We start from the raw sequence: 230,686 nt of genomic DNA on the forward strand, positions 1-230,686 counted from the left end.
AAGAAGGTACTAAAGCAGGCTGTCAGAGATAAAGTATTTATCAAAAGTCCGGCCATGGACGTGATGAACAAACGAACAAACGATAGTCTATTGAAAGACGTACTGACTATTGATGAACTGCAATTGCTAGCTAATACCTATTGTGGCAACGAAGAAGTAAAACGGGCTTTTCTATTCAGTTGCCAAACGGGTCTACGGTTTGTAGACATCAAAGCATTAAAATGGAAAAACGTTAGAAATGGAGCCTTATTCGTTGTTCAGGAAAAGACTGATCGAGATGTAACAATCAATCTCAACAAAACTGCTGTCAAGTTACTTGGAGAATCAGGTAATAGTGATGAGTTGGTGTTTACCCTGCCATCCCATAATGGTACGATTAAGGCTATTCGGTATTGGACGAAAAGGGCTAAAATAGATAAGCATATTACATTCCATTGTGCCCGACACTCATTTGGGACTAACTTAGCTATGTTCAATACTGATTTACTTACTATCAGTAGCTTGTTAGGACATTCCAATTTACGACATACGACTAAATACGTAAGGGTCGCAAAGGCTGTTAAAGAACAAGCTGTTAACTCCTTACCAGAAATTCAATTCTAAGCCATGGCAAAGATTGAGTTTTTGACGGATGATGACATTGAGCAGTTAGCTTGGTTGCGTGATGAACTTTACCCCCTTGCTCCATCTCCCTCGACAGATGAGGAGCGTATAGATCAATTCAAGGAGGCAATTGATATACACAGAAGATACTTGTTTACTTATACTCCTCCTGAACAAGCTAAACCCAGTGAACAAGAACTACTGACGTATTTACCTTTTGAGCAACTACAAACCAATTATAAGAACGAGGTAAATAACAAGAAGGCTACAGACAGCCATCTAATTCTTGAGTTTACAGCAGACCAATTAAAAAAGGTTGAACACGAATTGGCCTTGCTAGATACCCCCCTTGCAGAAATGCTTTACAGCATATTTTTGTCAGGCGCATATAAGGAACATCGTATTTTAGTTGATGATGGCTTATTGGGCAGATTTGGCGTTCAAAATACAGCATTAGGGGCAGATGATGGATTACTACCGGCTCGTATCGCTACGATTTGGGACAGAGTACTTTTTAAATTGTACCTACAAGGGGAACAGAACCGCAAAAACGGCCTCCCTACTAATCGAGTTAATAATAACCGTTCATACCACTTTGAAAACCTAATGAGTGATGGGCGACTTGATAAACTATTTGAAGAGTTAATGAGTGCTAGTAAACTGCTTGACCTCTCAACTGACAAACAGGAGTTTATAGCAAACCTCACTGGCGACAATACCGAACCTATTATCTGGGTTGGCGGTAATGGCCAACTAGCTTACCTCATTCAAAAACTTGTTACCAATGGATTACTTGGAGCTAAGAATGACAGTCTATGGGCCGCAACGGAACAGCATTTTATTGGCACCAATGATAAACGCTTCAACAACTTAGTGAGGGATAGACAGATGTACGAACAAAACAGGAGCAAAAAACCTAAACGCGGTAACGAAATAGATGCAATAATTGAAGTGGTTAAGCTAATCGAATAGATAAACCGGCAATTAGTGCATTGGGTAGTTCATAAAAAGTTAAACATGCAACTAACGCTCTTTTTTAGCGCCCACGGAGCTGTTGTACTACTTCATTTTACAGTCTTCAAAGTGTTTAATGGTCATGCCCCTCGCGCACGCGCACGCGTGTATCCTGCAATATGGTCAATTTGACTGTATCCCCATTTTTATGGCAGTTAAAAAGAATCTCAACCCTCATGCTCACGTACGCCTTCACTATATACAAGCTGATTAATTTCCATAGAACAGCAGGTGGTTCTATAAATATTTTATTGACATTTTTTGTCAAAAAAGGTCCCTTTCTATCGCGTGGGGTTCAGCGATGTATTTAATGAATTACTATTTTCTTGTCAAGCTCCGTTATCAACTCACTTGGGATGGCTAGGCTTGAGCTTTGCATTAGCGTCTCTAAGCGATGTTTAATTCTACTTGAGTGTTCAGGTTGAGCAAACCCTCCATTCTTTCGAATCTGGTCTACCAAGTCATTAACTGCCATATAGCCACCCATACTTTCGATTCCAGCTAAAGTTAGTTGATCAGAAAAAATCTTTGGCGTTTTAGGTGTGGTACTAAAGATCATTTTCTGAATCTTAGTGATGCATTTATACTCCGCAACCCACTGACAGCAGATGTTATGACAGAAATCTTGATTACAAAGAGTTTTTGGTGTTACTTCGACTGTGTTAAAGTGTTTTGGTAAATCACTAACGTAACGTAGCTCATAACGCAGTAGATGTTTATTTTGGTAACAAACAGGGATAGAAGATTTGTGGCGTTTACATTCATCGCCTTTGTCGTAGACCATCTTTTCGCGCTTACCATTTTTCCAAAGTATTGATTTAGGTTGCTCAAACCGGTTGTAGAAGCGGCTATTACCTAAATACTCCAAATAATCCTTTACAGGGCGTTCCATAACAAATGTGTCAGCAAAATCAAACCGTTTTACAATAGACTGCTTTAAAGGCAAGTGCAGTTGGTCGCTCAACGATTCTAAAGCCAAGGCAGTCTCGTTATAGTCTAACGGTTTCACGTTACTACCAAGATAGCTTTTGGGAAGAGATCCGTTTAAGCTGATCCCGCTCTCATACACAGCGACTCGATAATTGTTAATGTGCCCTACATATGATTCTCTACCATCGGCACGTTGTTGGTAAATTAGCGTGTTGGAGTCGAGAAAGCGGGAAGTAACATTCAGCAAGTCAACACCCCCCGCTTTCTCAACACTCAACCACATATTAAGCGTATCAAGCCCGACCATGCGAAGTTTTGCCTTTTTGGCGATGCTGGTCGTATTGTTTAACCTCCTCGGCAATCTGAGTTGCCGTTTTAACGGGATTCTGCATTAGCCACTCGTCGATCTCCGCTCTATTGAAATATAATTGCTTACCGCGTGGATTATAATGCGGTACTTGTTTTTGCGATGTTAACCGATAGCCGTAGGATTCACCAATGCCGACATAATTGCAGAATTCGACAAAGGTTAGAACGTCTTTCTTCGATAATATAGACGTTTCGATGCGGTCGAGCTGTTCTTTCAAACCTGAATCAATTAGAGTACTCATTTCTTACCTGCGTTAAATGGTTGCCAATCAGCCCCGGTAGCCGTTTAGTGCAATTGCAGGTCAAAAATGAGCAGATAGGTCAGCCAAGAAAATAGAGAACCATATAGCGGTATATGTTTTTAAACCACTCATTAGAAGAGAATTTAACACTACATCTAAAAACAAAAACCCACTCGAATTGAGTAGGCTCTCTTAAAATATTCCGATTAAAGTTAATGAGTATTCTTACTCAGAAGGTTGGCTCTGCTGCCGCCGTTGGGCCATATCCACAAAATTTAGTGGCTGAACCAAAACGGTTGGTATTCCGGCACGTGCCGTCAAAGAAGCAATAATCTCACGTACAAAAGGAAAGAGGATGGCAGGACCGTTTATATCGGCGAAGTTGTCCAAAATAGATTGGTCTGTTCCATCGATCACAAGAAATTGACCACCCATTTTAACCGTAATTTCTAGCGGTCGCTTTTCGTCCTGCTCCTACCAAACCTCTGCTTCTAGCGTAACGTATAGATGTGGGAGTTCCGTTCGACGGGCAGAGTGAATCTGTAACCTATTTTGAACGGTACCCGTGTTAGTTAACTCCTCATCGCGCCTGAAGTTGACGGTTAGTAAGTCTATTTTTTGTAAAGTAAAGGCTGGCTTCGGAGCGGTTTCCATGAGTAGGTAGCAACAAACAACTAATGAAGTAGCCATGGCGTAGTTCAGCGAATCCGACACCGATGCGTTAAGAGCATTTGCAACCGGAAGAAGCTTTTGGTGAGCCCATACGACTAGCAATTGGCAAGGCCCTAGTGGGCTCCGAAATTGAAATTAAGCTTACTCTATTTGGAAAAAATCTGCCAACACCGATTAAAGACACGCTCATACTCAAGATCATTTAATGTCTACTTGATCTAGGGTTACTTCAAAGGCAACACTTGCGATAAATATCCCCTTCTGCGTATAGTCTTCATAAAATGTCATAAAAGCATTATTTAATTTATCACTGTGTTCACTCTTCTCAATAGGTACAATTTTATTTTGCATGGATATATCTAAGTAGTCCAGTACGGTTGTCCCTTCGCCTGGAATGGCTCTAATGAGATAAAGTCCTACTTTGATAGCTAAACCTTTTTCAGTTGTCCTCAAGGTGATTCTGTGCCCTATGGTTATTAGAAATTCTGCAAAAAATCGCAATCTTGCATCTGGGGATTCATAAGTTAAGCTTGGATAGAATTCTCCAATAGCCCAGTCGAAAAGGAAGATCTGACCTAAGACTAATAACATTCGGAGCGGAATAAATACTTTGCGGTTTTTCTTTACCCGAGTTATCAGAAATACTTCATTGAATTTTGTACTTGTAATGATCTTTTTAAGGGCAGGGTCGAACAGATATTTATAAAGCTCCTTATCGTCAGTATAGGAGAAGGGCTCTTCCATGTCAGCTACAATCAAATTCACGTGATCTAACCCCTTACAATATTCGACGATCTTATCATTCTTCCGTTTCACGATAGAGGCTAGTAACTCAGAGTAGACACTTGGAGAAGGTCGTCGATGGGCAACTGCCATAATATCAGATGCTTTCGTTGTTCCATCAGCATCAATAATTGAAATTTTATCTACTTGAATATTCTTCTCATCTTTCCGATGAATGTAGCTACCCCATTGAGTAAGTGATCGGTGTACCAAGAAACATTTTTTAATCGGGCATGCGACTCAGAGTGATACAGTTCAGTTATTTCCACCCCGAAACCCGTATCAAGATTATGATGCTGTAATACGAAATCAGGGCTTTCTTGGTTGCTTACCGACTTAAAATGAGCCGTATCATACACCATTTTCAAAATAGCCATTTCCTTATCCTTATTCATTTGACAATAGCTTATTGATTCTTTGACAATTCTGTAAATTTAAAGACGGACATTGAGTTGTCACAGCAAGTTAGTCCATGATCTAGGAAAAGCCACTTTACATATTATTGATGCGTGAATAAGCCTGTAAAGCTTATGAGAGATGGTAACGGCTTTAGGCTGCGTTGGGCAGCTTCAATAAGTAAACTACTTTACGGACTAATTCACGCATCAATAATACCGCTTAATTCATTTATAATCTGTTTATTTGTAAATAAAAAGCATTTTGTTTTACTTGGCTATTCTATAAATATACAAAAAAGAAGGCAAATCGCTTATGTATCTTGATGCAATTCTTTTTGTATAGTTTAATTAAACATAATTTTTGAAGTATATGCATTCTATAGATCAAGCTAGAGAGAAATTTGAAGATTTTAAAAGAAATCTTGAAGCCTATAAAGATATTGATTTAACGGAATCTGATACTAGGTCTAAAATTTTAGACGAAATCTTGAAGAATGTATTAGGATGGACAGAAAATGATATTCAGCGAGAAGGGCATACTCACGAAGGTTATTATGACTATTTGATTTCAATACCAAATTTTAAATTTATAGTTGAAGCAAAAAAAACTCATAATGATTTTAAGCTTCCTTTGAAAAACAAATCGACAAGTATCGGTAGTATCCGAAAAGAAAATTTAGAAGTAATTAATCAAATTAGATATTACTTGTTAGAAGCTGGGTTGCAGCATGGGATTATATCAAATGGACATCAGTTCATAATTGGGAAATTCCTAAATTCAGATGCAAGTGATTGGACAAAAAATAAATGTCTTCTGTTTCACAATATAGATGATATAAGCAATAGATTTGTTGATTTCTACAATTGCTTATCTAAAGGTTCTATAGTTGAAAATGTTGGATTTGAATTCTTAAATGAAGATGAGCAGAAAGCACAAATTATTTCTACAAGCTTGCCAAATAAGGAAGTTGAATTAATTCGAAACTCATTTAGCTCTAATATAACTCCAATTATAAATGAAATATTTAATGAAATTTACAAATATGATGTGCTAGATGACAAAGAATTGATTGAGAAATGCTTTGTTTCTAATGAAGAAATAAATAAAAATAGATCAGAGATAGAAAGATTATTCGGTGATAGACCACGTCGTTTGAGCGAAATTAGCTCAGCCAGGAATACTAATAGTATAGTAAAACAGATTAAAGATGAAATCGAATCTGTTCCGATAACTTTAAAAACTATTGAACCTCCTAAACCTATTATAATTGTCGGATCTAAAGGTGCAGGTAAAACGACCTTTATAAATTTCTTATTTAAAGTTTCTTTTGATGATTTATTCTTGAAAAAACGCCCATATGTATATCTTGATTTTAGGAAATATACAGAAGAGGATTTAGGGAGAATTAATTCATTAATTATAAAAGATTCAATTTTATCTCTTTATGAGTTTTATCCAGATTATGAGTTACACAGTCTTAAGGTTTTAAAAAGAATATATCTTACAGAAATAAAACGAAAAGAAGAGGCCGGGTGGGGGCATTATAAAGAACATAATCCAGAAAAGTATTACGAATATTTGATTTCATTTTTAGAAGAGTGCCAGAAAGATGATGAATCTCATTTTATTAAACTTTCTGAATACATGATAAGAGAGAGGTCATTAAGGCTCTGTCTTATCATTGATAATGCAGATCAATTTAATACAGAAGTACAGAAAAAGGCTTTTTTGTTTGCACAGAGTATAAACAGAAAAGCTAAATGTGCTGTAATTATTTCTTTGAGAGAGGGGTACTACTACTCTTGGCGTAATAAGCCACCATTTGATGCTTTCAATAGTAATGTCTATCATGTTACAGCACCACCTTATGAAGATGTTTTACAAAAAAGAATTGACTATGCTCTTGAAAATTTTAATTTAGAAGGAAAAACTTTTGGAGATCTACAAAGTAACTATAGATTAGAGCTTAAAAATAACTCTGTTAAAGAGTATTTTTTAAGTGTAAGGCAAACTTTATTTGGGCGTGAAAATTCTAAAATGCTTAATTTCTTAAAAGAAACTACCTATCCGAATATAAGAGAGGGTTTAGAAGTATTTAACAATTTTCTTTTGTCGGGACATTCAAATGTAGAAGAGTATATATTAAGACAAAGATTTGATAAATTATCTGATTCAAGCACCCATAATTTAATACCTATTTGGGAGTTTATAACTGCGGTTGCGCTGGAAAATAAAAAATATTACAATCATCTTATTAGTAAAATAAATAATGTTTTTTATCCTGTAGAAGGTAGTAGTAGCCAGTTTTTAAAGATTCAAATATTATATTATTTAAAATCAAAAATTGATAAAGTGGGTTATCTAGAAAAATATATACCAGTCATTAATATTAGTGAAGATTTTTCAAAATTGTCTTACAAACCGAGTATAATAATTGCTGAGATTAATGAATTGTTGAAATTCAATTTGATTGAAACTGAAGATAGTTTATTAGATAAAGATTCAGAATTAGATCTTCCTGATAATAGCAATATTAGTATATCTATGAAAGGAAATTACTACGTTAAGTCATTGATCCCTACATTTGCATATATGGACTTGATAGTACAAGATACTCCTATTTTCGATGATGATTTTTATACAAGAATACGAAAGAGCTTTCCACTTGCTGATGATACTGGTAAGCGTAGCTTATACTTAAGAAAATTAGTAGTTGAGCGTTTTGTTGAATACTTGAAATATCAAGAAAAGAAGGAAACATTTGATAATGAAATAGTTTCCAATCGCATTGTAGAAAACTTACTAAATAATGGTTTGGAAAATGATCTAAATAAATTGTTAAATAAAACGTTGTGATAAAATAAATTTTTTAGAATTTAAAGTAACCATTATTTTCTATGAATCGTGTTTTGCAATTATCTCCTCCCATTCTGGAGGAGATAATTCTGAGGCACAACTATTAAACGCTCAATTTGTGATTCATCAGGCTTGAGCATAGAATTTGGATATCTTAATTGCTCCTATATGGTTTTAGTACTTATAGACCCGTGAATTAGTCCGTGAAGAAGGCAACCTCTTTTTTGCGGAAAAAGCAACGGATTCGTTGGTGATCCGCCTGTAAGTAATCAACCTCTTCCAGCACGGCGGCTTGGGGCGATTCCAGGCTTGTAAAGACCCGATTTTTCAGCGATCGCTTAAGTTGGCTCCAGACTAACTCGACCGGATTGAGCATGGGACTGTGAGCCGGCAAACGCTTCAAATGCACTCGACCAGGTCGATGGTGAAGCCAGTCTCTAACGGTTTGCGAACGGTGGATGGCCGCCCCATCCCAAATCACCAACAGGTTTTGACGTCGGTAATGCCAACAGAGCTTGCCCAGAAACCAGCAAATCGCTTCGTTGTCAAATGGCTGATCTTGACCCGCTAGATGCAAGCGACCAATTGGGAGCAATTGCGGCAATCAGATTGAGGTGCGCCCGTCCAGCCTGCTCTACCAACAAGGGCGTTTGACCACGCGGAGCCCAGCTATGAGCCACAAAAGGTAATAAATAACAAGCCGCTTCGTCCACGTACAGAATCGTTCGCCCTTCAGTTTGAGCCTTTTTTGAGAGCGGGTAAACGTTCTTCCTGCCAGTTGAGAACAGCCTGAGTATCCTGTTGTCGGGCTAGCCGGGCGGGTTTTTGTCGACTCCAACCTACTTTCTTGAGTAGTCGCCCGATTTGAGACGGATCGTAGCTGACGCCAAAGAGCTGATTGATAACCTGGTTGATGCGCGGTCGGGTCCAGACCTGGTCTGAAAAGCCGTGGTGCTCAGCGCCTTTAGCCAGTTCCATGGTTAGCTGGTCGAGTTGCTCCATCGTCAGCCGGGGTGGTGCTCCGGTGCGTTTGCTGGTTATTAGGCCGGCCTCCCCTGTTGGCGGAAGGTTTTAAGCGTCTGACTAACCCAGGCGGGTGTCAGACCGAAGGCCCGGGCAATATCGGCCTGCTTCCAGCCTGCCTGGTTGAGTTCGACGCAGCGATGCCGCAGCGCTTCGTAATCTGCCTGTTTGTAGGTAGCCATAAAAAGCCAAGGCACAAACGTTAATAAACTTACTCACGGATCAATAATTTGCAAATCCAGAAGTGTTTGTAGAACTATGTGAGAATAGGTTGATTTCAATTTTAAGAAAAACCGCAGATTTACAGTACTATATTTAGAAGAACTGCACTCTTGAATTGTGGGTATCTCCGTATAAAACTTTCCCTTGCTCGAAAGTACTCAGCTTGTTCTTCGTATGATTGTCTAGGCCACATCACTTTATACATGTATGAGGCCACTTTAATTACAGCATTTGTATTAGCCTCTATATCATGGGCATCCCTTATAGGTTTTATTATGACTTTGCCATCTACTTGATGTAGGGAATCCGAAATTAATGAGTTAGAATGAACAGTCTTAGAAAACTCTGAATAAATTAATTCCTGCATGGCCTCCCGATTTAATGAAGCTCTTAAATCTGTTACAGTATTTATAGAATCAGAGATAGTGAACCAAAATACAGAAAATTGTTTTCTTGTCCCAATATTTGGTCCACCCTTAATCATTGTAGCTGTATCGTACTTAGTTCTAATAGGATCGAAAATTACGTTATCAATTTTATTTTGATATATATTTATTTGGTTCTGTATATCAGTAATTGGTTGAAGTTTTTCAATATTTGGAATTGCAATCCGCTTATTTGCCTGCCTTAATTCATCATACAATTCTGCAATAAATATACACAATGCTTTTTCCTTAATTCTTGTCGGATCATTTAGAAGAAATTCAAATTGAAAACCTAATTCTAGCATAATTCTCATTATTGGATGCATTGGCAAAATGCTCCCTTCCTGTATTAGAATAGCGCAAGCATCCATTAACTCAATAAGCCTCCTAAATATTCCAATTACTGCAAGCGATATTTCAGGATGTGAATCAAGCTTATCTTTTTCCATATCTATTAAGTAAGTACCTAAATTCCTATAGTCATAAATTAATTTTGCGTGATAAGATAATTTATTTTTATTTTTTTGATATGCTAACTCATCAATAGTTGACTGTGTAGCTAAATCGATGTCTATCATCAGTAATAGAAAGTTATTGATTACAATGTTATTTAATCGTTATACCACTTAATGCAGATGTGTATAATGCTTATTTCAAAAAGCTTGGATTAAGTAGTAATCTACTGTTTAGTTTTTCTTAGAGTGTGTTTGGAAATTGAGAAGAACTAAACGTCGTGTCATTTTTGTATCGATCAAAATATTCAACGATGCATAAACATTGAAAGCTACTAACCGACGCGAAGTGGGCCGCAATTTCGCCTTTTTTAGCACTCCAAAGCAAGCACAGGCATGACTTAAGACGCATTGTCAATGTCATTTATGACTATCGCGTACGGGCGGACAATGGCGCAATATACTTTTTGAAGATTTATACTATAAGCTGTTCACCACTAATTTGATCAATGGGAACATAAAGGAACCTTTTAGCGGGTGAACGCAGCATTTAATTTCGTGTATCGTCAACGGATCAGTAGAAAAGCATCATTCTCAGCACTGTATATTCATTCACAATCGATCAAGTTAGCTCCCATGATTTGGGGAAACGAGGCTAGGTGCCAGCAAGTCAATGGTCGCACACGCCATTTGATTGTTGATATATAGGGCCGGTTGTGGGTGGCTGGAGTCATATGCATTCACAAGTATTTAAACAAAAAAAAGTTTAATATAAATTATCTATTTAAGAAGATTCATTAGGTATTCGTTGTTAAATAGGAATCTTTTTACATTCTTCGGCGTATTAGCCATTAAATGGTTGTTTTTTAATTTTGTCAATAGCCTTTCTTTAAATTTATCCGAATCTATATAACTAGTTACCAATTCATTTATCTTGTTAATTCCCAAACTTTTTATACCTGGATCTTGAATCATCACATTCATAAATTTTCCTATATCGTAACTTTTTAACGCATTTACGTATGCATTATATAAGAGAATTCACACGTAATCATACTAATTTTACTATACTGACTTGCAATATTTTCGTTTAATAGACGAATGCCAAGTTCGACATCTTCGTCAATAATCATCTATATATAAAATAGAGAATAAGCATTTTCTAAAAAAATTGGCAATTCTAGATCGTCAGGAGCGATAACAGCATAATATGGAAATACTCCTTCATTTAAATTGATTGATTTAATATTGTGTGCGCCAAACACGTTGCTAATAATACCAATAAATTATTATCACACTCAATATTAATACTTCTAAGACTATGTAGTAATTCTGGCCAGTAAACTACATCCTTATTTATTAAAGCTATTCCATCTTGTCCTTCTGTTCCATGTATTTCAAAATGAATTAATGGATATTCATGCTTTGCTACTTTTTTAATTGACATTAAAACGTCCTGAAGCTCCTTTGCAGAGCTTACTTTACAAAGCTGAAATTCCACTTGCTTCTGACTTACAGTGTTACAATATGGAATGAGTTTTCGAGCGAAATATTCTCCTGAAGTAGTTTTTTGCCCATCTCTAATTGAAGCTTCTGTTTCAGGTAGCGATTCAATTATATATATTTTTCCAAATTCAAATCCTAATGTCCCCATTTTACAAGTTCTTATCCTTTACTAATTCATGTAATCCATGAGTATGTCTGTAAAGTTAAAGACGTTCACTGAGTTGTCACATCAAATTAGCTCGTGATTCAAGAGAAGCCACTTTACAAACTAATTCACAGATCAACAAGAACGAGTATGTTAGTATTATTTAATTCTAATATTTAACACGTGGACAAAAGTGTCCCCTATCTGTCCCCTAAGCAATAAAAAAGGTCTGTAACACATTGTATCACAGACCTTTAATAATAGATAATGGTACCAGGAGCGGGAGTCGAACCCGCACGGGCGGATGCCCACAGGATTTTAAGTCCGGCGTGTCTACCAGTTCCACCATCCCGGCATTCCATGCCCCGCAATGCGGAGCGGCATTTACAAAAAAAGCACCGGGGTCGGTGCCTTTTTGTTGAGCGAAAGACGGGGTTCGAACCCGCGACCTCGACCTTGGCAAGGTCGCGCTCTACCAGCTGAGCTACTTTCGCAAGTTAGTTCGCCTGCCTATTGGCGAATTGTGGATGCAAAGGTAGCTTTATTTTGGTATTTGTCAAGTGATGCCCTCAAAAAAAATCTATAAAAATTGGCAAAAAATTTTCCAAAAACTGATTCTGAACGAGTTAAGCCACTTTTTAAAGTAATGGATCATTGACCTGTGTATCGAACACTCCCGTCAATACCTGGCCATTGCGTTTCACCTGCACCCAAATTCGGTAATGACCTGCCCTTGGAAAGGCATACGGGAACTCAACCATATTGTTCGTTTTCATTGGGTGACTCATGACCGGCATCGATGCCGCCAGCATTCGATTTTTCTCGACTTCCGGCAACGTTTTGAGTTTGGCCAGCCAGTTGTCGATACTATCCCGAAAATGAACAGCGTTGGGGTAATGGAACGTCCGGGCCGTGTCGGCTATGCGGCTGACCAGCGAACCTTCGGCCGCCATCGAGTAAGTGCCCACCGGGTGAAGGTGAATATAGACCGTGCCGTCGGAGCGCAGAATAGCGGCATGACCACCCATGCCCAGATAAGGTTCTATGGGCGTCGCTTTTCCCTGTGCATCGGCCACGGCAAACTTCAGCGTATATAATTTACCGGCTTCCAGTATTTGCGCTGATTTGTCCATCCAGATCATACTGGAGCCATCGGCAAGTTTAGCGCTGGCACCGGGTTTTCCACATACCACCATGTCGTTGTCCAAATGCGGCACGTTTACTGCATTGGCTTTCACACCCATAGGTTCGGCAACGAGCCAGCTATCGTCAGGGTCCGTTGGTTTTGCAGCCGCAGCCGCTTCCGCCGAGATTTTGAGTAAAGGTACTTCGACTGTATCGGTTAAGGTTTCGGCGAAACCACTGCGATACACGACATCGGCAAACAGCATGTATTTACCCCCCGGTAAAGCCGGTAAGGCAGACTCATAATTCAGGGTGTCCAGACGGTTTGGATGCAGGTGGGCGAAGGCGTCCAGACCCGGCATACGCACTAGAAAGGCATGCATCAGTTTGCCGTGGTCGGGCAAGATGTAACTCAGGGTCCGGCGCTTTTGTCGGTCGGCGCCATAGCCACTTGTATCAAATCGTATTGTCAGCTGGCGTTGTCCGTCTGCGATTCGCACCGATGCCTTAATGGGCGTTGGGCGGTACAGCTGAACGTTCCGGTAGTCTTCGGCGGTGCTGTTCCACCACGACCGCCAACCCGCCAGAATCAGCGTGATCGCGATTAAACCAATACCCATACCCACTACACGTTTACGTCCGAGTTTAGCGGGTGGCGCTTGTCCCGGCGCTACAACCCCATCGGCATTACTGGCGCCAATGATCGTGACCAGCATGACGACCAGCAACAACCCCATTGCGGCCAGCCCAAAGCCTGTTCCCTCTGGCATATCCCGCAGTGCCGTGGCTACGGCCATTACAGGCACCACCACGCGTTGTTTTCCATCGGGACCATCAATATCAAATTCAATACTCGACGAACCCGAACTCATCAGCCATAAATCACCCTCGTAGCGGTTCGTACCCGTGGGTGTCAATATATCATGTGTTGGTGCGCCCTTATCGCCCGAACGGAAATAGATAGGTCGGGCACCGATAATGCCCGCTCGCCCCTGTTCGACAAAGACGGTAACGCTGGCGGTTCCGGGCACCACATCCGGTGGTTTTATGCTGATTAACAATTGATATTTCCCGGCCTGTTTTTGCACAATCACCCCTGAACTACCAACATGGCCATAGGCCATCTGCGAAAGAACGAAAGAGTGAAAGAGCGAAACGAGGAGAACAACCCAATTTAGCTGACCGGGCTTTCTGCAATGTATAGTTATCATGTTTTCTGTTTCTAGCTGTTTTCGCCGTCTATCGTGCAATTCGTTTCATCCAGTTACCCCAAAACAGGCCAACGCGGGCCGAGAGGGTTGCATAGAGAAGGGCTTTCCCGAAACCAGTCCAGAAATCGGCGGCCGATTGAAGATTCCAGGGGGCAAACGCATAGCGATACTCCCAATCGGGAGGGCTGTCGTAGGTCCAGGAATAGGAGAGGAAAACGCCATTTTGTGCGTAGGGTGAGGTCAGCAGAAAGTCGCCAAAGGGCCATTGCACGGCCAGTAATACCAGCATAAAGGCTACGGCATATATACCCGCCAGCAGCCAGTCGTTCAGTTTGCGTTTCCCGTTCAGCGGTGCGTCGAAACGATGCATGAGCCAATCGAGCGCCAGACCCGGAATGACGAGCAAAAGCGGGAACATAAAGGGCTGGTATTGCGTAATCGGATTCAGCACCGGCCCCAGGCGTGGTGTGGCCGGAAAATTCTGAAGTATCCAGCTTGGCAGCAACATACCCAGTATATAAATGCCTGTAATGGTGGTAATGGGCCAACGCAACATAGAAGCCCGCCCTACGGCCAGCAGGTAAAACGGAAGGATAATAGCGGCTGTAGCATAGTACCCGGACTGGTGCGACTCGCGCATGCCCATCGACTCAGACAGTAGCGTATAAAGTATGATCAGAAGCAGGCCAGCGGCCAGGGCAAACAGCCATTTCAGGCGGCCTAATCGCAGGACATCCTCTGTCGTTTGGCTGGTTAACCGGTTCCGGTATTGATTCTGAAGTGCCAATACCCCAACGATGGCACCAAACTGAAGCGTCATGATGCCAACTGCCAGAATAGTGTGCGGGGGCGTCAGGATCTGAACGTCGAGACCATAGGTATTGTGCCACCAGTCGTCGAAGGGCGCTGATGTCAACATTGCCAATGCGCCCCAAACGCTGAACATGGCACCCAGCGATCCGTAAAAAATACCCCAGAACGGAATAGCGGTTGCTCTGCCCGGATGGTTCTTCGTGAAGGTCAGGCTTAAAATCTGGTAGGCAGAAAACAGGCCGGATACAACAGCCCCCACATAAATAACAACGTGCGGAGGGGCCAGCAACCCATCTCGCCCGATGCTCATGTGCCACATGATGTCCCAAAGCAGGCCCATTACGACGCAAAATGAGGCAAAGACAACGGCATAAATGTAGGTTGGTATACCCAGACGCCAACTGCCGGACTGCTCACGATCGGATTGAAAAGAGGAAGGAAATGCGGATTCCATATAAAATCAACGTGAATAAAAATGAGCTGTTAAACGGATGCCTAAAAATACCGAAAAGTTGGTCGGCTTAGCTTAAAATAATTGTATTCGGTCGTTATTCGTATGCCACTGTATGTCAATGCTATACCTTGCCAAGCCGTTAGTAAACGATAAGCAGATTTTCATTTGTATAATGACCGCAAGAAATGTCAACCTGAGCCAACGGGACACCAATTGACTGGTTTGTAGCGTTATTTGCGAAACCATTTGTGCGCTCATAATCATGCTACGTTTACATTCATCAGTACGCGTCTTTCTGGTCTCGGCAAAGACACTCCTGTTTTTGGGACTTAGCCTCTCCATGAGCGCGTGCGTGCCCGACTTCCTGCTCTCCGATTCTGACTGGGTGGTTATCGAAGCGGGTGAACACGAACCCAATCCCAAGCGTAAAGTGGGCTTACTGATCAGCCCGAGTGAAGTCTCCGCAACGGTTACGTTCGATAGTTCATGCATTTACGAGGTTGGTGCCGTTGATACCGACGACTGGAATAAAGTGATTGGCCTTGGGTTCGTGGGTTCTAAAGATCAGCCACTGGACGGTGTTCCTCCGCACCAGGTAGATGGCGCACGGGTAGGCTGGCGCTGGAATCCGCAACATGGCCGCATTGATTTGGGTGCTTATGTTTATGTTGAAGGACAGCGTATAGACTTTAAGGTGGCCGAAGTAGCCCTGAATACGCCTACCAAAATGACCATCAAAATCGACTACACTCGGAAGGTGTATCAGGTACTGGGAGGTAAAACTGTACCCTTCACGCACAACAAGTCGTTTGCCTATAATACCGGCCTTTATTTCGGCGGTAATCAGGTAGCGCCCCACCGCATTCGGGTAAAAATTGTCGACTAAGCGGAGTTAGCGGGACTGTCTATGGCCATTTCTCCTTTCGACCTGATCATACTGCTTGGCGCACTCCAGGGATTTATTCTGGCCACGCTCCTATGGGTTAGCCGGAAAGGCAACCGCTTGTCGAATCGGTTGCTGGCTACCGTGATTGGCCTACTGGCGCTCATGAGTCTGGCCATAGCCATCCCAATTTATAATCGCTGGGTGAGCTTTGCGCTGGATTTCCTGCCGCTCATTAACGCGATGCCGCTGAGGCCGCTACTCTATTTTTATACTAAATCCCTGCTTGATCCAGGGTTCCGGCTCGGTCGGGCGGAACGAATTCAACTCTACCCGGTCATCCTGGATTGGGGTTCAAAATTTATTGGCTGGACTTTTCTCGGCGGATTATTTCTCGGTTTGGTGCCCCAATCCGATGGTCCGGCCTGGGGGCATGTGATGAACGAATACGACACCTATACCGATATTCCCCGATGGCTGTCGATGACGATTTATCTGGGTCTGACCAGCCAACTATTACGCCAGCCTGCACCCGCCGATACGGTTCTGAAAGCACAGGGGAAGCAGCCAAATCTACGCTGGTTTCGGCAGTTTATCCGAGTCATCCTGTTTTTTCAGGTACTATGGCTCATTCATTTGGTACCTTACATTATTCCAGACACCCGGTCGGCCTGGCTGGATCAGTTTGGCTGGTATCCTATTTACATTCCCATTGCCATCATGATTTACTGGATGGGTTTGCAAGGGTATCTGCATGCCCGAAATAGTCCGGCAGAAGGTTTATCAGAAAAAGTAACAACTACGTTTATACCCGCCGAAACCGTTGATAAGGCGATTCAATCCTTAACAGCTGCCATGCAAACCGACAAGCTCTACCTCGACCCGGAACTGACCGTCGAGAAAGTTGGCCGACATGTGCAGTTACCGCCAAAAACGGTTTCGTTTGTCCTGAACCAGTATGTGAAGAAAAGCTTCAATGCCTTTGTGAATGACTATCGGATCGAGGCTGTGAAGCAGCAACTGACCAATCCCGCCAACGAACACCTGACGCTAACAGGCATCGCACTGGAATGCGGATTCAATTCACAGGCTACCTTTCAGCGGGCGTTTAAACAGGCAACGGGCCAATCGCCCAAACAATACATCGAGCAGCAGGCAGCAGCTTCCTAAGACATTTCGTATGGGCAGGTATGGGTCAAACGCCATATCTTGGAGATATGGCGTTTGACCCATACCCTAGTACTCTTCCAAATTAATTCTTACATCAATTCGACTTATTAACCGGATTGACTTGCTCGTACCACCGATTGAGTTTGTCTTCAGCCGTAGCCACCGTAAAACTCCAGTGTACTCTAACCGCCCGCTTGTTGCGTTCATCCGTCCACAATTCGACTTGGCGAGTTAATTCTTCCAAACTACCAATCCGCCGGTTCAGGCATTGGCGGGCTAAAGCCGAAAACTCAATCTCGGCCATATTGAGCCAAGAGCCATGTTTGGGCGTAAAGTGAAACACTAGTTTGCCGCTCAACAACCGGGCCTGAGCCAACGGCAAATGCTCATAAAACGAGCCGTACTTATGCGTATTTAGGTTGTCCTGTATCAAATCAATATAGTCAACATCAGCATAATAGGTTGCGATGATATATTGCATAAACTGGGCGTAATCCGCTTTTGTACGCTGCTCTCGGGTCTGCGTGTAACGTATACCCTTGTCTAAATCGTAAGCCAGCAACACAACACTCGTTCCTTGTCGGACATATTCATTATCCTCTTTGGCAGCCTTACCAGGCTTAACGGCGATGGGAGCCACCACATCGTCAAGCAACTGGCAGGGACGCTCGTCAAAACAAATCCGTGCCCGCTTCGATTGATTAGGATGGGTGTAAATCCTGAGGACATCTTCCAGTTTAGCCAGATACTCCCCGTCTATCTGCCCAATGCACCATTGCTTTTTGAGCCAGGGCTTAAGCTTACTTTTTTTAGGGCTAAGCGTACTGACTCATCATCAATGTGAATCTCGAGTTTGACTAAGCGTTCATTAATCAGGGCCGCTGTCCAACGAGTACGCCCATCAGGAGCCTCACTACAAGCAATTTGAGTGATGTGGGCCTCCACTTGAGAGGTCACTTTTCGGGGTTGGCCGGGTCGGGCTTTCTCCCCAATGGCTCGTTGCAAACCCGCTTGCTGATAGCGTTTACGCAAGTTGAAGACCGTGGCCAGACTGATGCCCAATGATTGGCTAATCTGTAGCGGGTGCTGCCCCTGATGAGAAAACTGCAAGGCTCTGGCTCGGGTCAACTTACGGGCAGCGTCTTTCCCTTTGCGAACGAGTTGGTCAAGTGTTGTGAGATCGGCTTCCGACAGCACAAACGGTTTAGCGATTTGGCCCATGTCGGAAAGATAAATATTTTTATCTAACCATTAATTTGGAAGAGTACTAGCCTGTTTTGGTCTAAAAATCAATATGTCATGAAAGCCATCGGCTGTCTTTTCCTTTCGTTCCTGTTTTCGTTTAATGGCCACGCCCAGCCCGCCATCGACTCGCTGAAAACCCGGGTTCTGCAACCGTCTGCTATGCAGGCCGATTTTCGCTACCTCCGCAAACTGCTGGAAGAAACGCATCCGGGTTTATATCGCTACACGCCAAAAGCAATCATGCAGGCTAAGCTGGATAGTATTGATCACACGCTGACAAAACCACTTCCGTTTTATAATTTTTACCGGACAATTGAAGCCCTTATGGCCGACATCCGCTGCGCCCATACGTATGCATTACCGGAGAAAAACTGGCGCAATCAATTCAATAAGATCCAGAGAACGAACCCATTTTTTATCTGGACCACTCAACAACGCTTCTTCGTACTGATGAACGGCACGACCGACCAAACCATTAAATCCGGTTTTGAGCTACTTAGCATCAACGGACAGCCGATGGACGACATCCGGCGGCAAATGGACCGATACCATTGGGCCGATGGTTATATCCAGTCATCGAAAAGTCAGATGCGGGGTGAATTTTTTGACTTGTTCTATTATTGGTTCGTTGGCCAGCCGGATACGTTTTCGCTTAAATTTCGCAGTTTGACCGGCGACACCGTTCAGGTGAATGCCGAAGCAAAACCCTATCGCGAGTCGTTGCGGCAAATGCTCAAAAATCCGGTCAACAAGCAAATGGTAGCCTGGTATGTTAACAAAAAACAGAAACACCCCTGGCGCCTGTCGTTCCCCGATACGCTGGCGAACACCGCTATTCTTCGGTTTGATGAATTTGGTGGCAAGGGAGCAAAGAACAGTACGGAAGCCGTGACCGTCTTTCGGGCCTTTATGGATAGGAGCCTGGCTAAACTCGAAAAGCAGCGAACAAAGCATCTGGTTATTGATGTCAGAGGCAATACGGGTGGGTGGGACAGTCAGGGTATCGAGTTGTTCACCTATCTGATGAAAACGGATTTAGCCGTACCCTATCACACTCGCCAGCATAGCATTAGCGATGGCACTAGTGGAAGCGAGTTTATCCAATTTTCGGACCTCTCCGAAGCCAACCGCAAAAACATAAAGAACGAGTTGATACCTGAAGCCGATGGTACGTTTACCCTTAAACAGGCCAGTGACACTGATTCGACGGGCCGAACTCCCAAACGATATACCCCTAAGCCCAATCGGTTCAAGGGACAGGTTTATGTGCTGATGAATGGAGAAAGTGCCTCAACGGCATCGGAGTTTCTGGCGGTTGCTCATGCCAACAACGTGGGGGTGTTTATCGGTACGGAATCCGGTGGCGCGTATGAAGGGGGTAATGGGGGTAGTTTTATTACCCTTGAGCTGCCCAGGTCAGGTATACAGGTAACAACACCGCTGGTGTATTACAACAATGCCGTACCTGAACCGAAGCTGAAAGGGCGCGGCACACTGCCGGATTACTACGTGCCCGTTACAATAAATGATTTGCTGATGCACACCGATTCACAATTTAATTTCGTCGTGACCTTGATTCGGAAGCAACCTCAATGAATTTCGCTGACACTGACCTGCGATGGCGGCCGCCGTGGATGCGGCTACCGGATTCCGAAACCCACCCGCCGGACGCATAATCTGGTGAATGCCATCCGGCGGGGCGAGCGGGTATTTGCCAGTTAATGAACACGATGAGCCTGATGGATAACTAATTGATAATCTGACAAATATCAAGAGCGGATGCCCCGTCGTTTTATGGTTTCGTATGACGTTTATCGGTAACGAACGGTATAATTGCGCACAAAAAACGTTTATTCTGTTTGGGTACTGCCTGGCGGGCATTTACCTGATTCAATAGCACAATAGACACCAACTTGTTCCTATCGGTAACCTGCTTTACTTTATGCATATTTTCGAGATCCTTTACCACGAATTCATCGGTTTCTGGGGGTATGATCAACTTTGGAAAATCATTCAGACGCAGAACTACGAAGCCCTGCTGACGCAAAAGGGGATTCAGGCTTTTTTGAGGCCGGTCCTTCCAGTACTCCTGTTGATTGAAATCATTCGGGGTCTGTTCCACCAACGTTACTCACACGCTCAATACAAAATTTCGCTGTTTACGTATATTCTGAATCGCTTTATTTCCAGTTTTCTTTCTATCGCGATGGTCGCTTTCTGCATTGGCTTTTTTGAGCCTTATGCATTGTTCAAGACGACCCTTAGCTGGTACTGGTTTATTTATGGCTATGTGGTTTGGGAACTGGCTCATTTTGTCTACCATTATTTTGGGCATAAAGTCCGGCTCTTCTGGTGCCTGCACTCCACACACCATGCCCCCGAATACATGAATCTGTCGGTAACCTATGCCCACTTCTTTCTGGAAGCACCCTACGCCGACATTATCCGAACCACCATCTGTATCCTGCTGGGCGTAAATCCTCCCTTGCTTTTCCTCATTATGTTCATCGACGGAACTTGGGGGTCATTCATCCATATTGGCGAGAACCTGCTCAAAGACGGGCGGCTGGGTTTCCTGAACAGAGTTATCCTTACGCCATCGCATCACCGCGTACATCATGCCCGCAATCCGCTCTATATGGACACGAACTTCTGTAACCTGCTCAATATTTGGGACAAGGCATTTGGCACGTTACAGGATGAAAAGCAACAGGTAGACATTGAGTATGGCATCAGCCGACCCATGAAAAAAGGTGATTTTCTCGATGCTTATTTTGGGGAGATCGTTGCTTTAGGAAAAGACGTGTATGCTGCTCCCGGCATCAAAAACAAAATACTCTATGTCTTCATGCCGCCCGGATGGAGCCATACCGGCGACCACAAAACGGCCACTGTCGTAAAAGCTGAGTATGTTAAAGAGCATAAGCAGGCCCTTCGTCTGGAAGGCCAACCTTAACCTTAGTCCAATTTTATTGGTTAGGTAATGACTCATTTCCTGTTTACTCATGGCTCATTACGTACACCTTCACGACTGGCCTACCGGACCGGTAGAACGTCTCTCCACCGAAGCGGTCCTCCTGCAAAATCGACTGCGCGATCAAGTTCGCATTGAACCGTTGACCAAAACGCCCGAAACCATTGCGGGCTGCGATATATCATTCAACAAGTTTGAGGAAACCGTGTATGCGGGCATTGTGGTGCTGCGGCTCGATACCCTCGAAACCATTGAAGAAGCGGGCGTGGTGAGCACAGCCCCGTTTCCTTACATTCCGGGCCTGCTGTCGTTTCGCGAGATTCCGTCTCTGCTCGAAGCCTGGCAGAAACTCAAAATCGAACCCGATGTGGTCATGTTCGACGGCCACGGTACGGCTCACCCGCGCCGGATTGGCATTGCCTCACACGCAGGCCTGTTCCTCAACCGACCAACGTTTGGTTGCGGCAAATCGGTGCTGGTGGGCAAGTACGACGAACCGGCACCGGAGCGCGGCAACTGGTCGCCCATGACGCACTATCGGGAAGTAATTGGAGCGGCTTTGCGAACGAAGAATAAAGTCAATCCGGTCTATGTCTCGCCGGGGCATTTGATTGACCTGGAAACCGCCATCGCGCTAACACTTCAGTGCAATGGCGGCTATCGTATTCCCGAACCCACCCGCCGGGCGCACAATCTGGTGAATGCGCTCCGGCGGGGAGAACAGGGTGATCTGAGTAAGCTTTAAAACGACAAACGCCATTTCTTCAAGAAATGGCGTTTGTCGTTTTAAAGCTTCTGCAAAAACATCGTTTTTAACACCATCACTGTTTTTTCGACTTTACCTTCAATTTCTTCGGCATCGTCGGTCAAACGGATATTCTTGACAACGGTTCCTCGTTTCAGGGTTGAAGATGAACCTCTTACCTTTAAATCCTTGATTAATTTTACGGAATCCCCTTCAGCAAGGATTGTTCCGTTACTGTCTTTTGCGTCCATTTAGGTTATGTGTTGGTGGTTTCGCGCAAAGGTACGCAAATTGTCAGGCTTGACAGAGATGAGCACAAAGACAGCTTCTCCTCAATAACTGTGTTCCTCCAGCTTTACCTTGCCGCGAAAGGTCCAGAACATAAATACCGTGTAGGTGCCCACCAATGGCATACCGATAAAGGCAAACAGTAACATCGTCCGCAATGACCCATCCGACGAAGCGGCTTCGTAAATGCTGATATGCCCCCTCGGATCAATATTTGACAGCACCAGATTCGGGTACAGACCCATTGCAAATAGGATGAGCAGCAGGGCCGTGGTGATGGCCGACGACACGAACCCTCGCCGGTATTGCCGCTTCTCAATGCTCCGGCGAATATTCAGCACAATCAACACGGCGGTAATGGGCAGCACAAACAAGATCGGATAGTTCTTGAAGATAGCCGTCATATGTGGCACATAGATCAGCGTGGCCAGCGAGGTGGCCATGAAACACAGAATGAAGAATTTGCTGGTGTTGTTGGCAATGATGGTCAGGCGGGTAAAAATCCGGTCTTCGGTTTTCATGATCAGGTACATGGCCCCGTGCATCATGAACAGCGACAGCACCGTTACGGCAATCAGCAGTGCATAGGGATTGAAAAAATCACGCAGCCGACCCACAAATTCGTGGTTGGCATTGAGCGGAATACCCTGAATCAGATTGCCCAGAATTAGGCCCAGAAGTAACGAAATGACAATGCTGGACAGACAAAACGAAATGTCCCATAGTTTGCGCCACCATTTCATTTCTTCCTTGCTTCGAAACTCGATGGAAATAGCCCGGAAAATAATAGCCACCAGAAACAGAATAAACGGCAGGTAAAACACCGACAGAATGGTGCCGTACACCAGCGGAAAAGCCGCAAACAACGACCCGGCTCCAATCACGAGCCAGACTTCATTACCATCCCAAACCGGCCCAATCGCGTTGAGCGCAATCCGCCGACTATCTTCTTTCCGAAAGAACAAATGAATAGCCCCGGCCCCCAGGTCGAAGCCATCTAAAATACCATACCCGCTGATCAGCGCACCAATTAGCAAAAACCACCAGGTAGGAAGATCAATACCAAGAACAGTATCCATGAGTGAAAGAGCGAAAGAATGAATAGCGAAAGAGCGAATGGTGAAAGAGTGGCTGACGTATTAGGTTCTGGCGCGTCAGCCACTCTTTCACTCTTTCGCTCTTTAGTTAAGTACTGGGTTCATGCGGGAAGACGACTCTCCTTGATCCGAATGCACATCCGGCCCGTGCTGGATTTTCTTGTTCAGCAAGTACAGGAATAGGGCGAACAGCATCATGTAAACAAAGGTGAACAGGATGAGCGAAGCCAGTACATGTTCGGCCTTGACCGCCTGCGAAAGGGCGTTGGATGTTCGCAGCAGACCATATACTACCCACGGTTGCCGGCCTACCTCAGCTGTGTACCAACCTACTTGGTTGGCAATTTGCGGGAGCAATACCGAAAACACGAAAACGACCATCAGCCAGCGCGTTTCGAAAAGCTTTTTCCGATAAAGCATGTATAGCCCAAACAGCGTTAACGCAATCAGTGCCATACCGATAGAGATCATCAGGTGGTAGGTCTGAAACACAAAGTTGAGTGCTGTCGGGCGGTTTTCGGGCTTGATACTGTTCAGGCCGGGAATGGGCGCGTTTATATCCTGATGCACCAGTAACGACAACCCACCGGGAATTTTAATGCCTGTCGTTTTTTGTGTTTTAGCATCGACCCAACCCATCAGGTACATATCGGCGGGGGCGAGTTTATCGAAATGTCCTTCCATAGCAGCCAGTTTGGCGGGTTGGTATTTGGTCACGACCTCCGCCGATTTACTACCCGTAAACAACTGCGCCAGAGCAGAAACAGCCGCAATCCAGAGCGCGATCCGGAAGGCTGTCTGGGCGTGAACAACGTACTTTTTCTTCAGCACATACCACGCACTCACGCTCAGCACCAGAAACGAACCCGCCAGCAGGGCACCAATCAGCACGTGCGAATACCGTTCCAGTGAGGAGGGATTGAAAACCATCGCCCAAAAATCGGTTACGATGGCACGCGCCTGCATACCCTTGCCTTCAATGCGGTAGCCCGATGGTGTTTGCTGCCACGAATTGGCGACCACAATCCAGAGTGCCGAAAAAATAGAGCCCAGCGCCACCAGAACGGTCGCCATAAAATGCACGCGCGGGCTCACCTTATTCCAGCCAAAGAGCAGAATACCGAGAAACGCCGATTCCAGCGCAAACGCAAAGATGCCCTCTGCCGCCAGCGCCGATCCAAAAATATCGCCAACGTAGCGCGAGTACGTAGCCCAGTTGGTACCAAACTCAAACTCCATAACGATACCCGTGGCAACGCCAATGCCGAAAATCAACGCAAATATTTTGACCCAAAACTTAGTCAGTTCTTCGTAGACCTTGTTTTTTGTCTTGAGATACATGCCCTCCATCACCACCAGGCACACGCCAAGGCCAATGCTCAGGGGCGGGTAGATGTAATGAAAGGCGATGGTGAAAGCGAACTGGATTCGGGAGAGAATCTCGACATCAAGCGGTGAACTATTGCCCATAACTGTCGTGATAGGGGGCGAACAACTATCGGTCGAAAGGTACAACCGGAATGCACATCATAGACGTTATAGAAATAGATTTTGCTAAAAATTAACTCAAGCTGCAAGAGTAGTAATTGCATTAACTTTTGATGAATAGTTGTTGTCGGTAAACGGCAAAGGAGTACATTCAATTAATTGATAAATCAATCCTGTTTCCTGTGCAGCCCACTCGTTTGCCGTCGTTTTCAGACCACCTCAGAAATTACACCATTGCGTTTTACCAGACCCAGCGAAACGCGTTTGTGATCATCATTACGCTGCTCCTTTCGCTGTATATCCTGACCGTTCCCGATCAGGCGTCCGATATGATCAATGCCGTTATTGACGACGGTGTTTTCCATAGTCTGTTCCAGTATATTCTGCTGAGTACGTTTGTCTGGAGCTGGATCGTATATGGCTGTACCCGCATGATCCTGCATATTTCGCCCGTTGGGCTTCGACTCAACAAAGAATGTGATTTGCTGCTGCGGTGGCTCCCTAAACTTGGTGGCGTTATTCCGGCTCTGATTCTGGCTTATGCGTTCTGGAAATCCGACCGCTGGCAGCCGTATTTGCTGATACTCGAAAGCGGCCTGATGCTGACGCAGTTTCTTTTGGCAGAACGTTATCTACCCGTTTTTAAACTACCCGAACAATGGCGGTTCTCAGACCGATACACCAATTTTACGCAGGATGTCCGGGCACTTTGGCGGCATCCGCTCGGTCGGCTGGTTATCCGAACCGGCGTCATCCTGACCCTATTTCTGATCGCGCTGTTCAGTCTGCCTGTCGACTGGGGTTTTGCCCAGCGATTGCGCCCTACGGCTATTATTATTTTCGGTATCACGATGTACACCTTTTGGGGAAGCGTTGTGGTATATTTCAATGACTACCGCTACCGGCCCCTCGTGCTCATGATGGGCGCGTACCTGGTTGTGGTCAGTGCCTTCAACGATAATACGTCCGTTCGGCAGGCAACGGGAAAATCGGGGCCCCCCATTTGGCAGCGCCCTTCGGTTGAGGCTCATTTTGCCCAATGGGTAGCCGCCCGTCGGCAGGAAGATGGCGACACGATTCCGCTGGTGCTGGTAGCGGCCGAGGGTGGCGGCATCCGCGCCCTGAACTGGACCGCCGAGACGCTCATTCGGCTCGATTCTATCATTCCGGGGTTCAGTCGGCATGTGTATGCGCTGAGTGGCGTATCGGGTGGGGGCGTTGGCACGGTTTTCTACACGGCGTTTCTGCGTGATGTGGCCGAACGGGACAGGAACAACCGATTCGAGCAGTTTCGGAAGGTGATTCGGGATGATTATTTGTCGGGGGTGTCGTCGGCGCTGCTGTTTCCAGAGTCCGTACAGCGGCTCATTCCCGTGCCCTTACCGTCGCTGGAACGCGCCAAATGGCTCGAAGATTCTTGGGCGGCTTCTTACCACAACAACCTGGCGTTATCCACGCTCGATTCATCCCTGACGCAGTTATACCAGACACCTACAGGCTACGATTACAACCTGCCTTCGCTGTTACTGAACGGAACCCTGGCCGAGTCGGGGCAGAAAATCATTACCTCGAATCTGCAGCTCGACCCGCGGTATTTTAAAAATGTGGTTTCGACGCTGGATGTGCTTGGCGCCGACGTGCCGCTTAAAACAGCGGCCTCTCTGTGCAGTCGCTTTCCTATCGTCACCAACGGCGGGCTGATTCAGAAAGACACGCTTGTTGGCAATGGCCGAATTCAACAGTATGGCGGCCATGTTGTCGATGGCGGCTATTTTGATAATTCGGGTGTTGAGACTTGCATTCAGTTGTTGAACAACCTCGTTCCGTCCATTCGGCGGATGGACACTGCCCGACGAATTACCGTTATTCCGTACATTCTCTTTATCCAGAATAGCAATACGATTGGCAGTCTGCCGCAAAAGCGGTCTATTCTTCAGGAAGTGCAAATCCCGTTGCTGGCGTTTTTTAATGCCTGGGACAACGGCTCCACCACCCGCGACAATATGTTCAACTCGTTTATGGATCGGTTTACCAACCCAAAAACCAACTACCTCACCCTGCGACTGGCCTACAACGAAAAGTATCCGCTCGGCTGGTTCATGTCCGACAGCGTAGCCCGGAACATCGGCCAGCAGGCCAAAGACTCGATCAGTCTGAAGAATAAAGAGTTGGTAAAACTTAAGGGAGCATTTAGGAGATTAGGCGTAAAACGGGTTGTGAACTGAGTCTAAGTAACCTCCATTCCCTTCCATCAGTCAGGCTCCGGCATTGGCACACCCGCTTTTACATCTACATTGTGGTAGGAGACGATTTTCCAGCCATCGGTTTCTTGGGCGATTACCTGTAACAATCGGGTGACAAGGCGTCCTTTAGCATCGAGTGACGTACCGGGGGGAGGCCCTTTCATAAGACCTGAAATCCAGCTAAGCGTTTCGACAACAGCCACATTTGGCCGAATAAACTTCAGTGAAACAACTTTTTGGCGCATGGTTGTTTTGCTAAATACCGTTTTAAAAATCTGGTCATGCCTTTCCAGAAACGTGGCATGTCCCGTAAAAAACGCACCCATGATGTTGGTAAATGTGCCTCCCTGAGCAAACTGCTTTGAATAAGCGACCGCATCTCCATTATTCCAGGACGTTGTTTCATCCTGTAGAATAGCCTGGATAGCGGCCGTGTCCGATTTGGTTTGGGCGTACACCTGTCGCGTGAACAGCATGACAGTAGAAACCAGCGTAATTTTTATCAGTAAAGCAACTTGCATGATTTTCAGCGTAAAAGGTAGAGAAGTGGTAAGCTATACAATGTCATCGTTGAAACAGCATATTGTTGATTCATTGGTCATTAATCTTCTCTATCCACTCTCTATCCGGTATTCTTTTAGGTGAACAGGTAATAAACAGATACACCGAAACGCTGGTCCGTCGTACTTTAGCTCCTCAAACAACCGTTTGTTTCCAGCATGAACCTCCGCATCAACGGCCGCATCTGGCTTGAAACACTGTCAAACGACACGTCCGAACGCTTTATGGGTATCGGCCGACTGGAATTGCTTGGTCATATTCAGCAAACGGGCTCCATCAATAAGGCGGCCAAAGCCATGAATATGTCCTACAAACGGGCCTGGGAGATGGTACATTCCATGAATACGCAGGCCGATTCTCCATTGGTAACAACCCAAACCGGGGGCGAAAAAGGCGGTGGCACGATCATTACCGCCGAAGGCGAAAAATACCTCACCTACTACCGGGGTTTACAGGAACGCTTTCAAAAATTCCTGACTGATGAGGTGGCGAATTTGCCTTGACAGAAGCGTATTGACAGGTGTTTTTGGTTTACTGGTAATGCTTAAAATACCCATTTAGTCGGATCTATAACTGGCAGGGGATAATCTATACCCAGCCGTACGCCGTAGGCTTCCTGTTGGGCGAGACTCAGGTTCGAGACAAGGTGTACAAGACTGCCCGGTACCTGCGCTAATTCGGGGAGCCAGTGTTTTACATAGTCGCCCTGTTCATCATAGCGGGTTGCCTGGCTGTATATGTTGAAATAGCGCGGTTGGCTACCCCCGTTTTGTCGCGGGTCATTACCTACCCCCGCCACATAATTCCAGTTACCCCAGTTGCTGCACGGGTCATAATCAATCAGTCGACTTTCGAAATAAGCTGCACCCCATGTCCAGTCGATGTCAAGGTCTTTTACCAGAAAGCTGCTCACGTTCTGACGTCCCCGGTTACTCATAAACCCGGTTGTGTTCATTTCCCGCATGTTGGCATCAATAAACGGGATACCTGTCTGGCCATTGGCCCACTTTAGAAACAGGTCTTCATCGTGCTGGTATTTTTTGCTGAGGTCATGCTTGATACCACTGCTTTTGAAAATGCGGGTACCATACCGAAGGGCTACAAACCGAAAGAAATCGCGCCACAGTAACTCGAAAACCAGCCAGTAGGTCGACTCGTTGCGAACCCGCTCGCTTTCGTACCGCTTCAGCTCAGTATAAATCTGGCGGGGCGACAGGCAGCCGTGTGCCAGCCAGGCTGAGAACTTACTCGAATAATCTTCGCCCAGTAGTCCGTTACGTGTTTCTTTATAGGTCGCGATCAAATCAGTTTGCCACAGGTACCGGTCGAGTCGGTCGAGAGCCGTGGTTTCGCCCCCTTTAAACGGCACCGACCGACGCGAATCGGGTTGTAATGCCAGGATTTGATTCTGTTCGTCAAAGCCAAGGGTCGTTAGCGTTGGCATTTCGCCAGGCAACACATCGGGTGCTAGTCTTATGGTTTTGGGTGTCTCGAAAACTGGTCTGATTTCAGCACTTTTTTCGATCTTATTTCTGAACTGCGTAAATACATCGGGTAGACGCGAAATCTCGAACGGCAAATCCCGAACGTGGTAAAGGGTGCTCATCCAGAACAGCTTGAGGTCGATATTGAGCGGCTTGAGTTTAGTGCTCAATTTCGATTCCACGTCGGTTTCTTCCTGCGTAATTTCTTTGCTGGTATAGACGGCCGATGCGTCGATTTCGACGGCGATTTCTGCCAGCACATTGGCGGGGTTTCCAACGCGCACAATGAGATCAGCTCCTTTGCGCTGAAGCGATTGACGTAAATCTGCAACGCTTTCGAGTAGAAAGTTAGCCCGGAATACATGCATTTTGGAAATTCCCAGCCGAGGGTGTGGCGTAAACCAGCGCGGGTCAAATACGAATACGGGCAGCACCTGGTCGGCGTTTTCAAGCGCGCGAACGAAGCCTTCGTTATCATGCAGACGGAGGTCATTTCGGAACCAGTAGAGAATGCGATTCATTCTGAAAGAGTAAACGGTTATCTGTTACTAATGAATGAGCAGGCAATCTTGGTTCATTTGTGGTCAATAATTATAGCCGTTTCTTGTCGTGGAGTAGGAGATGCATAACCCTGAAAGAACTGACTGTGGCTAATCGGGGGGTAACACTCTGGTAAGGATGACGGGCCTGTACCAGTCAACCCCGCCGGGGCTGGTCATGAGCGGTCAGGCTATGCTGGTCCGAGGGCTACGCCCCGGTTAACCAGAGTCAACCCCTTTGGGGTTGTTCGCTATTTTGTTGTAATGCGTATCGTTTTGTTTTTGGTATCTACATCCATACGATTGATTTTACTGGGATCGAGGTCGGTTATATCCTGCTCAGTAACTTTCTTTCCATCAATCAAAAATGTGTTTATACCTTTAAAAGCAGTCTCATTTTTATCCAGCTGAAAATTAATCGGCAGGTTATACTGAACGTTGACAAGCTGGCCATTCTGTTTGGCTGGCGTCCAGTTAGGCATGCTGTTGACAACCCGAATGGCTTCTTCATCAGCGCCGTACCCAATACCTTTAAGAAGTTCGACATTAGTAATTTCCCCTGTTTTCGTAACGATGAACCGCACGAATACACGTCCTCCAATATTCGCTTTTTGTGCGGCTTCGGGATATTTAAGGTTCTTCTCCATGTAAGCACCAAGCGCCTTCATGCCGCCCGGGAACTCTGGTTGCTGTTCAACCACCGTAAAAACTTCTCCATCTACTTTCGCTGTTTTTCGAGCTGAAGACTGCGCTAAGGTCGTAATGGTTTGATCCTGCTCCGATTGCGTACACATTGTCAATAGAGCCGCTAAAGGCAGGGCCAGGGCGTAACTGAGCAGCGCCCGGCGAGGTGTTTGGGGTTTTTGTAACATAACGATGCGTTGTTTAAGCGTTGATTTAGAGACAAAAGGGGTGGTCAATGCGGCTGATGGTATATCCAGCGCATAAGCCACTAATTGCTGGGCATAGGTAGGTTCATTGGCCGACTTATCAGCCAGAAATTCGTGTACTTCCTGCAAGGCGTGTTTGTAGAGCCACAGGACCGGATTGAACCAGAAAATGGCCTGCGCTACTTCCACAAACAGCACATCGGCGGTATGTCGCTGGCGAATGTGCGCTTCTTCGTGGCGCATCAACGCACCGGGCCGGGTAAGCGCATCGGTTTGATTGAGCACCAGATAAGACCCAAAGGAGAACGACGGTGTTGAGTTGTCGGATAGCTTCACGAGCGTATAGTTTCCCTTATGTTCTGCTGTACCTCGCTTAATGAGAGCCAGCACCGACCGTACGTTTATACCTAGCCGAACGAGCATAACGACTACGCCAAAGCCATAGAACAACCAGATCCATTGTGCTGTCGTTAAGCTATCGGTTTGTGCCGGTTGAGACGCACCGACGACGAAGGTTGGCAGTGTGATGACACCCACAGACAGGGCGTCTGTTGTACCGTTCGGTATGTCGACGAACGGAAGTAACAAAGACAGCGTCATTGAACCGAGCAAATAGGCTCTGTTCATCCCGAAAAATGTATTCCGTCGTAACAGTAACCCGTAACAGACGTAAAACAGCAGCAGGTACAGGCTGGCGGTTAGAAAATAGGGTAGTTCGTTCATAACGTTTTGTGTTTAAGCTGAATAATGACCACACCTTTGTCGGCTTTTTCGCCATACTGAACCCTGTACTTTGCAATGGTCCCGGCATCTTTAAAGACCTGGATCGACTCAATATCATTTGAGTTAACATCGCCAATGCGCTCCACTTGCTTTGTGCCGTTTACCAGAATCAGGTCAGCTTTGCCGCCGGGTCCGTTTATGGCCGGAACCGTAATGGTATAGTGACCCGGTGCAGAATACTGGGCTTCATTCGTATGCTTTGCAGGTTGAACCGACGTCGTCCGGTGTTTTACAGGTTGCTTTTTGAGCGAGTCTGCCGGAGTGCCTGACCGTATTGGTCCGTCGATAAACGAGGTCGCCATTGACTGAGCGGGCCGGCTAACCAGTAATGAAATCAGTACTAAAGATGCCGACATTAGCAAAAAAGGGCGCATCAAGCTGGCGATTGTCATTTCGTTTTAGTGGTTATAAGTATGACGCCATTTTTGCCTTTTTCGCCGTAAGCGCCTGCTGACGCACCTTTCAATACCGTGACGTTTTCAATTTTATTTGGGCTAATCTTGGCCATGCCAGCCTTATTAGCCTCAATGCCATCAATAATATATAGTGGATCACCAATACTGAAACCGGTTGTTCGAATGTTGACAGACTCTCCCGGCTGTTTAAGGGTATCGGGTAGAGGCATTGAATACCGCTGTTTGCTAGCAGTAGCGGCATCGCCGTAAAGTGCAAAACGGCTGTTTTTGCTATTGTTAACAACGAAATTCAGTTGTTTTGATGAATCCGGTTTCGGTGTCAACTGACCTGTTCGCTTATCCTCTCTCTTTTCGAGCGCAAACTGAATGGGAATAACGTGTTGTGTAGCTACCGATTTCCCGTTTTGCTTTCCCGGAAGCCAGCGCGGCATTTGTTTTACAACGCGCAGGGCCTCTTCATCACAGCCGTTGCCAATTCCTTTTTTTACTTTTGCCGAACCAATGGCTCCGGTAGATAATACGGTAAACTGTATTAATACTTTTCCCTCAACCCCCGCAGCTTTAGCTTTTGCCGGGTAGTGGAGCGTATGAGCAACATACTGCATCAACCCCGGAATGCCCGTTGGAAAAACAGCAGGCTCTTCAACAGCCGTGAATACCTCTCCGTTAATGGTTTCCGAAGAGGGCGGTGTTCGCACCGGCATAGACGGATTTGGTTTTATAGCTTTATAAACCGCTGTTGCGCCCATAGTTGGCAATTCATCGGGGTCGGTGGGAGCCAGAGAAATATTGACCTTTGTCCGACCGCTAAGGGCTACAAATTGTATTTTATACCCTGTAAAGCTAGCGGCAAGCGACTGACCTGCCAGCAGCCCGTTAAGTGTGTATCGGCCTTCTGAATCAGTGGACGTACCCTTGTTTGTTCCTACGACAACAACATTCGCGCCTATTAGAGGCTTTCCATCCGTGCCTGTCACCTTCCCCGAAACGGTAATGGATTTATCCGTTACTTGACTCACCACAGATACAATCTCTTCCCGCGCCGTGGTCATCGCCAGCAGGCTAATTGCCAGTGGCAGCACCAGCATATATTTTCCCAACGCCCGGCGATTGGTAGTTTTCTGATGCAGCATCTGAATACGCAGTTTAAGCAGCGATGGGTTAAAGAAACCGTTGGTGAGTGCATCGGGCTGTAAACCAAAGGTGTAGGCAACCAGAAAGCGGGCATACTCATTAGGCTGACTGGCTTCTTTATCGGCCAGGAATTCGTGTACCTGCCGCAACATTCGCTCAATGAGAAACAGCGTTGGGCAAGCCCAGAAAATAGCCTTTATAATACCCAATCCGAGTACATCGGCGCTATGCCATTGCCGCACATGCACCAGTTCATGCCGGAGAATAAGGCCGTTCTGCGTATCGGCCGGATTGAGGATAATGTAATTGAAAAACGAGAATGTTGGCAGCGTCCCATCATCAGGCTGCACCAGTACATAGCTGTCCTGCACCTGCCGGGGCGACCGACGAATCAACCAAAAAAGCCGACCAATTCGTATGCCCAGACGTATCAATAAACTCAGGCCAACGAATCCATAAAACCACAGGCCAATCTGTTCCCAGTCAGCGCCGGGGTTAATTTGCTCAGGTGCTTCTACCACCGAATAATCTTGAGTAGGGGTTATGGGTAATGCGATAACGCCTACCGGTATTGGCAGGGTCTCTACCGTTTCGCTGGGTAACGTAACCAGCGGCAGTGTCAATGACAGCACAACCGATGCTACGAGATAAGCCCGGTTCAGCGTGAAAAACGTATGTCGGCGCAAAAACAGCCAGTAGCAGCTCACAAACAGCAAACCGTAGAGGTTCGCTTTCAGCAGATAGTCGAGCGTATTCATTGGTCTTTCTGTTTGTTAAGGAGTTTGATAATTTCGTCGGCTTCGTTCAGGCTGATGTTCTTGTCCTGTACGAAGAAGGATACCAGTTTTTTGAGCGAATTATCGAAGTAGTTCGCCATTAATTGCTCAGTCTGAAAACGGCGATATTCTTCTTCCGAAATAAGCGGATAGTACTCGTGCGTTTTGCCGTAAGCCGTGTATCCGACCAATCCTTTTTTCTCCAGAATACGGATGATGGTCGAGACTGTGTTGTAAGCGGGTTTGGCTGGCAATCCCGATTCATCGTTACGGCCCGTTTCCGGTAGTTCAGCCAGCACATCTTTCACGAAGCCTTTTTTGAGTTGCCAGAGCACCCGCATAATCTCTTCTTCAGCCTTTGTTAATTCGCGTATCGACATGAGGTACAGTAGCTTATTGATTCTGATCGAAATGTATGACTAATGATTTAGTTTTACAACTAATTTATTAGTTATTTTTTGGACTTATGAAAAAAGCCCTTTCATAAGCAGGAAAGGGCTTTGCGCTGTGTTCGTACCCGACAGCATCTTGCTGTCGAGCCGTCAGGCTAAGAAAGCAGTTGTATAGAATGCCAAACGTGCCGGACCGACCCGCGCCAGCAGGTTTGGCTTAACGGTCCGACAGCAAGATGCTGTCGGGTACAACTAACTATTTAAACAACGGCGCGTGAATTTTCTGCAATGTTTCAACAGGAATCTTGATGACTTCCCGGTCGTAGGTGAGTAAGCCGTTTACTTCGCCTTCTACATCTGTTGTTTGGGTGTAAACAGCTGCCGACAGAGCCTGCTTCTGATAATACTCCACGATTTTGGCGTATTTTTTCTGATAGGCTTTCAGCACAGCATCAGCCGATTGATAGGTCTGATAGCCCCAGTTACGCATTTCGGGATTCCAGAGGTGCCCCTGAACCGGCCAGCCAATACCGCCAAATTCGCCAATAACAACGACACGATCTGTTTTGGGTGTGGGTGCGTTGGGTTCTTCTTCGTACGTGTGTATATCGTAGAAATCGCCTGCACCGAGGTCGTTCCAGCCGCTACTGGCGTTCACGGTGCGGCTTGGGTCGAGCGCTTTTACCCAGTCGGCCAGACGTTTGTTGTCGTACTGTCCCCAGCCTTCGTTATGCACCACCCAGGTAACAATGCTGGGGTGATTATGCAGCCGGTTCATCATCCGCCGCAGTTCCATTTCAAATTGCTCTTTCCCTTTCGACCGGCGAATTGGCTCTGTCTGGTCGCCGGGAGATTCGTTCTGGCCTTCCAGAAAACCTGATGGCATGTCCTGCCAAACCAGGATTCCGAGTTTATCGCAGAGGTAGTAATAGCGCTCGGGTTCAACTTTAATATGCTTACGGAGCATGTTGAAGCCAGACTTTTTGAGAAAGTCAATCTCGAACGTCATGGCTGCGTCCGATGGGGGCGTTAGTAAACTACCGGGCCACCAACCCTGATCGAGCGGGCCATTCTGAAACACAAATTTGTTGTTCAGCAGCAACACCGGCTGATTGGCAACAGGCCCTTTACCCATCGAAATCTTCCGCATGGCGAAGTAGCCCGTAATAGCATCGAGCGGGTTACCCGTTACTGTAGCACTGGCAAAGGCTTTGTTCAAAACATCATCCTGACGCGAACGTTTGTTACGGGGCGTATCGCCGAAGGGGTCAGTAACGGTCACTAGCTCCGCTTTTATGTTATATAGAAACGGACTATCGGGCGACCAGAGTTTAGGGTTCCTTAGTGTCAGATAGGCAGTTCTTCCGGCGCGGACCAATGTAGTGGCTACCGCTTGAGAGCCGTCTAAGGCCGTGAGCCGGATAGCTGTGGTGTAATTATTGGCGGGTTTATCGAGCAGTACGTCCACCCGGACGCGCCCCGAATCCAGTTCGGGCGTTAGTTTGACTTCTTCGATGTAGGTCTGTTTTGGCACGGGCTCCATCCAGACTGTTTGCCAAATGCCCGACACAGGCGTGTACCAGATGCCATTCGGGTTCATCAACTGTTTGCCGCGAGGCTGTTCGCCCGAAGAGGTGGGATCGGTAACGCCCAGCACCAATTGATTCTGCCCGTCTGTCAAATAGTTGGTAACGTCGAAACTAAATGCATCGGAACCACCCGTATGCGAACCCACTAGCCCGCCGTTAACCCACAAATTACATTCATAATCGACTGCCCCAAAATGAAGCAGTACCCGTTGTCCGGCCCAATCGGTGGGAATTGTGATTGTACGACGGTACCACAAACGTTGGTCGTCCGTAAGTGCTTTGTTGACTTTGGATACGGTCGATTCAACACAGAACGGCACTAGAATCTGACCCTGAAAAGCGGTCGGCTGCGGGGTCGATTTTGGTGTGATAGCGTAGTCCCACATACCGTTCAGGTTTTGCCATTTCTGGCGCACCAGTTGCGGACGAGGATATTCTCGCCATGCGTTTTCGGGTGTGAGTTGTTTTTCCCAGCGGCTCATGATGGGTGCCGACCGGGGTTGGTTTGAGGCTGGCGTTTGGGCGTAAGTAAGCACCGGAGCCAGAAGGAGGAGTAAAGAGAATAAAAGTTTAGGCGTTTTCATACTTAATAGGTTTGTTGCTGTTTTACCACCGGCACCGGCCGCCCGGCCCAACCCCCTCCTAAAACAGGAGGGGGTTATGCAGAGGGGTCGTCTTTTTAAAGCCCCCTCCTGTTTTAGGAGGGGGTTGGGGGTGGTAAATTTGGGTGGTAAACTATCTTACTTACTCAGCTTCCCTTCCAGCATTTTGATATAATACCCGCCCACGACCGAACGGGCCTGAAAACCAACCTGTTTGGCGTTGGTTGTTTCGTGCCAGTCGGAGAGGGGAACCCGCGTTGGGGTCTCGTTGACGTATTTCCAGACGGGTTTAATGAATTCTTCAAAATCCCGGTCCGATTTGGCGAGCGTGGCTGTCCATACGATCCAGTCCGATTTTGTGTACGTTTTGCGGCTGTCCAGAGGTAGTCCGTAGGGCTTTTGCTTTGTCAGATAATAGGCTATCTCCGTTTGGGAGACCTCTTTGGGAAACACCCCGAGATCCAGCAGCTTATCCCAAACCAGATTATATTTCTGACTCCAGCTATCGCCCTGATTTTCGAAGGTCAAGTCGTAGTGTTCTTTCTGGGAAGGTGTTTTGTCGAGGGCGAGTTGCTGCCATTTAACGGCCATGTCCCGCGCTGTTTTCAGGTAAGCCTGTGCTGTAGCTTTATCACCCAACTGAGCGGCCATTTGCCCATAAGCGGCAATGCCCAGAATTGCTTTGACCGACAGGTTTGCATTTCGGGCAATATGTCCGGCGAAGTCGTCGGTGCAGAGCTGGTTGGCCGGGTCGAAGCCATCCTTTTTGAGGTACTCAACCCAAGTTGTCAGGGTTTTCCAGTGTTCTTTCGCGTAGTTGGCGTTACCCTCTGCCCCGCTTATGGCGCCCGCCAATAGAAGCATATTACCGCACTCTTCAACGGGCATGTCTTCGCCGTAGGTCTGGCCATTAGCCAGTGGATAGGTACCCACGTCATGGGCCGCAAACGGTTTTTTCCAACGCCCACTCTCCGAATACTGGAAGATTGGTTCCATCATACCTTTCAGCAGGGTAGGGTTGTAGAGCAGAAAAAGTGGTGCTGAAGGGTAGGTTATATCCACCGTGCCGATGGAACCGTTGGAGAAATTCTCCTTCGACAGGAAAAGCGTTTCTCCCTTAGGACCAGCTACAATCTTATGGGCCGCAATTGCCTGCCGATAAGCCAGCTCGCACAAATCGGCATACTCTTTGCCGCCTGCTTTACGCGCATCGGAACGGAGTTTGCTGTCGAATTTGTCGCACTTTTCCCGCAGTCGATTATAGTCCTTCTCGGCAGTTTGCAATAGGCTGATCATTGTTGTTTTCTCATCCCGACGCCACCACGGACGCAGGTTCTGCTTGAAATACTGCACCGAATACAGGTCGTCATACGCCAGCATCAGGTGTTTTTCGGCAGGTTTCGATACGTTACCGAAGTCGAGTACACTGGCTACGGCCACATCGACAGCCGCGCGGGGCTTGTTGCCCGGTACGGTCGCCTTATTATCGGTGGGTAGCTGGCCATTCGTGAGGAACGCCTGTTTCAGGCCCGGTGCCATGCCATTGCCTGTCTGGTTGCCGTTTTCCTGCGGAACGGCCAGATACGCGTAACCCCAGTCGATCCGCACGTTGTCGCCCTTTTTGGCCAGAACGGGCTGCGCTTCGGTTCCAACGCTCTGGTAAATCAGGCCGGGTGCCTGTCCGGCTTTCATCACAACTTCCTGTCCAACCGTGTTGGTTGCTAGGGTGCCGGATTCGCTTAGAAACACCTGCACCGAATGGGGTTTGCGATCCTGCGAACGAACCTCGAAGGTAATGTACGTAATAGGGCGGGCAACGACTTCAAGTTCGTCCAGCAACAGGGGCGACATGAAGTTTACGACCAGATTCACCGGCCCTACGCTAAAGGTGTAATTCGTTTGCGTTGCCGATACCGTCACGCCCGTTTGGGTCGCCGTAGTAATTGACGAGGTAGTGACCGGATTAACGATGCCGACGTCGATAAACGAGCCGCCCCGAGGGCTTACGCAGTGAACGGCCAGTATGTTTTTGCCTTTTTGCAGTGCTTTCTGACCCGCAGCGGATAGCGGCAGGTAGGTGTATTCGTTAATATAGTCGGGCTTGTCGAGGATTTTGGTGCCGTTCAGGTATACGACCACATCATCGTCATGATTGATGGATAAGAGAAGTTTTGACGGGTCAGCTTTGCCATCGTAGGTGAACTCCCGCCGGTAATAAATCCCGTCTTTCATGGCCGCCGACTCACTATTTGTCCACTTGGTTTTAGCCTCGGGTGTATCGCCAAACGGGCCTTGCCCTGATTGCCAGCTACTGGCGTTAAAATCTGTCTTCTCCCAACCGGCACTGGGTTTTTTCAAGGTGTACTGAGCCGGATAGGATTTTGATTCGCCTGTTGAGGCAATCTGCTCGTAAGTTGTGGGGACAGCACCCAGAAACTGATACGCTTTACCGTCAACCCGCACAATTCCTTCCAGCGATTGTGGTTTGCCAGTCCAGTGGCGGGTGGGCGAATCGGTCAGCTTATCCGTTGTGCTCCAGACGCTGAAGTAAGGGTCATGCGTAATAAGCGGATAAGCAGGCGGACGAAGATTCTGGGCAATTGACTGCCCAAAAAAGAGGGAAGTGAGTAGGGTAATCGAAACGCAAAGGGCCGATTTTTTTTGCATTGGGACTATTGGTTTGCGGATACAACGAAAAACATCCACAACATAAACCATATCTCGCTCAACCTTTACTTATCGAGACCACGAATTACGTGTTGTCAATTGGATTCTTTCGTGCGGTACTTTTTCCCGACGACGATGATACTGATGGCTGAATGTCGGGTAGATGCACTTGATTTGATTCTTATGGAATACAATTCCTAAACGCTCAAACGCCTACTTTTTTTCAATGAAAAAGCTATTCATACTAGCCACGGCTCTGCTGCTGGCTGGATCGGCAACTCAATTAATTGCCCAGCAAATTTCGAAGGAAGAGCTCATCTTCCTGACCCCCGACTGGAAAGGCGAACGTTTTCCCGACGGACGCCCGAAAGTGCCGGACGCTATTCTGAAACGCATGAGGCTGGTGACTCAGGAAGAAGCCTGGTCGGTGATGAAAGGCGAAAAATACCGCTACCAGTTTGCGGGCGACTGGCAAACGATCAACCCCGATAGTGTGCTGGTGGGGCGGGCACTCACGGCTACCTTCATGCCCGGTCGGCCGGATGTACACCGGGTAACGGATGAGAAAGGACATACCAAAGACGGTCGGATTAAATCACAGAATGCGTGGCCAATCGACATGCTTGTGAAAGGGGATGTGTATGTTGTAGATCAGTTCGGGATGCACGAAGATGGCCCAACCATTGGCGATAATCTGGGCAATTCGATTTATGCCAAAACGGGCAACGGCATTGTCTACGAAGGTGCTGTTCGCGACGTGGCCGGATTGAAGGAAATTGGTGGATTCACGTCCTATTTCCGCAGTTATCACCCATCGCATCACAATCCCGAAGGCGATCTGAATACAACGTTGGTAGGCATCAACCGCCCTACGCGTATTGGGAGAGTGATGGTGATGCCGGGCGATGTGGTGCTGGGACGCGATGGGGGCGTGGCGTTTATTCCGCCCCATTTGGCCGAAAAAGTGGTAAAAACGTCGGAGATTATCCGGTTGCGGGACATGTTCGGGCATTTACGGTTGCGCGAGCAGAAATACACGCCGGGACAGATTGACACACGCTGGTCGGATGAAATTGAAAAAGATTTCTCGAAATGGCTCAACGACCACGTTAGCGAACTCCCCGTTCCAAAAGAGCAAATTCAGGAATTTCTTAAAACCCGAACCTGGTAATTCGTACCAAACAGCTTCTAGCTGTTTGTGGCTATCTACTACAAACAGCTAGAAGCTGTTTGGTACAGAGATCACATCACACGCAAACACCTTTTCCTTCTAAATCATGACAACTTCCCGTCGATCTTTTCTTACCAAAGGGGCTATTGCCAGTGCTTTGGCGGCTACCTCATTATCCAGTTTCGGCGAAGGACTGGAAACGGCCGTTCATAACGCTCCTTTGTCTTCGGCTCCATCCGACCTGAAAATCACTGATATCAAATGTGGCTATACGCGGGGTGGACATAGCCTGTTCGTGAAAATCCATACCAATCAGGGTATCTGGGGCTGTGGCGAAGCCGTCGATGCGTCGGTGGGAACGTATCATCTGGTGAAATTGATGGGCGAGCGCATTAAAGGCAAGAGCCCGCTCAACGTTAACCGCCTGTTTGAAGACGTTCGGAAGTCGGGCTTCTTTGAAGGGGCTCAGGCGGGGATGTATATTTCTGTTTTATCGGCTGTAGAAACAGCCCTCTGGGATTTGACTGGCAAAGCGCTCGGCATGCCCGTGTATCAATTGCTGGGTGGTAAATTCCGGGATAAGATTCGGGTTTACTGCGACACCGGCGCTTATCGAGAAACCGATACCAGTGCTGAAGCCTTTGGTAAAAGTGCTAAAAAAGCGGTAGACATGGGTTTTACGGCGGTAAAGTATGACATCGACGAGCGCAACGACCCGAATAAATACGACGCTTACAACTGGACCGCCAGTCAGGGTGAACTGGAACGGATGTATAACCAGATTGCCGGTGTCCGGAAAGCCGTTGGCCCAAAGATTGACATTTGCGTTGACATGCACGGTAAATACGACGTAACAACGGGTCGACGTGTTGCCAAAATGATGGAGCCGCTAAACCTGCTGTTTCTGGAGGAGCCTATCCCCGCCGAAAACCCGGAAGCCTACCGCCAAATTCGGGAAGCGTCGAATACGCCCATCTGCGCAGGAGAGAACCATTATCTGGCGCATGGTTTCCGCAAACTGCTCGAAATAGGGGCTGTCGACATCATCATGCCAGATCTACAGAAAGCGGGTGGACTTGGTGAAGCGCAGCGCATCGCCAATCTGGCCAATCTGTACTACGTGCCGTTTGCTCCACATATGGTAGCGTCCTATCTGGGTGCCATGGCGTCGAGCCACGTATGCGCGTCGGTACCTAACTTCCTGATTCTGGAGTGGCAGATTTATTTCCACGAGGAGCCCATGTTCAAGGAAATCGTCACGTTTGATGGGCCGATGGTCGAGAAAGGATTCATCCCGTTATCAAATAAGCCGGGTATTGGCGTCGAAATCAATGAGGAAGGTATGCGGAAATACGCTCCGAAAGACGTGCCCTTTTTTGTGTAAATGTGCCCGGATTTTTAACGCCAGATGATATCTTTAAATGTTTGCCCTGGTAAGCGGTCGGATCAAGGGATCAAATGCGGTAAATAATGTGGATAAACGCGTGCCATTGAGCGCTTAAAATGTGGATAACCCTGTTCGTATGTGGATAACCTTCGTTATGTCGTCAGATACATTAACTACGACACAAGTCTGGTGTCATTAACTTTCCTGCAAGCAGGTTATTGATCTGAAAATGAAACTATATAGGGTGGCCATGCGCCACCCTATTGTTTTTATAGTAGTCCCGTAAGCAGTAAGTAAATGGGACTGTCGCGTTTTAAGAGGGTCTAGTTGACTGATTCATCCCTCACCCTAATCTAACACGGAACATTGACGCCGAAATCCACTCCCGTACCAGCCACATTCAGGGGTTCTGATACGAACTCACTGATGAAGCAGACAAACTATCGCTGGGTAATTGTTGCGTTGCTCTTTTTTGCGACAACGATCAACTATCTCGACCGACAGGTGATTAGCTTGTTGAAGCCAATTCTGGAAAAGGAATTCTCCTGGACAGAGTCCGACTACGGCAACATCGTAACGGTTTTTACTTTTTTCTACGGGGCCAGCACCCTGCTTGCGGGCTATATTATTGACCGGGTTGGTACCAAACTTGGCTATATCGGGGCTATTCTGGTCTGGAGTCTGGCGGCTATGGGCCACGCTTTGGCCGGTAGTACATTTGGGTTCATGATTGCCCGTGGTTTTTTGGGCATTGGTGAGGCCGGTAACTTCCCTGCCTCGATCAAGACCGTTGCCGAGTGGTTTCCAAAGAAAGAGCGGGCACTGGCGGTTGGTATTTTCAACGCCGGAGCGAATATCGGGGCTGTGGCGGCCCCGGCTATTGTACCCTGGCTGGCACTTGTTGCGGGCTGGCAAACAGCCTTTATTGCTACCGGTGCCTTGGGGTTTCTATGGATTGTAGCCTGGTATTTACTCTATGAAATTCCGAGTCGGCACAAAAACGTTAATGAAGCCGAACTCGCCCATATCACGCAGGAAACGGCTGCCGAATTCGCTACGGCGGGTGATGCCGCTACCGTAAACTCGCCCGATGGTGTAGCCATCAAATACCCTATTTTTGCCAATAAAGCCATCTGGGGCTTCATGAGTGGCAAACTCCTGACTGATCCAATCTGGTGGTTTTTCCTGTTCTGGTTACCATCCTATCTGGCCAACATCTACCACCTCGATCTAAAAAAACTGGGAGCTCCACTAATTGTCATTTATCTGGCGGCAACAATTGGCAGCGTAGGGGGTGGTTGGCTTTCCTCCATGCTGATTCGTAAGGGCTGGCACCCAACAAGAGCCCGCCAATGGTCTATGGCCTTATTTGCCATTTGTGTAACGCCCGTCATGCTTATCAGCCAGATGAACAGCATGTGGCCGGTTATCGGCATTTTATCGCTGGCTGTGGCGGCTCACCAGGCCTGGTCGGCCAACATTTTTACGGTAGCTGCCGATCAGTTTCCGAAGCAGGTAATTAGCCGGGTAGTTGGGTTAGGCACAATGGCTGGAACCCTCGGTGGAGCCGTTTTCCCGTTGCTGGTCGGTCGTATTCTGGACCATTACAAATTATTGGGAAACCTGTCGGAGGGTTATTACATCATTTTCTACATCGCTGGTTTTGCGTATCTGGCCGCCTGGACAATGCTGTATATTTTTGTGTTCAGTCGGGTGAAAGCTCGTTCATGATGGCGCGAACGTCTTCGTTCGTGTCAGTTATGAACCGGCCTCTGGCCGATTGTCTATTACTTACTTCCGGCCAGAGGCCGGTTTATAGTCGGCACGAACGAAGACGTTCGCGCCATCTTTCTTAGCCATGAAAAACCGTATAAACCTGTTCCAGCTTTGCCAGTTAATGGCCTGGGTGATTGTTGGTTTGTCTATGCACAACGCCAGTGCCCAGGCTCCCAATTTTCAGAAAATGACGCCCGACGAACGGACGGCTTATATGAATAAAATGCGGGAGGCCAGTCAGGACGATTGGCAGAAGATGATGGACAAGCTCAATCTGAAACTGCCCACATTGCCGCCCCCCGCCGATGATTCCAAACGCCCGCAGCAACTAAAGCCCAAAGAAGGTTCGAATAACTGGTTCGACGAAGCCGGAAATAATCACGTTCGGTCGGGGTGGGGGATTTGGACAAACTACGATGAAGCCAAAGCAAATAACTATAAACTGCCTGACCCCCTAACGTTGAAAAGCGGCAAGCCCGTAACAACGGCAGCTATGTGGTGGAAACAGCGTCGGCCCGAAATTCTGAATGATTACCTGACGGAGATTTACGGGAAAACACCCACAAATACGCCTAAGGTAACGTTTGTATCTACCGGAACGGATAGTACCGTTTTAGCGGGCAAAGCCATTCGGAAAATGATCCTTGGCAGTATTGATAACACCCGCTATCCATCGATAGCACCGAGTATTCCGGTTACGTATTACCGGCCGGTCAAAGCGTCGGGTAAAATTCCGTTGATGGTGATTGTGTGGGGATCATTTCCGCAGCCCCTGGCCAACATCGAGAAACTAATTGATGCCGGTTGGGCCGTTGCAATGGTGAATACGGGTGCTATTCAGGCAGATAATGGTGGTGGTTTGCATGAGGGTATCATCGGACTAATGAACGGCGGCAAAGACCGCCAACCCGATGAGTGGGGCGTGTTGGCCGCGTGGAGTTGGGGCCTGAGCCGGGTACTTGACCACTTTGAAAAAGACAACGCCATCAATGCCAAACAGATCGGTATTCAGGGACATTCGCGCTGGGGCAAAACGGCCATGCTGGCTGGTGCACTGGACCCGCGTTGGGCCATCGTTTTCTCCAGTTGCTCGGGCTCGATGGGGGCTTCGTTAGAAAAGCGAAGCTGGGGCGAAACGATCGACAACGTAGCCGGTTCGGGCGAATACCACTGGATGGCAGGCAACTTCCTCAAATATGGCGGCAACTGGGCCGCTATGCCCGTTGATGCCCACGACCTGATAGCGCTCATTGCCCCTCGTCCGCTGTTCATTACGGGTGGCACGAAAGATAGCTGGGCTGATCCCAAAGGCGAGTTTCTGGCCTGCGTTGGAGCAAGCCCGGTTTATAACTTGCTCGGTAAAAAAGGCGTCGGAGCCACCGAAATGCCCGCGCCCGATGTGTCTCTGATCGATGGTGAACTGGCGTTCCGAAATCACGAAGGGGGCCATGTCGACTCTCTCGACTGGCCGATTTTTCTGGAGTTTGCGAGGAAGGAGTTGAAGTTATCCCCTGTTCAAAAGTAATCGTTGGCTGTACCCACGGGCTTCAGCCCGTGATTGAATTACTATAATACACGGGCTTCAGCCCGTGGGTACAACCACGAACCGTCATGTGATCAACCAAACAAGAAGTAGAGTAAAAATGGGAATGTTACAAACGATGCGGTGGTTCGGCGAATCCACGCTGGGCGCAAATGATCCGGTTTCGCTGATGGATATTCGGCAGGCGGGTTGTGCGGGGGTGGTTACGGCACTCCACCAGATTCCGGTGGGCGACCTGTGGACGGTTGAGGCCATAACTGAGCGCAAACAGCTTGTTGAAGCGGGCAATCAACAATACTCGCCCTTGCAATGGGCCGTTGTTGAGAGCTTGCCGGTTCACGAAGACATTAAAAAAGGTCGGCCAACCCGCGACGGATATATCGAGACATATAAACAGTCGATTCGAAACCTGGCGGCTTGTGGCATCAAAACGATTTGCTATAATTTCATGCCCGTACTGGACTGGTCGCGCACGAACCTCAATTACGAAATGCCCGATGGCTCACGGGCACTCCGGTTTGTGTGGGAAGACTTTGCCATCTTCGACCTGTGTATCCTCAAACGCCCCGGCGCCGAAGTCGATTACGAGTCCGAAATCAGCGAGTCGGCTCACCAGAAATTTAGCCGAATGACAGATGGGCAGATTGCCGAATTGAGCAATATTGTCCTGCTGGGTTTACCCGGCTCCGAAGAAGCTTTCACGCTCGATACTTTTCAGGGATTATTGAACGAGTACACCACCATTGGCGATGCCGAACTGCGACAGAATCTGTATTACTTCATTCGGCAGGTAGCCCCCGTGGCGCAGGAAGTAGGCGTCAATCTGTGCATCCATCCCGATGATCCGCCATACCCATTGCTTGGTTTACCCCGCGTAGTCAGTACCGAAGTCGATTTGGCGCAATTGATGGCCGCCTGTGACGTAACAGCTAACGGCATTACATTCTGTACCGGTTCATTAGGCATTCGCCGGGATAATGATTTGGCTGGTATGATTCAGCGATTTGGCGAACGGATTCATTTTATCCATTTACGCACAACGAAACGCGAAACGGCTGGTACGTTGAAGCGGCCCGGTAATTTTTACGAAGCCGACCATCTGGCGGGCGATGTCGATATGTATGCCGTCGTGAAAGCCATTGTGCTGGAACAAAAACGGCGTGAACAGCAGGGTATCGGCGAAACATCCATTCCCATGCGCCCCGACCATGGCCACCAGATGCTCGACGATTTACACAAAAAAACGTACCCCGGTTATTCGGCCATTGGCCGGTTGCGCGGACTGGCCGAAATCCGGGGGTTGGAAATGGGAATCGAGCGAAGTTTGTAGTGGAATAGACTCTGGCGCGGGTATTTACCCGCGCCAGAACCCTGCTGAAAATGAAACGAATACTACTCTGTCTATTATTTATTAGTCATCTGGCCTCCGCAGACGACGGCTATCGCCTATGGCTGAAATACAACCTTATTAAAGACGTGCCCAAACGGGAAGCTTATGCCCGTTCGGCGCAGTTCATCGCGTTAACTGGCACAAGCCCGATTCTGAAATCGGCCGCCGAGGAATTGCAAACGGGCTTGCAGGGCTTACTGGGAAAGACGGTTCCCATTATCGCCAATGCCGGCAATCGGACGGGAGGTATTGTTCTGACGAACGCTTCGGGTGCTGATGTACAGACGCTGACAAAGGAAGGGTATAAACTCGCCAGCCGGAAAGGAAGCAATATTACGGTTTCGGGTAAAACCGACTCAGGCGTATTGTATGGCGTTTTTGCGCTGCTTCGGCAACTGCAAACGGGGCAGGCAATAGACAACCTTTCACTCGCCGGCAATCCCAAAATTCAATACCGACTTCTCAATCACTGGGACAACACCAACGGCACCATCGAGCGCGGATATGCCGGTGAATCGCTCTGGAAATGGTATGAATTACCCGCCACCGTTGACCCGCGCTACCGCGATTATGCCCGTGCCAACGCGTCGCTGGGTATCAACGGAACGGTTGTCAACAACGTCAATGCCAGCGCTCGCTTTCTGACTGCCGAGTACATTGAAAAAGTTGCCACTTTAGCGAACGTGTTCCGCCCGTATGGCATACGAATTTATTTGTCCGTTTATTTCCCGGCTCCCAAAGTTATTGGTGGACTAAAAACTGCTGACCCGCTCGATCCGGAAGTGAAGAAATGGTGGGCCGACAAAACCAACGAAATTTACAAACTCATCCCTGATTTCGGTGGCTTCCTAGTGAAGGCCAACTCCGAAGGCGAACCCGGTCCACAGGATTACAGGCGAAACCATGCCGATGGGGCCAACATGCTGGCTGAAGCCTTAGCGCCTTACGACGGTATCGTGATGTGGCGGGCCTTCGTCTACAAAGCCGACCCTAAGTCGGATCGTTTTAAAGCTGCTCATGAGGAATTTACCCCTCTGGATGGCCAATTTGACAAAAAAGTGATTGTGCAGGTAAAGAACGGGCCGATTGATTTTCAGCCCCGTGAACCCTTTTCGCCCCTGTTTGGGAATATGCCCAAAACACCCCTGTCGATGGAGTTTCAGGTCACGCAGGAGTACACTGGTTTTGCGACCCATTGGGTATATGAAGCACCGATTTTTAAGGAATGCCTGGAGACCGATACCTATGTAAAAGGCAAAGGCTCTACTGTTGCCAAGGTGATTGATGGTAGTCTGCACCAGTACACCATGACAGCCATTGCGGGGGTAGCCAACACGGGTACCGACCGCAACTGGACCGGTAACTCAATGGCTCAAGCCAACTGGTACGCCTATGGGCGACTGGCCTGGGATCACACCTTATCGTCGGAAAACATTGCCGACGAATGGGTGAAGATGACGCTCACCAGCGAGCCAAAAGCCGTGAAGACGATTACGGATTTGATGATGCGGTCAAGGGAAATTTACGTCGATTACAACACACCTTTGGGACTATCACGGCCGTGGTCGGGTGTGCATTTTGCGCCCGAACCCTGGCAGGAAAAGAGCGTTCGCCCCGACTGGACAGCCATTTATTACCACCGGGCCGACTCCATCGGGCTCGGCTTCGACCGAACTGCAACGGGCAGCAATGCCCTGGCGCAGTACCGGCCAGAAGTGCAGAAGCAGTGGAACAACCCCGAAACCTGCCCGCTGCCCTATCTGCTCTGGTTTCACCACGTACCCTGGACAAAGAAGCTAAGCACCGGCCGAACCCTTTGGGATGAACTCTGCACTCGTTTCTACACCGGCGCAGACTCTGTAGGCTGGATGCAAAAGCAGTGGGCACAGGTGGAATCGGCCGTTGACCCGGTTATTTTTGCCGACGTAACGGGCCGACTGGCAACCCAGCACAAAGAGGCCATCTGGTGGCGCGATTCGTGGGTGTTGTATCTGCAAACCTATTCAAAACAACCCATTCCAGCCCCGTTCAAGAAGCCAGACCGGACGTTGGAGGATGTGAAAGCCTTATCCGAAATTTATAAATTACGCTAGTGGAACAACTACAAAATCAATCCGTTTTCTCGCTCGATGGTAAACTCGCTCTGATTACAGGCGGTGGTAGTGGTATAGGCTTCGATATTGCCCGTTGTATGGTGCAGGCTGGTGGCCGTGTCGTCATAACCGGTCGGAGGGAGCTACCCTTACAGGAAGCTATTGCTCAGCTGGGCGAGCGGGCGCATTATATGGTCAACGACGTAACCGAACGGGCGTTGCTGGACGACCTCGTCGAACGCATCGAAACCATGTACGGCCCCATTGACACGCTGGTCAATAATGCGGGAATTAATATGAAGAAACCCGCTTTAGAAGTTACTGATGAAGATTTTGACCGGATTGTACATACCAATCTGAACTCAGTTTTTAGCCTGACCCGGGCCTGTGCCAAACGGATGATGGCCCGCCAACGGGGCTCTATTATCATGATCTCGTCGATGGCAGCCTACTATGGTATCGACCGGGTAGCTGCCTATGCGGCCTCAAAATCAGGGGTCGAGGGGATGGTGAAAGTGCTGGCATCGGAGTTTTCGGGCAACGGTGTTCGGGTTAATGCTATTGCGCCGGGCTTCATCGAAACGGCCATGAGCAAAACGGCAATGGGTGGCGACCCCGACCGCTTTGCCCGCGCCATGCGCCGGACCCCGATGGGTAAATTTGGTCAACCCGAAGACATTGGCTGGGCTGCCGTTTTCCTGGCGTCCGAAGCGGCAAAGTACATTACAGGCGCTTCATTGCCGGTCGATGGGGGTAATTCGATTGGGTTTTAGTTATACGATGGTGTCATGTTTAAAGACATGATACCATCGTATGAAAGTCGACTGGTATCACTCTAAGAATTGTTCTGCAAGAATTCGTTCGACAGTTTGCCTGAGCGGGTCTAATTTTTGGGTTGTAATATCCCATAGCAGTTCAAGGTCGATACCAAAATATTCATGCGTGACAAAGTGGCGAAAAGCAATGATTTTTCGCCATTCGGTTTCAGGAGCCGACTCTTTAAGCGGCACAGATAAATGATTAGCCGCTTCACCGATTATTTCCAATTGTCGTTCAAGCGCAAAACGAAACATCGGTTCCTCATAAAGAGATTATTTAGAGCGATCTGCTACGAATTCGTCAACGTAGTCAATCGCCTGGAGCATATGTAATAATCGAGCTTTATCGTCAAGCAGCCTTCTCATAAATTAATTGCTTTTCCTGATCAATAAAAGGCTTTATAAAAGGTGAAAGGCCATTGGCACTAACCAAATCAACGGTCATGTTCAGCAAGGCTGAGAGTTGTTCCTGCATATCTAAAAACTGATAAAAATCAGCGCCCTGTTCATAATCAAGTTCAACTAAAATATCAATGTCACTATCTTTCGTTTGTTCACCCCGAGCCGCTGAACCAAATAAATAAGCGCGTTTTACGGGCTGGTTTCGAAAATACGGTATGAGTTGAGGAAACATAGCTGACATGGTTTAGTAGAATGGAAAGTTATCAGAATAAGTCCAGTTTGCCAATTCCACTGAAGTCGACTCGTGGGAAAGTATAAGACAACAAGAAGGGCATATTATGAAGTTGTGAAATTTTAGGCCGTAACATCGGCAAAACAAGGTCGTGTACTTACTTTGGGGTTTCTTTATATGCTATGCAACGACTCACCACTCAATACATACTTCTCGGCATTTTTCCACTTGTCTTCCAGGTAAGCCTGGCGCAAACCAAGCCCAAAAAAGCTTTGTTTGTTATTGTCGATGGTATTCCGGCTGATGTGATTGAAAAGCAAGCCACACCAAATCTAAAAGCCATTGCCAAAGAAGGAGGGTATGCACGAGCTTATGTGGGTGGGCAAAAAAGTACGTATTCTCAAACCCCAACCATCTCGGCGGTGGGTTATAACAGCCTGCTAACGAGTACCTGGGTGAATAAGCACAATGTGTGGGACAACAGTATAAAAGCTCCGAATTATCAGTACTGGACGATTTTTCGCTTCTTCGAAAAACAGTATCCGCAAAAGAAAACCGCCGTTTTCTCTACGTGGCTCGACAACCGTACCAAGCTCATTGGCGAAGACCTGCCCCAAACGGGTCACCTTCGAATCGATTATTCATTCGATGGACTTGAGCGCGATACCCTGCTTTTTCGGCACGATAAAGAGTCGGAATATATCCATCAAATTGATGAGAAGGTTGTGAATGAAGCGACCCGTTACATCCGCGACGAAAGCCCTGATCTGACCTGGGTCTATCTCGAATATACCGACGATATGGGGCATAAATACGGCGATAGTGAGCAATTTTATAAAGCCGTTAAGATCATGGACGATCAAATGGGGAGGCTGTGGCAATCAATCCAATATCGGCAAAAAACGTTTGGCGAAGACTGGCAGCTGTTCATCACCACCGACCACGGGCGCAGTGCCGATACGGGTAAAAATCACGGCGGGCAGTCAGACCGGGAGCGAAATACGTGGATCGTGACCAACGCTAAAGAACTGAACACTCAGTTTAAAAAGAATACCCCTGCAATTGTCGACATCATGCCAACGATGGCCCGCCACCTGCAACTGACAATTCCTAAAGAACAGGCCTTTGAACTGGACGGTGTTCCGCTCACGGGCAAGCTGTCGATTACGGAACCAGTCGTCAAAAAAGAAGGGCAAAAAATTTCGCTTGGCTGGAAAGCTGTAGAGCCTGAAGGGACGGTAAAAGTCTGGGTCTCCACCACTAACCACTTCGAAGAGGGCAAGCGCGACGACTATACCCTACTGGCCGAAGTACCCGCAAAAAACGAAGCCACAACTATTGATGTATTGGCATTGCCAAAAGGCTTTTACAAAATTGTGTTGGAAGGGCGGTATAATGCCCTTTCGAGATGGATTGTTGACAAGTAGTAGTACCGACCGTCCCGGTCGGCTGAGAAAACCTGTCACGGCCGACCGGGACGGTCGGTACTACTTCACCCGCGTCCAGGTTTTGGATTTCCCCAAAAAGCTAAGCCCCATTACATAGCCTCTAAGATCAATTGAGTTGGCATCCTTGATTGTTACTTCGCAGTTATAGGTTTTGCCATCTTCGGGATTGTAAATCTCGCCATCTCCCCAAATATTGTTGCCTTTGTAGACTAGGTTCGTTACCAGCACAAGGTTCATAAGGGGGCGATTACGCAGTTTTTCATTGGGGTTCTCTTTGTCTACTTTAGGTTTGTTGGTAGCTGGGTCATTGGGTTCCAGCATCCAGACCAGTTTGCCAAAATACTTGTTGCCCTGTTTATAGATCTGAACCTGATTTCTCTTTTTAGAACTAAGCCATTTACCCTCTATTGCATCGGGGCCATCGGACTGGTGTGCGAATGAGGCTACTGAAAAGCAAGTTAGCAGGAGTAGTAAGGTTAAGCGAAACGGGTTCATACGTGAGTGTTTTGGTATATAAACGTACGAAAAAAGGTTTTGTCGATTCCGGTACGATTAAATTTATGATAAACAGGACATCTCCAAGGGGGAGGATGATCGACTCTGTGGCTGTTGGACATGATTGATCCCGCACTGTTTAATCCTGGCTAAAAATAAATAAGAAGGGAAAAAGGGTTTAACCACAGAGGCCCCGCAACGGCGGACCGCAAAGAGCACAGAGGTTCAGCGGGGTAGAACTTTGCTCTTTGCGGTCCGCCGTTGCGGGGCCTCTGTGGTTAAACCCTTTTTCTTTTTCTCGACGTCTTTACTAATGCATTTCTTTCAACGAAACCCAGTACAACCCGGCAAAGAGTATACTGAAAAACACACCAAATGACGTATTTAGTGCCCCGAAACCTGCCAGCGCAACCGGTAGAACAAGGCCGATGACGACGCCACCAACATAAATCCAGAATCCAAGTTTTCGCAGCCGAAACATCATAACAGCACCAACGAGCGTCAGCAGGCAATACGCAAATTGAGCAATAGCCAACAGCTTAATTTGATCCGGATCGCCGGGAATTGGACCGTCGCCGGATGACCGATCTTCGAAATACTTCTTCTCCGGCTCTTTGTCCTGCTTTTGGATTGGTTTTGATTTTTCATCGCCCCCAACATAGATCGTTTGTGCAACAGCATCGGATTGTAAAAAGGAAACCACCGCATCAGATAGGCCCCAGGCACAACTAAGGAAGGTAAGAATACAGAGGAGAGTTAAAAATTGAGAACGCATAGGTAGTGCGGACATCCTGTCCGCAAGAGAGAATTTAAACGGACAAGGATGTCCACGTTACAAAAACCTTATTTTCGCGGCTGAGTTTCTTTCACAACAACGAAATCCAAATCAGATGACTCTGCAAGAATTAACCGAGCAAATTCGGTCCAAAGTTACGCATGCCGACAACATTAACGCTACGGTTAAGATTGTGACCGATCAGGGCCCTATTTTTATTGACGCAACGCAGTCGCCCGCAACGGTATCGAACGAAGACAAACCTGCTGATTGCGACCTGCAAGTAAGCATCGACAACCTTGTTAAAATGGGTAACGGCGACCTGAATCCCATGATGGCTGTTATGTCGGGTAAACTCAAAATTAAAGGGGACATGGGTATCGCTATGAAAATGGGTCAGGTGATGGGATAAGGTTAATGAGTGAAAGAGTGAAAGAGTGTGAAGAAAACTAGTTATAGGGGAATCAGTAGTCTAGTTAACTTTTGACCTTAATAGAGTTCATTGTACGGGCGCAGTATAGGCGGACTCGTTTCGCTCTTTCGCTCATTCACTCTTTCACCTTTATGTCTACTTCTCGTCGTAAGTTTCTGGAAAGCAGTGCGCTAACAGCAGCGGCTTTTTATATTGTTCCGCGCCATGTGTTAGGCGGGACAGCAACGGATGGCTCGCGAATTATTGCGCCCTCCGACAAGCTCAACATTGCCGCCGTGGGCTGTGGCGGGAAGGCCGATGTGAATATCCGGCTGGCTTACAACAACGGGTCCGATAACTTCGTGGCCTTATGCGATGTTGACGACCGGCAGGCGAAGAAATTTCGCGCCAAATTCCCGAACGCACCCTATTTTCAGGACTACCGCGAAATGTTCGACAAGGCGGGCAAGTCCTTCGACGCCGTTATCGTGAGCACGCCCGACCATATGCACGCGCCTATTGCGATGGCGGCTATGGCAATGGGTAAACACGTGTATGTCGAAAAACCACTGACTCACGATATTTACGAAGCCCGCATGCTGACCCAGGCGGCTGCGAAATATAAAGTCGTGACCCAGATGGGTAATCAGGGCAGTTCGGGCGATGCTACGCGTATTATCGAAACGGCCATTCAGAAAAATGTTATCGGCCATGTGCACACGGTTTACTGCTGGACCAACCGCCCGGTCTGGCCGCAGGGTGTCAAATCGCCGAAAGAAAAAGGGGAGTCGCAGCCCGTTCCGGCCGAAGTAAACTGGCCGCTCTGGCTGGGCACTGCGCCCACGCGCCCTTACCACGAAGCCTACATGCCTACGCGCTGGCGGGGGTATTGGGATTTTGGCACGGGAGCGCTTGGCGATATGGGCTGTCATTTCATGGACGTTCCTTTTCGCGCCCTGAATCTCAAATATCCAACCTCTGTTGAGTGCAGTGTAGGCTCTGTTTATTCAGATTTCTTTCAGGAAGCATTTTATGACGATAGTTGTCCGCCTTCCTCAGCTATTCACCTTACGTTTCCATCGGACGATAAGAAGGTAAAAGAGATTAAATTTTCGTGGTTCGATGGTGGTATTCGCCCCCAGTTACCCGAAGGCATAGAGTCCAGCGATGTGTTCCGCGAAATTGACGGGGGCATGCTGTTTATCGGTACCAAAGGCATGCTCACGGGTGGCCTGTTTGGGAATAACCCTAAATTATTACCTGCCGATAAATTCAGTGGTAAAGAGCTCCCTGCTCCCGAAAAACCACTGGTCGAAGGCAAAACGGAAGGCCACCAGCAGCAATGGGTCAAAGCCTGCAAGCAGGGCTACGGCGCGTATACATCCTCTTCGTTCGATCAGTCCGGTCCGCTTACCGAAACCGTTTTGATGGGCAATCTGGCAACGCGCTCCTATCTGGCCCGTGAAGATGGTAAGTTCACGGGGCGCAAAAAACTCCTGTGGGATGGCGACAATATGAAAATTACCAACTACGACTATGCGAACCAGTTTGTAAAGCGACAGTACAATGGCGGGTATACGTTGTAGTATCAGACAGCATCCTGCTGTCTGAGTCGCGATAGCGGCTAATTTTATTGTTCTATTAGCTCCTGGCGCGGCTCAGACAGCAGGATGCGGTCTGCTACAACCCTTAACTACTTGCTTATTAGTTAATCGCCGTTTACATTAGTGTGACTTCAATCACTAATGATACGTTTGCGCCCACTCGTCTTTTTAACTTTAATTGGTTGTTTACTAGCTCTACGGGTATTGGCGCAGCCTATAGGCAGCCAACCGGTAGCGGTGTTGCCCGCCGATAGTGATCAACTCTCGCTTCGGGGTACTATCGCCTATATGCGGGATTCGTCGCGGGTCAAAACTATTGCCGATGTGATTGCGCTGGCAAATACCCCGGCTTTTGCGCCTATAACGTCGCTCGTTCCTAATTTTGGGGTTAGCACAGGCACAAAAAACGCCACACCTATCTGGCTCCGGTTCCGGTTGAAGAACCCATCGGCCAATCCGCAGGCATGGCTTGCCGAAATTGATTTCTGGTGTTTCGATGAACTTCAGCTTTTTGTGGTCGATGCCCAAAATCAGGTGCTGTCTACTTCACCAACTATTGGCTGGAAAACACCCGCTCCCCAACGCATAAAAAACAATCGACATTTCTGGTTTCCATTAACAGTGCCTACTGGACAGGTTGTAACGGTCTATTTGCGGGTAGTCAAACATCGGGGAACGCAAATTGTGCCTATCGAACTCGTGCGGGAGTCAGCGTACGAATCGGTGGTGCAACGTAGTTATTTGTTTTGGGGCGGAGTGCTGTTTTCACTGACGTTCATGGCAATGATGAGCCTGATCTTCTTTCTGACGACCTTCGACCAGATCTATTCACGATACATTTTCTGTTTATTGGGCTTGGTGGGTTTTTTTGTCATCAACGATGGCTTTTTAAACCAGTTTGGATTTGATGTGCAGTTCTGGATGCCCCGACAAAACGTCTATTTTTTGTTTCCGCTTGTTCTGTTCTATTCGCAGCTAACCTTCGTAAGGCGGTTTCTCAGCCTGAAAGACACGCCGTCACGTCGCTGGCACACCATTGGCACATGGGTATTATGGGGTGGAGTACTTTGCCTGATTGCCCTAACCGCCGAGTGGTTCACACCCCTGTCGCCCACTATGGAACTGGTTTTGGTACGTTTGTTTACGGCACTATACTGGTTACCCTTGCCGGTTATTGTGGCCTATATCATTGTCGGAATCGTTCGCAAGTACCATGTGGCGGAAGCGTGGCTGTATCTGGCGGCTATCGTACCCTTTTATACCCTTAATCTGGGGCTTGTTTTTGCCAATTTCGGGCTGTTACCAACCTATGAATGGGTGTCCTGTTTTGCGTATTATGCCCCAGCGGCATTATTTGAAGTATTAGCCTTGATGGTTGGTCTGGCTTATCGGTATAAACTGGATCGCGACCAGACCGAGCAGCTCATAAAGGAGCGTACCGTTCAACAGCAACGAATGTACGAAGCCGAAGTGCAGACACTGGCTCTGAAAAATAGTCTTCTGGTCGAGAAGGAACGTATTGCCCGCGATTTGCACGATAACGTAGGAGCACACCTGGCCTTCGTTGTCACGAACCTGACCCACATCAGCGATCAGGCCGAGAAAAAGCCCATAACCGACGGGCAACGGTTGTCTAGTCAATTACGAACCATCGTGACGCACACCCGCGAAGCCGTGAAACTCCTGCGCGAAACTATCTGGGCCATCCATCAGGAAAGTTTCACAGTCGAAGAGTTTGCCGAACGGCTCAATCAGTACATCAACCGCTACGTACACGAAACCGACGGACTCAATGTCGATGTGCAGGTGTCGGGCTCACCGATTTATAAACTCAGTTCATCGCAGGTGCTCAACCTGTTCCGGATTGTTCAGGAGGCCCTTAATAATGTTATCAAGCACGCCAGGGCTTCGGAGGCTGTCGTGAAACTGAATGTCCGTTCCGATGGCCATATCAACCTACGCATTCACGATAATGGCCGGGGTTTTAACTGGACAAACGGAACCGTAGCCGGGAGTCATTATGGCCTGCATAATATGAAAACGCGTGCTCAGGAACTGGGCGGCACGTTCCGGGTCTTCGCCGAAGAGGGTACTACGGTAGAAGTGGAGGTATAAACAACCAATTTTCTCGTTTAAGCACCTTCCTGCCAACACATGGGGGCTGTCGCTTGTTGTTTTGGGTAACCAGTTAACTCAACCATAACTGTCAACCTATGAATCAGGCATTACTTAGCCGCCGGCTGTTGGGCGTTACCTTCTCACAGGATGGCGCAACCGCGCGTGTTTGGGCACCTTTTGCCCATAGTGTAACCCTTCGTCGGAGTGACCGGCAACTGGATATTCCGCTCCAGAATGATGGAACCTACTGGCAGATCACAACGGCACAGCTACAGCCCGGTGATACGTATAAATTTATTCTGAACGATACGCTCGAACGCCCCGACCCCGCGTCGATGGCGCAGCCCGATGGCGTTCATGGCGCATCGCAGGCAGTGGATACGAACACGTTCGTCTGGACAGACGCCGACTGGCACAACCTGCCCCTTGAAGATTACCTGATCTACGAACTTCATACGGGCACCTTCACGCCCGAGGGTACATTTTCGGGTGTCGAAAATCGGTTGGATTATCTGGTTGAGCTAGGTGTCAACGCGGTAGAAATTATGCCCGTCGCGCAGTTTCCCGGTACCCGGAACTGGGGGTATGATGGCGTATGTCCCTTTGCTGTCCAAAATTCTTACGGGGGGGCAGTAGGCTTACAGAAGCTTGTCGATGCCTGCCATCGGCGGGGGCTGGCCGTGGTGCTCGATGTGGTCTACAACCACATTGGGCCGGAAGGAAATTACATTGGCGATTTTGGTCCGTATTTTACAGCCAAACATGTGACGCCCTGGGGCAATGCACTCAATTTCGATGATGATTACAGCGACAGCGTTCGCCGGTACTTTATCGAAAATGTGCTGATGTGGTTTCGGGACTTTCATATTGATGCGTTACGACTGGATGCTGTTCATGCCATCTGCGATTCGAGCGAGACGCATTTGTTACGCGAAATGAAACAGTATGTCGACGCCCTTATGGCAAAAACTGGTCGGCAGCATTACCTGATCATCGAATCGGATGCCAATGAAACGCAGTTTATTCAGCCGCTGGTCAATAATGGCTATGGCATGGATGCGCAATGGAATGACGAGTTTCATCATGCGTTGCGCGTAACGGCGGGGGGCGAGCGCAACGGATATTATGCCGACTATGATGGCATAAAGCACTTGGCTAAATCCTACCGGGATGCGTATGTGTATGATGGCACCTACATGCCCCGACGCGCCCGAATTGTAGGCAAGTCGACAGCAGCCCATGCCGGGCGGCAGTTTGTGGTGTTTTCACAAAACCACGACCAGATTGGCAACCGGATGCTGGGCGAGCGGCCAAGCCAGTTGGTGAGCCTGGAAATGCAAAAACTCATGGCCGGGGCGGTGATGAGCAGCCCCTATTTACCCATGCTGTTCATGGGTGAGGAGTGGGGAGAACTGAATCCGTTTATGTATTTCGTGAGTCATTCGCAGACAAACCTGATCGACGCCGTTCGGCAGGGGCGCAAGAAGGAATTTGCCGAATTTCAAACAGACTTCGAGGCTCCGGACCCGCAGGACGAACGCACGTTTGAGCGATCTAAACTTCAATGGCAACGACTCATACAGGAGCCCCACAAAACGCTCTTTCGGTATTATCAAACGTTGCTCAAGCTTCGTAAAACCTCTTCCCTGCGTCATCCGGACCGTGAGTCGGTGGCGGTGGTTGGAGACGAGATTCGGCAAACGCTCACGCTGTTTCGGCAACACAAAAAACAAACAAAAACCGGTGCGTCTGTTATAGAAGAAACGGTTATCTGTCTACTGAATTTCTCAAAGGAACCACAAACACTGGTGCTGCCTGCCAGCGAAGGGAATTGGCATAAATTGCTGGATTCCGCCGACCCGCAATGGCACGGTCCCGTAGCAGCCCCATCGTTCGTAAGTGGTAATGCGCCTGTCGTTGTTCAACCCGAATCCATTCTGGTTTATACCACGGTGGCTGTTTGATTGCGTAGTAGCCGGATGATAGCTACCCCATGACTGAATAACACAACCGGGACGATAAAGCCAGGCAACCAGATGTAGGGGAATTTCAAGATACCCACGTTAGGCTGATCGAAGGCCAGTTGCTGAAAGGGCAGCGGTGCAGACAGTACGGCACGGACGACGATGTTTATCACTAAGCCTAATGCAAGTATATTCCAAACCAACAACCAACGCGGAGATAGTTGTTGTTTTCTGAACGCGAAATAGGCTACCACGGGTGCTGACAGCCCGGAAAGTATATCGTAGTTACCCCCTTCGAAGGTCATCAATTCGGGTACTTGCTGATGGATGTAGAGCGCATATAAAGTTAGCTCAACGGGCACACGTACGGTATGCAGCGTGGTCAGGACGGACAGTGGTAACGGTTCAATCCAGTGGCGCCCCTGCGTTGTGCTGAGTAGTACGATGATGAGCACGAACGGCGGACCAAGAGCCAGGATAAAATGAGGTGGAAAGGTGTCAAGTTGCTGGAAGAAATGGTTGCTGGCCAATATCGCCAGGAGCGTTAACCAGACGATGCTGATAACAAGGACACGGGTGGCACCAGCGACTGATACCCGCCGAACTGCCATATAAAGCATGACCAGCGTTATCAGCGTTGTGGCCGCAAAAAAGAGATCGAGCCAGAGTGGCGTGGGCGTAAAGAGAATTGATAGGTTCGGCTTCATGACCGTGTTTTATAACCGTAGGCGTGGTTGCCTGCCGTTACAAAGGAAACGAGCCATACCCCTCGAAAAAACAGGTCGTAGCCATTCCGTTTATGAGTGGTATCGAAAGGTGGAACGAATGGTCAGTTTACGGGAGCAGCCTGTAGCCATTTCTTGAGTTCGAGACTGCGATATCGGCTAACGATTACGTCCTGACCTGCATCCTGTTTGTGTAAGGCCGGTACAAGCGTAACGATAAGCTTGCGATTGACGTCATCCTGAACCGCCCGAACAGCCCCCGCGCTCACCACAAACTGGCGGCTAAGTTGAAAAAAATACTGGTTGTCTATCGTGTCAAGCAGGCTTGGTAAGGAAGAAAAACGCGTAGTGATTTGTTGGCCATCACTCTTGACCAGTAAGACAAGTCCACCCGTCGAATAGAAGTACGCAACTTGGTCGATGGGCAGGCGAAGCTGACCGTTGAGAACGCTTATAGAAATCAGACTTGCCGTAGACGTTGCCCGCTCGGTTGACGGCAAAATTACAGGAGTTGACAGTACCTCATGTTCACGCTTTTGGCGCTCGGTATAAAACGCCTGTATTAAATACAACCCCGAATAGGCTCCGTTGAGGAGCGAAGCCAGCGTAACACAAACGGCGATGCCCTTAACCACAGTTGTTGTGGGTGGCCACTGGCCCGAATACGCCCATTGAGATAGTGGAAAAACAACCGAAAAGGTGAGTAATGTAGCGCAGCCACCCATCAGAATTTGAGCCAGCAGACGCCGAACCGGCTGTTGGCTGAATGGCAAACGACCATCCAGCCATCGGAAGATAAATAAATTGACTTCCCAACAGGAAAGCATGACGGTAGCAACGGTCAGAAAGTAGGCCCAGGGGAAATAATAACCCGCCTGGCCGGGAAACACCTGCCGAAAGACAATATGAGCAGCCAGCAAGGCCGCAATTGGCACTACGATCAGGCGGAGGAAAATATGTTGCCGATGGGAGAGCGGAGACATGCGTGCGTTCTTGATAGAATAGAGCCAAGCCGGAAAGCAGCCTAACCTAACGAAATGTATGAATAACCTGTCAACAATCTATTCGGAAAACAGTACGCTAAAAACATATTCGGCAAATAAAGTAGCGTTCGCCTGAAAAAGCCTTTCAACCATTGAATAGAACGCTGATTTTTGTGGTCGCTATTATCCTATAGTATATAACCTCCATCCGGCAAATCAGCGTTCTACTATAAATTCGTCATACTCTTGTTCAGAATGAAAAAAAGCAACGTTAGCCTGACCAGTAAGCGATTAATGTGGCTTGGTGCGCTGATTCCTACGCTGTGTCTGGTAGGATATCAGGTCGAGAAAGACCCCATAGACCGGCGTATCAAGCGGATGGACCCCGCAAAAGCCGCTCAGCTAGCCAAATCCATCGAGGCCACCGTAACACCCGAACTGGCCGAAGGGCTTAGCCTGCGGCTGTGGGGGGGCGATTCGCTGGTGGCCGACCCCATTTCGATCGACACCGACGAAAATGGGCGGATTTATTATACCCGCACGAACCGGCAGAAAAATACCGAGTTCGATATTCGGGGTCACCAGGATTGGGAAATCGAATCGAACCGACTGCAAAGCATCGAAGATAAACGGGCGTTTCTGCATCGTGTATTGTCGCCCGAAAACAGCAAGAAAAACGAATGGCTGAAAGACCTCAACGGCGATGGCTCCCACGACTGGCGGGATATGACCGTGGAGAAAGAAAATATCTTCCGGCTTGAAGATACAAATGGCGATGGCGTAGCCGATTTGTCGCAGTTGGTAGTCGATGATTTCCACGACGAAGTGACCGACGTGGCCGGGGGCGTTATGATCAATGGGAACGACCTGTATGTGGCCGTTGCTCCCGATCTGTGGCGGATGCAGGATAAAGATGGCGATGGAATCGCCGAAACGAAAACGTCGATTTCGCACGGATATGGCATTCACGTAGGTTTTAGCGGACATGGCATGTCGGGTATCGAGATGGGACCGGATGGTAAAATCTACTGGCAAATTGGCGACATCGGCTTCAACGGGAAAGGGCCCGATGGTAAGAAGTGGGAACACCCGAACAGTGGCGTTGTGGTGCGGTCTAACCCCGACGGCAGTGATTTTGAGGTCTTTGCCTATGGCGTTCGCAACACCCACGAGTTTGTTTTCGATGAATATGGCAACCTGATCAGTGAAGATAACGACGGCGACCATCCGGGCGAGAAAGAGCGGCTGGTATACATCGTCAATGGGTCTGATACGGGCTGGCGCAGCAACTGGCAGTATGGAAAATACCGCGACCCAAACAACAACACCTACAAAGTCTGGATGGACGAGCAGATGTACAAACCCCGTTTTGAGGGACAGGCGGCTTACATCACACCAACCATTACTAACTATGTGAGCGGACCTGCGGGTATGAAGTATAACCCCGGCACCGCGCTAAGCCCTGCCTATAAAAACATGTTTTTCGTGGCTGAATTCGTCGGAAATCCGGCCAAGTCAGGGATACACGCGTTCAAATTGAAGCCTAAAGGCGCTTCGTTCGAACTGGGCGAAGAGAAGAAAGTGCTGGGTAATGTGCTGGCCACCGGTATCGACTTTGGGCCGGACGGTGCCTTGTACGTAGCCGACTGGATTAACGGCTGGGATACCAAAGATTACGGCCGTATCTGGAAACTGGACGATAAAGCGGGCGCCGGTTCTGCCGAACGCAAGCTTACCCAAACCCTGCTGGCCGAAAAATTTGCGGGTCGTTCCGAATCGTCTCTGGGTGATTTGCTGAAGAATGCCGACATGCGTGTTCGGCAGAAAGCCCAATTCGAACTGGTGAAACGGGGCGCTAAAGGTGTAGGCATATTGACCGCATCGACCAAACAAACCGACAATCAACTGGCGCGTGTGCATGGGATCTGGGGCATTAGCCAACTGGCCCGTCAGGATAAACAATATGGTCAGTTATTAATGCCGTTGCTTCAGGATAGCGACCCCGAAATTCGGGCACAGGCCGCTAAATGGCTGGGCGATATTCGCTACAAAGAAGCCGGTGCCTCGCTGATTCCGTTGCTGAGAGATGGTAACAGCCGGGCGCGGTTCTTTGCCGCCGAAGCCCTGGGTCGTATAGCCTACGAGCCTGCCATTCAGCCACTTATTCAACTACTAGAGGCCAACAACGACGAAGACGCCTACATCCGCCATGCGGGCAGTCTGGCCCTGGCACGGATCGGAAAAACGGAGCCTGTTATTGCTTTGGCCACTAATTCATCGCGGGCGGTACGCATTGCCGCCGTGGTGGCCCTTCGGCGTATGAGCAGCCCCGGCATCGCCAATTTCCTGGCCGATAAAGATGAGTTTATCGTGACCGAAGCCGCTCGCGGCATCAACGATGACCTGTCGATTCCGGAGGCTTTGCCCGCGCTTGGTAAAGTCCTGCAAACGACCAGTTTCAAAAATGAAGCATTGATCAGACGCGCCATCAACGCCAATCTTCGGGCTGGTACGCCGGAAACCATGCAAACGCTGATGGACTACGCGCAGAAAGAAGGTGCTCCCGTTGCCATGAGGGCCGAAGCGATGGACGCGCTCAGCACCTGGGCTAAACCTTCAGTGCTGGACCGGGTCGATGGCCGCTATCGGGGGGTGATCGAGCGTGATGCTGCGGCTATGAAAAGCAAAACAGGCGACGCTTATACCAAACTGCTCACGAGTTCCGAATTGCCCCTGCGGCTCAGCGCCATTAAATCCATTGAGCGGATGGGCCTGAAAGAAGCTGGTACGGCACTGTTCAGCCGGTTGACAGAAGATAAGGAACCTGCTGTTCGTATTGCCGCTTTACGAGCACTGGCTTCACTGAACGACGCCCAGCAAAGTAAAGCGATTGAGGTGGCAATGGCCGATAAAGAAAAAAGTGTGCGCGTAGCGGGTCTTGACCTATTGAGCAAAACCACGATGGATAAAGATCGGATGGTAACGCTGCTCTCTGACGTTATCGCAACCCGAACGACCGAAGAAAAACAGGCCGCCCTGCTCACATTGGGGAAATTGCCGGTTAAAAATTCGCAGAAAGCGTTCGATCCGTTGCTAACGAAACTACAGGCCGGTGCGCTCCCCGCCGAACTTCAGCTGGAGTTGGGTGAGGCTATCGAAAGCAGTAAATCACCCCAGTTGGCCGCCCGCTACAAAGCGATCAACGACAAACTGTCGCCCGATGCGCTGATGGCTTCGTTTAAAGGGAGCTTGCTGGGTGGCGAGCCGGATTTGGGTCGGCGGATTTTCTTCCGTCACCAGACGGCGCAGTGCATTCGGTGTCATTCTTACGACGACCTGGGCGGCAATGCCGGCCCGCGTCTGAATGGTGTTGCCAGTCGACTCACCCGCGAGCAGTTGCTTGAGGCCCTCATTAACCCAAGTGCGCGACTGGCACCGGGCTTCGGAACAGTGAGCCTAAAGCTTAAGAATGGCAAAACCGTGAGCGGTATTTTACAGGGTGAAACCAGCAAGGATGTGTCTGTAAAAGTGGGTGACCAGCCCGATATCGCGGTGCCGAAAGACCAGATTGCCAAACGGACAAACTCGCCGTCGAGTATGCCCGAAATGAAGTATCTGCTTACCAAGCGGGAAATCCGGGATGTGGTCAGCTTTCTGTCAACCTTAAAAGAGAAGGAGTAAGTAATGTGTCTCCTTGTAGTGTCCGTTTTAATAAACGGACACTACAAGGAGACACATTAGAAGTAGATTAATAAAGTCTGGTAGGGGTAAACAGTAGCATCAATTACCATATTTTTGATGACTCTCGATATCTTATCTTAAAACCAGATTGATTAATGACCAGTACGTTCACTCAACATGTTTACGTGGCTTTAGTAGGAGTCACCTTGATTTCTTCCTGTAGCCGTCCTGTTGCTTATTTCCAGCGTGAACCTGCCGCATCCAGGGGGCAGCAAACCGCGGCACTCGCTTCGCCAGTCCAAAGCGTTACGCCACAGAACCAGACACTGCCACCGGCAACTATGGCAACCGCCAATACCGACGTCTACGCGCTCGCCGATAACAAACTCGTAACGACCAAAATGTTGCCTGATCGCATGGTACGGGTAAAGAAACTGCTGACCTCAACCACTGGCACGCTAAGCCCGGAAGCCAATTATACGGCTCACAAGGTTAGCGGTATAGAGCGACTGATGGTAAAGAAAATCAACAAACATATTCGCAAACAACTAGCCCCCAATCAGCCCGAAAAGGCGATGTTAAGCAAAGGAAAGTTGATTGGTGGGATTGTCTTGCTAATTGCAGGCTTAATAATGCTGATTGCGGGTATGGGTACTGTTGCCTTCATTGGGTTGATCTTGAGTCTTTTAGGCTTTCTTGGCGTGATCGTTGGCTTGTTCGGAATCTGATCAAATTGGCCATAGTTATAATTAGTATCTTAATACTCCGGTCAGGAACGCCGAATGGTTGTTTTGACTGTTCTGATAAACTGACATCACACTTTATACCAGACGGGGTGGCTACACGAGTGGCCACCCCGTTTATTTACGGTTAATGAGATATTTTGTTTAACAAAAGATCAACAAAAAAGTCTAAGTAATTTTACTTATATATATCTTTAGTGATTAAACGAGAAAGTTGATTCTTTGAAATCTCAACTTATTGTTTTTCAGTAGCTTGAGGTAAGTCAAGTCTGGTAAAAGATCGTACAATACGAATAATACAAGTTTGTCTCCTGAAACTGGAAACACGTTCGGGTCTATGAATTTATCGAATCTACATCCTACCGACCTTCTGCAACGTGTGCTCACTGTTTCCCGGAATAGTGTAGTCGTATTAAAGGCAGTATATGATCCTGAGGGACTGCTGACCGATTTGAGGCTAACAATGCTCAACGCCCTGGCCGAACGTGATTTGGGCCGCTCTTTCGCCGATGTGCAGGGCCAGTCGGCCAGTCAGCTATTCCCGCATCTGGCCGACCCGGCTATCATGAATCGCTACCGGCAGGTAATGGAAACGGGCGACTCTGATCATTTCGAATGGGAGTGTCGGCAGGTAGGTCAGCCAATGCTAAGTTGGTTTGACGTATCCGTTGCCCGGCTTACTAATTGCCTGCTGCTATCGTACATCGACATCACCCACATTAAAACCTTTGCTGATGTTTCTAAAGTCAAAAGAACACAACTCGTTACCAGTCAGGCCGAACTCCTAAGTTCTGTACTTGACGGATCGCAAAATTCCATTACGGCATTCGACGCTGTCAGGGATGCTGGAGGGAATATAGCTGACTTTCGATACGTGCTTCAGAATGAAGCTAACCGGCAGCGTATTGGTCGTTCCGATGAGCAGGTGATTGGGCGAACCATGCTGGAGGTTTTTCCGCTTAAGAAAGAAAAGGGCCTGTTGGACCTGTACGCGAAGGTGGTAAACACCGGTCTTTCACTTCGTACTGAAATTGACTTTGATTTTGGCCACGGTACCGGTTGGTATGATTTGTCGGTAGTGAAGCGGGGCGATGGCGTTGTGCTGACTGTTCTGGATAAAACCCTCGAAAAGCAGGCCGAGCATAACTTTCAAAAGCAGGCCGAACTATTGCAAACCATTAGCGATAACACACCGGTTGGGTTAGTGCTCTGGGATGCCGTGCGCGACAATACGCCGGAGCGCACACTGATTGACTTCTGCTACCGGATGAGTAATCCAATGAATACCTATGTAACGGGCTATGCACCCGAAACACTCATTGGTCAGCAATTACTAACGTTGTTTCCCCGCTTTCGGGGAACAGAAATGGAATTGGCGCTTCGGGATGTAATCGAAACCGGAGAAAGTAATCGGATGATTTTTACGTACTACACCGATTCTAGCGATGCCTGGTTCGACGCGCAGTTCAGCCGGGTGGGAACCGATGCCGTACTGATGACATTTGTGGATATAACCGAACAGCATAAGGTTCAGCTTGACCAGATAAAGAAGGCTAACCTGATGCAAACGGTTATCAACGCTCAACCATCAGGTATTGTGCTGTTCGACCCGGTGCGGGAGGTGTCAACAAGTGGTCTGCCGGGTCGTGTAGTCGATTTTACATATGCACTGGTCAATGAAACCCAATTACGCACTACGGGTAAATCAGCCAGGGATGTGATCGGGAATACAGTAAGTGGATTATTTCCAAGTTCGGAAGGGCACCAATTGCTTGAATTGATGGTGGAGGTGGCTGAATCCGGAGAGCCCAAAGAATGGCTATTGCCTTTTTTTAGCGATGGGATAGAGGGATGGTTTCAGGCATCGTTAGTTTGGCACAACGAACAGATACTCTTCACGTTTCTGGATGTGTCGAGGCTCAAAGAACAACAACATGCCCTGGAGATGGCTAACCTCGAACTGCGTCGTAGTAACGACAACCTGCAGCAGTTTGCCACTATTGCCAGTCACGATTTACAGGAGCCTCTTCGGAAAATCCAGTCCTTCGGTAGTATTCTGGCTACAAACGCAGAGCTCGATGAGTCGTCTCAGGACATGATTGCTCGAATGCAGAAGGCAGCCCAGCGGATGTCGGAACTGATCCGGGATTTACTCGATTATTCGCGGGTGTCGACCCGTCGGGCACCTTTCGAAGCCGTGCCATTAACCAAACTGATAACCGACATTCGGGATACACTGTTTGTAGCGATAGAGGAGTCTGGAGGACGAATCGACTACGGCGAATTACCCGTCGTCTATGGCGATAAAACCCAGTTAGAGCAATTGTTTCAGAATCTGTTGTCCAATGCTATTAAGTTTCGCCGTTCTGGCGTGGTACCTTATGTTCAGATTACCAGTCGGTGCCTGAGTATTACTAATTTGCCGGATCTGGTGGCTGGGCAAGTACGAGCCGCAACCAGATCCGATAGCAGTACTAGCCGGTTGTTTCATGAAATTAACATTACAGACAACGGTATTGGGTTTGAGGAGAAATACTTAGACCGTATTTTTCAGGTTTTTCAGCGACTGCATAGCAAAAGCCACTATCCTGGTACAGGCGTAGGGTTGGCGATCTGCCGTAAAGTTATTGAAAATCATGGGGGCGTTTTAACGGCCTCAAGCCAGCCAGACATCGGCACAACATTCAGCGTATATATCCCGGCAATTGAAGGGTAACTAATTTGAAATCATAAATTTACCATTCTTCCTCTTTAACTTGACAACTTAATCTTTATGAATCAAACCGTACTGTTCTCCGACGCTAACCTTCTCGACTGGCTCGAAAAACAAACGAACGAACAACTCGACGAGGCACCCTTCGGGGTCGTCCGTATGACGCGCGAAGGCGTCGTTGTTGCTTACTGTAAATCCGAATCGCACATCACCGGAATAGATCAAGGCTATGCTCTGGGTAAGTACTACTTCACGCAAATTGCCCCCTGCGCCAACAACATGATGATCGCGGCAAAGTACGCACAGCCAACGCTCGACGAAGAACTGAATTACATACTTACCTACGTGTGCGAACCCATTAAAGTGCGGTTACGATTACTCAAATCAGAACAGAGCCGGTATCAGTATTTTCTGGTCAATCGCAAGCATTATTCTTAATGGAAACAGCCTCCCAACAGCACCTGCAAAAGCTGGTAAGGCTTCTGGACCGCGCACCCGTAGCGATGGCCGAGATTAATGCAGCGGGAGTGATCCGTCAGGTAAATCCAAAGGCCGTTCAACTGATGATGCCAATGGCCGCCTATCTGGATCTGCCCGGCGATAATCTGCTTCATACGCTGACCGGATTTTTGCCCTCGCTGGAACAAGACATTGCTAACTTTGATGCGAGCACGGGCCTGATTGTTGACCAGAAGCCATACCGTATTTATTTTGTTACGGGCGAGTTTAAGGTAGAGCGATTTTTTAGCCTGACTGTTGAAAAAATATCGGCTGATAGCCTGCTTATTTTCTTTGATGATGTGACAGATTTCCTCACTAAAGTCGATGCACTTCGCCAATCTTTATGATTTGGACTCCCGATAATGTAAAGCGGATTGTTCTTGATATGGCGGGGCGGATTCGGCAACAGCCCCATGCCGGATTGCCCTCAACCGTTTCGCCAAGCCTCGATCTATACTACGATTTGGGTATGGACTCCCTGCAACGGATGGAGCTGGCGGCCTGTTTGAACGAATTTTTTGGTCTTCTTGACGGCTCATCAGAAAACTACTTGCTGGCCGGAACCACCCTGGAGCATTGGGTAAACTGCATTTTGCGGGCACGACAGCAATCCGACGACTGGCTAACCTTCCGAACCTCTGGTAGTACCGGTGTCGCCAAGCCCGTTCGGCATTCAATGGTATCGCTGCTGGCGGAGGCCCAATTCCTGAGCCAACTACTACCCCGCCCCCGACAGGTCGTTAGTTTAGTGGCGGCCAATCATATATATGGATTCATCTATACGATTCTGTTGCCGGCAATCTGGGCATGCCCGCTGCGTTTGCTGGCCGATGTTAAACCAAGCGATATCGACTCGGAGACGCTACTTATCGGCACGCCATTTACCTGGGAATTTTTGCATCGGTCCTTGACGGCTGGCACACGGCTTGGTTGCCGGGGGGTAACCTCAACGGCTCCAATGCCGCCCGGATTGTTTGCCCGGCTTACAGAGTCGGGTGTTGGTTTAACGGAGATTTATGGGTCATCAGACACGGGTGGCCTGGCCTGGCGTTGTCAGCCCGATGCGCCGTTTACATTGTTCTCGTTCCTAAATCTGCTTCCCGGCGATCCGCCAACCGTGATTCGTACTGATACCGGAGAATCGTTCCTCCTGCCCGACCGGGTTGACCGGGTATCGCTCCGCGAAATTCGGGTACTGGGTCGTCTGGACAACGCCGTGCAAATAGCCGGTGTTAATGTCTATCCGGCCCATATTCGGCAGGTGATAGAAGGGTGCCCGCTGGTTGCCGAGTGCGATGTATACGCCAAAGCCGATGCGGGGGTTAGCCAGCTATATGGCGCGATTCGCCTGCGAACGCTTAATGACCCAAACCGGGAGGCCTGTCTGCGCTGGATACGGGAACACCTCACCGCCCCTGAAACGCCCAAACACCTGTATTTATATTGAGGTGAATGTGTTTCGACCTTACATGGGCAGGCTGTTATTACGCCAAAGAAATCTTTTTTTTGCGTGATTTTGGTCTTAGCTTGGCGGCCATTATATGCGTTCAGTACAGGCACACGATCAGGCTATGAAAAGTAACGTTGCGTCAATCGGCTATGGGTTGTTTACCCTGTTCGGTTTGTTTTTGTTGAGTGGATGCCACCAGTACGGCCCCATCGGTGGTAAGTCGGGCAAGATATCGTCGCACTACAGAACCGCCACCGACAACGGTCCGCTGGGTGATACGTCCCCCTTTTTGATGCCCTACAACCGGATTATTGACGGTGCAGGGCAAGCCGTTAGTTTTGGCGACGCCAGTGTTGAAAATCATAGTCTGGATGCCGTCTTGCTGCCCGACAAAAAAACGCTCGTTGTCGAAGATCGCTTTGGTATTGCTTTTTTCGACGTGAACAAACGTAAGCTCATCTCGCGATGGGAGTATAACAAAGACGCAAAGCTGAGAGGGAGCATGAGTTCCTTCTCGGGCATAAAAGCCATCGTTCACCACGATTCGACCTATATTTTCTGGGGAGCCGGTGGAGGTCGGGAAAAACCCAACTCACGGGTAATGCAGGTTGTTTGGGACGGCACGCGCGCCCGACTCATCCGGGCTATTCCGTTCGCGGCCATTGCGCCCGCCACCATCGCCCTGCCAAATGAAGTGGTGGTGAAAGAGGAATCGGGTGAACTGATACTCTACACTGTTCTGAACGGCAATAATCAACTTGTTAAAGTGCGTGTCAGAGATCAACAAGTTATGTGGACGGTGCCTACCGGCGTAGCTCCTTTTGGCCTGACAATCCTGGGTACTAAAGCCTACGTTACCAATTGGGCCGGGCCCGTTCCCGATGCCGCCAACGGCTTCGAAACGGCGGGCATACCCTGGGGAAGCGCCTACATCGACCCAAAGACGGGCGCTATGGCGCGTGGAACGGTATCCATTATCGACATTGCGCAAGGCAAACCAGAGCGCGAAATATCCGTTGGCCTACACCCGAACGCGATTATCAGCAGCCCCGATCAGCAGTTTTTGTACGTTGCCAATGGAAACAGCGATTATATATCTGTTATCAATGTTGGGACGCAGCAGGTCACGGATTCCATTTTTGTAGGACTTTTTAATCGCGGAAATGGCTATATCGGCAGCACACCCAATGCGCTCGCTATCAATCCGCAGGGAACGACACTTTATGTGGCCAATGGGATGGATAACGCGCTCTGCGTTGTTGAGCTAGGCGAAAAAGCATCGGCGGGCGGGAAGGGCCAGTCGAGCGTCAAAGGCTATATCCCGACTCAGGCATACCCGGCGGGGATTGTGCTGAACGGTACTGAGTTATACGTAACAAATCTGGAAGCCATTGGTGCCCGCGTTACCGAGCCGGTTGATCAGGGCGGGCAGGGGAGAAGTCTCGCGGGCGGGCTCAAGGCTTATAATTCACACAAGCAACTGGCGTCGGTTTCGTTTATTCCGGTTCCGGATCAGCAACGGTTAGATGCCTATACCGAAAAGGTAAAAAAGCTCAGTCTTCAATTTCGACTGGCGTTGACCGAACAGGTGCCGAGGCCAGATATTACGCCGAAACCTGTACCTGAGCGCATTGGAGAGCCATCGGTGTTCAAACACGTGTTGTACATCATCAAGGAAAACCGTACCTACGACCAGGTGTTGGGCGATATGCCCCAGGGTGATGGCGTTCCCGAGCTTTGCATTTTTGGCGATAGCATTACGCCCAACCAGCACCAGATTACCAAAGATTACATGCTGATGGACAACTACTATGTGTCGGGAAAATCATCGGCGGAGGGGCACCACTGGGCAAGTGCAGCCATGGTTACCGATTATACCGAACGGAGTGTACGGGCCTGGTTTCGGAGTTACCCGCACGTACTGTACGACGCTATGGTATACGATAAAAAAGGGTTGATCTGGAATAACGCCCTCGATCACGGAAAAACAGTACGAATTTACGGAGAAGCCTGCTCCTGTACCTACAACAAAAAACAGTATAACTGGAGCAGTCTGTTTCAGCTACGTCAGGAAAATAAACCCTTTTCGTTCACCAACGCCACCACCATTTCGCGGGTGAGGCCCATTCTGGCCATGAATTTTCCGGGCTGCGATGACGAAACCATCAGCGACCAGATGCGCGCCGATGCCTTCATAAACGAACTGAACGAAACAGCCGCCAATCCCAGCGCCGACTTACCTAACCTGATGGTTATGTCGTTACCCAACGATCATACATCAGGCATGAGTCCGGGCTTTCCCGTTCCCCGCGCTATGGTGGCCGATAATGACCTGGCCGTAGGGCGTATTGTCGATGCGGTTACGCATAGCCGGTTTGCGGCATCGACGGTTATTTTTATTACAGAAGATGACTCGCAGGCAGGATGGGATCATGTATCGGCTTATCGAACAACGGGTTATGTCATTAGCCCGTACTCGCGTTTACAGAAAACCGTTCACACCAATTATAACCAGACATCGGTGGTGCGAACAATGGAACAGATTCTGGGCCTGCCGCCCATGAACGTTATTGATGCTACGGCGCTGCCCATGTTCGACTGTTTTTCCGACAAACCGGATTTCTCGTTTGCCTACAACGCAATTCCCAACCGGGTTTCATTGACAGAAATGAATGCATCCCCAACAGGGCTGAAAGGGGCCTCACTGCGGTTTACGAACCAGTCGATACGCTACGGATTTCATCAGATTGACCGTGGGCACGACGACCTCCTCAATCGAATTTTATGGTTTACGGCCAAAGGCAAACAGCGATATCCGGCTCACCTGGCTGGTTCTGCCGACGACGATGATGACGATGATTAGTTAAACATAGAGGCACCACACAATTGGCGCACTTTATTCCGAGAGCGTTTCAGCCGCATTTTTACCGCACTCTCTTTCAGGTTTAGCTGTAGGCCAATCTGGCTCACCGGCATGTCATCCTGATACTTCATTTTTAACACCGTGGCTTCCTGCGGAGAAATTTTGTTCATAACGAGCGAAAGGCGCTGTAATTCATAGTCGACCTTTTCATTATCATCAGCACTTGTGCTGGAGTAGTCGATATCGTCTGTTAGCTGAGTCGTTGTCAGGCGTTTCGCCCGTTTGATCTGGTCGAGGCAATAGTTGTAGGAAACGCTGTATAACCAGGTTGAAAACGTTGAACGTCCCTGAAAGCTATCTAAGCGGGCAAAGATTCTAATGAAAATATCATGTGTAAAATCCTGCGCCTGTTCTGAATCCTTAGTAATTGAAAAGCATTGTTTATAGACTTTACCCACATACCTGTTGTACAGGCTCTCGAAACAGACTGAAGAATTCGAGTTGAGGTATTGACTGATCATCTCTTCGTCACTCACTTTAAGATTCATTGTTAGTTGTAGTTATGGGTTTGTAAACTCTTAGTTTATGTGTTTGGCAGTACAAACTTGGTTTTAAATGACAATTTGTATCACTAGTTTTCGATGAACTGTATGTTTTACACGTTTTTTGGTGTAAAAATATATTGTATAGCTAATTTTAGTTAAAATTTAAGATAATTTCATAAGTAATTGTTACTATATTGCGTAATAAATTAATTATCATATAAGATAAAATAGGGTTATCTATATCAATGAAGGGTATCGTTTTTACTGAGTTCTTGGAAATGATCGAAGATAAATTCGGTTATGAGTTGGTAGATCAGTTACTTGAAGAGAGCGACTTGCCCTCCGGGGGGATTTATACCGCTATTGGTACATACGACCATGCCGAAATGGTTACGCTGGTCTCTGGCCTGAGTAAACGAATGGATATACCGGTTCCTGATTTGCTTCGGTCGTATGGACAGTATATGTTCACGTCATTTACCAGAAGTTATCGGCCCTTCGTTGAACGGGCCGATTCGGCCTTTGCCCTGCTCAGTTCTGTTCAGCACTACATTCATGTGGAGGTGCGAAAATTATATCCAGACGCAGAATTACCCCACTTTACGATCGAGCAGCCCGCAGAAAATCACCTTCGGATGCACTATATATCAGAGCGGAAACTGGCTGATTTTGCCCATGGGCTCATTGAAGGATGTCTGGCAACATTTGGTGAAACGGCCACCATCACCAAAACAAATCTTACCGACGACGGGAGTCAGGTCTTATTTGATATACGGAAAGAATAAGACATGGAGGAGGATATAGATTTGCTGAAAAGGAGGCTCGTTCGTGAAAAGACAGCTCGGTTGCAGGCCGAAGCTATTCTCGAAAAGAAAGCGTTGGCGCTGTACAACGCGAACGAACAACTCCTGCACTTGAATGAAAATCTTGAACAGCAGATTCGCGATAAACTCGCCGAACTTCAGGAAAGTGAACAACGCTATCGACAACTTATCGAGTCCGTTCAGGATATTATCTACAAGATTTCTCCCAATGGATTTTTTACGTTTGTCAGCCCCGTTGTCGAAAAAATATTAGGGTACACACAATCCGAATTTCTGGGTAAACACTTCACCGAATTCATTCAGGCTGGTTACCGCATCTCGCTTATTGACTTCTATCAGTCTATGATGAAGCAGCGGCAGGATAGTACCTACAATGAGTTTCCGGTGGTTGCCAAGGATGGTAGTATCGTCTGGATCGGGCAAACCGTTAGGCTGATTGTGGTTGATGGGCATATTGAGGAACTGGTGGCGGTAGCGCGGGATGTGTCAGATCGGAAATTGGCCGAAACAGAGCTGGAAACAACCCAAACCCGGCTCGCAACGCTTATCACCAACTTACAATCGGGGGTGATGGTCGAAGACGAAAACGGACGGGTCATTTTAGCGAACCAGCTTTTCTGCGATATTTTTCAGATTCCCCTCACCGCCGATGAACTGATAGGCTACAATTGTTACGAAGCACGGCAGCAGGTAAAATCCCTGTTTGTACAGCCCGAAGCCTTTGTGGATCGGATGAATGAGCTGCTGGCCAATCGCAAGGCCTGTGTTGGCGAGGAAATCACTATGGTGAACGGTCGCACGATGGAGCTTGATTATATCCCTATTTTTCTGGACGATCATCAATACATGGGCCATTTGTGGAAATACACAGATGTGACCGAAAAGTACCTGGCACGCGAGCTTATCCGCCGAAGTGAAGAAAAGTACCGGGGCATCATGAATAACATGGAACTGGGGCTCTTTGAAGTTGACAATAACCAGATCATTGTTCGATCCTACGAGCGCTGCTGTAAAATGCTGGGCTACGCAGAGGAGGAGATGGTGGGTAAAAACGCATCCGAACTGTTGGTACCCGCCGAATTTCGGAATGTGGTAGAGCGGCAGCAAACAGAACGTCAAAAGGGCCTGGCTGGCTCCTATGAGCTGCAGTTGATCAAGAAAGATGGTAGCCGTATCTGGGTACTGGTTAGTGGTGTACCCATTCTCGATGAAAATGGCGTGATCGTTGGCTCTATGGGCATTCATTATGATATGAACGAGCGCAAACAGCTTGAGCAGGAACTGGCCAAGGCCAAACACTTTGCCGAAGAAGCGCAAGAGGCCGAAAAACAGTTTTTTGCGAATATGAGTCACGAAATCAGAACGCCACTCAATGCCATTATTGGTATGTCGCATCTGCTTTTCGACACGCAGCCATCCACGCAGCAACGCGAATACATTGATATCCTGAAAACATCGGCCGACTTCCTGCATAGCCTTATTTCCGATTTGCTGGACATGACAAAAATTGAAGCCGGACGCATTGAAGTTCACGCCCGGCCATTCGATCTGGCCGGATTGCTTCGCAGTACGCAGAAAGTATTTGAAATGAAACTTCATGATCGCCCAATATCAGTCAATGTGATGCTGGATTCCCGGATCAACGACGACTTTATCGGTGACGATGTCATGCTGAACCAAATTCTCATGAATCTGGTCGGGAATGCCGAAAAGTTTACCGAAGAAGGCCAGATTCAAATTATAGCCAAAGTCAAAAAAGAAGAAGCAGGTCGGCATTGGATCGAATTCACTGTTTCGGATACGGGTGTTGGTATACCCGATGAAAAACTGGACATGGTATTCCAGAAGTTTAAGCAGGTAAACCCCCAGGGATTCAAGCACAAAGGCACAGGCCTTGGCCTTGCTATTACAAAAGAACTGGTTGAGATTCAGGGCGGGACTATTTCTGTGTGGAGTCAGATCGGCTACGGCAGCACCTTCACCTTTGTTCTGCCTTATGGTAAGGCGTTGCCATCTGCCGAACCGAGTAAAACAACCGACAAACAGTTGCGCATTGTAGATGAACTAAAGACGTGCAACGTATTAATCGTTGAAGACAACCTTATGAATCAGACGTATATCGGAAGTTTGCTCAACAAATGGAATGTTCCCTATACCATGGCGTCGGATGGGAAGCAGGCGGTTGAGAAAGCGAAAAACAAGCAATTCGACATCATTCTGATGGACATCCAGATGCCCATCATGAATGGGTATGAGGCCACTGTGGCTATAAGGAGCACGCATAACCCCAATCAGAATACCCCCATTATCGCCCTTACGGCCTCGGCCATGCTCGATAACAAGAGCGTAGCGATGGAGGCAGGGATGAACGATTTTCTGACCAAGCCATTTGAGCCAGCCCAACTTTTAACGTTGCTACAGCAGTTTGCGCCTACCACGCAAATAGAAAGCGAGGGTTGTATTTTATTCGACAAGGCATTGGATCGACAGCGTTTATCGGAATTGTATGGAACCGATACGGGCTATGCCGCCGAAATGTTCGCTATGTTTCTGGTCGATATTGTTCCTGATATTCGTACCCTGCCAGACTTATGTCAGGAACAGAAATGGCCGGAACTGGCTAGTGCTGCCCACAGACTTAAGCCGACATTAGGGATGGTAGGGTTGTCGTTGCTGGAAGAAAAGATGAGACAATTAGAATACCATTCCCGTCAGGACATTAATCAGCAATGGCTTGAGGGGCATTGCCATGATCTTATGGAGGAGATTGATAAAGTACTACCCATTTTGGAAACAGAGCTGCAAAAGCTTTCTCTCGTATGAATCTGACTTGTATTATCGTTGAAGATGAACCTATGTCCCGCAGATCGCTGCAACGGCTTTGCGAGCAACATAGCTCATTAGAGGTACTGGGCGTATTTGATAATGCGATCCCGGCACTTGATTACCTGGCTGAGCATGAAGTAGATTTGATATGGCTCGATGTCGAAATGCCTGGGTTGTCGGGATTTGATTTGCTGGAGCAACTGCCCGCTATTCCGTATGTTATCTTAACCACCAGTAAGATAGAATATGCGTTTGAGGCCTTTCAGTACAACGTGACTGATTACCTCAAGAAGCCAATAACCCTGCCCCGATTCAACATAGCTGTCGAAAAGGTACTTGAGTTACACGCACGTCCCAAATCAACCTCGTCTGACGAGCGAAAGGAAATATACATTAAAACAGATGGTCGCTATATTCGACTGCCTTTTGACAGTATTTCCTACGTTGAAAACACCGGCGATTACGTCAAGATCTTTACCAACAGCCAAACGCATGTGGTGTATACAACCATGAAGTACCTCGAAGAAAAATTAGGGCTTCAGTTTCTGCGGGTGCACCGTTCTTATATCGTACACCTCGATAAGATTATTGATATAGAAGATAATACGTTGGTTATTAATAATAAAGTAATTCCTATCAGTCGGGCTAATAAGCCGGAGTTAATGAATCGACTTAATTTATTATAAGCTAATTCGTTTATTTAAAAGTTTATTATTGAATCTATTGGATTATTTGTCATAGTCAAAAAAATATATTGGTAATATTATAGTTTACGAACGTACTAATTATTAAAGTAGTTAATATAGGGGAAAATTTGTGCCGACTATCCCGCGCCCTTACCTCTTTTCCTATTGTCTACTTAACCTCACAACCTTGCTGTGTCGCTCTCAACGAATGTTTCTGATAAAGCTCTCCAGGCAGATCTGTTACGTACAATTCGTATCACGGAGGTAATAGTCCTTGACTATCCCACGAATGGGTACGAATTTCGTGGTCTGATTCGGGCGCACGATGATGCGGGCGTTATTGTACGGGAGCAACTTCTTCAGGCAAGACGCAAACCGGAGTGGCTGGTGAATGGGCGGTATCAGGGGCCGGGAGAGCTGTATATTATCGTGCAGTTTCGACCTGAGGGTAGCGAGCGATGGCACGGGATCGACCAGTTAACGGTACCACTCCGGAACCTGACCGATGGGCAGAGCAGTACAGATATTTTTTTACCATTACGGGGTTGGGATGAGGCTCCTCATATGCAGATTCGTATTCGGATCACCAACGAGCAGCATGAACACCGCATCGAGACGCCGTTAATACAATCACTCAACGACATCGCAGACTTAACTATAACAGGCTGTCCCTTTTTTGCGCCTAAAACTGCACCCGAACCATCGGTCAGAAAAACGCCTGTACCCGATATTCCGGATACCGTAATTGACCTGCCGCACTTAACAGCTCCTGAGCAGGTATTGGTTAAAGATGGCTGGAACAAGTTTCTGGCCTATCAGGATATGCTTATCGAGTTGTTTTTTGAGCGATTGCTCCATGAAGAACCCGAGTTGATTGACCTGTTCGGCGATGCTATTGATCTGGTGCCAGGTTACTTTTCCGCTCTTTTTGATGTAAGCGTTCGGCGACTGATGCCGCATAGCGAACGAATACTGCGCGAAAGCTACCGGGGCATCTACCCTGAACCAGCCGAAGGATTTAAAACAGTCAATGACTATGTTGGGCTACTAGCCGATCTGGGTATGCAGCCCACGCATTGGCTGAAGGCTCGCCAAGCCTGGGTCTGGGTGTTACAGCAGATTCCACACCTCGAAGAATATGATCGGGAAAACCTTGCCAAAGGTGAAGGCTCAGCCCTGTACCGGTTTTTTACGATAGCCATTCTGGGGCCGGCGCTGGAAGCATCCCGGCATTACGCCGAGGCTCTAACGCCCGAGATGATTCGCCTGATGCGACAGGCCGGCGACCGGCTGGCGGCCGATGCCCGCGTTATTGGTACAGATTTTTACCAAATCCTGTTCCAGACGCACCCCGACATTATACCCTATTTTAGTCGTACGGATATTGACGGCCTGACCGAACATTTGATGCAGGCTGTTGCGTTTCTGGTTCGGTCGCTGGACAACGGCATCAACATCGTTCAGGAACTGCGCGACCTGAGCCAGATACACACTAACTTTTCGGTGCCGCCGGAGGCCTACCCGAAACTGGTTGGGCCAATGATGAGCGTACTGAAAAAGTACATTCCTGAGTTTACTGTCGAACAGGAACATGCCTGGGAAATTCTGCTGACTCGCGTAACCAACGTACTGCGCCAGCCCATGATCAACCAGCAGCGTATACTGGCGCAGGCGAAAGACTATATCGATCAAATTAGCCAGGAACTAGCCTGGGATGCCGCTGATTGCGACCGTCGCTGGAGTGAAATCAAGCTCGAGATTCAGGCCACCGGCAGCTATACCCATACCTACGAAGAACTGGCCTATGGTGCCCAGTTAGCCTGGCGTAACTCGTCAAAGTGTATCGGGCGGATTTCCTGGCGTAATATGATCGTCAGGGATTTGCGCCACGTTACAGACCCCGATGAGATGTTTCGCGAATGCGCCGAACACCTGCGTATGGCCACCAACGGGGGGAATGTGCAGATTGTCATGAACGTGTTTCGTCCCAAAAAGCCGCTGGAACGGTGGGGACCGCGTATCTGGAACGCGCAGTATATTCGTTTTGCGGCCTATGAGCGGGAAGATGGTTCGGTGCTGGGCGACAGGGCCAATCTGGCACTAACGAAAACCCTCATCCGACAGGGATGGACACCCCCAACGCAAAAAACGGCTTATGATACGCTGCCTCTCGTGATCGACGTGCCCGGTCAGGCACCAAAGATGTACCAGTTCGGCGACGACGATGTGCTGAAGGTGCCCATCGAGCATCCGGCTTATCCGGCTGTTGCTGCCCTTGACATGAAGTGGTGTGCGGTACCGGCTATTTCTAATTTCAAGATGGAAATAGGGGGAATCCAGTATGGCTGTATCCCATTCAATGGCTGGTTCATGGAAACCGAAATTGCCCGGAATCTTTGGGAAGATGGCCGTTACGAGAAAGCCAGTGACATTGCCAGGGCCATTGGCCTGGATACGTCAAGCGAACAAACGCTCTGGCGCGACCGTGCGTTTCTGGAGTTGAACGCGGCTGTGCTGCACTCGTTTTCCAAAGCGAGGGTAACACTGGTCGATCACCAGACGGCGGCCCGCCAGTTTTTGACGCATGACCTGCGCGAAAAGCGGGCCGGTCGCGAGTGCCCGGCCCAATGGTCGTGGGTGGTGCCTTCGGCGGGGGGGAGTGTAACGCCCGTCTGGCACCACGAAATGCGCGATTTCTTCCTCAGTCCCAGTTACCATTATGCCGCCGACAGATGGGTGGTGATTTACGATGAATTGATGGCCAGCGATGACGTGGCTGGCAGCGATCTGGCAGGTACCCAAGTGCATGTTCAGGCTCACCGTCCCGATCGTACGACTGCCCCGGAGCATCGTCCCCGGCGCGTGCTCATTCTCTATGGTTCAGAAACAGGCACCGCCGAAAGCTACGCCCGAAAAACAGCGCGACGGCTAAGCCGGTATCAGCCCCGTGTGATGGCCCTCGACGAATATGATGTATCCTGTCTGGGTCAGGAAGATTTGCTGCTTGTGGTTACGTCGACATTCCGGGATGGCGATTTGCCGGGTAATGCCCAGAAATTTCAGGCCCGGATTCTGGCACAGCCGCCGGGAAAATTCCGGGAATTGAATTTTTCGGTGATGGCGCTGGGAAGCACTATTTATCCGCATTTCTGTGCGGGCGGGGCAACGCTGGATCGTGAGCTGGCGCGTGTAGGCGGTAACCGTGTCATCACCATGCATAAAGGCGATGAGATTAGAGGTCAGGCCGATACATTTCGACAATGGCTCGACCTTGTTGCCCGCCTATTGGGCGAAGATCCAACCAGTGCCGACTTATCGACTACCGCCAGCAGCCAACTGGCCGTCTCGTTTTTAGCATCTCATCAGGTGCCAGCAACAGACAGTAAAATACGCCAGCAACTGTTGCCCGGCGTTGTTGTTCCAATTGTCGAAAATAGAGAGTTGCTGAAGGAGGTTATTATTGGAAGTCGCTCAACGCGCTTTATTTCGCTGAACATTAGCGGGACTGATCAGACCTACGAAACCGGCGACCATGTGGCGATCTATCCGCATAACCCACCCGATTTGGTACAACGTATGGCCAGTCGCCTGAGAATTAATCCGGATGCCTGGTTCACAACGTCATTAGTCAATAGCTCCGGACACGCGATTGATGGAGAACATGCGTATCCCGAGCCTGTCAGGGTAGGGCAGGTGTTGACCGAAGATCTGGACCTGACCATTCGCGAACCCTACGACGAATTGTTAAATGCGCTCCTGAAATCTGTCGAATCGCCAATCGAAAAAGAACGGCTGGAAGTCTGGCTGGACATACTAAATGGCCAAAACAATCTTGACGCCTGCGTCGCTCTGAAAAAGCATCTTGCCGATACCTTTCCTACCATAGTCGATTTGCTGGATGTTTTTCCGTCGGCACACCTGTCGTTTGCGCAGCTTATTGAGTTATTGCCTAAACAGAAGCCGCGTTTTTATTCCATATCATCCTGCTCGCTGGTGCACCCGGAACAGATTCACCTCACAGTGGGCGTGGTCCAGATAACGACCGATGCGGGCAAAGTTATTTCGGGTTTATGTTCTAACTATCTGGCCGGGCTGGAGCCGGGGGCTACTGTTCGAATAGGCGTTCGTTCGTCTACATTTCGTCCTCCCGTCGACCCGCACGCCCCTATGCTGATGGTTGGGGCGGGTACGGGCCTGTCGCCATTGCTTGGTTTTCTGCACCATCGCGAGGTTCAGCTTCAGGCCATACACAGAGCCAACCCTTATTCTCTAAATGACTATGAGACAATAACACCAATGCCGGCGCATATCGGTCATGCCCGCTTGTTTTTTGGCTGTCGAAATCTGAACGACTACTTATATCAGCACGAGTTGGAAACCTGGCACGAAGCCGGTGTACTGACGCATCTGGATGTGGCTTTCTCTCGACTCGATGAAGAGAAAATATACGTTCAGGACCTGATAGGCCAGCAAAGTAATGGCCTTTGGGAAGTGCTCTCTCAGCCCGATTGTCATTATTACGTTTGTGGTGATGCCCAGATGGCCGATGAAGTTTTCGACGTACTGATGACCATTGCCAAAACAAAAGGTGGCCTGTCGCATGCCGAAGCTATCAATTTCTTCCGGCAAATGCAGTCCGAAAATCGCTTTGTGATGGATGTGTGGGGCGTGTTAATCAACGCTAAGAAATCACTCATCGACTTACAGGAAACGAAATACGCGCAGGGCGAACGCTGGCTGGAACGAGTGTCGGTGTAAAGGGGCTAGTTTGATTAAATAATGTGTAATCAAAAAAAAGAGGTTTAACCACAGAGGCACAGAGAGCACAGAGGTTTAAACGGGCTAATTTCTTCCCCATTTAAACCTCTGTGCTCTCTGTGCCTCTGTGGTTAAACCTCTTTTTTTACACGATAGAAATTAGTCCACCTCCGGCGAATAGCCGTATTTATCCTTACGAATCTGTAACCAGTCTTTTACGGTTCCGCCTTTCGTAAAATGGTCGTCTTCATCCTGAATTTCCTGGTCCCACTCATAATCGACCGCAAAGCGGCCCTGCGCCGAAACGGTCATTTGAATGCTATTGGCCGGAGGATTTCCTTCACTTGCCCGATTGGTAAATAACTCCGGGAGAACGTCAATCACTTCGTCCGGGAATTCAGTCGATAATACCTGTACGTCTCCCGATGCATCGAGGTAGGTGCCGTCGCATTCGGCATCGTTGGTCGACGCCAGATACCGGATGTTAAGTTCGGCTATCGTCCAGGGCTCGGTAATTACCTCGTTGACCGCCGTTGTCAATAAGTCAAAAATCGTTTCGGTTTTCATTGATTGTATGGGTACGGCTGCCAGAAAAGCAACGTTTACGTAGTAACAACGTTTTGGGCAAAAGTATTTGTACCCATGGGCTTCAGCCCGTGTTATCATGAAGAAAAAAAAAACACGGGCTGAAGCCCGTGGGTACGATCAGTTCGGTTTTGCTTTATCGAAATACTGCCGCATAAACAGCATCTGGTAGGTTACCGCATTGGTCCAGTAATTCCAGTTGTGGCCACCGGGGCGGGTGATGTAGTCATGGGCAATGTTACGTTCCAGGAGTTTGTCGTGTAGGTTGTTATTGACCCGAAAGAAAAAGTCTTCGCTGCCGCAGTCAATAATCAACGCCAGGGCACCCGGCGTGAGTAGATGGAGTAAATTTATGACCGTATTTTGCTCCCATCGCTCCGGAAACTGCGCATACGTACCCAGCCGTTTTGCCATGTCCCAATTGCTGGGAAACGGCCGGATGTCGACCCCGCCACTCATGCTGCCCGCCACGCCAAAAACAGACTGATGTCTGAATGCCAGATAAAGTGCTCCATGCCCGCCCATACTCAGGCCCGTAATGGCGCGTCCTGCTCGATTTTTGATGGTTTTATAATGGCTATCAACCCAGTTAACCAGTTCATCGGCTACATAGGTTTCGTATTTAAAAGAGGGGTCGGCGGGGCTATCGAAATACCAACTGCCAACATTGCCATCGGGACAAACGATAATCACGTTGTGCAGATCGGCGGCATTTGTGATCGTGGGTACTTTTTTGATCCAGTCGCTGTAGTTGCCGCCGTAGCCATGAAGCAAGTATACAACTGGTAGCTCCTGCCCGGCAGTGTACGAATCGGGCGTGACAATAACCGCTTTGATCATTTTCTTCATAGACGAGCTATACGTAGCGACCGTGTCGACGGTAGCCGCCCCAATGGAGAAATGGAAAAAGGCAAACAGGCCGAAAAGAAGTAAGGTACGTAGCAAATTCATGGGAGTAAGATTACGAAACACCCCGAAATAAGGCTACTTGATAGTATCGCTACCCATTTGAGGTGAATATTTCCGGGGAAAGGTGAGAGTGGGACTGTACTGTGGTTGATGAAGCGGTTCGTAACAGGTTTGTAAATAAAGAAAGCCCTTACAACAAGCATAAGGGCTTTCTCTGTGAAGTGGTAGTCTCGACGGGAATCGAACCCGTATCAAGCGTTTAGGAAACGCTTATTCTATCCGTTGAACTACGAGACCAAAAAAGGAGCGGTCAACGTGACCGCTCGCTTTGCATTGCAAAATTGCTGAAAATCCATCAACCAGCCAAACCGTCGCCAAACTCCTCTGCCGATTCGGAGAGGGGAATGCTGATCCAGTTGGGGTAAATGAAGTAATGTTTCTCTTTGACAAGATCATAAAGTAACTCACGCAGTTCGCCCACGTTCTCACCGGTTTCAGCAGAGATAAACGCCACGTAATCTGCTTTTTGGGCCAAATACGTTTTCTTGAGGTATTCCAGCGCGGTTTTCCGTTGTACCGCTATCGGAATCATCACCTCTTCTCCGCCGTTGAATACTTCGTCTTCCTCCGGTAATTCGGCTTTTTCTGTCCAGGATGCTTTTGGTGAAAATCGGTCCATTTTGTTGAAGACCAGTACCATTGGCTTATCGGCGGCTTTGATGTCGGCCAGCGTTGCGTTGACGACTTCAATCTGCTCCTCAAAATTAGGGTGCGATACGTCGACAACGTGAACTAGGATATCGGCTTCGCGAACCTCATCGAGCGTCGACTTGAACGACTCGATCAGCATTGTAGGCAGTTTACGGATAAACCCAACAGTGTCGGTCAGCAGGAACGGGATGTTGCCCAGCGTCACTTTTCGCACCGTCGAATCGACCGTAGCGAATAGTTTGTTCTCGGCAAACACCTCGGCTTTTGCCAGCGTACGCATTAGCGTCGACTTGCCTACGTTGGTGTACCCAACCAGAGCCACGCGCACTAAGCGGTCCCGTTCCTTTCGGCGGGTAACGCTTTGCTTGTCGATCTTGGCGAGCTTTTCCTTCAAAAACGAAATACGGTCTTTCACAAGCCGACGGTCGGTTTCAAGTTCTTTCTCCCCTGGTCCACGCATCCCCACGCCCCCTTTCTGGCTGGTTAAGTGGCTCCACATCCGGGTCAGGCGAGGGTACATATACTGGTATTGCGCCAGCTCGACCTGTACCCGCGACTGGGCCGTTTGCGCCCGCATCGAGAAAATATTCAGGATGAGCAGACTCCGGTCAAGTACTTTTATATCCTTGAAACTATCTTCCAGGTTTCGTACCTGCGATGGCGTTAAATCATCGTCGAAAATAACACAGTCAACCGGATTGTCGAGAATGTATGTCTGGATTTCTTCCAGTTTACCTTTACCAACAAACGTCCGGTTATCGGGATGTTCGAGTTTTTGGGTAAACGATTTGACTGTTGTAACACCCGACGTTTCGGCCAGGAAAGCCAGCTCGTCGAGGTAATCTTTTGTTTGGTCGGCCGTTTGCTTTTGCGTAATCAGCGCGACCAACACAGCGGTTTCGGGTGGTTTATGTGTATCGACCATGTAAGTTCATTAGGTTGATTAGGTATTTATCGCGGGTGAACAACGAACTGAATCGTGTCCAGAAAAGCGATAAGCCTGTAAATTATAACGGGTCATATTCTGTAAAAGTTTCGGCTGATTTTCGGTGGGATAAACGCCATATCTTGAAGATATGGCGTTTATCCCACTAACCAAAAACTAAACCTGAATCGTTTTCCATCGTCCCCGGCGGAAAACCAGGACGGCAATTCCCGCCAGTAACGTCTCACTGATGGCCACCGACCAGAATACACCCGGAGGGCCCCAGTTCAGCACATGGGCCAGCGTATAGGCCAACGGGATTTCAACGACCCAAAAGCACACAATGTTAATGAGCGTGGGGGTACGGGTATCGCCAGCGCCGTTGAGCGACTGACTCAGTACCATACCATACGCCATAAACAGGTAGCCGAGACAGAACACCCGCAGGCATTCGACAGCAATAGCTACCACACGGACGTTGTTGTCGAACAGGCCGACAATAGGCGTGGCTCCAAGAAAAAAACCAATGCCAACGGCCGCTAAAAAGAGCATGTTGCAGAAAGCCGCCCGCCAGGCGGAGGTTTCGGCACGTTCGGGCTGACCAGCCCCTAAATTCTGCCCAACCAGCGTGGCGGCTGCATTGGCAAGGCCCCACGAAGGCAAAATGGTAAACACAATAATGCGGATGGCGATGGTATAGCCTGCCACCACATCGCTGCCGAAGGTCGACAAAATCCGCGTCAGGAATATCCAGCTTGCCGAACCTACCAGAAACTGGCTGGTTCCGCCAATGGCTAGGGTAAGCAGATTCCGGATGAGGCCCGTATCGGGAGCCACATCGGAGCGAAGCACCTGTATGGCACCTTTTACCCGCGTCAGGGCATTAAGCTGGTACAAAACGCCTACCGTTCGACCAATAGTCGTTGCCACCGCCGACCCCATAACGCCAAGTTCCGGGAAGGGCCCCAGTCCAAAAATAAACACCGGGCACAGCACGATGTTAAATCCATTGGCCAGCCAAAGTGACCGCATCGCTACAGAAGCATCGCCCGAGCCGCGCAGGCAGCCGCTCAGGGTATAAAGCAGCATGATGGCGGGGGAACTGGCAAAAATCATCCGGGTAAATCCGGCGCCGTTGCGAATCAGCTTCTCGTCGCTGCCCATGAGCCGCAGGATGTCCTCGGCAAATACAAAGCCGACTACGCCCATTAGTAGCCCCATAGCAACGGACACGAGAATGACCTGCCCAACCACTGTGGCGGCCCCCCGGTGATTAACTTCGCCAATCCGGCGGGATACCAGGGCCGTGGCAGCTGTGCTGAGGCCAATGGCAATCGAATACACGATGGTCAGGACAGATTCTGTCAGGCCCACGGTGGCGATGGCTTCTGTGCCAATTTTAGCGACAAAGAAAACGTCCACAACCGCAAACAGCGACTCCATCACCATCTCCAGTATCATCGGGACCGACAACAGAAAGATAGCCCGGTTGATGCTGCCAGTTGTAAAATTGGTTTCCGAGCCACGCAAGGCGACCAGGAATAACCGAAAGAATTTGGTCATTGACACAAGAAAATAAACAACCAATGGTTGTCGGGATCGAACGAATGATGTGAAAACGGGAGCCGCTGTCTGATTTATCAGAAAGGGCGCAGTCCGACAGATTTGCCGTCGGCAGAAATCAGAGAAGAAAGGAAAACCGACGTGGCGGTTTTTAAGCGAGGAAAATCATGGGCTTTGACGAACCGCCAGCGCGGCCACAGTTAAGACTGCAAAACTACGGGTTTCTTTCCGAAGAAACCAAATACAGTTGAGTTAACGGTCATTAGACCACCCCCAACCGAAGCGTCGGACCGTCCCCTCCTAAAACAGGAGGGGGCTTTGTAACGGGGTACCCTTGTTCTGGCCCCCTCCTGTTTTAGGAGGGGACGGTCCGACGCTTCGGTTGGGGGTGGTCCCTTCGGTTGGGCCGGGCGGCCGGTGCCGGTGGTAAAAATAAGTCGGGTGATGAACTCGTTGATTGAGGTGTTACCGTTTAAAATGATCTTTCGCATGTAAAACCAAACTGGAAGTATATCGTTTTATAACAATGGATTCCTACCCGCTTACTATCAATGATATAGCCAAATTTCTGGACGATGAGTTGGCTGTTCACCGCTATTCTCCCGACGAAAAGGGAGGTGTTTATCGGCCATCCGATCAACCGGTCAGCCGGATAGGCCTGGCGCTGGAGCCCTTTGCCGACATAGCAACCTGGGTAACCGACATGGATTTAGATGCTCTTTGGCTACACCGTCACTGGCAACTGGACATGGCGCATTTGCCGACTGATGTTGGTGTTCTTGCGCATCATTTACCGTTCGATGAAGCGCTTACAATGGGCTACAATACCCGTTTAGGCAGTCAGTTAGATGCCCTGGGTACGCCAGAGCCGTTGGGCTACAAGCAGGATGCGACGGGGGAAAAAGAAGTACTCCCTCAACGGCCTATCGGGATGCTGATCGATGTGCCTGAACAGGAGTTCGATTATTGGCTAAATCGGGTAAAAAACCTGTTCGGAGGCTATGACCGGGCCGAAGCTGGTCATGGTTCTTCTGGTTGGCTGTCTACCAATTCCCGCATTGCTGTAGTTGGCGCTATGACTGATGCACTCATTCGGGAGGCCGCCGATCGTGGGGCACACCTGTACCTGACGGGTGCGTATCGAAAACCCGGTCAGCAGGCCGTTGATGAAACGGGCATCGCTGTTATTGCGGTAGGGCACCGCCGGTGCGAAGAGTGGGGTCTACAGGCGCTGGCCGACTTGCTGAACGAACGTTTACCCGTCGAGTGCGTGGTTCATCACCAGCCGCAAGTGGTCAGAGGTTAAGCTCAGGCAATATCGCGGGGATCATCGGCAATGCGGGTATTATCATAAAACGTATCCATCAGGGCCATGTCTTCGTCGGAGATCGTGAAATCAAAGACGTTGAAATTTTCCTGAATGCGTTCGCGCTTCACTGATTTCGGAATTGTAACGACGCCATGCTGTAACGACCACCGTATCAAGAGCTGGTACGTCGATTTTTCATATTTTTCGGCCAACTCTACAAGTTTAGGATCGTTTTGTTTTTCACCCCGCACCAGAGGGGCATAGCCTTCGGTCTGAATATTCTTCTGGTGATGGTAATCAAGCACTTCGGGCAGGTAAGAGTAAGGACTTAGCTCAATCTGATTGATGGCCGGTGTAATTTGGGCCTGTGTCAGCAACTCATCCAGGTGAGACGGGTAGTGATTGGAAACACCAATGGCCCGGGCGCGGCCGTCGGAGTAAATTTTTTCGAGAGCCCTCCAGGTCTCGTGCCGATGTTCTTTTATTGGCCAATGGATCAGGTATAAATCCACCACGTCGATACTCAATCGTTCCAGGCTTCGGTTAAAGGCGCGTATCGTTTTGTTATACCCCTGGTCTTCATTCCAGACCTTGGTCGTAATAAATATATCGCTTCTAGGGATACCGCTTGATCGTATGGCATCGGCAACTTCGCGTTCGTTGCCATACGCAGCGGCTGTATCAATTAATCGACAACCCGCTTCGAGTGCCCATTCAATGGCCGATTGTACCTCATCATTCTGTTTTGGGGCATAAACGCCAAGACCCAGTAGCGGCATTTCGACACCGTTATTCAGTGTTGTAGATGGTATAATCATGCTCTAGAATTGTTTCATATATAATAATGTAAATTTCGGACAAGATGTTTTAAGAAACTCACAATTTGGTAAGCGAAGCTAACTAATAAGTGTTCTGTATGTTTACTTAGGAAGTCAATATTTCACCAGCTTAGTAGCGTATGCAAATACTGTACCTGATTTTAAGCCTCTTTTTTGCGGGTGTTTCGACGGTCTGGGCACAACCAATTTCGTCGGCGGGTGCGATGCGGTATTCCGTTGAAATCGGCGGCTTAGGTACATCAAGCCCGCAAAATCCATTTTGGCTTCGGGCCAATCAATACAATACGACGCCACTAAAAGGATCGTTCGGGACGGCTCGAATTGGCGTTATTCGTGACTATGCACTCCGGCCCGATTCTACAGGAAAAAGAAAAAACCGCTTCGATTGGGGTTTTGGGCTGTATGCGGTTGCCAATGCCGGTCCAACGCCCACCTCCGATAATCCTGCCTTTTTACTGCCTGATGCGTATGCAAAAGTCCGATTCAGGTATCTGGAACTCTACGCAGGTAACCGGCGCGAAGTAGCCGGGCTTGGCGATACATTGCTGACATCGGGTTTTGTGGCCTGGTCAGGCAACGCCATGCCTTTTCCAAAAATACAACTACACACACCCGATTTTGTGCCTATTGGTTTTACCAAAAAACTGATCGCCATACGGGCGGGCTATGCACATGGCTGGCTTGTCAATTCGTATATTCAGGGGAGTTATCTTCATCAGAAATATTTGTATGGGCGCATAGGCAAGCCCAACTGGCGCGTTCGAATCTACGGCGGGTTGAATCACCAGGTGCAGTGGGGTGGTCATGCCGATTATCTGATTGGTACACCGCTGGCCGTGAACGGGAGTTTGTCGACCTCGTTTCAGGACTATTTATCGCTCGTGACCGGGCGATACCCCGATGCCCTGCAAAACGACCGATTTACGGGTTTTGACGGGACCAATCGACTGGGTAATCACGTAGGCAGTTACGATCTGGCGCTGGAATGGAAAGGCGATAAGGCCAACTGGTTGCTGTATCATCAGCATATGTATGACGACGCGTCGGGGCTGGCCCTGCAAAATGTGCCAGATGGATTAACAGGTTTGCGTTTCCTCAATCGGCAGAAAACAAGACCCTTATTTCGCTTTCAACGGCTGACGCTCGAATGGCTAACGACTACCAATCAAAGCGGCCCCACGTTCGACCCGTCGGCCCGGTATCAGGGCGCAGATAATTACTTTAACCACAGCCAGTATATTCAGGGTTGGTCGTATAAAGGGCGCACGCTTGGCACGCCTTTTATCATGCCTCGTACCGATTTAACCCCGGCCATAGCGAATGGGTACGGCGGTAATGGCTACTACCCGAACAACCGGGTTGTGGCCTGGTATGTAGGCGGGATAGGCGCATTTCGCAGTGGGCCAACGCTCACGATGCGCGCATCTTACAGTCGTAATTTTGGCTCCTATAAGCAACCTTATCCGCAGGTATTCCATCAGTTATCTACTTACCTGTCTGCTCAATGGCCAATTGTCAAATGGCCGGGTATTTCGCTCATAACCTCCCTCGCTCTTGACCGGGGTGAGTTGATGCCTGATAGCTTTGGCGGTTTTGTGAGCTTGAGGAAGTCTTGGTAAATCCTTCATTATCAGTAATTAACTAAAGGGATTAAGATTAATTTTAATCCCTTTTTAATTTTTTAAATCCAGATACAGCCCGTAATCGTATAGTCAGTGGCAGTTTTTACTTAACGTCTCTGCCAATTTTTCAACGCGAGAAACTATGACTATGCTTTACAAAAAACGCCTTCGACTTGTTGCTGGTCTATTGGCGATTAGCGCTTTACTCACGCTTGATGCCTGCCAGGACCACCGCCTGTCGCCCGACCCGGCTACCCTGCCGGATGCCACAGTTTATGCTCTCAACGATGCCAACCAACTGCTGCGGCTGAGCATTCGAAATTCTGGTACGCCCCAGGCTACGATGGGTATTATGGGTGCGGGCCTGATGAGTGGCGAACGGATGCTATCGATTGATTTTCGACCTGCTACCGGGCAACTTTACGGGGTGAGTAACATGAGCCGCCTGTTTGTTATCAACACAGCAACGGGAGAAGCGCGACCCTTAACCACGACACCGTTTACGCCCGCTATTGCCGGGAGTGTGGTTGGTCTGGATTTTAACCCAACAGTTGATCGTATCCGGCTTGTGACCAACACAGGTCAGGATTTGCGGTTGAATCCCGAAACGGGAACGGTTGCGGCTGTCGATGGGTCGATCAATGGTATATCGGGAGCTATGATTGCCGAGGTGGCCTATACAAACAACCGGGCAGGAGCAACGACGACAACGCTTTATGACATAGATCCTGCTACGGATCGGCTTTATATCCAGAACCCACCAAACAATGGTACCCTAACGGATGTCGGCTCGCTGGGACTGGATATTACCGGCTCGGCTGGATTTGATATTGCGCCCGGCGATAATACGCAGGGTCTGGTGGCTGTAACCTTCAATGGTAGTTCAGAGCTGCAACAGATTAACCTGTCGACGGGCCGTTTGCAGAAGTTGGGTAACTTGCCCGGCACTATTATTGGTCTGGCCATCCCAACCGAACCGGTTGCCTACGCTGTTGATGGATCGGGTAATCTGCTCATTTTTAACCCACTCAATCCGTCACCCATCGCCAAACCACTCACCGGATTGCAAGCGGGTGAAACGCTTCTTGGCATTGATTTTCGACCAGTTAATGGCCAGTTGTATGCCATTGGTAGCACAAGCCGACTTTACACCCTCAATACGTCCAATGGCGCAGCAGCCTTGGTGGGAACTGGTCCGTTGAGTACGTTGCTAAACGGGAATGACGTTGGCTTTGATTTCAACCCTACTGTCGACCGTATTCGGGTTATTACCAATGCCGGACAAAACTTACGGCTGAATCCGAACGATGGTGCTGTTGCTGCTGTGGATGGCGCGCTGAATCCGGGTACGCCAACGGTAACGGCAGCTGCGTACACGAACAACGTTGCGGGAGCAACGACAACAACCTTGTATAACCTGGATACGCAGGGGGCCACGGTGATGTTGTTTCAGCAGAATCCGCCCAATAATGGGACACTTGTGTCGGTAGGCTCGCTGGGATTCCCGGCCGAAGGGGCTAGCGGATTCGATATTGGCGGAACGTCGGGTACAGCCTACGCCTTACTTCGGTCGAATGGATCGACTCGTATTTATACGGTTAACCTGACAAACGGGTCATCGGTGTCAGGGGCTCTATTGCCCGGTAATCCGGTAATTCGCGGATTTGCCCTCGGTTTAGGTTTCTAGCAGACCATCATAGAATAACAGCGGCCCGATTCGTCATTGACGAATCGGGCCGCTGTCGTTTTACACGGTTTTACCGGCTCATATACATATTCCGTTCTGAGTACACCTTCTGAAAATAATCGTCGGTGAGGTCGTCGATGAAGTAGATACCCTCGCCGGTCGATTTCATTTCGGGGCCCAGCTCCTTGTTCACATTCGGGAACTTGCTGAACGAGAACACCGGAATCTTGATGGCATAGCCTTTCTTAACGGGATTGAAATCAAAATCCTTCACCTTCTTGTCGCCCAGCATCACTTTGGTGGCGTAGTTCACATAAGGCTCCTGGTAGGCCTTACAAATGAATGGTACCGTGCGGCTGGCGCGGGGGTTGGCTTCGATAATGTACACCACTTCGTTCTTGATCGCGAACTGAATGTTGATCAACCCAACCGTTTTGAGCGCAATCGCAATTTTGCGGGTATGTTCTTCGATTTGCCGAATCACATTATCGCTCAAATCGAAGGTAGGCAGCACGGCATATGAGTCGCCGGAGTGAATACCTGCTGGCTCGATGTGCTCCATGATACCGATGATATACACATCTTCTCCGTCGCAGATGGCGTCGGCTTCGGCTTCGATGGCGTTTTCGAGGAAGTGGTCAAGCAGGATGTTATTATCAGGAATATCCTGCAAAATCTTCATCACGTGTTGCTCCAGCTCGTTCTCGTTGATCACGATTTTCATGTTCTGGCCACCCAGCACATAACTTGGGCGAACCAGCAATGGGAACCCTAACTCACGCGAAAGCTCCAGCGCACCTTCCGACTCCCGTACAGTTCCGAATTTCGGGTACGGAATGTCGAGTTCGCGCAGGAGGTTCGAAAACTGGCCCCGGTCTTCGGCCAGATCGAGCGCTTCCCAACTGGTACCGATGATTTTGATCCCGTAGCGTGTTAGTTTCTCCGCCATTTTCAGGGCCGTCTGCCCACCCAGCTGCACAATAACGCCTACCGGCTGCTCGTGCATGATGATGGCGTGAACGTGCTCCCAGAAAACCGGTTCAAAGTACAGCTTGTCGGCAATGTCGGGGTCAGTCGAAACGGTTTCAGGATTACAGTTAATCATGATGGTTTCGTAACCGGCTTCTTTGGCGGCCAGTACACCATGCACACAGGAGTAGTCGAACTCGATACCCTGCCCAATGCGGTTTGGTCCCGAACCCAGAATGACGATTTTGGGACGGTTGCTCCGGATCGACTCGTTGCCGGGCAGATCAGAAACCGGTTCGGCATGATCGGTCGTGATAGGCACCTGGTTGTTAAACGTCGAGTAATAATAAGGCGTTTTGGCCTCAAACTCGGCGGCACAGGTGTCTACACATTTAAAGACCCGGCGAATGTTGTGCGCCTGGCGGTAGTCATAAATTTTACTTTCCTTCACCTGCAGCAGGTGAGCCAGCTGACGGTCGGCGTAGCCTTTTTGCTTCGCGATGCGTAACAGTTCGGGCGGGATATCATCCAGGTCGTATTGTTGAATTTCGCGTTCCAGCTCAATCAACTCTTCGATCTGGTGCAGGAACCAGGGGTCGATTTTGGTTAGTTGCTGAATTGTCCGGAACGACATCCCCGCTTTAAACGCATCATAGATATGGAAAAGGCGGTTCCAGCTTGGATGTTGCAGGCTTTCGGTCAGGGCTGCGCGATCGGTTAGTTCACGACCGTCGGCGCCAAGACCGTTGCGTCGAATTTCGAGCGACTGACAGGCTTTCTGCAGAGCTTCCTGAAAATTACGGCCAATGCCCATCGTTTCGCCTACCGACTTCATTTGCAGACCCAGCGAGCGGTCGGCACCCGGAAACTTGTCGAAGTTCCAGCGGGGTACTTTCACAATCACATAGTCGATAGCTGGTTCGAAGAAGGCTGAGGTGGTGCCCGTAATGGGGTTGATTAATTCGTCGAGGTTATAGCCGACGGCCATTTTCGCGGCAATCTTCGCAATGGGGTATCCCGTTGCTTTCGACGCCAGCGCCGATGACCGGCTTACCCGTGGGTTAACTTCAATAACGATGATATCGTCGGTTTGCGGATTAACCGAGAACTGAATGTTACATCCTCCGGCAAACTGCCCGATGCCGGCCATTACCCGGATAGCCAGATCGCGCATTTTCTGATACAGCGTATCGGGCAGGGTCATGGCCGGTGCAACCGTAATACTGTCGCCGGTATGAATACCCATTGGGTCAAAATTCTCGATAGAGCAGATAATGACGAAGTTGCCGTTGTTATCGCGCAGCAATTCCAGTTCATACTCTTTCCAGCCCATCACACTTTTTTCGACCAGCACTTCATGAACGGGCGACGCGTGCAAACCAGCTGTAAGGGCTTTATCGAAATCTTCGGGATGGTTTACAAAGCCACCCCCCGTGCCGCCAAGCGTATACGATGGCCGGATAACGAGCGGGAATCCAATTTCCTGCGCAATTTCTTTGCCTTCCAGAAACGAGCGGGCCGTACGCCCTTCGCAAACGCCTGCATCAAGTTGCAGCATCAACAGCCGGAACTTCTCCCGATCTTCTGTCGTCTCGATGGCTTTTATATCGACGCCAATAATCTCGACACCATATTTTTTCCAGACGCCCGCTTTATCGCAGTCGATAGCCAGGTTCAGCGCCGTTTGGCCACCCATCGTCGGTAGAACCGCGTCGATAGGTTTGCCCATCTCCTGATGTTTCTTCAGGATTTCGACGATGGATTTTTTCTCCAGCGGCAGCAGATACACGTAGTCGGCATTGATCGGGTCTGTCATGATCGTAGCCGGGTTGGAGTTGATCAGCGACACTTCGATTCCTTCTTCACGAATGGAGCGGGCGGCCTGAGAGCCAGCATAATCGAATTCACATGCCTGGCCAATAACGATGGGGCCTGAGCCGATAATAAGAACGGAGCGAATGTTGGTATTTTTAGGCATTTTTCAGTGGGAAAATGAACCGTTCCGGGGTTCCGGAAATAGGAACATGGGTGACCCCGATTGAATAAAAGCTATAGACTAGTAAATGAACAGAACGAAGACTGACTGATAGGCCCTACCGGATACCCAAAAATCTTGCAAAAGTAGCGTATACTAGGGAAAGGAACAGAGTATTAGTCAAAAATTTACGGTTTCTCCATAAATCACCTATAAACACCCCCGCCTGATCTCCATTTGATAACCATTCTTGCAAAAAGCGTTTCAGTGATCTATTTTTGACTACAAGCGTTTTCCTTACTCTGTGTTATGACCCGTCCTTATTCGCTTTTTATATTCGTAGTCGTTAGTTGCCTGGCCGTTACCTGTGCGCGTGATTATCCGTCCACCACTCCGCATGCGCCCGCTGTGGTTAATCCACCGGCTGGCGGATTGCCGGGCCAGCAACAACCCGCTGCCCAGCGCCGGTTATTTCTCGGAAACGATAAACTTCGGGTTGGTATCGACCTCAACATGGGCGGGGCCATTACGTATCTGGCCGAAGCAGGGAGCAGTGAAAATATGGTGAATAATCCGGATCTGGGCCGCCAGATTCAGACATCCATTTATGCTGGTCCGATAAATTATGAGCAGAATAATAAAAAACCACCAGCCCAGTGGCCATACCTGGGCTGGAATCCGGTTCAGGCGGGTGATTACTACCTGTATCCTGCCCAAATCGTTAGCTATCAGCAAACAGACAATCTGATCTATGTAAAGACCATACCCCATATCTGGCCGCTGTTAAACGAACCTGCCGAATGCACATTTGAACACTGGATTACCATCAAGGATAATACCGTGCATGTCCGTTGCCGTGTGGCGGTGAGTCGTGCGGATACTACGCAGTATGACGCCCGTACGCAGGAAACCCCCTGCGTTTACCTGAATGGCCCTTACGATCGTATGATCACCTACACAGGCCTGAAGCCCTTTACCAATGATGCCATATCGGAGTTTACCGAACGGCAGGTAACCAATCGGTACGCTTCCGAAAACTGGGCTGCCCTGCTGAATGCGAAGGGACGTGGTGTGGGCCTGTATAAGCCGGGACAAGTGCGTTTTCGAACGGGCGCATTCGGCATACCGCATGTGGGCAGTGAATTCGACGTGTCAGCAGGCTATATTAACAGTGAAGAGTTTTTGCTGGTCGACCACAACGGAGAGTATGAATTTGAATACACACTCATCGTAGGGTCACTGCCCGATATTCGGCAGTATGTGTATAACCAGCCGCGACCGCCATTGTCGCCAAACTATACGTTTTCGAATGATCGGCTGGGCTGGTTCTATATCAACACAACCGACCGGGGCTGGCCTATTCAGAACGAACTGAATGTGCAATGGGCCCGAAATAATAAGAAAGACGTGAGTTTCCGAATCGCCAGTCCATTGCATTTCTGGTATGCATCGAATGTGCCAAAAATTCAGGTAGAAGCGGCCTTTCAGACGAAGGGGACGGTTGCCCGACTTTCCTGGCGAAAGCCGGATGAAGTCGATTTTATGGAAACGGAAGGGCGTTACGTTGATTTTCCTATTACTGGCGATGGACAGTTTCGAACCTATGAGATCAACACAAGTCAATTGTCGGGATGGGATGGTGTTATCTCGCAAATCTCGTTGACCAGTCCACCCAGTCAGTATAGTTATGAGAATGGGTCGCGGGTGCGGGTGCGGAGTGTAACCACAAAGAATTGACAACGCAATTGCCCAATCAGCTGTGGAGCAGAAGCCATCCGTCAGTAAAACTCTGCTTTTTTAGAAAACAAACCGTCTCGCACCTAGTTGTAGTGATAAGTTCACAAACTATAGAAACGAGACTGTTATGATTACGAATAAAGAAATTGTCGACGATCTAAATGATCTGGTCAAAATAAACAATGACCGCATTCAGGGGTACGAAAAAGCCATTGACGACACCGAAGACCCTGCATTAGATGACCTGTTCCGGCATTATGTTATACAGAGCCAGAACTTCCGTAGCCAGTTAGCTGAGCACATTGTGCGCATTGATGGACTAGCCGTATCAGATGCTACGTCTACGGATGTAACGAGCAAAATTCACCGCGCTTGGATCGACATCAAGTCGGCCCTGACGGGAAAAGATAAAGAAACGGTATTGAGCTCGGTTGAGTTTGGCGAGAATGCCGCCGTTGAAGCGTATCAGGACGCCATTGCTAAAGATCACATTCCTGCTTACATGAAAGAAGATCTGCAAAAGCAGCTTACCGAATTGCAGGCCGCTCTGGATAAAGTAAAAGGGCTGCAAAAAGTTGCTTAGGGTTTAGTTATTGGTTATTAAGTTAATGGGTTATTAGTTAGTTGCTGACTATCAGTGTACTAACTAATAACCCATTCGCTTAATAACCGGTAGCCATTATCCAGCCAGTTTCGCCATCGGCATTACGCACCAGTTGAAACGAGTTGTTCGTCGCCAGCACATCGACTGTTGTTCCTGTCGGCAGCGTTTTTATAGAAGCCGCCCGGCTATCGGCAGCGTCTAATAGCGGCCGGGGCGCGGGAAGGGTCAACCGACGAAGCGGGCGATTTTCTACTTCGGTGGTGTTGCTCGCTATGTAGCCAATAAGACCGTCGGGGAGTTCGACGCGAAGCCAGGCTTCGGTGCCGCCAATTATTGTTACCGCCGATGCCTTTGGCAACTGGCGAACAACACCGCCATCACTTCCCGGCGATACCCGCACCGCCGAGCGAGCCGTAGCGACCCGAACCGAATCGCCCAGTCGTGAAGCCGACAGCAGCGATTGCCTTGCCGGGCCGCGCCCGAGACGAATAAAGGGGAGGGGGTCTGTTGCGCCATCCGAGAAGCCATAAATACCGAAATGCAGGTGCGGCCCCGTGGTGCGGGCGTTTCCGGTATTACCCACAAAACCAATGGTATCGCCAATAGAAACCCGCTGCCCGTTGCTGACATTCCAGCGATCTAGGTGGGCATAATAAAGCCGGACATTTCGGTCGTTATCGGTCAGAAAAGCAACATTGCCGCCCAACTTGCTCACACCAACCCCCGAAATTACCCCATCGACCGAGGCTACAGCCGGTGTACCTCTAGGCGCGAAAATATCGACGCCTTCGTGCCGCCGTCGCCCACCATCGCGAGCCACCCCAAAAAAACTGCTTATCTGGCGACTGTCACGGCCTTTTACCGGAAAGCTCAAAGCTGGTTCACGGGTAATCGAGATTGTGTAGCTACCTGTCCGCAGGAGTTCGGGCTGAACCCGAATCAGGTAGGTTTGCGTTTTTCGAGGTTCCCAGGCCAGCACATTGGTATCGGCTTTGGAGGCCGCAATCAGGCTGGTTCGGTTCCGGGACTCCAGCGCAAACACATCAATAAACACCTGCGTATCTTTTTGCCCCTGCGTTTCAACACGTACCAGAAATCGGTCGCCCCGTTGCGCATCGAGCCGATAACCTACAGCAAAAGCTTTAGAGGCCGAAAAATAGCCACTTTCGCGGTATGGAATCGTGATTTTGAGCGAGTCGCGAAGGGCCCGTTCGCCCATCGAAAGCCAATCTACACCGAGGGCTGTCCGGTCGAGTTTCGCTTCTTTGAGTGATTGCCCATACTGCTCGTGGGGCGATGATGAGCGGAACAGATTAGCCGTTGGTCCCACACCCGTGCAAGCAATAACTCCGCCTGCCAGCAAGCCGGCCCAAAGTGAATGAATTAAGTTCTTAACTACCATAGTTAGTCTGGTGTGTTAAACGACCTTTTCGCGGTGATATTTCAGTCGTGACAAGTAAACCACCATCATCAGACTGACCAGAATGCTCAAAAGAGGCACTAAAAAAGACAACCCGGCCACAACGGTGTAGATAACTGTACTAATGATTAAACTGGTGCGCACGGTCTGGCTACGTACATTAGCCGCCGGGCGTTTCAGGAGCCTGAAGTTATCGGTGGCGTGGTTCCACATGAGCAGTAGCGTACCCGATATACCTGCAAAAAGCAGCATATATAGTGCAGCCGACAGCTGGTGGGCGGGGGTGTTAATGTAATCAGCCAGTAGAGAGGTGGTAAACGGAACAATGGTGACCAGCATTAACAGCAGACCGTTGTAGAACATGAAACGGCTATCGCTGCGCAGAATGACGTTATACATCCGGTGATGATTCAGCCAGATGATAAAAATGGTCGTGAAACTGATTAAGTAGGCCACGTAATTGGGCCATTGCTGGAGCAAAGCCAGTGCCAGATTGTGGCTTGAGGTAGCGGCTTTCAGGCTGGGTGCTTTGAGCTGGAAAGTGAGTAGCGTAATATCAATCGCGAAAACGCCGTCGCTGAATGTTTCCATACGAAGCGTTTCGTTTTCCTGAAAAGCGGCCATTCTTTAGTTTGTTGAGTATCTGTTTGACAAACGGTTCGTGCGCCGAATAGTTGTAAACAGCTGCCAATTACAAAAGCTCAGATTCTCCCAAGGAAGCACTTTAGGATTATGTTTTTAACAGGATGTACGGGCCAAGCCAGAGCTTGGCCCGTACATCATTTACTAACGTCTATTCAGGCTTCGGTACTGCGCTGTCTGCGTTTGGTTATGAAATAGACCGGAATACCCAAACCGGCTATAAGCAGGCCCATGCCGGTATTGAAGGTTTTGGTATATAGTAAAATCACACAGATTGTGGTGCCTGCAATGATGTAGAGCGCCGGAATAACAGGATAACCGAATGCCCGATACGGACGCTCGGCGTTGGGTTCGGTGCGCCGAAGCCGGAACAAACCAGCAATAGTGACGATGTAAAACAGCAGGGAGGCAAATGTACAGTAGTCGAGCAGGTCGCCATATTTGCCCGACAGGCAAAGCAACGACGCCCATATACACTGTAGCCACAACGCCCGGCCCGGCACCGCGTTTTTGTTCAGGTGCGATGCCTGCTCAATGAAGAGGCCATCTTTAGCCATAGCATAATACAAACGGGCACCAGCCAGAATCAGACCGTTGTTACAGCCAAAGGTCGAAATCATAATGAGAACGGCCATGATGGCAACGGCTACATTCCCGAATACGGTTTCAACGGCCGCCGTAGCCACCCGGTCGGCTTCGGCAAATTGAATGCCCCGACCCACAATATCGGTAGCGGTCGGCAATCCTTTCAGCGGCAGCAACGACAGGTACGAAACGTTTGCCAGAAAGTAGATCGTTGTCACAATCAGGGTTCCAAAGAACAAGGCCAGTGGTATATTTCGGCGTGGATTCTTGATTTCGCCCGCAATGAAGGTAACGTTATTCCAGGCATCGGCCGAGAACAGTGAGCCAATCATGGAGGTACCGAAAGCCAGAATCAGGGCCATACCGGCAAGCGGGAGCACCTCGCCCGTAGCCGAGGTTGTGCTGGCATCCCAGGCATTGGTAAGGTTAGTCGACAGTAAGCCGGTACTCAACCCAATGGTGATTCCAACAACAATTAGCCCCAGTAAGGCAATGAGTTTGGCCGATGTAAACACATTCTGAATCATCTTGCCACTCTGCACTCCCCGACTATTGAGCCAGGTGAGCAGCACCAGGCTCGAAATAGCGAAAATTGACCCACCCGATATGTCGACAGGCCCGATTGAAAACAGCACATTCGCTGGACTCAGGGAGGGGATAAACACGGCGGAGTACTTGGTAAACGCTACCGCGACAGCTGCAATGGTGCCGGTTTGAATAACCAGAAAAACTGTCCAGCCGTAGACAAAGCCTGTTAATGGACCGAAGGCCCGCTGAATGTAAATGTATTGCCCACCGGCTTTAGGCATCATGCCCGCCAGTTCGCCGTAGCTAAGGGCGGCCGCTACCGTCAATATACCCGTGAGTACCCACAGCATCAGCAACCAGCCCGACGAACCCAGGTTGCGGGCCATATCGGCCGTAACGATGAAAACGCCGGAGCCGATCATCGAACCGGAAACGATGAGCGTGGAGTCGAGTAGACTTAGAGACCGTTTGAATTCTGTCGGTTCCGTTGTGGCGTCGGCCGAGGAAAGAGAGTTCGGGGTGTTTGCTGACATGAACATGAAGATATACCCACAAGAAGCAAGCGTTTTGCCGAAAAAGCAACCCTTTCGCCTACGAACAGACGTTTAAGCATCATTTTATGCCTGAATCTGTAATTCTATTTGCAATAATCCCTGAAAAACAGAATCGCTAAGCGATGTTAAGAATAGATCAAAAAAGGATTAACCACAGAGACTTTCCGCTGCTGCGGTATACAGGCCACAGCAGATTGAGTTCTCTAAAGATGAGCTTAACAAAAAAAGGGATTAACCCCAGAAGCACAGAGGTCACAGAGAACTCAATCCTCTGTGACCTCTGTGCTTCTGGGGTTAATCCCTTTTCTTGTTGATAATGACCCCAACTTAATTGGGCATCACTTTCGGGCCCTGCCGATTGATTTCGGAAACGTAGGCTTCGCTTGTAATGCCAACCGCCAGGAACGCCTGTTGCATGGCGGCTCCCACTTTCTCGGCTGTTTGGGCATCGCGGCTTAGCGCAAACATGGATGGCCCCGATCCGGAAATACTGCATCCTAACGCGCCGTTGTCCAGTGCTGCCTGTTTGGCCTCGTTGAATTCGGGAATCAGGATAGCGCGTACCGGCTCGATAATGACATCGACCAGCGAGCGGCTGATAAGATCGTAATCGGGAGTCATCAGACCCGCAATCAGCCCGGCTACATTACCCATCTGAATGATGGTGTTTTTTAGCGAGACTTCATTTTTCAGAATGAAGCGGGCATCTTTCGTATTAACCTCAATATCAGGGTGAACCAGCGTGCAGAATAACGTAGCTGGCGTTTCAATCTTTATTACGTCCAGCGGATTGTAGCTTCGAACAACAACGAATCCACCCAGCAGCGAAGGCCCAACATTATCGGCGTGGGCCGATCCGCAGGCAATGCGTTCGCCTTCCATAGCAAAAGGCAGCAATTTTAGAATGGGTAAGGGCCGCCCCAGTAACTCATTAACGGCAAAAACACCGGCAACGGCACTGGCTGCGCTGGAACCTAAACCACTGCCGAGAGGCATCTGCTTATGCAGCACAATATCAAGGCCAAGGTCTGCCCGGTCAATATGCTTCAAATACGTTTGAATGGCGATACCGGCCGTATTCCGGGCAGCTTCGCGGGGTAAACGACCGTCGTCGCCGATGATGTCAGTAATACGAACGCCCGGCTCATCGCTGGTTGTCAGAACAATCTGGTCGCCGGGGTTATCAACAGCAAACCCAAAAATGTCAAATCCGCAGGCTACATTAGCTACGGTGGCGGGTGCAAATACTCGAATAGAATTCACGATAGAAGGAGAGGCAACGATGCGCAAAGGTAATGATTTGGGTTGGAAATCAATTTTGCCGAACGCACAGGACCAGCCTTCATTCTCATGGTTTTACGTCCGGTTAATAGCTGGGTCATAAAAAAACTGCCCGTTTACAAACGGGCAGTTTTTTCAGGCGCTGGTGAGTATTATTCACCAAATAAACTATGCCATATACCTTTCGCCTTTTCTTTGGCAAGTTCGATCTGGAGAGCGGCTTCGGCCTTCAGTTCGTCTAGCTTAACCTGCGCAGCTTCCAGTTGAACAGCGGCTTCGGCTTTCATTTCATCAAACTTGTCTTCGGCCACATCCGACAGTTCATCGGCTTTGGCTGACGCTGAGGCAAAAGCTGTTTCGGCCTGGGCTTGCAGGTTGGCAATGTTCTCGGCCGTAGAGACTTTAGCGGCTTCAAAATGCTCCGTCGCTTTCGCCTTTAAGCCTTCGATATCAATATCTTTTCCCAACTCCTGCGCCTGTGCAACCAATTTATCCTTCAACTCATCGAGTTGAACGGCAGCGGCATCCAGGTGTTGACCCGCTTCTGTTTTGAAGGCTTCCAGTTTGTCGGCAGTTGTGGCCTTCGTAGCCTGAACGGCTTCGGTAGCTTTAAGTTTTTCGTTGTTTTCCATGTTATTACTCGTGGGATTTTACTAACGGGCGAAAATTGAACAGAAACCGGGGGAAAAGCAAAAAGAAAGGGATAAAAGGGGAGTAAAGGGACGAAGGGGAGTAAAGGGACGAAGGGGAGAAGGTGGACGAGAGGGGATAAAGGGACAGGAGGGAAAAATAAGAGTAAATGACTAGTTATACCTTTTTTTCCCTCTCGTCCCTTTATTCCCCTTTCGTCCCCCTCCTCCCTTTTATCCAAGCCTTCTAATAATCAATCCATTTACCAGTTCGAATAAACTGGCGGGTTTGAGGGTTCGCCAGTTGGCAATGTCGAGCGTGCCGCCGAAGTTGATGTAATAGTCGAGGTGGTATTTTTTCCATTCCCGCTCAATGAATTCCGGCGAGTGAATAGCCGCAATCCAGCCGTCTTCTACGTCCTCAAACCATTCCTCATAATAGCTATCGTCGGAGCCATGAAAATTGAGGACATTCTCGCTGATGAGAATAAAGTACTTGATATCCTCGTGTACCAGTGGGTCAATGACCTGCCGCTTCAGATACATGATGTCGTTGTGCAGTGTGTCGTTCCACTCACCGAAGAGTTCGATCACTACGAATTGTTTGTCATAATTGGCAAACAAAATCTTGCAATAGAGTGTCTCGGAGCCAATTTCGTCCCACAAGGGATGAATGTAATAGCCGTAAATATTATTTTCATACTGCTGCATGTTGTACTCCCGCTCATAAAACGGCGACCGCTCGTCTTCTGACGCGGTGTAGTACTTTTCCCAGCCGTAAAAAGGTTCGATATCCTGCATAACCAATTCGTGAATGTGTGAATGAGTGACTGGTAGAATAGATAAGGCGAAAATCATTCGCTCATTTATTCATTGAGGCATTCGCTCATTTTTACTTGCATAACGACAATTTTCCCGCGTTTGTTGAATCGTATTATGGGTAAGTTTACAACATGAAACCCATTAGTAAAAACATTCTCATAACCGGTGTTTCGACGGGCATCGGCTACGGTGCTGCGAAGCATTTTATTCAGCGTGGATACACCGTTTTTGGGAGTGTTCGAACGCAAACCGATGCTGATCGCTTACAGGCCGAATTTGGCGATTCGTTCGTACCGCTTCTATTCGATGTCACGGATGCCGACGCCGTGACCGAGGCCGCCCGTTCCCTTACCGAGCGACTGGCAGGCAGTGGACTGGGCGGACTTATTAATAATGCGGGAATTGCCATTGGCGGACCCTTGCAAAATCAGCCAATGGCACTTATTCGGCAGCATTTCGACGTAAACGTATTGGGGTTGATTCAGGTTACGCAGGCGTTTTTGCCGTTGCTTGGCGCACGGGAAAATCACCCGGTTCAGCCGGGGCGCATTCAGAATATCAGCTCAGCCAATGGACAGATCGCCATTCCGTTTATGGGTGCTTATGTGGGCACCAAACACGCGGTAGAAGGTCTGTCGCACAGCCTTCGGCGGGAGTTGAGTTTATTTGGTATCACCGTAATCATTGTGGGGCCGGGAGCGGTTAAAACACCCATCTGGGGAAAAGGAACGGACATGAGCCCCTACGCAGACACACCCTATTATCCAGCCATGAAACGGTTTCTAAAACAGGTGAAAGTCGCTGAAAATCGCGGCTTTACGGTTGATTATCTTGGTGAACGTATTGCCGATATTCATGAAACGGCTCGTCCAAAAATCCGATATGCCCTGGTACCCGGCAAACTGATGGGCTGGATTCTGCCCCGTTTATTGCCGGCCCGAACGCTGGACTTGATTCTGGCGCGAATTTAACGGATTAAAAATCAGCTTCCCTGCCGACCGGGACGGTTGGCATTACCTATGCTCAAACCAGCTTTTCAAAAAGACGAAGTCTTACTTGCCGATATCGAAACAGCTCGACAAGAACCGAATAAACTGCACATCTGGTGGCTTGGCCAAAGTGGATTTTTGGTTCACTACAACGATACCTGTGTACTGTTCGATCCGTATCTGTCCGATTCCCTGTCGCGCAAATATGCCGATACCGATAAGCCGCACGTTCGTATGTCAGAACGCGTTATTGACCCGGCCCGCTTGAACAGAATCGACGTTGTAACATCCAGCCATAACCACACCGATCACCTTGATGCCGAAACCTTACAGCCGCTCATTGCTGCGAATCCGGCGCTGCAATTTATTATTCCCGAAGCCAACCGTGCGTTTATTGCTGATCGCCTTAAAACCCACCCTGACTGGCCAATAGGCTTGACCGATGGGCAAACAACTACGGTTGGTGAGTTGGTAATTCATGGCGTTCCGGCGGCACATAACGAAATCGAACGCGATGCCGAAGGACGCTGTAAATTCATGGGCTTTGTGGTGGAAATTGCCGGGTATCGGGTGTATCATTCCGGCGATACGCTCTGGTATGATGGTATGGTGGACATGTTGCGCCCGTTCGACGTGGATGTGGCGTTTTTGCCTATCAACGGGAATAAACCCGAGCGACGCGTAGCGGGCAATCTGAACCCCGACGAAGCTGCCCTGCTTGGCCGCGACATTGGTGCAAAACTGGTGATCCCGCATCACTACGATCTGTTTGAGTTCAATACCGCCAACCCCGCCGACTTTGTACACGCCTGCGAAACCTACGGAACGCCTTACCGGGTGATGCAACTGGGGGAGCGCGTATCCTTGAGCCGGTAGAAGCTGTACGCGTGTAGCTTTGTCAGGCATAAACTAACCGCCATGAAAAACGTCCTTATTTTCTGCTTATTCCTGACCTCACCACTACTGGCGCAAACCGATACAACCCGGCAACGTGCGCTAAATTTTACCATTCAGGTGGTTGATAATCAGATTAGTATTGGGTATGGATTAGCTATTGGTGATGTTGATGGCGACAAGAAATTAGATATTTTACTGGCTGATCAGAAAGAAATTGTCTGGTACCAAAACCCCGGGAACAAAACCAGTCCGTGGAAACGCCACGTCATGGCGGCTAACCTAACCCAGCAGGATAATGTGTGCATTGCCGCCCGCGATCTGGACGGCGATGGGCGCGTGGAGGTGGCCGTTGGGGCAGGCTGGAACCCGGCAGAGACCAATGACAGTACCAAGTCTGGCGCTGTTTTTTATCTCCTGCGTCCACAGGACCCAACCCAGCGTTGGGAGCCCGTTCGACTGCCGCACGAAGTGACCACCCACCGGATGCGCTGGGCGCAGGTTGGTAAAGGCTCCTATCAGTTAATCGTTGTCCCGCTACACGGTTTGGGTAATAAAAATGGCGAAGGACGGGGCGTCAGGATTTGGGGTTATGAGTTTCCGAAAGACCCGCGTGGTGTCTGGAAACGGCATCTGGTTGATTCGACCATGCACCTCACGCACAACGTCGAGATTTGGGAAGACGGCGACAATGGTTCGGCCACGGGCCTGATTGTTGCCAGCAAGGAAGGGGGCAATATTTTTCAGTGGCTGAAAAAGAAGTGGCAACCCGTCGACAGTGAATCGGCCAATAATGCGCTGCCTCTGTTAACCAAAGATGTTGCCGGAATTGGCGAAATCAGACGCCTGAATAAGGGGAGAGGCATTGCAACAATACAGCCCATGCACGGCAATCTGCTTCAGGTAGAAAGCGGAAACTATACCCTCAGGAAGGCTGCCAATAAAGACGCCGATAAAGAAATTACTATCCTTTCCGACATTCTCAATCAGGGGCACGCCCTTGTTTGTGGCGATTTTCTGGGAACCGGAAGCGATCAGGTGGTGGCGGGCTGGCGAAATCCTAACGCAGATAAGAACGTTGGTATTCGCCTGTTCAAACCTGATGAACGGGGAACGGTGGCGGGATATACATTGGACGATAGCGTTCGGATGGCATGCGAGGATTTACAAGCCGCCGATTTGGATGGCGATGGCGATTTAGACCTGATCGCGTCGGGTCGGGCCACGTTGAACGTGCTTATTTATTGGAACGGGTTGAAATAGGCCGCCGATTTTCTCATCCCTGATATCGGATCAACAGAACGATCGAGGCCAGACCAAGCACAATACCGACTATCTCCCTAGGGGTGATCTTTTCCTCAAAAAACAACTGACTCAGCAATACACTCAGCGCAATGGCCAATAGCGAGTGAATAAGCCCAATGGTGAAGAGTTTAAACGTCCGCATCACGTAGAACCAGCCCATAGCCGTAGCTCCATAAATCAGCCCTCCAATTACTAGTTGCCGCCAGCCAACCCAACCCGTTTGCAGCGATGCCTTTTTAATGAAATAGTCGCCCAATACAGAGATCAATTCAAGGCCCACTATGATAAGGAGCCCCTTGATTCGTTCGTTCATGATTTTGCCAGAAAAGTGACGTTTTGCAGGGTAGACAGGAATAGGTCATTTTCTGACGATTGTATGGTCAGCAAGGTTTGTGGCATACTAAGCAAAGCTGGGGCAATCTCGGCTAATGTCAGCCGTAGTTCCGCCTGAAATGGACGATTTTGTGTTACAAATCCCCGACAGGAGGAAGCACCGCAGTAACAGATAAAGCTTTCGAAATGACCGTAGTAGCTACTATAATCTTCTACTATTTCCTCGTCCGGCTCAATGGTGCGCAGAGCCACACTGATGTTGTCGAATTCCAGTAAGCCTGTTGAGTTTGGCGCGCAGGAATGGTTCACGTACTTGCCTTCGTCCCAGGGAATAATGACCCGGTTTTGGTTGTCGAGGTAGCTATAGATATTTAGTTTTTTCTGCTGTAATGCGTCGAGAGCGAAGTAGTGAGGCAACGCTAGTTTCGCGTCGATATCATCAATAATCCAAATGATCTCACCCCGTTCAAAACGTCGTTTCGCAAAAAGCCCCAGGCCTTTTGTTGTGTTATGCACGTAAGTGTCCGGATGAATCATAAGGAAAGCGAGAACACAGGTTTGGCTTCGTATACTAGCTTGGGTATACGATGGTACTGAAGGGAAAATGCCTGATAATAAGTAAGTTAAAGGTGATGTGTTTTTGTCATCCCGACGATAGGAGGGATCTTCGGTAGAAAAGAAACTCTCCAGTTTACCGAAGATCCCTCCTATCGTCGGGATGACAAAAGCGCGTTTTTTTTACTTTCATAATAGTCCATTATTCACGCTATACTAGCTAAAACAGTACGTCAATCTGGCAGACCGGCCGCATCACGGTCACTTTTAGTTAGTTTCGGATAGATGCGGTTGACAACATAATTGAGTTGGTTTTTTTTATTGTCAACGAAAAAATACAGCACAACATCATGCTGATTTTTCACTTTTATAAGCGGGCCTGCCATCCTTAGAGAAGCAGGCTGAAACAGGGTGCTATCGCCAGCATTCAACACGTCAGGCTTGTTGGTCAGGCCGCGTTCCAGTTGGCTTATTTCAAAAAAGGCCAGTTGCTTGGGCGTTACCCTAATCAGTTTGCTATCGATTCCGTTTGGTGGTGCATAAAATACGTAGCGTTCGGAGGAGCCGGTCGATAAGCGCGAGATGTCGGTTTGTCGGCCAGTAACGACATTATACAAATACGAATTTTTAGCGGCCGAATGTATTTGGGTATACATCAGGTAAGCTGCGCCCGTTTTAGCAACAGCATTCAGGGGGAATGAAAAAAGCTGGCTATTGCCCGTATTTATGTTGTAATTGTATGATAACGAATGGCTTGTGTATAAAACATGTCCTGCTAATCCAAACGACAGGTGTGTGTTCACCGCCTGAGCAATGGTGTTTAAGGCGGTCTTGGTTTGCGTTAAGTCGACACGAAACATACTGTATACGCCCGGTGCTGATGCTTTTCCTGTTACTTCAGGTCTGGTCACGATCACCAGAGCCGACTCGTTTCGGTTAAAGATAAGGTCGTTTATGCGCATCGTTGGGTTAGGAAGTCTGACCGTAGTTTGCCGTTTTTGGGTTACAACATCGACGATAGTCAGCTGGCCACTGCTGTTGAGTGTAATCAGGTATTTCCCGGTTGGGGAGAAACGAGCATAAACCGTGTTGGGGTAAGATGCCAGCAATTGATCTTTACGCAAATTCAACAGGTCATACTGGTTTTTACCCGGATGGTTGACCAGCATAAAATCCTCCGACGAAGCGAACGTCAGATTGTCCAGTGTAAAGTCAGGAATTTGGTTGGTATAGCGCTCGAAGAATTTATTAGGGCTAAATTTTTCGTTGAGGTTATAAAGATGCGCCTGCCCCTGGCAGTCGATTGCTGCCAGCCAGTTTCCTTTGGGGGGTAGTACGACTGTTTGGGCAGCATACAGGACGGAGTTTTCTGTGTGTGTTCGTGTACCTCTGCTGGCCAGCGCAGCACTCGTAAGCAACGGGTAATACCCTTTGCCCAGCGGGAATACTTTCTTCTTTTCCTGAAGATCAAGTACCTGCAACAAACTGTCGTGTTGAAAAACGATCAGGTAGTTGTTTCGCAGTTGTAATCGTGTGGCGGATGTTACGTTTAGTGAATCATAGAGCCAGTCTATTTTCTCATACAGGCTCGAATCTGTGTTGCTGGGGTTGTGCGCTGGTTGCCATACTTCGAGCGAGTTGTTCTGAAATAGACTGGCAACGTAATGTATGGTTGTATCCTGAACCGTAAACTGTGTTGTGGCACCAGAAAAAGGAACCATCATATAAGTTCTGGTTCTCGCGTCCAAATCGTCTTTCGTGCATGGTATCAGACTCTTGCTGCATGGTATCCATTTCAGTAGATTCTCGCTGCTCTCCCAAAGCCGGTATGCCATCCGCTGATTCCCGGCGGTGTACTCATCGGAGCCCCAATCGTTATTGGCGTTTGCCAGGTTGATGCGCCCATTAACCAGAAAATGGATGGCCGCAAAGGAAGCTCCGAAAGCAATAAAGGCAAGAATAAATAGCCAGAGGGTAAGGCGTTGAAAGCGTTTTCGCTGTTGTTTTTCCCGGTTAAATTTAGCCTCCTGTTCGCGCAGTTTCAATAACTGTTCGGCTGCTTCCCGGCGTCCGGCAATTCGATTTTGTAGAGCAGTACGTAACTGTTTAACTTTTTCAACAGGTTCAATTAAGGTGTCATGGCTTAGTTCGTAAGTCCGGCCGAGGTGTGTATCGTCGGCCCGGATGAGCCGCACTTCAATCAGTTTATCAATCAGTTGATCGGCTGTTTTATCATCACCCAATGATTTTCGCATTTTCGCAGCCGCCAGCCCTACCCGATGACCATCAACAATCAGGTCATTTTCGAGCACCGTCCGAACCTTGTCAATTTCCTGCGGGCTGCCAATTTTGGTTAACTGCGTGCGATAAAATTTATCCAGAATTCGATTGATACTCTGGTCATTATGAATAATGTCCCTGTCTACAACGGGCTCCTGCCCCTGAGCCACTTTTTCTTTTATCTTCGTTTCTATGTAGTTGCAAACGATCTGAAGTTGTGAGCTTTCAATTTCACAAAGTTCAGGTCTGTCTGTATGCTCGTTGGGTAATTCGTCAGGCTTCGTGTTTTTGTTGCCGCTCAATACCCTGATGATCGACTCACGAACGTAATCTTTAAACGTAAACTTCGGTGAATTGAACTGCCCGTCGGCCTGAGCGGGTTTGTCAATGGCTTCACGAGCGCGGTCATCTATAAGCGGAAGAAGCTCATACCGATTTCGCAAAATCATGGGCATCTTTCCCCGCAGCTTATGCATCTCAAAAAGCCGGTCGGCCCGAATGGCAAACAAACATTTTACGAGTGGCTGTTTGCTCCAGGCCATCATCTCGGGCGTTCGATCGTCGAAGTCGGTTTTCAGCAGCCATTGCATGATACGAAATGGCGACTGGTCGTTCATCAACTCGGCCAGTTGATCTATGAAGTCATTCTGTTGCTGCTGATCATACAGGAATAATTCTTCGAACTGGTCGAACATGAACACAGGAATAGCGCCATTCGGAAAGGGATGCGTTTTCACTTCCTCCCATAGTTGAGGGATTGGCGCCGTATTGAAATCGTTGTGGCAGTCGGGTTCCGTTTGGCCCTGCCAGGCGGTTTTGAACTCGCCATGTAGCTGAGTTAACACAATGTTGAGCAACACATTGTCTGACAGGGTTGCTTGCTGATCTACGGCGCTGTCATCGTCGGTTCGATTTTTTTGTTTTTGAAGGCGAACCGGAATTATTTGGTAATGTAATGGCCTGAGTTTAGGAGCAAGTCCGGCATTGAGTAATGAGCTTTTGCCCAACCCCGATTTGGCGAACAATACGGTAATCTGTTCGGCTCTTACCAGGTCTAATAAGTCGTCAATTTCTTTTTTTCGCCCAAAAAATAGATTTTGCTCATTACCCGTGAATGAGCGAAGTCCTGGATATCGATCTTGTAATACATCTACTTTGGACGTGTCCATGCAGGTGGTTTTTTATACGTAGTAATTCACTTTCCGCCCAACTCTCGATACTTTTCCAATACCTGCCCGATAAATTTTGCCAGATCATTCGTAATGAAATAGAATTTAAATTCTTCTTCAAAAAAATCCTGATTTGCCGGTATAACAATCATGTTTTCGGGAAAAATTGAAAACCCGCGTCCTTCCTGTCGGCTAAGGCCAAAAACCGTGCTGAATAAAATTTTTACATACCACTGCTCAATATCAAAGCCAAGAAATAAATAGTATTTCTGGTCATCGAATTCCGCCTTTATTTTTTTGTCGATGGCTGGACGTTCCCGAAGTACTTTGTCCATAAATTTAAGCAACCGACTTTCAGACAGCATCAAAGAGCCTGGGGCATCAAATGAGCCTAATAGGTTATAAAACAATGTTTTAGGCTGATCTTCGGCCAGGTCAGACTGCTCATTGTAATTCATAATGGGCTGGGCCTCACTGGAAAGATTTTGATTGTTTTCAAACGAATAATATCGATAAATACACGTATTTGGTTTTCTTTCTTCGATAGTTCGATATAGTTTTTTATCGGGATTCGTATTGATGATAATAGGGAAATATAATTTAGCCAGGCGTTCGAACAACAGGCTGCTTTCATCCTGATTTTCTTCGTAGAATTTACTGGCTCTCTGCCCTAAATCCTCGGGAGTGAATGTCGGAATTTCGTTATACCGCTGAGCAATGTAGCTCAACTGATCTTTTTTAGTTTCCTCAAAAAATATAGGCTCCGACCGCTGTTTTAATTTCGCTGCCAACTCTGTCGAAAATGCCTTATCGAAAGGCACCGGCAAACCATCCTGATTGCACATTAACAAACTTGGTCCCAGAAACAGGATGCATTGTTTTTTGATAATTGCCTCCGCTATAGCCGTTACCTGTCGTTTATGCGCATCCTTTAAACTGTCCAATAAATTAAGCAGGAACACATTATTTCCGCCCACTTCTTCCCGCGATGTAACGCAGCTCAGCAAGTCAATGGACTGTTCTTTATAGGGTACAATGCGCCGAAGGATAATATCCCAAACTTCATAGGCTGTTCCGATCATGGGAATATCCCCTACGGGCATATCAAGCGCTTTTACCAGTATCGCTTTCCAATCATTTGGTGTAGGATACAGGTTGCCCAAAGTCCTTGTTAGCTTGAATAAAAATCTGGGTGTCACAGCTTTAGTTTGATAACGTAATCAGTGCTTCGTTGATTCTGCGTGCGTCGATACCTTCGTTCCGGTAAACGGCCTGGCTTACGCCCGGCTCCTTAATCCAGCCACCGCTGTGATGAAGTGCCACAATTTGCCAGCTTGAATTGAAAACGGGTGAGCCCGACGAACCCGGAAGGGTGTCGGTTAAATATTGTACACGGGTATCATCGGCATACGTAACTATATTATGGTAGAGGGCAATTTGCTTGGGGCCCCCTGCCGGATGCTGGATAATATTAACAAAGTCGTCCTTTTGTGGGGGCGTGTTGCTAAAGGTCAACTGCCCATATTTAAGGTTCATATCGTCGGCTAACTTCACCAGTGTGTAGTCGAGCGAAACATCGGTTTTAAAATTCTTCGGACTGGCGTCCGGGCTGCATAGAACTTCCTCTGAAACAAGGTCCAGACCTGCCCAGTTTTTCTGAAAATTGAACTGAACTTTTGCGTTCCGCGCGGTCGCCATATCCGGAATGACATGATTGTTTGTAACGATGTAGTTATCCTGCACCAGAAAACCCGTACCCGCACCTTTGCCAATGTCAATTCGCACAACGGCCTGCGCACATTGCAGTCCCTTGTCCAGAAAGCTTATGGGTAAGAGCGTGTTGACGCTGGTCATCAGTTTCTCCAGATGGTCGGGGCTTTCCTGCTCCTGCCAATTGGCATCAGCCGTTACGGGCGATTCAATAATGGTCTTCCCGTCAATCAGATTGCTTAAAATGGTTTTCAGGAAATCATCTTTCTTCCCCCGCTCTTCAGACGAGGTTACCGTCTGAAGCAACGAAATCAACAACTCATGGTTATGAGCCCCTCTGTCGATAGTGTTGGCGTAGTTCAGAATATTGAACCAGACGGTTTTCATAACGCCCGAAAAATCAATGTCGCCGGTGCTTAGATCGGCTGTTTTTGCAATCCGGTACGCATCTTCTTTGGTGTAGTATAGATCGGCAAGGCGGTAGTTCAGTGCCGTCAGGGATTCGTTCCAGGGCATGTTGCTGTGATCGGGTTAGTGTAAAAGACCATATACGATGGGCTGAGCTTGTCTTTACTACTACTAAGTCGTACTAAGAGTCTTCTTAGGAAACTTATAACTAATTTAGTTGTAGCCAGATAAATTATTAGTGATCGGTATGCTTATTTATTTAACCAAATAAACTGCCTGTGAACCTGTTATGCCGTATCGGTAGCTTGTTGGGTGTGTAGATGAATTGGCGGTACGTATAAAATAAAACGGTTCTGTCCGTCCGGGTGGCGTCGGGTTTGAGAACCCGATACCACCCGGACGGACAGAACCGTTGAGTAACTTACTTACTACTTACTGATTCCCTACCTGACCGGCCAGCGAGCGCAGAGTTGCCGCCAATCCCTCAAGTCGGGGGGCGATGTCGCCCTCTGAACCCATCATCGTGCTGAATTCGGCAGTTTGTGTAGCCAGCGTTTCGAGCACTTGAACCAGCTCGTCGGTATTGATCTGGTCGCTTTTTAGTTGCGTTTTCAATTGTTCGAGTGTGCTGGAAATATCCTTCGCGTTCTCGGCTTTATTGAGTTCTGCCAGCCATTGATCAAGAATGCCCGTACCGCTTTGGGGCGTTTTGCTAGCCAGATCGCCCTCCAGAACATCCATTGTAGAGTCGAGCAGTGTTGTTGATTCTTCGTGTGTGAACATATCAAAAATGATTGCTGAAACTGCGCAGTGACTGGGCTAACTGCGTAAGTTGATGGGCCGTTGCACTATCAACAACCGGCTCGTGCGAGAGGGTCGATGTATGACTGGCCATACTGAGCAATAAATGCCGGATTTTCTCAAGATCGTACTCGCCTGTTTTCAGGTGATCACGGAGGATGGTTAGTTCAGCCATAATCCGTTCGGCACCCACATCGCCCGGCAGGGCATTGAGCCAGCCTTCGAGTAATAAAATACCTTGTTCGGGGGTGAGTGTGGCCTGCTGTCCTTCGCCAAATGCACCGAGCGTATCGGTCAGCATCCGGTGTTCAAGTGTAGTTTCTGTTCCTTCCATAGCGTATGTAATGAATTATGCTGTTGACGCTGTTAATTAGTTCTATTTTGTAAGATTGTTTCCTGATTATGAGTTAGTTGAAAAGCTTCTCAAAATCTTTGACAGGCTAACCAGTCCGCCTGTCCAGGTGCCTTCGGAGTTGGAATCTTCGGCTACATCCTGAGCCTTGTCGGCTAAGCTTCCTAGTAAATCCCGGATATAAGGCTCGTCGGGCTGGGTCGCCTGCAAAGCCGTTCGAAGCTCATTAAGTTGACCCTGAATCTGCTCCATATTTGAATCCCCCGCCAGGGCCTGTAGCCAGCCATCGAGAAGTATGACGCCTTGAGTAGCCAAAATAGGGGTCAGGTTGTTGTCCCGAAACGCCTTGAGGGTATCAGTAAGCATACTCTCTTCCAAAATATTTGATCCCAGCATGTTCATGATTGGTTAGTAGTTGTTGGGTTACTGGTTACTGAGTCACGAATCAATAACTCACAAACATGTCCTAGCAAGCGTTTTTATTGCTGTTAGTGACTTGTTGTACTCCAAATAACCCGTCAAAGACCGGTTTGTTTAGCCAGTCCGAAGACACATACCGGCAAGATGAACGGCAACCTGTGCAAGTGAGTTTATTAGTTAGTCCTGATCAATACGACTTGTAGCCTGCCGGTGCAAATTTTCAAGCACCGCAATCAATTGCGACAGTTCAGTCTGTTCAGTAATGGCTTCGGGTGTTGCCGCCACGTTTCGGGTTTGCTCAATCAGGTCCTGTAATAATGACGCGATTTCCTGATTGTCGGGCCGGTTGTAATGTTGGGCTGTGTCGATTTCAGCCCGGAGCCGTTCGAGTGTTTCGGCAATGTCGTCCGTAGCCTCGTCGCTGGCTTCATCGAGCCGATTCAGCCATTTATCAATGAACGACAGTCCGTCCGTCGTTGTCGTTTCAGTAACGGCTCCATCGAAGGTATTCACCGTCTGGCCGACGAGTGAAATCTGATTTTGATCCTTTGCAATCATGATTTAGTTTGTTGTTTTTTTGTCAAAAGCTTATCCGGTGTAATGGCTATTTTTTGATCATGATAAGCTATACCGTTGAATCCATTAGTTTTGGAACTAACCGACTCCTCCATTGATTGTTCGTCGGATACCAATATTTTAACAGCCAATTAACAGGTTAATTTAAGCAGCTATGGATGCCACCCGATTACAGCCCGAGTTACAGTATCAGTTTGCCCGAAGTGGGGGAGCGGGCGGGCAAAACGTGAATAAAGTAGCGACCAAAGCTGAATTGCGTTTTGATGTGCGAAACTCGCAACTACTGTCCGACGACGAGCGGGTTATTCTGGAAGAAAAACTAGCCAATAAACTCACGACCGAAGGCGAGCTGGTATTGACCCACCAGACCGAACGAACGCAACTGGCAAATAAGGAAAAGGTAACAAAGAAGTTTTACCGGCTTATTGAAAAGGCGTTTGAGAAGCCCAAACCCCGCAAAGCGACAAAGCCATCCCGATCCGCTGTAGAAGAACGCATTTCGCAGAAAAAGCAGAAGGGTGATGTGAAGGAAAAGCGCCGAAAAGTGGATTACTAATTCCCGTTTTACATCTTTTATGAAATTGATGCCTACCCGCTTATCGCGCCTTGTGTTGAGCGTCTTCACACTGGCTGGCCTTGGTTTATCTAGTAGCGACTGGGTCGAAAAACCGGCTCCGGTAACCCCGCCCAACGTCGTTCTGTTTTTTATGGACGACATGGGCTACGGCGATCTCTCCGTGACGGGTGCGCTGGACTACACCACTCCGAATCTGGATAAAATGGCGGCAGAAGGCACCCGGTTTACTAATTTTCTGGCGGCTCAGGCCGTTTGCAGTGCCTCGCGGGCGGCTTTGCTTACGGGCTGCTACCCCAACCGACTCGGCATCTCGGGCGCGTTAGGGCCGAACTCGCCCATCGGTCTGAACCCGAACGAAGAAACCCTTGCCGAGTTGCTGAAAGAGCGCGGATACGCGACCGGCATGTTCGGGAAGTGGCACTTGGGTGATAATAAGCAGTTCTTGCCCCTACAGCAGGGATTCGACGAGTATTATGGTGTCCCGTATTCGCACGATATGTGGCCGTTGCACCCCGCCCAGGCTCAGGCAAAATACCCACCGCTGCGGTGGATCGAGGGTAACGAGCAGAAGGAGGAAATCAAGGATTTAGATGACGCAGCTGAAATTACCGGTACCATTACCGAGCGAGCCGTTTCCTTTATCCGGAATCATAAAAAGAAGCCCTTCTTCCTGTACATTCCTCACCCATTGCCTCACGTGCCGCTGGCGGCTTCGGCTACGTTTAAAGGCAAAACGGCACGGGGTATTTTCGGTGATGTACTAACGGAACTGGACTGGTCGGTCGGGCAGATTCTGGGCGAGTTGAAACAACAGGGATTAGATAAGAATACGCTTGTGCTGTTCATCAGCGACAATGGCCCCTGGCTCAACTACGGCGATCATGCCGGTTCGTCGGGTGGTTTTCGCGAGGGGAAAGGAACGTCGTTTGAAGGGGGCCACCGGGTGCCGTTTCTGGTTCGCTGGCCGGGCGTGGTGCCCGCCGGTAGGGTAAGTAACAAGCTGCTGACCGCGCTGGATATTTTGCCAACGGTGGCAAATGTGTGCGGTGCCCGGTTGCCTAAACAGCGAATAGACGGTGTTGACTGGGTGGCGTTGCTGAAGGGCGATAACACCGTGACGCCCCGCGATAAATTTTACTACTATTATCGAAAAAATAGCCTGGAAGCGGTTCGGCAGGGCGAATGGAAACTCGTGTTCGCCCACCCCGGACGAACCTATGAAGGATTCCTGCCGGGACAGAATGGCAAGCCCGGACCAAGCACCGAGACGCATGAGTTTCCAGCGGCTCTTTATGACCTCCGGCGCGATTCCGGTGAGCGTTATGACGTCCGGGAGCAGCACCCGGAGGTAGTGGCCCAACTGGAAAAAATTGCCGAAGAGGCCCGCGCTGATCTGGGTGATGATATTCAGAAGCGCACCGGTGCCAATGTGCGTGAACCGGGGCGAATTAGTCAGTGATATATAATCAAAGGTGGGTTGGTAAGTTAGGATGGGTGGTAACGTTAGCACCCATCCTAACAAGTCTAATCATCTGCCAGCACTTTATAGTCTGGGTCTTCCAGGATGTTTACGTCGATAAGGCTTCCGGCGTTTGTCAACAGGCGTCGGCAGTCGGCACTCAGGTGTTTGAGATGAATCGTTTTGCCTATCTGCTGATAGCTGCTGGTCAGCTTGCTGAGGGCTTCGATCCCCGACATATCGGCCACCCGGCTATCCCTGAAGTCGATAATTACTTCTTTCGGATCACCCGCCACGTCAAACTTTTCCCGGAATGCCATAACGGAGCCGAAGAACAGCGGGCCGTATAGCTCGTAATGTTTCACTCCCGTTTCATCGACGTGTTTTCGGGCTCTAATCCGCCGGGCATTTTCCCAAGCAAACACCAGTGCCGAAATAATGACGCCAATAAGTACCGCTAGTGCTAGGTTGTGGAAAAGGACCGTAATGCCCGCCACCAGTACCATAACCAATACATCGTGCCAAGGCATTTTCCCAAACGTCTTTAGACTGGCCCACTCAAAGGTGCCAATTGCCACCATGATCATTACCCCCGTGAGGGCGGCCATAGGCAGCTTTTCAATGATTGGCGCACCAACGATAATAAAAAACAGCAGCATAACCGAGGCTACGATGCCCGACAGCCGCGCCCGTGCGCCGGACGAAATGTTGATCAGACTCTGCCCAATCATGGCGCAGCCACCCATACCCGATAGAAAACCGCTGGTTACGTTGGCAAGGCCCTGCGCTACACACTCTTTATTTCCCCGGCCGCGCGTCTGGGTGATTTCATCAATCAAATTCAGGGTCAATAAGCTTTCGATCAGGCCCACACCCGCCACAATGAGCGCGTAGGGAAAAATGATAGACAGAGTTTCGAGGGTGAAGGGTACGGCCGGGATATGAAACGGAGGAAATCCGCCCTGTATAGACGCAATATCGCCAACGGTTCGGGTGTTGATGTTGAGGCCGATGGTCAGTAACGAAACCGTAATAATGGCGACCAGCGAGGCTGGGACCGCTTTTGTTAACCGGGGCAAACCCCAGATGATGAGCATCGTCAGGGCGACCAATCCCAGCAACACCAGCAGGGACGTTCCCGTCATCCAGTGAAGCGCACCAGATGCATCGGCAACTTTGAACTGGTCCATCTGCGACAGGAAAATGACAATAGCCAGGCCGTTGACAAAGCCGAACATGACTGGGTGGGGCACCAGACGAATGAATTTTCCCAGCCGTAAAACACCTGCCAGTATCTGAATGAGCCCCGCCAGCACCACCGTAGCAAAGATGTATTCGACACCGTAGCTCTTAACGAGCGCGACGATGACAACGGCGACGGCACCCGTTGCTCCGGAAATCATGCCCGGCCGTCCGCCCAGGATAGACGTGACCAGCCCCATTGTGAAGGCAGCGTATAAGCCCGTTAAGGGCGAAAGACCGGCAATCAAGGCAAAGGCAACCGCTTCGGGGATGAGGGCGAGGGCTACTGTTAAACCGGAAAGTACTTCGTTTTTATAATCAACGCGCTGCTTGAAATCGAACAAATTCAAATACTGATTCATGAGGATATTACCTGATAGACAAAAAAGATCCACTAGCTGATGAGGACCAGCCAGTATTATAGATGCACTACGAAAAGCAGGAACTTTAAATCAGGGGGAGTAACCGGATAGGGCGACGAAGAGGCTGTCATTGATCAAAGATAGGTCTTTCCGGCTAAAGGATTTGCCGACATAGACACCTATAAAACACCGCATGAGGACAATCCTTGAATGGATGCTACTTAATAGACTAATAATTAAAACAGAAGGCCCTACTCTGATTGACAGAGTAGGGCCTTTCTCATTATGCGTACACGCCTATAACTCCCGAATCTTAATGTCTTTGTACCAAACGCGCTCTTTGGGGCTGTGGTTTTGCAGGGCAATTTTGCCTTTGGCGTGGGGTGTTGCATACGGCCAGCTGGCAAATTTGCTTTTGGTGACCATCGTTTTCCATTCGTCGGAACCATACTGATAGTCAACCAGCTTTTTGCCGTTCAGGAAATGCTCCACGTGGTTTTTGTTGACTACAATGCGGCCTTTATTCCACTCGCCGGGTGCTTTGGCAACGGAGAAATCGGAGGGCGGAATCATGTCGTAATTGGCACCCGTCATCTGGGTGTCTTTCAGCTTGTAGGGCTTACCGTCGCCATCCAGATAGCCTTTGTCGTCGATCACCTGATACTCCGGCCCCGACATATATGTTGACTTAATATCGGGGCTGTCGATTATTTTGTAAACAACGCCACTGTTGCTGCCAGCGGGAATTTTGAATTCGAATTCAAGCTCAAAATTTTCATATTCTTTGTCGGTCACGAGGTCGCCACCGGTGCCGTCGGGCGTGAGGGCCCCGTCTTCGATAGACCAGCCGACTACGCCGTCTTTGTGGTAGCTGTGCCAGCCTTTTATAGCCTTGCCATCAAAGAGAGATGTCCACTTGGGAGGAGCAGCGGTAAACGCAAATGCGCTGAGCAAAAGGCAGGGGAGAAGTAGCTTTTTCATGTAGTTTGGAATTTTAAGCTAATGTATGAAAAAGAGTAACGCGGCTGGAAAGCCGCGATCTATAGAGGCAACACTCCCCCTATGAATCGCGGCTTTCCAGCCGCGTTACGCGATTAAAAACGATCAACTCGCCATGTCGCGGGCTGCCTGTGGATCATTGTATTTGCGGTCGAGTCCGTCGGTCGATTTCTGGTCGGAGCGGTCCGGTCCGGAAATCATATCCTGCGCCGTGACGCTGCTTTCATCAGCCAGTTCGCGCGGAAGACTTTGAGCTTCCTTTGCTTCTTCCGGCCGTTCGCCCGGCTGATTTTCATGCGTATCTTTTGCATTGACATCATATGGGCGTGCCGAGTCACCGGTATCGGGTTTATCCTTCATACCCTCTTCATCGGGTCCCGCGGCTTCACCGTGATACGCTGTTCCCGCAACGGGTTCACTCGTTTCGAGATCATCCGGAGGCATCACACTGGGCAAGCCAGATGTAAACGTACTTAGCGTTCGGGCATTAATTTCATGCGAACGATCTGGCTGTTCCGGTTCCTGAATTTCGGGTGAGATTGGGTTTGGTGAACCTGGTAAGTCCGGGATTTCGGGGCCGGGTATTGGCGGAGCCGGAGGAGTTTCAGGAATACCCGGCATTGGCTGGGCTGGACCGGGGGTTCCCGGCGTTGGCGGAATCATATCAGCCATTGGGCTGCCTCCGCCAATAAAATTCCAGCCAGCGAACGAGTTTGTTTTGGTCTCCTTCGTGTCGGGCTCATCTTCGGATGGCAAGCCGGTATTGACTGCCGAGCCTGCATCCGGGTTGCCGGTAATATCACCAACGGCAATAGGGTCGTTCGGCATGACCGATGGATCGAACATGGTGCCCGCCCGAAGTGCCGCGTCCGAATTTTCGTATTTCTTTTTATCGTCACCGGTTAATGCCCGCTCTTCATCGCTACCCAACCGAATACGGGGCATATCGTCAGAAACGTCATCTTCGGTGTTGCCCATAGATACTAGTTTACCATCAACCAGCTTTACCATATTCGTTTCGGCCTGATCGGCACTGAACATCGTTTCGGCATGTTCGCTGGAGACTATATCGGCCTGTCTGGCTCCATCGGAGAGATTTTCGTTATTTTCCATGACTTTGTGAATGTTTTAGGTCTATGGAGAACCACTGGAAAAGGAAAAGGTTTTTAGTAGCGCGGACATCCTGTCCGCTGTTGTTCAATGCGGACAGGATGTCCGCGCTACCAAAAAGAGTTACTTCAGTGCCTCGAACAAAATTTCGGCGGGGTGTTGGGCTTTGCGGCCGGTTCCGTCTTTTATCTGGTGGCGGCAACTGGTGCCTGCGGCTGAGATAATGGCCGTTTCTGCCTGCCGGACAGCCGGGAACAGGACCAACTCACCAATCTGCATTGATAGGTCATAATGCTCCGTTTCATACCCGAATGAACCCGCCATGCCGCAGCAACCCGATGGAATTAACTGAGCGGTATAATTGCGGGGTAAGGAAAGTACTTTCTTGACCGGAATCATGGACGAAAGGGCTTTCTGGTGGCAGTGACCGTGAATTTTTACCAGTTGAGCATCTGCCGTAAACAGGTCACGGTCTATGCGACCCGCGTCGGATTCCCGGGCGAGCCATTCCTCGAACAGGAAAACGTTTTTCGCGATGCGTTCGGCGTCAGCTTTTAATTCGTCAGGAACGAGATTCGGGTATTCGTCGCGGAAGGTGAGAATGGCCGATGGTTCGAGTCCAATTAGCGGCTTCTCGTCGGTGATGAGGTCTTTGAGCAAGGTCACGTTGCGGATGGCAATGGCTTTTGCATCATCCACCAACCCTTTCGACAAATAAGTCCGTCCACTTTCAACGTGTTCGGGAACGGTGATGTCGTAGCCTAAATGCTCGATCAGCAGAATCGCTTTTTTGCCAACCTCTACATCATTGTAGTTGGTGAATTCATCAATAAAGAGCAGAATGGAGTTAGTGCCCGGTTCTGCTGGTCTGGCATGAAGCGACGGCCAGTAGTTATTCCGATTTTCGCGGCCAATTCGTTCGTTCTCCTCTTTTTTCTGTTCCCACCACCATTTGCGTAAGGTTGTTTTTGCCAGTTCCGGCATAGTCCGGTCAGGGTGGAAACCAACAGCGCGGTTGGCCAGTTTGCGCAATGTTGGGTTATTGTAGATTGAATTATAAATCCAGGGAGCCTTGCTGGCCAGCGACATCAGTTTGGTGAAATTGCCAACTAACAAGGTTCGAGTTGATGCCCCGTAATCGTTGTTCATCGTATTCATGAACTCGGCCTTCATACGCGTCATGTCCACACTGGATGGGCATTCGGCTTTGCATGCCTTGCACGACAGGCACAAATCCAGTACATCTTTAACGGCTTCGTAATCGTGGTCTTGTGCTTTCTCTGGCGAGCTGTAAAAGTGCCGCAGGATATTGGCCCGCGCCCGCGTAGTGTCGTGTTCGCGTCGGGTAGCCATGTAGCTCGGGCACATTGTTCCCCCAGAAATCTCGGTCTTTCGACAGTCGCCGGAGCCGGAACATTTTTCGGCCAGTTCCAGTAAACCACCGTCTTTCGAGAAATCGAAAACGGTTTTGGGCTGCGGAATCACGACATCGGCTTCCGACCGCAGCGACTCGTTCATGGGTGGTGTATTGACGATCTTACCGGGGTTGAAGGTATTTTGCGGGTCCCAGAGGTCTTTGACGTCTTTGCACAACTGGAAATTCTCCGGTCCGAGCATAAACGCAATACACTCGCCCCGCAGCCGCCCGTCGCCATGTTCGCCGGAGAGCGAGCCACCGTATTTTTTAACCAGTTGCGCCGTATCCATCAGCAACGCCCGAAACTTGGCCCGCCCCTCCGACGATTTGAGGTCGATCAGCGGCAGGACGTGAATCTCACCGGCTCCGGCATGGGCCGAATATTCGAGTTTCAGACCGTGCTGCTCCCAGGCCATGCGGTCCAGTTCGTCGATGTAGTCGGGCAGGTCATGGACATCGACCGCCGTATCTTCAATCACATTCGCCGGTTTTTCTTTACCGGGAATGTTGTACATGATGCTCAGCCCGGCTTTACGCAGTGCCCAGGGTTTTTGCGTATCGGCATCGAACAAGGTCGGGTAAGCATAGCCCAGATTTTTTTGCTGCAAGGCGTTTACAAAATCTGTCGCCTTTTTGCCAACGCCCGCCACTGTATCGTCAAAAAACTCGACCATCAGAATGGCTTTCGGATCGCCTTCGACAAAGGTTCGGTTTTTGGTTTGCTCGATGTTGGTTTTCGTAAGTTGCAGGATGTAATCGTCCACCAGTTCCGACGCTGAGCACCCATGCGCCAGTGCCACCAGATTGGCTTCCAGCGATTGGCGAATGGTATCAAAATGAGCGCATACCAGAGCCGACTCTTTAGGCGGCAATGGCAATAGATTCAATTTGGCTTCGGTAATGAAGCAAAGCGTCCCTTCCGAACCCGCAATGAGGTGAGAGAAGTTGAAAGTGGGGGAGGAGAGGGACGAGAGGAGGGAAGGGGACGAGAGGGCTTCCGCTGGCATGCCCCTTTCCTCCACTCTTCCCTTTCCTCCTTCCTCCCAAAATTTAACCATCGCATCCAGTGCGTAGCCCGTATTTCTTCGGCTGACGGTGGGTTTGGGATACCCTTCGCGAATGTGTTTTTGAACGTCGGGTTTGGATAGCCAGTCGCGGAATTGGGTGTACAGTCGCTGTTCGAGCGGACTAGAGACGTTTTCTCCCCTGCATTTGGCATCGAACTGTTCCTGGGTGAGTGGGCCAAACGTGACTTCGGCACCGTCGCTCAAAACAGCTTTCACTTCGAGGAGGTGATTGCGAGTGGTGCCCCAGATGATGGAGTGCAGCCCGCAGGAGTTATTGCCGATCATGCCGCCGATCATGGCCCGGCTGGCCGTACTGGTTTCGGGACCGAAGAGCAAACCGCGTGGTTTTATGAATGCATTCAGATCATCGCGGATGACGCCCGGCTGCACACGCACCCATTGCTCATCGGCGTTCACGTCCAGAATCTTACCGAAATATTTGGATATGTCGACCACTATACCGCTCCCAACGACCTGCCCGGCCAGTGACGTACCGGCCGCTCTGGGAATCAGTCCCAGTTTATGTTGTTGCGCGAACCGGAGTAGCGCTTTGATGTCGGCAGTGGATTTCGGCAAGGCTACCGCAATCGGCATTTCCTGATAGACCGAGGCATCGGTTGCATACAGAATCCGTTGGGCGGTGTGCTCAGATGACTCATCGAAGTAAAGATCCCCTTCGAACGAAGGCAAGAGGGTAGAGAAGGGCGGTTTTGGGGAAATGCGAAACATAGCAACAGAAGCGTAAAACGTCCTGTAAAGATACAAAAACCGCCATGTGTTTGTGGAATCTATTGGGTTTGGGCACTGATAAACGTCGATGGCGCAAGGCAGAGCCAACGTGGCCCGGCCTTGCGCCATCTTCAATAAAAAAAACCTTTCTAATTCACCGAAACACTGCCCGAACTAGCCGCAATATCGATGGGGATGCCACCGCCATTGAGTTTGCCCCGAACCCGGTCTTTTTCAATATCACCGTCAAAGCGGGATAAATTAGACGGCATGTTAACCCGGTTACCACGCAGATTCAGGTCCATTCCTTTGTTAAGGGGCATCTGTACATGAATGCTTCCCGCGCTTGTATTCAGCCGAACGTAGTCGCCAAGTTTTGTTAAGCTTACATCAACGCTACCGGCGCTCGTACTCGCATCCAGGCTACCGGCTACATTAGCCAGTCGAACACCGCCCCCCGATGTTCCCGCTTTAATGTCGCCTTCAATGCCATCGCCCTGGATACTGCCACCGCTGGTGCGGGCATCAATATCGCCTTTCAGGTCATTGAGCCGGATGCTGCCGCCCGAAGTAACCAGACGCATTCTGCCCGTTGATGATCTTGCTTCAATGGAGCCACCCGACGTCTGGAGATCAATATTGGTTGCCATGCTGCTATTGCGGCAGCGGTCAAAGTGAATAGATCCGCCCGATGTCTGGCCAGCGATGTCGCCTTGTACGTCGCTTACATTCAGGCTACCCCCGCTGGTACGGAATTTTTGCGTACCGTTTAGCAATGAAAGCTGAATGCTGCCGCCCGAGGTACGCAGGTCGGTTGTCACGTTGCGGGGCGTGTAGAATTTGAAACTGATGCTGAGTGATTTTTTCCAGTCGTGGTCGTTATTCCGGCGTTTGGCGGTCGCTACGATTGTACTGCCCTCCTGCGCAATCGTAATGTCGTAATCTCTGAGTCTTTCTTCAATTTCTTCTTTGTCGAGGGAGTTGCGCCCGTTCCAGTTGTTGGCGCGTACATACATCTCAACTTTGGCATTCATATCAGTGCCGCCTTCGATGGTCAGGCTGCCGCCTGAGGTTTCGGCCCGAACGGCGTTTATCCTGCCCGAAAAGGTTTTAGTTTGATAGGGGGGCTGGTCTTCAGTAGTCAGGCGACCACCGGCCAGAGAGGTTAGCGCAAGTGTGCCAGCGCTTAGGAGGGTCAGTAGAAACTGGTTGCGTTTCATGAGGCTTATCTGTTTATGTGGTAAAGATGTCACTCCGGTAAAAAAGGTTGCACGAGTATTTTAATTTCCAGATGACACCATTGATTTATTTCTTCTGGATAGCAGCTATCATTGGTGGGTTTAACTCTTTTCAACTAATCAGATAGTCAGGTTTTCAGGAAAAGTAAATTTCATTGACACTTAGGTTACTTTTAATTATATGGTCGTCTTACTTCCAAACTAACTTAACTAACTTATTATGAACATCGTTGATGTAATTACCTCTTCACTTACTGGTTTTTTTGAGCAATTAGCTGCTTTTTTTCCTCGTTTGATTGGTGCGTTTATCCTTCTGTTGATTGGGTCACTGATTGCACGGGGAGTACGGTTTTTAGTGACGAAAGTGCTGAAGGCAATTCGATTTGATGCATTTGCTGCTCAGGTTGGCGTTGATGGTTTTCTACAGCGGGGTGGTATTCAGCAGCCGCCTAGTGCTGTTATGGGAACCATGCTATACTGGCTTATTATGCTGGTCGTTTATCAAACGTTTTTTAACAGCCTGGGTCTGGAAGTCGTTTCAACGTTACTTAGTAGTGTTATTTTGTACATACCAAATGTTATTGTATCGACAATTATCATTGTTGTAGGTCTGTATCTGGCTGATTTTGTGAAGTCGATGCTGGTCGCCACGCTTCGTTCAACGGGCGTACAGTATGCCGATCTAATTGGTACTATTGTCCGGGTTGCTATTCTGTTTTTGGTATTTTCTATTGCCCTCACTCAGTTAAAGGTTGGTGAAGCTATCATCAATACTGTTGTTTCAGTTGTGCTTGGTGCAGCCGGGTTGGCTCTGTCAATTGCCTTTGGATTCGGTGCCCGCGAATGGGCTACTGACCTGATAAATCGCTACCTCCGCAGTCAGGATAAAGTATAATAAAGCAATAGCTACGGCTAGGCTTAACTTGTTAAAACGGCTCGCTGATACTGTATCAGCGAGCCGTTTTTTTTCCCTGTTCCTGAATTATAAACGTTTATCGTCCAACCAGCCGGGTATTTATAAGACTATAGAAAGGACGATCTAGGCCAGTGCCCTTTGTGCTGCATTTGTGCGGGCCAGCACACGAAAATGTACCAAACCTTTAACGTCTACGTCGGGTAGATCATGCAGATGTTGCACCAGGGAAGTTACCCGGCGACGACTGACCGGAAGCCACTTACCGGCAACCAATACATCGGCACACCGATCACCTTTTCGGCGTACCTGATCGATATGGTACGGATTAACAGCAAGACTTTTACTCAATCGAATAAAGCCGGGAAGCGTACCAACACATTTTTTCAGCGTAGTCGCATTCACTTCTGGCGAGGAAGAATCAATAAGAAATACCCTCGTATAATTTCCCCAACCCATCAGGTGAGTAATTCGGGTCGTGTTGTATGTTAATTTTCTAAAAGTCATGTATATGATATATATTAATAGTTAACTAGTAGTTTTTTATAAATATAGAAAAGAAATCAATACTATAATATTTGTTATCTGTTTTGCTGTAAAATTATCTTTGCTTGATCGTAATTTCGACCCGCCGATTCTTGCTGCGTTCGCCCTCCGTGTTGTTATCTGCAATCGGTTGTGCGCCACCATAGCCAATGGCAGTGATACGATCATCGGTAATGCCCCGGCGTTTCAGGTAACCGGACACAACTTTCGCGCGGTTTTCGGACAGGGCTAAATTCAGGCGTGGGTCGCCGATGTTGTCGGTATGACCTGCGACGTCGATATGCCAAAGCGGGTTCTTTTTTAAAGCCGCTACTACCTGATCCAATTCCGTTGAGGATTCGGGCAGGAGGGTATAACTGCTTTGTTCAAACTGCACGTTGTGTAATACAAACGTTGCTCCCGGCTCGAATACCGGACCTGTTTCACTGGTTGGTTTTGGTGCAGCTGTTGTGGCTGTATTGGCGCTGACAGCCGTTGTTTTTGTGGACGGCGGACTGAGCCTGGGCGTAGGGTTTGGCGTTACGCTCACCACAGGTTTAGGTGGAATGGCTTTTGCCGGAATAACTTTTACCGGAGCTGCAACAACGACCGGAGGTTTAGCAATGGGAACTGGGGGCGTTTTGACTACCGTAACCCGGGCCGGTACTGCTTTTTGAAAGAAATACTGCGTTGATATAAGTTCGCCACCCTTTGCCAAAACGTCCGGAGTTGTTTTCCTGTCGTCGGGCCGTTGCCAGTAAAGGAAAATTTCACCTTCCAGCAAATCATTGAAAAAATCGACTCGGAAATCATAGAATTTTCCGGCTTCCAGTATGACATTTCCCCCGTAATTTTCGGAGTCGTTCAGTTGCCAGGAATTCATTACGAGTTTATTACCCACCCAAACCCGGATACCGTCGTCAACTTTGGCGTAAAATCGGTATTGACCCGAAACGGGGGCCAATAGTTTTCCTGTCCAGCGAATGGAATAATAGGATTCAGGCAGGCCGGGTGCGGGGCTTTGGCCCCGCCAGTTGAAGTTGAGTTGCGGATCCATGCGGGTGAATACTTTTCGCTCGAAATTCGTCCCGACATAGTATTCACCCTTCAGACCCTGCTGCGCAAAAGTATAACCAGCCAGTAGCCAGAAAACCAGTCCTAAAAATAGTTTTATCGCTTTCATACCTGCCTCCTCTTTCAGTAAACATCACTAGTTTAATCATCAGTTTTTACTTGGTAATCAAGAAAATGATGAAGGGTAAATCATTCGTTCTGAAGGCTTTTTGCCGGGTTGGCCCCCACGGCCCGCAACGACTCGTAGCCCACCGTCAGGGCGGTAATCAAGCTGGTAAGGAAAAGGGTTCCGGCCAGTATCCACCCGCTGAAATGAATGCGGTAGACATAGCCCTGTAGCCAGCCGTTCATCAGAAACCAGCCCAGTGGAGCCGCCAGGGCAAAGCCAATTAATACCAGCCGGCTGAACTCCCGCCCAAACAGCCACAGAAGCTGTTTTGAGGTTGCGCCAAGTACTTTCCGGACACCAATTTCTTTGGTTTTCGATTCGGCCATAAACGCCACCAGACCGTATAAACCCAGGCAACCAATCAGAACAGCGATCAGCGAAAACACTTCTGCCAGCCCCAGCAGGATTTGCTCGGTAATGTAAAAGTTGTTTAACAGATCGTCTACGAAATCGGCTTTGAAAACTTGTTCAGGATATAACGCATTCCAGGTGCTTTCAACGGCTTTTAGCGTCGATGGGATGTTATCTGGGTCGAGTTTAAGAGAAGCCATCTGGTTCTCGCGATAGTAGTTCAGTAGGGTGGCGGGTGGAATGCCCTGGCTTAGTCCGCTCAGGTGAAAATCACGCACGACGCCGACAATAATTTTGTCGCTACCCCACAGGTTAATCCGTTTGCCGACTACATCAGCAGGCGAGCGTAGCCCTAATTCTCTTACCATTGTTTCATTCACGAGCGCTTCGTTGTTCGTTGTATCGTTGTTTCGGAAGTTGCGCCCGGCCAGCAGCTTGATACCGTAAAGCGGCACATAGTTCTTGTCGCCAACTTTAACCACCGTGGGGAATTTCTCCGGTTGCGTATGGGTATCATACGTAAATGGAACGGGCAATCGCCGGTAGGCTGCGGGTGGTTCAGCACCCAATGAAACGGCGTCAACGCCCGCTATCTGCTCCATTCGGGCACGAATAACGGCCTGCTTCGAGAGCGTACCCGGCGGTAACGGTACCGTCAGGATAGCCTCTTTCCGAAAGCCTAAATCAGCTTTTTGTATGTGCCGGACCTGTAATAGCATAACCACTACGCCAATGATGAACAGTTGGGTAATGAAAAACTGCGTGACGATCAGCCCCCGACGAACCGATACGCCCCCAACCTGATGCGTCGTTAACCGACCGCGCAGAGCCGCCACCGGATTGAATCGGGCCAGTACCCATGACGGATACAGGCCAGCCAGCCCAATGACCCCAATAATCAGTGCCCCAAACCAAACCAGCGAATCGGGACGGAACAGATTCGTGATGGAGATATCGGTGTTCATGATAGCCAGGGCGCTATTCAGCATCGGCAGGCTGAAATACGCCAGCAACATAGCCAGTGCAACAGCCGCCAGCGTCACCAGTGTTGTTTCGGTCATGAATTGCCCCACCAACTGCCTTCGCGAACTGCCAATGGCTTTCCGAACGCCCACTTCTTTGGCTCGTTTCAGGGCGTGAGCGGTGGCGACGTTAATAAAGTTGATGCAGGACGCCAGCACCAGAAACAGGCCGACAATAATGAGCGCATACAAAATTGCCTTCGGCGACCGCCCGCCGTATTGGGGCAGGTGATCCAGGTCCGGGAGTGGAATGGCATGAAAGTCCAGCTTTTTCGCTTCAGGAGCGGTCAGGTATTTCTTCTGGATACCCGGAAAAGCATCTAGCAGCCGTTCTACTGGAGTGCCTTCGCGGAGGGTGACGAAGCATACGGTAAATACGTTTGTCCAGTCCTGCATGGCCTGTTTGCCACCTGCGCCCAAGAGCGTGGGTACGGTCGCGTAGGAAATGAAAGCGTCGTAACGAAGTTTGGTATTGGATGGCAGGTTTTTAATAAGGCCCGTAACGGTCAGGTTCGTCTGGTTGTCGAAGCGCAGCACCTTGCCCATTGGATTGGCTGAGCCAAAGTATTTCTGGGCGTATCGTTCCGTGAGCACAACCGTGTTAGGAGCTGCCAGCGCCGTTTTGGGGTTGCCGCTTATCCACTCCGAATCGAATACGTCGAAGAACTGCGGTTCAGTGAAACACAGGCTGCGTGACTCGTCAAATTTTTTCGAAAAGCCGCCTTTCCCATCGGGTACGGCCATAATGCGTCTGGGCATGTTTTCGAGCCGGGCTGCCGTTTCTACAAAGGGAAGCTCCTGCCGCAGCACCTCGCCCATTGGCCGGGGCGTGGCATCGGTTGGCACAACGTTCTCCTGCCGGATATCGGTAACAACCCAAAACGTTCGGTCCGCTTTGGCATGGTAACGGTCGAAGCTGAACAGGTAGCTAACCAGCAGAAAAATAACAAGGCCGCAAGCCGGCCCGATCGAGAGACCAACTGTGCTGATCACATTGACCTTGCGGTTTCGCCAGAGCGTGCGGAGGGAAATGGTGAAATAGTTGCGGAACATAGGATTTAGGTTTTTTGGCTTGCCGAGTATTTAGGGATGTGCAGGCGCGGGTATTTACCGCACAGGCGGCCCTGCCGTGCCGGTTCGCTTGCGTCAGTGAATACTGACTCCATGAACAGGCACGGCAGGGCCGCCTGTGCGGTAAATACCCGCGCCTGCACATCCCTAAATACCCAAGACAGTGCAAGTATTAATGGAATCAAATATATATAATTTTCTTATATATAAAAATCATACTTTGAGCGGTACCAAAATTGCTGGTCGAATAGATAGTTTATTTTTTAAGGGAATACTTCGTCAGCCAGAGTAATCAACCACCTACTGGCTCTTCAGGACTTTCGCCGGATTACTCCTTGCGGCTTTTAGTGTCTGCGATCCGATCATAATGAACGCGATCAGCAACACCGCCAGCAAGCCAACAAACAATTCGGCGACCTGTACAGGTGTGTGATATGGAAAATGGGTGAGTACAACGTTTTCGAAGAAAAGGTACGTTATGGGCAAAGCTATGAGTGCCGATATCGACAGTAGTACGAGAAAGCCGCGACTCAATAAGAAAACAAGGTTGCCGGCGCTGGCGCCCATCACCTTGCGGATGCTTATCTCTTTCAGCCTTGTCTCGGTTGTGAATACCACCATGCCGAACAATCCCATCGACGCGATAGAAATGGCGAGGAATGACAGGAAGCCAATGACTTTGATCATAGTGGAAAATTCGCTGTAAGCTTCTTCTATCGCTTCATCAAAGAATTGAGCCTGAAAAGGATGAACAGCATCGACTTTCTTCCACTTGGATTCTATTCTGGACATGGTCGCCAGCATGTTGGTGCTTTGTATTTTGGCATTAATGACCGCTCTGTTTTCTGGTGTCCAGGGCATGAAGGCTACCGGCTCGATAAGGTTGTCGATCTTGCCATAGTGGAAGTCTTTCATTACACCAACAATGGTCATCCTGCGATTATGTACGTTGAAATTACTGAATGTGATCTCCTTCCCAATTGCCTTTTCGGGGTTGTTGCTGATGTTAAATCGTTTCAGGACCTGCTCGTTAACGATCACTTCGCTGACGGCTTCGGCTGTAGCAGGTCGCGTTTTAAAATTGCTCCCGGCAATAAGCTTGTACTCATGCAGAGCCAGATAATTCTCGTCGACGTTGTTTGTCAGGACCAGTGCAGAATCGCTCGAATTATTGTAGTGCATATATCCACCCCACGCGTTTCCTACACTGGTGACGATTAACGACCGGGACAGGGCAGTTACTTCCGGCATTTCGCTCAGTTCCTTCAAAAATGCATCGGGCTTATTGCCCTGCATATTGATGTTCAGGATGTTTTCTGTGTTGAACCCCAGGTCGAACGCCAGTATGTTTTTATACTGTACGTAGCCGATGGCGGTTGTTGTTATGAAGATCAGGGTGAGTGTGTATTGAAGCACCACCAGGGTGCGTCTGCCGAACCGGTGTACCGGTGATGTGGCCGGACCACGGCTGGCATTCCAGGCGGACACATTGTTGAGTGCATGGATCGCGCTGACTTTCGAAAAGAACAGGGCAGGCATGAAACCCGCAATAACGCCAACCGTGACCGAAAAGGCGATAAAGGCGATGACCATAGCCGGACTAAGGTCGAGCTTCACCGTGCGTTGCATCTCCGGAGCCAGGTTTATCAGCTGCGGTCGCAATAGGAGGAACAGAAAAAAGGAAAGCACAAGTGCCATCAGGGAGATCATGATTGCCTCTGTGAGGAACTGTTGCCATATCTGGCTCTTTCCGGCACCAATTGCTTTGCGAAGACCAACTTCCTTGAAACGGCGCATGGCACGTGCCATCGAAAGATTGGTATAGTTGAAACAGGCCGACAAGATCACAATGAGTGCAAGCCCGGCAAGTATCCAGAGCATACGGGGAGACATGTGAGGGCCCACAGACCCCGGACCACCCTCGGAGCGATGGAACTCTTCTCCGACCACGGTCTTGTATAAAGGCAGAAGCTCAAGTTGAATATTCGTGCTTTCTTCGGCAAGATTTTCGGACCTGGCAATGGCGTCGAGCTGCGCCTGAATTGACCCCATGTTGGCGTTGTCTGGCAAGCGGAGGTATACGTAGTTTGCCCCCATGCTCGTCCAGTTCCTGTTGTTCCTGTTAAGCTGCTCGGCCGTCGATAGCGACACCAGCGCTTCGAAGTGGATATGCGAAAAGAAGGGGACGTCCTTCATGACGCCGGTTACCTGATAGGCGAGTGTATCGAATTTAATCGCCTTACCGAGAGCAGATTTGTTGCCGAACAGCTTTTTGGCTGCCGTCTCTGTGAGCACGATCGAGAAAGGATCGTTCAGCGCCGTTTCGGGATTGCCTTCCAGCATTGGAAAGGTGAATACCCTGAACAGCGATGGCTCCGCCCAGAAGCCTTTGATGGGAATAATGGTACCACCAACGGTCGCATCCTGTGAAAAGTCATTACGCACGATAGCCACTTCTGCGCCGGTAATTTTCTGCCGGATCAGCTTTCCTGCCTTTATCGATGTAGTTGCAAACTTGTTTCCGGGCCGCGATCGGTCGGGCCGCGATCGGTCGGGCCGCGATCGGTCTGTCGTGGCCCGGCTTTGTTTACTACTGGCAGTTACTACGCTGGTGATGCGATAGATATGCTCGCCGTTTTGGTGAAACCTGTCGTATGAAAGCAGATCGAACATGAACGCGATCAGCAATAACCCGACAGACATACTGATGGCAAGGCCAACGATACTGATGAACGAGAACAGCTTGTTGCGCATTAAGTTGCGTGCCGATGTTTTAATGTAGCTTCCAACCATGATCCAGATGATAAAAAGGTTGACAAATGTTGACGTTCGTACTGATCAGATAAGAGATGCTTTTAAAAATCGCCTAGCAGGAGGCCCGTAATAGCGCTCGCTGTTTGGCCAGATCCTCTTTTTTGACGAAGGTAATGGGTACAAAATCGTCGGTTGGAGAGCCAATGTAGTAGAGCGTCCAGTCGCGGTCGTAGTCGGCCAGGAGCTGCTGGATGCACTCAACCCGGTCGAAGGTGGGCACCCGGCAGTCGCCCCAGTAGAAAAGCTCAACGCGGTAATGCAGTGCCTGTTTCTGCCCGTTGATTGTCACGTCGATTTCAATGTCCTGCTTACCGGGCAGTGAGGAAATGGGTATAGCGATGTATGACATAGTTTTAGGAGAAAGGATACGTACATAAGGTTAATCATTTCTAAGGCTGATTGCCGGATTCGTCAGTGCAGTTCGGTAGGTTCGCCAGCCAATGGTCAACCCGCCGAGCAGGAGCATGGTACTGAAACAAAGGCCCAGGGTACCGACGCAAAGTATTGCCGGTCCGCCGGTGCGGTCTATACATGCGCCCAAATGTTGTACCAATAATATAAATATCTGTTATTCAAGTAGATAATAGGGTAAATGAACGTCCATTGTCCGCAATCGGACAGTGGACGTTCATTTGTGGACAGGGAAATTTTGGGGCTAAAAACAGTGCTCTTTCTATCAAGAAAGCTGTTCCTTAATTTGGTAACATGACCGCTCGTTCGTCGAGGGTTTTGGCGATCTGGTTGGCCAGTGTCGTTGTGCGGGAGGCCGTCATGCGGTCGCACTCATTAGACAGCACGACGATACCCATGTTAAGCTCGGGGTAGTTGACGCACAAGCTGCTGAAACCGGGAATGTTGCCGTCCTGCCAGATAGCCCGGTAGTTGGCAACGTTGCGTATTTGCCAGTTCAATCCAGCCGAATACCGTTTTTCATCACCCCAGGTTGGCCGGTGAGTCAGCTTTGCCGCTTCATCCTGTTCCGCCACATTCCATTGAATGTAGTTGAGCATGTCGGCTACTGTCGATTTCAGGGCACCCGCTCCCTGAAGCTGATCGGGGCTATTCGGCATCTGGACACCGGTGCAGTTGTAGCCCTTTATAAAACGAGTCTGGTCGGCGGGCGTCAGGGTAATCTTCGTGTCATTCATTGCCAGTGGCTGGGTTATTTTCAGGCGTACCAACTCCTCGAAAGACATGTTGTATACGCTCTCCAGAATATATCCCAGCAACTGTGCCCCCGAATTGGAGTAGTTGAAGGTAGACCCCGGTGTACTGAAGAGCCTGACTTTATGAAGATCGGTAAAGAAGTCATTCCGGGAGTAATTTTGCAGAAGCTCACTGGCAATGGCCGACGAGGGTACGCTTGTATCGGCAAAGGCATCCGGGCGATTTGGCAACAAAAAGGGCAAACCTGAGCGGTGATTGATTAAGTGGAAAAGCCGAATGGGTTGCCCCTGATAGTCCAGATTGGGGTAACTGCCTGTCAGGTATTTCCGGATGTCATCGCCCAGGCCAACCTTTTTTTCGACGACAGCCTGAGCCAGCAAGGTACCCGTAATAGTCTTGGTAATGGACGCAATTGGATAGATCGTTTGGTCTGTTGGTAGTTGCTGAATCCCTTTTTCGACCGTCCCATAATTGTAGACATACGTTTGTCCGTCCTTAAAAATCCCAATCGACAGGCCGACGGCCTGCGGAGTTGACATAAACTGTTGAGCAGCCTGTTCAACAACAGCGTCGACAGGATTCTTCAGCGGGTTATCTGATGGGGCTTTTTTCAGCAACGCAGGCAGCACCGGCGATTGTTTTGGATAAACAAGGGCCGCTGGAAACAGCAAAAGAGTGGAGATAAGCCAGGCATTCATGGGGAGTCGTCTGGTTTTAAGTTTGTCAATAGATGCAAGTTTGAGCAAACAGGTTGCGTCTCAGGCTGTACCTTACTTACTTTTCGGCTTTTTTTAAGTACGCTATCGCATTCGTATTTCCTGGGTTCAGGGCTAGTGACTCCTTAGAATTCCTGATAGCCAGCACCCGATTCCCAAGGCGGTCATAGGTCTCGGCCAAGCAAAACCATATGATCGGCTGAATACCAGATGCCCATGCTGGACAACGGCAACCTGCATGCCCGGAATGCCAAGCTGACTTAGCTGACCACGCAAAAATTTGTCAAGCGCATCCGCCGATTTTTGCGGGGCGACAGAGGAAGTAGACGGAGCAGGGCGGTTCTGCCCAAAGCTGAACGTAAGCGTGGCGACCAATCCTAACAAACAGGTAGCCAGTCTACATAAATTCGCAGCCATACTGATTATTTTGCTTTGCGGATGTAAATATTGCCGTTCATGTTTTTCATCATGACTTCCGGGCCACCCCCGTTAATTTTGCCGTAGACCCACTCGTCAATCTTCACCTGGTACATGCCCGACTGACTCGTGCGGTTCACTTTGGGCTGGTTTTTATCCACGTCGATATCGAAGTCGCTGAAGATATCACCCCGGTCGGTTTTGAGTTTACTATTCGCTTTCACGCTGGCCGGAAACGTTACGTCGACGTTGCCGTTCAGTGTAGAAAATGCCATGGGTGTATCTGAATTAATGGCTTTGAACGTAGCAATTAAATCTCCGTTTACCGTATTAGCCACGGCTGACCCTGCGATGTTCGTCAGGTGGATGTATCCGTTCACGTTCGTGGCTTCCAGCGTCCCATTCACATTCTCGACCTCAATTGTGCCGTTATTTATTGTGCTGACCTTGAGCGAAAAACGCTGGGGTACTTTGATGGTCAGATCGACCGGCTGCTTCATTGTGTTCGCATGAATGTTCACCGTATTGTTTTTCTCTTCAGCACTAACATCGATTGGCGTTCCCGTAGCAATGCGTTTCATGCCGTTTGAGGATTGATCAGAGCGGTCATCGTCGTCGCGTTTGCCGCGTTTTGGGCTGGTGGTAATATCGATCACGACATCTTTACCGCTATAGCCAACGACATGAATAGACCCGTTGATAAGTCCCACACGCAGGTTGCCGGGTTTAGATGGATCACTTAACGGAACAACTAACTGCTCTTTTACTTCGTTTTGAGCAGCTACTGGCCGGACGAGAGAAAGAAGGCAAATGAATAATGAATAATGAATAATGGATAATGGATAATGAAAAATGGCTAATGCCTTAGCGGGACCGTGATTTGTCATTGACGACTGTTCATTATTCATTATCCATTTTTCATTAGTAGCCAGTGCGGTGGTAAGTGTGTGTGCTTTCATCAGGATTGTTTTTTAATGTAAATGCTTCCGTTAAATGTTTCGAACTTGAAGGTCTTACCGCCTTTGCCAATGCGAATGGCGGTGTTTTTATTGATTTTGTAAACCGTACCCTCGCTGGTTTTCTGCGTTGTTTTGATCGCTTGTACGGGCAAGACTTCGGTGTCGGGAAAGTCGGTAAAGAACTTGCCCTGGAAAGTTTTGAACTGTAAATCGGCCGATAGATTGGCCGGGTAACTTACGTTGATATTACCGTTGAGGGTGTAATACGACGAGTTCTCGGGCGGGTTGGCTACGTAGTCGACGTCGAGATTGCCGTTGATGGTATGGGCGTCGGTGGTGCCTTTCACGTTTGTGAGGGTAATGGCACCGTTCACGTTACGCGCCCTTAACGAACCTTCTACATCGTTGACCGACACGTTGCCCCGGTTCACCGTCGATGCGACAAGGTTTATCCGGTTTGGAACTTTTACCGTAAAGTTGAGGGTGAAATCATAGTCATTATCCCGGTTTCGGTCATTGTCCCGATTCCAGTTGCGTCGGGGTCGCGAATCGAAAGGTTCGGCGATGTAAACGATAATGCTATCGCCCTGCTGTTCGAACTTGAGCTGGAATTCCTTTTTGCCAAACTCCAGACCCTGGTTGCTTTTGGCGGTAATCGACTTATCGACTTCCAACACCACCTTATCGCCCGAATACCCTTCGACTTTGATAAAGCCGTTGACATTGTAGATGGCCAGCACACTGCCGGTGGCTTTCGGCACCGTAAATTCTTTACTGATGTGCTCCTTGAATTCCTGGGCGGTGGCTGGCGATTGGGCACAAGAGAGCACCAGCCCCGCCAGAATGGGGATTAGTAATAGTTTCATATAGCGAAAGAGTGAAGAGTGAAAGAGCGAAACGAGGAAGATGTGGTGGGAGCGGCTAACGCTCTTTCACTTAGGATAAATCCTTTATACTTTGTTCGATTTTGCCCTTTACCAGGTGATTTAGATTATCGTCATGGAGGAGTTGCCGGAGGGGTTTGATGGACCGCTTCTCCTGCAATTTCACCATCACATCGGCTAACGCTGACTGGACCAACGGCGATTCCTGCCGGGCAATCGACTGAACCAATCCTTCGCGTACCGTTGCCTTATCAGCTAGTTTGGCCAGTGCTTCCAGCGTAACCAGACGCACATTAACGTTATCGTCGTTGTTGAGAGTTGTTAATAAAGCCTCAACAACCTTATCATCCACGCTATTGATCTCTTCCGTATAACTCACCGCCCGAAGCCGTTCCGAAGCCGACGGATTTTCCAGCAGCGAGAGCATCATCATCTGGCGCATGTCCTGTACCTGATTCGAGAGCGTGTCAATCTGCTGTTGCTGAAGCGCTACGGTCGTGGTGCCGGGGGTACGGAACCAGTATCCGGCCGCTATGCCCACAACCAGTAAAGCAAAACTATAGGCCAGCCGAACCGCAGACTGAGGTACCCAAAGTGACCGTAATTTTTTCAACAGCCCATCAAATACACCTTCGTTCTGCGTCTGCACGGTATCCTTATACGTATCGAGCATGGCGTGAAACCGTACCCGCGCTGTTTCGCCGGGTTCTGGTGTAGGCAGGTTGCTCATCAATTGCCAAAGCTGGCGGCTGGATTCGGCTTCGGCCTGACAAGCCGGACATTGGGCCAGATGATTTTCCAGGCTGGCCCGTTCGGCATCAGTCAACTGATTGCTTAACCAGTCGGCAAGCTGTCTGGTTGTCTGTTCACAGTTTATGAGCTGTCCGTTCATGGTCGATGGTCTGGTAAATTTTCTTCAATTCGTTCATAGCGCGGTGTACACGCACTTTCACCGCGCCTTCTGTCGTATTCAGCACCTGTGCTATTTCGTCGTATTTCAACTCCTGAAAGCGACTCAACACCAGCACTTCCCGGTGTTCGGCACTTAGCTTCGATATGGCATTATGGAGGCCATCCATTTCCTGTTGTTTCAGTAACCGTTCATCGGCGGCTGGTCCACCGCCAATTCGATCGGCTAATTCGGCCAGGTCATACTGATGCGCCGACCGTTTATTTTGTTTGCTATGATCCACCAGTACATTCCGCGCCAAATGGTACATCCAGCTTCGAAACTCGCCATCGCCCGTGAAGGTGTGGCGGTACTTGAGCATCCGGTAGAACACTGTTTGCAGCATATCTTCGCTGGCTTCCCGCTGGCCCGTCATGTGAAACAGGAAGCCGAACAGAGGCCGATGGTATCGCTCGAAGAGCAAACCCATCGTATCCATATTGCCTGCTTTTACCTGCAACATGAGCGCGTTATCTGATAGAGCGTTCAACCGGCTAAAGAATGTGTATATGGTGGATTTTGGACTGGAAACTGCGGGAGTTGTGGAAGGTTACAGGAAATGTGGAAAATATTTTTTTGTGACTGATGGCGCAAGGCTCCGGCCTTGTGTCTGCTATTCTCCGGCCTCTGGCCGATTTTGTAGTATGAAGACTATAATAATGAACCGGCCAGAGGCCGGAGAATAGCAGACACAAGGCCAGAGCCTTGCGCCATCAGTCACAAAAAACAGGTCGCCTACTAAGCGACCTGTGTATAGGGAAGGAATCGACTGTGAAAAGAAAGTTATTGATTGCCCGTTTTTATCCCAAAACTACGTTCGGTTTCTTTGATGATCGCCTGTTTCTCGCGCTCGGTTTTGCCCGCGACATTTGCTGTCCGCTCGATAACCAGTTCGTCGCCATCTTTCTGGAACGTGTACTGCATCCATAGACGTCCATTCTCTTTATCTTCACGAACTAACACCGATGATGGCGCTACATCGCTGGGAGTGAGGGATGAATTTGTACTTGCCTGCATAGGCTCATGAGCCGATTCGTCCGAACTGATTACAGATGTCATCTGTGTTTCAGCCTGTCGTTTCCGCGCCCTGGCTTCATGCCGCCGATCAATAATTACCTCGTTCGACTGGTTATCCACAAACCGGTCCAGCGAGTCGAGAATATGCTTTTCCAACGCTTTCACGTCGCTCTTGTCCATGTCTTCGATGTCGAATGAGCGACTGTAATGAATAGAGCGGTCTGGCTGTTCAATGTCAACGCGAATACGAAGTTGCCGACCATCGGTCGTGACGAGTTTGCTGGACGACCGTTGTGCGAACGCGCTGAAACCAACCGTAAGCAGTAACAGAGTAAAGAGCGTTTTCATAAAATCGGCAAAAAGTAGATTAGATAGGTAGATTTACCTCATCCATCTTCGTGCCAGCTGTGTATTGAGCTGTTTATCAGCTGTTTATTATATGGTGAAAGTGGTTATTGTCCGATAATGGACATATTTTGTACGACTGCGGACAAGGAATAATACGGTGTTGGAAAAGGGGAACGCGGATTGTACGGATTAAGACGGATGGCTAATGCTTTTTATCCGTTTTAATCCGTACAATCCGCGTTCTAATTAATTCTATCAATAACCAGCGTTCTGCACCAGATACCCCGGCAGGTTAGACGCTCCGTCAATAGCCGTTTGCGGAATCGGGAAAATCCGCTTCAATTTGTCGGTGTTGGTTTTTTCCGTCCAGGTGCCTTCGTATTTGCCAAACCGAATCATGTCGGTGCGCCGGACCATTTCCCAATACAACTCGAAGCCCCGCTCGCGGAAGAGTAAGTCGAGGGTCATTGACGTAAGGGCGGGTGGCGGTGTCGTGATGTTGCGGGCGGCCCGAACGGCATTTACATCGGCCAGCGCACTGGCAGCATCACCACTTTTGCGCAACTTGGCTTCGGCCCGCATCAGGTAAATATCAGCCAGACGGAGAATGATAATATCGGCTTCCCCGAAGTTACGACCGCTCACCGATTTCTTGCTGAACTCATATTTCTCCACGCGATAGCCGGTATTGTAATTACTGCCCGCAACGGTATAATCAACCTGCTCGGTGAAGTCGACGGCAAGCGTGGGTTTATTTCGAGTGTCATACCCAAGCTTACCAACTTTAAATTTGCCGTCAGCGCATTTTACGAAAACCCCGTTTTTACGGATCAGACCGTATTGCTGCCCGCGTAAAATACCCCGGTTGATGTTGAAATCAGCCTCGGCGACGCACGAATCGGCGGGGTTGGAATAGATCGTTAAGTTCTGCTTGTAAAACCGTGGATCGACCGTTGGGTCTTTGGGCGAATAAGCGTTTACCCAGGTCCTGTAATAATCGGGTGTGATAGATGGCCCATCGGTGCCGTTGGCGGCCGGGTAAGCCGGAATCGGGAATTGGTCGCCCGATATAGAGAAATAGGCCATACGGTTATGCCCGTTCAGGTCGGCCCGCTGATCGACGGCGAAAATCAACTCCTTGTTGTCGTGATTGGCCGAGCCGAAGATCGAAAAGAAATCATTCGACAACGAATACTGCCCGGATGCGATGATCTTGTCGCAGTACTCAACCACCTTATCCATATCTGCCGGAGCGAAGGTAAACGAAGCGCCAAACCGATCTCGGTAAACACCGGCATTGAGGTACAACCGCGCCAGTAAGCCCCAAACAGCCCCTTTCGTCAGGCGACCGGGACCAACACTGGTTTCGAGGCTCGGCTCAACGGCCAGGAACTCCTTCATCAAATAATCCAGCGCCTGCGAATCACGAAGAATGACCGACGTCGCACCCAGATCATCTTTTACGAACACGACTCCGAACATATCGAACAACAGCATATTGTAATAAGCCCGCATACCCCGCGCTTCGGCCAGATACGTTTTGGCCGATGGGTCGTTGTTCGTCGGCAGGGCGTTGATGGCTGTAATGGCCCTTGACAGACCCTGTAAAATAAAGCCCCACGTACTCCTGATATTCGGGTCGGTGCTGGTGTGCGTGTGCTGGTGCATGGCAATGTAAATACCGTTATCGCCCCAGTCTGTGCCACCCCGATAAGGGAGAATGGCTTCGTCGGTCGAAATCTCCTGCATTGTAAAGTAGTTTGTGTGCAGGAAAATATCCGGCAGACGGGCATATACCGGCGCAATGATCCCATCGGCGGCCTGTTTGTCGGAAAGGCCCGTTGCCGACGTTTCGTCTAAAATAACTTCGTTCAGATTGGTACAACCATTTATGAACAGAATGCCAACCAGTGTCAGCAAAATAGGTAGTTTCAGTTTCATGATGTTTTGCGGATTAGAGTGTCAGGTTCAAACCAAATACGACAGATCTTGCTTTCGGATAGCTCAGGTAATCAATGCCATACGACGAAATACCATTGATTTGTCGGTCGGAGTTTACTTCCGGATCATAGCCATTGTATTTCGTGATCACGAACAGATTCTGACCCGTAACGGACACCCGTAAGCCCGACACCCAGCGTTTGATGCCTAATGCTTTCGTATTGAAATTATAGCCCAGTGCCACGTTATTCAGCCGGAAGAACGAGCCGTTTTTTAGATAGCGCGTCGATACCGGTGCTGCGTTGTTGACCGACTCATTGGCGTTTGCCACGGCCTCGGGTGTGGTGTTGATTCCTTTCGACAGCCGCAGCTTGTAGAAGTTGGAGTTGGCCGTGTTGTCGTACAGTTTGTTGCCAGACACACCGTTGAAATTGGCGGATAAGTCAAAGCCTTTGAACGACGCATTCGTGTTGAAGTTAAACTGCTTCGTTGGCAACGCACTGCCAGCCGCAACCCGGTCTTTGTCGGTTATCAGGCCATCGCCATCAGCATCGCGGTAGGTGCTTAAGCCCTTGTCGTCGAAGCCGGTGAACTCTTTCAGGAAGAATGTACCAATGGGTTGACCGTTCAAATAGCCATTGATCGTTGCCGACGTCAGACCCGAGCCCGACGCTGAACCCGACGGAATCACTGAATAAGGGGAGTTATTCACGATGTTGTTGATAAACGTCATGTTGCCACCCACATCGAAGCGGAAACCACTTTTCGCCGTGTAGTGGTACATCAGTTCCAGTTCAAGCCCTTTGTTGGTAATCGTCATGTTCGGCACATTGGTCCAGAACGTACCCGCTGGCTGAACGGGATCGGCAGGAATTACTTCGAGCAGGATATTGCTGGACACTTTTCTGAAATAGTCGATTCCGCCGGAAATAGCCCCGTTGAACAGCGCAAAATCAAGTCCTACGTCGGTCTGGTTTGATACCTCCCATTGAATGTCGGGGTTTGATAGCCGTGAATAAGACGTACCAGCCGGGTAAGGGCCCGTAGCCGTGAGCGGATAGCTGGTTGCGGCCGATACCTGCGAAGTGAACAGAGCCTGTGTGATTTTTGAAGGTATCTCCTGGTTGCCTGTCCGGCCCCAGCCCGCGCGAAGTTTCAAATCGCTGAACGGCGATGATTTCAGAAAGGCTTCTTCCGATAAACGCCAGCCCGCCGAGAACGATGGGAAAATACCGTACTTGTTGTTCGACCCAAACTTCGAGGAACCATCGGCCCGAACCGTAGCCGTGATCAGGTATTTATCCTTGAACTGGTAATTGACGCGGCCAAAAAACGATTGCAGTTCGTTGAGTGTTGCATAGCCCGTTGGCTTGTTATTCGTCAGCGTCAGCTCCTGGCCCAGGCCGGGGTTATAGATTGGCAGAATGTCTGAAATAGGGAACTTGTTGATGCTATACGCCCGCCCCTGTAGTGAAAACTTCTGGTAGGAATGTCCGGCCAACGCGGTCAGGTTGTGGTCGCCCTGTGCGTAGGTGTAGGTCAGGTAGTTCTCGATCAACCGGTTGTTGTTATACGCATTATTCGTTTCTAACCGGCCATCCTGAAAGGGCACCGCATTCGGCAGCGATTGCAGATCGCGTACCGAACTCGAATTGTCGATACCGAAATTAAGCTTATAAACCAGTCCTTTTATGATCCGGAAAGAAGGCGATATGTTGCCGACAATCCGGGTGATTTTGGTGATGTCCTGATTTAACTGGAGGCTGGTTAGCGGGTTTGAAATCGATTGATACTGAGCCGGTTTGCCAAGGGCATCGTAAGCCGGATAGGTCGGGTTGTTCGAAATGGCACTCCCTAGCATACTCTCGATAGGCGGCCGCTGATTGTTCGTATACGACGCGCTGAGGTTAGCATCAATCGTAAGCCGGTCTTCCAGCAATTTCTGCGATATATTGATGCGCCCCGTGTAGCGATCCATCTGGCTGCCCTTCAAAATGCCATCTTGATTTTGCAGGCCAAATGAGCCGTAGAAAGTTGTTTTTTCGGAACCACCACCCAGCGATATATTATGATTTTTGGTAAACGCCGTTCGGGTAATCTCCTTTTGCCAATCGGTATTGCCCTTTAAATCATCGAGAACACCCCCAACGAGTGGCACCTGTTGCCGGTACTCATCGGCCGAGAACACAGGCAAGGCCCGTGCCAGGGTAGAGATGCCGTAACTGGTTGAATAGTTGAGGGTTGAAACACCCGCTTTGCCCTTCTTCGTCGTGATCAGGACAACACCGTTTGCACCACGAGAACCATAAATAGCTGTTGCCGATGCATCTTTCAGCACGTCAATCGACTCGATGTCCTGCGGATTTAGAAAGTTCAGGGGATTGATGGCCCCACCCCCGCCCGTACTCGAATTGTCCAGCGCGAGTCCGTCGAGTACAAAAAGAGGAGTGCTCCCGGTACGAACGCCACCCGGTCCGCGAATGGTGATCGACTGGCTACCACCGGGCTCACCACTGGCAGAGGTAACGTTAACCCCGGCTACTTTGCCCTGCAAAAGCTGCTCCGGTGAGTTGATGATTCCCTTGTTAAAGTCAGTCGCTTTCAGGGATTTAACCGCGCCGGTCATGTCTTTCTTGGCGGCACTACCGTAGCCAATAACAACTACCTGCGATAGTTCGGAGGCTTCGGCCTTCAGGTCTACATCAATAACCGAGCGGTTGCCCACCACGATTTCCTGCTTTTCGTAGCCAATAAATCCAACAACCAGAACAGCATTTCCGTCTGGTACGGAGATGGAGTAACTACCGTTGGCATCGGTCGTCGTGCCGCGCTGACTTCCTTTAATGACAATGGTGCAGCCCGTCAGTGTTTCGTTTGTCAGCGCGTCTTTTACGCGCCCTTTCACAACGATGTCGGCTGTTTTATGCAGCGATGCGTTCGGGCTGTGGGCAGAAACCAGTGAAGTTGGTAAGGCTAAAACCGCCAGTAAACAGGCCGTAAGGAGACGTTTTAGCGGAGGAGGAGCTGTGTAAAAATGTTGCATAGATCAATAAATTAGTGATGGACTGATGGACGATATTACCGTTTATAAAAATACTTACAAAAGCAGGTGTTACTATTAATAATTTGGTAATAACTACCGGAGCATTTGTAATTTTTATACTCAAGAAAATCAGGCTGGTACAGTAATCTACTCAGAGCGTGTATGGACGGTAGATGGACTGTATTAACAAATCGTGCAGAAGGGCTGGCGTGTACAACAAGCTGCGTTTGCAGGCATTTAGAAAATGAAATTTTATACTAATCTGTTATATCGGTATCATTTTTGCGAAATATATCCAGCTACTCAGAGGTAAAAATTTATAGTAGGAAGTAACATCGGACGGCACAGGCCGCCCTGCGCCGAAGCGGCAGCTTTTACGTTTCGTTAACATTCTTTTACAGGCCTTTAGCCAAAGCTCAGTACAAAGACAGTTAGCTTTACGGTGCGCCGTTGCGACCGTCCGCGGCTGCGGTTGACATCCCTTGTCAGAAAGGCGATGAAACAGGAGTATCAATATCTTTATAACCGTGCTTCACCAAACCAATTATAGTTATGGAAATCTATAGCCTAGCATTTTTGCTTCTTTTTCAATTCCCCTTTTCCTGTAACGAAGCATTAGACTTGCTTGCCTCATCGCCAATCACGGATAGCCGGCAAAAACTAAACAGCCACAAGTCGGGGCTTGTAAACATTGTTTTTAAATCTACTGATGGTGGACAAACCTGGCAGGACATGAGTGAAGGGCTGCCTGAAGGTTTGAAGGAAGATGGTTTCTTTGCAACTACTAATGGACTCTATTTACAGGCTGAAAATGGGTTATATCACAGTAGTCCAAATTCCACCGCTCCTTATTGGGAAAAGGATCGTTTCCCTGATCAGCTTGGTCGTATGTACACCAATTTTCAAGAGAAACAGGTACGTATCGTTTTTGAAACGGTTGGAGGCACCGCTTTCATCGGCTCCGACAACGGTCTTCTTAAATCGACTAACGGTGGGGAAACCTGGAAACGGGTCCACACTGGAGGCTGGGTAATGAAACTGGTAGAATCAAACGGTGTACTCATGGCAACCAGCCAGAAGGGTATATTACGATCGACAGATGATGGTGAAAGCTGGGATTGTGTGATTAGTGAAGGTGGTGTTGGCATCGCTGTAGAACGTATTAACGGTGGATTCGCGGCTATCACTTACAATACACAGTCAGAAACCAGAAGAGTACGGACATCTTATGACGGGGGTAAAAGCTGGCAGCCTATTGATGCCGACCTGCCGGCAAGCCTCTCCATTGCCTCAATTGTTGAGGTTGGTGACTACTTTTTTTGTGGTCATCCTGCCGGTATCTTCAGATCATCTGATAAGGGTAAAACATGGAAACTGTTATTTCCTTCTATTGATAATAAGGTCTTCAATTTATCTGTTTCAGGCAATGTAATTTATGCCATACCCAGAGCGGGAGGGTGTTGAGAAAATTACATCAACGTTTATCTGGATTTACTGACTTTTACTGAACACAGCGGCAAGAACGTTTCAGGTCTCTTCAGATAAAGCCTGCCCGTTGAAATATCCGGTCTTGAAAACATCTTTTAAACGTGTTCGGTTAACCTGATTCGGAATCATAGTTTTCTATTCATCCCGAAAGACCAGATTCATTTACAAAAAGGGCAATTAACCTTGACAGACTATGTCCAAACTTATCGCAGTCATGTCCATGTCGCTTGACGGTTATGTAGCCGACAGTCAGGATGGGGTAGGCGAGGTGTTTGATTGGTACTTTTCGGGCGAGGTGAAAATCGAGGCTGGTGGAGCCGATGCCATGACCTTTCACCTATCTCCTCCCAGTGCCCAACACTACAAACGTCTTGTCCAGGAACTGGGCGCGGTACTAACCGGTAGGCGTACCTTCGAGGTTGCCAATGGATGGGGAGGTAATCATGGGTGGGGACCAGCCTTCGTACTGACTCACGCTATTCCTGATGGCTGGCCACGGCCTAACTCAACTGTCCATTTCGTTACGGATGGGCTGGAGTCGGCCGTCAGGCAAGCGAAAGCTGCGGCCGCTGGTAAGGCCGTTGGCGTTCATGGTGCGGACACCATCCAACAGTGCCTAAACGCCGGTCTACTCGATGAACTACAGATTGACATTGCTGCCGTACTTCTGGGTTCAGGTATTCGACTCTTCGACCAGCTGGCCAACGCCCCGTATGTGCTTGGCAACCCAACCGTCATTTCGGGGATTGGCGTTACTCATCTGCGTTACCCGGTACTAACCAGGAATTCTGAATAAGGATACACTCGTTTTTGGGCGAAGGAGCGTTAGGAATACGTCCAGGGAAAGTTGCTGCATTCGACAATAAATTCGTTGGCCTGTAGCCCTTACCAACCTTAAAGCCGTAGAATGACTATTGAGAAGTTATTAAACTGGATCACACCCCTGACACTGGGGGCCTTACTGGGTCTGTATGAGATAGTGCATGGCCTGTTTTATGTCCTTTACGGAACACCCGATCAAAAGCGAGACTATCCGCTTGAGATTGTACTTGGACTGCCGATCATGGCAGTATGCCTGGGTGGGCATTGGGTGATTCGACGCCTGATGCAGTCTAATACACGCAATATCTGGATCATTGAATCGATATTGGTGGGACTTATCATATATGGTTTTTATCGCTCGTAAAAGCGAGTACCGTCCCAGCTTATGTACCGGGCGTTTGGTAAAAAAAGCTGGCAGCTATGGGGCTAATGCTATGGGGAGGTTTGCGAACCAGAACCAACACGCTTTTTGAGGGCAACTCCCATTCATTTATTGACAAACTATTGCCTGTTACAGACATAGGTATAAGTAATTAGCGGAGTTCTTTTTAAAGAATAATGTAATGCCTATGCGCTGCTCGTTCTTCCTCAGCTGGATAACTGTCGTTCTACTTTTGGGATCGAATCGGCTGGTTCATGGACAAACAACAGCCGTACTGACCGGCAACGTAACGGATGCCACGACGGGAAAACCCATGCCGTTTGCCAACGTCTATATAAATGGATCAACGCGGGGGGCAATCACCGACGAAAAGGGCTATTTTACATTGGCCGGTGTGCCACTGGGTACAGTCGAAATAGCCGCTTCATTTGTTGGTTACCAGCCTGCCAGGCAAACAATCCGATCCGAGAATACGACACTGCAGATGGTGAATTTTCGGCTGAAACCGAGTGAGCAAACGCTGGATGCCGTAACCGTACGGGGCAATCCGAAGCACTGGGAACGGCAACTGCGGCAGTTTAAAAAGCAACTCTTCGGCGAGCCGTTTGGCGGGCAATGCCTGCTTGTGAACAGCGAAGTGCTCAATTTTAAAGAAGATAAAGAGCATCTGTATGCCACGGCTAATGAGCCGCTGATTATTGAAAACCAGGCGCTGGGTTATCGGCTGATCTATGCCTTGCAACATTTCGATGCGACCCCGTCAGGCGAAGTCTATTCGGCGGGTACGGCCCGTTTTGACGAATTAAAACCCGAGAACGAGCGGCAAGCCAGCCGGTTTCAGCGGAACCGGCTGATGGCTTACAAAGGGTCAATCCGGCATTTGATGGCCAGCCTGACGGATAATACGTTCAAAGAGGCAGGCTTTCTGGTTTATCAGGAAGATCTCACCAAACCGATCTCCCTGGAACAGCGATCCATTACACTCGCGACTGCGGTTAATGACTACAAGCGCCTGATTCCAGTTAAGGTGTCTAGCTTGATTCAACCCGGTCGGTTAGCGACCGAACGTCGACTGGTTTCGTCTATGAAACTGATCGTATTCTATACGAATGCGACTTCGGGTTTCTCGCCCTATCCCGATGCGCGTTACGCCTACACGGAAATGAAACTGCCTGGTGGTCAGCTGCAACTGACCGTCGATGGCATTATTACCATGCCGGAAGGTATGGAAGCGAAAGGCTCGATGGGTAATGACCGGCTATCGACCATGCTGCCCGCCGATTGGAAACCCGATGGTGCTGAGAAGGAGACGTTGACGAACGGCCCACTGGCTACACAGGGAAAACTCGCGCTACCCGACGCCCGCCTGGAACGGATCACGGCGGCTTTTACCGAGCGATTCAAGTGGCTGGCTCCCAGCGTGTTTGTGCATATCGATAAACCGGTTTACGCCACTGGCGACCGGCTCTGGTTAAGTACGTACTTACTCGACGCGGCCAGTCACCAGCGGACCAGTGGCGAAACGGCTATGCATGTCGACCTGCTTACGTCAACCGGCAAGCTCGTGCAGCACCAGTGGGTACGTATCGCTGACGGACGTGGCGAAGGCAATTTCCGCCTGTCGGATACCCTCAGGACAGGCACGTATCGTCTACGCGCCTATACTGATGAAGATGACACCCAGCGACGCCCGGCTTTCGAGCGGTCGGTGGCGATCTATAATCTGTTTCGGAGCGAGCTTTCAATACGGAATGATTCAGTTCCCCAGCCAGTAGACGTTCAGATTTTGCCGGAAGGTGGTCGCTGGATTTTGGGACTGCCCGCACGTCTGGGTGTAAAAATCGTTCAGTCCAATGGGCATGGCCTGCCTACTGAGGGTCGTATTGTCGACGATCTGGGTACTGAAGTCGTTCGCTTCAAAACCAATCCGCAAGGGATGACCAGCGTGTCGATGGAGCCAAAGCCGCAGCGAACGTATTATGCCGACGTAACCTATAATAACCAACCACAACGCGTTCCATTACCCAGGCCCGAAACGGAAGGACTGCTGCTTTCGGCCGATGCGATCAGCGATACAACCCGTATGGCGTTGACCATACTGAGTTCTAACCGCGCTGTTATTGACTCGGCGTATATGCTGATTCAGCAGCACGGTCGTTTGGTCGATCAGCGAAAAATTTTCCTGCAAAATGGGGTGGCGAAAATAAACCTGCCCATGATGACCTGGTTGCCGGGCCTTGCCCAGATCACGCTGTACGATGCCACCGCCATGCCTCAAGCCGAGCGATTGTTTTTTGTACCTGAATTCATTGCGCCGGTTCGTGTGCGGATAGGTCTCAACAAAACCCGGTATCAGCCCCGCGAGCAGGCCATCCTGAGTGTCAATCTGACCGATAACGGAGTACCGGCACTGGCCGCTATTTCGGCGTCGATTACCGATGCCGGTCAGGTGCCGGATGACACTGCCGACGCTACATTGCCAACTCACCTGTTACTAACGGGAGAGCTTCGGGGGCGTATCGAAAATCCCAACCAATACGTCGTGAATCATACTGCCCAAACCCGTCAGTCTCTGGACGATCTGCTATTGACGCAGGGCTGGCGACGGGTCAGTGGCACGCCCCAAACGGATTCACTCGGGGGGGTATCGCTCCGGGGCCGCATTGTGAATGCGAAACATCAACCCATACCCGGCGCACAGCTTATTGTGGCGTCGACAGGACTCGGGAAATCGTTCGTAAAAACGGCCGGGACTGACGAGCAGGGACGCTTTCGGCTGGCGGGGCTGGCCATTGCCGATACGATACAGGTAATGACCCGCGTCACTGATCGTCAGTTAAGAAATGTGGCTACCAAAGAAGCCTTTTGGGTTCAGGAAGGGACCGGCAGCCAATGGGAGACTAGTAAACTACCGGTTCCACTAAACGAATCAACGATGCGATCTCAACTGGAAGCGGCTCGCATCCGGCAGGTAGCAAACACCGATCTTTACCGTGATAAAACGGCGAAAGTGCTGAAAGAAGTTACGGTTCGCGCGCAGAAATATGAGGAGAGACCGGAAGATATTCAACTGCGTAGTTTGCACAATGCGGCTGATGCCGTTGTTAAGTTCGATGAAAAATCGCCCACCTACTCGAATCTGTACGAAATGATGCAGGGTCGATTGACGGGGGTGATGGTTACACGAAAAATCGCCATGGAAGGGGTCCTCAAAAAAGGTGATTATCAGGTATCTATGCGAGGAGGGAATAGTTTTCTGGGTGGTACACAGCCCTTATATTTGATGGATGGCGTGCCTGTTCAGGACCCCGATGGAAACGTTTTGATGTTCTTCAATCCAAGGGATATTGAACGAATCGAAGTATTGAAAAGTGCTGGCGCGGCTGGTATATATGGTTCCCGGGGAGGGAACGGTGTCATTGCTTTTTATTCCAAAGGCGCACGGTATATGTAGGGGAGCGCGAAATCCGATGAAGCAATGACGCCGATTCAATTCATTGGATACCCGTCGGTACAGCGCGAATTTTATGTGCCACGATACGACGCTGAGGCAACCACCAGCGCCATTTCCGGGGCCGTCGATCGCCGGGATGTTTTGTACTGGAAACCATTGATGCAGACAGACAGTCAGGGGCGTAGCCAGCTACGTTTTCCGCTGTCAGACGTCGTGCAGACGGTGCGCGTGGTGATTCAGGGCGTTACGGCCGATGGTCGTCCGGTGCTGGGCGTTCAGTTAATTCGGGTTCAATAACCTACAACGTCGAGATCGGTCACTAAAACCTATTTTAGGGCAAGGGACATAACTGGTAGACGCTCCGTTTTTCGGTAGGCACTGGGGGTAAATGCCATTTTCTTTTTAAAGATACGTGAGAAATAAAACTCAGACTCAAACCCCGATTTGAACGCTATATCGGCTATTGATAGTCAGTTTCGAATACCCCTTTCCCGTGAGCGATGTACACCAACTGAAACTCATCGAGTATCCGGCCTTTTTCCCAGTCAAAATAATAGTGGTTTGGATGGTTCGTGTCGGGATACGGTTTTTGGGGTGGGTGTACATTATGGCCTACCGTTCGAATATCGACACCCCAGGTAGGAGCAGCCTCAATCAACTGCTGAAGTTGTAGGTCTGTAAAATATTTTCGGTAGCTGTGCATATCAAAAAGTGAAAAAACGAATCAAAATGGCTATTCCCTGTATAGGCTGCAAACCTTACTTTTGTTCAAAACTATAGCATAAATAGCATACAGGGCACATCGTTTCTATCAATTTTTACTATGCAAGCTGATTTAATTACGGATTCACTTGACCATTCTGATACAGTGGCTTCGATGTCGCCTTATGGTTTGAAAGTGGGGTTGTTCGGTATCGGTCTGGAAGCCTACTGGGCTCAGTTCGATGGTTTACAGGCGCGGCTGGAAGGATACCTGAGCACGCTGGAAGGAGCAATGCATCGGCCTGGCGTCGATATCGTCAATCTTGGTCTGGTAGATACGCCCGAAAAAGCGATGCTGGCGGGCCACCAATTCCGGAAGGCCGATGTCGATATCATCTTTTTGTACGTAACGACCTATGCCCTCTCCTCAACGGTGTTGCCCGTGGTACGCCGGGCCAACGTGCCCGTTATTGTGCTGAATCTGGCTCCCGAACCGGCCATCAATTACCAGTGGTTCAATCAACTTGGTGATCGGACACGCATGACCGGCGAGTGGTTGGCCTATTGCTCGGCCTGCCCGGTACCCGAAATTGCGTCGGTTTTCAAGCGGTCCAACATCCCTTTTTATCAGGTAACGGGTATGCTCCAGAATGATCCCACCGCCTGGAGCGAAATTGACGAATGGATCGAAGCCGCCCGTGTGGCTAATATCATGGCCCACAACCGGTTGGGTGTACTGGGAAATTATTACGGGGGGATGCTCGATATCTACTCGAATCTGACCCTGCACTGTGCCACGTTTGGAGGGCACATCGAAATGATTGAGGTTGACCAACTAACGGCTCTGCGTGAAACGGTAGCGGATGAGGATGTCCGCCAGCGTGTTGAGCTGTTTACCGAAACGTTCGACGTCCAACCTGATTGTACACCGGCCGAACTCCAGCGAGCTGCCCGGACGTCGGTCGCTCTCGACCGGCTGGTGGCCGAGCTGGATTTAGGCTCCATGGCCTATTACTACAAAGGCACGGGAAACCGGAACGACGGTCCGACAGCTAATGAAAATACGATGAGTTCGGTTATTCTGGGTAACTCGCTGTTGACGGCCCATGGCATTCCGGTGGCCGGTGAATATGAAGTCAAAAACGCGCAGGCGATGAAAATCATGGATTCGTTTGGCGTTGGCGGCTCCTTTACCGAATACTACGCCATGGATTTTACCGATGATGTCGTGCTGATGGGTCACGATGGGCCAGGCCACATCGCTATTGCCGAAGGGAAAACAAAAGTGCGCCCGCTCCAGGTCTATCACGGCAAAGTTGGCAGTGGGCTTTCCGTAGAAATGTCGGTAAAGCAGGGGCCGGTAACATTACTGTCGGTGGTCGAGACGGTTGCCGGTACGATTCAACTGCTGGTAGCCCAGGGGGAATCCGTTCCGGGCCCGATTCTGGAGATTGGCAACACCAACAGCCGGTATCGCTTCCCGATTGGTGCTCGCCAGTTCGTTACCGACTGGAATAGTCATGGGCCCGCGCACCATTGTGCGGTTGGCATAGGCCATTGTGCCAACAAGCTCAAAAAGCTGGGCGACTTACTGGGCGTAGCAGTCATTCAAGTCTGTTAACCATCTTCCATGCTGTTGATGACTACAAAAACATAACCCTGTCGCTAGTCAACGCAACCATTCTCCTATGATTCATGACCCGCACACCCTGCCCGACGACCTAACCTGCTGGAACCGCTCCCGGTGTGAAGTGTGATGATTTTCGTCCCTACTTTAGGGCCCTGAAACAAATAAATTATCAGGGCGGCTTGTCGCTGAAATCTAACCGGACCGATTTTGACTGGAAAATAGCCCGTGGCATACAAGTCGTAAAAACACAGCTAGCGGAGGTTTAACTACTTGTAGGCCAGAGAACGTCGGCTGGTGGTTTCTGATCGGGCGCTGAGCCGCAAAGTATTGCCGGTCCACCGTGGTCCGGCAATACTTTGAGGGCTCTACGTTATTCCGACCGCAACGACTTGACCGGATTCATCAGGGCGGCTTTCACACTTTGGAAACTGACCGTTAGAATGGCGATGCCAATGGCCAGCAGGGCCGCCAGCCCGAACATCCACCAGGCAATATCGACCTTGTATTCGAAATTCTGCAGCCAGCGGTTCATGGCCCACCACGCTACGGGCGACGCAATGACAATAGCGATCAGAACCAGTTTTAAAAAGTCTTTGGAGAGCAATGTGACAATGCTCGCTACGGAGGCACCCAGTACTTTGCGAACGCCAATCTCTTTGGTGCGCTGCTCGGTGGTGAAAGCCGCCAGCCCGAACAGGCCCAGACAGGCGATGAAAATAGCGAGGGCCGATGCGACGGTAAACACTTGCCCATATTGCTGCTCGCTCTGGTACTGTTTGTTGTAATTGGCATCCACAAAATAAAACTCGAACGGATTGCCGGGGTAACTGGCTTTATATAGCCGTTCCAATTCGGCTAGCTTATCCTGCATGTGGTCCGTTGTGAGTTGAATCGTCAGATCGCTGGTCGATCGGCGGGGCATAAAAATGACCGGCTCGATGGCTTTTTGCAATCCCTGATGATGGTAATCTTTCACGATGCCCACAAGTTCGTAGGGTTGTATCCAGTTGATGATTTTACCAACGGCCTGCTCGGCCGAAGCAAAACCCAACTGTCGGGCTGCGGTTTCGTTGATCATCAGTTTACCGCTTTTCTCCCAACCCAATTCAGCTTCGCGAACCGTAAAATTTCGACCAGCTGCCAGTCCAATTTCGTATGTTTTCAGGAAGCGGTCGTCAATGATCCCCATCGAATAGCTTTTCTTCTCATCGCCGGGACGCGGGTTCTGTTTGGTAACGCTGTTCGCCGTGAAGTTGTAGAAGTTGCCCGGCACGATAGTCGTTTGCGAGAAGCTTTTCACATAGGGCAGTTGCGCGAGCTGGTCTTCCAGTCTGGTCGTTTTGGGAGCGAAAGGGCCATCCCCAATTTCGGGCCGCTTGATCACCACGCGTTGCGCCAGCCGAACGCCGAGGTCTTTGTTCTGCATGAATTGCAACTGCCGGTACAGCACCATTGTCGCGATCACCAGGGCCACTGATGCGCTAAACTGCGCGACGACCAGCGTTTTGCGTAACCAACCCCCTTTACCCGCCTGATAAGCGCCCTTGAGGGTTTTGATCGGCTGAAACGAGGTTAGTGTGAACGCCACATAGCCACCCGATGCAACGGCCCCAATAACCAGTAACAGCAAACCCGCCAACCAGAACCCGTTGGCGTTCAGCACATCCAGCGATAGTTCTTTAGCTACGAAGGCATTAAACGCATGCTGCAACGATGCGACCAGCACCAGCGCCAGCCCGAAACCAACGATGTTTAATAGAAGCGACTCGCCCAGAAACTGCACGATTAGTTGTCCCGGTGCCGCACCAATCACCTTCCGGACACCCACTTCTTTGGCCCGTTTCAGCGCACCCGCCGTCGATAAATTCACGTAGTTGAACCAGGCAATTAACAAGATCAGACCGGCAATGCCGCTCAGCAGATACACAAATCCCAAACTGCCACTGGTAGGATAGGTATCGCTCAAAGATGTAGCCAGATGCATACTGGTGGCGGGTTGCACCAGAAACAGGGTCTCATCTTCGGGCGTTACTTTCTTTTTATACGCATTGATTTTATCGGCCAATGCGGTATAGTTGGCGGGTATGCCGGGGGCTACTTCGGTAAGTTTCAGAAAGGTAGTCAGGTATTGACCGTCGAAACTGTCCAGCCGCGCCCAGTCATTGCCATTGAGGTTGGCGGGATTTGCCAGCGTTACCAGCGAGAAGACCGCATCAAAAATCAGGTCGGAGTTCTGGGGCATATCGGCATACACCGCCGACACCGTGTAAAGGGTTTTGCCAAACTGGTTGTTCAGTGTCAGTGTCTGGCCCAGCGGCTTTTTCTCGCCAAAATATTTTCGTGCCTGCGTCTGCGACAGGGCTACGGTATTGGGTTGCATTAGGGCTGATGCCACCGTTCCCTGTATAACCGGGAAGGTGAACAGCGTAAAGAAATTGGGATCTGCATACCCCAGTTTACCTTCCCGAAACGACTGCGCCGACTGGCCGTTGCTGCCGTTGGCGAAACTGACGATGCCATTCGCCGAATGCTCCCCGATGCGGCAGAAGTCGTTTACTTCAGGGAACTCCTGTTTTGCCAGTGGTCCCACGGCCGGAGCCATATCACTCACAATATCGCCCTCGCGGGTTTGGGCGAGTAGCCGGTATAATGTCGGCAGGTTTTTATGAAACCCGTTGACGCTCCGTTCGTAGGCCACATACTCCAGAATGAGTACGAAAGCTGCAATCCCCAGCGCCAGCCCGGTAATGTTGATAAGCGAGAACACCCGGTTTTTTCGCAGGGTACGCAGGGTAATTTTCAGGTAGTTCAGGAACATAAGGCAGGTAGTTGACAGGCAAACGACTAAACACCACTGTGGCCGATTAATAAGGCTCAACTCTTGTGCCACATCCTGAAATGGGCGATTCCAGCTAATCCAGGGGAATCGTTAACTAGCCCATGTCCGCAAATGGACAGGAACTGTCCGCTAATAAACTAAGTCGTGAACGTATCGCGCACTTGAGTTACAACGCAAAACCTTGATTGACTGTTAGCCGCTTGCTCAAATTAAACGAGGTCGGTAGATGGATTATGATACCTTTCACATATACGTTTCAATTCACTTGTCAAAAAGAAAGAAATGAATCCAAATAAAGCCTTGTGGGAAAAAGGGGACTTCACCCAAATTGCCGCAACCATGCGCACAAGTGGTGCCGCACTGGTTGCCCAGTTAGGTATCACCCAGGGACTTTCCGTTCTTGACCTCGCCTGTGGCGATGGTACCACGGCCATACCTGAGGCAAAGCTTGGCGCTACGGTTTTGGGCGTCGATATAGCCAGTAACCTCGTTGCCGCAGGTAACAAACGGGCCAGTGAAGCAGGGCTGACGAACTGCACCTTTCAGGAGGGTGATGCCTCAGATTTGACCGACCTGAGCGACCAGTCGTTTGATCTGGTTGTAAGTATGTTCGGCGCTATGTTTGCGCCAAAGCCCTTTGATGTGGCGAAGGAGATGGTTCGGGTTACCCGTCCGGGTGGACGAATCGTTATGGGAAACTGGATTCCGGGCGATCCTACGCTGGTGGCTCAGGTATTAAAGATCAGCTCGGCCTATACACCGCCACCGCCGGAGGGTTTTCTAAGTCCTATGCTGTGGGGTATCGAGAGCCATGTTATAGAGCGTTTTGAGAAAGCCGGTATCGCGAAGGAAAATATTACGTTCCTCCGTGATACATTTACGTTCAACGCGTCGTATTCACCTTCCGAATTTTTCAACACGTTTAAAAGCTACTACGGACCTACGATGAACGCGTTTGAAGCAGCCGAAAAGAATGGCAAGGCGCTCGAACTGGATCAGGCGCTGGACGCTTTATTTATCAGTCAAAACAAAAGCATTGACACGAATGTCACCAGCATACCCGCCACGTTCCTGCGGGTGACGGTTCACTGTTAATGGAATAAACCATCGGGGTTGTTGTAGAGACAACGCATGCATTGTCTCTACAACAACAGACCTACTCGGAACGTAACGATTTCACCGGGTTCATCAGGGCGGCTTTAATGCTTTGGAAACTCACGGTCACCAGCGCAATGCCCACGGCCAGAACACCCGCCAGCGCGAAGACCCACCATTCCAGGTCGATCTTGTAGGCGAAGTCCTGTAGCCAGCGGTGCATGGCGTACCAGGCAATTGGACTGGCCAGAACAATAGCGATGAGTACCAGTTTTAGGAAATCTTTCGACAGCAGCGCAATAAGGCTCGATACACTGGCTCCCAACACTTTACGGACGCCAATTTCTTTGGTCCGCTGTTGCGCCGTAAACGTAGCCAGCCCCAGTAAACCAAGACAGGCTACCAGCATGGCCAGCAGTGTGAAGAAGCTGAACACCTGACCAAACCGCTCGTCGGCCCGGTATTGCTTGTCGTACCGTTCGTCTAAAAAGGAGTAGTCGAAAATATCGTCGGGGAAGTACTGCACCCATGCCTGCTTCACGAGCGCAATCGTACGGGCCGGGTTACTGCCTGCCAGTTTGATGGATAACCGGCCATTCACGTCAGGGTCAAGGCGTAAAATAAGCGGTTCGTACGCTTCGCGAAGCGATTGCTGGTGGAAGTCGTCTACCACGCCGACAATCCTGAGTTTGTCGCCCCAGAAGTCGATCGTTTTGCCGAGTGCTTTTTCGGGACTATCGAAGCCCAGTTGTTTAATGCCGGTTTTGTTGAACAACACGGCATCTTTTGCCCCCAGCTTACTGTCAAAATTCTGACCAGCGATCAGCTTCATGCCAAACGCAGGCACAAAATCGTAGTCGACGCCGATTACCCGGTACTGCTTGCCTTCGGCTTCGGGCGTGCCAGCCAGCCGGATACCACCGGCGTTAAATTCTACTTTTTCGCCCGGAATATTACCCGACACGGTAACACTTTTACCGATAGCCTGCTGAAGTACAAATTCCTTGAACGCCTTCGTGCGACCCACCCGCGTGGAATCGTTTGATGGTCGACTCAGAATCATCGTCTGTCCAATATCAACGCCCAGGTTCTGGCTCCGCATGTAGTGCAATTGTCGGAACACCGTGATCGTACCAATCAGCAGAAAGATCGACGCTGAAAACTGAATGACAACCAGCGATTTTCGCAGGAAAACATCCTTTCGAAAGACTTTGATTCCGCTTTTCAGCACCGATACCGGATTGAATTTCGACAGCACAAAAGCCGGATACGCCCCTGATAAAAAGGTGCCTATACAATACATGCCGCCCAGCGAAAGACAGAACGGTACCGATGCAACGAATGTATAGGTCAGATGCTGATCGGTAAACTTGTTGAACAGGGGAATAGCCAGCACAATCAGCAGAAAGGCCACAACTACCGCAATGAAATTCAGCAACGCTGACTCAACCATAAACTGGCTGATCAACTGGCTACGGAATGAACCAACTGCTTTCCGCACACCTACTTCCTTGGCACGCCCAACGGCGCGGGCCGTAGCCAGATTGATGTAATTGATCCAGGCGATGGCAATGATGAAAAACGCCACGCAGAGCAGGATATAGACCGAATTGCCGTCGCCATTGGTGCTGGCCTCAAACATCAGATGCGAGTATAGATGAATGTCGGGCAGGGCTTGCAGATGAAGGACAAGCCCATTGCCTTTCTTGCTGTCGATCAGATCATGTTTAGCAAGATAAGCCGGAAATTTTGCGTCCAGTTTCTGCGGATCAACACCCTGCTTCAGCACCAGATAGGTCAGGCAGCCGTCCCAACTCCAGGCATTATCCAATACCCTGTCGGGGTCGTTTTTCGGATTGACTAACCGCTGAAACGTACTGAACGACAACAGGTAATCGGCTTTCAAATGCGTGTTCTGCGGGAAATCCTGGTACACACCCGTCACCTTAATCGGAAACTCGCGTTCTATTTTGATAAGCTTGCCAACCGGGCTTTTATTACCGAATAGCCGCCTTGCCAGCGAAGTCGATATAACACCCGTGTTAGGCTCCGCTAACGCGGTTTTCGGATTGCCGGTCAGCAATGAATAGGAGAATACATCGAAGAAGGATGTTGTCACAAACGCCCCTTTTTCGACGGTCATTTTCCGGTCGTTCGCTTCCAGAAACAGGTTTTCCCGCATGTACACTTTCGCGTAGCGATCTATTTCCGGAAACGCATCGGCCAGTTTGTTCCCCACGGCAAACGGGCCGCCTGCCCATTCGGTCGAGAGCACGCCCTTTTCGTAACGTTCGGCTTTGACCCGAAAGATACGGTCAGCTTTTTCGTGAAACTGATCATAGCTTCGTTCAACATCCACGTACTGAAAAATGAGCAGCGTAGCCGCCATTCCTACCGCTAACCCGGTGATGTTAATGAAGGCGAACCCTTTGTTTCGGAGCAGATTACGGAATGCGATTTTGAAATAGTTACGGAACATACTAGTGTTGGGGTTATTCAGAACGAAGCGATTTTACGGGATTCATCAGGGCGGCTTTCACACTTTGAAAACCAACCGTCATCAGGGCGATACCCACCGCCAAGAGACCGGCCAGCGCGAAAACCCACCATTCGATATCAATTTTATAGGCGAAACTCTGCAGCCACTCGTTCATGGCGTACCACGCCAGCGGTGTGGCAATCACAATCGCAATGACGACCAGTTTCAGAAAATCTTTGGAGAGTAGCGCGACGATGCTTACCACCGATGCACCCAGTACTTTGCGAACACCGATCTCTTTGGTGCGGGCTTCTGCCGCCAGTGCTGCCAGTCCGAACAAACCCAGACAGGCAATCAGCACGGCCAGAATGGTGAACGTAAGCAGTAACTGACCCTGCTTCTGCTCGGCTTTATATTGCCGGGAGAAGTTCTCATCCAGAAAATGGAAGCCTGGACTGGCAGCCGGGTCAAATTGTTGATAAACCGTTTTGATGTAAGCCATTGCCTCTTCTGCCTTGCCAGACCGGATACGGATATACAGGTTATCCTGGTCTTGGGGTGCCGGGATTTGGAGTACCAAAGGCTCTATCTTGTGCTGAAGCGAATAGGTGTGAAAGTCCTTGACGACGCCCACAACCTGCGATTCGACGGCCTCATCCATACTGACATACGACCGGACGCGTTTCCCAATCGGAGATGTCCACCCCATTTTCTTCACCAGTGCTTCGTTTACCAGCACGGCACCCGTTGCATCGCCGGGCGACGCTTCGCCCGGCGACGAGGCCGAGAAGTTGCGCCCTTCCAGAAGCTTGATTTGCAAGGTGTTCAGGTAGTCAGCATCGACAGCGAATTTTTGGACGGTCTGCGTGCTGGCGGGCATAATGCCATTCTGCTCGAAAATCATCCCTTTCGTGCCGATATTGTTGTTGCCAATGGGGTTGCTTGCCGCCGATACGGCTTCGACGAGCGGGCTTTTGCGCAGCTCTTCTTTCAGCGATTGAATCTGTTTGCGGGCGGCTTCATTCTCCAGATGGAACGTCAGCACCTGATCCTTATTGAAACCCAGGTCTTTGTGCAGCACGTAGCCCATCTGACGGTAAATAACCCACGAACAGGCAATCAAGCCCACGGCGGCCACGAACTGAAAAACAACCAGTGCCTGCCTGAATCCGATGCCGCCAACCTTGCTGCTCGTCTGCCCTTTCAGCGCGACCACCGTTCGGAAACCCGACAGGAACAGGGCAGGATAAAGGCCGCTGCCTGCTCCGAGCAACAAGGCAAACAGCGCCAGAACACCCAGCATCAACCAGGGGCCATAGGTCACTAAAGACAAGGACTTGTCGGCCAGCTCATTAAACAGCGGCAAGGCGATATTAGCAAATATTACCCCAACGACACTGGCCAGCAGCGCCATCAACATCGACTCCGTAATGAACTGCCCCACAAGCTGACTGCGGTGTGAACCAATTGCCTTCCGAACGCCCACTTCGCGCAGGCGGCTCATGGACCGGACGGTGTACAGATTCACATAGTTGATGCCCGCGATGAGCAGGATCAGGGCGGCTACCAGCGCGAAAATGTAAACAGTCTGGCTGTTGCCGTTGGCCCCGGCTTCGTAGTCCAGATGGGAGTGCAGGTGAATGGAGGGCAGCGGCTGGAGTTCCAGGCGGTACGCTACACCGTTGCCCATTTCCTTTTTCAGGTATTTGGGAAAGAAGCCGGTTAGCTTGGCCTCCAGGGCTTTGGCGTCGGCGGCTTTGTTGAGCAACACGTAGGTGTACAAATCGAAACTCTGCCAGCCATTGGTATAATTGGTTGGCAGGGAGCGCAACGCACTGAATTGTATGTGTGAATTTGTCGGCACATCGGCGATGACGCCCGTTACCGTATTGGGAAAGTTATTGCTGAATTCAACCGTTTGGCCAATAGCTTTGGCCGGGTCGCCGAACAGTTTTTCGGCCAGGCTTTTGGTCAGCACAATGCGCTGGGGTTGCACCAGTGCCGTGGCCGGATTGCCGTAGAGAAAGGGAAGTGTAAAGACATCGAATACCGATTGATCGGTGAACATGATGTCGTTGGCTTCGATTTTCTTATCGCGATACGTAATGACTCCACCGCCTTCGGTATTTAGTCGAACCGTTTTCTCGATCTCGGGATAATCGTTTTTCAACGCATCGGCAAAGGGGGCCGAGGTGGACGCCAGTTGAAGATTGCCACCGGCCCATTGGGCATACTGAACGACCCGAAAAATCCGGTTGGCTTTCGTGTGAAAGCGGTCGTAGCTTAGTTCATGCCATACATACAGCACCATCAGGCCAACAGCGGCTATACCCACGCCCATACCCACGATATTCAATGCACTGAACAGCCGGTTTTTCCAGAGATTCCGGAAAGCGATCTTGAGGTAGTTGCGTAGCATAATCAATCAGGAAATAGGCCCGGCTAAAATGTTTGTCAGGTATATGCCAAAAGTTGTACCACAAACTTAATTAGTTGACTTTTAGGTTGTTATAGTTCGTGTAAATAAGCAATGTCCGAAACTGGACAAGATTATGTTCAGTTGCGGACATCGTTGGTTTTACGAATCAGGTTGGTGATAGAGACAACACATGTGTTGTCTCTACAGTCAAAAACAAAAATTGCCCCGTTATCGACTGACTTTAGGAACGCCTATTGTCGTTTCAATATCGTCGATGATACGCTGGCGTTCCTGCTGGGATTTGTTTGGCGCGTCGATGGTACGTTCATAGGTGAAATCGTCCTCGTCTTTTTTAAACCGGTAGCGCAGGTGCAGCTTCCCTGATTCCTTGTTATAGCTGACTTCCTTGGTGTAAGGCTCTTTACCATCCACAACGACCACCTGGTTGTCGTTCCCGGATACGGATATGGTCTGGCCGTTGCTGGTAATGACAGCTACCGACTCACCGGGTTGTCTGAAAGAATGAAGCCGTGGTGAAGGTGGCGCTATTGGAGCGCGGGGGGGCATCGGCGCACGGGGAACCAGTGCTGTTCGTATCCTGGGCGGCTCGGGCATACTGACGTGCAGGGAATCGAGAATATGTTCTCGCAGGGCGTTCCGCTCGTCTTTGTTCAAGCCGGATACATCGAACGTGCGGTCGTAGTCGATTGGTTTGTCATCGACGGTGCCGTTGATGCGAATCGAGAGTGTCTTGCCATCGTCGTTGATACTGCGGCTGATGGACGTATTGTGCTGGGCCATTACCAGCGAGGTTGTTAGAGCGAGTAATGTTGTTGCCAAAGTTTTCATGTGCGTTGTTCGTTGGGTTTGATAGTTTTCTGGAGAGACAATAACTACCTAACAGACACCAATTTTCGCAGCATGTTGCGTCGGTAGGGGGAAGGGGAAGAAAGAAATTTTTGGATAGTGGTAGAGACAACGCATGCGTTGTCTCTACGTGCGTCGGCGTTTCGTTTCTATTCCGACCGCAACGATTTGACCGGATTCATCAGCGCGGCTTTGATACTCTGAAAACTCACTGTTAGCAGCGCGACACTCAGTACCGATAGGCCAACGAGGCCAAAAAGCCAGCCGCTTAAGTCCATGCGGTATACGAACGTATCGAGCCAGTTTCGGGCCGCATACCAGCCGATGGGTGTGGCGATCAGAAACGCTATTAGCACTAATTTCAGGAAGTTGAGGGATAACAGACGGGTTATTTCCAGCGTTGTAGCGCCCAGTACTTTCCGGATGCCGATTTCCTTGGTCCGTTGTTCGATCATCAGCGACACCAGACCGAACAGACCCAAACCCGCGATCAGAACGGCCAGTAGGGCGGCATCGGTGACGAGCTCCTTCCAACGGGCATCGTCAGCGTAGCTTTCCAGCCGGTCGTCTTCCATAAAGTGGTAGTCGAATGGCTGGTACGGAATTAGTTTCCTGAACTGGCTCTCGATGGTTTGAAGCCCTGCCGTTGTCTGGTTCGGATTAAGTTTAACGTATAGCTGATTCATCTGTTCCGGCTTCCCCAATTGCAGGAGAACGGGTTCGGGCTTATCGCGGAGGGACCGGTACTGGTAGTCACGCACAATACCCACCACCGTCAGATCGTGCTTAACGCTATTTTCTTCCCGTTGCACGATTTGCCCAATGGCAGGTTGGTCGGCAGAAAGAAATTGCTTCACGAAAGTTTCGTTGACCAGAATGTTGGAAATACTGTCGGCGGGATTGACGTGATTCAAACCCCGCCCCGCCAGAACCGGTACATTGACAAAGGACAGATATTGATCATCGATGTACTCACTGGCCGACTTAACCGGTTTGTTTCGGATGTAAAACGTGCCGGAGCGATGCCCGCCGGATTTCCGCGCCACAGACTCAATGCCGGGTCGGCTGCGCAGGGATTGTTTCACCAGTTCGCCCTGTTTCTCACGGCCCCAAGGAACGTATATACGCACCCGGTTGGCCCGTTCATACCCCACATTGGCCGTTTGAATGTAGTTGAATTGACCATGCAACACCGCCGTTCCGATCAGCAACACAATAGCAATCACGAACTGTAGAATCAGGAGTGATTTGCTCAATGTGTTCCGGCTCGCCAGCCTTACCCGGCCATATAACACATTCGTTGGATTGACCCCCGACAGGACTAGCGCCGGATAAAAACCCGCCAGCAGCGTAACGAGAATGATGAGGCCGCCAAACAGGCCGAGCGTTTGCGGATTAAGCAGAAAACTAATCTGTAAAGCCTTGTTGGCGAGGGTTGAAAACTGGGGCAACAGACTATAAACAAGGAATATGGCGGGTACGAAAGCCAGCAACGTCAGCAGGAAGGTTTCGCCGACGAACTGCCCGATGAGCTGGGCGCGGGTGCTGCCCGTTGCCTTCCTGATGCCAATCTCTTTGGTTCGGCGTAACGACCGGGCCAGCGTCAGGTTAATGAAGTTGATACAGGCCAGCAACAGAATGAGTCCGGCAATGCCACTCAGCACGTAGGAATATACCGACGAGGAACCCCGCATCAGCCCGTTACTTAACTCGTAGCGTTCGTTGAGGTGCATGTTGGTGAACGGTTGCAGGTGATAGGTCGAGCTAAAGGGGCCGTATTCGCTTTTGAGTTTGGCCAGTTGCTCACTGGCGCGACTGTTAAACACATCGGCTATTTTGCCTTCAACAATAGCCGGGTTGGCCGAAACGCCGTTCCGGTCGGCGCGCAACAGTATGAAAGTATTCAGGAAGCCATCCGACCAGTCGTTCTCGTTCCAGTCTTTGCGGTCTGGCGGCAGCGACGCCACAAACGGGCGCAGCACATCGAAGCGAATACTCGAATTCATAGGGGGTGCTTTCACAACGCCCGTGATGCGGTAGTTCTCGAAACTCCCACCCGCGTCGATGGTCATGAACCGGTTCAGAACATTGGTCGTGCCGAAATACTTGAGGGCAATTTCATCAGTAACCACCACATTGCCGGGGTCATTCAGCAACGTGCGGGCATCCGATCCCGCCAATAACTCAAAACTGAACAGCCGAAAAAATGACGTGTCGACGTACATGACCTGCTGATAGATGCCTTCGTTTTTGTGCCGAAACAGCATCTCATAACCCTTCACCCGGCAAAAGTCGGCTACTTCGGGCAGGTCAGCCTTAAACGCTGGTCCCTGCGGTAAACCCGTAGCGCCCGTTACGACTTCGTTACCGGTAGCGGTTTTCGTGTCCAGCACCACCCGGTAAAGCTGATCGCCCTGTTTATGAAAGCGGTCGAACGAAACTTCGTCCTGCACAAACAGCATGATGAACATAACGGCGGCCAGCCCCGCACTCAGGCCAACGATATTGATCGTGCTGAGCGACCAGTTGCGGATCAGATTCCGCCAGGCGATTTTGAGGTAGTTGGTTAGCATATTTTTTTGTAGAGTAGAGACGCGAAGGGTCGCGTCTCTACATTATTCCGACCGTAAACTTTTCACCGGATTCATCAGGGCTGCTTTCACACTTTGGAAACTCACGGTTAGCAGGGCGATGCTTATCGCCAGCACACCCGCCATCGCGAAGACCCACCACGACAGGTCGATCTTATAGGCGAAGTCCTGCAACCATTTATCCATCACATACCAGGCTACGGGAACGGCAAGGAGAATAGCGATCAAAACCAGCTTTAAAAAGTCTTTGGAAAGCAAGCCAACAATACTCGCGACCGATGCGCCAAGTACTTTGCGAACGCCAATCTCTTTGGTGCGCTGCTCGGCGGTGAACATAGCCAGCCCGAACAAACCAAGACAGGCAACGAAAATGGTGAGGCCTGCAAATAGACCGAGAATCTGACCGATTTTCTGCTCCGATTTATAGACGTTGTTGAAGCGATCATCGAGAAACGAATAGGTAAACGGCGCTTCGGGAGCGAGTTGATCCCATTGTTTTTTCAGGTTGGCCAGCAAGCCGGTGAGGTCTTTGGTTTTCACTTTCACAATCACGGTGCCTCCCGTTTGCCCTAATGTCATGACCAATGGTGAGATGGGCTCGTGCAGGGACTTGAAATGGAAATCTTTCACGACGCCGATGACCCGGAAGGTTGACGTATGGCCCTGGTTATCGGAGTGACTGATGGTATGGCCCACCGCATTTGACCAGCCCAATGTTTTGGCGGCTGTTTCGTTCAGAATAACGCCCAATGAATCGGTGCCATACGTTTTGGAGAAATTTCGGCCAGCCGCCAGTTGCATACCCAGGGTTGGCATATATGCATAATCGACATAATAGCGAAGCGTTTTTACGAGTTGGGTGGTGTTCGTTTCCGGGTACACGAAAAAGTTGTTGTTGTTGCTGGGCCCCGCCGGTAAATAGGTGGATGTACTTACGTTTACAACGCGGGAGTCCTGCATGACCTGCTCCCGGAATACGGTCTCGTTTTTACCTAACAGCCAGGTTTCGGGCAATACCAGCACCTGCTCTTTATCATACCCTAATTTTTTGTTCCTGATGTAGTTAAGCTGTTGATAAACAACGGTTGTGCCAACGGTCAGAATAATTGAAATGGAGAACTGGACAACAACCAGCCCGCTCCGCAAGCCAATACTCTGGCGGCTACCCGTAAATTTGGCACTTTTCAGCACAACGATCGGCTTGAACGACGACAGGAAAAAGGCGGGGTAGCTACCCGCCAGTATGCCAACCAGTACACCCAGAAGCAACAGGCCGGGCAAGAGCCAGAACGTAGTGAAGAAATTTAAGGTCAATGCCTTGTCCGCCAATTCGTTAAAGGCCGGTAGTGCCAGGTACACCAGCCCGACGGCGAGTGCCAGTGCCAGGGCTGTCAGCAGGAGTGATTCGACTAAAAATTGACTGGTCAGGCTGCTTCGCACCGAGCCCATTACTTTCCGAATACCGACTTCTTTGGCGCGTTTTGCCGCTCCGGCTGTAGACAGGTTCATAAAGTTGATGCAGGCAATGATGAGCATGAACAGCGCGATTGACCCAAAAATATAGACGTACTGAATGTTGCCGTTTGTACCCAGATCATAAGCGAAATCCGAATGCAAGTGAATGTCTGTGAGTGGTTGCAGATACAAACCTATATCATTGCCTTTTTTGCGGAATTGAGCCAGACTCATGCCCATAGATTGCTGCAATTGAGGCCCCATGTATTTTTCAACGACCTGCGGCAGTTTGGCCTCCAATTGGGTATAATCGTAACCTTTGGGAAGCACCAGATACGTAAAGAATTCAGAGGTCATCCAGGATGACGCCTTAGCCTCCGGGATGCTGGACATCGACAGGAACAGGTCAAAATGAAAGTGAGAGTTGACGGGAACCTGATCGATAACGCCCGTAACCTGATAGGTGGCGTTCCAGCTTTTCATCGCGATCATTTTCCCTATCGGGTTCTGATTGCCAAAGTATTTGCTGGCCATTGCCTTCGTAATGACGGCGGTGTTGGGTCGGTTCAGGGCCGTTTTTGCATTCGGTCCGGCGTCCCGGCCTTCCAGAAGCGGCAGTGTGAATACTTGAAAAAAGTTAGAATCGACAAAGGCGACGGAGGCATCTCTGAATGTCTTGTTGTCGACCGTAACGACCGGAACGCCCCCCTGACGAATTCGGGTCGCTTCCTCTACTTCCGGGTAGTCGGCCTTTAGGGTTTGCGCAGTTGGCGGCATCACGTGGGCCTCGTTCATTTTGCCTCCTGCCGATGTTCCCCGGAAAATAACGCGGACGATGCGGTCGGCCTTTTCGTTGAAGCGGTCGTAGCTCAATTCGTCGAGCACGAACAGCATAATAAGCAGACAAGTCGCCAGCCCCAGCGCTAACCCGACGATGTTGATAGCCGAGAACGCCCGGTTGCGAACCAGATTCCGCCAGGCGATTTTGATATAGTTTTGTAACATGGGTACTCGACGTTTGTGCAGACTAAATATTGCTTGTATATACCCAAATGGCGTACCATAATTTCAAGTACCTCATTTTTAATAAGATAGTCTTTTTGGACGAATAGTTAATGTCCGCAAATGGACGGTTTTCGTACAATTGCGGACACCCGCCAGTTGACAATTTACTCCGATCTAAGGCTTTTTACCGGGTTCATCAAGGCCGCTTTGATACTCTGGAAGCTCACCGTTGCCAGGGCAATAAAGATGGCCGACAGACCAACGCCGATGAACACCCAGGGGCTTATGTCGATGCGGTACGAATAGTTATTCAGCCACGTTTGCATGCCAAACCACGCCAGCGGCACCGCAATACACAACGCAATCAGCACCAGTTTGATAAAGCCACGGGAAAGCATCAGGACGATGCCGGGAATGCTGGCGCCCATCACTTTGCGGATACCGATTTCCTTGGTTCGCTGTTCGACCATGAGCAGGGCAATGGCAAACAAACCGATACACGACAGCAAAATAGCCACGCCCGATGCCAGACTCAATATCTGCGAAAGCTGCTCTTCGTTTTGATACCACGCGTCGACGTTTTCGTCCAGAAACGTACCCATAAACTCCGACTGGGGCGCTACTTCGGCCCACACCTTCTGAAGCTTCTCCATCGAGCCGGATAGATTTTGTGGCGACACCCGGACAAAGACGTAATGAATGGGTTCAGAGCCCGATAGGTACATGGTTATCGGGTTGGCGTTATCGGCGACGGAATACAGGCGGAAGTCGGGCACGACGCCGATGATCTGCGATTTAGTGCCGGTTGTGTCGTCATCATCGCCGAGCAACATACCGACCGGATTGGTCACCCCCATCATTTTGGCCATACTCTGCGTAACGATGACCCGATTGACCGAATCACTGGCATAGGCCCGGTTAAAATCGCGCCCGGCCAGCGGCTTTATTTTAAGCGTTTTGAGGTAATCGAAATCGACCAGTAAGACATCGGTTGAGATTTTCTTGCCTTTGTTGGTGTACCCGACGGTCGATCTTGAACTCACGCGATCTTTGCCTTTTCCCAGGTTAACACTGGTTCCTGTCAGGGCCAGCACCGTTGGGTCGTTAGCCAGTTTATTCCGTAGTCGCTGCAACACCTGCCGACCGTCTACCTGCGTGCCCACCGGAATACTAATCACCTGCTCCTTGTCGAAACCGAGCGGACTCTGGCGCAAATGACCTACCTGCTGAAACGCAATGACGGTGCAGCAAACCAGCAGGCAGGAGAGCGTAAACTGCGTGACGATGAGTGCATTGCGCAGCACTCCCGGCCGCTTGGTTGTCACTTTACCTTTAAGTACCTCAACCGTATTGAACTTCGCCATCTGCCAGGCCGGATATCCACCCGCTACCAGCGTAACCAGCGCAATAACGAATCCGCAAAGGGCTATAAACCCAGGCTGGAGTGCATAGGCCAGTTGGAGTTTGGCCCCAAACTGAGCGTTGAAGGCAGGCATGAGCAGGTAAGCCAGCACCGCTCCGGCCAGAAAACCCACGACGCAGATCAAGCCTGACTCGCTCCAGATCTGGACGAACAGACTGCTTTTGAGCGCACCCAGCGATTTGCGAACGCCAATCTCCCGCCCCCGGGTAAATGACCGGGCAATACTCAGGTTGATGAAATTGATGCAGGCAATGGCCAGAATAAAAAAGGCCATGCCCATCAGGACGTAGATCACCGCAATGGGCGTGCCTTTGCTATCGCTCAGATCCCGGTTGAAGTGAACATTGGCGAGTTTCTGTAAACGCACAGCAAACAGATCACCGCGTGCATCGGGCTGGGCCTTTTTCTTCCTGAGTTCTTCGATAGCGCCTTGGTAATACTTCTGTGCAAAGGGTTTTAAGCGATTCTCAAAGGCGGCCTGATCGACCTGAGCCGGTAGTTTTACGAAAACGGTATGTGAATTATTATCCCATTTGTCTTTGCCGTCCTGATAATTAGGGACATTCTCAATGCGAACCAGCGCATCGAATCGAACCGATGAATTATCGGGGACATCGGCCGCAACGCCCGTCACGACATAATCTTTCTGACGGCCATCGTTACCCATTCGCAGCCGTTTTCCTACTGGATTTGCCGTGCCAAACAGGTCTTTCGCCATGTTCTCGCTAATCACAATATTACTCAACTCGCGCAGAACTGTTTCCCGGTTTCCGGCCAGGAGCGGAAACGAAAAGATGGTCAGGAAGTCGGGGTCCGTGAAGTTGATCAGCTTGTCGAAATACTTGCCGTTGGCTTCGACCAGACTTTTTCGACCGGTCATGACGCGCGTGGCTTCGAGCTCGGGGAAGTCGGCGCTGAGGGCGGGGGCAAAGGGTAAGGGCAAGTTGCCACTTTTCGTCGGATTCTCGGGATCGTTACTGAATAGATACGTCTGAAAAATCCGGTCGCCATCCGTATGGAACGAGTCAAATGTCAGGTGCATATAAGCCGTCAACAGCAGGAAGACGCCGATGCAGAAAGCTACACCCAGCCCAACGACATTGATAGCGGCATACCCCCGGTTTCTCCAGAGATTGCGGAAGGCGATTTTGAGATAGTTGGTTAGCATGAGAAAAGGGAGGATGGAGGAGGGGGAAGAAAGGGAGGAGGGGGGAGCGTCAGCAATTCCTTTTGTCCTTCTTCCCTTTCCTCTTTTTATTCCGTTTTAAGTGATTTGACCGGATTCATCAAGGCCGCTTTGATACTCTGGAAACTCACTGTCAACGCAGCCACTGCTATCGTTGCCAGAAGGGCAATAAGAAAGATGCCGGGTGCAAGTGAGATCTTGTACTTAAAATTGTTTAGCCAACGGCTCATCACCCACCAGGCCAGCGGCACTGCCAGTGTGAAGGCGATTAAGATCAATCGCACGAACTCCCGGCTCAGCAACCACAGAATGTTACTCACACTGGCCCCCAATACCTTGCGAACGCCAATTTCTTTGGTTTTTTGCGCCACCATAAACAACACCAGACCGTATAGACCCATGCAACCAATCAGCAGGGCTACCCCGGCAAAGAAGTTGATGAGATTTCCCATTGTTTGCTCCTGCTGGTAGCTGCGCTCGATCCGATCGTCGACAAACTGGGTAGCAAAGAAATTGTCGGGGTACACCCGGCTGTAGGCGGTTTCTAACTGCTTGATAGCCCGCTGATAATTGGTGGATCGTAGCTGCACGCTGGCCGAGTAGTACCCGCTGGCCAGCGTCGTCAGAAACATTGGATCGATACTCGATTTAAGGTCTGACTGGTTATAGTCCTTCAAAACGCCGACCACTTCCAGTCCCAGCGGTACGAAGCCTCCCCGGTGCAGATGCTTACCAAGTACGTCCGTTGGTTTTAGTCCCAGTCTTCGGACGAACGTTTCGTTTACCAGGGCCTCGCGGGCGGTGTCGGACCGTTGCAGATTGCGCCCGGCCACGAGTTTCAGACCATACAGCCCTACGTAATCGGCATCGATAAACGCCTGTTGCGGGCCAAATTTTTCGTCTTCGGTATGGGTGTCAAAGCGGATGGTCGTATGACTTGTCGAGGTCGACTGCGGTGGACCGCCCATGGAGTAGCTGATCTGATCGACGTCGGGCAGGGCGGTAGCCAGATTACGGAAGGTGTTCAGCTTTGTTACGTCCTGACTCGGTAAATCCGGCAGCGATATCGTCAGGATGGCGTCTTTGCGGAACCCCAAATCCTTTTCCCGAACATAACGCAGTTGGCTGGCTACCACGACCAGCCCGATGATGAGCACCTGCGAAATGGCAAACTGTGTCACCACCAGCCCCCGCCGGATCGAGATGCCGCCCGCCTGCCGCGTCGTTAGCCGCCCCGCTAGGGCTACTACGGGCCGGAAACCTGCCAATACCAACGCCGGGTACAGACCCGCCAAGAGGGTAACGCCAACGATCAGCACCAGCAACCACCCGATAATTGAGGGGGAGAAATAGAATGTGAACCGGAACACCCCGTGCAGATACGTTTGCGCCAGCGTCTGCCCATATTGAAACAAGCCAATCGCCAGTGCCGTAGCCGCCAGCACAATCAGTGCCGTTTCGCCCATAAACTGCCAGAAGAGTTGCGATTGGGTGCTGCCTAACACCTTCCGCACCCCTACTTCCCGCGCCCGGCTGAGTGCCTGCGCCGTGGCCAGATTGACGAAGTTGATACTAGCCGTTCCAATTAACAGAAGACCAATGGCAAACAGGGACAGCAACAGACCCCGGCTCACCCCACCAAAGTCGGCCGAGAGGTGCATGGCGCTAAACGGCTGGGCGGGGTAATCGGTTTTTCTGGCATTTTTCGGGTTGTTCTTTTTCACAAATGCCAGCATCTGCCGATTCCAGTTGGCGGCTGTGTAGTGACTGTTGAATATAGCGAAACAGTGCGTACTTCCATTCGTGTTATCGAACGGCTCCGCTTCCGGACTACTGCCACGCTGTTCTTTCAAGGTCGACCACGAGGCTATAATCGAGTACGCCAGATCGGTATTGTCTTTGTAATCAGCAAAAACGCCTACCACCCGCGCCGGGGTGCGGGCGTCGAGCCGAATGGTAAGGCCCAGCACATTGTTGATCGTACCGAAGTAGGTACGGGCTCTATCTGCGCTGATAACGACCGTGCCGGGTTGCGTTAGATCGTCGGGACCACCGGCCAGCCAGGTATAATCGAAAATCTGGAAGAAGGCCGGTTCTGCAAACGCCCCGGCATGGTCCGTATCTTTTATTTTTTTCCCCGGACCAGTGACTGTGGGCACCAGCACCATCGGCTCATACCACTCCTCCAGCATCGCCACGTGTTCAATCTCCGGGTGATCGGTACGGAGTGCTTTTCCGAATGGATAGGGTATACCATTGGTATTAAAATCACCCTCCGGCGATATGAATTTGGATGTGAACTGATAAATGCGGTCGTAGTTGTGGTGGTGCCGGTCGATCTGGTAGTGGTAGCGCACGAGCGCAAAAATCAGCAGCGCACAGCCAATACCCAGCCCCAATCCAACGACGTTGATAAAGGCGTACGTGCTGTTTTTGCGCAGATTCCGCCAGGCGATTTTCAGATAGTTGGTTAGCATGATCGTGTTGGGTTATTCCGATTTCAACGATTTGACTGGGTTCATCAGGGCGGCTTTGATACTCTGGAAACTTACCGTCAGCAGGGCGATGCCCACAGCCAGCAAGCCCGCCAGCGCGAACATCCACCATTCGATATCGATCTTGTAGACGAATTTTTGCAGCCATTTATCCATCACGTACCACGCCACCGGCGAACTGATCACAAGGGCAATCAACACGAGCCGGATGAAATCAAGGGAGAACAAGCCGAATATGTGGGCCACCGATGCGCCAAGCACCTTTCGTACACCCACTTCTTTGGTTCTGGTTTCGGCCATGAACGCCACGACGCCGTAGAGACCCAGGCAACCAATGAACAGCGCAATACCCGCCAGCAACTGAAACAGCGAATATACCTGCTGTTCACTTTTGTAAAAATTTGCCAGTGTCTCATCCAGAAATTCATAGCTGAAAACGAATTCGGGGAAAGTCGCTGTCCAGGCGGTTTCAACCTGTTTCAGGAGTTGGCTGATGCCTTCGGTGCCGCCCTGCCGGGTCGATAGTTTGATCGCGATGGTTCGGTAGTTGCCCCGCTGGGTGGTCAGAACGCTCGGCTCGACCTGTTCCCGCAGCGAAAACATGTTGAAATCTTTAACCACCCCCACAATTGGTTTTTTTACAGACTCGCCCGCCACCGTCATCAGCTTGCCAAGTACCTGTTCGGGTTTCTGAAAGCCCAGCCGTTTCATAAACGTCTCGTTGATAACCAACTCACGGATGGAGTCGGCGGGTTGGTACAGGCGTCCGGCCAGTAATTTCAGGCCATAGGTACGCACATAGGCGGTGTCGGCGGGGCGCATCAGAACGCCGTAGCCGGGGTCTTTGTCGTCATTTCCAAACCGGAAACCCGTTGTCCAGTTGCTGGTCGACGAGGGGCTTGTCATGCCGAAGCTGATTGACTGTATGCCCGGCAGGCCGGTAAGTTTGGCGCGTAAATTGGCAATCTTTCCCGGGTCGTTGTCGGGTAGCGGCATCGTTAGGACAGCCTCCTTATCGTAGCCCAGATCGGCCGAACGGAAAAAACTCATCTGATTGTAGGCGATGATTGTGCCAATAATCAGCAACTGAGAAATGGCAAACTGGCCCACGATAAGCCCCCGGCGGAGCGTCAGATACCGGCCCGTTCCTGTTGCCTGGATTTTTCCTTTGAGCGCCAGAATGGGTTGATAACCCGACAGCACCAGCGCCGGATAAAAGCCCGCCAGTACGGTGGTCAGTACGCCCAGCGCCAGTAAAAAGCCAAGCACAATGGGGCTGAATAAGGTTACGGCTCCCGGCTTGATATTGAGCAGTTCGCCAACGTAGGGTAAGGAGAGTTCAGCAACAAACAGCGCAAGGACAACCGCCATTCCGGTTAGTACACTGGTTTCGCCCAGAAACTGACGAACCAGTTGACCACGCGTGCTCCCCAATACTTTCCGAACGCCCACTTCCCTCGACCGTCGGATGGCCTGTGCCGTGGCCAGATTGATGAAGTTAATGCAGGCCGTTCCCAGAATGAAGAGGCCAATCAGCACCATCGCCCAGATCATCTCGATGCTGATGCTGCGTTGCGCGTAATTCGTAATGTTGGTCGCGAAGTGAATTTCAGTTAGGGGTTGTAGCACATACGCCAGTGTTTTAGCATCCTCGGGAGCGTGGTATTTGTTGACAAAGCCCACCAACTGACGTTCCATCCGGGCCGCTGGCGTTTCGGCCCCGGCCGAAGCAGGGGGGAGCATCATATAGATCTGAGCTCCGCCGTAGGACGATTTCCAGTCGTCGGGGGGCGAGGTAAGGCCATACGCCAGCACCGACGCGTGCGACAGAAACACATCGAACGGCATACTGCTCGTAGGGAGTGGGTCCTGAATGATGCCCGTCACGACAAAGTCCATCCGGTTCTCCATCCGGATAGTTTTGCCCATCGGGTTTGTGTCCCCGAAGTACTTATGGGCGATTCGATCCGAAAGCACCACCGTATTCGGGTTGGTCAGCGCCGTTTGCGGACTGCCTTTTTCCCAGGTATAATCGAAGAGGTTAAAATATTCCGGTTCTGCAAAGGCTATCACGCCATCTGTTTCCTGAAAACGTTTGGTCTCGGCACTCGCTTTGCCCGGCACGGCGACCAGCGCCGATTTGACCCGGCTAACCAGGGTAAGCTGGTGTTTCAACTCTGGGAAATCATTGCGGAGGGCTGCCAGCGCCGGAAACGTGATACCCGTATTCGGCTTGCCGTTTGGGTCGGTTTTATCTGCTCCGAGCATCCGGTAAATACGGTCGGCGTTGGCGTTGTGTTTGTCGAAACTCAGTTCATAGCGAACGGCCACGAACAGCAGCAAACAGCAGGCAAGGCCCAGCGTCAGGCCCAGCACATTGATGGTGGAGTAACTCCAGTTGCGCTTCAGGGCGCGGAGGGCGGTAGTGAAATAGCTTTTGAGCATTGTAGTGCCGACCGTCCCGGTCGGGTGTTAAGGGCTGTATTGGTTACATTCGTTAGTCTGTTTGCCTATGAATTCGATTAGCAACTCACCCGACCGTCCCGGTCGGTACTACAGGTCATCATTCACTTCGTAACGATTTGATTGGATTCATCAGAGCCGCTTTGATGCTTTGGTAACTCACCGTGAGTAATGCAATGCCAATAGCCAGCAGTCCCGCCCCGGCAAAGACCCACCACGAGATATCGACCTGGTACGCAAAATTTTGCAGCCACTGATCCATAACGTACCACGCAATCGGGCTGGCGATCAGAATGGCAATACCGACCGGCTTCAGGAAATCGCCGGAGAGCAGGCCCACAATACTGCCCACCGAAGCGCCCAGTACTTTGCGTACCCCGATTTCTTTGGTGCGCTGTTGGGCCGAAAAAGAGGCTAACCCAAACAGCCCCAGACAGGCGATGAAAATGGCCAGGCCAGCAAAAATCCCCAGAATCGTTTGCTGACGCAGATCCGCCTGGTACATCTGGTCGAACTGCTGATCCAGAAAGTGGTACTCGAACGGATAGGCCGGTCGGGTTTTGGCATACAACTGCTGAATGGTTTCGACCGAAGCGGCCAGATTGCCGGGTACCAGCTTAATCAAAGCCGCCCGTCGGTCGTTGCTGGGGCTAATCACCAATGGTTCGATGGCTTCTTTCAGGGAGAGGAAATTGAAATCCTCGACGACGCCAATGATGGTCCGGTTCGTGCTGTCCCGCAACGTATTTTTCAGCCACTTGCCGATAGCTTCTTTCGGCGTCCAGCCTAGTCTGGCGGCCGTCGTCCGATTGATCAGGGCTGCCTGAGTCGTGTCGGAGGGGTATTGGGACGAAAAATCCCGGCCAGCAATGATTGTCAACCCCAGGGTTTTTACAAAATCGAAATCAGCAAACTCCGTCCGGAATTTCCATCGGTTGGGTTGTGCTTCGACATCAAACATATGCCCGTCGAAAAAACCACCCGGCTCTCCCGACATCATCGAAACAGCCTCCACCCGGCTCTGGGCAAGCAGTTCCGGCTTATGGTTCAGGAAGAAATTATAGATGTCGTCACTCTCGATAGGGACAACTAATGCTTGCTCTTTTGTATAGCCTAGCTTTTTGTTTTTGAGGTAGCTCATTTGCTGGGTACCGATGGCTGTTCCGAGTATCAGGACGAGCGAAATGCTGAACTGCACTACCACCAGCACCTGTCGTAGGGAAACGCTTCCTTTACCCAGCCGTAATTTGCCTTTCAGGGCTTGAATGGGCGAAAAAGCCGCCAGTATAAACGCCGGATAGCTGCCCGACAGGAAACCTGCTACGACAATGATCCCGATGAGGAATAGCCCTATCGGCAGCGCATACGCAAAGAGGTTCAACGGATAGCCCAGTAATTGGCTGTAAGCCGGCAAAAACACCGCCAGTAAGCCTAGTGACAATACGCAGGAGAAAGCGGAAAGCAGGAGCGACTCGCCAATGAACTGCCAAACCAGGTGACTTTTTATAGCCCCCAGCACTTTGCGGACGCCAATTTCTTTCGAACGCTCCACCGCCCGCACCGTCGACAGGTTCATGAAATTGATACAGGCCACCAGCAGAATGAGGATCGCAATCGACAGAAAAATATAGACTACGCGTTTATCGCCATGCCGGGCACCGTCGAAGACTGACTGCTCGAAGTAGATATCCTGCAATGGCGTAAGCGACAGAGTAAAATGATAGCCCGCCTGCTTCATAATCAGCCCCATGTGCTTGTCCATGAAACGGGGGAAATTCCGCTCAACCTGCACTTCGCTGACCATTGGAGCCAGTTGTACGTAGGTGTAAAGGCCGTTATTGATCCAGCCGGTCATCCATGCCCGGTCTTTGTAATTCGCCAGCGGTATGACCACGTCAAAATCCAGGTGTGAATTAGTGGGAACATCCTGCGCAATACCGGTGACTTTCAGGGCCAGGTTTTTGTCGACTTTAACGATTTTTCCCATCGCATCGTCAATGCTGCCAAAGTACTTTTTAGCCGTCGATTCGGTGAGCACCACACTCGCCGGTTCGAGCAGTACCGTGGCCGGATTGCCTTTGAGTAACGGGAAGGAGAAGAGCGTGAAAAAGTTGGCGTCAGCATCAATAATCTTCCGTTCATGAAATGATTTATCCTGAGCCGTTACTAAAGCATCGGTTGAGTTTACCCGTACAGCCTGGGCTATTTGCCCCTTAAAATCGGTCAATAGGGCAGGAGCATAAGGCCCCGATAAATAGGAGACCGCGACTTCTTTACCCTCATGGTCTATCCCACGCATGACGCGGTATATACTCTTTCCATTTTTATGGAAATTGTCTACGCTGAACTCGTTCATGATGAACAGAAAAATCATCAGGCATACCGTAATACCCGTAGACAAGCCCAATAAATTGATAATTGAAAAAACCTTATTCCGGAGCAGGTTCCGCCAGGCAATTTTGATGTAGTTCGTGAGCATAATGGGTTAATTTTATTCAGATCGTAATGATTTGACCGGATTCATCAGGGCCGTTGCAATTGTTTTACTGCCAATGGATACGAGTACCAGCAACAGGATAAACAGGGCGGGTGCCGCGAAAAGCCACCAGCTAAGGTCTATGCGAGCCGCGTAATTGGCGAGCCAGTTTTTGACTAAAAAATAGGTGATGGGCAGACCGATCAGGATGGACAGCAGGGCGGTTCGTATGAAGTCTTTCGAGAGTAAAAGCATCAGGTTTGTCGTGCTGGCACCTATCACTTTGCGAATACCAATTTCCTTCGTTCGTTTGGAAACAGTGAACGTAGCCAGACCGAACAAGCCTAGGCAGGAGATCAGGATGGCGAAGCCCGTTAAGGCGCCAAATACCTGCTGAAACCGCTCGTCGGCTTTGTATTGCTTGTCATATTCACTGTCCAGAAAGAAATAGCTGAACGGCGAATAGGGGAAATTAGCCTCGTAAATCTTCTTCAGCGTGGCGAGTTGCTCGTTGGCATTGCCCCCGGCAAACTTCACACTGGCAAACGAATCGAAGTTGGGCGAGTACAAGTGGATGATCGGGATGAAAGCCGCCTTGGGCGATTCGTAATGGTAGTTTTTGATAACGCCCCGAATCGTCGCCTTGTGTCCCCAGAGGTCAACCCGCTTGCCGATAGCTTCGGCGGGGGTAGGAATTTCCCAGAGCCGGAGGGTTTCCTCGTTGACAATGAGTTGCCGGACTGTTGTATCCGAAAAACCCGTCCGGGTTGTGGCATCGAAATTTTTGCCTGCCAGCAACTTTAGTCCCATTAACCCGATAAACGACGTGTCTATTCGGGTCAGATGATAATTATACGAGGTTTTCTTAACGGCATCAGATAGGTTAATGCCCGTTGTCGACCCCATTTGGGTTGATCCCAGACCCGGCACCGTTCCGGAAAGAGACACCGCTTTTACCTGCGCCTGATCGAGCAGCATTTGCCGAAACGCACCGTAATCCTGCCGGGCATCATTTCCGACCGGCGCTTTCACTACAAGGGTATGATCCAAGTTTAGCCCCAGGTTCTGCTCCCGAAGGAAATTGACCTGCCGGTAAACGACGAATGTTTGCACGAGCAGAATCAGGGTGATGGCAAATTGAAAAACCACCAGCGACTTACGCAGCAAAATACCTTTGGTGGAATGCGAGAAACTGCCTTTCAGAACGGTAATCGGATCGAACGACGACAGCACGAAGGCCGGGTAAAACCCCGATAGCAGTATACTCAGCAACAGAAATGCTCCTGTGCTTTCCCAGAAAAACACATCCCGGAACACCGTAAAACCTTCGGGCAGACCCGCCACCTCGACAAACACCGGACGAAGAGCTGCGACTAACCCCACCGCCAGGGCTCCGGCAACGACATTGACCAGCACCGTTTCTATGAAAATCTGGGTTCTGATCTGGTTCTGGGTGGAGCCAACGACCTTTCTCATGCCAATTTCCCGCGCCCGATCGAGGGCTTTGGCCGTGGTCAGATTCACATAGTTGACAAAGGCGCTCAAGAGCACCAGAAACGCCACGCCCAGCAGAAAGTAGACCGACCGCGCTTCGCCATTCGGTTCTACTTCAAATGTTTTATGCGAATACAGGTGAATGTCGCCGATCTTCTGGCCGATCACTTTCGAGTTTATTATCTTTTTGTCTTTAACCAATCGGTCGCTGAAAGCCGCCAGCGATTTGGTAAATCCTTCATACGTGGCTTTTTCAGCTAATTGCACATAGGTATACGTATTGTTGTTGTTCCAGTTGTCTTCCCATTCGCCAAAATCCGACAGCATAGTCGGGTATGAGAGAAGCATATCAAATTTCAGGTGCGTGTTGACCGGACTGTCCGGCACTACGCCCACGATCTCTGCCAGAACGTTACCGTTTGACTTTGGGATTTTCAGGGTTTTGCCCAGCACGTCGAGCGTTTTGAAGTGAGTCAACGCCATCGTTTCTGTTAGAACAACCTGCCGGGGACGCGTAAAGAGGTCTTTCCGGTTACCACGCAAAAGCGGGTAGTTGAACATGGAGAAAAAAGAAGAATCGACGGCATAGGCGTTATTCAATATAAAATAATTAGTGCCAATCTGAACTGTCACATTAGGTTTGAGAATAGCATAGGCGCGGGTATGGTTGACGACTTCATTCATTTCCCGTTTGGCTTTGGCACCAATCGGGGGAAAATTTTCGGCATCCTGCGCATCCACCGTGCCCCCGTTCATGTAGTCTATGGTGAGCCGCACAATCCGGTCAGCCAGTGGGTTTGACTGCTCGTAACTCAGTTCGAAGCGCACATACTGGATAATGAGCAACGCCACGGCCAAGCCGGTAGCCAGTCCCACCACGTTGATGAGCGTGAACGTACTATCCTTCCTGAAGATGCGTAATGCGATTTTGATGTAGTTTGTGAGCATATGTAGTACCGACCGTCCCGGTCGGGCGATAAGGGCCATGTTAGTATTAAAACCATCGGGTCTGTAGCGACAACGCATGCGTTGTCGCTGCGTCGACGTGCGTTACTCAGATCGTAATGATTTAACTGGGTTCATTTGGGCGGCTTTGATACTTTGAAAACTTACGGTTATAAAAGCAATGGCTAGTGCAAGTCCGCCCGCTACGCCGAAGATCCACCACGGAATGGCAATCTTGTAGGCGAAATTCTGCAACCATTTGTTCATGGCCCACCAGCCAATGGGCGAAGCAATCAGGATGGCCACGATAACCAGCGTCAGAAAATCTTTGGAGAGCAGCAGGATAATATTGGTGACCGATGCGCCGAGGACTTTGCGAACGCCAATCTCCTTGGTCCGTTGCTGTGCGGAAAAAGCCGCCAGTCCAAATAGACCCAGACACGAAATCAGAATAGAGATGATCGTGAAGTAGCTCACAATGCGCGACGTGCGAGCCTCCGTCACGTAATTCTTCTGGAAATCCTCATTCAGGAACGTGTAGGTAAACGGTTCGTCGGGACGTAATGTCTTCCACTTCTGTTCCAGAAAAGGCAGTATACTCGCCATATTGGCTGTTTTGGTGTGTACAATGATGTAATTGTAATTCGGTTGGCTACTCAGCAGAAAGCAATACGGTTCAATTTTCTGGTGCAGGTTTTCGAAATGGAAATCTTTGAGTACACCCACAATCTCATAATGGCGGGTCTCTCCCTGCCAGTCGAAATTTAGTTTTTGCCCGACTGCTTTAGTCAATGGGAGCTGGAATTCTCGTAAGGTCGCTTCATTGACAATGATTCGGTTCGTGGTATCGCCCGGAAATTGCCTGGAAAAAAGCCGACCCGTCAGCAATTTGAACCCCATTGTTTGCAGGTAATCGTAATCGACCCAGTTCGTTTCTACACTTTTGCCGGTCATTGCCCCGCGTTCCGGACGGTACAGCAAAAAGTCAGTGGCATTGGGAATACCAGGATAAAACTGTGTTCCAGCGGCTCCCAGCACCTGATTGTTTTGCAGGATTTCATGATGATAAGCGGTGTAAGCCGCGTGTGCTTCGCGGCTGCTAAGCGGAATGGCAATTTGCTGGTCCTGCGTGAAGCCCAGCGACGTATTTCGTAAAAAACGCATCTGCTCCTGAATCACGAGGGTCGATAACACGAGCCCGACTGAAATCACAAACTGAAAAACGGCCAGACTTCGACGCAGCGTTACTGCCGATAACGTATTGCTGGCTTTTCCATTCGCGCCCCGGCTGTTGGTGACGCCACCTTTCAGTACCTGCACGGGATTGAACAGCGAGAGATAGAAAGCCGGATAGCTGCCCGCCAACAAACCTGTAAGCAGCGCAAGGGCTGTAAACGCCAGAATAATACGGGGTTCGACTAATTCACCGAACTGCAATGACTTCGCTGTTAGCTGGTTGAATACAGGCAGGAATACCATAACCAGGCCAAGTGCGATGAGAAGCGCCAGCAAAGACAGCACCATCGACTCACCCAGAAACTGCGCGATGAGTGAACCTCGTTCGGCACCCATCACCTTTCGAACGCCCACCTCAGCCGCCCGTTTTGCTGAGCGGGCCGTAGACAGGTTCATGAAATTGATGCAGGCAATGAGTAGCGTAAATAAAGCAATCGACGCCAGTATATAGAGGTAGGTTTTTGAGTTGGTTGGCGTAACCACCGTGCCCAACTGGTCGGCCAGGTGCAGGTCCGAAACCGGCACCAGAAAAAGCTGTTTATCGAAACCAACATTCTTCAAATCGTTGCTGGCGTACTTCTTCATGAAGGCCGGAAACTTTGCCTCTAACTGAGCAGGATCGGTGCCGGGCCGCAATTTCAGGTAGGTGACAAACATGTTGTTACAGCAGAAATCCATTTTGGCATCTCGAAGATAGCTGCCAACCCAGCCCGCCGAAATGGGAAGAAAGAATCTGGCGTCGATGTGGGAGCGCGCACTTTCGTCGCGGTAAACGCCGGTTACTTTAAAGTCCTCGCCATTCCCCGACGTGCCGCCAATTCGGATCAGTTTGTTGAGTGCGGGAACACTGCCGAACAGCTTGCGGGCAATTTCCTCCGACAGCACCACCGAGTGTTGGTCGGAGAGGGCTGTGCGGACGTTGCCTTCCGTGAACTGGTAGGAAAACAAGTCGAAAAAGGTTGAGTCGACCTGATAGCCCTTTGTTTCGTAGAACGACTTGACCGTCTTGCCACTTTCTCGTACCTGCAAAAGGGCTTTGTCGTCGATAATGTTGGTCCAGAGTCGGCCAGCCTCTTCAATTTCCGGAAACTCCGACTTTAGCGCAAAGGCGTAGGGAGCCGAAGCTGCCGAACCCATTTCGCTGTCCGGGTTCTTATTGGCCTTGCCAATGATCGTTTTCTGCGCCATTAGGTACAGTTCATTGGTGTGCTGCTGGTGCTTATCGTAGGCTAATTCACTGCGGATATAGAGCAGCAGCGACATACAGCACGCCATCCCGACAGACAGTCCAACTATGTTGATTGCGGAGAATGACTTACTTCTCAGCAGGTTGCGAATCGCAATTTTTAGATAGTTTGTGAGCATGGGAAGGGTGACGCACCGGTCTTTACATTATTCGGAACGAAGTGATTTCACGGGATCCATCAACGCGGCTTTCACGCTTTGGAAACCGACGGTCAGCAAGGCAATGCCCACGGCCAGCAATCCCGCCAGGGCAAATAGCCACCAGGAAAGATCAATCCGGTAGGCGAAATCGTTCAGCCAGCGATCCATCGCAAACCAGGCAATGGGTACGGCCAAAACGATAGCGATCAGCACGAGTTTTAAAAAATCTTTGGACAAAAGAGCAATGATGCTAACGACGGATGCGCCCAGTACTTTTCGAACGCCAATTTCTTTAGTCCGTTGTTCGGCCGTGAACGCGGCCAGACCAAACAGACCCAGACAGGCAATGACAATGGATATCACCGCAAAAACGGTGAACAGCTGACTTGTTTTCTGCTCCGTTTTGTATAGAAACGCAAATCGATCGTCCAGAAATGAATAGGTGAACGGAGCCGACGGGTTAAATGCTTCCCACTGTTTCCTGAACGACGCGATGACATCAGCCATATCGGCCGCTTTAACTTTCACGATGATTGCGCCGGAGTTACGCCCCAGGAGCATCATCAGCGGGGCTATTTTTTGCCGGGCCGACGCATAATGAAAGTCTTTCACAACGCCAATGATGGTGAATTCATGTTGTCCGGAACGAACAATTGTTTTGCCTATCGGACTGGTATTTCCCAGCCCTAACTCACGGGCGGCTGTTTCGTTGATAACTGTGGCGGTGGAATCCGTTGAGAAATCTTTGGAAAAAGACCGGCCTTCGGTCAATTCCATTCCCAGCGTCTTCAGGTAATCTTCGTCAACATGATAAATATGGGTAGTGATTTCGGCGTGCCCTTTCGTGTCGTTCTCCCGTTTGGCGTAGATCACTGACCCATCCATATTGCTCATACCAACCGGAATGTTGCCCGAAAGGCTGGCCTGAATAACGCGACTGTCTTGCTGAAGCTGCTGTTTGAAAACGGGCTCGTTTTGCCCCAGCATATACGAATCCTGAATAACCAGCACTTGATCTCTGTCGAAACCAACTTTCTTGTTTTGCATGAAATGTAACTGCTGGTATGTTACCATCGTGGCCACGATCAGCGTTCCGGAAACGGCGAACTGGAATACCACCAGCCCACTCCTGAGGTTGCTGCGACGACTGGTTTGTACCGCTGATCCGCCTTTTAAAACCGTTGTTATTTTTGAAAAAGAGAGCAGAAATGCCGGGTAAGCACCCGCCAGAATACCGACGAAAATGCCAAATACCAGGAGTAGGGCAAGGTTTTGTACCGATAGTAAGGTGCGAATCGAAATTTCTTTTCCAGCCAGTTCATTAAAGGAGGGCAATAGCAAACCAACGGCAAAAACAGCCAGGAGCAGGGCAATGAACGTCAGTAAAGTAGACTCAAGTAAAAATTGCCGGATCAACTGGGTTTTGACCGAACCCATTACTTTACGAATACCAATTTCTTTCGAGCGCCCTGCGGCCCCCGCCGTCGATAAGTTCGTGAAATTGACAATGGCCAGGAGTAGAATAAAGATCGCCAGAATGCTGAATATGTATACCGAGTTAATATCGCCGTTGGCCGCCAGTTCATATTTAGTCGCCGAATAGAGGTGAATGTCGGTCAATGGCATCAGGAAAAACCGGAATGTATGGACCGATTTCTGCGCTTCGGCCATGCTAACGCCCATATCAACCTTTATTTCCGGAACTACGTATTTGGCTACCAGTTGGGGAAATTTAGCTTCCAGTCTTTTCGGATCTGCGGCTTTGTTCAGGACTAAATAGGTGTAATACCCGACATTGCTCCAGGTTGGCGACTTCGTGGGCAAATCGGCCATACTTAAAAATGCGTCGAATTGAAAGTGCGTGTTGCCAGGGATTCTGTCAATAACGCCGGTCACTTTTCGCACCTCCTGCCCTTTGCCGAAGAATAATGCCTTGCCTATCGCCGGACTTGTACCAAAATATTTCTGCGCAAAAGCTTTCGTAACGACCACAGAGCCAGGTTCTTTCAGCGCTGTTTTTATGTCGCCCTCCAGCATGGGAATGGAGAAGGTTTCCAGAAAGTTAGAGTCGGCCATGGCAATGGATTGCTCCTTGAACTGCTTATCCTGGTAGCGCATAAATACCTGACTCCACGGTAACAGGCGGGTAACTGCCAGCACCTCCGGAAACGCAGCCTTGATCCCCGGTCCAACAGCCGCATCAACATTAGAGAAATCCGTAATGCCGCCATTCTCTGTCAAATGAAGCTCTACCCGATGTATCTGGTTTGCCAACGTCGGATAGCGGTCATAACTAAGCTCATTCGTAACGAAAGCCGCAATCAGAATACAGCAGCTAATCCCGACGGCCAGACCTACAATGTTAATGAATGAAAAAACCTTGTTTTTCATCAGGTTCCGCCACGAAATTTTGAAATAGTTTCTGATCATGTTTGTGTAGAGCCGCAATCCCTTGCGGCTGTTTGGCGTCAGCAATTTTGGCGTTAATAAAAAACTATCCGGGTGCTGAGACGCGAAGTATCTCGTCTCTACACAGTTATTCCGAACGCAATGATTTTACCGGATTCATCAACGCAGCTTTCACGCTTTGAAAACTGACCGTTAGTAGGGCAATCAGTACCGTCAGGCCACCGGCCAGCAGGAATACCCACCAATGGATATCGGTACGGTAGGCGAAGTCGCTGAGCCAGGTGTGCATGGCATACCAGGCTACGGGCGAGGCAATGACCAGCGCGACCAATACCAGTTTCATGAAGTCCTGGGAAAATAGAGCCACCAGGCTTAGTTCAGAGGCACCCAGCACTTTGCGAATGCCGATTTCCTTGGTCCGCTGCTCCGCCATGAACATCGACAGACCAAACAAACCCAGGCAGGAAATTAAGATAGCCACCCCCGCGAAGATGCTGAACAGCGTCTGCTGTGTTTGCTCACGGGCGTAGAGCCGGTCAAAGCGGGTGTCCAGAAACTGATAGTCGAACGGACGTTGCGGAAAATAGCGTTTCCAGACCGACTCGACCTGCTGAATACTCGCCGTAACGTTCCCGTTGAGGGGTATCGAAATCCAGTTGAGCTGGCGGGGCGTCAGGATCATGGCCAGCGCGGCCACCTGCTGGTGTAAGGACTCGAAGTGGTAATCTTTCGTTACGCCAATGATCTGGCCTTTGGCGGGTCCATACTGAAACGGTTTGCCAATGGCCTGCTCGGGTGTCCAGCCCAGTTGCCGGGCCGCCGTTTCGTTCAGCACGATCATCGACGTATCGGTGGAGTAGGCGCGGGAGAAATTACGTCCGGCCGCCATACCGATCTGATAGGCCGGAATGAAATCGTAATCGACGCGCAGACCGCGCAGGTTAATTTTTACGGGGGCCATACTATCGCCTTTCATGGCCATACCGCCGTATGAGTCGAGCAGCCGCCCCGACGGTACCCGCGACGAGCGGCCCATGTCGCGCACCGCACCCGTTTGTACCAGTTGCTGTTTGAGCGTTTCGTAATTCGTTGTCGAATCACCAATGTCAGGCATAAGCAGTACCTGGTCTTTGGCGTAGCCCAGCCGGTAATTCTGAATGTACTTCATCTGGTTGTAGACTATTGCCGTGCTGATAATGAGCACAATGGCAATGGCAAACTGCGTGATGACCAACACCTGCCGCAGCTTGCCGGTACGCATGGTCGAGGCAATCTGCCCTTTCAGGACGCCCAATGGCCGGAAGGAGGTGAGGAAGAACGCGGGGTAACTACCGGCCACCAAGCCGGTCAATAGTGTAATGCCGACGAGGACACTCAGAAAGATTGGGTCCAGCAATTGTTGAAACGATAACTGTTTCTGCGTGAAGGCGTTCAGCACTGGTAAACAGAGGATAAGCAATACTATCGCAATGCCCAGGGCAAATGTCACCAGGAGAATTGACTCGCTCAAAAACTGTCCAATGAGCTGGGAACGCAAAGCCCCTACAACCTTGCGCATCCCAACCTCTTTGGCCCGCCCTGCCGACCGGGCTGTTGCCAGATTCATGTAGTTGATGCAGGCAATGAGCAGAATGAATAAACCAATGGCCGAAAACAGATAAATATAACTCATGTCGCCGGTTGGTTCCACTTCGGAATCGGTATGCGACTTCAGGTGAATGTCGGTGAGTTTTTGCAGGTTCAGCACCGAAAAAGAGGATGCTTTACGCCCTTCTTCTGCTGGAACATACTTATCCTGAAAAGCGGGGAAAGCAGCTTCCATCCGCTGCGGATCACCGCCCGGCTTCAGGAGCACATAGGTGTTGAATGAGTTGTTGCTCCAATTGGTCCGAAGCCCTTCGGCACCATAAACGCGGGGGTCGTTGAAGGTGGAGAACGATAAGAGGAAGCTCGGGTGAAAATGCGATTGTGCGGGCAGCGGTTCATAAACCCCCGTAACGGTCAGGTCAAACTGATCATTCAGCCGAACGGTTTTGCCGACTGGCGATCCGGCGTTCCGGTTCTCGTTGCCGAAGTATTTCTCTGCCATTGGCCGGGAGAGCATAATCGAAAACGGATTTACGAGGGCCTGATCGGGGTTGCCGCTGATAAGGTCAAAGTCAAATACCTTGAACAGATTCGCTTCGGCAAAGAACATATCTTCTTCATTGAACGAGTGTTCACCGTATTTTATCAGCCCCCCGTTGTCGATGGTCCGCACCACTTGTTCCGCTTCGGGGAAATCCTGCTTGATGAGTGGCCCAAAGGGTGGCGCGGCCTGCGCCAGCCGCAGCGAAGCGGTGCCTTCCGTTGACAGAAACGTGCGCGTCAGGCGGTACGTCCGGTCGGCATGGGTGTTGTAGCGGTCATAACTCAACTCATCCTGCACATAAAGCGCTATAAGCAGGAAGCAGGCCAGCCCAACGGCAACGCCCGTAATGTTGATAAAACTGAATGATTTATGTTTCCGCAAGTTGCGAAAGGCGATGAGGAAATAATTGCGTAGCATAAATCAGGCAGGGTTGAGTATGTACAACATACTCGTATGCCAAATGCCGTACCAGAAAGATAAGTTGTTGATTTGTAGGTGATTTTCTTTGTGGTATATAAAACAAATGTCCGCAAACGGACGCCGGGCGTACAGTTGCGGACAAGTGGTATTAAGTAAATGGATAATGTAAAATGTACAATGAAAAACTACTGATTGCCCATCTGTAATCATTTCACATTATCCATTATCCATTTACCTAGCATCCATCTTTGGCTTTTGTCAAAAAGGATAAAATGTTCGTCTCAAAAGGGGACTTTAGTTCAATATTCCGGCGGGTTCCCTCATCGCTTTTGCGAACGGGCTCAATGATCAGGTGGTCGCCAAACCGCGCAAGTGCCAGCACCGACGATATTTCAATAGACACCACAGACCGGGTGGAGTCTGATACACCCTGAGTGACCAGTTTACCATTTCGGCGCAGATAGATTCGGAAAGGAATTTTTTCAAGGGCCGCCGTTTTCTTATCGGCCACAACCACTGATAACTGTCCTTTGCTGTAGATGGAAAAATTCGAGTAATTAGTGGGTTTGTCGTCCAGCAACAACGGGTTGCAGTAGAAATTAACCTCGTGAGCAGCCGCCGTTTTGGTTTGGCCAAACGCACTCATCGTCGACTGGAGCAGCGTGATCAACACGATCAATTGCCAGATTATTCGTTGTTGTTTCATAAGACTACACGTGTATGGTTTGCAAGTAGATACGGATCAATTAGTGAACCAAATGTAGCTCCTTGTTTTGTCGGAGTTGAAAAGGCGTTGTAAAATAATGTAAAGGAATTGTAAAAGACAGAGTTTGTCCTGGCGAGCGAGCATATAGACGCTGATTATAGGCTATTGGAGGAAGCTCTAGCACCATAGAAGAACTTTAATTGAATGAAAAAGTAGCCTAATCGCAACCTATGCTTTAGCTAAAGCATCTTCTCAAAAATAATTAGTATAGCAATACATACTGTTCTATGTTTCAGCGAATAAGAATTGTAGTGACCCTATTTAGTTGCTTGCTGACCGGTGTAAGCCTTGCCCAAACTGAGCGAAAATTATCGTCAACCTGCGCCTGTTCAACGGTTCTCGAAGAAACTATTGATAAGGTCAGTCGGATCTATGCTGGTTTTGATGATAAAGTCAACGCCCAAACCAAACCTCAATATGATCGACTCCTGCAACTGGTTCGGCAGCAGGCTAAACAAACGGACGCACAGGCTGCCTGTCTGGCTACCTTGAGAACATACACCAGCTTTTTCAAGGATAGCCACGTAGCTATTATCTGGAATAAATCGGGGGCAAAGGCTGTTTTGTATTCGGAAGCGGTTAAAGATCGTTCGGATCTGGTCGAATTCAAACAACTCAACAGCGACTATATCTACCTCAAACTAGCGCTTTTCAATCAGCGGGAGGTTGACAAACTCGATAGTTTACTACGTGCCAACAAGGATCTGGTTGCTAAAACGCCTAACCTGATTTTTGATCTTCGCGGCAATGGCGGAGGCACTGGCAGTACCAGTGAGGAAATGATCAACCTTATTTACACAAACCCAATCATCTATCCAGCCTGGGATTACCGGTCGAGTCCTGAACGAATTGAAAACCTTTTAAAGGAATTGGAGGGCTACAAAAAAGATACCGTGGCGAATGCTTTTTTCTATCAACGCGCCAAACGATTACTGGACGATATGAAAGCCAAACCGGGCGCTATGGTCCGGGAAGGAGAAGCCTTAACACGAACGGCTAACGTCGATCTGGCGGCTAACCCAAAACGAGTCGCTTTTTTGATTGATAAAGGCTGTGCCAGTTCTACAGAATTCCTTGTCTTTGAAGGTAAACAGAGTAAGAAAGTCACGCTGTTCGGGACAAATACACTTGGCGTAATGGATTATGGGAGTGACCAAAAATTTGATTTATGCGATGGTACGTTCAATCTGGCCGTACCCTGGGGACGTAATGGGTGGGTGCGCCAATATCGAATCGACAACATCGGATTTGCACCCGATGTGCGAATTCCCGCCAGCGAAACGGATTGGGTAGGATTTGTTCAACGATACTACCAAAAAATGAAGGCTGGGAAGAAATAGCGAGATGCTTCTCATGTGCAGGGAGTTGGTGTAGAATAAAAAACGTTACTCACTTCGCAAACTCTTCACCGGATTCACCAAAGCTGCTTTCACGCTCTGGAAACTCACCGTTAGCAACGCAATGCTCACGGACAGCACACCCGCCAGCACGAATATCCACCAGGCGATGTCGATTTTATACGCGAAGTCCTGTAGCCACTGGTTCATGACCCACCACGCCAGCGGACTGGCAATGACAATGGCAACACCTACCAGTTTTAAAAACTCGGTGGAGAGGAGAGCCACAATGCTGGCGACACTGGCCCCAAGCACTTTCCGAATGCCTATTTCTTTAGTGCGCTGGCCGACAATGTGCAATACCAGCCCATACAACCCCAGGCAGCAGATCAGGATGGCAATGCCCGTGAAGGCGTTAATGAGCCGGGCGATCAGGTTTTCAGTCTCGTAAAACTTCGCTACCTGATCGTCCAGAAACTGATATTCGAACACTTCGTCAGGATATATTTGTTGCCACGTTTGCCGAATGCGCTGAAGCGTCTGCACCGGATGCTGGCCCGTGATCCGGATTCCCGCCCGGGCATACCAATCGGCTTTGCTGGCAATTAAACACGGTCCTATCGCTTCCCGAAGCGATTTCTGATGGAAGTCCTTTACGATGCCTACAATGGGCAGGGGAACCGGAGAGTGATAGTACTGTAATTTTTTGCCGATTATCTGCCGTGAATCACTAAAGCCAAGCTGATGAGCGAGGGATTCATTGACGAGGTATTCGCGGATGGTGTCACTCTGCACGATGTTGCGTCCGGCAACCAGCGTCAATCCGTATGTAGGTACATAGTCGGCATCGGCCAGCCGTTCCCGAACGGGGAATGCCGACCATTCATTGCTGCCATTGAACTTGATGGAGCCGCCGTACATCTGGTCGCTGGCAGGTGGGCGATGGCTGAAACTGACCGATTGAATATCGGTATACTGGGAGAGTTTTTGTTTGAACGCTTCCAGACGCACCTGCTGGTTGACGGGCATCGTAACCACTACAATGTTGTCTTTCCGAAAACCCAAATCGGCCCGTTGTATGTATCGAATCTGATTCGCCACGACCAGCGAGCCAATAATTAATGCCTGACAAACGACAAACTGACTCACAACCAGCACCCGCCGAACCGTAAAGCCGCCCCCCGAGGCACCGGTAAGTTTACCTTTCAGTGCTGTCCAGGGCGAAATCCCCGATAGTACCGCAGCCGGATAGCCACCGGCAATCAGGACGATGCCCGCCAGCAGTAACCCGACGAAAAGGGTCGTCGGTCCGTCAAGCCGGAAGGCTAATGGTACTTGAACCCAGTCGGCGAAGAAGGGGAGTAGGATGGCAACCAGCAGCAGGGCCAGCGCGGCAGCGGCAAAAACGATCAGGCTCGTTTCCAGCAGAAACTGACCAATCAACTGACTCCGCGAACTGCCCAGCGTTTTGCGAACACCCACTTCTTTACCCCGCCGGAGCGCCTGTGCCGTAGCCAGATTGATGAAATTGATGCAGGCCGCCACAATCAGTAACACGCCGATGACGCCCAGCGACCAGATCAGGGAAGCCCGAATTGTCTCGCCACCCCGCTTTATGTCGGTGTGGATTTCCCGCAGCGGTTGAGCATGGAACTGGAACACCTTCGCATCGACTCCGTAATGCTTTTTAGCGAGCGCGGGAAATGATTGTTCCAGACTTGTAGCCGCTTGTGAATTTTTGAGGGTTGCGTAAACCCGGTTGGTGCTGTTCAGGAACCACCAGGTATTGACTTCATTTTTGGGGTCAAACTGCTTCAGGGTGGCTATGGAAATGAACAGCCCCAGATTGGTGTCGGTCATGGGCGGTGGGTCGGCCAGGACGCCCGTAATCGTGACATCGGTTTTGTTGTCGAGGGTCAGCGTTTGCCCGATTGGATTGGCAGTACCGAAGTATTTTTTCGCCCAGGTTTCGGTCAATACGGCACTGTTGGGGGCGCGTAGAGCTGTTTTAGGATTTCCCTGTAGCCACGTGTAATCCAGCACATCAAACCACTCCGGCTCTACTAGTCCTGTACCTTTGTGTTCCCGAAAGCGCAGCGGTGCCGATTGATCTGTATTGGGTTGTTTGACGCTAACGGTAAGCTCCCGATTCATCATTAAAAAAGCTGCCTGTTCTACTTGCGGATAGTCTTTCCGCAGGGCTTCTGCCAGGGGCATCGGCGACTCCGGATTATACTCAATAGACCCATCGTCGAGGTGCAGATCGGTATTGATTCGAACGATACGGTCGAGTTTCACGTGATGCCGGTCAATACTGATATGGTGGCGCAGGAACAGGAAAATGAGCAGCCCACCAGCCATGCCAACCGACAGGCCAACGATGTTTAAAATCGTATAACTGCGTTGCGAACGCAAGTTTCGAAGGGCGATTTTGAGGTAAAATTGAAGCATAGGTATTTCTTTGTAGAGCCGCAATCCCTTGCGGCTCCTATGCGTCAGCAATTGTTACACCATTAGGTGTGAAGGATTGCTGATGATATAACTATTGCTATCGCAACATATTGCTGACGCGAAGGAGACGCGAAGGGTCGCGTCTCTACTCGCTTCGTAAACTTTTCACCGGATTTGCCAATGCGGCTTTAATCGTTTGCGTGCTGACGATCAGTCCTGTTAATAGCGCTAAACAACCAGCTACCAGTGCAAACGGCCACCACGATAAATCGGTGCGGTATGCAAAATGTGTTAGCCAGCCACTTAATAGGTAATAGGCAAGGGGCCAGGCGATGACATTGGCGACTAGTAGAATCAGCACGAACTCCTTCATGAACAAATTGACGATGCCGAATGTCGACGAACCCAGCACTTTACGGATACCGATCTCTTTGGTACGCCGGGTCACGTTTAGCGAAACCAGTCCCAACACACCCAGCAACACGATGATCAATGCCAGTGTAGTGGCCAGTCGGGATGCCCGTTGAAGCTGTATTTCGGTCTTGTAGAGCTTCTGGAGCGTGTCGTCCATGAACGAATAATCGAAGGGCGCATCGGGAAACAACCGCGCCCATTCATTGCCTATGTCGGCTACCGTTTCGGGTAAGTTTCCTCCTGCCTGTTTGCCGGGTGCAATTCTAATGGATAAGTACCGATAAATAGGGTCTTTTCTGACGGGAATAAACACCAGCGGCCTGATGGTTTCCCGAAGCGAGCCAAAATGAAAATCGGTCAGGACACCCCCAATTCGAAAGGTACCGCCCCGAAACAGAACCTGCTGCCCCAATGCCTTTTCCGGACTGGTATAGCCCAATGCTTTCGTCGCCGATTCGTTCAGTACAACCGCCAGGGAGTCATAACTGCCGCCGTTGGCATGGAAAAACTGACCTGCTTTCAGGGTCAACCCATACGTTTGGGCATACCGTTCGTCGGTAGTGACTGAATTTGCCGTGATGGACTGTGTGCTGTCCTGCCCCTGCGCAAATAGACTGACGCTCCCGCTGCTTGCACCATCCGGAATCTCGAACGACAGGCTTACGCCATCCACACACGGAATGCGCGCCAGTTGGTTTCGTATGCCTTCCATTCGTTGCACACCTGCGGGCGACCAGTCGCGGGGAACGGATTTTATGGCCAAAATCTGGTCTTTCTGGTAGCCTAGATTCTTACTAAAAAAGTAGGCAACCTGGCGATTAATAACAACCGCGCCCACAAACACCAGAATGGCCACTGTGAACTGAAAGACGATCAACGTGCGACGAAAGCCAATACCGTTCTGGACGGAGGCTGCCAGCTTGCCAAACGAAGTCCGGCCTTTCAGTGAATCCACAGAAGGTAATCCCGATAGCACGAAAGCCGGATAACCGCCCGCGAGCAAACCAATGAGTAAGACCATACCGGTTAATGCCAAATAAGCATAGGGCGACCAATCCAGCAGCGACGGTATGGGCTTGTCCAGCATGGTAGCAAATACTGACCGAACGAGTTCGTAACAACCCAACGACAGCAAGGTAGCACCGACGGTTAGCAATAGAGATTCGATCAGAAATTGGGCAATCACCTGCTTCCTGAGGCCCCCTAGCACCTTCCGAACACCAATTTCCCGAAGCCGTGTCGCCGACATACCAATGGTTATATTGACGAAATTGACCACGGCCATCAGCAGAATAAACAACGCTATAATCGACAGCGTCAGCAGCATTTTTTCGACCAGACCGTTATCTGCTTTCAGATGAAAAGTACGCAACGGACTCAGGTAAGGCTGTAAATTTGCCTGAATATCGGAGGGAGCGTTCGTCTTCAGGGTTTGGGCGAAGGGGTGAATCAGTTGTTCCGCTGAGGTGCCTGGCTGTAATTCCAGGTAGGTGACAATACTCCGGTTCCCCCAGGCGTTCAGGCCGCTGGCATCGGAGAAATAGCCGAAGTTCCGCATGGAAACAAACAACTGCTCCCGTTGCTCGAACAAATGCGTGACACTATTGTCGGGTTGATCCTGATCGCTCAATACGCCCGTGATGGTAAAAACCTGTTTGCCAGCCCCCGGCGTTTGTATGGTCAGTTGCCGCCGAAGCACATTCGTTTCATTGAAATATTTTTGGGCCAACGCGCTTGTAATCACGACCGTATTGGGTTCGCTAAGCGCCGTTTTTGGATCGCCGTAAGCCAATGGAAAACCAAACATAGACAGCAGGGTCGAGTCCCCGATCTGCATCGACTCCCGAAAGTGATTCTGCCCGCTGGACACGATGGTCGTCACGCCATAGGTGCGGTAATAACCAGCTATCAGATTGGGATATAGCTGCTTAAGTGCTGGCCCCATAGGAGCCAGTGAGCCCATCTCACTGCCCATGTCGGGCACCTTCCAGCGGCTTTGCAACAGGTATTGCCGGTTGGCATGCCGCAGTGTTTTGTTTATCGCCAGCTCACCCTGAATGTAGCTGCCTATCAGCAACAGAAACGTAATCCCGACCGTTAGGCCGAGGAGCGTTACAAGCGCGTAGAACCGCCTTCGGGCAAGGTTGCGCAGGGCTATTTTTAAGTAGTTCTGTAGCATAAATGTAGAGCTGCAACCGGTAGACTGGCCCTTGCGGCTTTGTTCGCATTACAGACAAGTCCTGGCCGAAACGAGCCGTTTACGGGGCTGAGATGCAATTGACAATGGATAAGAGTTTACTGCCGTGAAGGTATTGAGGAATGTGATTGGTTCGCGCTTTGGCTTGATTAGCAACCCGTTAAAAAATGTTAAGCTTTTTTAGTGGCACAAAAAAAGTCCGCAGATAGATGATGAGCACCTACCTACGGACAACCGCTCTCCCTTTATCATAAAGCCGCTGAACGGGCCAACTGGCTTGCCTTAGTTCGGAATCAAACCGTGCGGGTCGATCACGAATTTCTTGGCGGCACCTTTATCAAAATCCTGGTAGCCTTGTGGGGCTTTATCCAGGCTAATGACTTCTACATTAACGGCTTTGGCAATCTGTATTTTGTCATACAAAATGGCATTCATCAATTGCCGGTGGTACTTCATCACTGGACATTGGCCCGTATAGAACGAGTGCGATTTAGCCCAGCCCAGGCCAATACGAATGGATAGGTTACCCTCTTTGGCGGCCTCTGTCGATGCACCGGGGTCGCCCGTTACATACAGCCCCGGAATACCAATGGCACCGCCCGCGCGGGTGACGGTCATAGCTGCATTGAGCACGGTTGCGGGTTGTTCCTTGCCCGCATCCGAGCCGTGGCCGTGGGCTTCGAAGCCAACACAGTCAACGGCAGAGTCGACTTCGGGGACGCCAATGATCTCGGCGATCTGATCGGCAAGGGGCGTGTCTTTGCGTAAGTCGATCGTTTCGCAGCCGAAGCTTTTTGCCTGTGCCAGCCGCTCGGGAATCATGTCGCCAACGATAACGACGGCAGCTCCCAGCAAATGGCAGGAGGCCGCACAGGCCAGCCCAACCGGACCCGCCCCGGCTACGTAGACAATAGAACCCGGCCCAACGCCCGCCGTAACGGCACCGTGATAACCCGTCGGAAAAATGTCGGAAAGCAGGGTCAAATCCCGGATTTTGGCCATTGCCTGATCTTTATCCGGAAATTTCAACAGATTAAAATCGGCGTAGGGCACCATCACATATTCGGCTTGCCCGCCAACCCAGCCACCCATGTCAACGTAGCCATAAGCCGCACCGGGTCGGGCCGGGTTAACATTCAGGCAAATGCCCGTTTGGCCGACTTTGCAGTTCCGGCATCGTCCGCAGGCAATATTGAACGGCACCGATACCAGATCGCCTTCCTTGATAAACTCCACATCGCGCCCGGCCTCAATAACAAGCCCCGTTATTTCGTGGCCCAGAACCAAACCAGCAGGGGCCGTTGTGCGACCTCGAACCATGTGCTGGTCGCTCCCGCAAATGTTTGTCGAAACAATTTGCAAAATGACCCCGTGATGGCATTTTCGGTCGCCAATAGCCAGTTTCGGGTATTCGATAGACTGTACTTCAACCACGCCGGGTTTTATGTAGGCGACACCATGGTTCTGACACATATTACTGAGGTTTATAGGGTTAAGGAGAATAGATGTTAGCTGATGGCATCGACACCCGCCTGAGCAACGGCATGGTCGTTTTCGACGGTACTGCCCGATACGCCAATGGCCCCAATGACAGTGCCATCTGCACCGTTGATGGGAATACCGCCCGGAAATGTAATCAGCCCGCCGTTGGAGTGCTCGATGTTGTACAATGAGCCACCCGGCTGCGATAGTTTGCCAATTTCGCCGGTTGGCATATCGAAGTAGCGGGCTGTTTTGGCTTTCTTTTGGGAAATGTCGATCGAGCCCAGCCAGGCCCCATCCATATGGACAAAGGCCGTTAAATTGGCGCCAGCGTCAACAATGGCAATGTTCATCAGTGTGCCTAATTCTACCGCTTTTTCTTTGGCCGCTTTCACAGCTGCTTCAGCTTTTTCTAAGGTCATGCTCATACGCTTCAAGTTTATAACACCTTGGTTCTGTGTGACTATTTTAGTGAATCGCTGGCAAAACTAGCCAAACAGCTAAGCATCTGTTTGCACAATAATACCAACAAATAGTACTATTGTCTAACCTTATCCTGTAGACCAGTAAACGCACTGGATAAATTTGTTTAGTATAGTGTCGTTGGCGGTAAACAGACTACCAGTACCTGTTATCCCCGTAAACAGAAACAAGATGAAGATCGGCTATCCTCTACAAACCATAAATTTGTCAGATACGAAGACCTTGAATTCACTGGTTGAGCACCGGCGGGTGTTCAATCTGAATCATTGTGAACTGAGTATTTTTGAAACCTACCGGCAGTGTTCAGATGTGGTATTGTCATACAATGGGCTTGTTATCACCAGCATGTTGCGCGGCAGGAAAGTGATGCATCTGTCGCAAAACCCGGGTTTTGATTTTCTGCCCGGCGAAACCGTCATTCTGCCGGAAGGCGTATCCATGAAAGTGGATTTCCCCGAAGCCGACGAGAAGCACCCGGTCCAATGTGCTACCATCGCTTTAGATTGGCCCGTGGTGATGCAGATGCTGGATTTTCTGAACGAACAATATCCCCGAAAAGACGAAGTGTCCGAATGGAAACTGAATTTCAATCAGTATCATTTTTATAACAACCGGGAGTTGGCCAATGTCATGAACAAGCTGATCAGCATTAGTATGGAAGACGATCTGGCCAAGGATGCGCTGGCCGATCTGACCCTTAAGTCCCTGCTGATTCGGGTGATTCAAACGCAGAATATGGCACTCATCGCCGATGGTCTATCGACCAATAACCGCTTTGCTTCGGTTGTGGAATACATTCGCGAACACCTGCCGGAAAAAATTGGTATTGACATGCTATGCAAGAAAGCCTGCATGAGCAAATCCAGTTTTTTTCGGTCGTTTAAAGAAACCTTCGGCCTGTCGCCAATGGAGTTTATCATTCGGGAGCGGATCAGTCTGGCAAAGCGGCTGCTGGTTAACCCAACGGCCACTGTAACGGACGTGTGCTATCAGGTAGGTTTTAATAATCTGCATTATTTTTCCCGCCTTTTCAAACTCCTGGAAGGGGTAACCCCAACATCGTATCGGCAGCGGGTATGAGGCATTCCTTCACTGGCTCACGCGTGCCATCAGGTAAGTACTTTTTCTAATACATAGTTTATATATGATTCATGTATAATGTGCTATTATACAGATGTATACCTATGTTTATATAGTAACTATTTTTGTCGGAAATTAGCTATATTTGCTTACTCTGCGTACTACCTAATCCGTAACTCTCGACTCTTCCTCTTTTTTTATGGCACCAGTTTCAACCCTCGTTAATCCGTTGCGTGATACTGACTTAACGGCTTCACGCAACAGTATGGAGCTTTATCTGGCTCAACGCAATGAAAACGGAAAAATCACTGATTTTCGACTGATAATGGTGAACACTCCGGCGCAGGAGATGTGGGGAAAGTCTGAAAACGAGTTGATTGGTCAATCCATCTGCCAATTAATGTCTGGGAAAGATGGACAGTTCCTAATCAGTCAATTCAGTTTAGTTTTAGACTATGAACGCATTGTTCAGTTCGAGATGGACGCCCGCTCGCAACGCGCTGAGGCAGGGGCCACCGACATCTTTTGCGTGTCGAAATTGAAAGACGACGTTGTCATGGTGATTAACGACGTCATTGACTATAAACAAGCCGCCCGACTTGCCGAGCAAAAACAGCTACAACAGGCAGAACTGTATAAAACAATTCTGGATACGTCCCTAACGTCGATTTCTGTACTGGAGGCCATTCGTGAACAGGATGGGCGTGGGAAAATTATTGATTTTCGCTACACCCTGGTTAATCATGAGCGTTTGCGGATGGCTGGCCAGCCCGAAGCGTTTTTTCTCGGCAAAAAACTGACGGAACTCTTTCCGGGCATGATTGAATCGGGCGTTTTTGATCATTGGGTGCAGGTTGTCGAAACTCGGAAACCCCATCAATTTGAGGTGCATTACACGTACGATGGGTTCGATGACTGGAGCTTGTGCCTGGGATCACCGTTTGGCGATGGTGTTGTTATTTCCTACACCGATATTACAGATCAGAAGCAAGCTGCATTTCACGCCCGGCAACAGGCAGAGTTGCTGGAAAGTATTCAAAATACCTCGCAGATGGGTATTTCAGCCTTGCGTGCTCAGCGAGACACAAACGGGACAATTGTAGATTTTACATTTGTCATGCGCAACGCAACGGCCATGAAAATTACTGGTCGGCTTATGGATGAGGTAATTAATAAAGGCATGCTCGATGTCTATTCAAGTCTCAAGCCAACGGACGTGTTTAGCAGATATGTGAACGTAGTCGAAACCCGGCGACCAGATCAGTATGAGCATTACCATAATGCGAATGGGCTGGAAGGCTGGTTTGATATCCTGATCTCTCCCTGGAATGATGGTGTTGTCATCAATGTAATAGAGACGACCAGATTACGAAAAATTGAACAGGAAAAGATTCAGCAGAGTACGATACTCCAGCAAGTTATTGACAACACCCAGGCTGGATTGGTACTGGCAAAGCCAATATACGACGAGCAACAGCAGATTATTGACTTTCAATATGTACTCACCAACGAATACAATGCGCGGATCACAGGCAAATCTGTGGCTGAGATGACCGGTACGCTGGTTGGTGATTTATTTCCTGACTGGCAGCATTCCGACCTGTTTCGTCAATATGTTGACGTTGTTGAGAGCGGACAAACACAACGCCTGACGTTCCATTACGCTGCTTACGGTATTAAATGCTGGTTTGATGGCTCGTTCAATTTTTTAGACGGCTGCCTGCTATACACCTATACGGATGTAACGGCCCTCAAAGAAGCCGAACTGGAACAGCAGAAATATGCCGAACTACTCGAACAGGTGATGAATATGACACCTGCATCCATTGTGTTGAGTGAGAGTATTCGTAATGAGGCAGGAACTATTGTCGACTTTCGCATAATGAAGTTGAACAAGATGGCCGCCGACTATCTGCAAAATCCCGTCGAAAAGATTCAATATCGACGTGTTTCGAAATACCTCCCCGGTTCGCTGGAAACGCCCTTTTTCGAGCAATGCAAGCAAGTTATTGAAACGGGCGAACCCATTCGTGTACAAGTTCCGTGGGACGATCACTGGTATGATTTCTCGGTAGCTCGTTTTGGTGATGGTATTGTCCTGGCGGCTCAGGATGTTACCCCTATGCATGAATACCGGCAGAAACTCGAAGTTGCCAACCTGGAACTTAAACGCTCGAACGAAAATCTTCAATCGTTTGCTTTCGTCTCCTCGCATGACCTTCAGGAGCCACTTCGTAAAATAATCTCTTTCGCCAACATTCTGAAAACCCAGATAGGGGGACATGTCGACGTCGATGCCATTGATGTTATCGAGCGAATCAATACATCGGCCGAGCGAATGCGACTGCTTATTCAGGACTTACTGACTTACTCGAAGTTAGAAACAAACCAAAACTTATTCAGGCCCGTCAACATAGCTCAATTAATTCAGGAGTTACAGGAACACGAACTCTGGATGGCTCTGAATCAAAGCAAAGGTCAGATACATCTTCTTGAGTTGCCAACGATTGTTGCCGACCCGCTGCAAATGCATCAGTTATTTCAGAATCTGCTCTCCAATGCGATCAAATTCTGTCCCAGAGGCAGTACACCCAGTATTACAGTGAGCAGCCGTATGGTTAGTCGGGCTAATGTGCCAGCCGGCTTGCTATATACTACAGAATCCGCAGGAAGTAAATCCGCTACTAATTTGTTCTGTGAAATCGCAGTAACAGATAATGGTATTGGCTTTGACGAAAAGTATGTAGATCGCATTTTTCAAGTCTTTCAGCGACTGCACGGGCGCAGCCAGCATGCTGGATCAGGCATTGGTCTGGCCATTTGCTATAAGATAGTTGAACGACATGGCGGAGCTATTACCGCCAACAGCAAACCCGGAGAAGGTAGTACATTTCGGGTGTATTTGCCCGTTTGGAAGGGACTCGCTTAAAACAGAATCTGTTCTAATAAAGCGAATCGTCAACGGTGGCAGTGCTTCGTAGCCGAGGTACTAAGGGCTTTTTCGCATTTTTCAGCTAGATCGACATTTACTATTTATCGGGTATGACACCAGTTTCCAGTCTCTCCGGTTCGTCGCGTGATACGGACATAAATTCATTACAAACCAGTTTTGAATTTTACCGCGCTGAGTACGATGCTACTGGGCAACTTGTCGGCTTTCGATTAGTGATGCTCAACGCATCGGCTGTTGACAAGTGGGGCAAACCTCAGTCCGAATTGCTTAATCAATCTGTCAGCCAGTTAATGCATGCCGATGACGCAGATTATCTGAGCGGACAATTTAGCCTCGTCATGAAAAGCGGGCGGGCCGTTCGGTTTGACATGAGCCACCCCGGCCAGCGCAACGGACCCAGCCGTACCGGTGAACTATTGGTAGTAAAACAGGACGATGGCGTATTGGTAAGCTACAACGATAGTGATGAGCATAGCTTTATCGCGCATGTTGTCGACACAACTGCCCCGCGCAAAGTCGGGCAGGAAAAACTGCATCAGGGTACATTGCTGCAAATGATTATCGACAGCAGCCAGTCGGGTGTTGTGCTGTATGAAATAGTACATGATGAGGTGTCGGGCGAGGTGGTTGACTTTAGATTTGTACTAACAAATCCGGCTAATGAACAGGTCGTTGGCAGAGCCAAAGCGGAGTTGCTGGGTAAGTCGATTTTTGCTATATACCCGGAATTAATGCAAACGGCCTGGGGCGAAAAGCTACTCACCTGTGCCCGAACGGGTGAGCGTCAGATGTTTTTGTTTCCCTATTTTAAAGAAGGTATCAACGGTTGGTTCGACGTGTCATTTGTTCGACATGAACACTATATTCTCCTTACCTTTTCGGATGTAACAGCCCTCAAAGAAGCCGAACTGGCGCTACGGCAGCAAAATGATTTACTGAAGGAAATCGTGGAAAACGGTCAGACAGGCATGACGCTCTTTGACCCTATTCGGAATGAGTCTGGCGAGATCATTGATTTTCGATATGTATTCACCAACGCGGTCAACGCCCGCGTCATGGGGCGTTCGGTCGCTGAACTGACCGGAGAGCGGTTGTTGACGCTTTTCCCAACCAGACCCCAAACCGAGTGGTATGCCAACCTGATGCACACCGCTACTACGGGCGAGAGCAGGTCGTATTTGTATGAGCTTAATACTGATCGTATCAATGGCTGGTTCAATACATTGTTTGTGAAAGTAGGCGATCAGATTCTATATACCTATCTGGATATAACGTCCCTCAAGCAAACTAAACAGGCCTTGCAAGAGCAGAACGACCTGCTTGAACAGGTTATGAATACGACGCCAACCGTGATTGCACTGCACGAAAGCGTTCGAAATGAAGCCGGTGAACTCATCGATTTTCGGTTGACGCACTTAAATCAGAAAGCCGCTGATCTATTGGGACATTCTCTTGAAGAAGGTCAGATTCCGCTACTTTCCGACTACTTTCCGGGCGTACAGAAAACGCCCGTTTTCGAGCACTATCGGCGGGTCGTTGAACAAAGCGAGCCTATTCGAACCGAAGTGTTCTGGAAACACCACTGGTATGATTTATCGGCAGCACGCATTAGTGACGGTATGGTGGTCGTGGCGCAGGATATTACGCCCATGAAGGAGTCTCAACATAAACTCGAAGTCGCCAACCTCGAACTTAAACGCTCGAACGAAAACCTTCAGTCATTTGCCTTTGTTTCCTCGCATGACCTTCAGGAACCGCTTCGCAAAATAATCTCCTTCACCGATATTTTACAAACGCAGTATGGCAACCAGTTCGATGCTGAGGCAACGAATATCATTCATCGAGTCAATACATCGGCCGACCGCATGCGGCTGCTTATCCAGGATCTACTGGCCTATTCGAAACTAGAAACCAATCAGGATCTATTTAAGCCAGTTGATATAACCACCTTAATTCAGGAGTTACAGGAACATGAACTCTGGGTAACGTTGAATCAGAGTAAAGCCCGGATCCAGCTGGGTAAACTGCCGACCGTTATAGCCGACCCATTGCAAATGCGTCAGCTATTCCAGAATCTGCTTTCGAATGCAGTTAAATTCGCTTTAAAAGACGTTACTCCGGTTATTACAATAACGCATCAACTCGTAAATCGGGCCGAAATTCCAACTGATTTGCTTTCTCCTGCCAAGTCGGGAGAGCGAAAGTCCGCGAGTCCTAAGTTCCATGAAATTTCGGTAGCTGATAATGGTATTGGGTTCGATGAAAAATACATAGACCGCATTTTTCAGGTTTTCCAGCGGTTACACGGTCGAAGTCAGTATACAGGGTCAGGTATTGGACTGGCCATCTGCTACAAAATAGTCGAACGACATGGTGGGGCAATTACGGCCAGCAGCAAGCCCGGAGGTGGTAGTACGTTTCGGGTGTATTTGCCTGTTTGATGGCGCGGTGCGATGGCGCAAGGCCATCACTCACTCCGCAAACTCTTCACCGGATTCATCAACGCGGCTTTCACACTCTGGAAACTTACGGTGAGTAACGCAATGCTTATTGCTAGAAAACCCGCCAGCGCGAACATCCACCAGCTCATGTCGACCTTGTAGGCGTAGTCGCTCAGCCACTGATTCATCGCATACCACGCCAGAGGGGAGGCAATAACAATGGCGATGAGGACCAGTTTCAGTATGTCTTTCGAGAGGAGCGTTACGATGTTGAGCACACTGGCCCCCAGAACTTTACGGACGCCAATTTCTTTGGTGCGCTGCTCGGCCGAGTAGGTCGCCAACCCGAATAAGCCCAGACAGGAAACAAGCAGGGTCAGCAGTGAAAACCCGTTGAACAGGCTAATCATGAGCTCATCTTTTTGGTATTGAGCCGCAAAAGCCGCATCCAGGAACGAGTAGTCGAACGGGACGTTTGGATAGTGTTTGTGCCAGGCTGCCTGCACCAGCGGCAACTGTTCCGGCTTCATTTTCAGCGTCAGGTTGGCGGGTGGGTTCGTGTTGAACACCAGTATGACCGGTTCAATGACCGTGTGCAAGGAATGGTAATTGAAGTTCCTGACTACGCCAACCACCTTGCCTTTGTGCATAAATCCCTCCATTGGCTGACCAATGGCCTGCTTCCAGCCCGCCAGTTTAACAAAGGCTTCGTTCACCAGAAAAGCCCCGTTTTTATCGGCTTCCGAGCCTGCCGATACGTTCCGGCCACTCGCCAGTTTCATGTTCAGCAACGGCAAAAAGCGATCATCGATGGATAAGTAATTGCCCATGACTTCGCGTTTTTTGCCTGCCGATTGAAAGATGGTCGTGGCCTTGACCAGTATGGCATCGGGCTTGATGCCCGACCCAAGGGAAACATCCCTGATTGCGCTGCGTTGCCGCAGGTCATGGGCGAGGGCATAGCTGTGGGTTCTGGCCAGTGAATCGTCGGGGAGGTGAACAGTGAGCACCTGCTCTTTGGTAAAACCCAGATCGACGCGCTGCATGTAGTTCAGTTGACTATGCGCCACCAACACCCCGATCATCATGCCCACCGCCAGCACAAACTGAAAAACGGTGATCGTTTGCCGAAGTCCGAAACCGCGCCCCAACCCACCTGTTTGCCGTCGTAATACAGCCGCCGGGTTAAAGCCGGACAAGACAAACGCCGGGTAGAGTCCGCCCAGCAGGGCCGTGTTGACCAACGCAACGCCCGCCATTAGAAAACCATCGCCCCAAGCTATGGAAAGCTGAATTTGTAACAGGTCGTTGAAGAAAGGAACGGCAATTACCAACAGGACAATTGCCAGAACGACCGCCAGTAAACTTAATAGGAACGACTCAAACAAAAACTGCCCGATCAACTGCTGGCGTAACGCTCCGCTGGCTTTTCGGATGCCCACTTCCTTCGCTCGCCCGGTGGCTCTGGCCGTCAGCAGATTGATGTAATTTAACAAGGCGATAACCAGCACAAAAACTGCCAGAAACAGAAAGAGGTAGCCATATTGTTTGTTGCCCTTCGGCATGTCGGCCATTTTCCCCTGACTAAAGTGAACGTCTTTCAGGAACTCGGTCTGGAAAACAACGGCATAGCCCGCTGCGCCTATTTTCCTGAGTTCCGGCTGGATGTAGGTCTTGCTGAGTAAGGCCAGCTTCCGGGTAAAGGCATTCAGGTCGGGTACTTGCCGGAACAGAACGAACGTATACACCGGAAAGTCATCGACGAGCCAGTCGGTGTAAACCGTATAATCTTTGGCCAGCAACGCGCTGATTTTCATATCGGCGTTGGATGGTAAGTCGGCCATAACGCCCGTGATTCGATACAGTTTTTTGTTGCACAAAAACGTCTTTCCCAGCACACGCGTGTGTCCGGCATATTGGCGGGCAAAACGTTCGGTAACGACAGCGGTGTTTGGCTCGGTCAACGCCCGTGCCGCGTTTCCCTCGACAAATGGATAGGTAAACACCGAAAAAACGGTCTGCTCGGCATAGTACACATCGGGTTCATTCCGCAAATCGGTCCCATACTTGATGGTGGCCGACACCGGCTCGAACCGGGCGACCGTTTCAACATCCGGGTAATCCCGTTTCAACGCGCTGGCCAGTAAAATTGGGGAGGAGGCTACGGCTATCGGGGCCTCGGGCGTTGTCAGATTCACCGTTACCCGAACAATACGGTCGGCCTTTGCATGAAAACTGTCGTAGGTAAATTCATGCTTCACGTACAGCACCATGAGCAGGCAAGCGGTCAACCCAACGGCGAGACCACCGGCATTCAGGCCCGTATAGAGTTTGTTCGTCCAGAGATGGCGACGAGCGATTTTGAGGTAGTTAGCGAGCATAATTCACGTTTCTTACGGAGAGTAGCAAGATGCGTGAAGGGTTGGGGGCGAGGGTGTTAAAAAAGGTTAAGGGGTATGCAGCCTATGGGCAAAAGTTACGTGATGGCGTACGACCAGAGCCAACGTGGTATCGAATTCACATTGCCAAGCCGATGTTTGGCATATGGGCTTCGTTTTTCACACGGCTAAATCAAAAAAGTCGGAACATATTCTGTTCCGACTTGAAAATTAAACGATCATTTAAATTAACCGATCACTCTTTTGTCTTTCGCTACAAATTTGGCAAAAGCCAATAAAGCACCTGTCACCATTATGTTTCTGAAAAAATTTACCATTTCTAATTCCTTTTCTCTTGCTAAATCGGCAGTCATATTTTCTGCGCCTAGTTCGTGACCCATTGCTCGTGGTAGGTGAACCAATACAGCCATCAGGATTGTATACAAAGCCATTAACGAATAAGCTAGCTTATCGTATTTGCCAATCAAAGCACTCGCGATGAATAAAAGAATGCAAACCAGTGTGAAGTAATTCCAAAAGTATGGGAATGGAATATAATCTGGCACGAATGAAGCCCCAACGTCGGGTTTACCTACGTGCAGGCCAACGTAAAGCAAAAACGAGAGCGGGAAAATGTATTTCCCTAACTGTAGGATTTTGTCCATCGCTTTATTGTCTACCTGGTTGAAAATGGGACGAGCGGCCTGATTTCTACCGAACTGGTTGGGTATTTAAGAATTGGGCAGGTTTTGCTCCATTCCTGCACGTCTTCCAAACGGTCCGATTTGCAGATTAGAAAGCCCGAAACTAAAACGCTATCCAATTCTTTGTGAGGCCCGGCTTTAATCTCATTGTTGCTCACAATGGTAGCGTCATAGCGAACGGGTGCAGTATAGACTAATTTGCCCTGCATGGCGATATTGCCAATCCAGGATTGCCATGCAGGCATATCGTCAGCCATATCCTGTGAGGTTGACAAGTAATCATTGTCGGCACTTGCGTTGCGAAATAATAATAAATACTCGGCCATTGGTTGGAATTTTAATGATGAATGATGAGCAAAATTCATCAATCGAATTTCCGTGAACGATGACAAAAGTCTATATTTTACAACTTGGCTTTAAGTCGGCTAAAAACATCTTTGTTGATGCCCAGATAAGATGCTATGAGTTTGCTTGAAAGTCTCGTCAGTAGCATTGGCCGGTATTCCATGAGCCATTTTATTCTGTCTAATGCTGTCAATGAAACAAATGCGTTGATGCGATAAACGGAGTTTGCATACGATGCTTCAAGAATTTGTTTATACACTTTATCAAATTGCGGAATGGTCTCCATCATTGTCTGAAAGGATGGTCGGTCAATAGCAAAAAGTTCGCAGGGTTCAACGGTCCTTATATTTTCTGTTGCAGGATTGCCGCTGCCAAAACTTAAAAGTTCTGAGCACCAATTGTCTTCTATGATGATGTCGCGTGTTGTTTCGTTAAAGTCTTTGTCGTAAACGTAAACCTGCAAACAGCCTTTGATAATAAAGTAAACGTATTTGCACGGGTCGCCTTGCCGTAAAAGTTGTTCGTTTCGTTTTGTCTTGATGTATTTGAAGGAAGAAAGGACCTTGTCCAAATTGTCAAGATCATTCCCGAGTCTATTTGTAATATGATTGCGTAAAATTTCTATCATTTAGTATCTGATACTAATGGTTGCACGGTCACTACTAGCCTTACGCCTGACACATAAATATACCACTTAGTATGGACAACGTATGCATTGTCCATACAGAAACGATGGCGCAAGGCATGAGCCTCGTGCCATTGAATTATTCGCTTCGCAAACTCTTCACCGGGTTCATCAACGCTGCCTTCACGCTCTGGAAACTTACCGTCAGTAACGCAATGCCAATGGCCACCGCGCCCGCCAGGGCAAACATCCACCACTCGATGTCGATTTTGTAGGCGAAGTCGCTTAACCACTGGGTCATGGCGTACCACGCCAGGGGTGAGGCTATGAGAATGGCGATGATGACCAGCTTCAAAAAGTCTTTGGAGAGTAGGCCGATGAGGCTGGGTACACTCGCGCCCAATACTTTGCGGACGCCGATCTCTTTGGTGCGTTGCTCGGCCATAAAAGCCGCCAGGCCGAATAATCCCAGACAGGCGATGAGGATGGCCAGTGCCGCAAACGTCAGGGCAATGGTGCCAATACGTTGTTCGGCGCGGTACATCTCGTCGAAACTATCGTCCATGAATTTGTAAGTGAATGGCTGGCCGGGTGCCAGTTGCTTCCATTTCGCTTCGATCTGCTGCATCAGCCCCGGCAGGTTCGTACTGCTCACCCGGAAGGAAGCCGCCCTTGAGTTGGCGTCCAGCACCAGCGACAGCGCCCCGATGTTACGCCGGAGCGACTCGAAGTGGAAGTTCTTCACCACCCCAATGATGGTGTACGTTTTCCGGATTTTCCCCTCAGGGTCATCGAAGCGCCAGACGTGCTTGCCGATTGGGTCTTTGAAACCCAGGATTTTGACAGCCGCTTCGTTCATCACTATACCCGAAGAGTCGGAACCAAAAGTCGGCGAGAACCCCCGCCCGCTTACTACCTGAATGCCCAGCGTCTTCACGTAATCATAATCGACGCCCCAGTGCTGCATGCTAACCCCCTTGTTCAGGTTCGTTTGACCTTCGGGAAACAATACGGTATCGTTACGGTCGGAGGGGGTGGGCAGGTAACCGGAGAGGCTGCCACTCACCACGCCCGGCAAGCGCATCACTTCCTGCTTGAAAGCTTCGGCCTGTTTGCCCACATAATACAAATCGTTGATCGTCAGGACGTGGTCGCGGTTGAAGCCTACGCTTGTCGTTTGTATGTAGGTGAGCTGCCGATACACGATGATGGTCCCCACAATGAGCACGACTGACATCATGAACTGAAACACAACCAGCCCGCTCCGTAAACTGACCGTCCGAAAGCTCGTGTTTATCCGGCCTTTTAACACCGAAATGGGTTGAAAGGAAGACAGGAAAAAGGCCGGGTAACTGCCCGCCAGCAAGCCCACGGCAATCGGCAGGGCAACGAGAAGTGGTAACAGCGTTGGTGACATCAACTGAGACAGGCTAATGGCCTTGGCCGCAATGCTGTTAAAGCCCGGCAGCGCAACCGCTACGATAATAATGGCCAGGAGCATAGCCAGCACCGTTGTCAGTATTGATTCGGTCATGAACTGGCTCACCAGCTGCTGTCGTTCGGAGCCCATTACCTTCCGAACGCCCACCTCGCGCGCCCGGCTCGATGAGCGGGCCGTGGCCAGATTCATGAAGTTGATACAGGCAATCAGGAGGATGAACAGGGCTACGGCGGAGAAAATATAGACGTACTGAATGTCGCCGTTGGGTGCCAGTTCGACTTGTTGTTTGGAATGCAGATGAATGTCAGTGAGGGGAATGAGCCAGAAATTCATCTGGTTGTTGGCTTTCCGAAACTGCTCCATTGTCGAGCCCATCATTTGCATCAACTGTGGCCCCACGTATTTTTCGATAACAGACTCGAAGTTTCGGGAGAATACAGCCGCGTCTGCCGGAGCGCCGTCTCGTCCCGGTTTTAGCAAAATGTACGTATGGTGGTTATTGCTGAGCCACTGCCCCCAGGGGTAGTTGTCGCTGAGCATCGTCACAAAGAAGTCGGTACGGAAGTGCGAATTCTGAGGCATATCGCGCATGATGCCCGTTACTTTGTAGTTCTCTTTATTGGCAAAGACCAGCGTCTGACCCAGTGCGTTCTGATTCCCGAAGTGCCGTTTAGCGGCCGATTCGCTGATCACGACCGTATTGGGTTCGGTCAGTGCCCGTTTGGGATCACCCGCCACGAGGGGCAGCGTAAACACATCGAACAGCGTAGAATCGGCAAACGTAATATCGCTCTCCCGGATGTTGGTTGTCTCGCCTGCTTTCTTCACCAGCCAGTTTCCGCGCTGGTGAAGCCGGACAAACTGCTCTACCTGCGGGTAGTCTTTTTTCAGGGTTGGCCCCAGCGGGTCGGGCGTCGTGGCAAAGTGCATGTCGTTGCCCCCGAACTTGATATCGGACTGTACCCGGTAAATACGCTCAGCGTTGGCGTTGTAGCGGTCGAAGCTCAGCTCGTCGAGCACATACAGCATAATGAGCAGGCAGCAAGCCAACCCAACGGCCAGCCCAAAGATGTTGATAAAGGCGAATCCCCGCTGTTTACGGAGCGTCCGCCAGGCGATTTTGAGGTAGTTTGTTAGCATAGTTGGAGTGCCGACCGTCCCGGTCGGGTATGATATCTTCTATCTATTTTTAGCCGACCCGGAGGGGCGGCATTACTCGCTTCTCAAACTCTTCACCGGGTTCATCAACGCGGCTTTAATACTTTGAAAACTCACTGTCAGCAGGGCAATGCCCACCGCCAGCACGCCCGCCAGCGCGAACACCCACCATTCGATGTCGATTTTATAGGCGAAGTCCTTGAGCCAGTTATTCATGGCATACCAGGCTAGGGGGGAGGCTATGACCAGTGCGATCAGAACGAGTTTTAAAAAGTCTTTGGAGAGCAAGCCTACAATACTGAACACCGACGCGCCCAGCACTTTGCGAACGCCAATCTCTTTGGTCCGCTGCGCCGTTGTGTAAGCCGACAAGCCGAACAGACCCAGGCAGGCCAGGAAGATGGACAGGAAGGCGAAAACGCTGAAAATGCTGCCGGTTCGGGTTTCGGCCGCGTATAGCTTATTGAACTCTTCGTCCATGAACGCGTAGGAAAACGGCCGGTCGGGGATGAGTGTCTGCCATTTGCTTTCCAGGAACCGGAGTGTGTTGGGTAACCGGCTTCCCGATAGTTTGACCAACAGAATCTCACCGCCATTCTGTGGGAAAAGCGCCAGCGGACCAATCTTCTGCTTCATCGACGCAAAGTGAAAGTCGGCGACGACGCCCTTGATCACACCAAGCCGACCGCTCACGTCCAGTCGCTGGCCAATGGCCTGTTGCGGTGTCCAGCCCAGCTCTTTTACCGCCGACTCATTGAGAATAAACCGACTTCGGGTGAGGCTATCATTGTCTGATCGCGAAATACGATCTATGTCGGCGGCATTTATATTGCTGCCCGCAATCAGTTGCAGACTCATGGCGGGCACATAATCTTCATCAATGGACAGCCCGGCTACCATCTTCCGCTGATCGGCCGCCATGTTAGCACTGCGCATCCCATATCCGCCTTCGACAAACACGGGCGAATCTGACGCCAGCGACACATGCTGGACGTCCGCATTTTGCCGGAACTCACTTTTTATGGCCGCTATTTTCTCATTGACCTGCTTATCGACGGGTAGCATAAGCACGTGGTCTTTGTTGTAACCCAGTTTCTTTTGCTGAACGAAAGCCAGTTGATTCCGAACCAAAAGTGTGCTGATAATGAGGAAGGCGGTAATCGCAAATTGAAAGACAATCAACGCCCGGCGAAACTGACCGGCTCCAGCGGTTTTCAAATGCCCTTTCAGGACTCGCACCGGCTCGAACCGCGCCAGCACTAAAACCGGATAACTGCCCGCTATCAGGCTAACGATCAGTCCAATACCCATCAATAACAGGATATTGCGAAGTTCGAACCAACTGCTAATGGTAAACTGACGGTCAGACAGTTCATTGAATACCGGTAACGTCAGAGCCGCCAGCAGCAGGGCCAGCACCAGTGCGAGGGACGTAACAATCACCGATTCGCCGATGAACTGCCCGAATAGTTGCCCGCGCAGAGCACCCATTACTTTCCGAACACCTACTTCCTGCGCCCGTTCCACGGCCCGTGAGGTCGCCAGATTCACGTAGTTGACGCAGGCAATCAATAAAATCAACAGGGCTATTGACCCGAAAATGTAGATGTACGTCAGGTCGCCGTTTGGTTCGAAACTGCCCTCTACATCGGAGTACAAATGCACCCGACGCAGCGATTCCAGATTATACGTGAGGTAGCTACCCGCCGACATCTCTTCTTTACCGAACTGCGTTTTCATGAAGCCCGGAATTTTGGCCTGTAGTCCGGCCATGTCTTCGGGTTTGTGGAGCAACAAATAGGTCGCGTAATTAGAGGAAAACCACTCTTCGGTCTTAGCCGCGGGCAACGTCAGAAACGAGGTTAGCAAGTCGTATTTGATCTGTGAATTGGCCGGGCTGTCTTTCACTACGCCCGTTACGGCATAATCCCGGAACGACCCACCCGTGTTGATCCGCAGCGTTTTACCAACCGGGCTCTCGTCGCCAAAATATTTGTGTGCCGTGCTTTCCGACAGCACAACCAGGTTCGGCCCGGCCAGCGCGGTTTGCGAATTGCCTTTTAGGAGGGGAAACGAAAACAGCGTAAAGAAGGCTGAATCGGCGAAGACGATGCGTTTTTCGCTGAACTGCCGGTCGCCGGTACTCACCACGCCATCCCGGTTAATGAGCCGCACGCCCGATTCTATTTCCGGAAACTGCCGCCCAAACTCTTTCACGACTTTCGTGCCCGTCTGGGGTATTTTGGCGGTTCGGCCTTCCATGCTGTACTCCATCGTTACGCGCACGACTCGGTCGGCTTTCTGCTGAAAATCGTCGTAACTCAGTTCATGCGTAATGTAGATGAACAACAGCAGGCAGGAGGCCAGCCCAACCGCCAGCCCAACGATGTTGATGCCGGAGAAAACCTTGTTTCTCCACAGGTTTCGAACGGCAATTCGGAGGTAGTTTCTGATCATTGTAGTACCGACCGTCCCGGTCGGGTGTTAAGGACTGGATGGTTCAGGATGGCGCGAGGCTCTGGCCTCGTGTCTACTATTCGTCGGCCTCCGGCCGGTGTAAGTTGTAATTGCTGATTTAAACCGGCCAGAGGCCGACGAATAGTAGACACGAGGCCAGAGCCTCGCGCCATCGAGCCGTAATTATTCGCTTCGTAACGATTTCACCGGATTCATCAAGGCGGCCCGTATACTTTGAAAACTCACGGTTAGTAGCGCAATGCCCACCGCTAGCAGGCCAGCGACGACAAAGACCCACCATTCGATGTCGATGTGGTAGGCGAAATCCTGTAGCCAGCGGTCCATCACATACCAGGCTATTGGTGTGGCAATAACAATGGCAATCAGGACCAGCTTTAGAAAGTCTTTGGAGAGCAAGGCAACCAGCCCCGGCGTAGAAGCGCCGAGGACTTTACGAACGCCGATTTCTTTTGTTCGAAGCCGGATAACGTACATGGCCAACCCCAGCAGACCCATACAGGCGATGAAAATAGCCAGCATGGCAAAGACGCCGAAAAGCCGCTGCGCTACCTGTTCAGATTGGTACAACGCGCCCCAGTCGGCATCCAGGTACGAATAATGAAACGGCTGGTCGGGGAGGTACCGCTTCCAGATGCGCTCCATCTGACCCGCAACGCTGCTGTTTGCGTCGGCCTGCACCCGAACGGCAAGCTCATTGTCGACCCGACGGAAAAGCCGGTTATTCAGGATGAACAGCGGGCTGATATGTTGGTGCAACGACCCGAAATGAAAATTACGGACAATCCCCACCACCGTGTACGTAACAGGCGGACCGTCGCGTTTGACAAAGTTATCAGGGCTGATAATCTGTTTGCCGATGGGATCGGTCAGGCCCACCTGCCGGACGGCTTCTTCATTCAGAATCACCGATAGCGAATCGTCGAACTGGCGGTTAAAGGGTCGCCCGGCCAGCATCGTCATGCGTAATGTTTGCAGGTACTGGTCATCGACCACGCAGCCTTTTCCGGTTACGGTTTCCTTCTCGCCATTTTTTCGGAAGCTGATACCGAAAAAATTTTCTTCGCCGGGCGCACTGCTGGTGCCGCCAACGCTAGTTACTCCCGCCAGCTTCGCCACTTCCTGTTTGAAAGACTCCGTGTTTTTATCCAGGAAACCGGCACCCTTTACTTTTATGACAGACTCTTTCGAGAAGCCCAACTCTTTCTGCTGGATAAAATCCAACTGGTTATAGACCACGATCGTACTCACGATGAGCAGGACGGAAACGGCAAACTGAAACACCACCAGTCCGTTGCGCAAGAAATGTCCCTGACGTGTCGACGAAAACTTGCCTTTCAGCACCTTGATTGGCTCGAAAGCCGACAGCACCCCTGCCGGATAACTACCCGCCAGCAGCCCAACGGCCACAGCACCACCCAGCAGCAAAGGCAATGTTTCCCAGCGAACCAGGGTAAACAGCGTTAAGGATTTACCGGCCAGCGTATTGAACGGAGACAATAAAATAGCCACCAGTAAAACGCCAATAACCAGGCTAAACAGGCTTAAGAGTACTGATTCTGTCAGAAACTGAGCTGCTAACTGGCCCGTCGTTGACCCCAGAGATTTGCGGATACCCACTTCCCGCGCCCGCTCCGACGAACGAGCCGTGGCTAAGTTCATGAAGTTGATACACGCAATAAGCAGCACGAAAGCCGCAATGATCGAGAAGATCGACACCAATGACCGGCTGCCGTTGGGCTGGTGTTCGGCTTCGAGGTGTGAGTCTAAGTGAATGCTGCGGAGGGGCTGCAGGAAATAAAAATACCCGTTTCCGGCTTTCAGGTAATCCCGAAACGAAACCCCAAATGTCCGTTCCACTTCACCGGCAGCATATTTTTCAACAACGGCGGGTAATTTACTCTCGACGGTTTCGGGGCTGGTATTGGGCTTTAGGAGCAGGTACGTGTGGGCCGCAAAACTAATGTGGTTGGGTTGTTCGGCTTCCTGAGCGCGGGCCGATACCAGAAAGTTAAAGGTAAAATGGGCATTCTGAACGGGGTCGGCACAGATGCCCGTTATCTCCAGTTTCGGCCCCTGCACGATCTCAAGGATTTTGCCAATGGGGTTTGCCGTACCGAACAAGCGGGTGGCCGTTCGCTGAGTCAGTACAACCGTATTTGGACGCGTCAGTGCCTTATTGGCCTGGCCGCGAATAAACGGCATTTGAAACACCTGAAAGAACGTTGAATCGACGCCCAGGGCACCCCGTTCTTCAATCGTCCGTCCATCTAGTTTGAGCAGAACAGGGTCGTTGTTATTGCCGAAGGTGAAGATCCGCGTCGTTTGCTCAATCTCGGGAATTTCCTTCTTCACCGATTGCGCGTAGGATTGAGGTATAATGGCATATTTGGTACTCCGACCCGGATACCGCCGTTCCAGCGCCATGCGGTAAATCCGGTCTCCATTGGCCCAGTGCCGGTCGTAACTCAACTCATCCGTCACGTACAGAACAATCAGCAGGCAGCAAGCCATGCCAATAGCCAACCCGACCATATTGATAGCGGTGTTGGCTTTGTGCTTCGCCAGGTTGCGAAGAGCGATTTTGAGGTAGTTATGTAGCATAGAAGGGAGTAAAGGGATTAAAGGGGAGAAAGGGAGGAAGGGGAAGTGAGGTAGGCGTCAGCAATCCCCTTTGGCCCTCTCCTCCTTCCTCCCTTTACTCCGTTTTTAAACTTTTCACCGGATTCATCAAAGCAGCTTTGATGCTTTGGAAACTCACCGTCAGCAAGGCAATGGCTATAGCCAGCGCACCCGCCAGCGCAAAAACCCACCACTCAATATCGATTTTGTAGGCAAAGTCCTGAAGCCACTTGTCCATAGCCCACCACGCCAGAGGAGACGAAATAAGAATAGCGGCAATAACTAATTTCAGGAAGTCTTTGGAGAGCAGGGTCACGATACTGGCGACGCTAGCCCCCAATACTTTACGTACGCCAATTTCTTTCGTACGCTGCTCGATGGTGAGCAGGGCAATCGAAAACAAACCCATGCACGACAGCAAAATGGCAATGCCCGCAGCCGACGAGAAAATGGTGGATAACCGCTGTTCTTTTCGGTACCAGCGTTCGGTGTTTTCATCCAGAAACGACCCGATGAATTCCTGTTTTGGGGCAATCGTTTTCCAGGCGGTTTTAATGGTTTCCATCGCCCCCGTCAGGTTCTGCGGATTCACCCGAACCAGAATGTACTGAATGGGCGAGTTCGATTCCATTTGCAGGGTAATGGGTTTGGCTTCCTCATGCAGCGAATACAGATTGAAGTCCGACACGACACCCACAATCTGGTATGATTTGTTGTCTGGTTTGATAAACTTGCCTACCGGATTGGCTTCGCCCAGGGCTTTTGCCATACTCTGGGTAATCAGGATCGCCGAACTCGAATCGGTACTGAAGGCCGGGCTAAAGTCGCGCCCCTGTACCAGCTTGATCCCCATCGTTTTCAGGTAATCGGTGTCGATTCGGAGCCAGTCGCAGGTAACGTCGCGTTTGCCGTACTGGAAGCCGAACATCATTCGGGATGAACCGCCGTCCAGCCCCGCACCGATGTTCACGCCCGAACCCGACACCGCTGTAATGTTGGGTTGGTTGGCCAGCCGGTCGCGCATGGTTTTCAGTGCCGTGTTGCCGTTCAGCTCGCCACCTACCGGAATGCTGATTACCTGCTCTTTGTCGAGCCCCATAGGTTTCTGTTGCAGGTAATTAATCTGCTGACGAACAATCAGCGTACAAACAATGAGAAGGCAGGCAATGGTAAACTGGGTGACAATAAGTGAGTTACGCAGTAAACCCGGCTTGCTCACCTTCACCCTGCCCTTCAGTACCTCCACCGCGTTGAAGCGCGTCACGAACCAGGACGGATAACCGCCTGCTATGAGCGTGATGAGCAGGAAGCCCAGTGTCGTGATGAGCAGAACCGCTGGTTTGAGGAAATCGTCCAGTGACAGATGGCTTCGGAATAGTCGATTGAAGGTTGGTAACAGCACATACGCCAGCCCTAAACCAATGAGCAGGGCGCCGAAGCACAGCAGCAGGGTTTCGCCCCAGATTTGCCCGAACAACTGTCCTCGTTGCGCGCCCAGCGATTTCCGAACGCCCACTTCCCGCGCCCGTGAGAGCGATTGGGCAATGGTGAGGTTGATGAAGTTGATGCAGGCAATGGCCAGAATAAACAGCCCGATGAGTAGCAACGTGTACACATAGGTTCGGCTGATACCCCCATCGTGGGTTGTTCCCGTGTCGAAATGGACATCGCGCATCGGTTGCAAAACCAGGCTTCGCTGAAAGCCCAGTTCATTTTTTGGATAGCCCTGTTTCTGCCGATCTATAATATCTCTAGCAAAGTACTTATCCATGAAAGCCTGTGTCCGGCGTTGCAGCGTTTGCTTGTCCGTTCCGGCTTTTACCTTCACATACACATCGTGATTCCCGTGGTCCCAGCGGGTTTTAAACTCCTGATAATCGCCCGCGTTGTCGCTGCGGATAAGGGCGTCGAAGTCGAAGGTGGAATTTTTAGGTGCATTGTTCACCACGCCTGTCACGGTAAATGCCTGCCAGGCATCGTTCATACGGAGTTGGAGCGGTTTGCCGATGGGGTCTTCCTTCCCGAAAATATCGGTAGCCATTTTTTCACTGATGACAATGTCGCTCAGGCTATTCATGGCTGTGTTTACGTTTCCCTTCCTGAGTGGGAAGCTAAACATATGCAGAAAATCGGCATCGGCCATGCGGACGTCCTTGCTGTAGGTCTGGTTATTACGCCGGACACTCGCGCTCCGGTCGAACCAGCGCGTGACGCCTTCGATCTCCGGAAATTCGGCTTTGAGCGCGGGGGATATCGGATAAGGCATAGTGCTCCCTCTATCCGTCGTGCCATCGCGGTTAGTCGACAGGAAGTTTAGTCGGTAAATGCGGTCGACGTCGGTATGGAAATTATCATACGACAATTCAAACGTAGCCGTCAGAAATAACAGCACGCATGTACCGAACGCTACCGATAAACCAACCACGTTAATAAGCGTGTGTGTTCGGTGTTTCCAGAGCGTTCTAAGGGCGACTTTGAGGTAATTGCGGAACATGAATGTTTTGTCTATATTTGGTTACAACCTAATCACAATCAGTATGTATATACCACCGCCAAGAGCCAGTAAATTTTTCGTCAATGAAGACGAAATGAGTGTTAATGCACCGGCCATCCATCAGCGAATCATTGCCTTGCTGACAATGGGTTTAGGGAATTTGTATCATGGCACCAAAAGCATCTCGCTTGAACCGTTGCCTGAAATGATGCTCGACTTCACATACAGCAGCCCGACACCCGATGTTATTCTTCTCGATAATGAAACTGACCAGACTAAAATCATCATCGAAATCTGTCAAACAACTGGGTTGAAGAGTGATCTTCGTAAGGTCGTTCGACTGGTTGATGAAGACATTTACGGCATCCGCGAAGGATTTATTTATAATTACAAAACCCAGCATTGGTATCGCTATTGTTTTGGCGATGGTGGTCTCACAACCGAATCGTCATTTTCTGAGATACTGAATCTTGATTTGAATAGCTTTCTGTAAGACGTACCCACGGGCTTCAGCCCGTGTTTTACTTCCATGTAATCACGGGCTGAAGCCCGTGGGTACGTGAGTATATCATTCCGATCGCAACGATTTTACCGGGTTTACCATAGCCGCTTTAATGCTTTGATAACTTACGGTCAGGAATGCAATTGTAATGGCCAGCACACCCGCTAGTGCGAAAATCCACCAGGCTAATTTCGTCTGATAGGCAAATGTGCCCAGCCACTCGCTGACCGCCCACCAGGCCAGGGGAGACGCCAGTACAAGGGCGATGAAAACCAGTTTCAAAAAGTCCGTTGAGAGCAGGCCGATAATATTTCCGATACTCGCCCCCAGAACTTTTCGTACGCCAATTTCTTTGGTACGCTGTTCAGCGGTGAAGGCAGCCAGGGCGAACAGGCCGAGGCATGAAATGAGAATGGCTAGTATCCCGAAGTAATTTACAAGCGCACTGACCTGCTGTTCACTACGGTACATTTTCTCATATTCTTCATCCATAAAGTGGTAGCTGAACGGGTAGTTCGGGTTAAATTCCTTTGATAGCTGCTCCAGATCAGCAATGGCCTGCTGCGTTTGTCCGGGGCGGGTTTTCACCAGTAGAAAACTCGTATTGGCTGCGTTGAAAACCAGAATTAGCGGGTTGATCTTCTCATGGAGCGACGCCAGATGAAAGTCTTTCATGAGCCCGACAATTTGACCTTTCCCCATCCAGAATTCCACTTCTTTACCAACCGGATTTTTCATGCCCGACCGGTCTGTCGGTGCGGTGTTTTCGCTCATCAGTTTGGCCGCAGATTCATTGATGATGTATCTGGCCGAATCAGCCGGACTGTCGGCCCGAAAATCGCGTCCTGCCAGCAGTTTGATGTTCATGGTTTTGGTAAAATCACTACCAACGGCCATCACTGAAACCTGGGTGCTTAGATTGGGATCTTTACCCGGCCATTTTAAATCGCCAGACGTGCTTTGAATGTTGATCGGCAAAGACATGGTGGTGGTAGCCGACGCAATGGATGGCTTCCGCATGACTTCCCGCCGAAAGACGTCCACTTTTTCGGGTTGAGCTATTGCTCCTTCCAGCGGTATATACACCACGTTTTCGCGGTCGAGGCCGAGGTTTTTGGTGCGCAGGTAATTCATCTGCCGACCCACCGCCAGCATCCCTACAATCAGGAAAATTGAGAGTGAAAACTGAAATACCACCAACGCACGTCGGAACAGGGCTGGCCCGGCACCGAACTGTAGGCGACCTTTCAGAATTTTGATGGGTTGAAGCGAGGATAGGAATAGAGCCGGGTAACTCCCCGACAGAAAGCCCGTGATCAGGACCAGAACCAAAATAATAAGCCAGAGTGCTGGCTCGGCGAGGTTGAGCGTTAGTTGCTTCGCGAACACCTCATTGAACGTGGGCAATACACCCCAGACCAGACCGAGAGACAGCACGACGGCCAGCAAACTCGTCAGGATAGATTCGCTCAAAAACTGCCCAACCAGCGATGAGCGCAATGCACCAACTACTTTCCGAACGCCCACCTCTTTCGCCCGGTTGGCCGAACGGGCCGTGGCCAGATTCATAAAATTGATGCAGGCAATCAACAGGATAAACAGCGCGACGATAGAGAAAATACGGACGTACTCGATTCGTCCGCCAACACTTTTGCCGTTTTTGTAGTCGGAATACAGATGCATATCTGTAATTGGCTGAAGCGTTGGTAAACCCGTTTCAAAGTTCTTCCCCGCAAAACGCGGATAGATGCCTTTCATGGCAGCCTCGGCCTGCGCTATCGTTGTATTAGGCTTAAGCCGGACATAGGTGTAGAAACTATTATTGCCCCATGTTTTCATCCAATCCTGCTCCTGAACTTTCCAGTTCACTAGCCAGTCGAACTGCAAGGTGGAATTGGTGGGGAGATCGTCAATAACGGCACCAACTACGTAGAGTTTATCATTGTCGAGTTGCAGGGTTTTTCCCAGTGCCAACCCAGCCGGAAAGTACTTCTCAGCTACTTTTCGGGTAATGACAATCTGGTTTGTTTGCGCCAGAGCCGCTTTTGGGTTACCGTAAATGGCGGGTAGATCGAACACACCAAAAAAGTCAGCCGTTGCGTAGTGCCCTCGTTCCTTAGCAGCTTTTTCGCCGGTTGTCTGGTTACCAACGGGTTTGATCAACAACTCGGGACCGTAATTGATCTTGGTTACGGCGGCTACTTTGGGAACGTCCTTTGCAATAGCTTCCTGCAAAGGGCCGGGCGTAACATAGTTAGTGGCCGTATCGCCATTGTACGGGAAATTGACCCGAACGTAATGAATGCTCTCGGCGTCTTTTAGAAAGCGGTCGTAGCTCAACTCGTCTTTTACCCAAAGACCAATTAACAGGCTACACGCCATGCCCAGCGCCAGCCCGAAAACGTTGATACCCGAATAGAGCTTGTTCTTCATCAAACTCCGAAACGCGATTTTGAGGTAGTTTTGGAACATGGGGAAAAGGACGAGGGGAGGAAAGGGAGGAGGGGGACGAGGGTGTAGGGCTAGTTAGCGTAAGCAATCCCTTTCCTCCCCCTCCTCCCTTTATTCCCCTTCCTCCTTATTTAGTTATACGTGAAAATTCTCCGTTACCACTTTGCCGTCGAACAGGTTCACGATGCGATGCGCGAAACCGGCATCGTAGGGTGAGTGCGTTACCATGATGATGGTTGTGCCTTCGTCGTTTAGTTCGCCGAGGAGTTTCATTACTTCTTCGCCGTTTTTCGAATCGAGGTTACCCGTCGGTTCATCGGCCAGGATCAGCTTGGGTTTTGCCACAACTGCCCGCGCAATGGCCGTCCGTTGCTGCTGGCCACCCGATAACTGCTGCGGGAAGTGATTGCGCCGGTGCATGATGCTCATGCGCTCCAGGGCTTCTTCGACTCGTTTTTTACGCTCGTCGGGGGGCGTTTTCAGATAGAGCAGGGGTAGTTCGACGTTTTCATATACGGTCAGTTCGTCGATCAGGTTGAAGCTCTGGAATACGAAACCGATGGAGCCTTTGCGAAGTTGCGCCCGCTGGCGTTCGGTCATTTTGGCCACCTCGGTGCCGTAGAAGTTGTATTCCCCCTCGCTGGGGTTATCCAGCAGGCCCAGAATATTGAGCAGGGTGGATTTGCCGCAGCCCGATGGACCCATAATGGCGACAAACTCCCCGTCTTTGACATCCATGTTGATGCCATTAAGGGCAGTGGTTTCTACTTCTTCGGTCGAGAAGAGTTTCTGAAGGTTAATTGTCTGGATCATATTTCTTTCGTGGGAGGAGAGGGAAGAAAGGGAGGAGAGGACGAAAGGGATTAATGTGTAGTTTCGACCTGTACTCACCTTACTCCTAATTTCATGGCTAAAGTTGAAAAGTTTGAAGATTTGCTGGTTTGGCAAAAAGGACTATCTCAGGCAATTGATTTATATAAGTTGCTGGCTAGTTGCAAAGACTATGGCCTTCGTGACCAGATGCAGCGTTCGTCGGTTTCGGTCCCATCGAATATCGCTGAAGGATTCGAGCGGCATACAAACAAAGAATTCATCAGATTCCTGCGTATTGCAAAGGGGTCTAATGGCGAACTACGAACACAAATCCATTTAGCCATAGGTGTGGAAATTATATCTGCCGACATTGGCAATGACCTACTTGCAAAGAGCCGCATAATCTCGTCAATGTTGCAAAACCTGATTAAAACCCGGGAAGAGAAATTTTCTTAGAGGGAGGAGGGGGAGTAGAGGGGCGAAGGGGAAGAGAGGAGAAAACCAGTTAGCCAACTTTTTCCTTGCCTTCTCTACTCCCTTTCTTCCCCTTCGTCCCTCTACTCCCTTCAACTAAAATTCTAACACCTCATTATCGCCAAAATTCTCATAACTACTTGTTATCACCTGCTCGCCGGGCTGGAGGCCGTCCAGAACTTCGTAGAACTCGGGGTTTTTGCGGCCCAAGGTAATCTGGCGTTTTACGGCCCGTTTGCCCGATTTATCCACAACGTATACCCAGTTACCACCCGTGTCGGAGAAGAAGCCGCCGACAGGAATGAGCGTCGCTTTAGCCGCTTTGCCCAACTCCAGTTGAATTGGCGATGACTGGCCACGTTTGATGCCTTCGGGGGTGCCTTTCGGGAAGATCATGTCTACCTCGAACCGACCGCTTTTTACTTCGGGGTACACCCGGCTAATGGTCAGTTCATGCATTTTACCGTTAAATTCAAATGAACCGTTCAATCCTGAAAATACCCGGCTGATGTAATGCTCGTCGACCCCGACGCGCATCTTGAAACCGTTGAGGTCATCAATCTGGCCAATGTTCTGGCCTCGGTTAATGTTCGAGCCAACTTCCACGTCGATGCTGGACAACTGCCCCGAGACCGGCGCTTTCACAACCAGGTTATCGAGCGTCTGTTGCCAAAGAGCCACATTTTTCTGCGTACGTTGCAAGGTGCCCTCTAATTGTTTGATCTGGAACTTCGCGTTATCCTCCTGGTATTTCTGCGTTTCGATTTCAATAACGCGCTGGCCAGCCAGTCGTTCGTAGGCACGTTTGGCTTTTAGGTAATCCTCTTCTGAAACAACTTTGTCCTTATATAATTTGGCCTGCCGGTCGTAGGAGTCTTTTGCCTGATCGATTTGTGCATCCAGATCCGCCAGGGTTTTGCGAAGCGTAAACCGCTCAACCTGTAGGCGCTGACGCGTATTTTGCAGGTCGTTAACCAATCGGTTGGCCTCCGTTTCGGATTGTAGAAAGCTCAGTTTAAGACTTTGATTTTCCAGTTTCAGAAGCACCTCGCCCTGCTTTACAGTGTTGCCGCCTTCAACGAGTTTCTGAGTAACATACCCACCTTCAATGGCATCGAGCCGGATGGTTTTCAGAGGTTGTACAACGCCCGTTACAGCGATGAAATCTTCAAAAGGCCCTGTCGAAACAGCGGAAACGGTAATTTTATCTTTTTCGACATTGAGCTTCGACCGACGGTCGGCGAAGAAAAACGTGTAAGCCAGCAAGCCTATTACCAACGTGCCCCCTCCGAAAAGAGCCATGCGTTGGGTTGTCCAAAATCGTTTAGGTAGTACGCGATCCATTACGTTTAAAGAGCGAATGAGTGAAAGAGTGAAAGAGTGGTCTGGCGTTCCAGCGGGCCGCTAGTGTTATAAATAGCAGTTCCGGACTCGAAGCTCATTCGCTAGAATGCCTTATGCCAATAGTCATGCCAATAGGCTGCTTATTCTGATTATCAGCAATTTAAACTAAAGTTAGAGCTACTCTGTGTCCGCTTTCGGACGGAAATTGTCCGCTTTTGGGGTTCTTATGACCGCAGTGTACGCCAATTCAATGTTGTTGTGCCAGCCCACAAAACGCTCTTTCACTCTTTCGCTCTTTCACTCATAGACCCCACTTCTGCCAGCACATAAGGCAATAAAGTTTGGGCTCGGGTGGCTGGGTTCAGGAAATCATAGGTCAATTGGCTGACGTGATAATAAGGAAATAACGCCAGCCGCTTAACCTGAAAGCCGCGCAACTCCAGCGAATCGGCATATAGCGCAGTCGTGAATACCTGTTGGGACGACTTTTTTAGCTGCATTTGTAGCACTGAATCCGTACGAGCGTAGGTTGTTGGGGCTTTGGCGTAAAATTCATACGTCCAGAAACTGCCCCCACCAACACCTGTTCCCGGTTCATACAGTATTGTGGGACGCTTGGCCAGCGTTGGATTAGCATTCACATAATTTGCCGTGGCCATACCCGCCTGATAGCGCAGGAATGTTGGATACAAAAACAGATTCAGCGTACCAGCCAGCACCAGCATGGCACCCACCATGCGGCCTGATAAGGAAAGGAGCGTGTTTTGCCGGAAAATGCTGAATGTTGCAATGGTGATAACGACTACCCAAACCAGTGCGCTAATAACATTGTCGGGTTGAACCAGTAGTAAAAGGGCAAGGGCAATAGCGGCAATGGCTACCCCAATACCGGTTTGCCCAATTGTCCACCGACGGAGCGTATTTGGTTTCAGATTTACTAAAAACTGCGCTGTTAGAATGGCGAAGAACGGAAAAACGATGTTCATGTAGTGGGGCAATTGAAAGCCCGAAAATGAAAACAACGCGAACGTTAGCAGCCCGGAACCCAACGAAACATATTCGATTGGTGCACCATTAGTTTTCCGTTTTATTAATGCAATCACCTGTTTACCAATACCTATATACAACGGCAATGACCAGGGCAAAAAGGCCCATAAAAGCGTATGGACGAAAAAGAACTTATCACCTTCGCCTTTGATTGGCCCCGTATTAAAGAACCGCCCAAACTGACTGTCCCAGAAAAAAAACTTGACGCCCGATACGCCCGTCTGCCCAAAAATGACTTTTTCGGGATGAAGATCGAACTGTTGGTACAGGCAGTAGATTTCGGGAAGCGTGAACGCAAATGACAGGGCAACCGCCACATACCAGCGTATTTTGAGCAGTTCCCGCCAATGGCCGGTCAGCAGCCAGTGCAGTACCAAACCACCACCAATCGGGATAAGCACAAAGACGCCTTTGGTCATCAGGGCGCACCCAGTCAGGAAGGAGCCAATAAGGAGATGAAGCCAGCTCTTAGGAGCGCCATATCTCAAAGATATGGCGCTCCTGTCATGTCTATCGCCCATAAACACGCGGTAAAAATGATACACCGGGCCGATAATGAGTGGCATCAGGTAGGGCTCAGCGCGAACATCGCTGTTTGACAGAACGCCGTGAAAAGCTGTCAGAAGTACCAGCGCGGCCACTTGCGCGGTTAGTTTTGGATAGGTCAGCCGGGCGAATTTATAGGTGTAAATTACGCTTCCGAGAAAAAATAGTAATGCCGGAAATTTGTAGCCAAAGGTGTTGATGCCGAAGATTTTGTAACTCACGGCAATTACCCAAAATGGCAAATGCGGCTTGTCGAGCCAATCGGCACCCACGGCGTAAAGGTTAACGAAATCGCCGGATTGTGCCATTTGTTTGGCAATGCAGGCATAGAGAGCACCATCGAGCTCCATGATAGGTGGAAACAGGCCGGTGGCATTCAGAAATATACCTACGGCTACAAGGGCGTAAAACCAGCGGTCGTCAAAGGAGGGGTAATTGTCAGTCATTTGTTCTGCATACAGAGTCACTAGCGGGCAGATTATTTGTCATCATAAAGATTATTAAAGTAGCTAGAAGGGACGTTTTGCCACCGAATTAGACAACTGACCATCTACTGACCATACTGACCGCTTAACGACTTTTAATCAACCAAAGTAAGTAAGAAAAGCGTAATTTGTTGATGATTCGATACCGGCGTGCAACAATTCGTTAAGCCTTCTATCTTTGATCTATGCAAGATGCTAAACTCTTACTCGTCGATGATGACCCCGACGTATTACTGGCGGCCCGACTGTTGCTAAAAAGACATGTTGGCGCGGTAGACATCGAGAAAAATCCTGAAAAACTGCCTTTTCTCCTCAACAACAACCGGTACGACGCCATCGTACTCGACATGAATTTCCAGCGCGATGTGAGCAGTGGCCGGGAAGGCTTCGCCTGGCTTGACCGTATTCTGGATATTGACCCCAAAGCGCGGGTGGTTTTGTTTACGGCCTACGGCGATGTCGAAATGGCGGTGCGGGCTATCAAAGCCGGGGCCGTCGATTTTGTGCTGAAACCCTGGCAGAACGACAAGTTTCTGGATACCATTCGTGGCGCTGTCAAAGGAAAAAAAGAAGAACTGGAAGAGCTTGAAGATGCTCAGAAATCTACCCGCAAAAAAGGTAGCCAGGGCAGTACAACGATCATTGGGAGCGCCATGCGCCCGATTTTAGATACCGTAGAACAGGTGGCTCCAACGGATGCCAATGTCCTGATTTTGGGCGAAAACGGCACCGGCAAAGACTTGATTGCTCGGGCTATTCATGACAACTCCCACCGGAAAGATAAGCCCTTTGTGAGTGTCGATGTGGGTGCTCTAACTGAAAGCCTGTTCGAGAGTGAATTATTTGGCCATGTGAAAGGAGCCTTTACTGATGCCCGCGACGACCGGGCCGGACGCTTTGAAGAAGCGAATGGCGGCACTATTTTTCTGGACGAAATTGGTAACCTGACGCCTTCGCAGCAAGCCCGACTCTTAACGGTACTGCAACAGCGGCAGGTTACGCGCGTAGGCTCAAACAAAGCCCGTGCGCTGGATGTGCGACTCATCTGCGCCACCAACGCCGACCTCAATGAGCGTGTGGCTGAGCGCGGTTTCCGTCAGGATTTATTGTACCGAATCAACACGATTGAACTCCATTTGCCACCGCTGCGCGAGCGTCCATCAGACATTGGCCCATTAGCTGAATTTTTTCTGAAGAAATATGCAAAGCAGTACAATCGCCCCGTATCGGGCCTGAGTCCGGCACTACTGGCCGAAATGAAGCAATACCGTTGGCCCGGCAATGTTCGGGAGTTGCAGCACGCCGTTGAGCGGGCCGTTATTCTAGCCCGACCTGACGCGGCCCGGCCTGGAGATGCCCGACCTGACACCAGTTCGAGCACCTTGCTGGAACCGGCTAATTTCGTTTTCCGGAAAGATGGCAACGCGGCATCGCCCGTTAATGAAACTCTGCAACTGGAAGATATGGAGCGGCAATTGATTCAACAGGCGATGCAAAAACACCGGGGCAGTATCACCGATGTAGCGCGGGAGTTGGGCGTATCGCGGCAGGCGCTGTACAGGCGGTTGGAGAAGTTTGGACTTTAATGATCAGTGTCAAGGCTACCTTTATTTCGACTGGTGTGATATACGTCCAGAAAAATGAGGGTAGACTCATCGATTCGATAAATGATAGCGTAATTATTTTTGAAAACGGCGCGTCGATATGAGCCGTCCGGCGTTTTCAAAACCTCATATTCAATAAATGCGTAGGGATTAAGCGGGATGCGATCAGCAACAAAATTCATCAGAGCAGACGTCAATTGTCGTCCACGTTTTTCTGAAAATTGAGAAGTATATTCCTGAATAAGGGCAACTTGTTCTAAAAAGTAATCAGTAAAAACTAACTCCCAATCGGTTGGATTCATAGGCCAAGCTTTGCTTTTGCTTCGTCAAACGAATAACGCTTTCCTTGCTCAGCTGTATTGATACGACTTATTAAATCGTCAGTAGACAGTTTTGGCCCCTCGGCAGAAAACGAGTCTGTACGGTCAAATTCGATAATATGTTTCTGCGCTAATGCGTTCAGAATAGTCATAACGAAATCCTGATCTTCGTCTGCTAAGATGTTCACTTCTACCGTAGTCATATCGTTGTTTTTTATGAAATATACTGATTACAACCTGTGAATCCAAACTGGTCTAGTCTAAACCGGCGTGAGTCAACTCTGTAGCAATCGCTTCCTGCGCCAGTTTGACAACCTCGTCGGGTGTGCGGCCTGCGGGTTCGATACCGGCAAGCGCAGTCCACGACATTTTAGAGAATGACCGGAGCGGAAACATGCCTTTAGGGTTAAAATGGCCCGTTCCCCGAATCGTGACCGGAACTACAAGCGCCGATGGTGCCCGTTTCAGCAAGGTGGCTACACCGCCCGTTACAAAGGGGCGCATTGTTCCCGATGCCGACCGGGTTCCTTCCGGAAAGATCACTGCGGATAGATTCTGCTGCTGAATCAGCTTGCCTAAACGGGCAATCTCGACAATAGCTTGTTTGGCATCTTTTCTGTCAATCAGCGCAGCACCACTTTTACGTAAATTGTAGGAAACGCCGGGTATACCATGTGATAGTTCAACCTTGGAAACGAACGTCGGTGTGTGTCGACGCAGAAACCAGATGATGGGCGAAATGTCGAACATGCTCTGGTGATTGGCCACAAAAATAATGGGTCGGTCGGTGGGGAGGTCGGTGAGTTGTTTAAAACGGATTGTGCTGCCGGTCAAATACCAGCCATAGGCAATGCTGGCGTTCATCCAGTCGACGGTTTTTTTATGAGCCGGGCGACCAAATAAATTAAAGGCGGTGGCCTGCATAACGTGGAAAACGCATAATACCAATCCGAAATAAAGCAGGTAAACGCAACTCAATATGTAATCTAAAATTTTTTTCATGGGGCCTACAGGCGTCAGCGAAGCAGCTAGTATAGCCCAAAATTAACAAGGAGTCGTTGATAGTCGGGAAGAAAAACGAAAGCGATTCAAAAACATCGACTCTTTTAGCCGAACTTTGCCGGACATTGGGATAAATTGACCCGTTTCTTTGTTATTACTACATGATCTTATCTGGCACACGTTTGGATGTAATGCGTTTCGTCGGCGAAAAAATCGACGCATCTGTAGATGAATTTCTTAAGCCCATCGAGACCAACTGGCAACCCGCCGATTTGCTCCCCGATTCGACAAAAGAGTCATTTCTAGACGAAGTTAAATTACTCCGCGAAAGCACCCGCGAGCTATCCTACGATTACGTAGCCGTACTGGTTGGCGATACCATCACGGAAGAAGCGCTGCCCACGTACGAATCGTGGCTGATGGATATGGAAGGCATCGACCAGGGTAGTTCAACGGGCTGGACACGCTGGATTCGTAGCTGGACAGCCGAAGAAAACCGCCATGGTGACTTGCTGAACAAGTTTTTGTACTTATCGGGCCGGGTCAACATGCGGGCAATGGAAGTATCGACGCAGTATCTTATTGCGGATGGCTTCGATATCGGAACGGGTAGAGATCCCTATCGCAACTTCATTTATACCTCATTTCAGGAGCTGGCTACCAATGTATCGCACCGCCGGACGGCTACGCTTGCCAAACAGGCGGGTTGCAACCAGTTGTCGAAAATATGCGGTGTGATTGCCTCCGATGAGATGCGCCACGCGAAAGCTTATAAAGATTTTGTCCGGCAGATTTTTGAAGTTGACCCATCCGAAATGATGCTCGCTTTTGAAGATATGATGCGCAAGAAAATTGTGATGCCTGCCCATTTTCTGCGCGAAAGTGGCGTGAAAATTGGCCAGACCTTCAGCCATTTTTCGGATGCCGCTCAGCGTTTGGGCGTTTATACGACCTACGATTATATCGAAATTGCCGAGGCACTGGTGGCTGAGTGGCAAATTGATACCATGACGGATCTGAACGATGCCGGTCAGCGTGCCCGTGATTACGTGATGGCGTTACCGGCCCGACTGCGCCGGATTGCTGAGCGCACCAAGGTGCCCACGCTTGAATATCCATTTAGCTGGATCGCGGGCTAACATGAATCGATTCGTTCTCGGTATAGGCTGGCGCATTGTTGGTATTGTTGGCCTTACCGGGGCGATAACCTATTTCTATCTCCAGCAAGCGAATGGCCTGGCCATCTTTGCGCTGCTTGTTACTCATATCGTTTTATCGGCCAACCTGTATCGGTACGTTACGGGCCTGAACCGTAAGCTGACCCGATTTCTGGAGTCAGTACGTTACTCTGATTTTGCCGTTGCCTTCCGGGCCGATAGTAATTTAGGCCCGTCTTTCTCTGAACTCAACGACCAGTTCAACGAAGTACTAGACGCTTTCCGGCAGGCGCGGGCCGAGAAGGAGGCTAACCTGCATTACGTCAACACCATCGTTCAGCACGTGAGTGTCGGACTCCTCACCTTCGACGCAACCGGTCAGGTGGAGTTGGTCAATCA

The 230,686-nt window shown here is 49.7% G+C and carries 168 protein-coding genes, 3 tRNA genes and 1 pseudogene (2 of these 172 running past the window's edge); 61 read left to right on the plus strand and 111 right to left on the minus strand.

Annotated features, from left to right (window positions below; translation table 11 throughout):
- Both CWM47_RS16345 and CWM47_RS16350 read left to right on the plus strand, forming a co-directional pair.
- Positions 1-603, plus strand: partial view of a site-specific integrase gene (locus CWM47_RS16345; RefSeq protein ID WP_100989310.1) — the 3' portion only. The gene continues 471 nt to the left of window position 1, outside the view; only the last 603 of its 1,074 coding nucleotides appear in the window; the start codon falls outside the window, past its left edge; the stop codon is at positions 601-603.
- A 3-nt stretch (positions 604-606) separates the two neighbouring features.
- Positions 607-1,575 (plus strand): hypothetical protein, encoded by a 969-nt coding sequence (locus CWM47_RS16350; protein ID WP_100989312.1) that lies wholly within the window; start codon positions 607-609, stop codon positions 1,573-1,575.
- A gap of 349 nt (positions 1,576-1,924) precedes the next feature.
- Here the strand turns inward: CWM47_RS16350 and CWM47_RS16355 are convergent, their stop codons facing one another.
- The 4 genes from CWM47_RS16355 to CWM47_RS16370 all read right to left on the minus strand — a co-directional run bounded on the left by CWM47_RS16355 (position 1,925) and on the right by CWM47_RS16370 (position 4,826).
- Positions 1,925-2,854 carry a phage/plasmid replication domain-containing protein gene (locus tag CWM47_RS16355; RefSeq protein WP_100989314.1) on the minus strand — a complete coding sequence of 310 codons (930 nt, stop codon included), beginning with the start codon at positions 2,852-2,854 and terminating at the stop codon, positions 1,925-1,927.
- Positions 2,841-3,158: a helix-turn-helix domain-containing protein gene (locus tag CWM47_RS16360; protein ID WP_100989316.1), complete on the minus strand. Its 318-nt coding sequence runs from the start codon at positions 3,156-3,158 to the stop codon at positions 2,841-2,843. Before CWM47_RS16360 ends, CWM47_RS16355 begins: the two co-directional genes overlap by 14 nt.
- 225 nt (positions 3,159-3,383) lie before the next feature.
- A complete protein-coding gene (locus tag CWM47_RS16365) occupies positions 3,384-3,605 on the minus strand; it encodes a protein-export chaperone SecB (RefSeq protein ID WP_394342017.1) in 222 nt (73 codons plus the stop codon).
- Between the two features lie 423 nt (positions 3,606-4,028).
- Positions 4,029-4,826 (minus strand): hypothetical protein, encoded by a 798-nt coding sequence (locus CWM47_RS16370; RefSeq protein WP_157815977.1) that lies wholly within the window; start codon positions 4,824-4,826, stop codon positions 4,029-4,031.
- 555 nt (positions 4,827-5,381) lie between these two features.
- On the opposite strand from CWM47_RS16370, the gene CWM47_RS16380 reads away from it, so the two are divergent.
- Positions 5,382-7,868, plus strand: a complete 2,487-nt coding sequence (locus tag CWM47_RS16380) for an ATP-binding protein (protein ID WP_100989325.1) — start codon at positions 5,382-5,384, stop codon at positions 7,866-7,868.
- A 196-nt stretch (positions 7,869-8,064) separates the two neighbouring features.
- Here the strand turns inward: CWM47_RS16380 and CWM47_RS40245 are convergent, their stop codons facing one another.
- The 9 genes from CWM47_RS40245 to CWM47_RS16420 all read right to left on the minus strand — a co-directional run bounded on the left by CWM47_RS40245 (position 8,065) and on the right by CWM47_RS16420 (position 15,244).
- Positions 8,065-8,472 (minus strand): transposase, encoded by a 408-nt coding sequence (locus tag CWM47_RS40245; RefSeq protein ID WP_394342003.1) that lies wholly within the window; start codon positions 8,470-8,472, stop codon positions 8,065-8,067.
- Between the two features lie 128 nt (positions 8,473-8,600).
- Complete coding sequence (locus CWM47_RS39220) at positions 8,601-8,870, minus strand: helix-turn-helix domain-containing protein (protein WP_240625922.1); 270 nt, start codon at positions 8,868-8,870, stop codon at positions 8,601-8,603.
- 38 nt (positions 8,871-8,908) lie between these two features.
- Complete coding sequence (locus CWM47_RS39225; RefSeq protein ID WP_240625923.1) at positions 8,909-9,073, minus strand: helix-turn-helix domain-containing protein; 165 nt, start codon at positions 9,071-9,073, stop codon at positions 8,909-8,911.
- 119 nt (positions 9,074-9,192) lie between these two features.
- Positions 9,193-10,116, minus strand: coding sequence for a DUF5677 domain-containing protein (locus tag CWM47_RS16390; protein ID WP_100989327.1), 924 nt, complete (start codon positions 10,114-10,116; stop codon positions 9,193-9,195).
- A 1,102-nt stretch (positions 10,117-11,218) separates the two neighbouring features.
- Complete coding sequence (locus tag CWM47_RS16400) at positions 11,219-11,644, minus strand: hypothetical protein (RefSeq protein WP_100989331.1); 426 nt, start codon at positions 11,642-11,644, stop codon at positions 11,219-11,221.
- 265 nt (positions 11,645-11,909) lie between these two features.
- Positions 11,910-11,996 (minus strand) — tRNA-Leu (locus CWM47_RS16405).
- A gap of 66 nt (positions 11,997-12,062) precedes the next feature.
- Positions 12,063-12,135: transfer RNA gene (locus CWM47_RS16410), tRNA-Gly, on the minus strand.
- Between the two features lie 144 nt (positions 12,136-12,279).
- Positions 12,280-13,977: a hypothetical protein gene (locus CWM47_RS16415; protein WP_100989332.1), complete on the minus strand. Its 1,698-nt coding sequence runs from the start codon at positions 13,975-13,977 to the stop codon at positions 12,280-12,282.
- A gap of 28 nt (positions 13,978-14,005) precedes the next feature.
- Positions 14,006-15,244, minus strand: a complete 1,239-nt coding sequence (locus tag CWM47_RS16420; RefSeq protein WP_100989335.1) for a hypothetical protein — start codon at positions 15,242-15,244, stop codon at positions 14,006-14,008.
- A gap of 262 nt (positions 15,245-15,506) precedes the next feature.
- Here CWM47_RS16420 and CWM47_RS16430 point away from each other — a divergent pair, with 262 nt between their 5' ends.
- Both CWM47_RS16430 and CWM47_RS16435 read left to right on the plus strand, forming a co-directional pair.
- Positions 15,507-16,130, plus strand: coding sequence for a hypothetical protein (locus tag CWM47_RS16430; protein ID WP_100989339.1), 624 nt, complete (start codon positions 15,507-15,509; stop codon positions 16,128-16,130).
- 21 nt (positions 16,131-16,151) lie between these two features.
- Positions 16,152-17,297: a helix-turn-helix domain-containing protein gene (locus CWM47_RS16435; RefSeq protein WP_100989341.1), complete on the plus strand. Its 1,146-nt coding sequence runs from the start codon at positions 16,152-16,154 to the stop codon at positions 17,295-17,297.
- A gap of 94 nt (positions 17,298-17,391) precedes the next feature.
- Here CWM47_RS16435 and CWM47_RS16440 read toward each other — a convergent pair whose 3' ends face one another.
- Positions 17,392-18,066, minus strand: coding sequence for an IS630 family transposase (locus CWM47_RS16440; protein ID WP_100989343.1), 675 nt, complete (start codon positions 18,064-18,066; stop codon positions 17,392-17,394).
- Positions 18,054-18,518 (minus strand): helix-turn-helix domain-containing protein, encoded by a 465-nt coding sequence (locus tag CWM47_RS16445; protein WP_100989345.1) that lies wholly within the window; start codon positions 18,516-18,518, stop codon positions 18,054-18,056. Before CWM47_RS16445 ends, CWM47_RS16440 begins: the two co-directional genes overlap by 13 nt.
- A 78-nt stretch (positions 18,519-18,596) precedes the next feature.
- Between CWM47_RS16445 and CWM47_RS16450 the strand changes: the two genes are divergently transcribed.
- From CWM47_RS16450 to nfi, 4 genes and pseudogenes are all read left to right on the plus strand, one after another.
- Positions 18,597-20,138 carry a S41 family peptidase gene (locus CWM47_RS16450; protein ID WP_100989346.1) on the plus strand — a complete coding sequence of 514 codons (1,542 nt, stop codon included), beginning with the start codon at positions 18,597-18,599 and terminating at the stop codon, positions 20,136-20,138.
- A pseudogene (locus CWM47_RS40250) lies at positions 20,139-20,264 on the plus strand (endonuclease V); the annotation flags it as partial.
- Between the two features lie 220 nt (positions 20,265-20,484).
- Entirely contained in the window at positions 20,485-21,498 is a 1,014-nt protein-coding gene (locus CWM47_RS16460; RefSeq protein WP_100989348.1) for a sterol desaturase family protein, read from the plus strand.
- 49 nt (positions 21,499-21,547) lie between these two features.
- Positions 21,548-22,261, plus strand: a complete 714-nt coding sequence (gene nfi / locus CWM47_RS16465; protein ID WP_100989350.1) for a deoxyribonuclease V — start codon at positions 21,548-21,550, stop codon at positions 22,259-22,261.
- A 41-nt stretch (positions 22,262-22,302) separates the two neighbouring features.
- On the opposite strand, the gene CWM47_RS16470 is transcribed toward nfi, so the two are convergent.
- From CWM47_RS16470 to CWM47_RS16480, 3 genes are all read right to left on the minus strand, one after another.
- Entirely contained in the window at positions 22,303-22,512 is a 210-nt protein-coding gene (locus tag CWM47_RS16470; protein WP_100989351.1) for an alkylphosphonate utilization protein, read from the minus strand.
- Positions 22,513-22,593: 81 nt separating this feature from the next.
- Positions 22,594-23,628, minus strand: coding sequence for a cytochrome d ubiquinol oxidase subunit II (gene cydB / locus CWM47_RS16475; protein WP_100989353.1), 1,035 nt, complete (start codon positions 23,626-23,628; stop codon positions 22,594-22,596).
- Positions 23,629-23,730: 102 nt separating this feature from the next.
- Positions 23,731-25,116 (minus strand): cytochrome ubiquinol oxidase subunit I, encoded by a 1,386-nt coding sequence (locus CWM47_RS16480; protein WP_100989355.1) that lies wholly within the window; start codon positions 25,114-25,116, stop codon positions 23,731-23,733.
- A 200-nt stretch (positions 25,117-25,316) separates the two neighbouring features.
- On the opposite strand from CWM47_RS16480, the gene CWM47_RS16485 reads away from it, so the two are divergent.
- Positions 25,317-27,359 (plus strand): hypothetical protein, encoded by a 2,043-nt coding sequence (locus tag CWM47_RS16485; RefSeq protein ID WP_100989357.1) that lies wholly within the window; start codon positions 25,317-25,319, stop codon positions 27,357-27,359.
- A gap of 26 nt (positions 27,360-27,385) precedes the next feature.
- Here the strand turns inward: CWM47_RS16485 and CWM47_RS16490 are convergent, their stop codons facing one another.
- The gene (locus CWM47_RS16490; protein WP_100989358.1) at positions 27,386-27,898 is read right to left on the minus strand and encodes an SgcJ/EcaC family oxidoreductase; all 513 of its coding nucleotides are present in this window, start codon (positions 27,896-27,898) and stop codon (positions 27,386-27,388) included.
- Between the two features lie 198 nt (positions 27,899-28,096).
- On the opposite strand from CWM47_RS16490, the gene CWM47_RS16495 reads away from it, so the two are divergent.
- The gene (locus CWM47_RS16495; RefSeq protein WP_100989359.1) at positions 28,097-28,441 is read left to right on the plus strand and encodes a winged helix-turn-helix domain-containing protein; all 345 of its coding nucleotides are present in this window, start codon (positions 28,097-28,099) and stop codon (positions 28,439-28,441) included.
- Between the two features lie 41 nt (positions 28,442-28,482).
- Here CWM47_RS16495 and CWM47_RS16500 read toward each other — a convergent pair whose 3' ends face one another.
- The 7 genes from CWM47_RS16500 to CWM47_RS16530 form a co-directional block, all read right to left on the minus strand.
- On the minus strand, positions 28,483-29,943 hold the full coding sequence (locus CWM47_RS16500; protein WP_100989360.1) for a DASH family cryptochrome: 1,461 nt from the start codon (positions 29,941-29,943) through the stop codon (positions 28,483-28,485).
- Between the two features lie 269 nt (positions 29,944-30,212).
- Positions 30,213-31,574 (minus strand): M56 family metallopeptidase, encoded by a 1,362-nt coding sequence (locus CWM47_RS16505; protein WP_100989361.1) that lies wholly within the window; start codon positions 31,572-31,574, stop codon positions 30,213-30,215.
- Positions 31,571-32,026 (minus strand): TonB-dependent receptor, encoded by a 456-nt coding sequence (locus tag CWM47_RS16510; RefSeq protein ID WP_100989362.1) that lies wholly within the window; start codon positions 32,024-32,026, stop codon positions 31,571-31,573. Before CWM47_RS16510 ends, CWM47_RS16505 begins: the two co-directional genes overlap by 4 nt.
- The gene (locus tag CWM47_RS16515; RefSeq protein ID WP_100989363.1) at positions 32,023-33,942 is read right to left on the minus strand and encodes a M56 family metallopeptidase; all 1,920 of its coding nucleotides are present in this window, start codon (positions 33,940-33,942) and stop codon (positions 32,023-32,025) included. Before CWM47_RS16515 ends, CWM47_RS16510 begins: the two co-directional genes overlap by 4 nt.
- Complete coding sequence (locus CWM47_RS16520; RefSeq protein WP_100989364.1) at positions 33,939-34,340, minus strand: BlaI/MecI/CopY family transcriptional regulator; 402 nt, start codon at positions 34,338-34,340, stop codon at positions 33,939-33,941. Before CWM47_RS16520 ends, CWM47_RS16515 begins: the two co-directional genes overlap by 4 nt.
- A gap of 268 nt (positions 34,341-34,608) precedes the next feature.
- Positions 34,609-36,525 (minus strand): glycoside hydrolase family 2 protein, encoded by a 1,917-nt coding sequence (locus CWM47_RS16525; RefSeq protein WP_240625924.1) that lies wholly within the window; start codon positions 36,523-36,525, stop codon positions 34,609-34,611.
- Positions 36,526-36,681: 156 nt separating this feature from the next.
- On the minus strand, positions 36,682-39,210 hold the full coding sequence (locus CWM47_RS16530; protein ID WP_170069432.1) for a glutaminase family protein: 2,529 nt from the start codon (positions 39,208-39,210) through the stop codon (positions 36,682-36,684).
- 226 nt (positions 39,211-39,436) lie between these two features.
- Here CWM47_RS16530 and CWM47_RS16535 point away from each other — a divergent pair, with 226 nt between their 5' ends.
- The 7 genes from CWM47_RS16535 to CWM47_RS16565 all read left to right on the plus strand — a co-directional run bounded on the left by CWM47_RS16535 (position 39,437) and on the right by CWM47_RS16565 (position 49,343).
- The gene (locus CWM47_RS16535) at positions 39,437-40,381 is read left to right on the plus strand and encodes an RraA family protein (protein WP_100989366.1); all 945 of its coding nucleotides are present in this window, start codon (positions 39,437-39,439) and stop codon (positions 40,379-40,381) included.
- Positions 40,382-40,487: 106 nt separating this feature from the next.
- On the plus strand, positions 40,488-41,765 hold the full coding sequence (locus CWM47_RS16540) for a mandelate racemase/muconate lactonizing enzyme family protein (RefSeq protein ID WP_100989367.1): 1,278 nt from the start codon (positions 40,488-40,490) through the stop codon (positions 41,763-41,765).
- Between the two features lie 429 nt (positions 41,766-42,194).
- Positions 42,195-43,499: an MFS transporter gene (locus tag CWM47_RS16545; protein WP_100989368.1), complete on the plus strand. Its 1,305-nt coding sequence runs from the start codon at positions 42,195-42,197 to the stop codon at positions 43,497-43,499.
- Between the two features lie 127 nt (positions 43,500-43,626).
- On the plus strand, positions 43,627-45,069 hold the full coding sequence (locus tag CWM47_RS16550) for an alpha/beta hydrolase family protein (RefSeq protein ID WP_100989369.1): 1,443 nt from the start codon (positions 43,627-43,629) through the stop codon (positions 45,067-45,069).
- Between the two features lie 118 nt (positions 45,070-45,187).
- Entirely contained in the window at positions 45,188-46,417 is a 1,230-nt protein-coding gene (gene uxuA / locus CWM47_RS16555) for a mannonate dehydratase (RefSeq protein WP_100989370.1), read from the plus strand.
- A gap of 50 nt (positions 46,418-46,467) precedes the next feature.
- Positions 46,468-48,570, plus strand: coding sequence for an alpha-glucuronidase family glycosyl hydrolase (locus CWM47_RS16560; RefSeq protein ID WP_100989371.1), 2,103 nt, complete (start codon positions 46,468-46,470; stop codon positions 48,568-48,570).
- Positions 48,570-49,343 (plus strand): SDR family NAD(P)-dependent oxidoreductase, encoded by a 774-nt coding sequence (locus CWM47_RS16565; RefSeq protein ID WP_100989372.1) that lies wholly within the window; start codon positions 48,570-48,572, stop codon positions 49,341-49,343. Before CWM47_RS16560 ends, CWM47_RS16565 begins: the two co-directional genes overlap by 1 nt.
- Positions 49,344-49,400: 57 nt before the next feature.
- Here the strand turns inward: CWM47_RS16565 and CWM47_RS16570 are convergent, their stop codons facing one another.
- A complete protein-coding gene (locus CWM47_RS16570; protein ID WP_100989373.1) occupies positions 49,401-49,643 on the minus strand; it encodes a HepT-like ribonuclease domain-containing protein in 243 nt (80 codons plus the stop codon).
- 94 nt (positions 49,644-49,737) lie between these two features.
- A complete protein-coding gene (gene mntA / locus CWM47_RS16575) occupies positions 49,738-50,022 on the minus strand; it encodes a type VII toxin-antitoxin system MntA family adenylyltransferase antitoxin (RefSeq protein ID WP_100989374.1) in 285 nt (94 codons plus the stop codon).
- A 182-nt stretch (positions 50,023-50,204) separates the two neighbouring features.
- Here mntA and CWM47_RS16580 point away from each other — a divergent pair, with 182 nt between their 5' ends.
- The gene (locus tag CWM47_RS16580) at positions 50,205-51,449 is read left to right on the plus strand and encodes an alkaline phosphatase family protein (protein ID WP_100989375.1); all 1,245 of its coding nucleotides are present in this window, start codon (positions 50,205-50,207) and stop codon (positions 51,447-51,449) included.
- Positions 51,450-51,509: 60 nt separating this feature from the next.
- Here CWM47_RS16580 and CWM47_RS16585 read toward each other — a convergent pair whose 3' ends face one another.
- Together CWM47_RS16585 and CWM47_RS16590 are read right to left on the minus strand one after the other, a co-directional pair.
- Positions 51,510-51,965, minus strand: a complete 456-nt coding sequence (locus CWM47_RS16585) for a DUF2147 domain-containing protein (RefSeq protein ID WP_100989376.1) — start codon at positions 51,963-51,965, stop codon at positions 51,510-51,512.
- Between the two features lie 310 nt (positions 51,966-52,275).
- Positions 52,276-52,740: a hypothetical protein gene (locus CWM47_RS16590; RefSeq protein WP_100989377.1), complete on the minus strand. Its 465-nt coding sequence runs from the start codon at positions 52,738-52,740 to the stop codon at positions 52,276-52,278.
- A 115-nt stretch (positions 52,741-52,855) separates the two neighbouring features.
- On the opposite strand from CWM47_RS16590, the gene CWM47_RS16595 reads away from it, so the two are divergent.
- From CWM47_RS16595 to treZ, 4 genes are all read left to right on the plus strand, one after another.
- Positions 52,856-53,152 (plus strand): SCP2 sterol-binding domain-containing protein, encoded by a 297-nt coding sequence (locus CWM47_RS16595; protein ID WP_100989378.1) that lies wholly within the window; start codon positions 52,856-52,858, stop codon positions 53,150-53,152.
- A gap of 152 nt (positions 53,153-53,304) precedes the next feature.
- On the plus strand, positions 53,305-54,738 hold the full coding sequence (locus CWM47_RS16600) for a Gfo/Idh/MocA family protein (protein ID WP_100989379.1): 1,434 nt from the start codon (positions 53,305-53,307) through the stop codon (positions 54,736-54,738).
- A gap of 159 nt (positions 54,739-54,897) precedes the next feature.
- Positions 54,898-56,871 (plus strand): sensor histidine kinase, encoded by a 1,974-nt coding sequence (locus CWM47_RS16605; protein ID WP_100989380.1) that lies wholly within the window; start codon positions 54,898-54,900, stop codon positions 56,869-56,871.
- Positions 56,872-56,969: 98 nt separating this feature from the next.
- Positions 56,970-58,838: a malto-oligosyltrehalose trehalohydrolase gene (treZ, locus tag CWM47_RS16610; RefSeq protein WP_100989381.1), complete on the plus strand. Its 1,869-nt coding sequence runs from the start codon at positions 56,970-56,972 to the stop codon at positions 58,836-58,838.
- Here treZ and CWM47_RS16615 read toward each other — a convergent pair.
- Both CWM47_RS16615 and CWM47_RS16620 read right to left on the minus strand, forming a co-directional pair.
- The gene (locus CWM47_RS16615; RefSeq protein WP_100989382.1) at positions 58,817-59,545 is read right to left on the minus strand and encodes a hypothetical protein; all 729 of its coding nucleotides are present in this window, start codon (positions 59,543-59,545) and stop codon (positions 58,817-58,819) included. The genes treZ and CWM47_RS16615 overlap by 22 nt on opposite strands.
- A gap of 122 nt (positions 59,546-59,667) precedes the next feature.
- Positions 59,668-60,546, minus strand: a complete 879-nt coding sequence (locus tag CWM47_RS16620) for a LytTR family DNA-binding domain-containing protein (protein ID WP_100989383.1) — start codon at positions 60,544-60,546, stop codon at positions 59,668-59,670.
- Between the two features lie 255 nt (positions 60,547-60,801).
- On the opposite strand from CWM47_RS16620, the gene CWM47_RS16625 reads away from it, so the two are divergent.
- The 7 genes from CWM47_RS16625 to CWM47_RS16655 all read left to right on the plus strand — a co-directional run bounded on the left by CWM47_RS16625 (position 60,802) and on the right by CWM47_RS16655 (position 72,497).
- A complete protein-coding gene (locus CWM47_RS16625; RefSeq protein ID WP_100989384.1) occupies positions 60,802-64,227 on the plus strand; it encodes a DUF7133 domain-containing protein in 3,426 nt (1,141 codons plus the stop codon).
- 155 nt (positions 64,228-64,382) lie between these two features.
- A complete protein-coding gene (locus CWM47_RS39230; RefSeq protein ID WP_240625925.1) occupies positions 64,383-64,955 on the plus strand; it encodes a hypothetical protein in 573 nt (190 codons plus the stop codon).
- 352 nt (positions 64,956-65,307) lie between these two features.
- Positions 65,308-67,686, plus strand: coding sequence for a PAS domain-containing sensor histidine kinase (locus CWM47_RS16635; RefSeq protein WP_100989385.1), 2,379 nt, complete (start codon positions 65,308-65,310; stop codon positions 67,684-67,686).
- A 57-nt stretch (positions 67,687-67,743) separates the two neighbouring features.
- On the plus strand, positions 67,744-68,121 hold the full coding sequence (locus tag CWM47_RS16640) for a photoactive yellow protein (protein ID WP_100989386.1): 378 nt from the start codon (positions 67,744-67,746) through the stop codon (positions 68,119-68,121).
- On the plus strand, positions 68,121-68,531 hold the full coding sequence (locus CWM47_RS16645; RefSeq protein WP_100989387.1) for a nitrogen regulation protein NR(II): 411 nt from the start codon (positions 68,121-68,123) through the stop codon (positions 68,529-68,531). Before CWM47_RS16640 ends, CWM47_RS16645 begins: the two co-directional genes overlap by 1 nt.
- On the plus strand, positions 68,528-69,631 hold the full coding sequence (locus tag CWM47_RS16650; protein ID WP_100989388.1) for an AMP-binding protein: 1,104 nt from the start codon (positions 68,528-68,530) through the stop codon (positions 69,629-69,631). Before CWM47_RS16645 ends, CWM47_RS16650 begins: the two co-directional genes overlap by 4 nt.
- Positions 69,632-69,755: 124 nt before the next feature.
- Entirely contained in the window at positions 69,756-72,497 is a 2,742-nt protein-coding gene (locus CWM47_RS16655; protein ID WP_100993910.1) for a bifunctional YncE family protein/alkaline phosphatase family protein, read from the plus strand.
- Here CWM47_RS16655 and CWM47_RS16660 read toward each other — a convergent pair.
- Positions 72,494-73,045 carry an RNA polymerase sigma factor gene (locus CWM47_RS16660; protein WP_100989389.1) on the minus strand — a complete coding sequence of 184 codons (552 nt, stop codon included), beginning with the start codon at positions 73,043-73,045 and terminating at the stop codon, positions 72,494-72,496. The two genes, CWM47_RS16655 and CWM47_RS16660, sit on opposite strands and share 4 nt — an antisense overlap.
- Positions 73,046-73,287: 242 nt before the next feature.
- Here CWM47_RS16660 and CWM47_RS16665 point away from each other — a divergent pair, with 242 nt between their 5' ends.
- The 4 genes from CWM47_RS16665 (at position 73,288) to CWM47_RS16680 (ending at position 82,136) form a co-directional block, all read left to right on the plus strand.
- The gene (locus tag CWM47_RS16665; protein ID WP_100989390.1) at positions 73,288-73,827 is read left to right on the plus strand and encodes a heme NO-binding domain-containing protein; all 540 of its coding nucleotides are present in this window, start codon (positions 73,288-73,290) and stop codon (positions 73,825-73,827) included.
- A 3-nt stretch (positions 73,828-73,830) separates the two neighbouring features.
- Positions 73,831-76,689 (plus strand): PAS domain-containing hybrid sensor histidine kinase/response regulator, encoded by a 2,859-nt coding sequence (locus CWM47_RS16670; RefSeq protein WP_100989391.1) that lies wholly within the window; start codon positions 73,831-73,833, stop codon positions 76,687-76,689.
- The gene (locus tag CWM47_RS16675; protein ID WP_100989392.1) at positions 76,686-77,378 is read left to right on the plus strand and encodes a LytR/AlgR family response regulator transcription factor; all 693 of its coding nucleotides are present in this window, start codon (positions 76,686-76,688) and stop codon (positions 77,376-77,378) included. Before CWM47_RS16670 ends, CWM47_RS16675 begins: the two co-directional genes overlap by 4 nt.
- 192 nt (positions 77,379-77,570) lie before the next feature.
- Entirely contained in the window at positions 77,571-82,136 is a 4,566-nt protein-coding gene (locus CWM47_RS16680; protein ID WP_100989393.1) for a nitric oxide synthase oxygenase, read from the plus strand.
- Between the two features lie 159 nt (positions 82,137-82,295).
- Here CWM47_RS16680 and CWM47_RS16685 read toward each other — a convergent pair whose 3' ends face one another.
- The 6 genes from CWM47_RS16685 to CWM47_RS16710 form a co-directional block, all read right to left on the minus strand.
- On the minus strand, positions 82,296-82,703 hold the full coding sequence (locus CWM47_RS16685; RefSeq protein ID WP_100989394.1) for a hypothetical protein: 408 nt from the start codon (positions 82,701-82,703) through the stop codon (positions 82,296-82,298).
- Between the two features lie 138 nt (positions 82,704-82,841).
- Positions 82,842-83,672, minus strand: coding sequence for an alpha/beta hydrolase (locus CWM47_RS16690; RefSeq protein WP_100989395.1), 831 nt, complete (start codon positions 83,670-83,672; stop codon positions 82,842-82,844).
- A 180-nt stretch (positions 83,673-83,852) separates the two neighbouring features.
- Positions 83,853-83,927: transfer RNA gene (locus CWM47_RS16695), tRNA-Arg, on the minus strand.
- Positions 83,928-83,985: 58 nt separating this feature from the next.
- Complete coding sequence (gene hflX / locus CWM47_RS16700) at positions 83,986-85,266, minus strand: GTPase HflX (RefSeq protein WP_100989396.1); 1,281 nt, start codon at positions 85,264-85,266, stop codon at positions 83,986-83,988.
- A gap of 177 nt (positions 85,267-85,443) precedes the next feature.
- Positions 85,444-86,829 (minus strand): MATE family efflux transporter, encoded by a 1,386-nt coding sequence (locus CWM47_RS16705; protein WP_100989397.1) that lies wholly within the window; start codon positions 86,827-86,829, stop codon positions 85,444-85,446.
- Between the two features lie 200 nt (positions 86,830-87,029).
- On the minus strand, positions 87,030-87,320 hold the full coding sequence (locus CWM47_RS16710) for a hypothetical protein (protein ID WP_100989398.1): 291 nt from the start codon (positions 87,318-87,320) through the stop codon (positions 87,030-87,032).
- Positions 87,321-87,355: 35 nt separating this feature from the next.
- On the opposite strand from CWM47_RS16710, the gene CWM47_RS16715 reads away from it, so the two are divergent.
- A complete protein-coding gene (locus CWM47_RS16715; RefSeq protein ID WP_100989399.1) occupies positions 87,356-88,135 on the plus strand; it encodes a Nif3-like dinuclear metal center hexameric protein in 780 nt (259 codons plus the stop codon).
- Between the two features lie 2 nt (positions 88,136-88,137).
- Here the strand turns inward: CWM47_RS16715 and CWM47_RS16720 are convergent, their stop codons facing one another.
- On the minus strand, positions 88,138-88,956 hold the full coding sequence (locus CWM47_RS16720) for an aldo/keto reductase (RefSeq protein ID WP_100989400.1): 819 nt from the start codon (positions 88,954-88,956) through the stop codon (positions 88,138-88,140).
- 140 nt (positions 88,957-89,096) lie between these two features.
- Between CWM47_RS16720 and CWM47_RS16725 the strand changes: the two genes are divergently transcribed.
- Both CWM47_RS16725 and CWM47_RS16730 read left to right on the plus strand, forming a co-directional pair.
- Positions 89,097-90,596 carry a capsule assembly Wzi family protein gene (locus CWM47_RS16725; RefSeq protein WP_100989401.1) on the plus strand — a complete coding sequence of 500 codons (1,500 nt, stop codon included), beginning with the start codon at positions 89,097-89,099 and terminating at the stop codon, positions 90,594-90,596.
- 145 nt (positions 90,597-90,741) lie between these two features.
- Positions 90,742-92,286: a DUF4394 domain-containing protein gene (locus CWM47_RS16730; RefSeq protein WP_100989402.1), complete on the plus strand. Its 1,545-nt coding sequence runs from the start codon at positions 90,742-90,744 to the stop codon at positions 92,284-92,286.
- Positions 92,287-92,356: 70 nt separating this feature from the next.
- Here the strand turns inward: CWM47_RS16730 and carB are convergent, their stop codons facing one another.
- Positions 92,357-95,233 carry a carbamoyl-phosphate synthase large subunit gene (carB, locus tag CWM47_RS16735; protein WP_100989403.1) on the minus strand — a complete coding sequence of 959 codons (2,877 nt, stop codon included), beginning with the start codon at positions 95,231-95,233 and terminating at the stop codon, positions 92,357-92,359.
- A gap of 306 nt (positions 95,234-95,539) precedes the next feature.
- Here carB and CWM47_RS16740 point away from each other — a divergent pair, with 306 nt between their 5' ends.
- Positions 95,540-96,967 carry a hypothetical protein gene (locus CWM47_RS16740; protein ID WP_100989404.1) on the plus strand — a complete coding sequence of 476 codons (1,428 nt, stop codon included), beginning with the start codon at positions 95,540-95,542 and terminating at the stop codon, positions 96,965-96,967.
- Positions 96,968-97,094: 127 nt separating this feature from the next.
- Complete coding sequence (locus tag CWM47_RS16745; RefSeq protein WP_100989405.1) at positions 97,095-97,550, plus strand: ferritin-like domain-containing protein; 456 nt, start codon at positions 97,095-97,097, stop codon at positions 97,548-97,550.
- A gap of 79 nt (positions 97,551-97,629) precedes the next feature.
- Here CWM47_RS16745 and CWM47_RS16750 read toward each other — a convergent pair whose 3' ends face one another.
- From CWM47_RS16750 to CWM47_RS16775, 6 genes are all read right to left on the minus strand, one after another.
- Entirely contained in the window at positions 97,630-98,973 is a 1,344-nt protein-coding gene (locus CWM47_RS16750) for a M23 family metallopeptidase (RefSeq protein WP_100989406.1), read from the minus strand.
- 15 nt (positions 98,974-98,988) lie between these two features.
- Positions 98,989-99,615 carry a TMEM175 family protein gene (locus CWM47_RS16755; protein WP_100989407.1) on the minus strand — a complete coding sequence of 209 codons (627 nt, stop codon included), beginning with the start codon at positions 99,613-99,615 and terminating at the stop codon, positions 98,989-98,991.
- 173 nt (positions 99,616-99,788) lie between these two features.
- Entirely contained in the window at positions 99,789-101,279 is a 1,491-nt protein-coding gene (locus tag CWM47_RS16760) for an APC family permease (protein ID WP_100993911.1), read from the minus strand.
- Positions 101,280-101,627: 348 nt separating this feature from the next.
- A complete protein-coding gene (locus CWM47_RS16765) occupies positions 101,628-102,563 on the minus strand; it encodes a homoserine kinase (RefSeq protein ID WP_100993912.1) in 936 nt (311 codons plus the stop codon).
- Between the two features lie 170 nt (positions 102,564-102,733).
- Positions 102,734-103,213 carry a hypothetical protein gene (locus tag CWM47_RS16770; protein ID WP_100989408.1) on the minus strand — a complete coding sequence of 160 codons (480 nt, stop codon included), beginning with the start codon at positions 103,211-103,213 and terminating at the stop codon, positions 102,734-102,736.
- 231 nt (positions 103,214-103,444) lie between these two features.
- Positions 103,445-104,011, minus strand: coding sequence for a hypothetical protein (locus CWM47_RS16775; RefSeq protein ID WP_100989409.1), 567 nt, complete (start codon positions 104,009-104,011; stop codon positions 103,445-103,447).
- Positions 104,012-104,163: 152 nt separating this feature from the next.
- Between CWM47_RS16775 and CWM47_RS16780 the strand changes: the two genes are divergently transcribed.
- The 3 genes from CWM47_RS16780 to CWM47_RS16790 are packed head-to-tail and all read left to right on the plus strand — an operon-like array spanning position 104,164 to position 107,178.
- Positions 104,164-105,003 (plus strand): SDR family NAD(P)-dependent oxidoreductase, encoded by an 840-nt coding sequence (locus CWM47_RS16780; RefSeq protein WP_100989410.1) that lies wholly within the window; start codon positions 104,164-104,166, stop codon positions 105,001-105,003.
- Between the two features lie 48 nt (positions 105,004-105,051).
- Complete coding sequence (locus CWM47_RS16785) at positions 105,052-105,897, plus strand: MBL fold metallo-hydrolase (protein ID WP_100989411.1); 846 nt, start codon at positions 105,052-105,054, stop codon at positions 105,895-105,897.
- Between the two features lie 42 nt (positions 105,898-105,939).
- On the plus strand, positions 105,940-107,178 hold the full coding sequence (locus CWM47_RS16790; protein WP_100989412.1) for an FG-GAP repeat domain-containing protein: 1,239 nt from the start codon (positions 105,940-105,942) through the stop codon (positions 107,176-107,178).
- 13 nt (positions 107,179-107,191) lie between these two features.
- Here CWM47_RS16790 and CWM47_RS16795 read toward each other — a convergent pair whose 3' ends face one another.
- From CWM47_RS16795 to CWM47_RS16835, 9 genes are all read right to left on the minus strand, one after another.
- Entirely contained in the window at positions 107,192-107,533 is a 342-nt protein-coding gene (locus CWM47_RS16795) for an EamA family transporter (protein WP_100989413.1), read from the minus strand.
- The gene (locus tag CWM47_RS16800) at positions 107,530-108,090 is read right to left on the minus strand and encodes an SET domain-containing protein (protein ID WP_100989414.1); all 561 of its coding nucleotides are present in this window, start codon (positions 108,088-108,090) and stop codon (positions 107,530-107,532) included. The genes CWM47_RS16795 and CWM47_RS16800 overlap by 4 nt, the downstream gene beginning before the upstream one ends.
- Positions 108,091-108,341: 251 nt before the next feature.
- The gene (locus CWM47_RS16805; RefSeq protein ID WP_100989415.1) at positions 108,342-111,557 is read right to left on the minus strand and encodes an nSTAND1 domain-containing NTPase; all 3,216 of its coding nucleotides are present in this window, start codon (positions 111,555-111,557) and stop codon (positions 108,342-108,344) included.
- Between the two features lie 26 nt (positions 111,558-111,583).
- Positions 111,584-112,720 carry an SIR2 family protein gene (locus tag CWM47_RS16810; RefSeq protein ID WP_100989416.1) on the minus strand — a complete coding sequence of 379 codons (1,137 nt, stop codon included), beginning with the start codon at positions 112,718-112,720 and terminating at the stop codon, positions 111,584-111,586.
- 40 nt (positions 112,721-112,760) lie between these two features.
- Positions 112,761-113,783 carry a trypsin-like serine peptidase gene (locus CWM47_RS16815; protein ID WP_100989417.1) on the minus strand — a complete coding sequence of 341 codons (1,023 nt, stop codon included), beginning with the start codon at positions 113,781-113,783 and terminating at the stop codon, positions 112,761-112,763.
- A 324-nt stretch (positions 113,784-114,107) separates the two neighbouring features.
- Positions 114,108-114,458 (minus strand): hypothetical protein, encoded by a 351-nt coding sequence (locus CWM47_RS16820; protein ID WP_100989418.1) that lies wholly within the window; start codon positions 114,456-114,458, stop codon positions 114,108-114,110.
- A gap of 1 nt (position 114,459) precedes the next feature.
- The gene (locus CWM47_RS16825) at positions 114,460-114,810 is read right to left on the minus strand and encodes a hypothetical protein (RefSeq protein WP_100989419.1); all 351 of its coding nucleotides are present in this window, start codon (positions 114,808-114,810) and stop codon (positions 114,460-114,462) included.
- Positions 114,811-114,876: 66 nt separating this feature from the next.
- Positions 114,877-115,230: a hypothetical protein gene (locus CWM47_RS16830; RefSeq protein WP_240625927.1), complete on the minus strand. Its 354-nt coding sequence runs from the start codon at positions 115,228-115,230 to the stop codon at positions 114,877-114,879.
- Between the two features lie 195 nt (positions 115,231-115,425).
- Positions 115,426-115,806, minus strand: coding sequence for a hypothetical protein (locus tag CWM47_RS16835; protein ID WP_100989420.1), 381 nt, complete (start codon positions 115,804-115,806; stop codon positions 115,426-115,428).
- 172 nt (positions 115,807-115,978) lie between these two features.
- Between CWM47_RS16835 and arfB the strand changes: the two genes are divergently transcribed.
- Positions 115,979-116,380, plus strand: a complete 402-nt coding sequence (gene arfB / locus CWM47_RS16840) for an alternative ribosome rescue aminoacyl-tRNA hydrolase ArfB (protein ID WP_100989421.1) — start codon at positions 115,979-115,981, stop codon at positions 116,378-116,380.
- A gap of 19 nt (positions 116,381-116,399) precedes the next feature.
- Positions 116,400-117,860 carry a sulfatase family protein gene (locus tag CWM47_RS16845; RefSeq protein WP_100989422.1) on the plus strand — a complete coding sequence of 487 codons (1,461 nt, stop codon included), beginning with the start codon at positions 116,400-116,402 and terminating at the stop codon, positions 117,858-117,860.
- 65 nt (positions 117,861-117,925) lie between these two features.
- On the opposite strand, the gene CWM47_RS16850 is transcribed toward CWM47_RS16845, so the two are convergent.
- From CWM47_RS16850 to CWM47_RS16870, 5 genes are all read right to left on the minus strand, one after another.
- Positions 117,926-119,464, minus strand: coding sequence for a SulP family inorganic anion transporter (locus CWM47_RS16850; RefSeq protein ID WP_100989423.1), 1,539 nt, complete (start codon positions 119,462-119,464; stop codon positions 117,926-117,928).
- Between the two features lie 297 nt (positions 119,465-119,761).
- Positions 119,762-120,445 (minus strand): 3-keto-disaccharide hydrolase, encoded by a 684-nt coding sequence (locus CWM47_RS16855; RefSeq protein ID WP_100989424.1) that lies wholly within the window; start codon positions 120,443-120,445, stop codon positions 119,762-119,764.
- 123 nt (positions 120,446-120,568) lie between these two features.
- Positions 120,569-121,576, minus strand: a complete 1,008-nt coding sequence (locus CWM47_RS16860; protein WP_100989425.1) for a hypothetical protein — start codon at positions 121,574-121,576, stop codon at positions 120,569-120,571.
- A gap of 120 nt (positions 121,577-121,696) precedes the next feature.
- On the minus strand, positions 121,697-124,786 hold the full coding sequence (locus CWM47_RS16865) for an FAD-binding and (Fe-S)-binding domain-containing protein (protein ID WP_100989426.1): 3,090 nt from the start codon (positions 124,784-124,786) through the stop codon (positions 121,697-121,699).
- A 149-nt stretch (positions 124,787-124,935) separates the two neighbouring features.
- Positions 124,936-126,006 carry a DUF4097 family beta strand repeat-containing protein gene (locus CWM47_RS16870; protein WP_100989427.1) on the minus strand — a complete coding sequence of 357 codons (1,071 nt, stop codon included), beginning with the start codon at positions 126,004-126,006 and terminating at the stop codon, positions 124,936-124,938.
- A gap of 238 nt (positions 126,007-126,244) precedes the next feature.
- On the opposite strand from CWM47_RS16870, the gene CWM47_RS16875 reads away from it, so the two are divergent.
- Positions 126,245-126,919, plus strand: coding sequence for a mechanosensitive ion channel family protein (locus CWM47_RS16875; RefSeq protein ID WP_100989428.1), 675 nt, complete (start codon positions 126,245-126,247; stop codon positions 126,917-126,919).
- A gap of 144 nt (positions 126,920-127,063) precedes the next feature.
- On the opposite strand, the gene CWM47_RS16880 is transcribed toward CWM47_RS16875, so the two are convergent.
- From CWM47_RS16880 to CWM47_RS16945, 14 genes are all read right to left on the minus strand, one after another.
- A complete protein-coding gene (locus CWM47_RS16880; protein ID WP_100989429.1) occupies positions 127,064-127,444 on the minus strand; it encodes a LytTR family transcriptional regulator DNA-binding domain-containing protein in 381 nt (126 codons plus the stop codon).
- A gap of 94 nt (positions 127,445-127,538) precedes the next feature.
- On the minus strand, positions 127,539-128,645 hold the full coding sequence (locus tag CWM47_RS16885; RefSeq protein WP_100989430.1) for an OmpA family protein: 1,107 nt from the start codon (positions 128,643-128,645) through the stop codon (positions 127,539-127,541).
- A gap of 80 nt (positions 128,646-128,725) precedes the next feature.
- The gene (locus tag CWM47_RS16890; RefSeq protein ID WP_100989431.1) at positions 128,726-131,131 is read right to left on the minus strand and encodes an ABC transporter permease; all 2,406 of its coding nucleotides are present in this window, start codon (positions 131,129-131,131) and stop codon (positions 128,726-128,728) included.
- A 318-nt stretch (positions 131,132-131,449) separates the two neighbouring features.
- The gene (locus CWM47_RS16895) at positions 131,450-133,942 is read right to left on the minus strand and encodes an ABC transporter permease (protein ID WP_100989432.1); all 2,493 of its coding nucleotides are present in this window, start codon (positions 133,940-133,942) and stop codon (positions 131,450-131,452) included.
- 73 nt (positions 133,943-134,015) lie between these two features.
- Positions 134,016-134,312 (minus strand): hypothetical protein, encoded by a 297-nt coding sequence (locus tag CWM47_RS16900; protein ID WP_100989433.1) that lies wholly within the window; start codon positions 134,310-134,312, stop codon positions 134,016-134,018.
- 343 nt (positions 134,313-134,655) lie between these two features.
- The gene (locus CWM47_RS16905; RefSeq protein WP_100989434.1) at positions 134,656-135,828 is read right to left on the minus strand and encodes a serine hydrolase domain-containing protein; all 1,173 of its coding nucleotides are present in this window, start codon (positions 135,826-135,828) and stop codon (positions 134,656-134,658) included.
- 132 nt (positions 135,829-135,960) lie between these two features.
- Entirely contained in the window at positions 135,961-136,263 is a 303-nt protein-coding gene (locus CWM47_RS16910; RefSeq protein ID WP_206170650.1) for a hypothetical protein, read from the minus strand.
- Between the two features lie 5 nt (positions 136,264-136,268).
- Positions 136,269-137,222 (minus strand): DUF4097 family beta strand repeat-containing protein, encoded by a 954-nt coding sequence (locus tag CWM47_RS16915; RefSeq protein WP_240625928.1) that lies wholly within the window; start codon positions 137,220-137,222, stop codon positions 136,269-136,271.
- Complete coding sequence (locus CWM47_RS16920; protein WP_100989435.1) at positions 137,222-138,088, minus strand: DUF4097 family beta strand repeat-containing protein; 867 nt, start codon at positions 138,086-138,088, stop codon at positions 137,222-137,224. The genes CWM47_RS16915 and CWM47_RS16920 overlap by 1 nt, the downstream gene beginning before the upstream one ends.
- A gap of 70 nt (positions 138,089-138,158) precedes the next feature.
- The gene (locus CWM47_RS16925) at positions 138,159-138,998 is read right to left on the minus strand and encodes a HEAT repeat domain-containing protein (RefSeq protein ID WP_100989436.1); all 840 of its coding nucleotides are present in this window, start codon (positions 138,996-138,998) and stop codon (positions 138,159-138,161) included.
- Complete coding sequence (locus CWM47_RS16930) at positions 138,973-139,518, minus strand: RNA polymerase sigma factor (RefSeq protein WP_100989437.1); 546 nt, start codon at positions 139,516-139,518, stop codon at positions 138,973-138,975. Before CWM47_RS16930 ends, CWM47_RS16925 begins: the two co-directional genes overlap by 26 nt.
- Before the next feature lie 320 nt (positions 139,519-139,838).
- Positions 139,839-140,420 (minus strand): hypothetical protein, encoded by a 582-nt coding sequence (locus tag CWM47_RS16935; RefSeq protein WP_100989438.1) that lies wholly within the window; start codon positions 140,418-140,420, stop codon positions 139,839-139,841.
- A gap of 255 nt (positions 140,421-140,675) precedes the next feature.
- On the minus strand, positions 140,676-142,361 hold the full coding sequence (locus tag CWM47_RS16940; RefSeq protein WP_100989439.1) for a RagB/SusD family nutrient uptake outer membrane protein: 1,686 nt from the start codon (positions 142,359-142,361) through the stop codon (positions 140,676-140,678).
- A 13-nt stretch (positions 142,362-142,374) separates the two neighbouring features.
- Positions 142,375-145,404 (minus strand): SusC/RagA family TonB-linked outer membrane protein, encoded by a 3,030-nt coding sequence (locus CWM47_RS16945; RefSeq protein WP_100989440.1) that lies wholly within the window; start codon positions 145,402-145,404, stop codon positions 142,375-142,377.
- Between the two features lie 552 nt (positions 145,405-145,956).
- On the opposite strand from CWM47_RS16945, the gene CWM47_RS16950 reads away from it, so the two are divergent.
- The 5 genes from CWM47_RS16950 (at position 145,957) to CWM47_RS40050 (ending at position 151,847) form a co-directional block, all read left to right on the plus strand.
- Positions 145,957-146,868: a WD40/YVTN/BNR-like repeat-containing protein gene (locus tag CWM47_RS16950; protein WP_100989441.1), complete on the plus strand. Its 912-nt coding sequence runs from the start codon at positions 145,957-145,959 to the stop codon at positions 146,866-146,868.
- A gap of 217 nt (positions 146,869-147,085) precedes the next feature.
- Entirely contained in the window at positions 147,086-147,688 is a 603-nt protein-coding gene (locus CWM47_RS16955; protein ID WP_100989442.1) for a dihydrofolate reductase family protein, read from the plus strand.
- 111 nt (positions 147,689-147,799) lie between these two features.
- The gene (locus CWM47_RS16960) at positions 147,800-148,078 is read left to right on the plus strand and encodes a hypothetical protein (protein ID WP_100989443.1); all 279 of its coding nucleotides are present in this window, start codon (positions 147,800-147,802) and stop codon (positions 148,076-148,078) included.
- A gap of 199 nt (positions 148,079-148,277) precedes the next feature.
- Positions 148,278-151,550 (plus strand): carboxypeptidase-like regulatory domain-containing protein, encoded by a 3,273-nt coding sequence (locus CWM47_RS16965; RefSeq protein WP_317046737.1) that lies wholly within the window; start codon positions 148,278-148,280, stop codon positions 151,548-151,550.
- Positions 151,551-151,574: 24 nt separating this feature from the next.
- Positions 151,575-151,847, plus strand: coding sequence for a hypothetical protein (locus CWM47_RS40050; RefSeq protein ID WP_317046738.1), 273 nt, complete (start codon positions 151,575-151,577; stop codon positions 151,845-151,847).
- Positions 151,848-151,876: 29 nt separating this feature from the next.
- On the opposite strand, the gene CWM47_RS40255 is transcribed toward CWM47_RS40050, so the two are convergent.
- Positions 151,877-152,014 carry an AraC family transcriptional regulator gene (locus CWM47_RS40255; protein ID WP_100993915.1) on the minus strand — a complete coding sequence of 46 codons (138 nt, stop codon included), beginning with the start codon at positions 152,012-152,014 and terminating at the stop codon, positions 151,877-151,879.
- Entirely contained in the window at positions 152,011-152,253 is a 243-nt protein-coding gene (locus CWM47_RS16975) for a hypothetical protein (protein ID WP_100989444.1), read from the minus strand. Before CWM47_RS16975 ends, CWM47_RS40255 begins: the two co-directional genes overlap by 4 nt.
- 120 nt (positions 152,254-152,373) lie before the next feature.
- On the opposite strand from CWM47_RS16975, the gene CWM47_RS16980 reads away from it, so the two are divergent.
- Positions 152,374-153,873 (plus strand): arabinose isomerase, encoded by a 1,500-nt coding sequence (locus CWM47_RS16980; protein ID WP_100989445.1) that lies wholly within the window; start codon positions 152,374-152,376, stop codon positions 153,871-153,873.
- Positions 153,874-154,252: 379 nt separating this feature from the next.
- On the opposite strand, the gene CWM47_RS16985 is transcribed toward CWM47_RS16980, so the two are convergent.
- Positions 154,253-156,700 carry an ABC transporter permease gene (locus tag CWM47_RS16985; protein WP_100989446.1) on the minus strand — a complete coding sequence of 816 codons (2,448 nt, stop codon included), beginning with the start codon at positions 156,698-156,700 and terminating at the stop codon, positions 154,253-154,255.
- Positions 156,701-156,970: 270 nt separating this feature from the next.
- On the opposite strand from CWM47_RS16985, the gene CWM47_RS16990 reads away from it, so the two are divergent.
- Positions 156,971-157,816, plus strand: a complete 846-nt coding sequence (locus CWM47_RS16990; protein WP_262512023.1) for a class I SAM-dependent methyltransferase — start codon at positions 156,971-156,973, stop codon at positions 157,814-157,816.
- A 61-nt stretch (positions 157,817-157,877) separates the two neighbouring features.
- Here the strand turns inward: CWM47_RS16990 and CWM47_RS16995 are convergent, their stop codons facing one another.
- The 14 genes from CWM47_RS16995 to CWM47_RS17060 all read right to left on the minus strand — a co-directional run bounded on the left by CWM47_RS16995 (position 157,878) and on the right by CWM47_RS17060 (position 189,402).
- Positions 157,878-160,295, minus strand: a complete 2,418-nt coding sequence (locus CWM47_RS16995) for an ABC transporter permease (protein WP_100989448.1) — start codon at positions 160,293-160,295, stop codon at positions 157,878-157,880.
- 13 nt (positions 160,296-160,308) lie between these two features.
- Entirely contained in the window at positions 160,309-162,714 is a 2,406-nt protein-coding gene (locus CWM47_RS17000) for an ABC transporter permease (protein ID WP_100989449.1), read from the minus strand.
- 228 nt (positions 162,715-162,942) lie between these two features.
- The gene (locus CWM47_RS17005) at positions 162,943-163,563 is read right to left on the minus strand and encodes a hypothetical protein (RefSeq protein WP_100989450.1); all 621 of its coding nucleotides are present in this window, start codon (positions 163,561-163,563) and stop codon (positions 162,943-162,945) included.
- A gap of 167 nt (positions 163,564-163,730) precedes the next feature.
- The gene (locus CWM47_RS17010) at positions 163,731-166,154 is read right to left on the minus strand and encodes an ABC transporter permease (RefSeq protein ID WP_100989451.1); all 2,424 of its coding nucleotides are present in this window, start codon (positions 166,152-166,154) and stop codon (positions 163,731-163,733) included.
- A 42-nt stretch (positions 166,155-166,196) separates the two neighbouring features.
- Positions 166,197-168,632 carry an ABC transporter permease gene (locus tag CWM47_RS17015; protein WP_100989452.1) on the minus strand — a complete coding sequence of 812 codons (2,436 nt, stop codon included), beginning with the start codon at positions 168,630-168,632 and terminating at the stop codon, positions 166,197-166,199.
- Between the two features lie 164 nt (positions 168,633-168,796).
- Positions 168,797-171,223 (minus strand): ABC transporter permease, encoded by a 2,427-nt coding sequence (locus CWM47_RS17020; protein WP_100989453.1) that lies wholly within the window; start codon positions 171,221-171,223, stop codon positions 168,797-168,799.
- 86 nt (positions 171,224-171,309) lie between these two features.
- Positions 171,310-173,718, minus strand: a complete 2,409-nt coding sequence (locus tag CWM47_RS17025) for an FtsX-like permease family protein (protein WP_100989454.1) — start codon at positions 173,716-173,718, stop codon at positions 171,310-171,312.
- A 12-nt stretch (positions 173,719-173,730) separates the two neighbouring features.
- The gene (locus CWM47_RS17030) at positions 173,731-176,181 is read right to left on the minus strand and encodes an ABC transporter permease (protein ID WP_100989455.1); all 2,451 of its coding nucleotides are present in this window, start codon (positions 176,179-176,181) and stop codon (positions 173,731-173,733) included.
- A gap of 118 nt (positions 176,182-176,299) precedes the next feature.
- Positions 176,300-178,678 carry an ABC transporter permease gene (locus tag CWM47_RS17035; protein ID WP_100989456.1) on the minus strand — a complete coding sequence of 793 codons (2,379 nt, stop codon included), beginning with the start codon at positions 178,676-178,678 and terminating at the stop codon, positions 176,300-176,302.
- 12 nt (positions 178,679-178,690) lie between these two features.
- Entirely contained in the window at positions 178,691-181,195 is a 2,505-nt protein-coding gene (locus CWM47_RS17040) for an FtsX-like permease family protein (protein ID WP_240625929.1), read from the minus strand.
- Positions 181,196-181,219: 24 nt separating this feature from the next.
- Positions 181,220-183,715, minus strand: a complete 2,496-nt coding sequence (locus CWM47_RS17045; protein ID WP_100989457.1) for an ABC transporter permease — start codon at positions 183,713-183,715, stop codon at positions 181,220-181,222.
- Positions 183,716-183,742: 27 nt separating this feature from the next.
- Positions 183,743-186,166: an ABC transporter permease gene (locus tag CWM47_RS17050; protein WP_100993917.1), complete on the minus strand. Its 2,424-nt coding sequence runs from the start codon at positions 186,164-186,166 to the stop codon at positions 183,743-183,745.
- Between the two features lie 106 nt (positions 186,167-186,272).
- Positions 186,273-188,693: an ABC transporter permease gene (locus CWM47_RS17055; RefSeq protein WP_100989458.1), complete on the minus strand. Its 2,421-nt coding sequence runs from the start codon at positions 188,691-188,693 to the stop codon at positions 186,273-186,275.
- A gap of 238 nt (positions 188,694-188,931) precedes the next feature.
- Positions 188,932-189,402 (minus strand): hypothetical protein, encoded by a 471-nt coding sequence (locus CWM47_RS17060; RefSeq protein WP_100989459.1) that lies wholly within the window; start codon positions 189,400-189,402, stop codon positions 188,932-188,934.
- Positions 189,403-189,689: 287 nt separating this feature from the next.
- Here CWM47_RS17060 and CWM47_RS17065 point away from each other — a divergent pair, with 287 nt between their 5' ends.
- The gene (locus CWM47_RS17065) at positions 189,690-190,802 is read left to right on the plus strand and encodes a S41 family peptidase (protein ID WP_100989460.1); all 1,113 of its coding nucleotides are present in this window, start codon (positions 189,690-189,692) and stop codon (positions 190,800-190,802) included.
- Between the two features lie 45 nt (positions 190,803-190,847).
- Here CWM47_RS17065 and CWM47_RS17070 read toward each other — a convergent pair whose 3' ends face one another.
- The 4 genes from CWM47_RS17070 to CWM47_RS17085 form a co-directional block, all read right to left on the minus strand.
- Positions 190,848-193,250, minus strand: coding sequence for an ABC transporter permease (locus CWM47_RS17070; protein WP_100989461.1), 2,403 nt, complete (start codon positions 193,248-193,250; stop codon positions 190,848-190,850).
- A gap of 145 nt (positions 193,251-193,395) precedes the next feature.
- On the minus strand, positions 193,396-195,843 hold the full coding sequence (locus CWM47_RS17075) for an ABC transporter permease (protein WP_100989462.1): 2,448 nt from the start codon (positions 195,841-195,843) through the stop codon (positions 193,396-193,398).
- 300 nt (positions 195,844-196,143) lie between these two features.
- Positions 196,144-197,334, minus strand: a complete 1,191-nt coding sequence (fdhA, locus tag CWM47_RS17080; protein ID WP_100989463.1) for a formaldehyde dehydrogenase, glutathione-independent — start codon at positions 197,332-197,334, stop codon at positions 196,144-196,146.
- 35 nt (positions 197,335-197,369) lie between these two features.
- Entirely contained in the window at positions 197,370-197,771 is a 402-nt protein-coding gene (locus tag CWM47_RS17085; RefSeq protein WP_100989464.1) for a GlcG/HbpS family heme-binding protein, read from the minus strand.
- Between the two features lie 226 nt (positions 197,772-197,997).
- Here CWM47_RS17085 and CWM47_RS17090 point away from each other — a divergent pair, with 226 nt between their 5' ends.
- The 3 genes from CWM47_RS17090 (at position 197,998) to CWM47_RS17100 (ending at position 204,300) form a co-directional block, all read left to right on the plus strand.
- A complete protein-coding gene (locus CWM47_RS17090; protein ID WP_100989465.1) occupies positions 197,998-198,906 on the plus strand; it encodes an AraC family transcriptional regulator in 909 nt (302 codons plus the stop codon).
- A 199-nt stretch (positions 198,907-199,105) separates the two neighbouring features.
- Positions 199,106-201,835, plus strand: a complete 2,730-nt coding sequence (locus CWM47_RS17095) for a PAS domain-containing protein (protein WP_100989466.1) — start codon at positions 199,106-199,108, stop codon at positions 201,833-201,835.
- A gap of 113 nt (positions 201,836-201,948) precedes the next feature.
- Positions 201,949-204,300 (plus strand): PAS domain-containing sensor histidine kinase, encoded by a 2,352-nt coding sequence (locus tag CWM47_RS17100; RefSeq protein ID WP_100989467.1) that lies wholly within the window; start codon positions 201,949-201,951, stop codon positions 204,298-204,300.
- A gap of 26 nt (positions 204,301-204,326) precedes the next feature.
- On the opposite strand, the gene CWM47_RS17105 is transcribed toward CWM47_RS17100, so the two are convergent.
- From CWM47_RS17105 to CWM47_RS17140, 8 genes are all read right to left on the minus strand, one after another.
- Positions 204,327-206,681, minus strand: coding sequence for an ABC transporter permease (locus CWM47_RS17105; RefSeq protein ID WP_100989468.1), 2,355 nt, complete (start codon positions 206,679-206,681; stop codon positions 204,327-204,329).
- Positions 206,682-206,926: 245 nt separating this feature from the next.
- Complete coding sequence (locus tag CWM47_RS17110) at positions 206,927-207,343, minus strand: hypothetical protein (protein WP_100989469.1); 417 nt, start codon at positions 207,341-207,343, stop codon at positions 206,927-206,929.
- A gap of 11 nt (positions 207,344-207,354) precedes the next feature.
- Positions 207,355-207,708, minus strand: coding sequence for a YciI family protein (locus CWM47_RS17115; protein ID WP_100989470.1), 354 nt, complete (start codon positions 207,706-207,708; stop codon positions 207,355-207,357).
- Positions 207,709-207,785: 77 nt separating this feature from the next.
- Positions 207,786-208,355: a Crp/Fnr family transcriptional regulator gene (locus tag CWM47_RS17120; protein ID WP_100989471.1), complete on the minus strand. Its 570-nt coding sequence runs from the start codon at positions 208,353-208,355 to the stop codon at positions 207,786-207,788.
- Positions 208,356-208,491: 136 nt separating this feature from the next.
- Positions 208,492-210,933: an ABC transporter permease gene (locus tag CWM47_RS17125; protein ID WP_100989472.1), complete on the minus strand. Its 2,442-nt coding sequence runs from the start codon at positions 210,931-210,933 to the stop codon at positions 208,492-208,494.
- Positions 210,934-211,005: 72 nt separating this feature from the next.
- Positions 211,006-213,408 (minus strand): ABC transporter permease, encoded by a 2,403-nt coding sequence (locus CWM47_RS17130; protein ID WP_100989473.1) that lies wholly within the window; start codon positions 213,406-213,408, stop codon positions 211,006-211,008.
- Between the two features lie 183 nt (positions 213,409-213,591).
- Positions 213,592-216,030: an ABC transporter permease gene (locus CWM47_RS17135; RefSeq protein WP_100989474.1), complete on the minus strand. Its 2,439-nt coding sequence runs from the start codon at positions 216,028-216,030 to the stop codon at positions 213,592-213,594.
- A gap of 94 nt (positions 216,031-216,124) precedes the next feature.
- Complete coding sequence (locus CWM47_RS17140) at positions 216,125-218,542, minus strand: ABC transporter permease (protein WP_100989475.1); 2,418 nt, start codon at positions 218,540-218,542, stop codon at positions 216,125-216,127.
- Between the two features lie 43 nt (positions 218,543-218,585).
- Between CWM47_RS17140 and CWM47_RS17145 the strand changes: the two genes are divergently transcribed.
- Complete coding sequence (locus CWM47_RS17145; RefSeq protein WP_100993918.1) at positions 218,586-219,035, plus strand: hypothetical protein; 450 nt, start codon at positions 218,586-218,588, stop codon at positions 219,033-219,035.
- A 75-nt stretch (positions 219,036-219,110) separates the two neighbouring features.
- Here CWM47_RS17145 and CWM47_RS17150 read toward each other — a convergent pair whose 3' ends face one another.
- On the minus strand, positions 219,111-221,516 hold the full coding sequence (locus CWM47_RS17150) for an ABC transporter permease (RefSeq protein WP_100989476.1): 2,406 nt from the start codon (positions 221,514-221,516) through the stop codon (positions 219,111-219,113).
- A gap of 114 nt (positions 221,517-221,630) precedes the next feature.
- On the minus strand, positions 221,631-222,308 hold the full coding sequence (locus CWM47_RS17155; protein ID WP_012929072.1) for an ABC transporter ATP-binding protein: 678 nt from the start codon (positions 222,306-222,308) through the stop codon (positions 221,631-221,633).
- 93 nt (positions 222,309-222,401) lie between these two features.
- On the opposite strand from CWM47_RS17155, the gene CWM47_RS17160 reads away from it, so the two are divergent.
- Positions 222,402-222,764 carry a four helix bundle protein gene (locus tag CWM47_RS17160; RefSeq protein WP_100989477.1) on the plus strand — a complete coding sequence of 121 codons (363 nt, stop codon included), beginning with the start codon at positions 222,402-222,404 and terminating at the stop codon, positions 222,762-222,764.
- Positions 222,765-222,878: 114 nt separating this feature from the next.
- On the opposite strand, the gene CWM47_RS17165 is transcribed toward CWM47_RS17160, so the two are convergent.
- Together CWM47_RS17165 and CWM47_RS17170 are read right to left on the minus strand one after the other, a co-directional pair.
- Complete coding sequence (locus CWM47_RS17165; protein WP_100989478.1) at positions 222,879-224,126, minus strand: efflux RND transporter periplasmic adaptor subunit; 1,248 nt, start codon at positions 224,124-224,126, stop codon at positions 222,879-222,881.
- 281 nt (positions 224,127-224,407) lie between these two features.
- The gene (locus CWM47_RS17170; protein WP_100989479.1) at positions 224,408-226,165 is read right to left on the minus strand and encodes an ArnT family glycosyltransferase; all 1,758 of its coding nucleotides are present in this window, start codon (positions 226,163-226,165) and stop codon (positions 224,408-224,410) included.
- Positions 226,166-226,389: 224 nt separating this feature from the next.
- Here CWM47_RS17170 and CWM47_RS17175 point away from each other — a divergent pair, with 224 nt between their 5' ends.
- Complete coding sequence (locus tag CWM47_RS17175) at positions 226,390-227,790, plus strand: sigma-54-dependent transcriptional regulator (RefSeq protein ID WP_100989480.1); 1,401 nt, start codon at positions 226,390-226,392, stop codon at positions 227,788-227,790.
- Here CWM47_RS17175 and CWM47_RS17180 read toward each other — a convergent pair.
- From CWM47_RS17180 to CWM47_RS17190, 3 genes are read right to left on the minus strand one after another with little or no spacing between them, the layout of a single operon-like run.
- Entirely contained in the window at positions 227,787-228,110 is a 324-nt protein-coding gene (locus tag CWM47_RS17180; RefSeq protein WP_100989481.1) for a type II toxin-antitoxin system RelE/ParE family toxin, read from the minus strand. The genes CWM47_RS17175 and CWM47_RS17180 overlap by 4 nt on opposite strands.
- On the minus strand, positions 228,107-228,331 hold the full coding sequence (locus CWM47_RS17185; RefSeq protein WP_100989482.1) for a hypothetical protein: 225 nt from the start codon (positions 228,329-228,331) through the stop codon (positions 228,107-228,109). The genes CWM47_RS17180 and CWM47_RS17185 overlap by 4 nt, the downstream gene beginning before the upstream one ends.
- Positions 228,332-228,383: 52 nt before the next feature.
- Positions 228,384-229,130, minus strand: a complete 747-nt coding sequence (locus tag CWM47_RS17190) for a lysophospholipid acyltransferase family protein (RefSeq protein ID WP_100989483.1) — start codon at positions 229,128-229,130, stop codon at positions 228,384-228,386.
- 161 nt (positions 229,131-229,291) lie between these two features.
- Here CWM47_RS17190 and CWM47_RS17195 point away from each other — a divergent pair, with 161 nt between their 5' ends.
- Positions 229,292-230,269 carry an acyl-ACP desaturase gene (locus CWM47_RS17195; protein WP_206170652.1) on the plus strand — a complete coding sequence of 326 codons (978 nt, stop codon included), beginning with the start codon at positions 229,292-229,294 and terminating at the stop codon, positions 230,267-230,269.
- Position 230,270: 1 nt separating this feature from the next.
- Positions 230,271-230,686 carry the beginning of a sensor histidine kinase gene (locus CWM47_RS17200; RefSeq protein ID WP_100989484.1) on the plus strand. The gene runs 952 nt beyond the window's last position, so the window shows 416 of its 1,368 coding nt (coding positions 1-416); its start codon is at positions 230,271-230,273; the stop codon falls past the right edge of the window.

Source organism: Spirosoma pollinicola (assembly GCF_002831565.1).
Classification (GTDB): Bacteria; Bacteroidota; Bacteroidia; order Cytophagales; family Spirosomataceae; genus Spirosoma; species Spirosoma pollinicola.

Coding starts and splice junctions, on each gene's coding strand:
- CWM47_RS16350 (WP_100989312.1), top strand. CDS start 607: ATGGCAAAGATTGAGTTTTTGACGGATGATGACATTGAGCAGTTAGCT.
- CWM47_RS16355 (WP_100989314.1), bottom strand. CDS start 2,854: ATGGTCGGGCTTGATACGCTTAATATGTGGTTGAGTGTTGAGAAAGCG.
- CWM47_RS16360 (WP_100989316.1), bottom strand. CDS start 3,158: ATGAGTACTCTAATTGATTCAGGTTTGAAAGAACAGCTCGACCGCATC.
- CWM47_RS16380 (WP_100989325.1), top strand. CDS start 5,382: ATGCATTCTATAGATCAAGCTAGAGAGAAATTTGAAGATTTTAAAAGA.
- CWM47_RS39220 (WP_240625922.1), bottom strand. CDS start 8,870: ATGGAGCAACTCGACCAGCTAACCATGGAACTGGCTAAAGGCGCTGAG.
- CWM47_RS39225 (WP_240625923.1), bottom strand. CDS start 9,073: ATGGCTACCTACAAACAGGCAGATTACGAAGCGCTGCGGCATCGCTGC.
- CWM47_RS16390 (WP_100989327.1), bottom strand. CDS start 10,116: ATGATAGACATCGATTTAGCTACACAGTCAACTATTGATGAGTTAGCA.
- CWM47_RS16400 (WP_100989331.1), bottom strand. CDS start 11,644: ATGGGGACATTAGGATTTGAATTTGGAAAAATATATATAATTGAATCG.
- CWM47_RS16415 (WP_100989332.1), bottom strand. CDS start 13,977: ATGATAACTATACATTGCAGAAAGCCCGGTCAGCTAAATTGGGTTGTT.
- CWM47_RS16420 (WP_100989335.1), bottom strand. CDS start 15,244: ATGGAATCCGCATTTCCTTCCTCTTTTCAATCCGATCGTGAGCAGTCC.
- CWM47_RS16430 (WP_100989339.1), top strand. CDS start 15,507: ATGCTACGTTTACATTCATCAGTACGCGTCTTTCTGGTCTCGGCAAAG.
- CWM47_RS16435 (WP_100989341.1), top strand. CDS start 16,152: ATGGCCATTTCTCCTTTCGACCTGATCATACTGCTTGGCGCACTCCAG.
- CWM47_RS16445 (WP_100989345.1), bottom strand. CDS start 18,518: ATGGGCCAAATCGCTAAACCGTTTGTGCTGTCGGAAGCCGATCTCACA.
- CWM47_RS16450 (WP_100989346.1), top strand. CDS start 18,597: ATGAAAGCCATCGGCTGTCTTTTCCTTTCGTTCCTGTTTTCGTTTAAT.
- CWM47_RS16460 (WP_100989348.1), top strand. CDS start 20,485: ATGCATATTTTCGAGATCCTTTACCACGAATTCATCGGTTTCTGGGGG.
- nfi (WP_100989350.1), top strand. CDS start 21,548: ATGGCTCATTACGTACACCTTCACGACTGGCCTACCGGACCGGTAGAA.
- CWM47_RS16470 (WP_100989351.1), bottom strand. CDS start 22,512: ATGGACGCAAAAGACAGTAACGGAACAATCCTTGCTGAAGGGGATTCC.
- cydB (WP_100989353.1), bottom strand. CDS start 23,628: ATGGATACTGTTCTTGGTATTGATCTTCCTACCTGGTGGTTTTTGCTA.
- CWM47_RS16480 (WP_100989355.1), bottom strand. CDS start 25,116: ATGGGCAATAGTTCACCGCTTGATGTCGAGATTCTCTCCCGAATCCAG.
- CWM47_RS16490 (WP_100989358.1), bottom strand. CDS start 27,898: ATGCAAGTTGCTTTACTGATAAAAATTACGCTGGTTTCTACTGTCATG.
- CWM47_RS16495 (WP_100989359.1), top strand. CDS start 28,097: ATGAACCTCCGCATCAACGGCCGCATCTGGCTTGAAACACTGTCAAAC.
- CWM47_RS16500 (WP_100989360.1), bottom strand. CDS start 29,943: ATGAATCGCATTCTCTACTGGTTCCGAAATGACCTCCGTCTGCATGAT.
- CWM47_RS16505 (WP_100989361.1), bottom strand. CDS start 31,574: ATGAACGAACTACCCTATTTTCTAACCGCCAGCCTGTACCTGCTGCTG.
- CWM47_RS16510 (WP_100989362.1), bottom strand. CDS start 32,026: ATGACAATCGCCAGCTTGATGCGCCCTTTTTTGCTAATGTCGGCATCT.
- CWM47_RS16515 (WP_100989363.1), bottom strand. CDS start 33,942: ATGAATACGCTCGACTATCTGCTGAAAGCGAACCTCTACGGTTTGCTG.
- CWM47_RS16520 (WP_100989364.1), bottom strand. CDS start 34,340: ATGTCGATACGCGAATTAACAAAGGCTGAAGAAGAGATTATGCGGGTG.
- CWM47_RS16525 (WP_240625924.1), bottom strand. CDS start 36,525: ATGAAAACGCCTAAACTTTTATTCTCTTTACTCCTCCTTCTGGCTCCG.
- CWM47_RS16530 (WP_170069432.1), bottom strand. CDS start 39,210: ATGCAAAAAAAATCGGCCCTTTGCGTTTCGATTACCCTACTCACTTCC.
- CWM47_RS16535 (WP_100989366.1), top strand. CDS start 39,437: ATGAAAAAGCTATTCATACTAGCCACGGCTCTGCTGCTGGCTGGATCG.
- CWM47_RS16540 (WP_100989367.1), top strand. CDS start 40,488: ATGACAACTTCCCGTCGATCTTTTCTTACCAAAGGGGCTATTGCCAGT.
- CWM47_RS16545 (WP_100989368.1), top strand. CDS start 42,195: ATGAAGCAGACAAACTATCGCTGGGTAATTGTTGCGTTGCTCTTTTTT.
- CWM47_RS16550 (WP_100989369.1), top strand. CDS start 43,627: ATGAAAAACCGTATAAACCTGTTCCAGCTTTGCCAGTTAATGGCCTGG.
- uxuA (WP_100989370.1), top strand. CDS start 45,188: ATGGGAATGTTACAAACGATGCGGTGGTTCGGCGAATCCACGCTGGGC.
- CWM47_RS16560 (WP_100989371.1), top strand. CDS start 46,468: ATGAAACGAATACTACTCTGTCTATTATTTATTAGTCATCTGGCCTCC.
- CWM47_RS16570 (WP_100989373.1), bottom strand. CDS start 49,643: ATGTTTCGTTTTGCGCTTGAACGACAATTGGAAATAATCGGTGAAGCG.
- mntA (WP_100989374.1), bottom strand. CDS start 50,022: ATGTTTCCTCAACTCATACCGTATTTTCGAAACCAGCCCGTAAAACGC.
- CWM47_RS16580 (WP_100989375.1), top strand. CDS start 50,205: ATGCAACGACTCACCACTCAATACATACTTCTCGGCATTTTTCCACTT.
- CWM47_RS16585 (WP_100989376.1), bottom strand. CDS start 51,965: ATGAACCCGTTTCGCTTAACCTTACTACTCCTGCTAACTTGCTTTTCA.
- CWM47_RS16590 (WP_100989377.1), bottom strand. CDS start 52,740: ATGCGTTCTCAATTTTTAACTCTCCTCTGTATTCTTACCTTCCTTAGT.
- CWM47_RS16595 (WP_100989378.1), top strand. CDS start 52,856: ATGACTCTGCAAGAATTAACCGAGCAAATTCGGTCCAAAGTTACGCAT.
- CWM47_RS16600 (WP_100989379.1), top strand. CDS start 53,305: ATGTCTACTTCTCGTCGTAAGTTTCTGGAAAGCAGTGCGCTAACAGCA.
- CWM47_RS16605 (WP_100989380.1), top strand. CDS start 54,898: ATGATACGTTTGCGCCCACTCGTCTTTTTAACTTTAATTGGTTGTTTA.
- treZ (WP_100989381.1), top strand. CDS start 56,970: ATGAATCAGGCATTACTTAGCCGCCGGCTGTTGGGCGTTACCTTCTCA.
- CWM47_RS16615 (WP_100989382.1), bottom strand. CDS start 59,545: ATGAAGCCGAACCTATCAATTCTCTTTACGCCCACGCCACTCTGGCTC.
- CWM47_RS16620 (WP_100989383.1), bottom strand. CDS start 60,546: ATGTCTCCGCTCTCCCATCGGCAACATATTTTCCTCCGCCTGATCGTA.
- CWM47_RS16625 (WP_100989384.1), top strand. CDS start 60,802: ATGAAAAAAAGCAACGTTAGCCTGACCAGTAAGCGATTAATGTGGCTT.
- CWM47_RS39230 (WP_240625925.1), top strand. CDS start 64,383: ATGACCAGTACGTTCACTCAACATGTTTACGTGGCTTTAGTAGGAGTC.
- CWM47_RS16635 (WP_100989385.1), top strand. CDS start 65,308: ATGAATTTATCGAATCTACATCCTACCGACCTTCTGCAACGTGTGCTC.
- CWM47_RS16640 (WP_100989386.1), top strand. CDS start 67,744: ATGAATCAAACCGTACTGTTCTCCGACGCTAACCTTCTCGACTGGCTC.
- CWM47_RS16645 (WP_100989387.1), top strand. CDS start 68,121: ATGGAAACAGCCTCCCAACAGCACCTGCAAAAGCTGGTAAGGCTTCTG.
- CWM47_RS16650 (WP_100989388.1), top strand. CDS start 68,528: ATGATTTGGACTCCCGATAATGTAAAGCGGATTGTTCTTGATATGGCG.
- CWM47_RS16655 (WP_100993910.1), top strand. CDS start 69,756: ATGAAAAGTAACGTTGCGTCAATCGGCTATGGGTTGTTTACCCTGTTC.
- CWM47_RS16660 (WP_100989389.1), bottom strand. CDS start 73,045: ATGAATCTTAAAGTGAGTGACGAAGAGATGATCAGTCAATACCTCAAC.
- CWM47_RS16665 (WP_100989390.1), top strand. CDS start 73,288: ATGAAGGGTATCGTTTTTACTGAGTTCTTGGAAATGATCGAAGATAAA.
- CWM47_RS16670 (WP_100989391.1), top strand. CDS start 73,831: ATGGAGGAGGATATAGATTTGCTGAAAAGGAGGCTCGTTCGTGAAAAG.
- CWM47_RS16675 (WP_100989392.1), top strand. CDS start 76,686: ATGAATCTGACTTGTATTATCGTTGAAGATGAACCTATGTCCCGCAGA.
- CWM47_RS16685 (WP_100989394.1), bottom strand. CDS start 82,703: ATGAAAACCGAAACGATTTTTGACTTATTGACAACGGCGGTCAACGAG.
- CWM47_RS16690 (WP_100989395.1), bottom strand. CDS start 83,672: ATGAATTTGCTACGTACCTTACTTCTTTTCGGCCTGTTTGCCTTTTTC.
- hflX (WP_100989396.1), bottom strand. CDS start 85,266: ATGGTCGATACACATAAACCACCCGAAACCGCTGTGTTGGTCGCGCTG.
- CWM47_RS16705 (WP_100989397.1), bottom strand. CDS start 86,829: ATGACCAAATTCTTTCGGTTATTCCTGGTCGCCTTGCGTGGCTCGGAA.
- CWM47_RS16710 (WP_100989398.1), bottom strand. CDS start 87,320: ATGCGAAAGATCATTTTAAACGGTAACACCTCAATCAACGAGTTCATC.
- CWM47_RS16715 (WP_100989399.1), top strand. CDS start 87,356: ATGGATTCCTACCCGCTTACTATCAATGATATAGCCAAATTTCTGGAC.
- CWM47_RS16720 (WP_100989400.1), bottom strand. CDS start 88,956: ATGATTATACCATCTACAACACTGAATAACGGTGTCGAAATGCCGCTA.
- CWM47_RS16725 (WP_100989401.1), top strand. CDS start 89,097: ATGCAAATACTGTACCTGATTTTAAGCCTCTTTTTTGCGGGTGTTTCG.
- CWM47_RS16730 (WP_100989402.1), top strand. CDS start 90,742: ATGACTATGCTTTACAAAAAACGCCTTCGACTTGTTGCTGGTCTATTG.
- carB (WP_100989403.1), bottom strand. CDS start 95,233: ATGCCTAAAAATACCAACATTCGCTCCGTTCTTATTATCGGCTCAGGC.
- CWM47_RS16740 (WP_100989404.1), top strand. CDS start 95,540: ATGACCCGTCCTTATTCGCTTTTTATATTCGTAGTCGTTAGTTGCCTG.
- CWM47_RS16745 (WP_100989405.1), top strand. CDS start 97,095: ATGATTACGAATAAAGAAATTGTCGACGATCTAAATGATCTGGTCAAA.
- CWM47_RS16750 (WP_100989406.1), bottom strand. CDS start 98,973: ATGGTAGTTAAGAACTTAATTCATTCACTTTGGGCCGGCTTGCTGGCA.
- CWM47_RS16755 (WP_100989407.1), bottom strand. CDS start 99,615: ATGGCCGCTTTTCAGGAAAACGAAACGCTTCGTATGGAAACATTCAGC.
- CWM47_RS16760 (WP_100993911.1), bottom strand. CDS start 101,279: ATGTCAGCAAACACCCCGAACTCTCTTTCCTCGGCCGACGCCACAACG.
- CWM47_RS16770 (WP_100989408.1), bottom strand. CDS start 103,213: ATGGAAAACAACGAAAAACTTAAAGCTACCGAAGCCGTTCAGGCTACG.
- CWM47_RS16775 (WP_100989409.1), bottom strand. CDS start 104,011: ATGCAGGATATCGAACCTTTTTACGGCTGGGAAAAGTACTACACCGCG.
- CWM47_RS16780 (WP_100989410.1), top strand. CDS start 104,164: ATGAAACCCATTAGTAAAAACATTCTCATAACCGGTGTTTCGACGGGC.
- CWM47_RS16785 (WP_100989411.1), top strand. CDS start 105,052: ATGCTCAAACCAGCTTTTCAAAAAGACGAAGTCTTACTTGCCGATATC.
- CWM47_RS16790 (WP_100989412.1), top strand. CDS start 105,940: ATGAAAAACGTCCTTATTTTCTGCTTATTCCTGACCTCACCACTACTG.
- CWM47_RS16795 (WP_100989413.1), bottom strand. CDS start 107,533: ATGAACGAACGAATCAAGGGGCTCCTTATCATAGTGGGCCTTGAATTG.
- CWM47_RS16800 (WP_100989414.1), bottom strand. CDS start 108,090: ATGATTCATCCGGACACTTACGTGCATAACACAACAAAAGGCCTGGGG.
- CWM47_RS16805 (WP_100989415.1), bottom strand. CDS start 111,557: ATGGACACGTCCAAAGTAGATGTATTACAAGATCGATATCCAGGACTT.
- CWM47_RS16815 (WP_100989417.1), bottom strand. CDS start 113,783: ATGCCCTGGAACGAATCCCTGACGGCACTGAACTACCGCCTTGCCGAT.
- CWM47_RS16820 (WP_100989418.1), bottom strand. CDS start 114,458: ATGTTCACACACGAAGAATCAACAACACTGCTCGACTCTACAATGGAT.
- CWM47_RS16825 (WP_100989419.1), bottom strand. CDS start 114,810: ATGGAAGGAACAGAAACTACACTTGAACACCGGATGCTGACCGATACG.
- CWM47_RS16830 (WP_240625927.1), bottom strand. CDS start 115,230: ATGAACATGCTGGGATCAAATATTTTGGAAGAGAGTATGCTTACTGAT.
- CWM47_RS16835 (WP_100989420.1), bottom strand. CDS start 115,806: ATGATTGCAAAGGATCAAAATCAGATTTCACTCGTCGGCCAGACGGTG.
- arfB (WP_100989421.1), top strand. CDS start 115,979: ATGGATGCCACCCGATTACAGCCCGAGTTACAGTATCAGTTTGCCCGA.
- CWM47_RS16845 (WP_100989422.1), top strand. CDS start 116,400: ATGAAATTGATGCCTACCCGCTTATCGCGCCTTGTGTTGAGCGTCTTC.
- CWM47_RS16850 (WP_100989423.1), bottom strand. CDS start 119,464: ATGAATCAGTATTTGAATTTGTTCGATTTCAAGCAGCGCGTTGATTAT.
- CWM47_RS16855 (WP_100989424.1), bottom strand. CDS start 120,445: ATGAAAAAGCTACTTCTCCCCTGCCTTTTGCTCAGCGCATTTGCGTTT.
- CWM47_RS16860 (WP_100989425.1), bottom strand. CDS start 121,576: ATGGAAAATAACGAAAATCTCTCCGATGGAGCCAGACAGGCCGATATA.
- CWM47_RS16865 (WP_100989426.1), bottom strand. CDS start 124,786: ATGTTTCGCATTTCCCCAAAACCGCCCTTCTCTACCCTCTTGCCTTCG.
- CWM47_RS16870 (WP_100989427.1), bottom strand. CDS start 126,006: ATGAAACGCAACCAGTTTCTACTGACCCTCCTAAGCGCTGGCACACTT.
- CWM47_RS16875 (WP_100989428.1), top strand. CDS start 126,245: ATGAACATCGTTGATGTAATTACCTCTTCACTTACTGGTTTTTTTGAG.
- CWM47_RS16880 (WP_100989429.1), bottom strand. CDS start 127,444: ATGACTTTTAGAAAATTAACATACAACACGACCCGAATTACTCACCTG.
- CWM47_RS16885 (WP_100989430.1), bottom strand. CDS start 128,645: ATGAAAGCGATAAAACTATTTTTAGGACTGGTTTTCTGGCTACTGGCT.
- CWM47_RS16890 (WP_100989431.1), bottom strand. CDS start 131,131: ATGTTCCGCAACTATTTCACCATTTCCCTCCGCACGCTCTGGCGAAAC.
- CWM47_RS16895 (WP_100989432.1), bottom strand. CDS start 133,942: ATGGTTGGAAGCTACATTAAAACATCGGCACGCAACTTAATGCGCAAC.
- CWM47_RS16900 (WP_100989433.1), bottom strand. CDS start 134,312: ATGTCATACATCGCTATACCCATTTCCTCACTGCCCGGTAAGCAGGAC.
- CWM47_RS16905 (WP_100989434.1), bottom strand. CDS start 135,828: ATGAATGCCTGGCTTATCTCCACTCTTTTGCTGTTTCCAGCGGCCCTT.
- CWM47_RS16910 (WP_206170650.1), bottom strand. CDS start 136,263: ATGGCTGCGAATTTATGTAGACTGGCTACCTGTTTGTTAGGATTGGTC.
- CWM47_RS16915 (WP_240625928.1), bottom strand. CDS start 137,222: ATGAAAGCACACACACTTACCACCGCACTGGCTACTAATGAAAAATGG.
- CWM47_RS16920 (WP_100989435.1), bottom strand. CDS start 138,088: ATGAAACTATTACTAATCCCCATTCTGGCGGGGCTGGTGCTCTCTTGT.
- CWM47_RS16925 (WP_100989436.1), bottom strand. CDS start 138,998: ATGAACGGACAGCTCATAAACTGTGAACAGACAACCAGACAGCTTGCC.
- CWM47_RS16930 (WP_100989437.1), bottom strand. CDS start 139,518: ATGTTGCAGGTAAAAGCAGGCAATATGGATACGATGGGTTTGCTCTTC.
- CWM47_RS16935 (WP_100989438.1), bottom strand. CDS start 140,420: ATGAAAACGCTCTTTACTCTGTTACTGCTTACGGTTGGTTTCAGCGCG.
- CWM47_RS16940 (WP_100989439.1), bottom strand. CDS start 142,361: ATGAAACTGAAACTACCTATTTTGCTGACACTGGTTGGCATTCTGTTC.
- CWM47_RS16945 (WP_100989440.1), bottom strand. CDS start 145,404: ATGCAACATTTTTACACAGCTCCTCCTCCGCTAAAACGTCTCCTTACG.
- CWM47_RS16950 (WP_100989441.1), top strand. CDS start 145,957: ATGGAAATCTATAGCCTAGCATTTTTGCTTCTTTTTCAATTCCCCTTT.
- CWM47_RS16955 (WP_100989442.1), top strand. CDS start 147,086: ATGTCCAAACTTATCGCAGTCATGTCCATGTCGCTTGACGGTTATGTA.
- CWM47_RS16960 (WP_100989443.1), top strand. CDS start 147,800: ATGACTATTGAGAAGTTATTAAACTGGATCACACCCCTGACACTGGGG.
- CWM47_RS16965 (WP_317046737.1), top strand. CDS start 148,278: ATGCCTATGCGCTGCTCGTTCTTCCTCAGCTGGATAACTGTCGTTCTA.
- CWM47_RS40050 (WP_317046738.1), top strand. CDS start 151,575: ATGACGCCGATTCAATTCATTGGATACCCGTCGGTACAGCGCGAATTT.
- CWM47_RS16975 (WP_100989444.1), bottom strand. CDS start 152,253: ATGCACAGCTACCGAAAATATTTTACAGACCTACAACTTCAGCAGTTG.
- CWM47_RS16980 (WP_100989445.1), top strand. CDS start 152,374: ATGCAAGCTGATTTAATTACGGATTCACTTGACCATTCTGATACAGTG.
- CWM47_RS16985 (WP_100989446.1), bottom strand. CDS start 156,700: ATGTTCCTGAACTACCTGAAAATTACCCTGCGTACCCTGCGAAAAAAC.
- CWM47_RS16995 (WP_100989448.1), bottom strand. CDS start 160,295: ATGTTCCGTAACTATTTCAAAATCGCATTCCGTAATCTGCTCCGAAAC.
- CWM47_RS17000 (WP_100989449.1), bottom strand. CDS start 162,714: ATGCTACGCAACTACCTCAAGATCGCTTTCCGGAATCTCTGGAAAAAC.
- CWM47_RS17005 (WP_100989450.1), bottom strand. CDS start 163,563: ATGAAAACTTTGGCAACAACATTACTCGCTCTAACAACCTCGCTGGTA.
- CWM47_RS17010 (WP_100989451.1), bottom strand. CDS start 166,154: ATGCTAACCAACTACCTCAAAATCGCCTGGCGGAATCTGATCCGCAAC.
- CWM47_RS17015 (WP_100989452.1), bottom strand. CDS start 168,632: ATGTTACAAAACTATATCAAAATCGCCTGGCGGAATCTGGTTCGCAAC.
- CWM47_RS17020 (WP_100989453.1), bottom strand. CDS start 171,223: ATGCTAACCAACTATCTCAAAATCGCCTTCCGCAATCTCTGGAGAAAC.
- CWM47_RS17025 (WP_100989454.1), bottom strand. CDS start 173,718: ATGCTAACCAACTATCTGAAAATCGCCTGGCGGAATCTGCGCAAAAAC.
- CWM47_RS17030 (WP_100989455.1), bottom strand. CDS start 176,181: ATGCTCAAAAGCTATTTCACTACCGCCCTCCGCGCCCTGAAGCGCAAC.
- CWM47_RS17035 (WP_100989456.1), bottom strand. CDS start 178,678: ATGCTCACGAACTACATCAAAATTGCCTGGCGGAACCTGCTCCGGAAT.
- CWM47_RS17040 (WP_240625929.1), bottom strand. CDS start 181,195: ATGCGTTGTCGCTACAGACCCGATGGTTTTAATACTAACATGGCCCTT.
- CWM47_RS17045 (WP_100989457.1), bottom strand. CDS start 183,715: ATGCTCACAAACTATCTAAAAATTGCGATTCGCAACCTGCTGAGAAGT.
- CWM47_RS17050 (WP_100993917.1), bottom strand. CDS start 186,166: ATGATCAGAAACTATTTCAAAATTTCGTGGCGGAACCTGATGAAAAAC.
- CWM47_RS17055 (WP_100989458.1), bottom strand. CDS start 188,693: ATGCTACGCAATTATTTCCTCATCGCCTTTCGCAACTTGCGGAAACAT.
- CWM47_RS17060 (WP_100989459.1), bottom strand. CDS start 189,402: ATGAAACAACAACGAATAATCTGGCAATTGATCGTGTTGATCACGCTG.
- CWM47_RS17065 (WP_100989460.1), top strand. CDS start 189,690: ATGTTTCAGCGAATAAGAATTGTAGTGACCCTATTTAGTTGCTTGCTG.
- CWM47_RS17070 (WP_100989461.1), bottom strand. CDS start 193,250: ATGCTTCAATTTTACCTCAAAATCGCCCTTCGAAACTTGCGTTCGCAA.
- CWM47_RS17075 (WP_100989462.1), bottom strand. CDS start 195,843: ATGCTACAGAACTACTTAAAAATAGCCCTGCGCAACCTTGCCCGAAGG.
- fdhA (WP_100989463.1), bottom strand. CDS start 197,334: ATGTGTCAGAACCATGGTGTCGCCTACATAAAACCCGGCGTGGTTGAA.
- CWM47_RS17085 (WP_100989464.1), bottom strand. CDS start 197,771: ATGAGCATGACCTTAGAAAAAGCTGAAGCAGCTGTGAAAGCGGCCAAA.
- CWM47_RS17090 (WP_100989465.1), top strand. CDS start 197,998: ATGAAGATCGGCTATCCTCTACAAACCATAAATTTGTCAGATACGAAG.
- CWM47_RS17095 (WP_100989466.1), top strand. CDS start 199,106: ATGGCACCAGTTTCAACCCTCGTTAATCCGTTGCGTGATACTGACTTA.
- CWM47_RS17100 (WP_100989467.1), top strand. CDS start 201,949: ATGACACCAGTTTCCAGTCTCTCCGGTTCGTCGCGTGATACGGACATA.
- CWM47_RS17105 (WP_100989468.1), bottom strand. CDS start 206,681: ATGCTCGCTAACTACCTCAAAATCGCTCGTCGCCATCTCTGGACGAAC.
- CWM47_RS17110 (WP_100989469.1), bottom strand. CDS start 207,343: ATGGACAAAATCCTACAGTTAGGGAAATACATTTTCCCGCTCTCGTTT.
- CWM47_RS17115 (WP_100989470.1), bottom strand. CDS start 207,708: ATGGCCGAGTATTTATTATTATTTCGCAACGCAAGTGCCGACAATGAT.
- CWM47_RS17120 (WP_100989471.1), bottom strand. CDS start 208,355: ATGATAGAAATTTTACGCAATCATATTACAAATAGACTCGGGAATGAT.
- CWM47_RS17125 (WP_100989472.1), bottom strand. CDS start 210,933: ATGCTAACAAACTACCTCAAAATCGCCTGGCGGACGCTCCGTAAACAG.
- CWM47_RS17130 (WP_100989473.1), bottom strand. CDS start 213,408: ATGATCAGAAACTACCTCCGAATTGCCGTTCGAAACCTGTGGAGAAAC.
- CWM47_RS17135 (WP_100989474.1), bottom strand. CDS start 216,030: ATGCTACATAACTACCTCAAAATCGCTCTTCGCAACCTGGCGAAGCAC.
- CWM47_RS17140 (WP_100989475.1), bottom strand. CDS start 218,542: ATGTTCCGCAATTACCTCAAAGTCGCCCTTAGAACGCTCTGGAAACAC.
- CWM47_RS17145 (WP_100993918.1), top strand. CDS start 218,586: ATGTATATACCACCGCCAAGAGCCAGTAAATTTTTCGTCAATGAAGAC.
- CWM47_RS17150 (WP_100989476.1), bottom strand. CDS start 221,516: ATGTTCCAAAACTACCTCAAAATCGCGTTTCGGAGTTTGATGAAGAAC.
- CWM47_RS17155 (WP_012929072.1), bottom strand. CDS start 222,308: ATGATCCAGACAATTAACCTTCAGAAACTCTTCTCGACCGAAGAAGTA.
- CWM47_RS17160 (WP_100989477.1), top strand. CDS start 222,402: ATGGCTAAAGTTGAAAAGTTTGAAGATTTGCTGGTTTGGCAAAAAGGA.
- CWM47_RS17165 (WP_100989478.1), bottom strand. CDS start 224,126: ATGGATCGCGTACTACCTAAACGATTTTGGACAACCCAACGCATGGCT.
- CWM47_RS17170 (WP_100989479.1), bottom strand. CDS start 226,165: ATGACTGACAATTACCCCTCCTTTGACGACCGCTGGTTTTACGCCCTT.
- CWM47_RS17175 (WP_100989480.1), top strand. CDS start 226,390: ATGCAAGATGCTAAACTCTTACTCGTCGATGATGACCCCGACGTATTA.
- CWM47_RS17180 (WP_100989481.1), bottom strand. CDS start 228,110: ATGAATCCAACCGATTGGGAGTTAGTTTTTACTGATTACTTTTTAGAA.
- CWM47_RS17185 (WP_100989482.1), bottom strand. CDS start 228,331: ATGACTACGGTAGAAGTGAACATCTTAGCAGACGAAGATCAGGATTTC.
- CWM47_RS17190 (WP_100989483.1), bottom strand. CDS start 229,130: ATGAAAAAAATTTTAGATTACATATTGAGTTGCGTTTACCTGCTTTAT.
- CWM47_RS17195 (WP_206170652.1), top strand. CDS start 229,292: ATGATCTTATCTGGCACACGTTTGGATGTAATGCGTTTCGTCGGCGAA.